This window comes from Paenibacillus sp. FSL R10-2778 (genome assembly GCF_038593035.1).
In the GTDB taxonomy this organism is placed as follows: domain Bacteria; phylum Bacillota; class Bacilli; order Paenibacillales; family Paenibacillaceae; genus Paenibacillus_AQ; species Paenibacillus_AQ odorifer.
In genome coordinates, this window is the sequence record NZ_CP151956.1 from 5,645,214 (window position 1) to 5,875,899 (window position 230,686).

A 230,686-nucleotide genomic window follows, 5' to 3' on the forward strand; every position below is an offset into this window, starting at 1 on the left:
ATGTGCTAGAATCGAACGAAGTTTGATGCTTTGTTTAAGGGGAAGGAATAAAAAACGGGGGTGCCCAGCAGCCATTTCGCGGCTTTTGGACACCCCCACTTTTATATAAAAATCTATTCCTGCGATAGGCCGCCTTCGGCTGCCAGTTTTTTCTCCAGCTTTGCCGTCAGCAGTCGCAGTGCAGTTCCTCGATGGCTAATCTGCTGCTTCTCTTCCAGCGTAAGCTCGGCCATAGTTTTTTCATGTTCCGACAGATAAAATAGCGGGTCGTAACCGAAACCGCCAGCACCTGATGGTTCTGAAGTAATCCAACCTTCGACCGCACCTTCTGCGGTTAGCTCCTGCTTGGAAACTGGATCGTACAGCGATAAAGTACAGACGAACCTAGCCGTGCTCAGCAAAGGCTGATCTGTGTCTTCCCCCTGTTTCAATCTCTCTAGCTCGCTAAGCAGCTTCAGGTTATTTTCCCCATCCGTAGCGTCTTCACCGGCAAAACGTGCAGAGTACACACCCGGTCTGCCATCCAAAGCATCTACACAAAGACCCGAATCATCAGCAAGTACCGGAATTCCAAGTGCATCACCTACGGCTTTGGATTTTTTAAACGCATTCTCTGCAAAAGTAGCCCCGTCTTCCACCACATCGGGCAGATGCGGATAGTCATACATACTCTTAACTGTCAGGCCCAGCGGGGCAAAAGCGTGCTCGAATTCGCGCACCTTCCCCTTATTCTTCGTTGCGACAATGAGAATATTGCCCTTGGAATTCATGTTACACCTCTTGGCCCGGCTGGCCGGAAGGGATTTTCAGAGCAATCGCTCCGAGCGCTTCTTTTTGCGCCGCAATCAGTTCATAAATTCCCTTCTCACCTAGACCTAATAATAGGTCCAGCTCTTGACGCGAGAATGGTCTTTCTTCGCCAGTCCCTTGTACCTCAACAAAAGCACCGCCGCCGGTCATGACTACATTCATATCCACTTTGGCTTTGGAATCCTCTTCATAATTCAAATCGAGCAATGTTTTATCCCCTACAACACCTACACTAATAGCTCCCAAAAAGTCTGTTATAGGAAAAACAGCCAGCTTGTGCTGTAGTGCAATTTTATTAATAGCAAATGCCATGGCAACAAAAGCGCCTGTTATCGAAGCCGTCCGAGTTCCCCCATCCGCCTGAATCACATCACAATCCAGCGTAATACTACGTTCACCTAACGCTTGTAAATTCACCACAGAGCGAAGCGCACGGCCGATCAGCCGCTGGATCTCCATTGTACGTCCGGTAAGTTTACCGCGTGCAGCTTCACGTTGATTACGGGACTGGGTGGCCCGAGGAAGCATCGAATATTCGGCAGTTACCCAGCCTTTTCCTTGTCCTTTAAGAAACGGAGGCACTTTTTCCTCTACAGTAGCCGTACAAATAACTTTGGTGTCTCCCATCTCAATGATCACGGAGCCCTCAGCATATTTATTCGTTTGGGTCGTTATTGTCAGCGGCCGTAATTGGTCGTCCGTTCGCCCGTTTGATCTCATCTTTTCTGCCTCCTACATCGTATAGCTAATAGTTTAGTGTGAGTCCCGTTTCCCTGTTGTTCATTGCGGCAGTTCACCGTTCGGGACGTTACGTCTTTTTGAGCAACTTTTATTCTACCAAAGAGGAGGCACAAAAGCATCTTTTAAACCTTAGAAGGTCATTCTATAACGGGAGCTCGTTCAAAAATTCAGGTGCAGAAACAGGTTTGCTATAGTCCACATTGTCAGTGTCGGTAATCGATTGTTTGCCGTTCAAACGAATTTGAACCAGAGCATCTTCCGTATTTTGCGCAACAGTTAGAACAACCGATTCCAGCAATTCGGCAGGAACTTCCTTCCCATCTGCGAACATATCGTCAGTCAAGGATACAGTAACAACACCGTTTTGTCCGGCTTCAACCGAATCAAGTGATGTGCCCTGTGTCATAACCATTTCCAGACCGTCTCCGGATTCAGGTCCCGCAATCAGTTCATTGATAGCAGCAGTCAGCTGTTCTTGCCCTGCGGGTACAAAGCGCGTAACCGGAACATAATATTGGATACCCTCAGGAGATGTTGTGGAAAAATAAACAGTAACCGCACTAGAGTTCATCAAAGATGGACCTTGTTTTGGCAGGTTAATGCCCATTGTGCGGGACAGCGGGCGATCCAGCGGAGTACCTTGAAGCGGCATTTCCGTAAGCTTTTTACCATCTACCCAGAACTGTACACCTTTAATGTCATCTTGACCGGTAAGTGTCCAAGTGATCGCTTCAAGGATTTTGCGTTCATCCGCAGCATCATAGTTGTTAAATTCCGAATTGAACTCAACAACTGCCAGATTCGACTTGTCTACCGTAATGCTTTGCACCTCAGTTCCAGCTGGTAGAATGCCTTGGAAACCTTCTGGCAATGAGGACGCATATTCTCCCTTATTCACTAATGCCATTAAAGAGTTCTTGAGCGTGCCGGAGTCTTTGCTTTTTGGCAGATTTAGCGACACTGGAGCGAGTAAGCCATTTCCATCTTCCAAATATACGGTCGTCCGGTCACCGGAAGCCGTTGCTTTATCCGTTGCTTTAGCGGTTTTGGTGCTGTCCTTCACAACTGCTTGTGCATCATCCTGAGCCACTGGACCAAATACACCTGAATCCAAAGTATTATTTCCCTCTGTCTGTAACATCTGGGCTTCAACCTCAGGTGGCGGAGCATCAATCGATGCTGATTCCGAACCGAACAAGCCGCAACCGGACAGTGCCAGCGGAACTGCGAGTAGGCAGACTGCGGAAATCCCGCGGATTTGTTGCATTGTTTTCATCATTTATTACCCCTTTCAAGGTTAGATACATTTGTACTGCTATGTATACGAGACCTTTGTCCAAAAAATAACAACTGCTTATCCTAAATTGTTGGAAAAGCCTGTGCGCTTTATTTTCAGGTTAGGTTGGATCTAGATTTTAATTCACATAGACTCCGTTTTCTGGACAAATACTTTTTCTAAACGTACAATCTGAGATAACACCAGCGCTTAACATCATGCTAACGAACGTTGTAATGCAAAGACTTAACTTACGAGGTGACTAATCATGGCTGATGAACCAATCGCAAAAATACCTTACAGTCTGAACAGCAAGGCAGTCGCAGATGCGACCAAAATGTGGTTGAATAAGCGTGGAGTGAACCTGCAGGAAATCGCAGAGCTCGTTATGTTTCTGCAAAAAAAATATTATCCAAACTTAACGATGGAAGAATGTGTCCATAACGTTGAGATGGTACTCAGCAAACGAGAAGTGCAAAATGCGGTACTTACGGGCATTCAATTGGACATGCTCGCGGAGGAGGGGAAGTTGTTTCCGCCGCTTCAGGATATGATCGAAAATGATGAGGGATTATACGGAGTGGATGAGATTCTGGCTTTCTCTATCGTAAATGTATATGGCAGCATTGGCTTCACCAACTATGGTTATGTGGACAAGCTTAAGCCAGGCGTTCTTGAACGGTTGAACGACAAAAACACCGGGCAGATCCACACCTTTCTCGACGATATCGTCGGCGCGGTAGCCGCTGCAGCTAGTAGCCGAATCGCACACCGTAAGCAAGCGGAGCGTGAGATAGACCTCGAACTTCCGCATTCGCCTGAGGATCGCGAAGAAGCTGCAAGGAAACTTGCAGAACATGAAAAACAACCAGAGTAACCGGTGTTTTGGGTACACTCTGAGAATTAAAAAGCGATTGTTTCGTAGCCCTTGCGGGTTATGAGGCAATCGCTTTTTTTTAAGGTTGGGTTGGGTTGGGTTGGGTTGGGTTGGGTTGGGTTGGGTTGGGTTGGGTTGGGTTGGGTTGGGACCGTTTTAGGGAAAAACTCCTAAAAAATACCGAAAATTGTTCAAAACCTAAGTTATTAGGGAATTCTTCCCTAATAACTCTACCAAAACCTTAATTTATAGCTACATTCGTAGATTATTAGGGGGAATTCCCTAATATCAGCTCTACACCTCAACAAACCTCAAAAAACAGGGATAAATTCCCTAATTAGTCAATACCAACACTTAGTTACTCGGCAAGATGTGTTTCTACCCACGAATAGCGGCATCTGAGTCCGAATGATCTATGTGACGCATAAGTAAAGTAATCAAATGTTAGTTTGGTTATGTAATCGGACTCAGGTGACCCTATTTCCATAAAACACCCCTGATTCGGACACTTTCGGACTCCAGAGTCGCTATTCACTCAAAAGTGACCAATAACAACCCTCTACACTAGCAATAACGCCTCTCCGGTCCGATACTAATCTCAAAAGTCCTAAAACCCACGAATAGTGGCATCTGAGTCCGAATGATCTGTGTGACGCATGAGTAAAGTAATCAAATGTTAGTTTGGTTATGTAATCGGACTCAGATGACCCTATCTCCATAAAATACCCTTGATTTAGTCACTTTCGGACTCCAGAGTCGCTATACACTCAAAAGTGACCAATAACAACCCTCTACACTAGCAATAACGCCTCTCCGGTCCGATACTAATCTCAAAAGTCCTAAAACCCACGAATAGCGGCATCTGAGTCCGAATGATCTATGTGACGCATAAGTAAAGTAATCAAATGTTAGTTTGGTTATGTAATCGGACTCAGGTGACCCTATTTCCATAAAACACCCCTGATTCGGACACTTTCGGACTCCAGAGTCGCTATTCACTCAAAAGTGACCAATAACAACCCTCTTCACTAGCAATAACGCCTCTCCGGTCCGATACTAATCTCAAAAGTCCTAAAACCCACGAATAGTGGCATCTGAGTCCGAATGATCTGTGTGACGCATGAGTAAAGTAATCAAATGTTAGTTTGGTTATGTAATCGGACTCAGATGACCCTATCTCCATAAAATACCCTTGATTTAGTCACTTTCGGACTCCAGAGTCGCTATTCACTCAAAAGTGACCAATAACAACCCTCTACACTAGCAATAACGCCTCTCCGGTCCGATACTCACCTCAAAAGTCCCAAAACCCACGAATAGCGGCATCTGAGTCCGAATGATCTATGTGACGCATGAGTAAAGTACTCATAGGTTAGTCCGAATGATCTGTGTAACACATGAGTAAAGTAATCAAAATGTTAGTCCGAATGACCTGCGTAACACATAAGCAAAGTAATCAAATGTTAGCCCGAATGATCAGCATGACGCACGAGTAAGTAATTCAATCTGAGCCCGAATGATCAGCATGACGCACGAGTAAAGTAATCAAATGTTAGTCAAATGTTCAGCGGGGCACATAAGCAAAGTAATCAAATTTTAGTCCAAATGATCAGCGTGACGCATGAGTATATATCAAATGTTAGTTGGGTATTCGATCGGACTAAGGAGCTCAATATTCATATAAATAGCACCGAATTATACTCTCTACCTAGTCACTAAAACCAAAACCCAAAAAAGAGCAGTCCCAATAACACAGGACTGCTCTATACCTCTACTAGATCATAACCTTCACATCTAAATTCATTTCATCATTCATCACTCATCATCATCGCTCATCATTCATTTCATCACTCTTCGATCGCGCTAGAAACTCTAACTAACATGGTCACCAGCACTTTCAGATGCTGCAAACAATATAGCACCGTCCGCCTCTATCATCACTGCCCGCTCCCGGCGCATCAGCTCCGCCAGATGCGCCAGTGTCTCACTCATCGCAAAGCGCATCTGGTGAACGGTGGTTACCCGGCTGCGAAACAGAATTTCGCAGACGGCGAAGCCGCTCAGCGGACCGTTTGCGAGCAAGGCTGCAGCGGCATCCAGCCGCTCCTCATGATGAGCGAGCAGGCTGCTGACCCGGTGCGCGAAGCCCGTGAACGGTTCCCGATGACCCGGGAACGCCATGCTGACCGGGTAGCTCCCCAGCTCCCGCAGCCCCTGAAGAAACGTCTGCAGCGGCTGTGGATCGCTGCCTGGAAGCAGGCTGACATTGGGCGAAATCTGCGGCAGCACAGCATCGCCGCAGATCATTTGCCCGCTGCCCGCATGATAGAAACTCACATGTCCCGGTGCATGTCCGCCAGTAACAATCAATTTCCATTCACGGCCACCCATCCCGAAAGGCTCTACCTCATTCAGATAAGTTACAACCGGCTGTGGCTCTACTTGAGCGTCAAAGCTCTCCAAATGCGCTTTAATTCCACTCGACCATTCCTCCGACATTCCGTGTCTGATGAAATATAACGGCAAAACTTCATTGATATCCGTGTTACTGCCCCACATCAACATCGCTTCGGCATAAGCACGTTCAGTCACCCATACTTTACATCCGGTCTGCGACTGCAACCATCCCGCCAATCCATAATGATCGGGATGATGATGCGTTACGACGATATCCCGCACGTCCTTCCACGACAATCCCAGTTCCTGCAGGATCGCCCGCCAGCATTTTTCTGTCTCCGGGCTACGCGGACCGGGATCGATAATAGTAATTCTGCCATCCTCATCGGGCAGAATATAACTGTTCACTTGACGAAGCGGCGAGTCCATGGGCACCGAGACCTGAAGAATGTTCTCGTCCCATGAAGTGATATCCGCCTTAGACATGGTGCGATCACCGCCTTTGAATCTTTTTCCTGATACCATTACGATCGAATTCCACTAAAAATCATCCGCGTGGAGCTTTCTGCATTATAAACCTCATCTTCATAGCTGCCATGCACAGCTTCGAGCTGTAAACCCGCTTCCTCGATCATTCCGCTGAATTTCTCCAAAGAATACAGCTTCACACGTTCATGATATTGACGAGGTGTAGAATCATTCTTAGAGGTTAAAATGATGTCCTTCTTCACATACCCATCCTCGATCCGCCGCGACTCATCAATCAGATTCTTTCCATCCTCACGGGTAGAATACGGCACCAGATGACGAATCACATACGCAGGGTTCAGATAATCAATAACAAACTTGCCACCCGGCTTCAACATCCGATAGATTTCACGCAAAACCTTTACCTGCTCCTCATCCTCTTCAAAATAACCAAAGGAAGTGAACAGATTAACCACAGCATCGAAACCTCCAGTTAACGGTAGGTCCCGCATGTCAGAACGCAGCCAAGTTACCTGCTCCGCTCCTTTTTGAGATCTTGCCTCACGCAGCAATACCTCTGATAAATCTACTCCAGTTACCTCGTACCCTGCTTCCGCAAGCGCCAGTGAATGACGTCCCATCCCACAACATAAATCCAGCACTTTGGAGCCTGGCGGTAGTCCCAGCCACGAGATCATTCGTTCAACTTCTTTACGAGCTCCACCAAAGTCTCGATGTTTGTATACGACCAGATAATCCTCTCCGAAGCTCTTTTCATACCATTCAGTCATGTTGTCTCTCCTCCCACAGGCGTCTTCCTGTAACTCCACTCTATGTATGTTAATGTATCGCCATTGTACAGTCTTTTACTCACAAACTCAAAGAAGAGTTGTCACAGTGGAGCGCTCAGCCCCTTCATGACAACTCATTCCTGTAGCTTCCCTTACACAAGCTGCTGCAAATATACTCGTGCTTCATAAGGACGAAGTTTAAGCGGTTGGATCTGCTCATCTTTTTCCACGGAATAATTAGAAATTAACAGCTCAATATTGTCTGGTTGGAACTCCGCTGGCCATTCGAATACAGGCTCTCCATCATAAAAATTCAGAATAACCAGCAGCCGCTGATCTTCTAATGTCCGAGTATACGCATATATCTCTGTATGCTCTGCGAGCAGCAGCCCGTAGGCTCCATAAACGATGACTTTGTGTTTTTTTCTCAGGGCAATCAGCTGTTTATAGTAGTTGTAGATGGAATCGGGATCTTTAATCGCATTGCCAGCGTTGATCTCCATATAGTTGGAATTTACTTCAATCCAAGGAGTGCCCGTCGTAAAACCACCTGCGTGACCATCGTCCCACTGCATCGGGGTGCGGGCATTATCCCGGCTTTTATAATGAATGGCAGACATAATCTGCTCTTCTGGAATGCCGTTTTTTCGCTTTTCTTCATAATAATTAAGCGTCTCTACATCCCGGTACTCATCAATGGATTCGAAACAGACATTCGTCATTCCAATTTCTTCGCCTTGATAAATATAAGGTGTGCCTTCCAGCATGTGAATGAAGGTCGCCAGCATTTTAGCCGAAGGAATCCGGTAAAAAAGGTCGTTCCCAAACCGGGACACTGCGCGCGGCTGGTCATGGTTGCAGAGATAATTCGCATTCCAGCCTTTGTCATGCAGAACCGTCTGCCAATTACTCATAATCTTTTTCAGCTCCAGTAGACTCCACGGGACGACATCCCATTTCCCACTACCTGCCGAAGCGGCATCCAGAAACATATGCTCAAATTGAAAAGTCATATTCAGCTCCCGGCGACCATCACCTACATAATCTAGCGCCTGCTCCGGTCCAAGTCCTGAGGTCTCTCCTACCGTCATAATATCGTAGAAATAAAGCACTTTATCATATAAATTCTGTAGCAGGGTATGCACATCTGCCAGATTGGAGAACATTCCATAAGCCCTTACGGTACGTGTTCCACCTGGATTATCCGCATCCGGGTAACCTTTCGTCTTCACGATATGTGCAATGGCATCAAAGCGGAATCCGTCCACACCCTTCTTCAGCCACCATTCCACCATCTCATGCAGCTTATCAATGACCACCGGATTCTCCCAGTTCAGATCAGGCTGATATTTGGAATAGAGGTGAAGGTAATATTCATCGGTCCGTGGATCATGTTCCCACACCGAGCCACTGAAATAAGACTCCCAGTTATTCGGGGGACCTCCATTTTTTCCTTTTCGCCAAATATAGTAGTCCCGTTTCGGATTGTCCTTCGACGATCTGGATTCAACAAACCATGGGTGCTCATGTGACGTATGGTTCAGAACCAAATCCATCATCAGCTTCATCCCACGTGCGTGCATCTCCCTCAGCAAACGGTCAAAATCATCCATCGTGCCAAATTCCTTCATAATGTCACAGTAATCACTGATATCATAACCGTTATCATGGTTTGGTGATTTATAAATAGGGCAGACCCAAATCACGTCTACACCTAAATCCTGCAGATAATCCAGTCTGGATATGATTCCTTGCAAGTCTCCAATCCCATCTCCGTTACTATCCATGAAGCTAATCGGATAAATTTGGTACACGACACTCTCTTTCCACCATTTCGGGTTCATTTCTCGGTTACCTCCTATTTAGCTATATGTAGAGTTTAACCACACAAAGCCTAGTAGATAACAATTTACTCCTACTTCCCTAGTCCCTTTTGATATTGTGAGGGCGTAAGTCCGGTCCATTTCTTAAAAGTAGCACTGAAGTGGCGTTCTTCCCCGTAGCCTACTAACTTTGCAACAGCGTACATTTTTAAGTTTTGGCGGAGCAGCTTTTTTGCCTCTTCTACCCGGTACTGATGCAAATAATCGAGAAAATTCACACCCAGCTCCTGGCGGAACAGTGAACTTAAATAAGTATTAGATACATAAGCTTCCTTCGCAACATATTCCAGAGACAGATTGGTATTATATTTGTTACGGATGATCTCAAGCGCTGTAACTACTGTTCGATGCAGAGGGCGATGTTTAGAAAAAGCTTCCACCACATTCTGCATGATCTTATTCAGGATCGTAGATAATTCCTCCAGCGTCTCGATCTGTGGTGCCTGCTCCATCCAATTGACCAAATGCTGCTTCCATTCAAATCCAGCTACTTGTTTTTCCTGCGCAAGCCTCTTAAGGCGAACGACAAAAGCTGTTGCCCGAATATTCACCTCCTGCTTGAGGCATCCGGGGTTTCCGCGAAAACGTTCCAGCCACTGCTCCAGAAGATCGAGGGCAAGCTCATTACTTCCTGCACCGACTGCCACAAGCATCTCATCCTCCAGCACATTTAATTCAGGATCATCTAAAATCCCGATCTCCTGTGCGCCACCCCCAATAACTCCTGAACCTTCTGTAAAAAAATAAACGCCGCCTTTCCCGTTCAGAAAGCGGGATTCCATGGCCTGAAGCGCTTCTTTATAAGACAGATGAGCTTCCGAAATATCCGCACGACAGGAGCCTACAGCAATACTGATTGACAGCTTGAGGTATTTCTCCAGATTGCTTTGCAGCATCCCAATCTGCTCTTTTAAATAGATGGGGGTTCGGTAAGACTTGCGGGAATCCGTTCCAGCTAAACCACTGCCGATCCAGAGCAGGAGATTGCCATCATGGAAGGTCTCGATTTTTCCTTTATAGATAGGAGACAAGGTCTCACTAATAATATTTAGGGCCGCGTAACGTAAAAGTACAAAATCCTGTCCAGACCCACCGGCAGAGGGAGGATCAAAATCAAAGCTGACCAGCCCAATCTGCGGACCTTCGTGACTAATAGCCATAGCTAACTCACCGATCAGCTCCTGCCGCCGCTCCAGCGGAACCGGAGGATGATGAATCCATTGGGACAGCACTTGGCTTTTGACAAGCGGTGCATTTTTATGCCAGGAACGATCTCTTTTTAGCTGCTCATTCTCCTGACAACGCTGCCTTTCAATTAGCTCCTTAGCCTTTAGTACCGTCTTCAGAATTTCCTCCGGCCGGCACGGCTTCAGCACATAATCGACAACCCCCAGCGCAATCGCTTGTTTCGCATAAGAGAACTCATTGTATCCAGATAAAATAATCGAGCGAAAGTCGTAACCGCGACGCCGTCCAGCTTCGATTAGCTCCAGACCATTCATCTGCGGCATGCGGATATCCGTTAACAATAAATCCGGCTGTTCAGACTCCATCAGAGCCAGCGCTTCACTTCCGTTCCCCGCTTCGCCCATTACCTCAATCTGATGCGAATTCCAGTCAATCATATTGACGATACCCTCACGGATGGTGTCTTCGTCTTCAGCAATCAGCAGCTTCAGCTTCATCATTTAGGGACCCTCCACAGTGATATGAATGATAATACGTGTGCCTGCTCCTTCTACACTCTCTACTTGCAATGAGGCTCCGGCAAAAAACAAAGCTAAACGTTCCTGTACATTCGAGAGTGCAAACCCCGAACGTCCAGCATTCTCCTCTTCCTCCGAGATAGAGCTTCCTCTCGCTAAACGCTGATGTAGCTCCTGAAGTCTTTCCGGCGTGATTCCCACCCCGTTATCTTGAACTTCGAGCACAATAGTCCTATCTTTGCGGAAGGCGCGAATCGAGATTAGTCCGCTTCCAGCCAGTGGCTCGATCCCATGAATCACTGCATTTTCCGCCAGTGGCTGGAGCAGCAGCTTCGGAACTGTAAAATCCTTGATACTCTCATCCAAGGTAATTTCGAACTCAAAACGTTCTCTAAACCGATTTTTTTGCAGGAACAAATAATTCTTTACAAGCTCTACTTCCTGTTCCAATGTAAACGTATCCCGCCCATCATTTAAGCTCAGCCGGAATACTTGAGAAAGCGAATAGACCATATCCGCTATTTCTTTGTCGCCCTTCTTCTCAGCTTCCCAACAAATCGTATTCAGCGTGTTATATAAAAAGTGCGGCCTGATCTGTGCCTGAAGCGTTTTCAATTCTGCTTCCTGCTGCTTCAGTTTGGAGGCATATACATCATTGATGAGCGATTTGATCCGCTGAACCATTAGATTATAACCATGGCCCAAGAGACCAATCTCATCATTTCCTTCAAAAAATACGCGCTGCGTGAAATCCCCTGTCTGGAATCTGCGCATGGAGCGGGAAAGCTTTTTCAGCGGTTTCGTTATTGAGGCAGCGGCGAGCCAGGTAACCATTAAGCTAACTGCTAAGCACAGAAAAGCGATCGTCACCGTGACCTGTGAAATCTGCCCCAGCTCTTTGACAAGCTGCCGTTTGGAATGCACCACCACTACATACCAACCCGTCGTTTCTGACTGCAGATGCGAGACAATCCACTGTTTGTGATCCGCTGTAGACTCCAGTCTCTGCTCTAGGTTCAACTTAGGATCGCTGTCCGCGAAATACGGAAGATCAAGGTCTCTTTTGCCGATCCAGCTCCGGTTAGAAGCCGTAATGATGAGCCCGTCTCGATCTACCACAAACATATCTACATCATCTTCAGAGTTGTCTAGATATTGGCTTCCAATCTTACCAGCATCGACCCCGATCACCGCTAGCCCTGCCGGTTTTAAAGTATATACATTCTTGATAATTCTGGAAAGTACAATCTTATGATAATGATCACCAACAAATATGCCATCCGTGGGTCTGGACAATCCAAAGGTTGGACTGCCTGCGGCTTCAACGGCTTCCTTGTAGTACGAGGTTTGGACAAAGTTAGAGAACTTCATGCCAGTCGTCAATCCGGCTTGGTTCGCAGCAAAAGGCTCCGCCCCGTTATTCTGGTCTTCCAAAGAGTATAGAATCAGGGATTGAATCGAATTGCCAGCGACCATCAGGTTGGTGACCGTTTTAAATACGGAATTACGTTCTTTTTGTGCTTCTGATGACACTAAGAGCCGCTGCACACTTTCATCCAGAAAGAGTGTATTGGAAAAAGAAATCATTCCCCTCACCATCTCATCAATCTGCTCTGCTGTTTTTCGGGTCAGGTGATCCTGTGACTGCTTCATTTTCTCCACCACCTGCTGCGAAGAGATCTGATAGGAGTTCCACCCCATAGCAAATATAGTCACGAGAAGCAGCGGCACAAACCATAATAACAGCTTAAACTGGAGCGGAAGATGGCGATAACGGCTTAATAAGCGGATGTTTCGATTCATGAGAACCACCTTCATGTATAATCAATAAATGTGTAAACCAAGTATAACTGAAATCATTAAACCCTGAACCAGCTTTTTACAATCACTGAAAAATGCCTACATAGTTCTTAAATATGGACCATGTTTCTATTGGTCATAAACTCTTAAGATGGGGATGCAAGAAGAAACGACATTGTCGTCCTCGTTTGATGACAGCCGTTCTCGTGGAAATATATCTCATAAAAAAGGTGGGTTTTTGATGAAAGGTAAAGGAATAAAGCTAGCACTTATGAGTCTAATGCTACCAGCTCTGCTGGCAGGCTGCGGTGGCGGAAATAACAATGCGAAAGCTACCAATGCACCTACAAATGACAAGGCCGAAGCTACTGCCGAAGCAACAGTTAGTGCAGGGGAAAACACACCCGCCGAAAAAATCACACTGAAGTTCTTCACCGCGCTCGCGGATCGGGCCAATGGTTCAGGTAAGGTAGAGCAAGACATTATCGATGCTTACATGAAAGAGAACCCTAACGTCAAGATTGAAGTGGAAGCGCTTCAAGATGAGCCTTACAAATCAAAAATCAAAGTGTATGCCTCCAGCAATCAGCTTCCCGATATCATTCAAGCCTGGGGTCAGCCCTCCTTCCTGAGTCCGCTGCTGGATAACGATCTACTGCTTGAACTGAACAGTGCTGACTTCGAAGGTAATCAGTTTGTGTCCGGATCCATGGACGGCTTCAGTAAAGACGGTAAGCTTTACGGCTTGCCGCGTGGTGCCGACTACATGGTGATGTACTATAACAAAAAAATATTTGCTGACAACGGCATCGAGGTTCCAAAAACAACAGATGATTTGCTTGCCGCCGTCAAAACACTTCGTGCCAAGAAAATTAACCCGATCGCTATGAATGGTATGGACGCTTGGACACTGCCTATCTGGTATGAATTTGTAGCCCAACGTCAGACTGGCGATTTCAATACAATGGATGAAGCTGTTGCACGTAAAATATCCTTTACAGATCCTAGTCTGGTTGCAGCTGCAACTGAAATGCAGCAATTCGCCGATGCTAAAGGTTTTGCCGATGGCTGGCTGACTGCCGATTACGGTGCTGCACGCAACTTGTTCGGACAAGGGCAAGCTGCCATGTTCTTTATGGGCGCTTGGGAGTCCGGTCTGGCAACAGACGAGAACTTCTCTGAAGAATTCCGCAATAACGTAGGTGCTTTCGCATTCCCAGCTTCAGCTAAAGGTAAAGCAACCGATGATGCCGCTTGGTATGGTGGTGGATATGCAGTCAGCAAAAACTCCAAACATGCTGAAGCCGCTGTTGATTTCTTGAAATATTTCTTCGCTCCAGAGCATTGGTCTAAAATGCTATGGCAAGCTGGCGCGGGTACACCTGCGCAGCAATTCGATCAATTCCTAACGGGTAACGAAACCCAGCTGCAAAAAGAATTGATTGAAGTGTTCAGCTCCATGACCTCTTCCAGCGGTACTCCACTGCAGGATGTGGGTGACGATGAGTTCAAGCAAAAGGTAATGGAGGCGCATCAAAGCCTGCTATCTGATGCGATTACCCCTGAAGAATTCGCCAAAGCACTGGATGCTGCATCCGATAAATTCGCTGGTAAATAAACCAGAGAACTACAAAAAACATGAACCTTAGCGCTCCTGAAGTAAGCTTATAGATGGCAGTGCGCAAACCCCGGCTTCCCCCAGAGGCCGGGGTTTTGTTTTCGAAAAAATGTATACACCGATCTGAAATTTACGGCATGTTCCGGTGCCTGGCTTCCCGTTACGATGGTAATAGATAGATTACTCTTTAAAAGGACGGAGATTTCCATGCACAGAGTGTTAAGCGACAAAAAAGCGATATTCTTACTCATCGCACCTGGACTGTTCCTATTTGCTTTTATGATCTGCATCCCTATCTTCATGAGCGCTTATTACGGTTCTACGGATTGGGGCGGAATCGGCAAATACAATTTCATCGGCTTTGATAACTACCGCGAAATTCTATTTCATGACAAAGTGTTCTGGAGATCGCTGGTCAATGCCCTGCTCCTGACCGCTGCCACTGTATTTTTACAACATCCCTTTGCCATTCTCATGGGGATATTCCTAACCAATTCCGGCAAATACGAAAAAATATTCCGGACGATCTTTTTTATCCCCGCTGTAATTTCCGTCGTCGTCACAGCCAAGCTGTGGACCGGAATTTTCCATCCGAACTACGGACTGCTTAACAAGCTGCTAAGCGGAGTTGGATTGGACGCACTTACGCATGATTGGCTCGGTGATCCGAAGACAGCCATCTGGTGCATCATCATTGTTGTTATGTGGCAAGGCTTTGGTTATGCACTGCTGCTGTATTATTCAGGTCTGCAAGGCATTCCGGAAGATTTAAGCGAAGCCGCAAGAATCGATGGCGCCAACAACTTTACCCTCTACACGCGTATCATCATTCCGCTGCTTTCGCCGATGATGCGGGTTGCCATCATCATTGCCGTCACCACCTGTCTTAAGCAAATGGAAACCGTATTCTTAATGACCAACGGTGGCCCTGCAAATAGCACACAGTTCCTAGGGAACTATCTGTACAAAACCGCCTTCTCATCATCGCTATACGGCTATGGTAATGCCATTTCGATTCTGTTTATTGTGTTCTGCCTGATCCTAACCGTTATCCTCAACAAGATTTTAAAGAAAGATATCGGAGAATTTTAAAGAAACCCTGTAACCGGAGGATATCCTATGAATAATTCCTTATCGCCTGCCGCTTCACCCCCTAAGCTAAACCTTCACAAACAAGAACGCAGAAAGCCTACAACAGGCAAAATCCTAATGATGGTGTTCCTGTGTATCATCGCGTTGATTCAGTTATTTCCGCTTATTTGGTTGATCGATTATTCCCTGCTCAAGAGCGGTGAGTTCTTTGGAAGCTCATTTCTGAAATGGCCCTCTCCACCCCAGTGGGAGAACTATCGAAACGCTTTTACCCACGGGCGTGTGCCACGTTATTTTGCCAACAGTCTTATCATTACAGTGATAACTGTTATGCTCTCTGCGCTGGTGTCCCTGATGATGGGATATGCGTTTACCCGGATGAAATGGAAGCTAAGTGGCATTGTCCTCTCTCTAATCATGTTAGGCATGATCATCCCGATTCACGCCACATTGCTGCCAAACTTCATTCTGTTTAACAAGCTTGGGATGCTGAACAATATGTATACATTGATTTTGCCTTACTCAGCCATTGTCATCCCCATGAGTGTCCTGATTATGACCGGGTTCCTGGAGACCATCCCACGGGCTATTGAAGAGTCCGCCGTTATTGATGGCAGTGGCATTTACGGGTTAATCTTCCGTATCATCCTGCCCATCACCAAACCCGCGCTGGCAACCATCTGTGTGCTCAACTTCATCAGCACTTGGAATGAATTCATTATGGCGAATACCTTCCTCACCTCGGAAGATCTTAAGACGATTCCCTTCTCCATTATGAAATTCACTGGTGAGTATTCATCCAACTATGGTGCACAGTTCGCGGTTATGACGATCATCGCTATCCCAACCATCCTGATCTACCTGCTCTTCACAGAACAGATGACCAAGGGAATTACCGCTGGAGCGGTTAAGGGCTAACACAATAAACTTAATCCTAACAACATTAAAAGGCTGACAAGACAGGTTTCATACCCGTCTTGTCAGCCTTTATTCATTCTTACTAATATCTCTTACGGTCGTTGCCAATCCTCCCTCAGCCATTCAACCAAGAGGAGCTCTGGCACATTCACTTTATTAACTTCGGCATAGTCTCTCACCCGTTCAAGCAAACGTCCCGCGGTTCCAGCACTAACCTCTAAACCATGTGCGTTCAGTACATGTATGATTCCACCACTTCCGGAATGTTTACCTAACACAAAATGATGTGCTCTCCCCACCTCTGTGGGATCAAAGGTCTGGTAGGTGGCTGTTTCTTTCAACAAACCGTCAACATGTATCCCAGATTCATGTGTGAAGGCGAGTGATCCGACGATTGGTTTGGCATCGCCGACACTTCGGCCCGAGGCTGTGATCACCCTATCCGCCAGCCCTTTCAAACACTCCGGACGTACGCTGCTCTCCCCGCCATAAAGATAACGCCAAGCCATCACTACTTCTTCCATTGCTGCATTCCCGGTACGTTCACCAATCCCTGCTACCGTAGTGCTTGCCCAGACCGCACCCGCGGCAATACCGCTAAGTGTGTTTGCAGCCGCAAGACCAAAATCATTGTGGCAGTGTACCTCAAGCTCTACATCTACAGGAACAGCACTAAGTAATGTGCTTACCCGCTCTGCCATTTGACCCGGATGATGAGCAGATACCGTATCTGCATAACGGAACCAACGAATGCCTTCTCTATATAATGTATTTACCAGTTCAACCAAGTACTCCATACTTGCCCTTGAAGAGTCCTCCATCCCCACCGACACAGTCATTCCTAGCCGTTGACCATATTCCGTCGCATGCAGTAATCTTGTCAGACCTTTGGCAGGTGTTAAACCTAGCTTACCTTGTAATTGAATTTCCGAGACAGGGATCGATACATGACTCCAGTTCACACCCGTCGCCCAAGCTTTGTCGATATCACTTTCCAAAGCCCGATTCCAAGTCATCATCTTCATAGGTAGACCTAAATCAGCGATAGCCGCAATATCTTCTTGCTCTTGCTTGCCCATGGCAGGAATTCCTACCTCTGCTTGCTCCACTCCGCATTCCGACAGCAACCTTGCGATTTCCAGCTTTTCTTCCCTCGTGAATGAAACTCCAGCCGCCTGTTCACCATCCCTAAGTGTCGTATCGCATAGCCTGAGACTTTTCACGGTTTACCTTCCTCTCCGCAGCAAGTGCAATTCGGATTACGGGTAATATGGACGCTGTAACAGGCGAAGTCGAGTGAATTGAAGCGATGCATTACGCCCGCATAAGTCGTCCCTACCCTTGTAACCCATTTTACGGCTTCCAACGCAGCCAGACAACCCGCAATTCCGGAGGTTTACATTACAATTAAGATTTCTATGTAAGGTTATATAACCTGTTCAGCTCTAATTCCGTTTTCACTTTGTTTATTTACACTTAATTCTGAGCACTATGTCATGTTTCTAGGCCAAATTCTAGATTATAAATAGATATAATCCCATTTATTTCTGCAACTTTTATTGACAATGACTTTCATCTCGTATATGATCTCTTTAGGCAAGAACACATTGAATAATCTTAAAAATTTAATATATCCCGTAAAGGGGAGTAGCTGTTAAATAAAGTCGTCAATACGAGAATATGAGGATATTCTCCGGCTTTATTGGCAATTCACATTGTTAGCGAGACCTTTACCAATCAGGTTAGACCTTTATTCCAAAGGCTAATCTGTTTGGTAAAGGTCTTTTTTATATAAATTTGGTTAAAATGGTAGGGTAGATATCTTTTGGTAGATATTTGCATTCAAAAAGGGAGGACAACAGTAATGGATTGGGGATTATTATTAGAGTACGGTTGGGTATTGCTTGTTCTGGTAGCACTAGAGGGACTACTCGCCGCAGATAACGCATTGGTATTGGCAATTATGGTTAAGCACCTTCCTGATGAGGAAAGAAAAAAAGCGTTGTTTTACGGATTAGCGGGGGCCTTCGTGTTCCGATTCGGTTCGCTATTTGTCATCTCCTATCTGGTCGATATCTGGCAAGTACAAGCCATCGGCGCGATTTATTTATTATTTATCGCGGGTAATCATATTTTCCGAAAACTGTTGTTTAAGAAACCTGTCACAGATGAAGCTGCTGAAAGCGGCACTGACGGTGCGGTCAATAAAAAGAAATCCAGCTTTTGGTTTACTGTTCTGAAGGTAGAAGTTGCTGACATCGCCTTCGCGGTCGATTCCATCCTAGCCGCAGTTGCACTCGCGGTTGCTCTTCCTGCAAGTGGTCTTCCAAAAATCGGAGGCCTTGATGGCGGACAATTCCTCGTCATCTTTGCCGGTGGATTTATCGGTCTGGTCATTATGCGTTTCGCAGCTTCCTTCTTCGTTAAGTTGCTGCATTCCCGTCCAGGACTTGAAATTGCAGCCTTCTTTATCGTAGGTTGGGTGGGTGTTAAGCTCTCAGTCATTACATTGGCGCACCCTTCACTTGGTGTTCTGTCCGAAGATTTCGCTCATAGTACCTGGTGGAAAGCCACCTTCTACGTTGTGCTCGTACTCATCGCTGTAATCGGCTGGTTTATGAGTAGCCACAAGGTTGAAGAGAATGTTGGCGAGAATCCGGTTCGAGAAGTAGACAAACAACTCGGTAAGTAATCGTTAAAATACAGCCACAAACCATACCCCGAAAGATGCACCTTCTGAACAGGTGTCCGTCTTTCGGGGTATTGCTATTTATCCTCGTTTTTGCTCTCGATATTCCTGCGGCGTACAGCCAACGGTTTTTTTGAAGAATCGAAAAAAATAGTGCTGATCACTAAACCCGAGCTGGCCGGAGATCTCGTGCATTTTTAGAGCAGTTCCAAGCAGCAGCTCCTTACTCAGCTCCACTTTTTTCTCCAGAATATAATCAGAAATCCCCTTCCCTGTCGTTCTTTTATACCAGCGTGACAGATAGGACGGATTAAGTGAGACTTCCTGCGCAATCCGGGTTAAGGATAAATCATCGGCCAGATGGGATTTAATATATTGGTGGATCATGGACAGGATATTCGATTCATCATGTTTATAGGTAGCGCTTCTGTTCGAGATAATCCATTCAAAAAACGTGTGATAAAAAGAGATGACATCCGACCAGTGTGTATTGATATTAAAATATAACATGCGTGATAAATTCATACCGCTATGTGCTTTTTCCGTTAAACCTAACTCTTGTAAAGTCTGCAGCAGGGTGTTGCTGATCCCAGACAGTAATCTTAATCTCAAAAAAGGATCCTCCGGCCCACCTTCCCCCGAGAGCTCCACCCATTTGCGAAAAGATGTGCCCCAATCGAGATCACCTTCAAGCAGCCGTTGTTTTAAATAGTCGAGCAGTAGTTCCGCTGTTGCATTTCGATTATGCATAGAACCTGGACTTGGGCTCACTTCCTTGGTATTTATCCTCAGCAGCTTTTCCATCCCAAGTCCGGGGCTATCAAAAATGGCTAATCGTAAACGGTTCAAGGCATAGTTCAGCTCATGCCAATGCACTTCCTGATCACTAGCGATAATAGACACAGATAGTTGCAGACATTTGCCACAGGCTTGCTGAACGGATTCCATTGTTCCGTGGACGAAGCGGAGCGTTTTTAACCAGAGCTCTTCTTCCTTGATTGAGGATACACTTTCACTTTTAGGCTGAACAAAACAAGCTATCGTCCCCGGATCCAGATCCACAGCCTTAACTTCAACCTTGTCGCTGAGCAGCTCCTCCGCAATATTGGCTACCGCATAACGAATTAAGCTCCGGTCAGAAGCCGTTTCATAATTTCGCCAAGCCTCCATTCGCAGAATAATAGGCAGGACGGGTCCATCCGCGTTGAACGGGAGCTGAATGGCGTCGAATTCAACCTGCAAGCTCTGCCGGTCTATCCGTTCGGTGCGTCTTAGAATATCGTGTAATAATTGCTGCTGTAACTGGGGCAGCGCGCGCGGGAGCTTGTCGCGAAGCCACTGGCTTTTATAGAAATAATCCTCTTCTGAAGATATTTTCTCCAAAGTCAGCTCCACAGCGGCACGAATTTTATCCATCCCCTCTGTCTTCAATAAATAGTCAACTACACATGGATTTCGGATCGCCTGATGGGCAAAATCGAATTCATTATGTCCTGTCAGCAGAATTACTTTACAACGTGGCCAGCGGTCGACAATTTCCTGAATTAACGCCATTCCATCCATACCCGGCATACAGATGTCACTAAGCACAATATCTATTTTTACGGTATTAAGCCAGTCTATGGCATGATCCGCTGAATGAACCTTTATGATCTCCAAATCTTTAAAATCTGCCTTTACAAAAAATTCGTACAGCCCATCCAAAATATTAGGCTCATCATCAACTATCATCATTCGTTGCATCCTGCACGTCCCCTTTAAGCGGTAAATTGACTCTTACACAAAGTCCGCCCAAACAACTTCTCTCTGCCATCAAGCCATAAGGGGAACCAAATTTGATCCTCAATCTCTGATTCACATTTAATAAACCCGTGATTTCCCCCTGAATGGCATTCTGCTCGGAGAACTGGCGCTGCAAGAGATTTAACTTGTCCTCACTAAGTGAGTCACCGTTATCTTCTATTATAATAGTCAGCGTATGCTCAACTTTTTCATAACTCATTTTTAATAGGCCATTGCTGCTTTTTTGCTTAAGCCCATGCTCGAATACATTTTCAATAATGGGCTGTAGGAGAACCCGTGGGACTTTGATGTCCCGGCAATCCGCTGCAATCTCATCTACCTCAGCTCTAATTCTCGCGCCAAAACGAATCCGCTGTATAGCCAGATAGACCAAAGCATGCTCCTGCTCTTGCTGCAAAGTAACCTCCTGGGCGGAATCCCGGGTCATGTACCGAAAATATTGCCCTAAATAATCAGAGAACTCCTTGATCAGCTCTACATTTTCCACCTCAGCCATCTGTTTTATGCTAAATAGACTGTTGTAGAGAAAATGAGGGGTGATCTGCGATTGTAAATGTTTAAGCTCCGCTTCCCCTGTCCGGATACGCTGCACGTAGTTCTCATCGATTAACGTATTCAGATGCTTAAGCATCTCATTGAAACGAGAATATAGATACCCAAACTCATCCCTGCGGGAGTGAGTAATAAAGATCCCCGTCTGCCCCTGCTCCGCTTTCTTAAACCCTCTGATAAGAATAGACATCGGGCGATGAATCATCCTGTACGTCCATAAAGAGAACAAGATAATGATCACTATCGAGACAACGAACAACAACCATAGCAACAATGAGTAGACATGAATCGGTTTCATGAGCACCGTATTGGGAATATTTGCGGTCAGCCTAAAGTTATTGCTGTGATCGTAGAGCGAATAGTAAAAAGAATTATCAAAACGATACCGCTGCACACTTACAGTCTCTTCACTATTTAGAGGTTTCTCTATGGGGAACAACCTAGGCTTCTGGTCAGAAGTTGATATCACATAATCGTTATTGCCGAAGGCTAACGTAATATCGCTCCCCCCTGATACCGCAAATTCTTTCAAACGCAACTCAAGCTCAGGTGAGGAAAGCTTCACTCCCAGCAAAAAATTAGGTGAAAGATTACGATCCAGATTATAGGGATTACTGCGCAGTAAATATAACTCGTCTTCGTATTTAGATAAAGCACCCTTCAGATTACCCATAGTGGCCAGCAGACTTTGCCATTCCTCGTTGGTGACATCCCTAACCCCCACCGCAGCGCTAACCCGCTTATTAATTTCCGGTACATAATACACAACATCACTAATATAAGGACTGGTTTCTTTGATTTGTTTTAGCTTGGTGTATATATTGTTCAGATTAGAATCCACTTCGTACCGGCTCATAATTGGAATACGGGTACTGAAAGTAGCCAGCGTTTCATCCTGAGAGTACTCCGTGACTAAGCCCGTTATCCGTTGCAGCTCAAATTCAAGATGGCTGTAGTAAAAATGAACCTTCGATTCGTTCGCCCTCTCCACTTCAGCTTGCATTTGGTTGGAGCTATAGTAGGTAATAGATATACTCAGCGCGCAGAGTGGAAGCATGACCAATAGGAAAGCTCCGATCAGCTTGATCACAATGGAATCGGGGTTCCACCCGATGGAGAATGATTTCATTGGAATTTTCTCCCTCTTCTATCGAATAATAATAAAGAAGGAGCCATGTTCAGGCTCCTTCTTATTTTTAGGTCCAGTCCAGTTTAACCCTTTACACTACCCACGACTAGTCCATGCACAAAATATCTTTGCAGGAACGGATAAATCGCCAGGATCGGAATGATAGACAAGAAGATCTGGGAGGCTTGCGTTGTACGGTCTGAGATTTGGTTTAATAACGCAGCTTGTTCAAAAGTAATATTTTCGGTCTGGATCGATACCTGCTGAAGTATGGATTGTAAATAGGTGGCCAGCGGATAATGTTCCGGGCTTCTCATATAAATCATGCCATCGAACCATGCATTCCAGTGACCTACCAAAGCGAACAACGTAATGGTCGCAATACTTGGCATAGATACCGGCAGGTACACACTCCATAACGTGCGTAAGTGTCCCGCGCCATCCATCCATGCGGCTTCCTCCAATTCTTTGGGCAAACCTCTGAAGAAATTGAGCATAAGCAGAACATTAAAGATCGGCACCGCGCCCGGTATAACAAGCGACCAGATGCTATCCAGCAGCCCCATTTCTTTTACAATTAAATAGCCAGGAATCAGACCCCCGCTGAAGAGCATCGTGAACACAAAAATCCAGGCATACACGGTCCGTGAGCGGAAGGACTTTGCCTCTTTAGACAGCGGATAAGCTACTAGAATCGTAAACAACAAGTTAACGGATACCCCAAGCACTACCCGGAGCAGACTAGTTCCGAAGGAGTGAATGAACTGGTTGTTCTGAAGGATATATTTATAGGAAGAAAGTGTGAAATCCACAGGCCAGAAGGTTACGCTACCCGCGTTAACAGCTGCGCTGGAGCTGAAGGAGATCGCCAGAATATTCACGATTGGAAAAAGACAAAGCACCGCGAGCAAAGTCAGAAATACATAATTGCAGCGGAGAAACCAACGATAAGCAGTTGAAGTATGGTGCATTTAGTCCACTCCTTTCTCTCTAAAAAATCCGATATTTAGCAAAACGATACGCCAGATAATAACCCAGCCCGATAAATACGAAGGAAACTACCGATTTTATCAATCCTAGTGCGGTCGATACAGAGTACTGAGCATCCTGTAGACCAATTCGGTAAATCATCGTGTCCAAAATATCACCTGATTCATACACTAGCGGATTGTACAGGTTGAACACTTGGTCAAATCCCCCGTTCAGGACGTTGCCAAGGCTGAGTGTAAGCATCAGGATCATAATCGGGCGAATACCCGGAAGCGTAATATGCCAGGTCTGCTTCCATCTTCCGGCACCATCGATTACAGCAGCTTCATAAAGAGAGGAGTCAATGCTGGTTAAAGCCGCCAAATAAATAATCGTCCCGAATCCAAACTCCTTCCATTGATCTGTGATCACTAGTACGTATGGGAACCAGCTATTGTCCGCTAGAAATTGAATAGGCTGCATGCCTAGTGCTTTTAAAAGCATGTTGACAATCCCGCTGCTCGGAGACAGTACATCTACGATAATCCCGCCCAAGATAACCCATGAGAAAAAGTGCGGCATATAAATAATCGTCTGAATCGAACGTTTGAAGCCGTTTACACGAACCTCATTAAGCAATAAAGCCGCTATAACTGGCACGGTCAGCCCAGCAATAATTTTCATGACGGAGATAAATACAGTATTCCATACGACCTGACCAAAACCGGGAAGCTCAAACAAATAACGAAAGTTTTCGAGCCCTGTCCAGTTCATATTCTTAAACCCTGAAATCGGGGAAAAATTCTGGAAGGCAATTACAAGGCCAGCCATCGGAATATAACTAAAAATAATGATTACTATTAAGGCAGGTAAAATCATTAAATGGAGCGGAATATTACGTAGAAATTGCTTAGTATTAAAGTGCATATGCTTTCTCCTCCTTGTATCTCAATTATAGAGCAGCCCCAAATTGCCTTAATAGTGTAGCGTATTGACTTTAAGTATCTTTTGTTGACCTGGTTATCGAACCGAATAGCTGTTCAGCCAAAAAAAGAACTGCCCGTTTGTCATTATCATGACTAGGGGCAGTCCTCTTCTGCGTCGTTTTTACTAGTTTGCTTTTACGATATCATTTACTTCTTTCGTTATTTGATCTCCACCGAGCTTTTTCCAGTTGGCTACGAATTTGTCGAATTCATCGATAGGAAGACTTCCGTAAATGATTTTGACAAAGGTCTCTGCACGCAGTTTATCCAAGGTAGCCGCTTTGCTGTTCATCGTTTTAGTTGGGGCATAAATGAACTCATTCATCAACACCAAGTCATTGTCGCGGTAGTGTTTGATAACCGATTGTGAGCTAAGCGGCCCAAAGATCCGTTCCATATGCCATTTATCAAGATCTCCACCGCGGTAGCTTTGAATATCATCATAGAATAATTTAGCTTCAAGGCCCATGTTTGAGGTATCTCCCGATTCAAGGGCTTTTTCCACTTCATCCTGTGCCTTTACATTTTTGTTCGGTGGCAGGTTGGATACAACCGCGTTTTGGAAGCCCAGACCTGTGTCCCCGTTCAAATATTTTGCCCGTTCTGTTTTAGCGGACTCCCCAAACATTTTCTCTGCTTGGAAGTTAAGCAGCTTGATCAATGCCTCCGGATGCTCGTAGCCCTTACGGACCGCGAATACGCCTCCAATCGTAAGATGGTTTTGGGTTTTGGCAGGTTGGTCATCAATAGATTGTACTGGATAAGGCACCCAGTTAACATTTTGATCCTTTTTAATCATGTCCTTTACTTGGAAAGGGGCCCATTGCGGCAAAAATAACATACCGGATTTACCAGCATTCACATCCTCCATCGCTTTGGCAAAGTCTTTTACCCCAAACTCTGGATCAATGACTCCTTCCTTATACAATCTTTGCAGCTCCGCAAGTCCAGCCTTTACCTCCGGTTGAATCGTACCATTCACAACCTCGCCATCGGCGTTTTTGATCCAAGTTTCCAGGTAAGCATGGTACCCGAGTAGAAACGCATTGATTGGCAAGTCCTTGTTCAACGAAATGCCGTAAGTATCCTGTTTGCCATTTCCGTCTGGATCTTTAAATGTAAAGTCTTCTGCAATCTTAATAATATCCTGCATGGATGTTGGCTCTGCCAGATTCAGCTTGTCCATCCAGTCTTTTCGAATCCATATCATATCAGAGGAATCCAGCGAACCCGGGAAGCTTACCATCGCCATCAGTTTTCCATCTTTCGTAACCGGCTTTAGCCCTGCTCCGTCCTCTTCTGCGTAATATTCTTTGACAAGATCCGAAGCATATTTATCAAATACCCCGGTCAAATCCTCCAACATGCCAGCTTCATAAAGCTGCTCAAATTGCACCGTGGACACCTTTAACAAATCAGGCAAATCCCCGCTCGCCAAGGTAACGTTCATTTTATCGTTATAGTTGGCATCAGCCACAATCCAGTCATAGGACACTTTAATCCCAAGCTCTTCCTCGTATCCTCTGGTCCAGATGTTATTGGAATGTGTATCGCCCTGCGCCAACGTCTCTTTGCCTGTTTCGTTCATCGTGGAGCGAAGTTTGATCGGCGGATCATATTTGGTTAAAGGGCCGCCTTCCATTTCCGTTTGCGCACTAGTGTTTCCCTCTGCGGTACTACTACTGTTTCCACTATTATTGCTGGAGCAACCACTGAAAACTAATGATAAAACAATGGCCGATGCCATTAAAGGCAAGCCTTTAATCTTTCTTTTCATCTATTGAACCTCCCTTATTTTCTATATCCTAATTGTAAGAAGAAAGCGTTAACACAGCGAGTGTGAACCGTTTACATTCGGTATCTTTTCTTTACCTATTCATGTTCGCCTAACAAAGCTCCGCTTTAGGGTCACTCTGATTATCATAATACTGTGAGTTTGTAAGTGTCTACGTATTGGTAATTAATTACACAAAAAAGAGGCTGATCCTTATGCTATCCCTTAAGAATCTTAGCCGTCAAGATTACCTATTTAGTGAGCCGGCGGTGCATAGTGTAGGCGGATTGGACTGAGGATTGCGCGGAGGAATGGACTGAGGATTGCGCGGAGGATTGCGTTCAGGATTACGCGAAGGATTAAATTAAGCGTTGAATTACGTTGAATTACGCGGTATTACGCGTTTAATTGTATTTAGTACACTTATAATGCATCAAATCACTCGGCCAAAGGATATAAGTGTATTCCGTACACTTATATTCTTGCTTTTCTCGCCAGTAGGTGAATTCTCTAGTTTTTAGTTGCAGAGAATGCAATTAAAGATACACATTCACCTTTTGCATAAGAAATAGCTGTATAGAATGCAGTTATTTTGCGGATTCCAGCAAGAATCGGCGCACAAAAAATGCTGAGAGAATACTGGAAACTGCATCTGCCAGATAGAGATGCTTTAGTCAATCCGCCGCGCTGCAAACTAAAAAACCAAACAGCGATTCTCCAATCGTCGGAGAATCGCTGCCTGGCTGTCTTTTTAACACTTATTGACCAATGATCTGATCGGTCTTTCCTTGCAGCTCCACTAGCTTCATGATCACCGAAGCCGCCAGCGCTTTTGTTACATTCTGCTGCGGATTAAACTTGCCGTTGTCATCCTTTAAGAGTCCCAATTTCACAACAAGAGCCACGGCCCCTTTATTGTTTATAGCTGAGCTATCACTAAACTGACTTACAGTCACATCTTTATCAAGATAAGCTGTGAGTTTATTGTATTTCAAGAAATTAGCCAGATGAACAGCAAGCTGTTCCCGGGTTAACTTACTCTCTACTTGCAGGCTTTCATCCTTATTGATCCATTTACGATCTGCTGCAAAAATAACTGCATCATAATATGAATTCTCTGGCTTCACGCCTGCCACAGTTTTTCGTTCATTATTATTATAATAATTGGTGAAATTTGGACTAGAAGCTTTGGCAAGATAGGATAACCAATCACCGACAGTTATTTCTTGATCCGGGTTCACTTTGCCATCGGCATCCGGTGTAATCACATGGTGGTTTACCAATTCTGATAATTCCCGCTCTGCTGCATGACCTTTGATATCCGTTGCAGATAGTTGAGCATCTTGCTGACCGAGGTAATCATACACCGCAACCCATTTTCCAGTGGCTGCATCCAAAACCTGATTCAATCCATTAGATTCATCAAAGGTTGTATCATATACCAGCTTCACCTTCGGTGCGACATAGTTACTATAAGTATTGTATCCGCCAACCTGAGTATACTTCAGTTTAGTCTGATATTTAGGTTTATAACTTTCGAGCGCTTCTTTCTTGGAAATTGTTGCATCAGGCGATAATGTGATTCCATCGATACCGCTTATCCGATTCCCCATGTAAGAAGTCAGTCTGCCGTAAAGATCCAAGCTTACCGTAATGGTGCTGTCACTCACAGGAATTCCTTGATGATATCTAATAAACTGGTATCCATATCCTGATCCGTCTGAAGTCAAACTCGAATTATCCCCGTATTCTACCAGCTTTAGCTTCTGGCTCGCCTGAGGATATAGACTATTAATTATACTAAGCGCTTTCACCTTCGCTTCAGCCTCACTAAGCTTCTTACCTCCAGCAGGTGCCGGCTCTTCCTTCTTCTTATCCTGAATAGCACCATAAGCTTGAACCTGGTACTGCAATACTTCACCGGTCTTTGCATCGATCTCGGCAGAGGATTGTTCTGGAAAGCCAGCACCAATGTAACGATCATTTCCATTACTGCCCCAGTATAGCTGCCAGATTTTCCGATCTGAATCCTGATAGTCATTTCTCAAGGTTTGCGAGATCAATTTACGATCTGCCGGGATATAAGCAACCTTCTCTACAAGCTGTGCTGCTTCTTTTGCAGAAAGCTCTGTACTAGAACTTCTTGCCTGAAAAACATCCTTGCTCTTCGCTACTTCTGAATACACGACTGAGGTGGATACGGATTCTTTTCCTTCATAATCTATCCGCTTGCCCGTTAATGCATCGATAGGATATTGAGACTGATCTATTGGACGCCAGCCTAGGATCCAGTTGTTAGGTTTTCCGTTCTTATAAATAGGAATGTAAAATAGGCCCACATCAAACTGTTCCGCAAATTGCTTCTGTGCTTGCTCCAAGGTAATCTTGGGCTGTGCAGACGGGTACTCAAGCCCTTGAGAAGACTTAGAGAATTGCGTTACAGTTCCGTTACCATCCACAACTATGTTAATGCTGTCCGATCCAGAAGGAATACCATTTTTCAGAATACTGAAGTTATATCCATATTGAACAGGACCGAATAATGATTCCGAAAAATAACTATAACCAACATTCTCATTTAATTGCAGCTCACTGCTCTTAACCGATGAGGCTGCCTTAGCCACAAAAGTCTTGGCGATCTCCAATGCCTGAGTCTGCGATACTTTCGGTGGATAATAGGATTCGTTCTTCTCCTGGGAGAATGAGAGATAGGTGTTGATGATATCACCATTAATGGCGTCTACCTCACTGCTAAAACCATATCCCATATTCCCTTCTTGAACCTGCCACTGAATATGCCAGATCATTTGATTTGCTGGAGCTGGGTAGCTTTGGTTAGATCCCAGTTGGACATTGTTTACAGTTGCATCCTTTAGGGATGGGAATAGTTCTTTTAACTTTGCAATGGCTTGCTCCTGCGTGAATTTCACTTTTGCAGGATCAGCCTCAGATTTCGTAGTCGTAGCTGGAGCCCCTGATTGCGTACTAACCTGCGTTACCAAAGTGTTGCTATTAACAGATATAGAATCGGCTGCGGCTAAGCCAGGGGGTAAGAGTAACGCGAGTGCAACGGAAGTGATTAATACCGTTTTAGCTGTTTGATGAACAAAAAGAGTACTATTGCTTTTCAAAAGAATTCATCCTCCTCTAACACGTGATTCATATTATTATACAGATATTTTCTTGTATTTTCCATAATTATTTAACGACAGGAAATTACGACATTTTTGTGATGTGAGCTATAATGGTAAACAGTTGCAGCTATAATTCATCTAGAAAGGGGGTCACCGACATTACTGACTGGAACCTTCAGCCGCTTATTGACGGTATTACTAACCTAGACATTCGCAGTTGTTTGATCATTCAACATGGAGAACCCATACTGGAGCATTACCGCGATCCACAAATCGCTGAAGAGCTTGGCAAAATCAACTCGTGCACCAAAAGCGTACTCTCCGCCTTAGTTTGCATAGCCATAGATAAACAAATGATTCCACCTCCAGACACACCTATTTCTTTATTTTTTCCTTCATTAAAAGAAGATCGTGACCCACGTAAAAGAGAGATCACTATCGAACACTTATTAACGATGACCGGAGGCTTTAACTGGACAGAGTTTGGTGGGCAGAATTCTTTTCCGGCCATGACTAAAACCGCAGACTGGATAAAATTTGTGCTTGCACAGCCATTAGCTCATACACCAGGAACCGTGATGACTTATAACTCAGGCTCCTCTCAGCTCTTGTCCGCAATCCTGCGTGATTGTGCTGGACAGGCGGTTGCAGAATTTGCCGAAGATCAGCTGTTTCAACCACTTGGCATTCAAAGCTATCACTGGGAGAGCGATCCGCAAGGCATACATACCGGTGGGTTCGGACTTCATCTGAAGCCGGAGGATATGCTGAAATTCGGCTTACTTTATTTGCAAGAGGGACGCTGGAAGGATCAGCAGATCCTTTTTTCAGATACAATTCAGCAATCTACCCGCCCTTACGTTGAAGCCAATCATCCGCAAAAAGGATTCTACGGCTGGCATTGGTGGGTATCCCAATTCAATGCAGGTTCAGAGCAACAGCCCAACGAGATCCCTTATTATTTTGCACTCGGCTTTAAAGGGCAGCATATCATTGTAGTTCCTGCTTACGAGCTGGTTGCCGTTATCACCGCGGATAAGTACAAAAAAGGCTCTCCTGCAAATGTTTTCGGCCGATTTATTGTGCCGGCTCTTCTAGGGCAGTAAGAACCAGGAATCACATGCAGTTCTATGTGTGGATACCACACAATCCATAAAGCAGCCGCAGCCATAGACTGATAAAGTCTTGGGCTGTCGCTGTTAGATTTGTACAAATGATCGCTATTAATTTTTCTTCAACTCGTTTGCTGCAAGCTTAAATGACACCAAATTTCTTTAATGCGTAGGCTATCCCGTCTTCACTTGCTTTTTTTGTAACAAAATCGGCTTTTTGTTTTAACTGTTCCGCTCCGTTTCCCATCGCAATTCCCAACCCCACATACTCCAACATGTCGATATCATTCCCACCGTCACCAAACGCGATAGCCTCTGACTTGCTAATACTCAGATAATCCAGCACTTGTTTAATCGCCGTTGATTTAGAAACTTTTGTTTCTTCAAGCACATTCATAACGTATCCGTGAAAACGTTCGAACCGTAATTCAGGAAATCTATCTTGGAATTTTTGCGCTTCATTTTCGTCCGCATACAAGCATATACAGTAAACCTCCTCTGGCAGAGCGCTCAATTTTTCGGGATATTGTGTAAGACTCAAAGTCTCCTTTAATGCCTTCATAACGCGCTCATCCTCGGAACCTATTCCGTTCATAGTTAAAAATTCGGTGAAATAGGACATGCCATGTCCGTTCAACTCAGCAAAAGCCGAGAGTTCCCGCACGGTTTCTGTTGAAAGCGTTGATTTATAGATAACGTTATCCTTACATTTGATAAGCGCACCGTTAGCAGAAATAAAGGTATCAATGCCCATAGACTTGAACTCTTCACATAAGTTATGCGGTCTCCCTGTTGCAACTACGACTTTAATTCCTCTCTCTATCAACTTCTCAATTGCTTCTATCGTGCTAAGTGGGATACTTCTATCAATTTCACTCTTTAGAGTACCGTCCACATCAAAAAATACAATCTTATACATATTATGAAATAAGCCTCCCCGTTCGATCGTAACTAGATAGATTATATTTCATGGGATCTAAAACAAGAAGGAAGCCGATCACACGGATCAGCTTCCTTCTTGTTTTCTTATTCAGCTTCGGCACAACAAGCTTACGTCGTTAATTTTGCATATACCACAAAAAATAACATCATTTCACCAATGATCAGGTAATTAGGTATAAGGAACAACAAATCTACTGCGAAAAAAACACCAAGTAAACCTAATAACAACGCCAAATGGAATATCCCTAACCGTTGCTGTATACGTCTATATTTATGGAAGACCAGTGAGGTAGAGAAGAAGTAGAGCAGGACCGATCCAAAAACAAAACACACCATAAATATATAATTTAATTGATCTAAAAATAACAGTTGGATCGAAGCTGCAATCATACTCAAGGATACATAAATAAATAAATGCCCGTAAATTATGGTTTGCCCGGCAGTCTCTATAGTCTTATCCACTTTCTTTTCAACATTATCAAAATATTGCCACCACATAGCTATAATTAATAGAAAAGTTAATAATGCAAATACAATAGATTGCCACGTCCAGTGGCTAGACTGTAAAACCGCAAGGATACTGACCACTGATTCCCCAAGCAGAATAAGCGTAAACAGCGAAAAGCGTTCCAATAAATGATGAGTATTGATCGGACTTTTTACCAAGTATTTCCGGCCTACTAATGGAAGCAGAATGTCTACAGTAATTCCCGCATACAAAACTACATAACGCATCCAAGAGTCAAAGAAAAGTGATAAAGAAGAGATCACTAATCCAATCCAAAATCTGCTTCCCAAATACCGGGCAGTGCCCTTTCTATCAGCCGCTTCATTCTTATTTATCGTAAGATATTGAATGGCTGTCATAGCTCTTAAACCAACATAACCTATTAAGAATGGCATATAATATTGATCAAAGTTAACCGATAAGCTCGCCGTCATTATTAATACAAAAAATAATTGTAGAATCAAGAATATCCGATGTGAAAAGATATCTTGCCCAAACCGATTCACAAAAAGCGATTGCCCTACCCAAGCCCACCAGATCGGAATAAATATTAAGATAAATTTGGATAAGTATTCAAGTGGAATTGTACCAGCCTCTACATGCAATAGGACATGGCTCGCTTTTGAAACTGCTGCTACAAAAAGCAGATCATAAAATAGCTCCAGCCAAGTAACTTTCTTCTCAGCAATGGATACTGTACTGTGCTCAAATCCCGATGTGCGTTTATTCATCGTCTGACTCCCTTGGTTTGGATGTGTATTTCTAATACAGTTTATCGAATACTTATCCATCTTAACCGAATTGATATACTAATTTGAAGACCCTTTACCTAAAAATAAAACCAGCAAGCCTCCACACAGGGAGCTTGCTGGTTTTTAGTAAATAAAGTTATTCCCCGGCAATACCGGAGCGTTCCACACTTTCTACAAAATGACGCTGTACGAACAAATACAGAATCAGAATTGGCAGAATGGTTAGAATACACGCCGCCATAACCTGATTCAGTCCAGTTGGGGCCATCCCAATAGAACCCGAAGTCATTTGCGACATCGTCTCCGCTGCCTGATTATTGGAACCATAAAACATCGCTAATCGCTGCGACAGATTATAGAAATCCGGTGTTGTTAAATACGTATTCGGTTCAAAGCTGTCATTCCAGTGCCATACCACAGAGAACAAGAATACGATCAGCATTGCCGGCTTGGCGATAGGAAACATGATTTTCCAGTACGCTCTGAATGCGCCTGCACCATCGATACGTGCTGCTTCCTCCAACACTTTAGGCATTCCGCGATAGAACTGAATAAAGATCAGTACGAATAATGCCCCCTTCAACCCGTGCCCAAACATAGAAGGAACCACAAACGGCAAATGTGTATTAATCCACCCCAAGTCACTAAAGAACAAATACAGTGGCACAACAATCGTCTGCGGTGGAACTAGAAAAGTAAACAGCAGCAGAACGAAACATACTGCGTAGCCTGGGAAACGGTATCTGGCAAAACCATAACCGATTAAGGAACAGCTTAAGATTTGCAGAACCGCACTCCCGAAAGAAATAATCGCACTATTTGCGAACCCGGCCCAGAATTTAAGCGAATCCCATGCCAGAAAATAGTTGCCAAAACTTATCTTTTTCGGAAGCCATTGCACTGTGGCATCAGCTACATCTGTTACTTGCATCATGGATTTGGATACCATGTATAACAAGGGATATAGGAATACGAACGTTAAGCTGAGAATAACCAAGTAATAAAAAGCGATATTCAGCACCTGAAGCGAACGTTTCACGACCCTGTCCAGCCTGCCGCTTGCTTTTAGACGAGTTGTCAGATGTTCCATGTTCGTTGTCCGAACCTGCTTTACGGATTCCTTCAACATCTTCTACTTCCTCCCTTCGGTGGCACCGAGCGACTTGCTGAATAACAGGAAGACCAAACCCAGAACCAAGAAAATAAACACAAAATAAATCCAGCCCATCGCTGAGCCATATCCAAAATCATTATTCTTAAAGACGACATTCAAAATATGACTCATGATTTGATTATCTGCCTTCGTGAATGAGCTGACGATACTAAACAACGTGTTTACAAGCATCATCGGCATAATCATCGGGAAGGTGATTTTCCAAAAGCTTTCCCACGCGGTTGCTCCATCACATTTGGCCGCTTCATACAGTGAAACAGAAATCGTCTGTAACCCCGCTAGAAAAATCAGAATTTGCACGCCAGAATCCCACATCACCAGCGTTAAAGATTCTGCATATTTCAGCAACGACTTCAAAATGTCGCCGGGGATAAAGTTATGGAGCTTATCATATAAATCCTGATTATAAAAAATCGGTAAATTTGCGGCACCCTGATCCATCAATTTGCCCAGGATCGCCCCTGAAGCAATGATGACCGGCAAAAAGAACACGCCACGAAAAAAGGTTTTTCCTACGAGTCCGCGATTTAGCAGAATCGCACAAAAGAGCGAAAAGATAAGAATTAACGGAACCTGAGTCACCGTCGACACCATCGTCGATTTGAGCAGAGGCAAGAAATTAACATCTGTAGTAAAAGCGGCGCGATAATGCTCCATCCCAACAAAAGTGGCCAGTAAGCCGCCTTTGCTCACTTGGAGATCCTGAAAGGAATAATACAAGGAACGGCCCAGCGGAACAGCCATAAACACCAGAAATCCGACCAGCCACAGGCCGATGAAGGAATATCCTTCAACGAAATAACGCGCTCGCATCGATAGCTTTGATTTTTTCACTTCATCATCCTCCTGTTACCGCATAGCCGAATGCCTCGACGGTCTGACCAGACACGTCAACAGACTGCTCATTATAGTTGACTATAATGCTCACACCGTTTGCATAAGTCGTCCGAAAGACTTTACTTTGCAGCTGCTCATGATTCGTCATTTGCTGGTTGCTAATGCTGTCATAGACCTCTTTCAATGCGAGATAATTCTGCACAGAAGGTGCCAGCCAGTTCTCAAGACTAGAGCTGAACAGCCGGTCTGCCATGGTTCTCTGAAGATCGCTAGTCGGAGCATAGGTTAATTCATAACTTGGAAGGGCTCCATATTCCAGCGCCCGTAAGGTTTGGTTACGGGAATCATCGTACAGATTAACCGGGCTTGCTGTATAAGGCACTAAGCCGTGTAACACTAGTTGATAAAAAGGAATCGCCCGATCTGTATAGACAAATTGACTGGAGTCGAGCGGCACCTGATCAATCCGGTTCACATGTCCTAATGTATAGGCAAAACCATAATCTACTGCCGTGTTAAGCTCACCCTTACGGAAGTTATCCAATGCATTAACATAAGTATCTTCTGTAAGCTGGCGGTCCGTATTGGATTTATTATCCTCATCGGAGTATAGCAAGCTTCCAAAGTGTTCAAACTGTACACCCTTCACACCCAGATCCTGAAACTTGCTTAACTCAGCATTACTGCGTTTTGCGATAACACTAGGTTTCATTAAATAGAAATAATCATCCGTATTCCACCGGGTAGAGAGATAATAGACGTACTGCTTCAAGACTTCACGATTAATACCGCGCACAGCATCTCTGCTTGCCTTCACGCCGTTGCTATCTTGGAAAGGTTTCACGTAGTTAGCTTTCAAATAAAGATTTACGCCCTTGCCTGCGGCATATTCCTGAAGCTCTTTAAGTCCCTTTTTGCCTCCCAGCTTCTTCTCAACAGGGAATTGTTCTGGCTGGTTTCCGTATAAACCATTTTTGGACCATCCCTCGATCGTAATCTCTAGCTGAGTAACACCCTCTGCCTGATATTGATCAATCATGTCCTTGATTTGTTTAAACGTAGCTGCTTCTATAAAAGTTGAACCGATGACTTCATCACGTGAAATCCCACCGAGCACTTGAAGATACAATGGCGTGTTCTCAAGAACTACTTCCTTGACCTTTTTCTCTTCCATTAAGTAATTACGGTATTCCTTCGCCATCCCAACGTAGTTGGCTTCCTCACCTTGGAGCAGAACATAACGTACGCTACGATCGGTTTTGATCATCTCACCCTGATAATAAGGAATTTGGCCGGAATTGCCGACAAAAATAACATCATCCTTGCGCAGGGTAAATTCACTTGATGCTCTATAAAGCGAAATAGCGCGAATGCCTGATGGAACACCGTTGATTTTAGCGTCGGTATCTCCCTTAGTAACAATTGCTAAATATCCTGTGTCTCCCTGATAGATTCCAAACACTGGCAAAGCGATAGCTTTTTTAAGAGGTGCCGCCTTTTGCCAAGAGTTATCCGTAATTTCATGATTTTGTTTCACGAAGGTTTCGTCCCCGCCGTAAATGTATTCAGAATAACCTTTCAAATAAGCGGGATGATCTTTCCGAAACTCCAGCAATGCCCCTGAACCATCTGGAAGCATCATTGCCCCCTCTGCATCTTCTCTAGCCGCATGAAAAAATGGCAGCACCTCCAGACTCGTGAATTTCGCATTCCCCTCTTCCTTCAAATACTCCTGTGGAATGGAAGCCTCAAATCCATTAGCAGTCAGTCTGTACTCCAGAGCAAAAGAAAGCTTCAGGCTAATAAAAGCAAACTCCGCGCGGACGACATCTTGCTCAATCGTTACGGTAACCGTGGAGTCTTCATCTTTAAGTGGGTAGACCTGTGTAATATCAGCCCCCTGTGTGTATCTGGCATAAATCGGCGCGGTCGTGTATTTCTTAATATTTGGCATGGCTGTTCGCTCCAGCTGTGGAGATCCAAGCCACTCCTTGTTTGTGATTTTGTCTGTGATGCGAAGATTCCCCGATTTCTCATCTACATATAAAATATAGCGTTCGTTCTCCAGTGCTTTTGTTCCAGGCGTGACCGGCTGCAGCTCAACCTTCTGAACAAGTGCTGCTACAGCTGCTGGAGCCTGCTCTTCTGCCGGAGCCGTGGTCTCCTTTTCTTGCACAGCAGTGGCCTGCCCTTCAGCTGGTTCAGTCACCACCGATGTTTCCTCTTGCCCAACCTCTTTGCTTTCTTCAGTCTGAACAGACTGCGCAGCGGTAGACGGATCGGCGGAACTGTGTAGGGGTTGAACATTTATCACTGCGAACAGCATCATCACAACAATACAGAGAATGCCCCGCACTTTAACTTTTTTTCTCATCGTGTTACCTTTCCCTCCTTACGCGCGCAATCTCAACTCTTTGAGCAGATCGACAATAAATGAAACAAATTGATTGGAAATACCAAACAGCAAAATGCCTACAAACCAGATAATGGCGATCCCTATTACACTGATTATGGTGATAAAAATAACCTTGCGAATCTCAAAATCATGCAGGATCTTCACCTTCATTAAAATCAACCAAGCCACCCATAGAATCACAAACTTGTGCAGCAGATTGAAGGTTGAAGCCTCATCCAGCGAAAGGACCAACGTTAGCAGTGTGACTGGGATGATAAAGAGCATGTATGGAACAAGCGCAAAGGCACTACCCACAAAAATCTCTTTAAATTTCCCCTCACCATCCATAATCGTACTGACACCCCAGTTCGAAATACACCAGGTCAACCAAGGAACGATAAGCCAAATAAACTCATGAAACATAGAGATTTCATGCGGCTCTCTAGTTTGAAAAGCATACCCTGTAATCAGAATCGAGATCATTCGTGCCACAAAGGTCAGTAGAACGATGGCAATCCCCTGTATCCAGCGGATACGCTGCTTTCCTTGAATATCGTTATAGAACTGATAAGGATGAACTACAACCTGATGAATCATTCGCAAAGTGTTCATCCAATCTCCCCCTTTGCCGGGTCCAAAACTGCCTTGTTTCCTCTATACAGCCAGGCATGGAATCTCCGGTATAATCTCGGCGCACTCCAGAACAGTACTAAGAACAGTCCAATTCCGCCGGCGAAGAAATAAGTAAAGTGCTCCCGGATATACAATTTACGATATTCGCGGAAAGCGGATGAATAGTCAGCTTTGGAATTTGAAAGCTTGAAATAGCTCATAGATTCCTTATATTGCTCTGCTTTATAAAGCGCTTTGCCAATAGCCTGATAAGCCATATCATAATTGGCGTTCAATCGCAGCACCTCTTGCCATAAGGATTGCGCTTCGTCATAGCTGCCATCTACATATAGCAAAGATGCCTGATGAACCAAATCCGCAAACGGCGTGGTCCGGAAGCGATCGATTCTGCCCCGTCCTTTATCCACTACATAGATCAAACCATCAGCGGTTTGATCTACGGCGGAAGGAGTCACGAAGAGTCCATTCTGATCCCCAATCCCGCCGAAGCTGAATAACAAATTCCCCAGCTTGTCATATTGAAAGACTTTACTGGACTGCAAATCCAGCGCGGTTATAAATCCGTTCTTATCAATACTGATCCCCATAAAGGAAGCCATACTGAATGGACCCTCGGAGTAATAATCGCCATACCAGTGTTTACCAATGTTCAGCGTATCTACGCCTACCGGAGATAACCGTTTGATCTGGTTATACTCTTCGCCCAGGGTTGTGCTGTAGATAAATCCTTCTTCATCCAGATCCACGTTGGAGAACTCAGAAGGTTTAACGGTCGCCAGCTGGTTCTGCTGCTCTTTGGTGGCCACCAGCTTAATTAAGAGTCGTGTCCAGGAGAAGCCTACATGGTTCGCTCCATAGAACCCCTTGAACTTACCGCCCGAGTCAATTTGCAGCAACCCCTGCGTGTTACCATCGCTCACCACATACATATAATCACGCTTATCTACAACTAATTTAGAAGGAGAATAAGAGAAATTAGCACCCAGTAATGGGCTATCCGGTTTTAGAAACTCTTTTACGAACTTGCCATTTTTATCAAAAATAGCAATACGCGCGTTTTTTGTATCTGCTACATATACCGTTCCATCCTCTTTCACGAATACACCCTTCGGCTCCTGCAGCTTGCCGCTGCCTTCCGCATCACCGATCAGATTTAGCAGACGACCGTCCTTATCCATATGAACAATACGGCTATTGCCCGTGTCTACTACGTAGAGTGAATCGTCATCACTAATAAAGAGAGATTCCGGATTTTTGAAGGACCCCGTATCTGTTCCTGTTGGATCGATAGAAGAATCGTAGAGATAACCATTAATCGAGCGGACCTCATTGCCGGACTGATTCCACGTATACCCCTCATACGGGGCTTCGCCAGCTAGCGCCTGCCCTGGAAGCAGCAGCACTGGCAGTGTCAGCGTCACCAGTAGCCCTGTTAGCAGCATTTTTTTCATATTACGTCTTATCATCATGACTCCCCCTATTCCTTCAGCCCCGAATGGGCCATTGTCTGAAGCACCATCCGCTGCGTTAATATAAAGACAAGAATAGTCGGGAGAATCATCAAGAAGCTTGCTGCCGCCAAAGTACCTACCCTAGCAACGACTCCGGCTCCACCACTGATGGTTTGGATGGCAAGCGGCAATGTCTTCATTTCCTGAACAGTCGTATAGACCATTGAAGGATACGGATCATTCCAAGCAGAAATGAAGCTAAATAAAGCAAAAGTCGAAATCGCCGGTTTAAGCATTGGCATCACAACCACCCAGAATACCTTCCATTCTGAAGCCCCGTCTATGCGGGCCGCCTCTAATAAAGCGTCTGGAAGCTGCCGCAGGAACTGGGTCATAAGAAACATTCCCATCGGTGCAGCCAGATAAGGTAAGATCATTGCAAAATACGAATTCATTAATCCGCTGCGGCTAATCAGCAGATATTGCGGTATTTGCAATACTAAGGGTGAAAACATCAGCGCCGCCACAATCATACTAAAGATAGCGCTTTTAAATGGCATATTGTGCTTGGCAAGCGGATAAGCCGCCATTGCTGAAATTAAGACACCCCCGACCACAATCCCCGATGTAACGACCACGCTATTGAAAATAAACCGTGAGAACGGCACCGCCGAAGTTCCGGTAATTAACAGCAAATCACGAAAGTTCACCAACGTCGGATTCACTACGAAAAACCGCGGTGGGAACAGGAATAGTTCGCTTGTTGGTTTTAAAGCAGTCACTGCCATATAGACAAGTGGCAGCAGCATAATTAGGCCAAACACCGTTAAGAACAGATATAAAAAGATGCCGCCATAGTCAATACGCCGTAAATTTATTTTGTGCATCCTAATCCCTCCCCAGCACTTTGAAGATGAGACGGTTGAGCCCAAGCATCAAAGCGAACAGTAATACAGCAATCGCTGACGCATATCCCATCTCAAAGCGGATAAATGCGTAGTCGAACAGATGCGCCATAATCGTATGGCCTGCATAAAGGGGACTCGGAAATCCAACAAGCCGCATACTGACGTCAAATACGGTAAGCGAACCGACCACCTGCATCACCGCACCGAATAACAGCTGTGGTTTGACGCATGGAATCGTAATGTACCATAGCTCCTGCCAGCGGTACTTGACCCCATCAATTGAGCCAGCTTCATATAAATCTGTCGGTACATTTTGAAGTCCGGCCAGAAAAGCAAGGAAACCTACCCCCATACTCATCCATAAGGAAACTATGATAATCACCGGTACGATCGAATCTACATTTTGTAGAAATAAATAAGGTTCATTGATAATCCCCAGCTGAATGAGCCAGTGATTGAGCAACCCCTTGCGGTCGCCGGCGAACAAATACAACCAAACCACGGACATTGCTACTGCACTTGTAATCGATGGCACATAGTAGCATAGGGTATAGAAAAAGCGGAACTTCTGCGGAATCTGGCTAATCAGCCAGGCCAGCAAGAAGGCCATAATATAACCTATCGGACCTGTAATAATGGCAAATTTCAGCGTAATCCCAACAGCTTTAAGAAAGATATCATCGTCTACAAACAACAGCTTATAGTTAGAGAAGCCAATGAATCTCGGTGTCTCAATAATGTTGTAATAGCTGAAGCTTAAAACGACGGACATGATAATAGGAACAATAGTAAAAACGGTGAACAGAATCAGGAAAGGGGCCAAGAAATAATAGGAAACTTTATTTTTCTTGATATCCAACCAAAGCTGAGCCCATTTCCCGGGAGTTTTCGTCGGCTGCATCTGTACGGCTTCGTTCTGTGCCGGTGTAATTATTTCACTACTCATTTCTGACCTCCTTCCTCTTTAGCGCTTGAAGTCTGGGAAGTTTCAATTCCGAACTCTTCGCGTTTCTTACTAAGCTCTTTATTGATTTCACGCACACCTTGCTCCATCGCCTCCCGCGGGAATTTACCGTTGAGCACAATTTCATTCCAGATGTTGGCGATATGCCGGGTCGTGTAATATCCTCCAAGCACCACTTCGCGCTCTTTAAACCACTCCCACTGTTCCATAATGGCGTCGATATCTTCTTGCTGCCACGGCAGACGTTTGAGTGCTTCAACATTGGCTGTATTCCAACGAGCTTCAACACCCAGCAAAGACTCAAGCTCTGAGCCGAAGTTCTCCTGTGCATCCGCACTGGTCCACCATTTCATGAACTCCCAAGACTCTTCCTTCATATCCGTATCCTTAAAAATAATTCCTGTCTGTGCAAGCCCGCCTGTAGAACGGTTAATCTGTCCATCGGCTTGTTCAATACCCGGCATTGGTTTCATGCCCCACCAGCCTGTCAATTCAGGTGCGGCAGTAGATAACAGAATGTATGTGGAATAATCAGCAACGCCGATTGGCATCTCTCCAGAACGGAAACGGTTATAGAAATCCGCTTGTTTCTGCAGCTTGTAGTTCGTAAAGAGTCCCGTCCACATTTTCATAGCTGTCAGTGCTTCTGGTGAATCCAGATCAGACAACATCCCATTATTCTTATAGAAATCTCCACCATACTGGAATAAGAACGGCGCAAACTCATTAATGGCTAGACTCGGATTGTTCGGGGCATGTGGATAATAGAAGTCCATCCCGTTTTGTTGCAGCACAGGAATCAGTTCCATAACCTCTTGCCACGTATTCGGAATATCCTTCTCGCTAATGCCCAGCTGTGCCATAATATCTTTCCGGTAAAAGAGCATCGTGAAGTTCTGATTCTCCGGCAATGCGAAGTCTCCGTTATCATACTTATAAGGAATCAGTGCACCCGCTCTGAAACGTTCAGCAACCTCTTGATAATCTGAGAATTCATTCAGATTCACGAGTGAATTCCGCACCGCGAAGTCAATCGGCACTTCACCCTCAACCCCCAGTGCCACATCGGGAGCAAGTCCGGCAGTATTGGCTAATAACAGAATCTGCTTCTGATCCGCTGCAAGCGTAGGAATAATATTGACGTTCACCTTGATGCCCGTGTTTGGTGTAAAGTCCTCATCCACCATTTGCTTAATGATCTCCGCCCAATCACGTCCACGAGAGATCCAGACATCCAGCACCTTTTCATTTTTGTACGTATTCCCTATGCCGCTGTAATCCTTTGTAAAAGAACTAAAGAAGTCATACGTCATCGTCCCTACACGGGTATACCAAGGAGCCGCGTCTTTAGGCCATGGCTGATCTTCCGACTTCACTTCAATATAGTCCATTACAATACTCTGCTTCATTAATCCGTTGACCCATAAGCCAAGCGATGACTGCAGATCCGTAAATTGCTGAAGACGACCTGGAATACTTGAGGTATCCTTCGCCATTTCCAGGAACCGATCACGTGCTTCATAAAGCGTACTCAGCTCAGAGCTTCCATCCGCAACGCCAAAAGCATACATATCCTGCACAGCATCATCCAACGTCCGCGCCATCAAATGTAAACGTGGCACAAGATTAGGAATGTTCTGCTCCAGCTGCCAATCCCCGTTTGGATCGGGGTTCGTTCCCGTTACCTGCGTGATTTCACGTCCCAAAAGAGACATTTTATGTGTAGTGTTCAGCACAGCTTCAATCATTCCGCCTACACCCGATACTTGAACTTCCATCCGCAACGTATGCTTGCCTTGTTCGAGATAAAAGAAGTATTCTCCGTCCTCATTTCCCAGCTTGTTTACTTGCCATTCCGCTTTGTAAGGGAATTTCAAGGCATTCAGCTCTTGGAACGGTACCTCGCCATCAATCATAATCCGGCGTTCCACCGGTATCCCGTTTAGGAACCACTGGCCGTAACGAATTGCGATATTATAGAGCCCTGTCTCAGGAATCTCGAAATCCCATTCCGCCCATTGTCCACCCGTACGCCACCCGACACCCCCAAAACTATTAAGCACAATAGCATCTTTGTTAAAAGGTTCGGTGAGTGGCTCCCGGTCCTCGATCCGCTTCAGCGTTGGATCTGAACGAAGGGAGGATTCTTCTGCCTGAATTTTGATCACTTGATTCTGAACAGGCTTGTAACCCTTATTCTCATACTCCTGCTTCACTTCCGCATAAGTCGGGAGCGATTCTGGAGAAAATATTCTCAGTTCACTAAGTGCAGCCGGTTCCCGGATGGCTTCCAGCTTCACCGTATGCTCCCCTTTGGTCAGATAAAAGCGAAAGGGATCCGCAGTTCTGGCCTCAGCATCTCTAAACTCCCGATATTGCCAGCCTGTTACCTCTTCCCGCTTGGGATTAAACTCATTCCCTTGATTGTCCAGCCATGGCTCTGCACTTTCTTTCCACATCCGCTGGAATTCCATTTTTTTTACTTGAGAGAATAAATACTCCCCATCAATCTTTACGCTTCGAATGATCGAGGATCGTTTACCAGGAAGGGCATAATACTCCATCCCCATCTGATATAACCCATCTGCCGGAACCGTAAATGTATATTCCACCCAGCTATCCTCTGCTTTAAGCGCTAGTACCTTGCCGGGTTTTCCACCAAGATCCGTCATTACCTCTGTACCTTCAGCACTAATGGCCGTATAATCCGCCGAAGGAATAGCAAGCGTAAAATCCGATGAGTCCTTTGCTCCATCCTGCTGTTTTTCCTCGTAATAGCTTAAGTAAGAGGCTTCGAGTTTTGAATTCACACTATCGCTTTCTAAAATAGAGCTTTCATCAACATCCGCATAAACGGGGATGCCCTCCATCGCTGAATTATCAAACCCTCGTGATTGATTCCACCACACTAGGGAGACTCCTAAAAGTACCAGTAACAACAAACTAATCTTATATTTTCGCAGTATGCGTAACACGCATCGGTCTCCTCCCATCTTTACGGGCCTCTCGGACTTAAGTGAATACAAGCAGGGCAGCTCTGGCAATTGCAGGCTGCCCCTCCTGTTATTAGATTTCCTTACGGCTGCATTCCCATTGCCTTTTTAAAGGCAGCAATTTCTTTGGAAGCTTGCTTCAAGACATCATCACCAATTTTTTGAATAGCCGTCTTGGAATCTGTGTTCTTAGCCAGTGCATCACCGATCGCCGCTATAAAGATTTCCCAGCCCTTGTTATCTACTGGTGTAAGGTGTTTGACTGGAATATCGTTGCTTAATTGCTCATATAGTTTAAATTCCTCTTGCCCACCCAGATATTCATTTTTAGTGTTTGCGTACCAATCAAGACTGGAAATATCCTTGTAACCCGGCTGAATGGAATGTTTTGTCCAAATTTTCCAAGCATTTTCACTTCTCATGCTCCACTGAATGTAAGCCCATGCCGCTTCTTTATTTTTGCTTTGCGAAGGAATAACAAAGCTTGAGCCGCCCATTCCCACGTTAATTCCTATTGGCAAACGGGTTACCTTCCATTTTCCTGCAAGCTCAGGGAATGTTTCCTGAAGTCCGCGCGCTCCAAATGAACCCGATACGACACCAACTAAATCACCTTTCAGAACTAGCTGTTTACCTTCGTCTGAGCCATAACCGATATGAGGTGCCCAGCCCAGCTGTTGTCCACGTTTTGTAATATCAAGAACTTTCACCATTTTGTCCGTATTACGTGTCCAGTTCATATCCTTATCAAAGTAGCCGACTTCATCTCCTGCCCATACGATCGGGCCATCGCTCCACTCCATGAAATATTTACCGTTAGCTTTCAAAATTTGAGCCAGGTTCAAGAGATTCTCTTCATCTTGCATGTATTCACCAAGCTCAGCAGGATCACTTGGCAATCCAAGCTCTTCAAAAATGTCTGCACGGTAGTAATAAACCCCCGGTGTCATATCCCAAGGCATACCAAGCAGCTGTGAGCTGTCTGGTGTCATCCAACGTTCCCAGTTATATGGAGCAACCAGATCTTTATATTTTCCAGCGTTATAAGGCTCTTCCAAAAGATTCTCCAGCACATTGCCCGCCATATAACGGTTCAACTGGTACATTTCTACTTCAGCTACATCCGGCGCTCCACTACCTGCGGCGATTGTCGTTTGCAGCTTGTCATGCAGGTCGCCAAAGGGCATAACTACCGTCTTCAGCTTGATTCCAGGATATTCAGCCATAAATGCAGCGCCGACTTCCTCGAACACTTTTTCATTAAAGGCCCAAACGGTAACCTCACCTTGAATATCTTTGCTTGGCAGGTCGTTGGCAGGATCTGCTGCTTCCGTGCCCTCAGTAGCTGTTGCATTGGTTGGCTCACTAGCATTATTAGTTTTTTCAGTGTTCGTTTTACCGTTGTTAGCTGCATTTTTATTCGTCGTTGAGCTTCCAGCGCTGCTACAGGCTGACAGAATAAGCACAAAAACCATTACCATACATACGACTAAACTGCTCGTTTTTCTTTGCGAAATCATAACCTAACCTCCCTCTTAAATTGAACAAATAAATGCTTGTTTATAGTGAAGGAGTGAACCTCCCTCCGTGACCGGCTATTTCCCCCCTTCCTTTAGTCTTAACACGGTCACGGAATATTTCGGGAATTCAAACTCCAGACTACCTTTGTCTACACTTACCTTTTGAGTTACAGGTGCCACCTTGTCAGGTTCAGCGAAGCTATTCTCAGCATTTAAATCGTCCGACTGAAGTACGGTAGCTGTTCCTTCCAGACTTGATGTGGCAAGTCCGGCAAAAGAAACATCCGTGCGCTGAGCAGTGTCACCCGCATTAACGACTTTAACGATCAGCTCACCTGTGGCAAGATCACGGCTCGCAGTTTGGAACAGCGGCCCTGCTGGACTTTCATCGTTCACCTCTTGTATAAGCTCATCGTCGAGATAGAGCCGGATATTAGCACCTGATAATTCAATGCGGATATCGTACAATTTCCCAGTCTCAATCCTTACAGGAACCGTTCTTCCGATGACTGCTCTTGTTCCACCTACTGATTTTTCAATCGCGCTCTGCGTATTTCCCCAGCCGCCAAGATTCCACCAATAGAAGTTACCTTCATCTTTAGAGCCGAACATAATGAGCATGCCTTCTGCTCCGCCAGTCTTTTTCGCCTTAAGAGAAAGTGTATAATCACTCCATGAAGTCTCACCGGCAACTGCACGAATATCAATATCATTAGAAGTCTGCTTAAAAGTACCCTTGGATTGTTCCCAGTCCCCATTGTTTAGAGTCCAGGCTCCGGAATCCTTCTTGAAATGATCTTCAAAAAGAACGTCATCACCTTTCGCTACTCGTACATCGCTGTACTCTACCTGGGTGGCCCAAGTCCCCAAACCAATTCCACCTTGAATGGATTGCTTACCGGAGGTTTCTTCTTGACCTAGAGCCACAAGTGAGGTTGGAAGAACTACATCCCCCTTATTGCTTCCGAACATCTGCTGCACATGATAAGAAGGTGTTCCGTAGCTAGTCGATGAATCAAACACAATAGCGTCCGGGTTCCAAGTACGATCCTTCGTATTCACAAACAACGGGGCATAAGAGGACATTTTTACGATATCAGAATTCCGTTCCATGCCCATCATAAAAGCGGCCTCGCCGATTGCAGCGTTCAGATTGCCTTCTCCGGCACCCTTGGTTACCGCATACTCACCAACATAAATCTCAGGACCACTCCGGTCATAAGTATCGTATCTGTTCGAGTTGCTGAGGAACCATTCAGAGGTTTCATAGTAATGCTCATCAACCATCTCGATAGGCTCACCTTCAACTGCCGCATTGGCAATGAGATGAATCTCTGGATACTTCTCTTTAATTGCTTTATAAAACAAGCCATAACGCTTAATATATTCACTCATCTGGAAATTGTTTTCGTTACCAATCTCTACATATTTCATATTAAAAGGCTCCGGATGACCATTGGCGGCTCTTTGTGCCCCCCATTTGCTAGTAACCGGTCCGTTTGCATATTCAATGGCGTCCAGCGCATCTTGTATCCATGGCTGAATTTCACTGACTGGAACGGTATTCTGCTTGGCTATAGGATCTCCGTTATGTGAAATCCCGATATAAGCTACATATAATGGTTCCGCTTTCAGATCTTCGGCCCATTGCAGATATTCGTGGAAGCCCAGCCCGTCTGAGGAGCGGTAATCCCAATATCCCTTATGACCGGGACGCGTTTCAATCGGACCAATGGTGTTCTTCCATTGATAAGCATCAGTTGGCGTTTTCCCTTCCACAAAACATCCCCCCGGAAAACGAACGAATGCGGGTTTCATCGCAGCTACCTTTTCAGCCAAATCGATGCGAAGCCCATTCTCCCTGTTGTTCCAAGTCTCAGGAAACAAAGACACCATATCGAGATAAACAGTCCCTACATTGGCAGCAGAGATTACAATTCGTGCGTTTGCTACAGTACCTGTAGAAGTCAGTGTGTATGTATATGGATGCCATCCTTCTTTTAACTTATCAACGGTCTGTTCAGCATATAGCTCTTTGCCATCTGGGCTCTCTAACGTTATACGCAGTGGCATATTGTCCCCTGGCTCTGGCCGCGCATAGAAAGACAACTTGTAACTGGCATCCTTCGTCAAAGCAATCCCCCAGTAACCATTATTCACAGCAGATACCGAACCACCCTCGGCAGCTGATGATACTGTTAAAGCCATTGCCTGGGTCTGAGCATCGTTCAAAAGCTTACTGCTGGTCAGAGCAAGCTTCCCTTTACTCCCTTCTTTTTCATCCATCCACCAATTAAACAGTGTGACCGAACTATCCTCAAAGGAACGATTGGAAATCAGCTCTGCATATAGCCCTCCATCTCCCGCATGATTAATCTCTTCGAAAAAGGCTCCGTACAACATCGGGCTGATCTTAGCTCCCGGATTCCCCGTATCCACAGTCAACGTATATGCGGTTCCACTACTTGTGTTAGCTGCTGTCGCCGTTGGAAGAGTTTCCTTTCCCGCTTCACCCGTTGCTTCTTTGGCAGACTCCTGAGACAGTGTTGCTGGGTTTTCGCCCTTAGAAGCCCAATAATACGTCAGCCCGCCAATCACAATCACGAAAATCAGCACCGTAAGCCATAGCTTCCGTCCATATTTATTCAAAGATAATTCCCTCCAACTTTTTATTAGCGTTTTCATTTTTATGAAGTGAACAGATCCTTCCATTCGTAATAACTTAAAATCATTTCACAAAACCTAAATGAATCCGTTTCCATTGATAAAATACCATACTAAAATCTGGTTGTAAATAAATTAAACTAAACCTTTTTATACTTTTATGAATATAACTTCCAATAGTTTTGCAAGAAATTAAGAGATTTATTAGTTTTTTTAAAACAAATTCCCTCTTTCCATCTCACCATCTTTATATTTTTCTAAAATAAACGGGGGTTTACAGCCCTAAGTAAGTTTAATTTTCATTTTTTTCTTCATTTATTTTACTGTTTTATTTTTCCATTCAAATAATAATGAAACTAAAATTAATTGTATTGCCCCCAAAAAATCATATAAAAAAAGCTCCCCCTTGCCTAAACTCAGGCAAAGGAAAGCTATAGTTCAATCTCCAACTAAATTTAGTTCCGCCACTTCATAAACTTGTAATCAAGAAAATCAACAAGCAAGAAGAGAATAAAACCGACCAAGCTGAACAACATAATTCCAGCATACATCTCCGGATAATCTAATCTTAACCACGCATCCATGATGAAAAAGCCCATACCGTGCTCTGTTCCATAGATCTCCGTAAAAAACAGTACAGATATCGCCGTTCCAAGCGAAATACGAATCGTACTCAGAATTACTGACAATGCCCCCGGCAGTGTCACATGCCAGAACTTCTGCACAGCGCTGGCACCTATACTAGTTAAGACATCATAGGTATTGTCCGGAATAGCCTTAACCCCATCCCTTACCGAAATGATGATCTGAAACAATAGAATCAGCATGATCATTAGGATTTTGGACGTCTCCCCAAGCCCGAAGAACAGCATCACTACTGGAAGCAGGGCGATTTTGGGAACAGGATAGGTCAAGTAAACCACAGGGTCCAGCAGTTTGTTCCAGGTCAACGAACGTCCCATTAGAAGACCTACAAGCAGTCCAATAATTAACGCCAGTACCACACCTGCAAAAATTCTGAACAAGCTATACCCTACATTTATAGCAATATCCTGCGCCCCTAACTGAAACATCGCCTTATATACAGCAAAGGGACTTGGCAGAATCGAATGGTTCATAAGTAAAAATGCGATATACCAGACTACATTCATACAGACAAATACAAATAGCAGCCTTACTAGATGATGAAGTCGACGTTTGTTTACCATATCTCCTGCATTACCTTTCTAATCCGCTTAGTCTGCTCAAAGAAATCCACACTGTCCCGCTTATCCTCATGTTTCATATGAAACACCAAATGATTATCAATAATTTCAGGTGTAGTTTCTTTGTTGGACGGCATGACGATAATCTTTTGCCCCAGCAGAATCGCTTCTTCCACATCATGAGTGACAAATAATGTAGTCGTCGGGTTAGCCATCCAGTTCTCTAAAAAGAGGACCTGCAGCGTTTCCCTTGTTATCGCATCGAGTGCAGAGAATGGCTCGTCCAGCAACAGAATAGTAGGCAAAATGGCAAAAGCTCTGGCAATCGCTACTCTTTGCTGCTGGCCTCCACTGAGGGATAAGGGATAACGTTCTGCTAAATCAGAGATCCCCATCGACGAAAGCCACTGCTTAATCTGCGTCTCCCGTTCTTGCTTGGATGAACTTGCCGTATGCGTAATCTTCATTGCGATTTGAATATTATCATGTACAGTCTTCCAAGGAAGAAGCCCGTAGTTCTGCGGCACCAGTCCAATTAACGTTTCTTTTTCGTGCACAGATTTCTCATTAAAAAGAATTTGTCCCTGATAACTAGGCAGCAAGCCCGCAATCGCCCGTAATAAAGTAGATTTCCCGCTGCCGGAGGGTCCGATAATGGTGTAGATCCCATGTTCCGGCAAAGATAAATCCACCTGACCTAAGGCTAATTGTCCGCTCTTATATTCTACTTTCAGATCCTTTATGGCGAGTCCTTTATTTCTTGAATTGGACATCAGAAATCACATCTTCAGCCGAGATATTTTTGCTGAGCAAACCTTTTTCCCGTGCCCAAGCAAATGCAGCCTCTACTTCCTTCACATCCACTTGATAAGCTGGTACATAATCCGGTACTTTGATCTCATCTTTTAATGTCTCTGGATATCCTACTTCTTTGATTACAAGATCGATATATTCAGATTGCTCATGGGATTTCATATAAGCTACTGCTTCATCATATGCAGCATACATACTGCGGATAGCTTCTGCTTTGGCATCAATTGCAGTTTGCGGGAAAGCTAATACGAACGGATTTACTCCCGCAGTTAGCGTTGAGCTCAGTACACGCAGGCCTGAGGTTTTGCCCATCGTTACAAAAGGTTCTGGCAAAATTGCCGCATCCGCCTTATTATTCTTAAGCAATTCTAAACGGGTCGGAATCTGTGGAACCTCTGTCACTGTAATATCAGCTTCGGTCAGACCTGCTTGTTTCAGCATCATGGCCACTGTATATTGTGTGGAGGTATTTTTGGACAAAATCACGGTTTTTCCCTTCAAATCCTTCACATCCTGGATCGATTCATTTCCAGTCAGTAAATCAAATTCCCCAAAAGTTGTACTGGTGATCTTCACATCCAGTCCAGCCTCATTGTAAATGGAGATCGCAACCAGGTCAGCACTTAGACCATCCAGCTTGCCTGCTTGAAAAGCTACATCCCGATCTTTGGCGCTTTTAAACGTCTGGATGTCCAGATCCACACCGTGGTTTTTATCGAAACCTTGTTCATGTGCGATGATAAAAGGAATAGCATCAATCGAGGGTAATAAACCGAGCGACAATGAGGTAACTTCTTTTGCAGCCTCTGGAGCAGCTCCCTCTGACGATTCTGTATTTGTATTATTTTTCGAACCACAACCGACTGCAAGTGCAGCGATGACAACAACCATAATAGATAACAACAACATTCTCTTTAGACCTTTATTCTTCATTTAACTCTCCTGCCTCCATTATTCTTTCTATAGTGTAATTCTCTGTAATATTCTTTGCTCACTCATAAATGTGCATGCAAAAAAATCCTTAAGCTCTACAAAAAAAGCTTTAGGCATGTTAAGTTTACCACCAATCTTTATATTTTGTATATTTATAAATTTAGATATAAGTAAATAGAAGCGACGCAAAAAAAGCTGACAGCGGAATGGTTCCGCTACCAGCCTCAATCTCTATGTTATGGAGTTAGTAGATTTGTATGGATTTTAATGACAGCTTTTTTAATCTGCTGCCCCGGTTGACCCATACCCGGTCTGTGAACATCATGAGGGAAAAAGACCGCGAACATTCCAGGCTTCAAAGATAACAATATTTCATCTGCTGATGGGGGATAAAGCGCATATTCTCCTTCGGCATCGTAAGGCTTAATGGGCTCGATCCCTTCTTGCAGGGGTGCCCAGCCAATCGTTTCTTCACCTTCGATCAGATAATGCACATCAATATAAGTCTCATGCTTCTCTGCGACTTGTTCCTCCAGCGATTTTGCCTCCAAAGCCATAATCGAAGCATACATTTCGTTCCCGCGGATTTCGATTCGCCCAAGATCAGGATCATGTTGTAAGATTACTTTCAATTCCTCAATAGCCTCAACAATGACAGGATTCTCATACTTGATATGCTCTTCCCAAGATGACAAAGAACCTAAGATCATAACTTCCCATTCCCCTCACATCTTAATGTACTAGACCAGTTTCTCACTGACTGCTGAAGCTGTAGTTTCTTTATTGATTATGGATTGCTCACTAGTCTTCTTGAAATATTCTACATATAAAATATCAAGCAGATAGAGCTGCGATATCTTTGCAGATAATGAACCCCCTTGCAGCGGTCCTTCATTAGCACCACATAGCAGGGTCAGATCGGAGTACGAGGTTAACGGTGACTTTTCAAACCTGGTAATGGATATTACTTTGGCTCCTCGTTCCTTTGCTTTTCTCGCAACCTCAATGCTATCCTTGGTCGAGCCGGAATAAGAAATCACAACAGCGACATCCCGGTTAGACATCAACGCTGCCGACATCATCTGCAGATGTGAATCCATTAAACATTCCGTTTTGTTCGTAATGCGCATAAATTTAATCTTGGCTTCCATAGCTGTGACTAGAGAAGAGCCCACACCGAAAAACAATACACGTTCTGCATTAATCAAATACTCAATGGCCTCACTGATCTTCTGTATATCAATTAAATTATAGGTCTCGTTGAGTGCACTTACATTCGTGGTCAGCACTTTAGAAGCAACAGCTTCAATTGTATCATCCATCAGAATTTGATCGGTAAGCTGCGGGATCTCATTCTCCACAGTGATGCTATGTGCCAATGCGATCTTGAACTCTTGATACCCTTTATAACTTAAAGATTTGCAAAATCGAAATATACTTGATTCCCCAACATCACATGCATCTGCAAGATCAGTAATCGACATGTAGACTACACTTCTCGTATTCTCCAGTACGTAGTCCGCTACCTTCTTCTCCGTATTTGTCAAATTATTGTATTTAGAATGAATTGAAGAAAAAATACTGATTGTCCGCAAAAAAGCCCCTCCTTTTCAATAAATTAATGTACGAATAAGGAGGAAGCTCCCAGCAGACCTGCCTTATTCCCTAATGAGGCTTTAACAATTCTCACTCCCGCAAAGCTTTCCATAATCAAAGACTTCGTGCGCTCTTCTACCCTTCGAACCAAATCTTCTTGTTCCATTACGCCGCCACCAATAATAATCGCGGATGGATTGAAGATATGTGTGATAGAGGCTAAACCCACAGCCACTTCAGTAATCCATAGATCTAAAATACGTTCAAGCTGCTCATTTCCGCTCTGTATTTTATCAAATAAAGCTTTTCCGTCCGTGCATTCGGGATCTGCCAGCTTAGCCATCTTCACTAAAGCTGTAGTTGAAGCGTATTTCTCATAATACGGCAGTCCTTCTACTCCGGATGGGGCCGACAATGGGTGAGTAAAGATATGGCCAAATTCAGCCGCTACCCCATTAGCCCCTTTATAGATTTGGCGATTAATGACGATCGCACCGCCAATGCCTGTGCCAAAGGTTAGACATAAGAAATTGTTAAAGCTCTGAGCAGCTCCATAATAAGCTTCGCCTAATGCTGCTGAATTCACATCGTTCTCTACCATAACAGGTTTATGAAAATGATGGGTGACAATATCCTTAATTTTCATTCCAGTATATCTAGGTATATTTTCGTTAGCATAGACAATAAATCCTTCTTCTGCATTAACTTGGCCCGCGGTGCTTATGGCAATGGCATCAAAATGATCGTATTCTGCAATCTTTTCCAGCATTCTTGAGATTACATGGGGTCCCCCCAAGTAGCTTTCTGTTGCATACTCCTTGAAGTCATGTACATTCCCCTGTTTATCGCATATACACATCTTGGTATTGGTACCGCCAATATCTACGGCTACAATTCTCATTCCCATCTACCCTCTCTGGCGTTCTACTGAATAGCGTTCACAAACCGTTTCGTAATCTCCATCGGTCTCGTGATCGCAGAGCCAACCACTGCTGAATACACACCTAAATCAAACATGGTCTTTAATTCTTCAGGAGTGGAAACCCCACCTTCAGCTATAACGGGAACAGAGAAGTTGTTGACGATTTGTTGAACCAATTCAAAATCCGGCAAGTTGCGGCCTTTAGTAGCCTCTGTATAACCGCTCAAGGTAGTTCCTATCAGATCAAATCCCAGCTCAACAGCCTTCGCAGCTTCCGCAAATGTAGAACAATCCGCCATAAACAGTTGATCTTTATAGTTCTCTTTTAAAAGTGGAAAAAGTTCAGAAATAGTAGATCCGTCCGGGCGAATCCGGTCTGTAGCATCCATAGCAATGATATCTACCCCTTCGCGGTACAGCTCATCGACTTCCTTTTGAGTGGGTGTAATAAAGACTTCAGAGCCTTCATACACCTTTTTGATTATCCCAATGATCGGCAGATTCACTTGCTTTTTGATTTCTTGAATATCCGCTACGCTGTTTGCCCGAATTCCAGAAGCTCCGCCTAAGTAAGCAGCATAAGCCATTCTCCCCATAATAAACGGGCTATACAGCGGTTCTTCTGGTAAGGCTTGACTGGAGACGACTAGTTTATGTTTTATTTTTTTAAGTACATTATTTTCAGTATTCATCAGTAACCCACTCCACATTTTTATTTATTCTTTAACTGCTCCTGCCGTAATCCCATTGGTGAAGAACCGTTGGAATAACATGAACACTAGCAACATCGGAATTGCAGCGATGGTAGCTCCGGCCATTTTATAAGCGAAATTAGGATTCAAATCCTGCATTAAGGTCGCAGTACCAACCATTAATGTTTTCATTTTGTTCTCTTGGCCTATAACCAGCTGCCACAAGTAATCATTCCAGACTTGCACGAAATTTAGAATAAATAAGGCTCCAATACCAGGTTTGACAATAGGCAACATGATGCGCGTGAAGATTCTCCATTCATTTGCACCATCTATTCTCCCGGCTTCTCTTAAGGCATTAGGGGTTAAATCGAAGAATCCCTTTAATAGGAACACTCCAAATGCACCCGCCACGTTCGGCCAAATCATACCGTTATAACTATTTACCATTCCAAATTGTTGGGTGATCCGGAATAAGGGCACAATCATAATTTCTTTAGGAATCATCAAGCTTGATATAAAGATAATGAAGATTATATTTTTACCTTTAAAATTAATCTTTGAGAACGCATAGGCGGCCATAGAGCCTACAACAATAACCAAAATAGTAGAAATACCAGATACATAAATACTATTAAACGTCCATCTTAAAGCCGGCTGGTTCTGAAATACATCCACATAGTTGGAGAATGTAATCGATTTGGGCCACCAGTCTGGAGGCATCTTCACAACATCCGAGCTGTTCTTGAGTGAACTTGTGAATAACCAATATAGTGGAAAAAGATTAAGGAGTGCGAAGAGGATAATGATCACATTCGATATCACATCAAACTTCTCTCTCTTTTTCTTGTTTTTAATCTTCGACATGTTGTATTCCCCCTCACTTCACCTTAATCATGCTTCGTAGCTGTGGCACAGACAATATCAATGTAATCACGAACATGATAACCCCTACCGCAGAAGCTACACCGAGTTGGTTATATTTAAAGGCATTATTATAAAGGTAGTACATCAGCGTTACGGAGGAATTGTTCGGTCCGCCACCGGTCAATAACTGAATAACTACAAAGATTTTTAATACGGCAATAATATTGATAATCGTAATATAAGTTGTTGTAGGTCCTACCGAAGGAATCAGGATCTTTGTAATCACTTGCCATCTGCTAGCACCATCGATTTCTGCTGCTTCAAAAAGCTCTTTCGAGACACCAATCATCGCAGCTATATACAGAATAATTGCCTGGCCCACGTTAGTTGCGAAGGTTACAAATATCACGACTGGCAGAACCGTCTTTGGATTTCCCAGCAGATTAATCGTCCCTAGTCCCATGTCTTTATATAGATAAGAGATAAGTCCGTTAGCCGGATTCAGCAAAAAGCTCCAGACCATACTCATAACCACCATGGACACCATTACCGGGATATAATAACTTCCTCTAATAAAGGAAACGTACTTAGCATTCTTATCAAATACCGCAGAGGCTACGAACAATGCAAACCCCACTGTAAGTAGAACGATAAATATTACGAACACAACGGTGTTGATAGTAGCCTTAAAAAATACCGGATCATTAAACAATGTGGTGTAATTGGCAAAACCCACAAACTTCTCGCTGTCATAATTAATCTGGTATAGACTCAGCCGCATCCCTTCTAAGATCGGATAGACAAGAAAGGCTAAGAATACTATCATCTGAGGTAAAATAAACAGATAACCTGTAATATTCTCTTTTAGGTAATTACTACGTAGTTTCATATCGTTTACCTTTCTAATTAACAGCCCTAGAGTCTCTTCAGACCCTAAAGGCTGTCAATCGTGTATTGTTTATCTGGTCTTAGATTATTGGAAAATTACAGAGCCAGCTTTATTGGTCTCAATCACCTTGTTGCCACTTGCCTGATAATCTTGCACAAACTGTTCCGGTGTCTTAGCTCCCATGTAAAGTGCTTGTAGCTCTGGATATAAGACCTCTCTTAATTGGCTGTATCCTGGAACGTTGCCTGTGAAGTTGAACAAATATTTAGAGTTGGCATCGTAAGCTGCAAACAGTGGATTCTCCGCTTTAAGCGCTTCGGCTACAGAACTTCTTACAGGAATACCATTCTTAGAGGATTTAACTAACTCAGGATCGCTTGAGAAGAACTTCACGAAATCCTTAGCTACTTCAGTCTTCTTAGCATCTTTGGACTTGAATACACTAGCGCCTACTACATAAGTAAAGGATAGAGGATCTCCGCTTTCCGACGGAATATTAGCAAGTCTCATATCAAATTTCGCTGCCGTACCATCCGCCATATTAGCTTTCGTACCATTAAACAGAATCGGGTTAGTGAAACTGATCGCTAATTGCTGATTTTGGAACATAGCATTGGCATCATTAGAAGAAACAGATTCTGCGCCTGGATTTGTATATCCGCCGTCATATAGGTTTTTCAGCCAAGTTGCAGCTTTAACTCCGTTCTCATCATTCAGGACAATGTTGCCTTGATCATCAAAGAACTTATTGCCGAACATTCTCATATAGGCAAGGTTCCATGTATCGCCCTGATTATTTACAGCGAATAATGCCATTGGATATGCATTGGAATACTTATCCTTCGGCAGATTGTTTTTGAGACCCTCAAGAATTTGTTGATATTCATCCAAGTTCCAAGTTTTGATTTCGGATTCTTCACCCACAAACTTTTCCAAGCCTGCTGCTTTAAACATGTCCGCGTTGTAAACCAAGGTGCCTGGGTTGTGCTGGAATGGATAGAAATAAATATCTTCTCCGAACGTTACAGCGTCCCAGTAGTTTTGAGCAATATCGCTTTTCGCGTCTTCATCAATGATGTCGGTCAAAGGAACCAATGCTCCCCGGTGAACGTAATCCCCCATCGGGAATACACTCTCAAAGAACACATCTGGAGGTGTTCCTCCGCTTAAGTTAACATTAAGCAATTGATCGCGCTGATCTCCAGCAATGACCTCTATTTGAATATCTGCATCGTATTTATCATATTGTGCTTTGAATTTCTCAGCGGCGTGCTTTAGGAAGCTATCATAGTCCGCGCCTGCCTCCGTGGCATCCACAACACCCTTCCACTGTGGAGTCAGCCATACTCTGATCGCCACTTTTTCCTTCCCAGATGCAGAAGAATTATCGGATGTATTAGAACTCGCAACATTGTTACCTGAGCAACCTGAAATTAAAGAAATAATCACCATTAGCGCAACCATTGCCGAGAGTAAACGTTTTTTCTTCATTTATAAACCTCCCTAAAAGTTTTGTGAGCATTATCTTCTCTGAATCGCTACGTACAAAACTCGCATCGAAAGCATACGCTTAAAGTTTTGTGAGCATTATCTTCTCTGAATCTCTTCGTACAAAACTCGCTTCGAAAGCATAGAACCTTTAATTTAAAATCCGTTTGGCATGGTATTGCACTAAATCGGCCATGCTGCGATGTCCTTGCGGATCAAGATGCATATAATCAATTTCATTCATCGATACATGGTCTCTGGAATCTACAAAGTGGATACCAGTTCCCGTTAGCAAAGCTGCAAGATGCTCAGCAAGCTCCATAGACTTCTCACTACATCCGCTACCCATTGGTTTGCCGATAGGGGTATGAATATACTCTGCTCCAATCGGAGGGGGCGCGATTACTAGAACCTCTGGAGCCTTCCCCTCAGGTCCTGCACCGCTACCTTTAGCTTTTAGAGCCAGTCTAACAATACCTTGTGCGATGTTATAAGAAGTTAATCCAAACCTTTCTTTGGTATCATTGGTCCCAAGCATGATCACAACCAAGTCTAATGGCGAATGTGACATCAGGCAGGGATAGATATAGGAAATTCCAGAAAGTCCTTCGAATAGAGGGTCCTCACTGACACTTGTTCTGCCGGGAAGCCCTTCTTCGATCATACGGTAGGCGTCACCCAATTCTGTATGAAGAATTCCCGTCCAACGAATATCATCCTTAAATCTGCGGTCTGTCTCTGCGTCGTAGCCCCAAGTATTAGAATCGCCAAAGCATACGATGGATTTCTTCATTTGTCTTAACCGCAATATCTTTCAATAGCTTGATCAATCAATTTCATAATGTCTGCGATCGGACCAGCATCTTCAGCGGCTACTGCCTCAAGCGGTGCTCTTACGCTACCAATGTTTACGCCTCTTAATTTTAGAATCTCTTTTATTCCGGCATACATGGCACCTTTGAGCGAACAAAGGGCGATTATAATATCGTTGATATCGCTTTGAATTTGTCCAGCTTCTTCGAACTTACCAGCCTTAACAAATTCATTAGCTTGCAGGAACAGCTCAGGCATAACCGCATAGGTTCCACCGATTCCCGCATCCGCTCCCATGATTCTTCCCGCAACATATTGTTCATCCGGTCCATTAAATACCACTACATCTTTTCCACCCACTCTTTTGAATCTTTCAATATCCATAGTCGGCATGGAGGAGTTCTTCACACCAATCACCTTTTTGTTCGCAAGCAGCTTCTCAAATAGGGACGGAGTCAGTGTATATCCAGTAGTCTGAGGAATGTTGTAGATGATGAAGCTTAGAGGGGTTGCCTCCATAATCTCGCTCCAATATTTATAGACTGCACTATCAGGTAACTTGAAATATATAGGCGGGATTGCGGATAATGCATCGTATCCTAAGGTTGCAGCATGTTTCGCTAACTCAATACTATCTCTAGTGGAAGGGGCACCCACGTGGGCAATCAGTGTCATTTTACCTTTCAGGTTACTAGCTACGTAGCTTAGTACCGCTTTGCGTTCGTCGAGACTCTGGTAAATACATTCTCCTGAGCTGCCTCCCACATATACACCTTGAACTCCTTTTTCAAATAAGTAATCACATAAAGCATGCGTCCGGGATTCCGAAATATTTCCTTGATCGTCATAGCAGGCATAAAAGGCAGGTATAATTCCGTGGAACTTTGTGAGTGTCATTGTTAATCCCCCTTAAGTTGTGAGCGGTTTCTTTTCTACATAAACAAAATATCATTATATTTTGCTTTTGTAAATTATTTTCTCTATTTTTAGAAAAATAAAATTTATTTCCACCAATCTTATTTATAATTAGCAAAATAATGGTTTTCAGTGCAACTCGCAGCTAATAATCATTTATTTTTCCATATTCATTAGAAAATAATCCTGTAAATTCTCCATCCTAAATTTATTTCTTCAGGGCAGTATTTGTTGGATATACGAATGTAAAATAATTTAAAAAAGTGGTACTAATGAGTATCCTTTCAGCTTCGTTAAAAATGTCTCCTACAGGGAGACACTTCTCTCCAGATGAAGCACAAAACCTAAATAACACACAATGTTCACTGAATAATCTGTGTTTTTCAGACGGACACACCTTTTAAAAAATGGAGTTTAGGATTATAATGAAAGCGTAAACAAAGAACAACAAAATCTATTTTGTTTCTTCGCCAAAGGAGGCTGGAGGAAATGCTAGCAGGACTTAAGGAACTTAAAAATTGGGTGACAGAAAACTGGAATCCAACATTGAATACAGGTAATGAGGACTACCGGAAAATGGAGTACTCCGTGGAGCGCCATCTGCACACTCCGCAATCTCCGAAACCACTTAGCTATGAAGAAGAGGCTCGCATCAAGACCGTTAAATTTCATTAATTAACCCTTTCAGATAAAGATTGATTCATAGCGAAGACATCAGACCGCCAGTTCTGGAAGTAATTTCAGTGGATGCGGTCTTTTATTATGCCTTGTAGTTGTATAACGAAAAAACCTCCTCCACCCTAAAGGGTGAAGAAGGCTAATAGGTTACTTTCGAGGACATGCAGTAGGTGTTCAATCCAAACGTCTTGTTTAGTTCATCCTTCGATAAACCTCAGCGCGCGTTCCGATTGATAATCAGCTAGGCCTTGGGCGAATTGTTGATCAGGAAATCCTCTATGCAGCAGCTTTAATCCACCTGAAGTTAAGGAGACATGATGGTGGAATTGATAAAATAACAGCCTATCATGATCCAGAGCATCGTTCTTTAAGTACCGGTAGAAATCCCCAAATCTCATCTGCAAAAAACTATGTTCATGCTCAATATCATAGTACATTGCCCCTTCGATATCGATCAAAAAGGGCTCCAGTTTATCATTAACCATAACATGGTCAGGACCCAGTTCCCCGTGAATAAACCCATATTGCTGTCTGGGTTGAATTTTTGATTCAAGCTCGTACAACTTATCGAGCAGTTTGCTTTGATTAGACCTGATCTTCTCAATATGTTGGGAGGCATAGGCTAGCTGTACTTTCGCATTGTCCATTTGTAATAAATGACATTGCCCCATGCTGCTCTCGTTAGCATTTGCTTTCCCAAAAACATGCCTCTCGTGGGTATGCATAGCAGTAAGCATCTCCCCCACACGCTGAAAAACTTTATCTTGAACACGTAACTCGGGATGATGAAAATAGGTTTCTGCCATTCTTCCATCTATATATTCAACCAGAGCATAATCGAAAGAGTAACGATCTCTTGCCTTATTCAGATCATAAAGAGCAGGGGTCTGAATTCCATGTTGTGTTAAGTACCTGTTATTTAATTCGAATAAATGACTTCCATAGGATTGTTCATTTAAATCTTCATTTGCTTTTTCTTCTTTAAAATAATTCATAGAAAGATCCCACACATACAAAACGCAGGAAAATCCATTACTGCACTCAATCTTGTAGACCACCTTTTGTGCGCCGCCATGCATGCGCGAAACACGAGTAACGAAATAACTGCTGCCAAAAACCCTACTAATATAATCCTGTAAGTCAGCCTTATCGAGATGACAAGTAACGTCCATTAACAACACTCCATTTATTAGGTTTTGCCGGCTTCACAATAGTAAATAAAATCCAGCCGAAAGTATAGACTTATTCTTTCTGATCAATTATGATGTTGAATAAGGTCTTGAAAAAAACAAGCATACAAAAAGCCGTTGGAATTCATTTCAACGGCTTTTTTTTATGAAATATCTAAACAAATATAGAGGAGTACTTTCACAACATGTTCAAACGACTAACTGCACTATTTTCGATTCCCTCTTATGGCTTACTCTTTTTATGTATGTTACTGCAGGGGATGGGGATTTCACTCAGCGCACCCTTTTTATCCATTTATTTTACGGAACAGCTTGGAGTATCTGTCGGGCTGTTTGGTGTTTTTCTGGCCACCACGTTAATTGCCGGGATATGGATCAGTACACTAATCGGAAGACGCTCTGACCTCGGCTTAAATCGAAGAAACATTTACCTTGTCTCCACGCTCTGTAATGCTCTGGCTTATAGCGGATACTTGCTCATTGGGGATTTTACGATCTTATTCATCTACATGATTGTGTTCACCGCCCTCGGTGCACCAGGGATGCCTCAATTGTTCGCCATAGCTAGAGAAGCAGTGAATAAGAGCGATTTTACGGATACTGCGTTTGCAAATTCTACCTTGCGTTCTGCTTTCTCTCTCGGCTTTATTACAGGTCCTTTAATCGGTACTCTGCTAATTGCTGCTGTTGGGTTTAAAGGGATTTTCTCGGGCACCATCGGAGTATTCCTGCTGGTTGCCTTACTTATTTCGCTATTCCTGAAATCAAATACAGAAGTGAAAAGCAGTACTACAGAAGTAAAAGTAAAAAGTTTCCGGTTGGGTCAGAACCGTAATGTTCTGCTTCCTTTTCTGATTATGATACTCATGTATGTAGCCCACTGGACGAGTAGCATCAATACTGCCCTCTTTATTACCAACAATCTAGGGGGAACAACAAGCGATGTTGGTTTAGTCAGCAGTATTTGTGCTGCGCTGGAAATTCCTTTTATGATCATGCTGGGACTACTTAGTGCGAAATACAGTAACCGAATCCTGATGATGTGCGGAGCCATTTTCGGAGGAGCTTATTATCTCGTTGTCATTACTTCAGGCGCGATGTGGCAAATGCTTGCAGCCCAAATTTTGCTTGCCTTTTTTGTTGCCGTTATTTCAGCGATTGGCATTAGCTACATTCAGGATCTGCTTCCAAACATGCCTGGGTATGCATCCACGCTCTACTCTAATTCATCCACGATCGGCAGACTGATTGGCAGTCTTGTTGGCGGGTTATTAGCTAGTGTTGTTGGGTACCGGTATTCATTTGTGCTCTGTTTCATACTCGTCATTATTTCTACAATCATGCTTGCGGTAAGCGGACGTTACTCTGTAGATGATCCACAAAAACTAGCGATTTAATCCGCTTTTTCGGGCTTCATTCAGCCCTTGAAACTTCTCCATATTTTCTCGCGACTAACTAACATATCCTTAAAAAGGTGGGGTTAGATGTTAAAAACTATTGCAAGAATGCTCATGTTGATGTCTTTAATCTTTCTGGCAGCATGTGCAGGGGACGTTAAACCCATCGAGGAGCCGAACACAGGAGCAAATACGCCAACCCAAAGTCCAGCGATGAATACGCAGAAGCCGCAAAACACAGAACCCAAGCAGCCAAATGAAACCAGCTTTAAAGCAGAATTGTCAATAAATCTGAAATCATATTCAGATCAATTGACAGAGTATGATCTCCCCGCACTTGAAGTGCTGGAAAAAAACCTAACCGCTTTGGTTGAGCATGACCACACACTTTTCCAATCCGGGTTCGTAAACAAAAAACTAGCAGATGCTATGGAACCTTATTATGACGAACAATATCAGTACAAATTCACAGACATCGAAAGCATCGATTCCATGTTACCCAACGAACATCAGGTGAATATAACGGTAATCGGACAACGCTTGGATATGGCCGCAAAGACCGTTGAAAATGTAAAAATGCTATACGCTATTCGGCCAAACGATCAAGGGGAATGGGTCATTTATATCATTGATTGATTGACTGATTGACTGATTGATTGACTAACAACTGACTTGCTTATGAAAAATCGTCGTCCGATTCCTGACAGGGAATTTGAACGGCGATTTTTTTGTGAAAAAAAACCAATTTCTCCCCTTGCTAGCATTGCGAGATGCGGAGAATGGAATCATGTTTGTGGTAACCTTCTAGCTACCTACCCGATCTAATATTTAAGTAACGTTACGAACATCCTAAGACTTCTAGTCAAGAAAGCAGGTAGATCTTTGCATATAGATCCTATTGTCGTCAAAGCCAAAGCTGGAGACCCTGAAGCATTCGTGCAGTTGATGCAGGAGATAGAGTTATCTTTATACAGAACTGCAAGGTCCATCGTCAACAAAGAAGAAGATTGTGCAGATGCCCTGCAGGAGACGATGCTTAAAGCCTTTAAGAACATCCATACACTCAGAGAGCCCGCTTTTTTCAAAACGTGGATCTTCCGGATTCTGATTAATGAATGCAATAAAATGCTCAAAAACAACTCAAGAGCCCTCCCTTATGGAGAGCTTCCCGAAGTCCCTTCCACTTCCAAGGATTATGAGAAAATCGAATTATGGGATGCCGTTCAACATCTTGAGGAGAACCTCCGGATTGTCATTCACCTTCATTACCTACAGGACATGCCGATCCGTCAAATTTCCGACATTCTCGAAATTTCTACGGTTGCCGTGAAGACCCGGCTGCATCGCGCCCGCAAAAAGCTAAAGCATTCATCTCAATTCAATCAAGAAATGGAGTTGCGACATGGTAAACACTAAGTTAGAAGAACAGTTAAAGAACTGCCAAAGCCTACTTCCCGCTCAGTTATCGGATATTACCCGCTCCAAACTGAATGAGACTTACCAAATCATCAGGGAGACCGATAATTCCATTTCCCCCATTCAGAGAAAGATGGATGCATCAAGAACTTTTAATAAGTGGTTGATTTCCACTGCAGCCGCTGCAATTCTTGGAGTTACAGTCCTCGCTTCCGGCTTTGTATCGCCCGCAATGGCTGGTGCACTCAAGCAAATTCCGGTTTTGGGACAAATCTATTCATTATGGGGCGAAAAAAACTTAGATCCCGGTGTTCAACAAGCCGGGGATTTCATCACAAACGTAAACCAAAGCGTGACCCATAGCGAGGTGACCATGAATATCCCAACGTTGTTATTTGACGGAACCCGAATTCTTATGAACCTAACCACTCCTGGAAACCGTCTGGCTTCGGAGCCCAATTCGCCGCCTTCAGATGCCAATAAAGGGGCGGTGGATAAGTTTGAGGTTCTCTATAAAGGTCAACCTCTGCTCTGGAGTTACGAACACATGGATGGTGAGACTGCTTCCAGCATAATGGTTCAGGTTTTGAACACTTATCATGACCCGAGCACAACAACACAGACTGTCCAGTTCCCTGATCAGTTTGACTTGATTGTAAATGTAACGTTAAAGGGTTACGATGTCCCGTTCGAATTCGTTCTGCCTGTTACCAAATCAACACCTGTTACCGCACTAACTTCAGAGGAGACCAAGCATCACGATAACATTAACTTGCAGATCAGTAAGGTAGAAATCACCCCAATCACAACGCAGGTATCCATTGAGTACAAAACCAAACCGGGCCAGAGCATAGAAGAAATGCTCGCTTCTATCCCTTCGAAATATAAGGGTGCTAACGGGGGCGTCATCGCTCTTCAATTTGACATTGTGGATGAACGTGGCGTTCAACTGAAGCCCATCGGTGCTCACCCCTTAAGCGAATCTTATAATGTTCGTTTTGAACCCTTCAAGACTATACCCAATACCGTAACCATCAAACCGTACTTAGTCGTTTCCGAAGGTCAAGCCCCAGCTGGGACTAAAGGACTGTGGGAAGACAACAATATGGTCAAGGAATATATCCCTGAGCTGGAGACTGTACTTTCGGTCCAATAGTTCATTTGTAAAAGGGTATGCAAAACTACAAAAGACGAAGCCATAATAGGCTTCGTCTTTATATTTAGATGGCTTCAGGTAGGTTCAATCCAATAAGGTTATTTTGATGAAGCCAGCTTCGATAATTTGTCGGCAATATCTTCGGCTTGTAATAAGGAGGAGTATGAATCTGCTGCAAAATATTTTTCCATATCAATCTCAATCATTCGATTGTTTTTGACCGCATCCAACATTTTCTATGTTGCTGGCAACTTAGGCGGTTCTTTGTCCTTTACGGTAAGGACAATAACATAGTCACCTACATAATCATTTACCGTTTCCCAAGAAACTTCAACCCGGCTCATTTCCTTATCAAGGATTTCACTTTGAACTTTTGAAGCGGGATTCAGACCCAAAATATCGTAAGTAGCTCTGCTGCCTCTCTCACCCTGATTACCAATGACCATTGAAAATTTCTCTACGGTGATATAATCTACGATAGAAATAGTTGCGTATTTACTTGTATCAAATAATACGGTCGGTGCGATCTTAGAATAGTTACTATAAGCATCTTTATTCCAGGTTATGATAACGTCTGGCGCTAGCTCTAATACTTTTTCAAAAGAAACACTTCCTTCTGCCCCTATATCTTGTACCGTCTCATCTAAGAAAGGCTTGAGAAACTGAGAATACTCCAGTTGGGTATTTGATGCTCCAACCGGTACTACCCCAACTCCTAAGACTGGTCCCAAATCCCAGTCAACTACAACACGTTGGGGATTGGCTGGAACATTAACATCCCCCATAACCGTTGTTATTTTCCGTAAACCCGTATTTTCAATGGCCTGATTGGAAGGTTTACTTTGTGTTGGTTCTGCTCCCGCATTGCTATTACGGCTAGTGTTCCATTTCCGCAAGCTGTAAGTAACAGTGTGAGCACAAGCATTAGCATTATTCCTTTTTTCGTTTCGATCCCCTTTAACATCTGTTTATCCCCTTCAAGTTTTAATTGATAATGATTATCATAATCAATATAACAAGCAGAAGAATATTTGCCCATGGAGGATAAGAACTCTTGCCATGGACTATCTGAAACGATCAAACCTGACTTCACCTATTTTTGTATTGAACTGGCGTTGTCCCAACCTGCTTCTTAAACAGACGGGTAAAATAAAAGACATCACTATAACCTACGCTTACAGCAATCTCCTGTACGGTGGCATCGGTTTGAATCAGTAACTCCTTCGCTTTAGCCATCCTGGTCTGAATTACATATTCAATGGGACTTCTCCCTGTACGGCGTTTGAACTGCCTCGATAAGTATTGAATGCTATAATTCCATACTTCTGCCATAGATTCAAGTGAAATAGGTTCATAATAATGTTTGTGAATGTATTGAATAATCTGTTCCACTAAATCTATTTCTTTGGGGGCAACGCCTTGAAGCTGTAACTGCTGGACAAGTATATATACGAACTGATAAAACTGGATTTTCGCCTGGAACCGTTCCATAGCCGGTCTGCGATTCCATTCCTCATACATCGATTCTGCATGACGATATAAAACAACCGGAGAAATTGGTTTACCTGCATATTGCAGATGAAATGGGTTATTTATATGATAGGATTTCAATATTGTTTTACTAGCTTTAGTAGAAATACTACCTCTATATAAAATGTAATAGTATGTGACATCCTCAAGTCCAACCTCGAACTTGATGTTACTTCCTTTTCCCGCATGTAAGACAAAGAATCGTTCTAAGGAATGCCGATTACCATCCAACCAGATCGCACCTTGCCCCCGCACGACAAATATAAAACAACTAGCTGGGAGTATATGTTGCTGTTTACTCTGTCTACGTATCACATGTTGGCGAATATCCACCAGTTGAACCGTACATTTCACCGTTCCAGCCACTTCAGCTCTTTTCTACGGGATTTATACCGTACATTCTACCGTTTCAGCCACTTCAGCTCTTTTCTACGGGATTTATACCGTACATTCCGCCGTCCCAGCCACTTTAGCTCTTTTCTACGGGATTTATACCGTACATTCTACCGTTTCAGCTACCTCAGCTCTTTTCTACGGGATTTATACCGTACATTCTACCGTTTCAGCTACTCCAGCTCTTATCTACGGGATTTATCCCGTACATTCCACCTTTTCAGCTACCTCAGCTCTTTTCTACGGGATTTATACCGTACATTTCACCGTCCCAGCCACTCCAGCTCTTTTCTACGGGATTTATCCCGTACATTCCACCTTTTCAGCTACCTCAGCTCTTATCTGCGGGATTTATACCGTACATTCTACCGTTTCAGCCACTTCAGCTCTTTTCTACGGGATTTATACCGTACATTCTACCGTCCCAGCTATTCATGCAAAATAATTATGAAGTACGCTCGCAACTCCAGTTTTCGTTGCTCTATATAATAAATTCGGCCTCTTGAATGAGAGTCCATTCCCATAGATAACCTACGCAAATTATCTATATCGGCAAGATTTAGGGCCATCCTTTTACAGGATGGCCCTCTCATTGATTAAGTTGCAATTTTGCTAACCTTAATACTCTCCTTTAATTACAAAAAACGAACCCCGAATTGTTCCGGCTAGCTTGGACTTCTGCCTAGCAAACTTAAACTTCTCTTCTAGCTCCTTTGGGATCTCCATCCCCTCAGAAAGCTTAAAACCAACAGCCCGCTTCTTAGGGTCATCCACCGTATACATAACGTTCACCGCAAGACCATCCTCATAAAAGACATAAGCGAATTTAATATTTTCCACTTGAAAACGCGACGTTTCTAAAGGCTTGGCCGCAAACTCAATATCGCGTTCTTCTTTTAAAATTCGGTTCACATAATCAAGGGTCTCCTGACTTTCGCTGGCTCGTACAACCGTAAACTCATGTTTGTATTTGTTCATAAAGTAACGGGCCTCATTAGCACGCAGACCAGCAAGTGCATCTACTACAGGTGAAGATTCTAACCCAACCGTAGACACATTTTTAAAATCAACGATATAGGACATTTTCATCTCTCCTTTTCTCTCATTATTACCAAAAAAACTTATCGTTACTTAGGATACGGTTCGTGTGTTGTCTGTAACGGCAAGTTTCTGTGTTAACTGCTGTGCTCTTTTTCTATTAAAGTGACCATCTCACGCTTCCACTTTTCTCGCTCCTCTGGCGGGATCGGCTCCCCTTTGTCATACAGAAATCTAATCATATAGAACCCATCCTTCGTAAGCAGGCTGGTAACAAGTTCATGCTCTAATACATTATTGTTCATCAACTGTGTCTCTACTATAGAGCTATTAACAGTCTGATGCAGTACTTGAGCGGTCAACAAGGTCTCTTGGGAGATATAATCCGCTGTATGCTTCTCTACAGAAGATGCCTCTATCTTATCAAAATAATTAATCGTGAACGTATGCGAAGGTTCGTACCGATGGTATTCTCCTAACGGATAATATCCGATAAATTGACTGTTACTGTAGACATGGAAGGTTGCAGGTACATAGCTATCAAGCTGAAAATACGGGATGAATCGCGCAATGCCTGAATTGATCTCTTCTCCAGGAGGAATGGCCGCATCCACACCACTAAGGAAATCACCCTTCTTATCTACATAAATCGTGCTATAAGGGCTGTACCTCGTAATCCAAATTGAACCATTCTCCTTCACAGCCTCAACGTAATAACTGATAATTTGATTTCTTTTTTCCTCACGTTCATCGGCGGGGTTGATACAGGTATGAATGTGCTTCCGAGTGTATGTAAAGACTGCTTTAGTGGCATCCATTGACAGCAATTCAAATTCGAGAATTTCAGATTTTATATTATAGATTTGAAATGTCATCATTAATTGAAAGTGATTTAAAAAGGACATTCCCCTTTTATCTGGATGAAATCTTTTGCTCAAACCTTCTTCATCCTTATCCATATAAGCCTGCTCCAAGCCTTCAACCAGGGCCTGCAGCTCCTCTTTTGTGATGCCTTTATTTTTTTTAAAGAAAAACATGTCTTCTCTCCCCTCATCATCAATCTACTTCCAATTACTTGCTCCTATTTATTATACGGGCATACCTGTGTACTTTTCTAGTTATGAAGAAACCATCCCTGACAAAGAAATGGTTTCTTTGAGTAGGTATACCTTTCGGTCATCCCTACATTTTTAAAATGTTCACGAACTAACCTAAATTGTTCTTCTACGCTCATGTTTGGTGTTCTTTCTATGGTTTTGATGCCCAGCTTAGTGCATTCTCTCTTCCGGGATAAACGGTAATATAAATTCAGGCATTATTCCTAAATCTATTAGGATTGGTAGGTCATCAGGTAACTTCAGCAAGTCAATAATAAAGAATTCCATCATCTCTTCGACCACTTGAAATAACCATTGGCTAGAGATCGTCCTCTAATGTTTAAAAACCTAATTCCTCTACAAACTTCTTGGTTTAATTGTTCTTTCAAATAATTATTATTTATCTTCATCCAACACACCCCATTTATATTTCAAAAAGCTTACTCTGACACGTTGGTTGTGAGCGGTTGGCGGATTCTTATCTTTCTAGACAAAAAAAAAGCCTTCCCACCCAAATGGGTGAAGAAAGCTTAAATGTGTATCCCCAAAATATGGGCAGCTATATTAGGTTTTCGTACCTGAGGGTGTCTTAGTCAATTGCTCCTCCAGCCACCTTATCGCCTCAGCCTCTCCAGAGAAGGCGCCTCCGGGGCAGCCGTAGGTTCTTTTAGTGGACAACGCTGTAACTGGCTTGTAGACAGCAAGCAACTTTGCATTCTGCATTACGACCGCGATGCCTGAACAATATTGGGCGATTTCCCGCTTGTTCATCTTGCACCAGTTCATATACAGCTGTGTGACCGCACGCTCTGGACGTGTGTTTTTCTCAGCAGAATGCACCATCAGCAGGCCGAAGGCAGATCGGCGCGCGAGCAGTTCTTCCCAATAAGCGATATATTCTTCTACTGTCTCCTGATCAAACGCCTCCCCCAAACTAAGGCTTATGATCGGCCAAGCGGATTCATCCTTTGTTATAGCCATACGTTTCCCTCCTAAAATGTGCCGAGCATTGCCTAAGATGTGATGCGGAATCCAACGGATTGCTGTTGCAGCTTCCAGAGCCGGTCGTACAGTCCGCCGCGCAACAGTAAGGCTTCATGTCGTCCCTGCTCGACCAGCCGACCGTCTTCCAGTACGATAATGTTGTCCGCACCGCGTATGGTTTTCAACCGGTGGGCGATAACAATGACGGTTCTGCCCGTAATCAACGCATCAATTCCTTTCTGGATTTCAGCCTCATTCTGCGGGTCAAGCGATGCAGTAGCTTCATCCAACAGCACAATTGGAGCATTCTTGAGAATCGCACGGGCAATGGAAATTCGCTGCTTCTCCCCTCCAGAGAGCGTACTGCCGCCTTCGCCTACCGGCGTGTCATAACCAAGCGGTAATTTCATGATGAAATCATGGCAGTGAGCCATTTGCGCTGCCTGCTGAATATCCCGCTGCGACGCCCCCGGCCGCCCAAAAGCAATGTTGTTCCCGATGGTATCTTGGAATAGGTACACATCCTGAAACACCACCGATACAGATCCTAGCAGATGTTCTGGATCAATATCCTTGATGTTGCGCCCACCTAGCAGAACGCTCCCTTCTTCAGGATCATAGAAACGTGAGATCAGGCGCAGCACTGTACTCTTGCCGCTGCCTGACGGGCCCACAATTGCAGTTAGTGAACCTTGCGGCATTTCCAGACTTAAATTTTTTAGAACAGGCTCTCCTCCATAGCTGAAGGTTACATTGTCAAACCGAATGGTGCTGCTTTTAGGAAGAGGACTCGTATTACCTGTCATTACCGGCTGGCGTAGCAGGTCTACTATACGTTCACCCGCTTGTTCGTTATAGCGGAATTCGGCATAATTGGCTAGCGCTGTGGTCAATGGATCATAGATACGTGTGCCGACAATAAGGAATACTGCCAACTGCAAAATACCGAGCTCCCCCCCTAATAATAGATGAACACCTACGTATACCATTAAGGTCAGTCCCGCACGAAGAAGAGCCATAGCGGTTAGAATAACCGGACCGAACATCCCTTCCAGCTTCACACTTTCCTTCATCAAAGTTTTAAAAGAGTTATCCAGACGGACAAATCGTTCTCCCGTCAGGTTATAGGCCTTCATCACCCGTATACCGTTCAAGTATTCTTGCAAGCGGTTCGCAGCGTTCAGCTTGGCCTTCATATGATCCGCTCCGAGTCTCCGCCGCAGCTTGCCCGATATATACATGATCAGGAGAGCAACCGGCAGCGCTACGAACATAGAAAGCGCCATCCGCCAGTCCAGAAACAGTAAACCAGCAAGTGCAAATATCGGCAGGACAAAAGCTCCCGCAAGCTGTGGCAGCAGATGTGAAATGCCCGTCTCAACGAGCGTGAAATCGCCCATCATCATATTGGCTAAATCACCTGGGTCCCGGCGAGTCAGGTAACCCAGCGGAAGCTTCCGCAGATGTTCTGCTAATTCCGCACGTCCCTGTGCAGCAACATTGTATGCCCCGCGGTAAGCGGTGCGATAGGCGGGAATCTCACTCAGGAACATCAGCACCATGACGGCGACAAGTCCTGCGCAGATCCACCAAAGGCGTTCTGTCTGAAGTTCTGCGCCTACAGTAATATAAGGGGCAAAAATCAACCGCACCGCCTCAATTACAAGCGCGAACGGCAGCACACTAACTAGATTAGCCAGCAAAGAAAAAAGTACAGGCTTCAGCAACTGCTGCGGTTTACCGGCAGTAATATTATGCAATACCTTCATAGCTGATCCCCTCCTTTTTCCATATGCCAATCTCCGGCGTCAGTGTAGGCATGCCACATTTTTGCGTAAAGCCCCTCCGCCTCAATCAAACCTGCATGCTCTCCACGTTCCACGATTTCTCCATCCCGCAGCACCAGAATTTGTGCAGCTTCACGTATAGAGGAGAGTCGGTGAGCAATAACAATAACCGTCTTGCCGCGCATAAGCTCCGTAAGTGCTAACTGCATATGAAACTCATTTTCCGGGTCGGCAAAAGCAGTCGCTTCGTCGAGCACGAGCACTGGTGCGTTTTTGAGAATAGCCCGAGCTACTGCAATGCGCTGCTCCTCACCACCCGAGAGATAGACACCGCCTTCACCAATTAACGTATCGTATCCCTGCGGCAGCCGAGTAATGAACTCGTCGCATTGTGCCGCTCTGGCTGCAGCCTGGACTTCCTCCAAAGTCGCTCCCGGTTTGCCGACAGCAATATTCTCATACAAAGTGTCATAGAACAGGAAGGTTTCCTGAAATACAAAAGCAACTGTATTCATTAATTCATGGATTGCCATATGGCGAATGTCGACTCCACCGATGCGGATTGCACCCACTTGCGGGTCCCAGAACCGCGGCACCAAGCTGGCCACCGTCGATTTTCCCGAACCTGACGGGCCTACCAGTGCTGTAACCTTCCCTTGTTCCGCACGGAATGAGACTTCGCTGAGCGCCGCTGCAGTCCCTGCATCTTCACTGTAGGAGAAGGTTACATCGACAAATTCAACGTCAAAAGTATGCGGAGATAGCGGTTCTGCTATTTCCGGTACAGGCTGCTGTGCCAAGAGACGGTCCATCCGCTCCACGCCTTCGCCAATATCCCGAGTGCTTGAAGCCAGCAGAAGTAGCTTGTAGAGCGGAGATGAAACGCCGGGTGCCATAATCAGAAAGAACAACAGCACAAGCGCAAAGGACATGGAATCCGGCCGACCGCTTAGCATGAAGACGCCCACCGGCAAAATAAAGGTAAATGGTGATGCCAGCAATGTTTTGAATAAGATATAACCTGTTTGATAACGGTCCGTATACTCCAGACAATAATCGCGGTAGCTGGTCATATCACTGTAGAACTTTCTGAAAGAATGCACTGTCTGCCCGAACACCTTAACCGCGGGCATCCCCCGTACATACTGCACCGCCGAAGTATTGATCTGCTCCAACGAATCATGATACTGCTTCACACTGGCCTTGCCTCTGCTGCTCATCATAAGCGCTGACTGCACACCTAATCCTATAATTATCGGCAGCAGGCAAGCTACCGCCAACGGCGGACTAAGCCAAAACATCGCCACGATCATCAGCACTGTAGAAGCCAGCACGCTGACTAAATCGGGAAGCTGATGCGCTACGAAATTTTCCACCTTGTCGACATTCTGCTCTAGCGTCTTCTTGACCACGCCTGTTGAAGTCCCGTTCAGGAAACCGAGCGGCAATCTGCCCAAATGCTCGGTCATTCGCACACGCAAATTATATTGAATACGAAAAGCCGCAATATGCGAGCACATAATACCACAATACGAAGTCACCAGCCCTCCGATTAACCCTCCAAGTGCAATCCACCCCCAGCGGATCATATACGCACCGTCGACCTGCCCAGGCGATGAAGCATGGCGCAGCAGCTCTGCCAAAATGAAATAAACAGACAAAAACGGAATCAGCATCAATACAGCGCTGACAGATGACAATATTCCGGACAAGAGCAGCAAACCTCGCTTCTCTCCGGCGATCTCCAGCAGCCTTGGCATGCCGGTTTTGGTTTTACTCACAGCCGTTCCCCCACTCTTGGTAATTACGCGCAAAAAAAGTGCACTGAGAATGATTCTCTGTGCACTAGTGTATAGGAACGTTGTTCACGATTGCTACCGTTTAAGGGATTATAATTAACCAAATCAGGAGCATCTGTGCAGGATACGGACTTACAACTTAATACCGAAGAGACGCTGCCTGCCGCTGATCAGATATTCTCCTGGACGCACACCGAACTTTTTGCGGAAGGCTGCCGAGAAATGACTCACATTACCGTATCCAACTCTGGAGGCTGCTTCACTTACAGTCATACTCCCTTGTTCCAGCAGCTGCTGCGCTCTCTGCATCCGTTGTTCGATAACGTAGGCATGCACGGTATAACCAAACATTTCCTTAAAGCCCTTTTTCAGCTTGAACTCATTGAGGCATATAATGCGAGAAAGGCCTGCAAGCGTCGGCGGGTGCAAATAATCACGCTGTAAAATCTCCTTAGCGAGCCGCAGGCTCTCCATATCCTCTCTGGACAGCTTGACCGAGCGTGGAATCCGGTCTGCTTCATATAAAGATTCATTGAGATAGACCGCCATAAGCTCCAGCATTTTGCCCTCCAGATAAAGTTCACGCATGCCATGGCTATAGGAACAATCCGCAATCTGCGATAGAATGAAGCGGATGGATGGTGTGATGTTATTTTTTCCAAAAAACAAACCCGCACCAGCTCCGATGCGAAGCCGTGTATCCTCAGTCAGACCACTGGTCATCCGCTCAAATTGTGCAGGGCTCATATCTATGCTGATGAATCGGTACCCCGCTCCACTCAGGTATGTGCAGTTTTCACTTCTTACTCCGCCATGAAACAGCGCAATTTCTCCTGTATCTATAACAAAATAGTCCGATTTCAGCGAGGTCCCCCACTCAATGCCATGCCCCATGCAGAATGCCAGCTCTGTACGCGGAGTGCTAAAATTGCCCTTCGCTTCGATATCCCGATTAAAACAGAGATTAAAATCTGTCATCTGGATATACCCATGGCTAAGCAGGCTGCGGCAACTGCCTTCCCCTATTTCGACTGGAGGTTTAATCTCAAAATGAGCCCCATCAAAACGATAATTATAATCTACCCCTTCACATGTAAGCGTCTTATGGGCATCAATCGTTTCTGCTTCTTTCAGTCCATTGCTTCGCTCCATGCACATCCCTGCTTCCTCTTACTTTGGGTTAATTATATATGCAATGAGAATGATTATCAATTAAACATTACGATTTCCTCTTCGTTCAGACTGAGCAGTTGGGCAAATACACTGGATTATAATCAAAAAAACCTTCCCCACCCAGAAGGGTGAAAAAGGCTTATATGTCTCACTTCTGAAGCTGCATCTAGCCTTCATAGCTACTCTCGTTTCTTCCCAACTGCCCCAAGATAGATAACAAACTCTTCATCACCGTCTAATTCTAAAATCTCATCTATCAACTTTTGATCATAGATTCCAATTGCGCAAGCACCTGCACCGATGGATTCGCTGGCTAAATAAAGGTTCTGGCAGACATGTCCAACATCGATGAGGATTTTTTTGTGAGCAGAAATATCATACTTCCATTCGGAGCGGTAGGGTGTGGTACTCCAGGCAAACAATACAGAAGCCTTTTTGGCAAAGTTAGGGACAAAGGGCTGATCCAAAGTAATAGCATCAATCTTTTGTTCAAGTTGATCTAATTCAAACATAAAAAAGAGCTTATGTTCCACAGGCAGGTATCTGTAGATCCCTTGTCCAATGCCCTCTACACGCATAATCATTAAATAGGTTTCAAAGGTGTGCGTCGCCCCACTGCAGGGTACAGTCCGCAGCGTAAGTCCGTTCTTATTCATACCGCTAATCCCTTGGGTAGCCCATAATAAATAGGATAACTCCTCCAGACTCACAGTATCCTCAGAATAGAACCGTGTACTTCTTCTTTGATCTATACAATCAAAAATATTTTTTTTACTCACAACGTCTTTGCTGACCTTGGGCAAATCAATAATTAGTGAATCTGAATCAAATGGCTTAACAATTGGCGGTTGTGCAATTCCCTTGATCTTATCTGTTTTGATATGTTTGAATTCATGAAAATTGGATTTCAGAAAATTTCTTTGTTGTTCATATCTGGTCATAACAGATCCTCCTGAACTACCTTAATATCTCTAATTTATCATGTCATAAAAATCATACGGTGATCTAACTCACTCTTCAGTTGTTTTGGTGAGTAAACAAAAAACCTCCCTTTGCCCCGAAGGGCAAAAGAAGGCTTAAACGCGTCACTTCCGAAGACATGGCCAGCTATATTTTCAGCTCCCCAAGCTTGATCAGCTCGACAACCGCTTGTGAACGGCCTTTAACGTTTAGTTTTTGCATTACATTCGTGGTGTGGTTTGAAATACACCAAATTGAACTCACAGTCAATGCAATAAACCCTTGAATCTCAAGATTTCCTTTGTTTTCTTACTAATATTCGATCCGTTTGACTACCTTCATTATTCAACTTTCGTGTCCCATTAGTTCAATCATATCTCGTTATAATTCACTTACTTTAATTAGCTTTAAGTAGTCTTTCCGAAAATATCAGAGTTTGGTGTGGTGTAATTTTGATTATCGAGAGGTGATCGAAGTTTACAAAGGTTAGTTGTTCCGCTAACGGGCAGAATAGTTAAAGAAATTATTGTTGTATTTTTATGTAGATTAAAGGTACAATAAAACGCGAACATATGTTTTCATAAGTAATGAAGAAGCTCTTACCAATCCACAAACAGGTGAACAATAATTGTCTGGAAAAAGAAAGGAAATAAAATGAAAAATATAAATTTCAGTGAAGCTATTGAACGTTCTATACAATTAAGGGAAGTCTACCATCGTTTAGAACGAAAGTATCATGAAAAAGCATGGACAGTAGAAGAAGATGCGTTAGCTTTCCTTACAGATGCTGGCTTGGTCGGTCGCCTAACAATGTCTCAACAAGGTCGTTGGCCAACAAATGGGGATACTGAATCTGAACTTGAACATAAGATTGGTGAATGCATGTGGTGGTTGATTATTTTGGCTGAACGTATGAATATTGATAGCAGTGAAGCATTGGGGAAATTCTTAACTAAAACTGAAATTAAATTAGGGAATTGAGATAATATACCTGATATTGTCTCAACATTTGGTGATCTAGAATCTTACGTACGACAACAAACAAATGCTGTTGAAGCGGCAAAACAAGCAGGTGTAAAACAATTGGTGTATTCTTCTGCTCCACGTGCTGACGCAAGCCAGCATCTGTAAAAGAAGCACTTCAACAATTATTAGCATAAAATAAATAAGCCTCTGTTCATCAAGAACAGGGGCTTATTTTTAGTCTAATAGTAAAGCTTTAAAAATGGATTCAACTACATCTTCCGTAGGCTGTTCGCCATTTTTTACATACTCCGTAGAAATTCCGTATAGCGTCCAACTGATCATAATACTGTGCAAATTTATCTTTTCATCTGCCCAAGTTGGATGTTCTCCCTTTAATAACTCACAGAAAATCCTTCCAAGTTCTTGTTTAACAATGGTTTCAATTTTAGGTGTGAATGCTTCATAGCTTCTACTACATTGGCTAGCTAAGCCCCTTTGAAAGCTAATCAGACTAAGTAAAATATTCTTTAATGAACGCTCTGACAATGCTTCATGTGAACCCACATTCTTTAATACTTCTTTTAGCACATCTTCACTCAACACTTTCTCAAGCAAATCATATTTGTCATAGAAGTGATAATAAAGGGTTGCACGATTTACTGTTGCGCGCGAGGTAATATCTTTTATCGTAATATCTTTAAAATCCTTTTCAATCGCTAATTGCATAAACGCATCCATAATTAAACGTTTCGTTCTTAAAATGCGTGGATCAATTGTTTTTTCCAATACTAGTCCCCCTACTTTTCCGACATTTCGAGTAATATGTCGGATATACGATTTTCCCAAGCATTTTGTTGGTTGTGCCAAAATCCATTTGAATTTATGCTAACTATACAACAAATGTTGGATATACAAAAGTAGTTGGAGGTCACAAAATGAACATTATAGTATTTGGTGCCAACGGGAAAATCGGTCAGCACTTTATTCAAATTGCCCTACAAAATGGCGATCACGTAAAAGCATACGTACGTCGTGAAGGTGCTTTAACGATGCAACACCCGAACTTAGAAACCATTGTCGGTAGCTTAACGGATGAGCAACAAGTGGCAGCAGCTATTCAAGGGCAAGATACTGCTGTGAGTACCCTTGGCTCTCCTTTATCAATGAGTCGTAAAGTAAAAGACTTACCGATTACAAAGGCACATGAAACCATCTTACATGTCATGGAGCAATTACATGTAAAACGTTTTATTACACTTGCAACACCTACCATTAAATCTACTTTCGATCAAAAACAGCTTGTAACGATCATGCCAAGTATTATGGCGAAGCAGCTGTTCCCTACTGGTTACGCAGAAATGAAAGCGATTGGTAAATTAATTCATCAAAGTCAGGTGGATTGGACAGTTATTCGCATCGTCAACCCAAATACCAACAAAGATGGTGACGGGTATGCAATTTCACTCGGGGATACCAAAGGAAAATTTACAGTTTCACGTAAAAATGCAGCTCAATGTATGTACGATGCAATTCGTAAGAAAGAATGGATTGGCAAAATGCCAATCGTATTTAACAAATAAGGGGGATTACTAATGACAATTTTAGCATGGATTTTACAAGGCTTACTTGCATTAATGTTTATAATGGCTGGTTTTGGGAAAATAACTGGTTCAAAAATGCACATCGAGGGCTTTAAAAAATGGGGATTACCACAATGGTTCCGTGTTGTAACAGGTGGCATTGAATTAGGTACAGCTATTTTATTAGTCGTAGGTTTTTGGAATCATACAGCAGCTCTAATCGGTGCAGCCATTTTAGTAGCAGTCGGTATTGGTGGCGTAATTACACATCTTCGCGTGAAAGATACAATGAAAGAAACAGCAACAATCTTAATACTTGGTGTTTTAGCACTTATTTTACTAATCATCCTACTATAAAAGAAGGTAAATACGATGAACTTCGAATTTGGTGTTTATTCATTAGGAGAACGGTTTCCAGATGCAAATGGTTACGCGCTCCCTGCACAGGAACGTATTGAAAATATCATTCAAATGGCTAAATGGGCAGATGAAGCTGGGCTTGATGTGTTTGGGGTTGGTGAACATCATCGTTTAGATTTCGTCACGTCAAGCTATACAATGATTCTTGCAGCGATTGCACGAGAAACAAAAAACATTAAATTAGCGAGTTCGCTATCGGTCATTAGCACGGCAGATCCTGTTCGCGTATATGAGGATTTTGCTACACTGGATTTATTAAGTGGTGGTCGCACCGAAATTATTTTAGGTCGAGGGCTCTATTTAGAAAGCTTCTCATTATTCGGAGTAAGTCTTGACAATTATGACAAGTTATTTGAAGAAAAGCTTAGACTGTTTATGAAATTGCAAGAAAAAGAAGTCGTGAATTGGCATGGTGAATTCCGTCCCCCTCTTCGTGATGCACAAATTGCACCTCGTCCCGTACAATCAAAAATTCCAATGTGGATTGGCGTGGGTGGTACACCAGGAAGTGCCATTCGTGCAGGGAAATTTGGCCTAAACATGGCACTTGGACTTCTTGCAGGTGCACCAGAACGTGTATCGCATTTAACGAAACTTTACTGGCAAGCTGCAAATGAAGCAGGTCACGATTTATCCAAGCTAAAGGTATCCGTAACAGGGCATAGCTACCTTGCTGATAGCGGCGAGCAAGCCATTCGTGAATTTGCACCTTGCTATAATCAGTACATGGCGTATGGCCTGAAGGACCGTGGCATGCCATTTTATCCAATATCAGCCGAGCAAATGATGCCACAACGCGCTGCAAATGAAATATTAGCCGTCGGTAGCGCAGAAGAACTTGCTGAAAAGATTTTATATCAGCATGAGCTATTTGGTCACTTACGCTTCATGGGGCAATTTGATATGGGTAACCAATCGATGGCACGTGTGGAAAAAGCTATTGATTTACTTGCGAATAAAGTTGCGCCGATTGTTCGTCGCTCGCTGAATAAATAAACTAGTAGATAAATCCAATTATAAGATGCAGAATAGCGGAATCACTCTCCATATGTAAAGTAATTCCGCTTATTTTGTATACGCAATGAAATTCGAAGGGATTTTTAAAAGTTATTTTTCAATTAAACTGCCAGTTAGAGACTTTTTCACTTCGTATTTACCAAACATATTCTGGCCTGTGTATACCTCATTAGTGAGAATCCCCTGAATAGTGGTAATTCCCCAGACTCCTCCTTTTGGAGATAGAATCTCCATCTCTTCATCGAAGGCGTTTCTAAAGCAGTCCCGTCTCCAAGCTAACTTAGTAGTATAATCCACATAAATACCGTTTATACATAGCTCCAAAAAAAAGGAACGAGCACCCTATAGGCAATTCACGAAATCTTTCATGTTTTTAAAGACGAAGTTCTATCAAAAGAGCGTTTAGATTTTCACAGAAGAAGGGAACAGCACAGCGACATCACGTGTCGCTCTTTCCTTCACAACAAAAAACCTTCCCACACCCCTAAGGGTGGAGAAGGCTTAAACGCGTCACTTCTGAAGACATTGGCCAGCTATATTTTCAGCTCCCCAAGCTTGATCAGCTCGACAACCGCTTGTGAACGGCCTTTAACGTTTAATTTTTGCATTACATTGGAAATGTGGTTTCGAACTGTTTTTTCGCTGATAAATAATAAGCCAGCGATATCACGAGTCGTTTTGTCCTGCACGAGAAGCTCAAAAACTTCGCGCTCACGATGAGTCAACAGAAATTTGCTGTGGTGTTCGTTCCCCTTCAATGGTGTCACCCCTCCTTGCCCTGGGTTTGTTTGGTATAACAAGGTAAAGGGATACAGTCAAAACATATTATGTAGTGTTGATGTTAATGGTGCTGTCACAATTATAAAATGGGCTTAGTTCATTCAAATGCAAAAGCCTGAAATTTTCATGAATAAGAACATCTTTTTTCAGGGCAAACTACGGTTTGTTGTTCCTTATTAAAGGAGGTGTATGTATGAGCCATTCAAAAAACAATCAACCTACCAAAGCAGAAGTACAAACAACGAAATTAAACAAATTACCACTCGTAGGTAAATTCGAACCTGAATTTTCTGCAGAGGAAGCTGCAGAAGTGTTCGAAAACCAACCCTCTGCAGATCATGAATCCCATAATGAACGATAAAAAGCGGATGACGCTTTGATCTTATTCTTAAGCAGACAAACCTTCAAAGAATGGAACCGTCGCATTAACAGCTTAATTAACTATAAATGAGACGGTTCCCTTCATTTAAACATCGTAAACGACTTAGAGCAGCGATTCGCCATTAATGGGAATCGCTGCTTTATGTTGTAGGCTGTTGGCTGCCCGCTCCAATAGTGTATTCACCAGCGCCAACTGAGGCTTTCGGACCCAAATGGCGTTATTTGCAAATTTATCGCCTTTTGAGCGAAGTTTCGGACTCCAGTGACGCTATTCCTTAGAAACAGGCTCATATTCGGTACTTTTCAAGCCAATAGCGACTATGCGGTCCGATAGCGACTCAAATATCGAATAATGCTGCATGTAGTGTCATCTGGGTCCTTTAGTTACTGCTTATGCGCAAAAGTTTGCTGGGGCGGTTACTGCTGCGTGCGCGCAATGGTTCGCTGGTTCGACGGGTCGGCTGCCCGCTTCAATAGTCTATTCACCGCCCCTACTGAGGCTTTCGGACCCAGATGGCGTTATTTATCAAATTTATCGCCTTTTGAGCAAAGTTGCGGACTCCAGTGACGCTATTCCTTAGAAACAAGCTCATATAGGGTACTTTCGAAGCCAATAGCGACTATGCGGTCCGATAGCGGCTCAAATATCGAATAATGCTGCATTTAGTGTCATCTGGGTCCTTTAGTTACTGCGTATGCGCAAAAGTTCGCGGGGTCGGTTACTATTCTGCTTTTTAAATTGTAATCGGATACATTACTGGATACATTACTACAAACCATACTCCCGACCCTGGGAGTTTTTTGTCGTGTAATTATTACAATGAGATACATCACATTTTTATATTGACAGTAATTGTATACGGACTTATGATAAGTCCAGCATAATTGATAACGATTATCATTTAGATATAAAAAAAGGGGTGTTTTTTTAATGAAATTTACTTATGCTGTGCCTGCAAGTCTACTTGCGGCCTCCATACTGTTCACTGGATGTGCCAATAACAACAACTCTACAAATACTGCTGCCAACAGCACTACAGCCACCAACGCACCGACGACTGCTGCAGCTACCAACACACCAGAGACTGCCACCGCTGACTTCACGTCAGCTATAGATCAATATCGCACATACGTCATCCAGCAATGTGATGAATTTGTGAAGCAAACAGAGAGTTTCACCAACGCTGTAAAAGAGGACAAGATTGATGAGGCTAAGGCGCTATACGCTCCTGCCCGCATGTATTATGAACGGATTGAGCCTATTGCAGAAGCACTTGGTGACTTGGACCCAAATATCGATGCCCGGGAAAATGATGTAGATGCGGCAGAATGGCGCGGTTTCCACAAGCTTGAGAAAGCACTCTGGCAGGACAATACAACTAAAGACATGACAGAAGTTGCTGACCAATTGCTGAAGGATGCACAGCTGCTGCGTGCGAAAGTTGAGACCGTTGAGATCAACGCGAATCTGCTCGTAACTGGTGCTGTTGAGCTTTTAAATGAGGTCTCCTCCTCAAAAGTAACCGGAGAGGAAGAACGTTACTCGCACACAGACCTGTATGATTTCGTCGCAAACGTTGAGGGTGCGCAAAAGATATACGAGCTGTTAAAACCAGAACTAGCTAAAAAAGATGCCGATCTTGAAAAAACCATTGGTGAACGATTCGCTGCCTTGCAAGCTGAGCTTGCCCCTTTCAAATCTGGAGATGGATATGTTTCCTATGAAGAGCTGAAAGAAGATGAAGTACGTAAACTGAGTCAGAATTTGGACGCCTTGGCTGAGCCATTGTCCAATATGGGAACTATTCTAGGAGTGTGACCCTCATGAATAAACATAACAAGTTCACTGGAGTACCAGGTAATCCTGAAAGTCCCCCTCTTAATGATCAATCGAAGAATGAGCCTATATTTGGTAAAAAATTAAGCCGCCGCGATATGCTGCGGCTTACTGGCGCCACTGGCCTTGGTCTTTTGTTAGGGGGCGGAGGTGTCGGTGGAATTATGGCTGCGCGTAATGCTGTAGCTGAGCCAACGAAGGCCGCAGAAGGTGATTCCAGTTCCATTCCTTTTTATGGGAGCCATCAGGCGGGGATTTTGACACCTGCACAGAACTTTATTTATTTTGCTGCCTTTGATTTCACCACAACCAAACTGGCCGATGTGAAAAAACTAATGCAAGCATGGACCACTGCCGCTGCCGCTCTTACTACTGGCGAGCTTATTGGTGACGTAAATGACAACCCTAATCTTCCACCCTCAGACACCGGGGAAGCGGACGGGCTAAACCCTGCACGGTGTACGCTGACCTTTGGTGTTGGTCCTTCCTTTTTTGATGAAAGATTCGGCTTAGCTTCGAAACGCCCAGCCCTATTGGCCGATCTTCCGGCATTTGCGGGTGACAATCTTGATCCGAAATGGTGTGGCGGGGATATTTGTGTGCAAGCCTGTGCGGATGATCTGCAGGTCGCATTCCATGCCATCCGCAATCTGGCGCGTATCGCCCGGGGGACTGCTGTACTGCGCTGGACACAGGAAGGTTTTCAACGCACTGGAGCAGCGGATCCCAAGGGGGCTACGCCACGCAATCTTTTGGGTTTCAAAGACGGCACGGGCAATCCCGATACTACCGATAACGCTGAAATGAACAAAGTGGTCTGGAACAGCAGCAGTGACGGTCCCTCTTGGATGAGCGGCGGCACTTATATGGCGGTACGCCGGGTGCGTCTGCGTATTGAAGTCTGGGATCGGTCTTCGCTAAGTGATCAGGAGGCTACCTTCGGGCGTTATCGTCACACCGGAGCTCCACTCGGAGCTAAGGATGAATTCGATGATCTGGATCTTTCAGCTGCGGACGCTTCCGGGAAACCTGTCATTCCGGTGAATTCACATTCCGCATTGGCGCATGGTGACGGTACAGTCAAAATGCTGCGCCGCTCCTATTCTTTTTCCAGCGGTTTGGACGTCACCACGGGCCAGCTTGATGCAGGTTTGTTATTCATTAGCTTTCAACGTGATTTAATGAAACAATTCGTTGCCATTCAGCAGCGCCTCTCTAAGACTGATCTTTTGAACGAATATATGACTCACACCGGCAGCGCTGTATTTGCCTGCTTCCCCGGTGTCCGCAGAGGCGGCTTTATCGGGGAAACACTACTAAGCTAAATTTATGGCTGTCCATTATTGAAGGGGGATTATCCCGATGTTATCTCTTACGCATCCTAAACGGCAAATGCCAAAGGTTGCCTTGCTGATTCTGTTTGGCTTTTTGTGTATGCTTTTGCTCTCCAGCCCCGCGGGGGCGGAGGGCGATGGCACGGTCGACGAGCTCCTGCCGCCGGTCGGCAGCGCACTCGTCGAAGCCGGCCAGAGCCGCTGGGACGCGGCCGCGGCCGATGTAGAAGTGTTCGCTGCGCTGTGGCGCACCGCGAACACAGGCACGCCGGACCCGGCACTCGCCGGTCCGGCTGCTGCCGTTGACGCCGCGCTTGCAGACGCGGCGAAAGCCCTTGCGGCGGGCGGCGGCAAGCCCGCCAAAACCGCACTGTCCACGCTCGCGAGAAGCGTGGACGCGTACGTCACCGCCGCCTCCGGCACGGTCGGCGGTGACACCAGAGCCGCCGGACGCGAGACGGCGGCGAAGCTTTTGCCCGCGGCGGAACGCACGCGGGATGCGGCGCGCAGCGCCGACTGGAGCGCGGCAGCGGCAGCGTACCGCGACATCGTCAGCGGATGGAAGCCGGCGGAGCGCAACATCCGGGCGGACGATTCCGCCGTCTACAGCCTGCTGGAGACGCGAATAAGCCTGCTGCGGATTGCGCTGCAGGCTGAACCGCTTCGCGAGGCATCGGCGAAATCGGAAGCAGAAGCTCTGTATCAACTGCTGGCTGATTACAGTGAAGGCAAAACCATTGACGCTGGGGATACTTCCAGTGAACCAGCTTCTATAGAGGGACTAATCAGCTACCTGAACAAAGCATCCTCCGCTGCCAAAGACAATAACAGCACAGAAGCCGCTAACATCATGGAGCAATTCATCGTAGCCTGGCCTTCTGCCGAAGGGCAAGTCCAGATCGCCTCACCAACAGTCTACAACAATATCGAAAATGAGAGTGCGGCTGTCACAGGTTACCTGCTCTCAAATCCGCCTAAACTGGATCAAGCTTTAACCATCATGAACAATATGCTTAGCGAACTAACGCCTTTGGCTGGTGAAACCACTTATAATGCTTGGGATGCCGCTTTGATTCTCTTGCGCGAAGGGCTTGAGGCTATTCTCGTCTTGTCAGCTCTTCTTGCTTACCTGAAACGTGATGGGAACGCCAAAGCGCAAAAATGGATCTGGTCCGGTGCAGCTGTCGGCCTCATCGCAAGTATCGGATTGGCTGTTGTGCTCACTTATACCATTTCTCGGGCAGCTTCCGGGGGAGCACGGGAGATGATTGAAGGAATTACTGGTCTTGTCGCAGTAGTTATGATGCTCACAATCGGACGCTGGTTACATAGCAAATCAAACACTGCAAATTGGAACAATTACGTGGGTAGGCAAGTTGATGGCGCGCTGGCCAAAGGAAACCTTTGGTCACTGTCCTCCGTTGCAGCGCTTGCGATTTTACGTGAAGGTGCAGAAACTACAATTTTTTATGTGGGCATGGCTCCATCCATCAAGCTGTCTCAATTACTGCTTGGGATTGGATGTGCTCTGATTATTCTTGGTATTGTAGGTTATGCAATTATTGCCTTGAGTGCAAAATTACCGATTGCCGCCTTCTTCCGTACAGCTACAATTCTGATTTATTACCTAGTATTCCGCTTTCTTGGGGAGAGCATTCACTCGCTTCAGGTTGCCGGCAAACTTCCTGCACATGTACAAGAGGGCTTGCCTTCAATCAACTGGCTTGGCATGTATCCCACTTGGGAAACCTTGCTTCCACAGCTGCTTGTCCTGTTGTTTATTGTGTGGGAGCTGTTTCGGAACAGATCGCCAAAGGCTTCACGAACAGCTTAGTTTTATTAATACAATAGATATACCGGTCCGTCACGCCCTTGTGGTTACGCCGGTTTAGTCCGGTAATCTCTTGCATTTACAGTCTAATTTATGAAATGGATTCCATAGCAAGCTTTTTATTTGGGAGGTAATTTGCGGACAATATGATAAAATAAAATGACTATACACAAGCACAAAAGGGAGGCTGTTGTACTCTAATGGCTAATATTAAAGAAATTGCCCGTATGGCTGGTGTTTCCGTGACAACAGTCTCGCGGGTGCTCAATAATCACCCTTATGTAAGTGAAGTCAAACGAACCGCAGTCCTAAATACTATTGAGAAATTAAACTACACGCGTAATATGAACGCCGTGCATCTGATCACTGGGCGGACTCAAGCTATAGCTGTTATTATTCCGTATACCAACTTATTTTATTTCTCAGTCATTATTGCAGGCTTGGCTCAAGAAGCACTGCTGGCTCAATACCGGCTCGTTCTCTGCCAAACCGATTATCGTACGGAAGAAGAAATTAAGGTGCTTGAGATGCTGCGGAACAAAGAAATTGACGGTGTAGTTATGGTCTCTTCAACAATGAGCTCAGAAGCTATTGAAGAATATACAGCTTATGGTCCTATTGTGGTATGTCAGGATAGGGGAGAACGCCAATTTTCTTCTGTATATATTGAGCATTATTCTGCTTTTCGCAGTGGCCTTCAATATTTGAATGATAAAGGTTACCGCCATATTGGCTACTGTGAAGGAAGACCACACGGCAGCAGCAGCTCTATCCGCCAAATTGCCTTTAGAGACTTTCTAGAAGCTACAGATCAGCCTTACAATGATGAATGGATGATCTATAACTGTCTGACCGAAGAGGACGGTGCCCGCGTACTTCACCAACTGCTGCAGATGAAGAATCGTCCTGATGCCCTGATTATTTCAGCAGGCGATCATATAGCGGCTGGTTTAATCATCGAAGCTTGGAAAAAGGGTATCCGCATTCCTGAGGATTTGGCCGTCATTGGATTTGATGATCAGCCTATCGGCCGAACGTTAGGTCTGACCACTGTAGATAATCAGTTAACTGAAATGGGCATATCCGCTTTTCGGATTATCTATGATCAGATCCAGCGAAATGATGGACAACCCGTTCACCGCAAGCTTGAGTACCGTATTATAGAACGCAATACAGTATAGTATCCTTTTCATCTTATATCTCCGTAATTACATCATTTTAACGGTCCACTTTGCAGCCTTCTGCGAGTAGACCGTTTTTTATTTTTGCATATTCCCCTTTAGTATTCATTTTTATCCCTTGCTTCCGAATGGAATTTGTTTTATCCTAAATATGAAAATAATTTTCTGCATTTAGTTAATAATCATAAAAATAATTTCAATACCCCATTGAAACGAGGTGGATGAATGGATGTCCCCAATACTGCATGCACTCGAGCATGAGAAGGCCAAGCTCTCTCAAATGGAACGAAAGCTGGCTGAACGAATTCTCTCCTCACCAGGCGAAATCGTTCATATGGGCATTACAGAATTAGCAGAACAATGCGGAATAAGCCCGGCAACGATCACACGTTTCTGTAAGGTGCTTCATTTTAAAGGCTTTCCGGATTTCAAGGTGAAGCTGGCAGCAGAAATTGCTCATAGTGATGCCGCGCCGCAGGATGGTGGCTCTTCTTATCAAGATATTGTAGCCGGCAACCCACTCTCCGTGATTGTGGAAGCGATGCAGACGAACCATCTGACCTCCATCCGGGATACTACCTCACTGTTAGATCTGGAGCGATTGCAGGCAGCAGTTCATTTATTGTGCCAAGCACGCCGCGTTGATCTATACGGGATGGCGACCTCTTCCATTGTCGCTCAGGATTTCTATCAGAAGCTGATCCGCATAGGCGTAAATTGTACTGCTTTTGCTGATTCCCATATGCAGATTACCTCTGCTTCATCACTCTCCAAAGGTGATGTCGTATTTGCAGTATCCTATTCGGGAGAGACTCCCGAGACCATTGATGCCTTGATGTGTGCGAAGGCTAGCGGAGCAAGCACTATCGCACTAACCTCTTATGGCAGCAGCACCTTGGCTACTCTGGCGGATATCCCCCTATTCTCCTCATCTTTGGAGAAAGGCATGCGCCGGGGAGACATGGCCTCACGCATAGCTCAGCTTCACATCATTGATATTTTGTTCACTGGAATGGTCAGCACCCGTTTTGGGGATTTTATTCCTAGACTGGAGCAATCTTATCTCAATGTCCAACAATACCGAAACAAACGAGGAGGACAATCCTAATGAATATTCTAAAGTTCCATAGTGATGAAGATTTCGTACAAACGGGTGCGAATCTTATCGCCAGCCTGCTGCAAAGCAATCCTAAAGCCGTGCTCGGTCTTGCGACTGGAAGCTCCCCTGTTGGGGTTTATGCCAAATTGGTTGAAATGCACCAAAAAGGACTTGTGAGTTTCTCTAAAGCAACTTCCTTTAATCTGGATGAGTATATCGGCTTGCCTGTCGACCATCCACAGAGCTATCGCAGTTTCATGAACGAGCAATTATTTAACCATATAGATATTGATCCAGGACAGACACATATCCCTAACGGAAACGCAGCGGATATGGAAGCAGAATGCCTTGCATACGATAAAATGCTGGAAGAAAACGGACCCGTTGACTTGCAGATTCTCGGTATTGGCAGCAACGGCCACATTGGATTCAACGAACCCGATGCTAACCTCAGCAGCAAAACCCATGTCGTCGACCTGCTTGAAGATACCCGGGAAGCAAATGCTAGATTCTTTGACAGTTTGGATGAGGTCCCTCGGCAAGCGATCACAATGGGCATTGGAGGCATCCTAAAAGCACGCCAAATCCTCTTATTAGTTCGTGGTGCCGGCAAAGCTGAAGCCATCCGCAATGCTGTTGAAGGCCCGATTACAACCCAATGCCCTGCATCCTTGCTGCAGAGCCATCCAAATGTAATCGTTCTCGTAGATGAAGGAGCAGGCAAATGGCTGAAATAAATAAAGGACTAGAACAGTTGCTGTTCGGTAAGGTACTGACTCCCCAAGGTTTAATTGAGCACGGTGTGATTGCCGTATCTGGAGAGCAGATCCACTATGCTGGCGATGCGGCTTGGCTTCCAGAGCGTTACGCGCATTGGCCTGCCAGTGGTCAAGCAACGGATCTTCTGATCCCCGGATTTGTAGATGTACATGTTCATGGTGGAGCTGGCCACGACTTTATGTACAGTGATACTGAATCGCTGAATGCCATCACTAAGTTCCATAGTTCCCAAGGAACAACAACAATGCTGGCTACAACCATGACCGCTTCCAAGTCTGCTATTGACCAAGTATTCTCCGAAGTCAGCGCTTATCGCGCTGCTGAAATGCCTTACACACAAATCGCAGGCATGCATTTGGAAGGACCCTTCATCAGCCCGAAATGGTCCGGCGCACAAAATCCAGAGCATATTGTTCCTGCCAATATTGAGTGGCTAGCACAATGGGGGAACGATTATCCAGGAATGATCCGGCAAGTCACGCTTGCTCCGGAACGTGAAGGTGCCCTCGAAGCTATTCTCTGGCTGCGCAAGCACGGTATAACTGCAGCGCTCGGGCATACGGATGCCTCCTTTGAAGAGGTTATTGCCGCAGCAGATGCTGGACTTAACCAAGCCGTGCATATGTTCAATGCGATGACACCCCTACATCACCGTAAGCCTGGAGCGGCTGGAGCTATTTTGTTCGATAAGCGCATTCGCGCAGAGATTATAGCCGACGGGATTCATGTTCATCCCGCAGCCATTTCTATATTGACCCGTCTCAAGAAAGAGAACAATTTATTACTGATTACTGATGCCATGTCTGCAACTGGACTTAGTGATGGTGAATATACAATCGGTGATTTACCTGTACTCGTTCAAGATGGCATCGCTACCCTTAAAGATAATCCCGCTGCTCTAGCTGGAAGCACACTAACGATGATTCGCGGCTTCCGTTATCTGATCCAAGAGGTAGGACTCACCTTGGAAGAGGCCTCCCGCGCTGCAAGCCTTACGCCAGCGGCGTCCATTGGAATGGAACGAAGCATTGGCTCCTTGGAGGCTGGAAAACGCGGCGATATCCTACGCCTTGATGCTGAATTTAATATTCGCGGCGTATGGATCGGCGGACGTCCAATCACCACTTAATAAAATTAGCTCCAAACAAAAAAGCAACAATTCTCTCCAGATGGTGAGATTGTTGCTTTTTTATTTAGATCACAAAAATCATTAATAATTACGAGTTGGGAAAATTCGTTCAACCATGGTGCGGAATTCATCCACAAATCCTTTTATCGGATGACCGGCACGAGCCTCTTCAGCATAAACATTGGCGCGTTCCACGAAGTCAGGATTTGCTGATACGTATACATCCTTAATTCTCGCATCATGTTTTTTAACTTCCGCAGCAATTTTATCTTTAATTGCTTTGGTAACTGTTTCTGTTTCTCTTGTATTTATGGTGTTATTTGTGTTATTCGTGCTATTGGTGTTATACATATGCGTCGAATTACTTCTGTAATTCTTATCATGGGTACTAGGAGTGGTACTGCGCATGCCCATTCCCATTCCAGTTCCCATACCTTTTCCTATCCCCATATCTACATCATGTTTCGAGCCATTGCTATTCAGCAGAGGACCATTATTATAAGTATGGTTTCTTGTCGTACCTGTTCCTGTTCCCAACATATCCGCTCCCAAATTACCCATGCCATTGATTCCATTTCTAGTTGCCGGTCCAGTACTTGTTGTACCAGGAACTGTATTTACAGTACCTTTTAAGGCTCCGTTCATACCATTGGTTACGGCTCCAGTATCATTCATTCCATCACGGCCAATTTTCACTCTTCCTGTACCAGACATTACGCCAGTCGGTCCGTAATTGTGAGGAGTGGTTGAGGATTTTGCCCGATACGATGGAGTCCCTTTGGCACGCAGGCCAGCAGTTGCATCATTTAAAGTTACTGCTACATACGCGCTTTTTCCTGCAAGCATTACATTCGCTGAGCGGACTTCAGGCATTGCAGCAATCCGGTCTGCAAGCTCCTGACTAACTTCCATCTTAGTGATGTTATGCGTGCCACCGCGTACGGAATTCACACCAATACGCCCATCATTTACTCCCCGGACACTATTGGTTTGCACATTCGATTTTTCTGCCGTATTGGTTCCACACCCCGTAATACTCACCAAGCCGAGAAGCAATGCAGCTGAGACTGACATACTGATCTTGGATCGCAACATGAATTCATCCTCCATCTCTAATGTTGTATGTGTGCAGTGTACGATCGTTAGGATGACCTTCTGAAGAACAAGCTATCCTGAAAGGATTTGGAACTATGCCGCTTTGACCGTCACCCGCGAGTGCAGATCGGCGTATCTTATAAACAGTAAGCCATATCTCAACAAGTCGGTATTACTCCGCAAAAGTCAGGAGGCTTGTGCATGAAAGTTCTATTTACGTTTTATGTACCGAGTGGCGGGGTGGAGACATTAAATAAGCTGCGATGTGAAAGTCTCCAGCGAAATGGGATCGAATGCCATGTTTTATATCTAATGCCGGGTTCAGGCCAGAATACGACCAATTTTCCGGTATTTGTCTCATCTTCAGATGAAGAAATTAAAAATTTGCTGGAGACCCATAATTACGATGCCATTATTGTTACATCTGATTATTTATTACTGAAACGTCTGCGTGAACTCGGTTACCGCGGTATTATGATATACGAATCTCAAGGCCTTGGAAAACGCAGTCATGCGGAAACTCTGATCAGAGATGCCGTCCCTTATTTACGTTCTTATTGTAATGCGGTACTAATCCCGCCAACCGATCATTTATTGGAGCTGTTTATTGAAATCTGTCCCTGGCTGCATCGTTATGTAATTCCGAATATTGTTGATGTCCAGTCCTTTCAGCATATCCCTGCTGAACCTCCCGCTAATCCGGTTATCGCTTGGGTAGGCCGGCTAGAGAGCAATAAAAATTGGCGGGAATATTTGAGAATCGCCCATGAAATTCGCCTTTATAAACCAGATATTCATTTGTGGATGTTCCATGATCCTAATTTAGCCGCAGAGGATCAGAAACAATCCTTTCAGGAGGAGCTACGCGCCCTAGGACTGAATGATCGTCTAAGTACTTTTACCAATATTCCTAATCATGTAATGCCCATTTATTATTCCTCGATCGCTAATTCGGGTGGATTCCTGTTAGCTACCTCCATTACAGAAGGATTTGGATATGCTGTTGCCGAAGCGATTTGCTGCACTTGTCCAGTACTTAGTACAGATTCCGATGGTGTCAGATCCTTTATTGTTCATAATGTCACGGGTAAATTTTACCCGCTTGGCAATATTCCAACTGCCGTCAACGAAGGACTGGAGCTTATGAACAATATTCCTCTGCGAGAGGGTCTCCGCCAGCAAGGAAGAGGATATATGGTCTCACGCTTCGGAACCGAGAAGTATGCGCAATCTTTTCGTGAAATGATGAATTCCTATGCCATCTTCTAACCGATATCATGCAAAAAAACCTTCAAGCCACTTCTTACGTGGTATTGAAGGTTTTTTATATTTTAAGGACATATTATTAAGAGTTCCTCGCTACGATCTCAAACAGTGCATTCTGAAACAATTGTGTGCTTTTTTCCCAAGTGAAATGCTGTGAATCCTGCTCCCCCTTACAAGCCAGCCGCTGGCGTAAATCCGGGTCTTTAATTAAGGTTATGATATCATCCGCGAGCCGATTCTCAAACCGGTAGGACATTAAGCAGTTATGGCCATGCCTGCCATATTCCATATTTCCACCGGAGTAAACAGTAACGAGCGCTGCTCCACAACGCATAGCCTCGATGCCTGGTAGCGATCCCGTATCATACGTACTTGAGCTTACAAAAATATCGCTCTCACTATAATGGTAACAAAGCTCAGTATCATTTGCAGGAGTCCTTATATGATATCGTTCGTCCGCTAATAAAGTTTGCAGGGTAGTCGACTCAGCAAATTCACCAGGAGGAATGATCAAATAAAGTTCAACTTCTGGATGAAGTCTTCTGACCCGATTTAACTGTTCAAGCAAATAGTCTTGTTCACGATGGCCTGAGAATCCACCCTCTGGCTTTCGCATAACCGCGGAAACTACAAGCTTATTTTCAGGTTCACGAATGTTCAAATTTCTAAAAACAGGATTCACACCAATGGGCACGATTGTCCCCTTAATCCCATGATTCATCTGGACGATTTCTTGCTGCCAACGGGATAGTACAAGCAGATTGCTGGTTAAACTATAGGATGCAAAAGAGCGGCTATTGTCAGGTAAAAAAGTGGGCTCGTAGCAAAGCGCTAAACGAATATGAATCCCTTTCCCCTCATTACTTGCCTGCTGCGATACCTCGACTGTGGTATAAAAGTTGGAGACAATCACGTCCCCCACTGGAAAATCGCTGGCCGACAAATCACCATCTGCCGCATAACGCAATTCACAATTTATCTCGTATTCAACGACACCATCGCTGGGCAAGAGGATCGTAATTTCATGACCGATCTCTGACAGACGATTAGCCAGTTCTGCCAGCATCCGTTGTGCTCCGCCCCTAGATAGAGTTAGAACAGGAAATATTAATTTCATTCCCCTCTCTCCTTTAGCAGCAGATGCGATAGAACCCCATGATGGTTTGCTTGTACCTGTTCTATCTCTCTTTTCTGCGCCTCACTATAAATCACTGAGCCCATCTCTTGATGCACTCGATAATCAAGCTGCGGATACTCAATATAAGACCAGCTAAAATGCGGTAAAATACGCAGCCATAAATCATAGTCTTGAGTATATAACAACATTTCATCGAACGTTCCTACAGCACGAAATATATCCATATGAAGAAGAACTGTACTCCCATTCACCGGACAACCCAACATCATAGTCTCAATAAAATGGGCTCTGCTGCTAAAAAGCATACTTACCGTATCTGAGATCCGTTCTCCCTGCTCATTTATATAATAATAGGCTGTATAGTTAAACAAAGTACCCGTACTTTTGAGCTTTTCTATTTGGTTTTTGATTTTATCCGGGTGAAATTGATCATCTGCACTGAGCCAGGCAAAATACGTTCCGGTAGCCACTTCTATCCCTTTGTTCAAAGCAGAAGCCGTCCCTCCATTACTCTTTTGTATATAAATGATTCTGTCACGGAAGGGGGCCAACTTCTCCAGCCATAGGGTAGAACCGTCATCGACTACAATAAGTTCTATATTCGGATAGCTTTGATCCAAGACACTTTGGATGGCGAGATCCACATACGAACAGTTATAAAATGGGATGATCACCGATACTTTAGGTTCTTCACTCATACGCGCTCACCTCCTTCACCCGGAGCTCAACTTTTATACTGTTTTACAAGCAAGCAGGGCATCTACTGGTGCATGGCCCTCCCCGAATGCTTCACGAAACGATGGGTTTTGGGCATGATGGAAACCTTTAAGTACCGTTACCTCATACCCAAGTGCAATAAAATCCTCCGGCTCCCATCCGCTCCGATGCTTTTGAAAATACTCTCCCTGCAAATGATAATGATCCATACCCTCCTGTGGAAAAAAGCCCCGAGGGGTAAATACAACTACTCGGTTATTGGCGATTCTTTCGGCCATCCCGAGCAGAGTCTTCGCTTCATTTTTATTAAAGTGCTCTATTGAATCAATAAAGGTAACCGCTGAAAATGTTTTGGGGAGGAATAATTTATCCATATGACTGGCATCTGCATGTACCGGAATAATATGAGGTGACTTATATTGACGATGCAGCAGGTACGGCCTGTGAATTTCTAATCCAAGCACTACTGCGGCTTCATATCGTTCAAGCAGGGTACCGGTGCCGCTGCCGATATCCAGAATACTCTGGCAGAATTTCAACTGTTCCAGTAAGACTGGCAGAAAGTCATTCACTTCAATTTCCCGGTACATTACCTTCAGCCCCCCATAGAAGAAATCAAGTGCTGCAGCGAATTTTTGTAGCGGCCATTGGTCGCAGCTGCCTCTGCCATAATTACATCAAAATATTTGATCGTTCCCATGCCCTCATGCGTCCGGTAAGCTGTGAGGGATTGATTCAACATCACCGGTGGATATCCGTTCAGAATGGCGCGGAACCATAAGTCATAATCATGGGTGTAAGGAAGTGATTCATCAAAAAGCCCGATGGCTCCAAATACCTCTCGTTTAAACATCACCGTACAGCCATTAATGGGATTACCGTGTAAAAAACAACGTAAGTAATCCAGGTGACTAGGAAACAATGGCGCAGCATTCAGCTGAACCAGCTGCGATTGAGCGTTAATATAATTAAAGTTGGTATAGGAGATTAACAAGTGGTTCTGCTCCATGAACAGAACCTGATTGTTGATCTTATCCCGATAAAATAAATCATCCGAGCTAAGCCAGACCACATAGTCACCCGTTGCATTCAATATGCCGTGATTCAGTGCGGAGGCGGTTCCCCCATTGCCTTTGCCCAAATAATGAATTCGGGAAAGATACGGTGTAATTAGATTGCTATGGGCATGCGAGCCGTCATCGACAACAATGATTTCGTAAGGTTCCCAAGACTGGGAGAACGCACTTTGCAGGGCGTGCTCAATATAAGGACAATTATAAAAAGGAATCACTACCGAAACCTTCGGTCTCATAACAACCTCCCCTCCCCGCTAACTCGGTAATAATTCAAAATATCCATTAACGATTGGTTAAGCCCAATTTCCGGAAGCCAGCCCAGTGAAGTCACATCAGCCTCAGGGGTTGATGCTTCTGAATGAACCTTCTTATCCGCTGTGGCTGCGATCTCTGAAATAGCCCGTTCAGCATCTGCAGGTCCCCAGTCCATTGGCACTGGACCTACAGAATGACTGAGCAACTGCTCCGCGATCTCCCCGAGTTCCCGCTGCTTCCCCGAATCGATGCGATAGATGGTTCCATTTGTACCTTTACGCAAAATGTAATCATAAGCTCTAACGGCATCTCTTACATCTAAAAAATCACGCAGCGCATAACGAGAAGAGAGCTTAAATGGAGGTATTTCCTCTTCTGGCTGGCCTTCACTTCGGACAATGTGCTGTGCTAATAAAGAGCAGAAGCCGGTGGAAGGACCGGGACCAATCAGATTACAGGGCTCAGCCAGCAGAACCGGCTGTTTAAATAAGGTGCCCCAAGCGAGGGACACCAGCTCTTCTATTGTTTTGCTAAGACTGTACGGGTGTGGTGGCCCAGCCACCACACCCGGTTTGAACTTAAGTCTGGAGCCAGCCACTAGAATCCGACTGCTCGGCAGGCTTCGCATAGCCTCCAGTAAATATAAGGTGGCCATCACATTGGTCTCCATATAAAGCAAGGGATTAAGCCATGACTCGGGTACGGAGTTCTTCCCAGCCAAATGAAGGACAGCGTCCGGTGTAGTTTGCTTGATCATCTCAGCTACTGCTTTCCGGTCACTTAAATCACAAATATATATCTTTACTCCTTCTGGAAAAAGAGTGGAGGCAGCTGTCGATTGCGGCCGCAATACAGCGATAACCTCAGCCCCTCCTGCCGAAAATAATCGAACGGCATGTTGCCCGGTAAATCCACCGGCTCCGGTAATCAGAAGTCTTTGACCTGTCATAAATACATCTCTGACTGTTTCATCCAGTCAGCCAGTTCCTGCAGCATTAAAGGATATGAAGGCAGCGGCAAGAGGACATCCGCTCTTGTATTCACTAGTGTACGATCCTGAATATGTTCATCCTCAGGGATGATCTCCACATTTTCTTTATGAAAAGCCGCCTGAATATGCTGAAGCAGCTCATATTTACTTACCGGCTCTGGATGCGCTAAATGGATTAGCCCCGATACGGGGGAATCCAGCATTACATCCACTGCTTTGGCTAATTGGAGCGTTGTGACCCCGTTCCACATCACCCGCCGGTATCCTGAAACTTTACCACTCTGCGCCAGGAACCAATCCATCAGACCAATACCGCCTGAGCGGATTTCGGGACCAATAATGGAAGTGCGAATCGTAAGATGCCCGGGTTTTTGCACCTCACCGAGACTTTTCGAAATTGCATATACAGAGGTTCCATCAGGAGCATCCTCTTCGGTGTACCCTCCGCGTGTTCCTTCGAACACGCAGTCGGTACTGATATGAATGAGCCTTGCCTGAACATCCTCCGCCTTTCGCCACAAGTGATGAGGGAGAAAGCCATTCACGTGGTAAGCCCCAATTTTGTCACGCTCCGCGAATTGATTGAGAACCCCCATTGCATTGATAATGCAATGAGGGGAAACGATATCGACCAGCTTCTCAACTCCGGCTATATCGTTCGCATCTACATACAGCCCGCCAAGATCGCTCTTATCCCGGGTTGTATGGAAGACGTGATGCTTGCCCTGGCGGCGAAAATAATCCGCCAGCATATGCCCCGCCATACCGTTTCCACCTAGGATAAGCAGCTTCATTGCAGGAACCCTCCCCGGATCAAGATGCTTTTGATCTCTTCCCGATCCATCAGATTCGTCTCTGAACTGAAGCTATTGAAAGAGACATGAGGATAAGCGCTATAATGTGCCTTTAATTCCGGCATGTTCAGCGTAGGGAGAATTACTAGATACTGTTCATCGTAGACAACGGTAGTTAAGCTTTCGAAATCGCTCATCAGAATCTCGTGGATTTTCTCCCCCGGACGAATCCCGGTCTCAACAATACTCACATTGGACTCTCCGGAAGCCTCAATCAGCACCTCAGCAAGATCGATAATTCGGCAGGTAGGCATAGTCATGACGAAGATTTCTCCACCCAAGCTAACCTCAGAAGCTTTAAATAATAACGTAATAGCATCGCGTAGGGTAAAAAAGAAGCGGGTCATTTTCATATCCGTAATGCGTACCTGACCCTTATCCTTAATCTGCTTCATGAACAAATGCACTACGCTGCCGTTCGTTCCGAGCACATTACCTCCGCGTACAGTAACGAACCGGGTGTTTGAGCCAATCAGATTGGCATAAACGAACAATTTTTCCCCGATCGCTTTGGTCATTCCATAGAAGTTGGATGGGTTCGCAGCCTTATCGGTAGAGATGTAAATTGCTTTCTCAACGCCATTTACAATGGCAGCTTCGATCACATTTTGAGTTCCCACTACATTGGTTTTGAGTGCTTCATAAGGCTGATCTTCACAGACTGGAACATGTTTGAGCGCCGCCAGATGAAAGATATAATCAACGCCACGGCAGGCTGCAATCAGCGCATCCTTGTCACGGATATCGCCAATGATAAAGCTGAGACGTTGATCTTCAAACTCCCGGCTCATCGCCACTTGAGCGGATTCACTGCGGGAGAATACGATGATTTCCTTAGGATTTTGTGGCAGAAGTTGCCTAATCAGCTCATGCCCCCAGGAACCAGTTCCGCCTGTGACCACAATCCTTTTATTATTGAACATGCAGGTTCCCTCCAAGCAAGAATTTAACTACCTTGACCGAAACATCCGGAGTCATGTATCCTTCCGGTGCCTCCCAATCCCGATTGAGCGCCGTCATCAGCTTGACGCTGCGCAGAATACTTTTCTGATCTACACCTGAGACTACATTGCTGCCACAATCCACTGTTTCTGGACGTTCCGTCGTTCTGCGAATCGTAACTGTTGGCACTTTCATCAAGCAGCATTCCTCCTGTACAGTCCCGCTGTCGGTGATGGCACATAAGGCGTGCTGTTCCAAGTAGACAAAATCAAAAAATCCGAAAGGTTCATGAAATTCAACTAGTGGGTTCATTGGAAGGGAAAATTGCTCGGTAAGTTTGGAGCGAGTGCGAGGATGAATGCTGCATATTAAACGAATTCCAAAATGCTCAGCCACTGCGTTAAGACCCGACATAATTTGTACAAGGGACTCTGGATCATCTACATTCTCAGCACGGTGGGCCGTGACTAGGAAATACTGTCCTGAGGTAAGCTTCAGCTGTTCCAGAATGTCACTGGTCTGGATTTTGTGCTCAAAGTGGGTCATGACCTCATGGATCGGATTTCCTGTTAACACGATACGCCTGCTAGGGAAACCTTCGCTGATTAGATGTCTTTTGCTCTGCTGCGTATAAGGCATATTAATGGTCGAAACGGCGTCGATGACACGGCGGTTTTTCTCTTCTGGTACTTGGAGGTCATAACAGCGGTTGCCCGCTTCCATATGCACCACCGGAATTCCCATACGTTCAGCCAAAATCGCGCATAACGCGCTGTTCGTATCGCCCAGAAGCAAGACGCGATCTGGCTGTTCTTTTAGTAAAATGCTTTCTAACCCTCCGAACATGGCGGCAAGCTGGCCGCCTAGTCCTGCTTGTTTATCCTGCAGCACATAATCCGGTGCCCGCAGTCCCAGCTCAGCAAAGAAAATGCCGCTGAGACTGGCGGTGAAGTTCTGGCCTGTATGCACCAGGATGTGCCGCTCAGCATGTTCGTCGAGAAGCGGAATGATTACACTGAGGCGAATGATTTCAGGCCTCGTGCCTAAAATCGTCATGATCTTCATGAGTTCACTCCCCTGCCTGTTTAATTATGGTCTGACTTGGCTCAGTCAGCGGATTATGCTCTAGTTGCTGGATTGAGATCATTGAGCGGGATTTATACCGTTCATTTGGCTCTGGTTGCTGGATTTAGCTCATTTAGCGGGAAATGTACCGTTCATTTGGCTCAGGTTGCTGGATTTAGCTCATTTAGCGGGATTTATACCGTTCGTTTGGCTCTGGTTGCTGGATTTAGCTCATTTAGCGGGATTTATACCGTTCATTTGGCTCTGGTTGCTGGATTGAGCTCATTTAGCGGGATTTATACCGTTCGTTTGGCTCTGGTTGCTGGATTGAGCTCATTTAGCGGGAAATGTACCGTTCATTTGGCTCAGGTTGCTGGATTGAGCTTATTTTGCGGGATTTATACCGTTCGTTTGGCTTTGGTTGCTGGATTGAGCTCTTTTTGCGGGATTTATACCGTTCTTTGCGCTCAGCTTGCCGAATTCGACGCAGTCAAGGGCATAACTGCCTCTCTTTGCGCTCAGCTAGCCACTTTCGCCGCAATCTAGGGCAAATATGCCTCTCTTTGCGCTCAGCTTGCCGAATTCGACGCAGTCAAGGGCATAACTGCCTCTCTTTGCGCTCAGCTAGCCACTTTCGCCGCAATCTAGGGCAAATATGCCTCTCTTTGCGCTCAACTTGCCGAATTCGACGCATTCGAGGGCAAATATGCCTCTCTTTGCGCTCAGCCTGCCGCTTCGCTGCAATCGAGGCATTTACGCCGCGCGCCGCCGTCCACCGCGGCGGGCCCGGCGGCGCTTCCCCCCGGCAGTGCTGCGCCGCCGGGCAGGACCTTTACGCCGCTTGCGAGCAACGCGGCGCAAAACCAACGGTCGCCCGCTTCGCCGGCGCGCCCGGGCTTTGCCGCGCCGCTTGCGGGCGACGCGGCTCGGCAGGCCCTTGCTTCGCGGCGGCAAAGCCGGCGACGCTGCGGGTAAATCAGGCTGGACAGCAGGTGGTTCCACCACCACCACGCTGTCAGCCTCGTGCACCGCAGGTGCGCTGCAATAGCGGAGGTTCCACATCTCCGCAAGACCCTGCAGGCGGCTCCGATAAGCCGCCGGACCATAGACGGCGTCGACGCGCTCCCGCGCTTGACTGCCTAGAGTCAACGCCAATCCCGGCTGCGCCAGCATGACGTTGACTCTTTCTGCCAGCGCGGAAATGTCCGATGCTGGCACGAGATTTTCGCCGCAGCCCGCTGCGTGCAGAATTTCCCGCAAGCCCCCAGAGTCGTAAGCGATCACGGGCTTTCCAAAAGCCATTCCTTCCAAAGCAGTCATACCGAAGCCTTCGCGGATCAGACTAGGAACCACTAGCACATCCATGGCGCAATAGGCAGATGGGAGACATTCAGCATAACCAACAAATTTAAACCGGGTGTACAGTCCCTCAAGCTTCACCTTGCGGACACAGCGCTCATAGTAGCTTTTATCGCCAGCTGACCCAATGACAACAAATTTCGAGGTTGGATGAACCGCGTGCACAAGCACAGCCATTTTCACAAAATGTTCTAGACCTTTTTCTTTGTTGATAAAAGAAGAAATATAACCGATCAGCTGTTCATGCGGTTTAACCCGCAATTCCCGCCGCCGTTCGCTCCGAAGCTTGCTCCAAGCCTCAATCATCATCTCTTTATCATTCCAAGAGGGAGGCAGCTGGATCACTTTTTCCGCTCTCACGTCCTCTGGAAAGCAAGCTGCAGCTGTTTGTGAAATAGCTAGTATCTCATCACTATTCCGATGAATCAGCCCTACACTAATAGGTGTATATTCATTGTCTGTTATCGTCTCTGATATTTTCCATATCACCGGAATGCCCAGTGACTTTGCAGCCATTGCTGGCAGAGCATGCACACAGGTACTTGTAATAACAAACGCCGGGCGCAGGGAATTCAGCCAGTCTGTTAATTCGTGATACTCCCTGCTTTCCTGGAATTTCTGAGCATCTGCCTCCAACCCTGCATAAGGAGTGTACATTCCATATAAAAGAGGAATCGAAAGCAACTGTACACTTATTCCACAGCTTCGAGCCTGAGAAGTCAGCTTGCCGTCCTGAGGCGCAACGAGAATACAATTAAAGTACGGAGAAAGCTCCTGAGCGAAAAACAACAATAGCTTCTCCGCTCCCGTAATACTGCGTGTATTGGATACATGTGAAAAGAGGACGATTGTAGCTTTGTCAGCCATGGCGTTTCGGCGCTCCCTAACGAGGGGCCTGGAGCAGCCATTCACCTCCTTAAAAAATTTACAAACTTTGCGCTAAGTTCTGTCCTTCGCAGTAAAACTCTCTTTGAAAATGGTCGCTCCTGTGACTCGCAACATCGCTTCCGCTTCGCTCTAGAATCTCGTCAGTCAATTTCAATTCGCTCCCGAGCTTCGCCCCTTCACTTCCACTCTGCTCTCGAATCTAGCCAGTCGCTTCCGCTCCGCTATACAAGCCCGCTCCAGACGTTGCTTCTTTTCATCAGGCCACAGGCATAAGCTGAGGTTCGGTTCTACAGTATATCGAGGAAAAACAGATGCCGGCACGACACCTGTCCCCTGGTAAGCGCACATTTCCGTTCCATTTCCGGGCATATGACCTAGCCATAAATTACGGTTAACAGCTGGTGTATACGTTTGGTGTAGGTGTGATCCTTAAGCGTCCGTTCAAAAGCGCGCAGGGCAATCGCACGGCGTTCTTCCTCATGAGTCAGGTAATAACGGATTTTATCCATCATTTCTTGAGGGCTTGCAAAAGTCTCAATTTCTTCACCAGGTTTGTAGAAAGATCCCATATCATCTCTGGCATCCACTAATTGCAGCGTACCCGTAGCCGCGATTTCAAAAGTACGCGGATTAGGAGATACCGCCGGAATCGAAAGCGTATTGTTGTTCACTACTTCATCAATGTGCGAGCGATGGAGGTTAATGACGATTTTGGATCCGCTGTAAGCTACCGCTGTTTCCTGTGGTGACATCCACTTGCCAATCTCAATTCGATCTCCATAGAGTGCCGCCTCAGGCAGACGGTCCCACCAGATGCCGTTAATCACCGTGTTATAGTTCATCAAATCCGGAAGAATCTCACGGAAGAAATTAACCCGGTTCCAATAGGCAGAGCCAATAAAACTAACTTCGCGATTCAATGGTGAACGTGTTGTAGTTGGACGGTAATGCTCGCGGTGAGCGGCAAAAGGAAGATAATGAACTTCAGGGCAGCCAAGTCCCTTATAAAAATCAATACAATTACGCTCAAGCGTGAACACAAAATCGTAATGCGCCACAATTTTAACTGTAAAATCAGTGTAATAAGGATCATCTGTAAGCCAAATGGCTGTCTTAATTCCGCTAGCCCGAAGAACGGAGATCTGCTCAAGCGGTAAATCCATACCATCCAGCACAAGTACCAGATCCGGTCTTTGAGTGGCGGCTAACTCCACTAAGTTTTGACGCACATCTGTTATCGTGACTTGTGTGGTTAATTTTTGCAGCGCGTAGAGGACTGCATCGTCTAATGGAGAGTAGGGATATCCTTTACCAGAAGCCACATACATTACATGAATATTCCGTACAGGAAATACTTCTTCTGGCCGACCATCTAAAATCGCAAGCCGTCCCCGTAAATATCCCTCATCATATCCGCCCTTAAAACCACTCAGACGACCACGAAGCTTTTCTTCCTCTGGAGGTGTCAGTGGTAGCGGTGGTGCAGGCATAATAAATTCATTGTTGTTCATCATCATCCTCGCTCCTTTATCCCGTTATAGATTTCATACACTTGAAGCAATCACATTCAGCAAATGAGGCAAACGCGCAGTGAATGTATGGTTGCGCATGGTTGTCTGTAGTCCCCGTAAAGCGTAAATTCGGCGCTCTTTTTCATGCTTCAGATAGTACTCAATCTTCTCCTGCAATTCCTTAGCAGAGCCAAAAGTATCCAAGTCATAACCTGGCCGATAATAATTGCCCAGATCCTCACGAACATCCGTAAGCTGCATAGTACCGCAGGCACTGATCTCATAAGTACGTGGGTTGATAGAGCGTGATGGTAAACGGAAGCTATTCCGGTTATCCTGCCCCTCCTCCCACGGACGGTGAATATTAATGACTAGCTTTGCACCACTGTAATAGTTCGCAGTTTCCTCAGGCGGGATAAAGCCATTGCTAATAAAAGGGGCAAGCTGGTCATAAGTCGCAAGCCGTTCCCAGAAGCCGCCAGCGATCAGCACCTTCTTATCCTTTAGATAGGGGGCAAGTTCATCAAACAGCGCTGTCCGATTATGAAATGCATTGCCAATAAACACAATGTCGTACTTATACTGCGGTGCCGTACGGCGCGGATAGAACATCTTTGGATTGACGCAAAGCGGTAAATAATGAACGGATGGAACTCCAAAGGATTGATAAAACTCCACACAACCGAGCTCATGCGTAAAGACGTGATCATAATGCCGGCAAATCACTGAAGTATCCTCTGTAAAATAAGGATCATCCACAAACCAGATCGCAGTCCGAATGCCCAGCTTTCTGATTTCTGTAATCTGTTCTAAATGATTTTCCGGAAAAACATGCAGTCCATTCATAACCAGCACTGCCCCGGGCATCTCCCGAGCTGCGGTCTCCAGCATAGTTTCTGGAGTGCTTATCACAAGCTCACTTACAAGCTGCTGAAGCGCCTCAATTACCCCAGTATCGATTGCATGGAACCCTTGAGGAACATACATTAGCTTAAATGGCCGACAGGCTTCGACCTCTACAGTACTCCGACGCTGCACAGCCTCACACATGCCAAGACGATATCCTTCGTGATAACCGTCGCGATAATCTCGCGGACGCTTGTGTTTTCTCCTTTTCGCTTTCACGGCCTTCACCCTGCCCCGTTGTATTCTCAAGACAGTATAACTATATGCGGAGTCAGCACTCGCCTCATGGACATCTGTCATTACTAGAACTAAATTGGCAGATGTACCCTGTCTTTTGCCCGGCTTGCCCGAACCCCGTCAGATTTCATCCACTCGCTGGATGCTGTTATACTATAAAGGTCTAGCTAGAGGCACTAAACTTGTCATCTCTGTCCAATCTGTCCGAAGATGATTACTTTTTGAAATTCACAAGGGGGGAACTATGAATAACACCACGTTGTATTTGCGACACGCGGAGCTGCTGCGTGATCTGGTGCCATCCTTTCAAACCTATCCATTTCATCTGCCTGCTGTTCGAACGCTGGATCGCCTGACTTTTCAAAAACCAGTGACCTTTCTTGTTGGAGAGAACGGCACAGGCAAATCAACCTTGTTAGAGGGAATTGCTGCTGCTTGGGGCTTTAACCCTGAGGGTGGAACGCTAAACTTTTCTTTTAACACTCGTTCCTCGCACTCGAATCTTTATGAGTATTTTAGAATTGCTAGAGGGGTTAGACGGCCGAAGGACGGCTTTTTTCTGCGTGCGGAGAGTTACTATAATGTGGCTTCTTATATTGATGAGTTGGATGAACAACCCGGTGGCCCACCGATCAAAGACTCCTACGGAGGCAAATCTCTGCATGAGCAGTCCCACGGAGAGTCTTTTTTAGCTACATTCGTTCACCGTTTCGGCGGCCGCGGCCTTTATATCCTCGACGAGCCTGAAGCAGCGCTTTCCCCCTTACGTCAAATGTCTCTGCTGGTGCGTATGCATGAGCTGGTCGGGCAGGATTCACAGTTCATTATCGCAACTCATTCCCCCATTCTGATGTCCTATCCCGGTGCTGAAATTTTTCTCTTGGAGGGGGAGGGAATACGGTCCGTCGCCTTGGAGGAAACCGAACATTATACCGTGACCAAAGCGTTTATGAACGATCGTCAAGGGATGTTGCGTGAGTTATTTGAAGATGAATAAGCATACACGACTTCGACGTCCCTTTAAGGACGGTAAGCGTTTAAGCGAGAAATATAAGGATAATTTACAACATGGAACATATAAATTCTTATATTATAGGCTATGTTAAATTCTAATGTTGATATTTGACCATAAGAAAACCGCCTTCGTTGAAAAGGCGGTTTATTGCTATCGTGTCCCGTTAGCGCAACGACTTACTCTGTTGAATTTCGTGTTCCTCAACATAAAGCGGCATCAGAGAAGGCGGATCGTACCTTATCGCGGCCTTTAAACGACAAAATGGTGCCGATAGCCATAGCCCCATAGCCGCAACGAAATAATAAGCCTAATCCGACAGTGCCCGCATGATGTTGGATTTCGCCTCTGCCGCAATTGCTTCATTCCCGTCATCGACCGCTTGCATTAAGATCAGTATGGGGATGTATACCGCGATTAGCCGCGCCAGCAGCTTCGTTTCCTCGTCCGCTCCTCCGTACGTTTCGAAAAACACGCCGCGAGCGTAAGGTGGTAAAAAGCTATAAGCAACGCTCAAATCGCAAGCCGGATGGCCTACGCTCAGATCGCCCCAATCAATGATGCCGGAAACGATCCCGTTCTCATTCACAAGCATATTTTTGAAATGAAGATCGCCATGTAGCAGTGCATTCACCGCCTCGACACGGTCCTTTTGCAGCCTGCTAATATACGCTTCAATCACACCGGACTCCTCCGGCGACAAGTGTTCAACCACCTTCGATAGAAAGCCCTCCAATTTCACTTTGCGCGATGCTATGTCCGTCAAGTTTCGATGATCTTGCTGAACTCCGCACTTCAGCGCCGCCTGCACCGGAAACTCATGCAATCTCCGCAAAAATTTCGCCAGCGTCTCTGCCGATAAAGCCCGGCGTTCTTCCGTCAAACCGATTGGGAAATCTCCTAGCACGTAGGCATAGCCAAGAAATGGTGCCGGGTATTCGTCACTTGCTTCGCCATAAAACAACGGTTTCGGATAGGGGATGGTTATATATGCCTCCAGCTTTGGCAGCAGCTTCCCTTCCATACGAATCGAGCCAACTGCAATCGTTCTTCTTGGAAAGCGGAACACGTACTCGTCACCGATGAGAAAAACCGTATTGTCCCAGCCCCAGCCCAATCGCTTCACTTGCTTCGATGACAGCTGAGGGAATTGTCTGCCGATCAGCGTCCGCGCCTGCTCTTCGTTAACCTCCCACTCCGCATCCCATACATTCGTTCCTCCCATGAATTGTCTGCCTCCTCGTTCCTTACGTTATTTAGATGTTTACATTCCCTAAAAGTGAAGCGATCCATCCATTTCTTCAAGCGGCTGTGGTAGCTGTTTACGTTTTGGATATGGTACACGCCTTTCACACGTTGTTTTCCGTCGGACTTGAATCGGTAATGAGTCATGCCTTTTGAATTCGCATAGGAGCTAAATGCCCTCCATGAATCAGTGCATAACACGTTTGAGTCAGATAGATGACCACCAATCGCTTCGTCTAATTTTGTAATCCGAATACGTCCACGCCCAAGTACACCAGAGTAAGTCATTTTCTGACGGTCACGGGCAACCAGCACGCACACTTGATCGTGGCTTATACCACGATATTTCGCTTTGCCGCCACGTTTACGTGGCTTGCGTTCGGTAATATTCCGCTTGCCCTTTTCCGAGTAAAGAAAGTAGGTCTCGTCCATTTCAACAATATCTTGAAATGCTTCGGTTGGAATCTGCTTCAGAGCGGAAAGAATCTTATGCCGCTAGTAAAACAAGGTGACATGCGTGACTTCATCGTTTAACTGCTCTGCACATTTTCTCAGAGAAAAGCCCTCAATCATGCATTCGATAAAACGAACCCACATATGAGGTCGCCTCATTCGTTGCAGAGGGGTGTTCGTAAGGTCATTGAATGTTTGGCGACAGGACTTACAACGGTAACGTTGACGTTTAACCTCTCCAGTGCGTGTTCTTACAGCCTACTTTCCAAATCGAACAACAGAATGGTTTTTGCAATGCGGGCAAACAAGTCCATCTTTATGCTTCTGCTCTTGAATTTCATCAATCGCTCGAACTGGAAGTGCCACTCCCTTGGTTCGGGACTGCAAAAAGTAGATAAGTTCTCGCTTACCATTATCGTCCAACGTATCAGCAAGCTTTTTCAGTTCCTTTAAATCCATGGGCAAATCATCTCCGAACAGTTATATCGCCCTTATTATAGAACACTTGTTCGCAATTATCAAACATCAACAACAAAGTTTAACATAGCCATATTTTTAAAAAAACAGCAGGTCTCCAAATCGGAAACTTGCTGTTTGCTTTGTGTTATTTTGTGTTTGATAGGTGCTTGAAATTAGCGTCTCGCAATCCCCGTCAGCTTGTGAACAATCCATCCAAACATGACTACAACCATCATATCGAAGCACACATTAAACAAGAATAAATGCTTACCGATGTCAGCCCTTCCGTCCCCAAGAATCGGAACCAAGAAGGAGAAAATCCCTATTAGCCCTAGCAGCATCAGCAGCTCGCCGGCAACTTTGCCACGAATATCTCTGCTGCGGAAATACTGGAACAAGGCTCCCGAAAAATACACCAGATAGAATATGGAGAGAAATCCGAGCGTATGCGGAATATGTTTATTTTTGAATTGGCTCCATGCACTGTAAGTATAGGATAATGCACCTGCTGGTTTATTCTCGCTTTTCTCATAGTTTCCTAGATAATACGGGCGAATCGCCATGCTGTTACTCGCAGCATATTTCATATTATCTATCAACCGGTCCGGATGCTTCAGATAGAAGAACAATACATCTTTATGAGATACACGGTCATAGAAGTCCGGAACCAGCGAAGGATCATCCTGCTTAATCACTGTATCGGTCTGAAAATAATTTGTACCCGCCAGTACCTCCAGCCGCTCCGGCAATCCGAGATCCTGCAAGTCTCCCTTCACATCCGGCGATTCGTTTAGAATCCCAAAAAACACCGTTTGATACAGATTAATATGCTTCAGATCTTTTGGCGCTGCCACATACAAAACGATGGATACAAGAAAGATGGCAATCGAAAAACGTAACGCCAACTTCCTCCATTTGCCCTCTCCGTCAAGCATCATAAACCGCAAGAAAATCAGTGCAAAGGCAATCCCAATCGGTGCATTCTGGATTTTGGAGGTGACCAGAAACAGAATCGCGATAAAAAATAAGGTTAATCCTTTAGTGGTTGGCTTCTCTTGGCTGGTTAATCTTAATCCTAATGCAAATGTCAGCAGCATAAACACCATCGACACTGGTTCTCCAAACAAGGAGTTGAAATAGGCCACATACCCGATATCGTAAAATACAAATAAGATAGCTGCTCCCAACAGCAGCCCTGTAACATAAGAGCCACGAGCATTATACTTCACCAGCAGCCAAGTTGCCGCCAGTAAAAGAAGCCCATAAACTGCACCCAGCAAACGAACATCAAAAAAGCTGCCATGGATGAGCCCGCCGATCAATCTCGGCACAAGTACTATAAAAATCTGTGAGGATGGATAAAAACCTCTAAATAAATTTTCATACGCAAAACTGGAATGACTAAAATTGAAAAACTGGTCGGCATACGATGCTCCAGTATCATAGTAGTTCAGACCGATGGTATTCATCATACGCAGAAAATCTCCGTTATCGGCAACACCAATAAATGGCCCTACGAATAGCAAATAAATAATGATACCGCAGCCGGCAAGGCCTACGAGATACTCCGGTTTCCAGAACTTTTTCATGATTCCCCCTATCTCTGTGGTAACAGCTTCACATATTCGTCGGACAAATTCATTAGCTTCAAAATATACTCATAATCAGTCTGATATTTTGTGAAATCCGATACTGGCTTAAGCGTATCCAACGACACAGCTTTACCATCAGCAAAATCTTTACCAGGCACATAGAGAATATCATCATTAAAGAAAGAACCAGAAGGCAAATAATACCGCATCCCTATCACATTACGATCAATGTTCAAGAGATCATGACCAAATGCTGTATAACCTTCTTCTTTTAAAGAAACCCCCAATAGGTTAGCTATTGTTGGAAGAATATCCAACTGTCCACCGGTTCTCTCTACTACCTTCCCTTGCTCCATTCCTGGTACATGTACAATCAATGGAATATTAAAGCGACTGATCCGGGAATCGTATGGAATCCCCAGTGCACTTTCCACTTGCTCCGGTGGCACATCCTGCGGCTGCAAGCCAAAATGATCGCCATACATCACCAGCACAGTGTTATCCCACATTCCGTTTTTCTTCAAATCCTCTATTAAAGTTCCAATGGCATAATCAGTATAGTTAATAGCAGTCAAATAATCGCCAAGCATCGTGTTTTTTAACTCATCAGGCACTGATATCTTCTTAAAAGAGTCCGGAATTTGGAAGGGATGATGGCTGGACGCCGTCACCATTTGTGCGTAGAAAGGAGTTCCTTTCTTCTGCAGCTCTGCCAATTTCTCGACACCCGTAATATAAAGCTGTTCATCGGAAGCACCAAACGCATTAAAATGATCATTGGTAAAATAATCTTTATCATAATAGCCGTTAAATCCAAGTGCAGGATATAGCTCATTCCGATTCCAAAAGCCCACTTGATTCACGTGAAAGGTGTACGCCTCATATCCTTTATCTCTCAGCAGACGTGGTAGGCTCGGCAGTTCTCTGTCCCCGAATCCAGTGGACATTGCCAAGGTCCCGATTGGATAAATCGACGTGTTGCTCATAAATTCAGCGTCAGAAGTATTACCCGGACCAATCTGCTGGTAGACATGGGGGAAGTAAAATCCCTCATCTGCCAACTTGTTCAACACTGGAGTCAGCTCTTGACCCTTCAGGGATTGATGCAGCGGGAAGTTTTGGAAAGCTTCCATTTGGATGACAATTACATTTTTGCCCTTTTGCGAGCCAAAATAATCAGGTGCTGTGCCCGCGGCCTTACTACTATAAGGATAGGAAGCTTGCAGTTCATCAATCTTCGCGATGGTATCCTTAATATCTCCGGTTCCAATGAGATTGTTATCTTCCTTGACCTTAATTGCGGCAACGACCTCATAATTCAGGAATCCGGCACTTTCTGCCTGCACAAGCTCATTTGTAATTCCCCGCGCAGAATTGACAGAATTGGCCGATAAAGCAAAACCTCCAAGAATAGCCACCAGAATCACCATCATATGTGCCAATCGTGTGTTCCGGGAGCTGAATCGCTCACGCTCACGCGGATAGGCTTTTCCATGCTTCCATCTGCGGATCAAGACATAGATTGCCATGATCACAAAATCAGCGAAAAATAAATAATCAATAGTCTGTATCGTTGATTCTACGCTTGCCTTCACTTGAAACACCTGATTCAGTTCATATAAAGCCAGATACGTAGGAACAGAACCAAAGTGATTGAAATATACACTGGCTGCGAACAGCAGCAGCGATAATATCCCGTTAAATGTCCAATAGACAGCTGTTCTCACCCGCGAAGGAGTAATGACCGTCAGTATCCCCATGATGAAGAGGACTGGAGCAACATCTGCTGCAATCCACTCCCAAGCAATTCTATCAAAGAACAGCACTCTCAGCAGGAGCAGCTTCAACCATAGCAGCAGGACAACAATATAGAACTGAGCTCGATTCGGCCCGTGCTTTTTCACGTTTTAATCCCCTCTTACCTTTTCATTTGTTCTGATTATGAACTCTATTCATCTTTTCTGTAAAATATCAGATTGTTCTAGTATAACAATACTTACTTTTTTTATCAAAAATGTGCACCTTTCGCTCCCACTACAAATAGGGAAATCCCACGCCTTTTCGGCTGTGGAACCTCCCTATTTAAGCCTATTATGTTATGCCTTTCAATCTAAGACTGGCTTGCTGGCAAATCCTCTTTTACCTTCCAGATCGTTAAATCACTATCATAATATACAGTGATCTCAGGACTGCCAAGCTTATGAAAGGTGAGATTCCCGGGCTCCTGATCTCTTTTAAGCAAGCTATATTCGCTCACATCAGCAACGCTAAATATCTTAGTCAGCAGAGGTGCTGCCTTCTCACGTAGGCGATCCCCATCAATTAGAGACAGCTCCCGGTCTAATACCGTTAGTTGTTTGGGATCTGTTTTATCACTAGCACGAGGATTTGTATCACTAATCTGCTCAATCCTTCTAGTAACAGTATCGAACGTAACCGAAACCTTTGATCCGTATTGCAGCGTAAGCGTATCCTGATCCTTGTCCATAGCCCGAAATACTAAACTAAGCTCTTCACCTCCGTTACCTCTCAACACCTTCAAGGCCTGTTCCCCAGCTTGACGCATCTCTTCTGATACCGCCGAGGCCTCAAGCGTGGCTGATGCGTAATCGAATTCACCATTTACAAATCCGATACGCCATTTCTCCGCCCTAAAGTTATTCTCAATTTTCACGCCAGAATGTTGTGTAACATCATATTCAACGTATCTGAGCACTTCATAAGCTGAATCATTCGCATAACCCAGTTTGCCCTTGATCTCTTCCGCACGGGTATTCATTTCAGCGTCGATCTCCGCAGCTGTCAGAATCCTACTCATCTTCGTTTGCACCAGTTCTCCTGTCTCATAATTGATCCAGATATATGCGGAGTCCTCACCTTTCTGGTAAGAGTAAAATATCTGCTGTTGCTCCTTAAGCCATTCCCGGTGATCTAGCGGATAAGTCTTTCCAAGTAAACTCTGCATCACCTGATCTGCGTTCCGCTGTAGCTCAGCCTCCGTGAAATGCGACGAAACCTCAGTTTGCGCAGGGTTGCTTGATTCATTACCGAGGAACCTTCCGTTCAGAAAGAATACACCTAAGCCCAACAATACAATAAAACTCGCCACAGCCAACAATTGCACAGGCAGTCTTTTTCCTGAGTAAGATTTCGCTCCCTGTTGATCTTCTTGAATTCGGCGAATGACGTTGTCTGCATGCCTCATAGTAAACTTTTCATTTCCAAAAGGTCCTTTTCGGGCCTGAGCATACCATTCCGGTTTATGATCCTCCATCATTCTACCCCCTTTAATTTGTTCTGAATTTTTTGCCGCGCTCGGTGCAATCTTGATTTTACCGTTCCGTGACTCAAGTTCATCAGTTCAGCTATTTCTTTTATAGAGAGTTCATATTTCAAATCCAGGACCAATATTTCGCGCAGCTTTGGAGACAATGCCATAATTAGATCCCATATCTCACCAATGGACTGATTACCCAAATACTCCATCTCCGCAGATCGGGCTACGCCAAGAGGTTCGACAGTTTTTTCCCGCTGCTTCACATCAACCGTGGACAATGGCTGTACACCACCCCATAAGCCCGAACGAAAAAAGCGCGATTTCCGGTGCGAAAAAACAGTATTCCTGGCAATCGTAAGCAACCATGCTTTAAATGAAGAATTCCCCCGGTACGTTCCAATCCTGTAATAACATTTAATGAATACTTCTTGAGCCAGATCATCGGCTTGTTCAGAATTTTTGGTAAGATAATAGATATAATTCCATATATCCTCTCCGTAACGGCTCATGATTTCTCTTAGTTGCTGTTCATTCATCGTCTCGCTATGCTGAAGACCTTCCAGTTCCAATTAGCTTCACCTCACTTAATACGACCTCACAAAAGGCACTTTAGTTCCCTTATGTTCATATTTTCTCATAAAAAAACAGGGGGTCCAGTGATGATCCCCTGCGAATGATAAGATATCCGAATCCGAATCGACCTCTCCCCTCAAACGATCGAGGTATGCGTGAGTAATCTTTTAATAGAACGGTTAGCTTCATTTAGTACAATTTCTTTATCCACAGTCTTTAGCAAACCTCTTTCCATCACGATCTCCCCGTCGATTATCGTTGTCTCCACATCTGCCCGCGTAGCGGAATATACAATTCTAGAGATGGGATCTACGTCGTAAGAGGGGAAGGTATGAAAATTGTAGAGATTAAGGAGCACTAGATCTGCTTTTTTGCCTACCTCGATACTCCCGATCTTATCCTCCATCCCTACGGCCTTCGCCCCACCAATAGTAGCCATACGGAATACACTGCGGGCATCCATGGTTGTGGGTCCGTGATGAGGCTTTTGAATAATCGCCGCCAATCGCATCTCATTAAACATATCCAGATTGTTATTGCATGGAGCGCCATCCGCTCCCAGACTAAGAGAAACATGCTCATGAAGCATCCCTGGTGTGTCGGCAATTCCGGAGGCCAATTTCAGATTGGAACCCGGGCAATGACTTACATGCACTCCTCGATCCCGCAAAATCCGCCGCTCCTCAGCATCCAGCCACACGCAATGCGCCAGTATAAGCCGTTCATTGGCTAATCCTAGATGGTCCAGATAGACGATGTTACGCATGCCAGTCATGGCCTGCACAATCTCAATTTCCCCTAAATTCTCAGACGCATGAGTATGGACCTTCACATGGTATCTTGCGGACAGATCTCGCACCTCGGTTAATAAAGGCTCTGTACAGGAAATCACAAAACGTGGAGAAAATGCATACTGAATCCGGCCGTTTCCATAACCATTCCATTTTTCCAGTAGATCGACACTTTCCTGCAAAGAAGATGCGGTATCCTCCTGCAGCGCCTCAGGCACATCTCCCCCTTTTTGATCCATCATCACCTTGCCGGACAAGGCCCGGATTCCACTTTTAGCTATAGCCTGAAACGCAAAATCCGTATGATGGACAGTCTCCATATCCACAATCGTCGTCGTGCCGCTGGTGATCAGTTCGCCAATGCCAAGCATAGCCGAATAATAAAGGGATTCTTCATCATGCGCGGCCTCTAATGGCCAGATTCGTTTGCGCAGCCAATCCATCAGCTCCAGATCGTCCCCTTTACCACGGAATAACGTCTGGCATAAATGAATATGAGTCTGAATAAAACCCGGAATTAATGTACGGTTCGTAGCATCAATGATCTGCTCGTCGCCCTGCGGGATCAGGCCAGTGCCGATTTCAACAATGAGATCATCCTTAATCCGGACATCCCCGTGTATAATTTCCTCTTGCTTGTTCATCGTAATGATTTCGGCATTTTTGATCAAAATATTTCCCATAGCCCTTCTCCCCCTCATTGAGTTAATTCCAGTACAACCTCACTCATGTAGCACAAAAAGGCCACAAAAATATGCCTGAGCATATTTTCGTAGCCAGAAATTTACGGTTCCCGGTAGAGACCCTTAAACCAATTATTAAGGATATACGAAAAAAAGACTATTCATTTGTAATTTGAATAGTCCAATAATAATCTAAAGACAGGTTATATGTCAATATACATGACATATAAAATTAATTTCGTTTTATGAATACTGTTTTATAAAAGTTATTTAGTATTTTATGTTATGTTAAATAACATAATTCGATTTATGATCACGATTATTCTGTTTGAAGAAAATTTCGATCACGATACCCTGTACTTTGCGTCAGATTTACTGTCAGGAAAACATAGAAAATAAGCTATCCGAGAGCTATTTCATGGCTTAAGAGACAGCCGTTTCGTTCGATTAGGTCGGCCATTTCGTGCAGCATCTGTGCTTACTCTAACGCGTTGTGCTAAACCGCTGTGCATATAGCGCAATATGGTAAACTGGTCAGAGCCCGCTAGTGCACGTCTAGCTCTATTCATCTAACTGACCTATGCCGACCCTACTGCTACTCAACTGCTACTTCTGCACTGCTTCGGCTTCTTGTATTTCTCCCCTACGCCTACTCCACTGCTTCTGCACTCCTACATTCTCCTTGCGCCCACTCCACTGCTACGTCTACTGATACTGCTTCTACTACTGCCCCTACACTACTCTTATTTCTGCACTTCTACGTTCCCCTTGCGCCTATTACACTGCTACGTCTACTGCTTCTGCTACGTCTACTGCTACAACAACTACAACTACAGCTCCTACTCTACTCCTACTTCTGCACTTTTACTTTCTCCCTGCGCCTACTCCACTGCTACTTCTACTGCTTCTGCTACTACTGTCCCTACACTACTTCTACTTCTGCACATCTATGTTCCCCTTGCGCCTATTACACTGCTACGTCTACTGCTTCTGCTTCTACTACTGTCCCTACACTACTCTTATTTCTGCACTGCTACGTCTACATCTACATCTACATCTACTTCTGCTTCTGCTTCTGCTTCTGCTTCTACTGCTCTCGCTACGTCCACACCACTGGTGAGTCATAATCCTCCATACTTTCGGACCCAGATGACGCTATTTGCACATTTTTCGCTTTTTGAGCATGGTTTCGGACTCCAGTGACGCTATTCCCTCGAAACAGTTCCATATGCAGTGTGTTTTATAGCAATAGCTGCGCTGGAGTCCGATAGCATTCCAAATGTGGGAAAATTCCGCGTTTAAGGTCATCTGGGTCCGTTACTGTCGAGTCACACTCAGCCACTGATGCTTTCGGACCCAGATGACACTATTTGCACATTTATCGCCTTTGGAGCAGGGTTTCGGACTCCAGTGACGCTATTCCTTCGTTACAGGCCCATATGCAGTGTGTTTTATAGCAATAGCTTCGCTGGAGTCCGTTAGCATCCCAAATGTGGGAAAATTCCGCGTTTAAGGTCATCTGGGTCCGTTACTGTCGAGTCACACTCAGCCACTGATGCTTTCGGACCCAGATGACACTATTTGCACATTTATCGCCTTTGGAGCAGGGTTTCGGACTCCAGTGACGCTATTCCCTCGTTACAGGTCCATATGTAGTGTGTTTTATACCAATAGCTGCGCTGGAGTCCGATAGCATCCCAAATGTGGGAAAATTCCACGTTTAAGGTCATCTGGGTCCGTTACTGGCGAGTCACACTCAGCCACTGATGGTTTCGGACCCAGATGACGTTATTTGCACATTTATCGCCTTTTGAGCAAGATCTCGGACTCCAGTGACGCTATTTCCTCGTTACAGTCCCATATGCAATGTGTTTTATACCAATAGCTGCGCTGGAGTCCGATAGCATCCCAAATGTGGGAAAATTCCACGTTTAAGGTCATCTGGGTCCGATAGTGTCGAGTCATACTCTGCCACTGATGCTTTCGGACCCAGCTGACGCTATTTACACATTTTCGCTTATTGATCAGTATTTCGGACTCCAATGACGCTATTTGCACACTTATCGCCTTTTGAGCAGGGTTTCGGACTCCAATGACGCTTTTTTGCAAATTCATCGCCTTTTGAGCAGGGTTTCCGTAAGCGCAAATGCTACCTAATCAAACAAAGTTTTTGTTTAGAGAAAGGTGTTATTTTCACGAAAAAAGAGGATATCCCAGCAGCCATTTGATGGCTCTGAGATATCCTCTGGTTCTCTTGCTATGTTAAGCTTCCGAATTTCCGTGCTTTTCTAGAACCTTCTCGAACACCGGAAAATTAGCGGTGCGCCCCGGAAAAGTTACTTCACCCCTGCGATCATAACCTAACTTGGGATATAGGGCGAGTGCCCCAGTGTTCTTAGCATATGTATCCAGACGGATACTGGAATAACCATTCTGGCGAGCATATTCTTCTGCATAAGTGCTAAGACGGCGTGCAATTCCCTTCCCTTGCACTTCGGGATGCACAGCCAATCTATGCATAATTAAATGAGGCCCTTGCGTTTCAGTCCAGTCAATCTTCCCATACTGCTCAGATTGATGCTCGTCCAACACTAGAATGCCGGCCACCGCATTGTTCTCCTCACATATCCATAGATTGCCACGTTCAATATCAAGGGAGATGATCTCCCGGTTCGGATAATGCTCGTCCCACTGATCGCTGCCACCTGCTTGCATCACCTGTACGCATTTGGCAATCAGCTCCATAATTTCATCAATCTCATCTTTGCGTGCTCTGCGAATCTCAGTACCCATGAATCATCCCTGCCTTCATCTTAACCTCATATTATTTTCACTTTCATTATGAAGTTTATCACATCGGCAGCGCAGCAAACCAGTCCGCACGAAAACCCCAAGACCCGCTCACGGACGGAGCGGATCTTGTCATCTGTGTCTCCTAGCTGAATTCCAGCTTATGCCCGTCCTCGAAGCCCTTGGCGAAACCGGCGTCGAACCCCACGTTGTATGCTTCGGTGTAGCCCTGTTGAAAGGCGTCTGCCGGAGGCGTTTCCGGCGAAACGCCCAGCTCCGGGGGGAGCGGAATTACCTGTGGAGCAGGCGGAGCCTCGCTCACGGGTACCACAATCACCGGTGGCTGCGCAACCCTTACTTTACGAACAAGCTTGCGACGAAGTCTTCTTTTCTTGCGTAGCAATAGGCCTTTCTTTGACTTCCCATAACGAGCAGTTTTCCGGGCAAGAACTCTGCGGGATTTACGGGCTAGCCCTTTACGAACTTTTGCTTTCCGCGAGAGCAGCAATGTGCGTCTACGGGTTCTGCCTGAACGTAGCGTTCTGCGGCTTTTTTTCTTCATGCTTCTACTCCTCCTGTGCTCCATGTTCTCTGGAGGTTCCTACGGCGTATGCCTTGCTCAGCCATGGCGCAGCAGGAATTCCCCGTTTAGGACGATGTAATGAAATCCCGGACATCATCCGGCACATCGCACTCTGATACCCACTTAAAATCCTGATATTGTCGCTCAATTTGCGGGCCGTCAACTCAGATTGCTCCGTCAATTCGGCGATGCTCTCCAAGATGGCCGCCAAAGCAGCCTGACTGCGCGAAATGGAGCGAATCATCTCCAGCTTGACGGCATGTTCAGAGAGACGGTCCCCGCTCATTTGCTGTCTTCTCCAAAACTAAAGCCATCACCTGACATGTCTCCAAAACCTTCCCCGCCACCATCGTCTTCACCACTGCCCAGCACTGCTTTTAAATTGCTGTAGAGTCCGTTCTCCAGTTTGGTCAGCCCTTCGACCATCTCCACGATGACCTCGTGTATAGAGAGGGACTCCTTCAGTTGCTCACTGTGGGAATCAAAGGCTCTAGCGTGGATATGATGCTGTGCCCACTGCTTTACCTTTTCAGCTTCAACCGCCTTAGCTTCCAGAATCAACGCAACGTTCCACTGGATGGCGGCGGTGGACTCCAGCATTTGCAGATAAGCCTTTTCTCTGCTCATCTTCCGCCTCCTGCTCCTATAGCGTTACTCTTCTTCTTGACCGTTCAATTCCTTAATCACTCTGCCTACCCCATCAGCCATCGCTTCTTCCAGATCTGCAAGTGCATTCAAGTAAGCAATAATGTTCTTGTTTACCTGAGTTGAGCTTTCGATCATCCCGCTGATCCCATCAAAATCAGGCTCCGCATCTGGCAGATCGTGGACAATTTGCGACATACGGACAGCCACATGGCGCTCAGCATCTAGAATCCGCGCCATCTGTTCATGCGTATGGGCCATGTGCTGCAGGACTTTAGTTATTTTACTCTGCACCTTCATGTCTCCTTTGCTCAAACGCCCTGCTACAGCATATGCGGCAGGAGCCGGGACGGTGCCGGGATCCTCGACAAGTTAAGGCTCTATTCGTGACTGGAATGACATAAAAATTACGTTATTGCTAAGTACATTTAAAAGGATTAAAATGTGAAATGCACAATCCTGAGTTTACCAAAGGTTGGTGGGGAATATATGAAGCTTGAAAGCAAGCGTATCGATCTAATACCTTTAACTGCCCCAGAGCTCACGCTAGCAATAGATAACTATTCGGAGCTACAGCAGCAATTAGGCTTAGCTGCCATCAGTGCGGCGCTTGATGATGAAATGCAATATGCTATGCAGATCAGGCTAAAAAAGGTGCAGCAGGACCCCGACCATTACCTATGGTTAACGAACTGGGCCATCATCCATCGGGAAGATCAATGTATTATAGGATTCATTATCCTTAAAGGTTACCCGAATGAGAAAGGCGAGGTTATTCTAGGGTATGGGATTGATGAGAAATATAGAAGAAAAGGATATGCAACAGAGGCACTACACACAATTAATGCATGGATTTTCTCCCATCCCCAAGCTGTCTATGTAATCGCTGACACTGAAAAAGATAATACAGCCTCCCACAAAGTATTGGAGCGTCTAGGCTCTGAGAGATACAAAGAAACTGAGGATTTAATCTGGTGGAGGATTTCTAACCCTCGAGCTCTCTGAGTAACGTGTGATTTCAAAGCCCTTGCAGCTATCTATAGTAGGATTACAACAAAAAAAGCACTGCCTTATGGCAGTGCATCTTTTAACTTTTCCCCCGCCTCGTGTAAAGACTGGAACGTCCCCGCATCACTCCACCAATCCTTAAGCACATCATAACTAAGTCTGCGATCAGCGGCGTATATATTATTTACATCGGTAATCTCCAGCTCCCCCCTCTTGGAAGGCGATACCTGCCGGATGATATCAAATACAGCTTCATCGTACATATAAATACCAGTTACACAATAATTGGTCTTCGGATGCTCAGGCTTTTCTTCGATATAAGCAATCCATGCCGCATCTTGACTATCAAACACAGGTACACCGTATCTGCGCGCGTCCTCCACCGGCTTCAGCAACACCTTTGCAGTGCCCGCTGGCTGACGAAGATAACTCTCCACATAAGGCTTCAGATCATCCATAAAAAGATTATCCCCGAGCAATACAACAAATCGTTCCCCTGGGAAAATGAACCCTTCTGCTAAATCAAGCGCCTCGGCAATGCCTCCGGCAGCTTCCTGAATTTTATAGGTCAGAGATACACCAAATGCAGCACCGCTGCCTAAAAAATCCGTGTACAGGCCAGCAGACTGCTTGCTTATGACCAGAAGAATGTCGGTAATTCCTCCCCGGCGAAGCCGGTCTATGCCGTAACAGACCATAGGATATTTGCCGACCGGAAGCAAATGTTTGTTCATAAGCCGGGTCAGCGGTTGAAGTCTAGATCCTGTTCCGCCCGCCAGTATGACTCCTTTCACTTACTTTCCTCCTCTTTATCTACGTCCTTTGCCTTCGGATCTGCACTTCATATAAAATTAATAGGATCTACATTCCATTTATCTATAAAGATCTTGCGATTTCGTTCCACCAGTACTTGCAGTCCGGTATTGTAAACTTGCTTGAAACTTGCACTTCCTTCATGGTGCACCAAGCAATCCCCGGCGATAAGCAGCCGATATCCCTTTATCCTGGCGCGATAACAATAATCATCATCTTCGTAATGTCCAGGTGAGAATCTCTCATCCAGTAGACCTACGGAAGTTAGCAGCTCTCTTTTGAATAAAAAACATAATCCTACCAGCCGTCTCGTCTCCAGCCATTTCTGGGGATTTGGAAGGTTCGCCCTCTCAGCAGCCTGATGAAAACCTATCAGACCTTCATAATCGGTCTTCACCTGTTGACGTCCACTGGCATAGTTTGTGACTGGTCCAACAATACCTACATCAGGAGCACTATATAGAGCCCTCTTCAGATTAGTTAACCATCCTTGAGACACCACTACATCGTTATTCAGCAGCAGGACTTCATCACCTGACGCTAGCTGTAGCCCCAAATTGCATGCAGTCGGAAAGCCGCGATTGTCTGGCAATGAAATAAACGTTAGATGATTCGCACGGCAATAGGTGTCTGTTCCGTCCGTTGAAGCATTGTCCACTACGATAATCTCATAAGGCGGCGGAGTGTAGGCACGAATAGATTCCACACAGGCCCGCAGCAAGGGCAGCGCATTGTAGGTTGGAATAATAATACTCGTCAGCGTCATATCCGATTCCTCCAAGCGGCTACCTGTCTGCGGTACTCACGCTGTGTTTCACTACTTAGCAGACCGCCAGCTTTTCGCCGGGAAAGAACCTCATGTAGAGCCTCAGCATGATCTCCTATGATCAGTTTTTCCACAGCATTTCCAACCCCTGTATTTGCCTTGCGCAGCCGATTATGTTTAATAACATTTACCGTTCCTACCTTCTCCACCCGTAACTTTTCTAATACAGAGCGAGCTTGGGCTTTAGGTGGAACCATTAATTCACGGTAGCCTATGGTCTCAAGCGCATGCCGCGAAAGCGCATGAGGAACAGCTGTCATAGAGCTAACCCCGAGATCGTACCTATCCAGAGCATAATTCAGAAACAGTTTGCTGCGGGTGACATCATCACATAATCCAAAGGAAGGCATCAGTGAGTCTAAATCATTAAGAGCTACATCAATTCCGCGATCTACAGCCGCCGTGAATGAAACGAGCTGAGAGGCCGGAATGACCATATCTCCATCCAGAAAAAGCAATATATCCCCGCGACTCAGCTTTGCACCGATAGCCCGGCCCACATCATGTCCGACAGACTCTGGGCAGTGTACTACAATGGCTTGACGATGTTGTCTAGAAATAGGAAAAGAGTTATCACTGCAGCCATTAAGTACGACGATAATTTCTGCAGGTTCAAGCCGTGCAACCTGATGCAGCAGACGGGACAAGGTCTGCTCCTCATTACGCGCGGAGATAATGACTGACAAAGTCCCGCGTAACTTCGGTAATTTCAGAGTCTCCTTGCCTGCCTTCGATTGCCGAGACAGAAGCGGGCGAGCAGCAGCGTTGGCTTTTACAGAGCGATTGGCTGACCTGTGACGGATTGGGCGTTTCTTTGCCGTTCGAGCTGCTGTGCCTCGTAAAGTTACAACCATCATCTCACCATCTCTCTGCGCCGGGCTCCGTCGCCAAAGCCCGCTCTGTTCCCCCGATGTTCCAGCAAGAGGGATACAGCCTCCATATGATCCGCTGTAATCAACTGCTGCAATGGATCTATGCCGTCTTCCTTGCGCCTCACCGCATTTAACTTCCCTACAGGTACTTTGTGAGCGGCTACCACATGCAGTCCACTAAGAATTGCCTGGGCATGCGCCAGTGGAGGACGTGATAATGAATCGCTCCCTAAAATATCAAGTGCTCTGCGGCTGATTGCGTGCGGAACTGCCGTCATCGAACATCCCTTCAGATCTGGACGGCCCAGCAGAATATTCAGTGCATGTTTAGACAGCACCACCGGATGGGGGGACAGCTTCCGGACCGGACCGGAATAATCATTAAGCGCTATGTCCACTCCACCACTAACAGCAGTGACGTAAGGACGCAGCCCCGAAGCAGGTATCACCAAATCTCCATCTGTAAACAATAGGATTTCTCCCTTGGCTGCCTCAGCTCCCACACTACGGCCAGCGTCGTGTCCAAGCGGCAACTCATAGGAAATAACACGCGCACCTAGCGATTGTGCAATCCCTGCCGTTTGATCAGTGGATCCATTCACGACCACAATTACCTCGCAGCGCGGATGGACCCCTCTGGCTCCAGATATCACTCCCGCAATGGTCTGAGCTTCATTCATGGCTGGAATAATAACCGAAACATAGGGATTAGGATGGTTAACTATAGGGACTACAGCGACTTGCCGCACTGGGCGTGAAGTCCGCCGCTTCATCCGAGAGACCCGCCGCCCTGTGCGGCGGGCAGAAGTTCGTTTGGGCTTCATGCTCATCCACCTTCCTTACAGAGCCAATTCTTCAGGCTGAGGGTTACATCACAGTTTATGTACTATAACGCACAGGGTAACGGCAATTGTCTCCTGTCGTTCTGAAAACAGGACAAATGTACTCCCCACCAAACTTCGGCTTAGATACATTGCGCATAGCCAGCTGCCGCGGACACAACCTGCGGCGGTAACGAACGCAGTAACGCAGCAGGGGGATTAGGTTAGGACGCTATCGGACACAACCGAATCCGCATCAGGTAATTGTACTTTAGCGCTATCGGACACAGCCGAATCCACAACGGATGATTATACTTTGGCGCTATCGGACACAACCGAATCTGCAGCGGATGATTATACTTTGGCGCTATCGGACACAGTTGCTCCTATTCGCCGCATTATCACACTTTTAGATTATTAACGGACTCCATAGCAGCTATTGGCATCAAAAGAACCCAATAAGGCTCTATTTCTATACAATAGCGTCACTAGAGTCCGAAACCAGCCTCAAAAGACAACAAACCTGCAAATAACGCCATTTGGGTCCGTAAGTAGTAGCAGATGTTTAGACTACCAGGCTATCGGACAGAGCCGCAGCCACAGCGATTGATTAAACCCGGCAATGCTGACAAGTACCGTTCCCAACAAAAAAACAGAGCAGCGATCTCCAATAAGGAGATTCGCTGCTCTGCTGTTTTTAAGAGGAACTGCTTAAGGTTCAATCAAATACACGATCATCTGCTGCCGGTTTAGCTAAGGGAGCACCTATAGCAATCCAAGAGATAACCCCATAGAAATGCGGAGTTTCGCGCAACCGCACCACTTGAATCACTGCTTCTCCATTGGCTCTGCTCTTTAAGGAAGCATAGAAGTAAGGCTGATTGGTCATGGCAACAAGCACATAACCCGTATGCCCAAAGCTCTCATCAAACGATACGGTCACCTCTACACTCTCTGCATCCCCATTGAACATAAATGCTGTCATTCCAAACTGCTGTAGTGCTTCTCGCTTCCCAGCTGTCTGAATCGGACTGAAGGACAGATGATCTGTATTTACAGAGTTCGGTGCCAGATGAGTCCCGTTTACTGCACCTGGGGAAATATGATATTCCTGAACACTTTCTTCTTCCAGATGGCGGGCTTGAATCGCAAACGAAGAGATTTTGGATGCTACTACTGCTTCATCCTGAAGCTCTGTTGTCCCTACTGCACCTTCTGTCAGATGAGCGGACTCGATACTACCTTCCTTCAGCTTAGCTCCGTTGATACTGCCATCCGGGAGCAGGGCTGAGCTGCGTGTTTCATCTGCAAGATGTTCTAATTTGATGATGCCAGGCTGCAAATGCCGATCTGCCACGATCTTGTCAGCAAGATGCTCTCCGTAAACACTCCATGGTTGTAAATGTGAGGAACTCACGGAGCCTTCAGCGAGTTTTTCTTCCGTAATGCTACCATCCGGCAACAAATCCGCACTGCGTACCTCTTCTGCCAAATGCTTCAGCGTGATGCTGTCCGATCGAATATGGCGGCCATCCACCGCATCCCCGGCCAAATGACCTCCAGAGACGCTGCCTTGGGCTAAATGGAAAGACTGAATCGTCGCGACTTCAATCTTCTCGCCTGTAATACTGCCTTCCGGCAATAAATCAGCGCTGCGCACTTCTTCTGCCAAATGATTCAGAGTAATGCTTCCAGCACGGATATGGCGGCTATCTACCGCATTCCCCCCTAAGTGTCCCCCATAGACACTGCCAGGAGCCAAATGGTAGGCAGTAATAGATCCACCCTCCAACTTTTTACCGGTAATGCTGCCATCCGGCAGTAACTCGGAGCTGCGTACCTCTTCCGCTAGATGTGCTAGCTTGATCTCACCTTTTCCAATATGGAGACCTTCTACTGCAGACGGACTCAGATGAGTTCTATCCACACTGCCAGGCACTAGATGAATTGCTTCTACGGAGGCTTCCGCCAGCTTCACCCCGGTAATGCTTCCGTCTGGCAGCAGCTCGGAGCTGCGTACCTCATCTGCCAGATGTGCTAGCTTGATCTCACCTTTTCCAATATGGCGTCCTTCTATTGCAGACGGACTCAGATGAGTTCCCTCCACGCTTTCAGGTACAAGGTGATTCGAATTTATGGATGCTTCCGCCAGTTTCTCCCCAGTAATGCTACCGTCTGGCAGCAAATTGGAGCTGCGTGTTTCTTCGGCCAAATGAGCCAGCGTGATCTCACCATATCGGATATGACGTCCTTCTATTGTGTCCGGACTCAAATGACTGCCATCTACGCTTCCAGGCACCAGATGATTAGAATTTACGGATTCTTCCGCCAACTTCTCCCGAGTGATGCTACCGTCTGGCAGCAAGTCAGCGCTACGTGTTTCTTCGGCCAGATGAGCTAACGTAATCTCACCTTTTCCAATATGGCGCCCTTCGACAGAACCTGAGCTTAGATGAACGCCTTCCACACTGCCAGGTACTAGATGATTTGAATTTACGGAAGCATGTGCCAGCTTTACTCCAGAAATACTACCGTCTGGCAGCAATTTAGAGCTGCGTGTTTCTTTTGCCAAATGAGCCAGCGTGATCTCACCGTATCGGATATGACGTCCTTCAACTGTGTCTGGGCCTAAATGGCTGCCATCCACACTGCCAGGCACTAGATGTATAGAACTTACAGATTCTTCCGCCAGCTTCTCTCTAGTAATGCTACCGTCTGGCAGCAGATCAGCGCTTCGGGTTTCATCGGCGAGATGAGCTAGGGTAATCTCACCTTTTCCAATATGACGTCCTTCGACGGAACCTGAACTCAGATGTCCGCCTTCCACACTTCCAAACACTAAATGAATAGAATCCACAGATGCTCCCGCCAGCTTCTTCCCGGTAATACTGCCTTCAGGCAGCAAGTCGGAGGTATATGCATCTGCAGCCAGATGAGCAAGCGTGACCTCACCCGGTAGGATATGTCGACCTTCTACAGAACCCGAGTTCAAATGGCTTCCGTTCACACTTCCAGGCAGGAGATGGTTGGAATCTACCGATCCTTCTGCCAGCTTCTCCCCAGTTATGCAGCCGTCTGGCAGCAACTCAGAGCTACGTACCTCTTCCGCCAGATGAGCCAGCGTGATCTCACCCGGTAGGATATGACGGCCTTCAATGGTATCGATACACAGATGGCTGCCGTCTACACTACCAGGTGAAAGATGCTGAGAATCCACGGCACCTTTTACCAGCTTAGAGCTATTAATACTGCCCTCTTGGATTTGAACTGCAGAAATAGAATTCGGAAGGATATGACCATTCCCGATAGACAACGGCCGGATATGCGCCCCACTGACACTGCCAGGATTCAAATGTCTACTTTGAACAGCACTTTCGCTTATGGTTTTCGAACTCACAGCATTTACCGACAAATGCTCCGCTTGAACTGCTGACGCCGCCAGTTTACTGGATTCTATGCTGCCGTCTGCAAGCTTAGCCGAAGTGACTGCTAAATCACTGATTTTATCCGTTGAGACACTTTCCGGTGAAAGCTTCAACGAGGTCACTGCATGATCGGCCAGATGATGAGGCTGCACGGCTCCTGCTGCCAGGTGAATTTCTCTCACCGCAGCGGAAGCCAGCTTATCTCCTGAAACTGAGCCCGACTGAATCGCAGCGGAAGTCACACTATTTTCACCAAGATGTCTTCGTTCCACGGCTCCCGTGGCCAAATGATCCTTATTTACCACAGCATCCTGCAATACACGGCCGCTCACACTGGCATCCGCCAGATGTTTTTCCTCCACTGTACAAAAAGCGATATGTTCACCACTGACTACTTCACGCGCAATCGTGCTGCCAATCACTGCACCCGCTGCCAGCTTAGCTGCATTTACACTTCCATCTGCCAACTTGGCTGAAGTAACGCTCTGTGCACGAAGATGCTCCCCACCCACAGATTCTGAAGCCAGCTGTTCTCCAGTCACAGCACCGGAAGATAAATGTTGAGTCTGAATAGCTTCTTCCTTGAGCTGCTCCGAGCCGACCGCATCCGCAGCTATATGCGAATGATTCACTGCTTCGCGTTCCAGATGAATAGAAGTTATGGCTTGCATAGCAATTTGCGGTCCGCGAATGGCGGATTTAGCAATATGTCTTGTGGTCACTGCTTCGTCTGCCAGCTTATGTGGGAGAATGCTTTGGTCAGCAATTTTGGACGAGGTTACCGCTTGCTCCACTAACTGCGCAGTCCCTACTGCACCCTCAGCCAGCTTTAAAAAAGAGATGCTGCGGTCAGCCAAATGCCGACTTGATATTTCGCCATCACCGATATGATTACCATTCACACTTTCTGGGCTTAAATGTACGCTTCTTACGACATCTGCACCAAGTTGCTTAGAACCTATAGCTCCATCAGCTAAATGCCCGCCTTCGATAATACCCGACTGCAGCTGTTCCTTACCGATCAATTTGCTGGCAAGCTGATCAGAACCAATCGCTCCCGGGGCCAGATGTCTGGCGGTTATCAAGGCGTCGCTAAGATGGCGGCCTTCAATGACAGCATCCGCTAGCTTTGAGCTGCTGATTTCACCATCAGCTATTTTATCGCCAGATACCGCTGCATCGGCCAGCTTGGAACGGTCAACACTGCCGTTTGCCAGGTGGCGGCTTGTGATGCTGCTGCTTCCTATTTTGTCACTAGTAACGGCTCCATCTTCCAGTAAATCCGCAGTAATAATCAAATCGCTTAAATGGCGGCTCTCAATAGCTTTATCTGCAATTTGACCGCCGCCTATAATCCGATCAGCCAGCTTCTCTGGACTAATACTGCCATTTTTCAGCTTCTCTCCACTGATCGAATGATCCAGCAGCTTACCGCCACTAACGCTTCCTTCTGCTAAATGCTCGCCCACTATCGATTCTGGTGCGATTTTTGCAGAAGTGACTGCCTTGTCCGCGATATTGATACTCTGTACAGCGTAATCTTGCAGCCAAGGTGTACCAATAATGCCGAACTTTAGCTTAGAACCGTCAATAGTACGTGGAGCGATTTTGGCTCCGGTCACCGCTGCATCCGAAAGATCATCTGTATAAACGGGCTGAAAACGTTCTTTCTCTGGAGGAGCGAACCATACGGTTTCAGGAAGATTATCCGCCTGTTTCTGAAGCTGCGCTTCTTCTATAAGCTCCGGCTCCAATTGTAGAACTGGAGCAGAAGTTGGCTCCTCTAGAACGACTTCAGCTATTGCTCCCCCACTTACCTGAACTTCCGCGATCTCTGCTTCACTGACTCCGTCACTGTTATTCCCCGAGTTTCTAGAGCTGCTTTTGGTATCCAGCATACTCAGTTCCTCTTTATTGGGATTATCTACAAAATAGAGTCGTTTCTGTGGACTGCGCGGCTGCTTTTTTTTGGAACCCCTCACAAGCAGTCTCCTCCTTCCATCTAATGTTTCTCCTAGGCATCATATGCAGCGGTATGGGCTTATGACACCCTTTTGCGATGAGGCCTTCATAAGATTATGTATAAAAAAAGGCATCTGCCTTCGCGCATTCGTCCACCCTGACACGCGGGTACAAACATACTATGACAAGAGTAGAAAAAGCAGGGATCATGTAACCGATGAAACAGGAGGAACAAACATGGGGCATAAGCTCGTTGGAATATTACTAAATGCCGATATGCACCGGGGCGTTCCCCGGCTAAAAACAGGACAGGAGTCTCTATCCAACTATGAAGAGGCCGCGGCGGCATACGGTTTAGTCCCTTGCTTCCTGAAGCTCGCGGACATCGATACGGACACAGGCTTTAGTGCCGCCTATATAAAGGGAGTTAATGGATATAAAAGCGTAGTTGTTCCTACGCCTGCTGTTATCCATAACCGGGCAATATACAGCAAAAACAGCCCTGGGATGCAGCGTCTGCTGAAGCACTATCCCCTGATTTTCAATACATGTAATCGATACGGCAAAGATGAGATCCATCAGCTGCTTGAAAAAAATACGGAGCTTCGCGAATATTTACCCGTAACAACGAGAGTCTCAGGCCTAAAAGAAATGATGAATCTTTATCCCGATCTCATTCTAAAACCTTGCCGGGGAAGTATAGGGAATGGGGTCATGCGGCTGGTCCGCAAGGGAGCTCAGCGTTGGACCTTGAGCTACCTCTCCCCTTCGATGCAGCGCTGGAGAAGTATTCCCGTCAATCAGGCGGCGTTGCCACAAGCGCTCCGCGCACGCCTAACCTCCGTGCCTTATCTTGTACAAGAACGTATTCCCCTTGCTGAGATTGGAGGACGTCCCTTTGATCTACGCGTCACCGTTCAGCGCGGCTGGGGAGGAGATTGGCAGGTCACTGGGCTCTTCGCCAAACTGGCTGCCCCAGGGGGTTTTGTCTCCAATATAGCCCGCGGAGGAGAAGCGTTAAGCTCCTCCCTCGCGCTCGAAAAGGCCTTTTCAAGATCCACAGCGGCCCACATCCGTATGTCTGTCGAAATACTTAGCCTTGCAATCGCACGGTGTCTGGAGCAAGACCTTCCCGGACTGGCCGATATCGGACTGGATATAGGCATTACTAAGGACGGACGACTCTTCTTCATAGAGTGTAACGGTCGTGACCAACGCTACGGATTTCATAAAGCCGGCCTTACGGAAATTTGGAAAGACAGCTATCGCAGACCTATGGGATACGCGCGTTTTTTAATAGAAACGAACAGTACGGTATATAACAGTTATTGATTTGTCTCCTATTCTATGTCAATATAATGCAGAGCAGAGACGACCCGTATACAACCGTACTGCTGCATTATGGAAGGGAGATGGGCATGGTAAAACAATTGCTACGGCTGATGACCGAGCTATCCTCACACCGGTGGCTTTCACGGTTAATGGGATCTTTTTCTCATAGTAGAATCAGCCGTTTTCTTATCCCGGCATTTATTAAGACTTATCAAATCCCCTCCGCTCAAGCGGAGAAAAATCCTGGAGAATATCTCACTCTTAATGAGTTTTTCAGCCGCCGGCTGAAGCCGGGCATGCGGCCTATTGCAACCGACGCTGACGCTTTGGTTAGTCCCGTAGACGCAACGATTACTGCTATGGGTGACATTAACGCCGGTACGATTATGAATGTAAAAGGGCAGGATTATAAGATCGAGGATCTCCTTAATCACTCCCCGCATCTGGAGCTGTACAAGAAGGGTTTTTTCTTCGTTCTTTATTTGAGTCCTACCGATTATCACCGGATACACTCTCCCCTTACCGGACAAAAGGTGGAGAGCGATTATATTCGCGGACGAGCCTATCCTGTCAACGATTTCGGAATGCGACATATGAAGGGTGTCCTGAACCGCAACGAACGTCTCATTACGTATATTGCCGGGAGTCACGGAGAAACCGCGGTAGTAAAGGTAGGCGCAATGAACGTCAGCAGTATTCGTTATACGGATGATACCGCTGCCGAGTGGCAAATTGGCGATGATCTGGCTTATTTTGAGTTTGGCTCCACCGTAGTGCTGCTCACGGAAAGCGGTACCTTTACCCCGAGACCCAAGCTTGAGGTCAACTCAAAGGTAAAAATGGGCGAACTACTGGGAACGTTGCATCGACCTTTGTAGGGAGATTTAGGCGAATTTCTAAAAAATTAGAGGGTGCCTCAAAAGCCATGAAATGGCTGCTGGGGTGCCCTCTAATTTTGGGGACTTCGTGTGGAGCACAGTTGCGGAGGCGAACGCTCTAGCTATCGTGTAGCTATCGTCCAGCTATCGTCCAGCTATCATCTACCTATCGCTAGCCAACTTACACCTATCGCTAGCTATCGGACCCAGCTGACCTTATACGCGGCTTTTTCGCACATTTGCAATTCTATCGGACTCCACCGCAGCTATTGGCATGAAAAACGCCATATTAGAGTCGATTCTCGGGCAATAGCGGCGCTGGAGTCCGAAACTCCGCTCAAATAGCGATAAATGGGCAAATAGCGGCTGCTGAGTCCGTAAGCATTTGCAGAGCGTTGGTGGAGGTTGGTCGAAAGTTAGTTAAGGGCTGGCCGAGAGTAAGTTGAGGCTGGTCGAGCGTTAGTGTAGACTAGTCGAGTGTTAGTGTAGACTAGTCGAGTGTTAGTTGAGGGCTGGTCGAGCGCTGGTGGAAGGTGTGCGCTCGCCGCTATCGGACCCAGATGACCTTATACGCGGCTTTTTCACACATTTGCAATTCTATCGGACTCCACCGCAGCTATTGGCATGAAAAACGCCATATTAGAGTCGATTCTTGGGCAATAGCGACGCTGGAGTCCGAAACTCCGCTCAAATGGCGATAAATGGGCAAATAGCGGCTGCTGAGTCCGTAAGCATTTGCAGAGCGTTGGTGGAGGTTGGTCGAAAGTTAGTTAAGGGCTAGTCGAGCGTTAGTTAAGGACTAGTCGAGGATTAGTGGAGAGCTGGTAGAGTATTGGTCGAGAATCAACGGAGAGTTGGTGGAACGTTAGCATTCAACGCTATCGGACCCAGCTGACCTTAAACGCGCCATTTTCGCACATTTGATTGGTCACAAACACACTAATAACAAAAAGGACAGCCCCAAGGCTGTCCTTTTATCTTTTCATGTAACCCACCTATTACGCCTGATGCGCTTATTTAACCTTTACGCCCCGTTTTGCTTATTACTGTACACCCGTTATACTCAATACACCTGCTACGCCTATACGCTTATTACACGCCAATTACACATGTCCCTGCTTAGCAACATCAAGCGCCTTGGCCGCTACCTGTTCCGGATCGCCTAGATAAAAGCGACTGATAGGATTCATGTCCTCATCCAGTTTGTACACGAGAGGTACTCCGGTAGGGATATTGAGCTCCAGTAATGCCGCTTCATCAATATCCTCCATAAATTTAATCAATGCACGCAGCGTATTGCCGTGGGCTGAGATAAGCACCCGTTCTTTTTTACGCAAAAGAGGTACGATCCGGTTTCCCCAGAAATCGCCTACACGATGTACAGTGTCCTCCAGGCTCTCTCCACGCGGGATATCTCCCGGACGAACACTGCTGTAGCGAATATCGTTTCTGGCATACCTAGGATCATCAAGCTCCAGCAACGGGGGTCTCACCGATAAACTCCGCCGCCAGATATGCAGCTGCTCATCTCCATATTTTAGTGCTGTCTCGCTTTTACTTAATCCCTGCAATGCCCCGTAATGGCGTTCATTCAATTTCCAAGACTTTTGCACGGGAATCCACAGCAAATCCATCTCATCCAGTACATAGTTAAGAGTTTTAATCGAGCGTCTGAGTACCGAAGCAAAAGCCAGATCAAATGTATACCCAGCGTCCTTCAACAGCTTACCAGCAGTCTTTGCCTCTTGGATACCCTTCTCAGTTAAATCCGGGTCACTCCAGCCTGTGAACAAATTCTGTACATTGTACTGGCTCTCACCATGACGTATAAGTACGATTTCGTACATTTTCTCTCTCTCCTTCCAACTATGGACCTTATATATTCTACCGACGAACAACGTTATGCGAAACGTATGCAGAAAGCTCTCACCTTAGTAATAACCCAATCGTAGAAATAAATATCTACCGCTACCTCATAGTTAGGCCAATTAAACATCCTTAAAGGTACGTGAATGAGGCGTGCATGGAGCGTGAACGGTGTGCGGATATTGCGGTAAATGAGCATACGCTTCATTGCAGAATGTGCAACAGAAAATCTTAACTTTCACTTGAAGATACATTACATTGTACTTCGTGCAATAGATTATCGTGATAATCTCTAAAAAGGTTGTTTCTCCTGAATTTGAATGTAAGATGTGCTTCAGAATTCAAATTCGACTGCTATTAGAGTCAATCTATTGTACAAAATACAACGTGAGGCACGATGAAATGCCCATCAGTTACTCTAATCTTCGACTTAAGTTCATTATATATATCATTTTCTAACAACACAAAAAAACCGGATGCCTCACGGCCCCGGCTATTTATATTTTTAGTCATATCAGGCGATTCTATGCTTGCTTGTTCAGTTTAGAACCAGCTATCCACGACAAAAGCATTCGCCTGCTTTAACCGTTTTAAGCGGTTTCTAAAAATACCTCCGCCTCCACTCTTACAATCCGTGTTGCAAATTCTGCGTCTGATGATCATGCCAAGAGTCTCCTTCCAAGAAGTTATGTAAATTCTCTGTAAACTAAACTGCAAAGTATTTACCCTTGGGTGATCAAACTGAAACAAAAAAAGTGAATCAGCGGATCTCAGATGGACTTTTTCCGGTATATTGCTTGAACTGGCGGCTGAAAAAGAAAATGTCACGATATCCAAGCGCATCTGCTACCTCAGTAACATTCATTCCCGCGTACAGCAGTAAATGCTGAGCACGCTCAATCCGGGCTCGGATGACATAAGACTGCACAGAAGAACCCGTAAGCTCCTTGAACTTAATTGAAAAATACCGCGGTGAAAGCCCCGCACGAGCAGCAAGATCCTCTACTCGATGTGCAATCCCCGGATGCTGGCTCACATAGTTCGCTATTTCGTGAATGATTTCTGTCAAATGGTTGCTAACATAACGTTCTACTGGCTTCACACGGTCCTCCCTCAGCAGATGAATCATCAGCTGCTTCAGTACAAGCTGCCCTTCTTCTTCAGCGGCGTAAGTATCCACCAGAAATAGTCGAACGTACCTAGCAAGCAGATGTTCAAATTCAACGGTTTCTGTAAGCTCACGATAGGGCAGCGGAATATCCGTCACCTCTTCGGAGACATCAAAATGAATATATGTAAGTACAAGTGGCTTTTGCGGATTATGTGTAGCACTTGTATGGTCACCCGGACGAAAAAGGAAGCAGCTTCCCTTACCTACTTGAAAGGGTTCATCGTTACGCACAACCGTCCCTTCCCCGCTCCATACATAAAATAAATCATAATTTTGCAGCGACTTCTCTCTTTTTTGCCATTTCCAGCCCGGCTCGCATACAATCTTAGCCAGAGCCGGCAAAATAACAAAAGAGGACGGCGATGCATGCAGCATAACGTTCCCTCCTAAAAGTTTTGTTAGCATAACCTACTTTGAACTACTTCGCAAAACTTGCCTCGTAAGCATCCGCTTTGTTTTGTTAGCAAAACTTGTCTCGTAAGCATCCGCTTAGTATTCTCAGCAAATCTGCTCTTTCTGACTTCGCAGTGTCTATATAGTTTTGTTTAGCTTAATCTACTCCGAGTTTCTTCGTCAAAATTCTTAAACATTCGGTTAGTTTTGCATTTCATCTTCTTTATCATACCTTGTCATGTTGCATTTTGTACATCTTCCCACGCCAGATGCAGGCTTGTTATCCCTTCCTCCAGCTCCGCGGCATTCAGATGGGCAAAAGAAAAACAAGCGGCCGGCGCTCCCGGTGATAGCTGATATAACGCGGCATCTCTAAAATCCGTACCGCGCCTAAGCGCTGCCGCTCGGAAAGCAACAAACTCTTCGCTGCTGCGCAGCCAGCGGGCATATACATGCAAGCCCGCATCACCAGGCAGCAGCTCGAAGAGCTCCTTAAGCCGTTCCGACAGCAGCGTCCTGAGGATGCGTCCGCGTTCACCATAGATGCGTGTCATCCGGCGCAGATGACGGCCATAGCCGCCTGTATTCATGAACCGCGCCAAGGCTCGCTGCTCCAGCAGCCCTACCGGCAAGGGCTCATATAGCGCCTTGGCGGCGATAGTCGGCTTTACTAAAGAGGGCGGAAGCACTGCAAAGCCGAGCCGCAGGCCTGAAAACATCGTGTTTGAAAAGGAGCCCACATACACGACTCGCTCTTCACGATCCAGTGCTTTTAAGGGCTCGATAGGACGCCCAGCCCAACGGAACTCACTGTCATAATCATCTTCAATGATTACTGCATGATGCCGCTGCGCCCACTCCAACAAGGTTCGGCGTCGTTCCAAAGGCAGTACCACACCCGTAGGAAATTGACGGCTCGGCGTAACAAACAACAGCCGGGCATCCCAATCCTCCGGAATAAGACCATTGCCATCCAGCTCCCCTGCCAGCAATCGGCCTCCGGTGATCTCTACGGCTCGGCGAATCCCGTGAAAGCCCGGGTCCTCAACGACCGCTGAGCCTCCTGCGTCCAGCAGCAGCTGCGTCAAAATAACGATGCCTTGCATCGAGCCGCTGAACAATACGATATGCTCTGCATCCGCGCGAATCCCGCGGGTAATCCGCAGATGTGCAGCGATAGCTTTCCGAAGCCCTTCATCGCCTTGAGGTGGACAAGAGCTTTGCAGCAATCCACCTTCCTTCCCTCCGGCATAAGAGAGCGCACTGCGCCATTCGGAGTATGGAAAATGTTCCATCCGCATACCACTACTCTGGAAGCTCACTACTTTCTTGTTACTCTTTTCATAAAAGGGTATCGGGCGCGCAAGCAGCCGCTTTCCCCACGCCGAGATCGGAATCGTAGTCTCGCTTGCACAATCTCCTCCAGCAGCATCTGCGGCTTCACCCAAAGCCCGGTTCTCACCGTCACTGCCACTGGCAGCTGAAGCAAAGCTATCTTCCGATACGAATGTCCCCCGCCCCGTTTCAGTCCTTACATAACCATCAGCGAGCAACATTTCATACACCTGCGAGACCGATCCGCGCGACAGCTCATAGTGCTTAGCAAGACTTCGTGTAGACGGCAGCGGAGTGCCTCCCGGAAGTGTTCCTTCCAATATTCCTGCGCGGAGCGCGTGATATAACGCTAAATATTTGTAGCGGTGTATCGCCAGATATTGATCGTATGCCAGCGTGATATTCATCGTTATCCTCCTTGACCAGCAAGTGGTCCATTAAAAACTATCTTAATTGGTCCTTTTTAATTGTCAACCACTCTACTATTCTTTAAAGAACATTTACATTGGAGCAGACGCTCTAGACTAAAAAAGAAAGAGGACGTGATCCCTATGCGCAGAAAAGAATTTAAAGTAGATCAGGAGGAAGAATTGGTCTCTTTTCTTAACGGAATGAGTTTTGGTTTTCTCGGTACAAGCGATGAACAGGGGCAACCGCGGGTGACACCGCTGAATTTTGTATATACAGATGGTTGTTTCTATTTCCACGGCAGTCATGCTGGTGGCAAAATGAAGGCGATCCGCAATCAGCAGCAGGTCTGCTTTACGGTAGCGGATGAGTATGCTCTTATCCCGTCTTATTTTAGCGATCCCGAGCTGGCCTGCCCTGCAACCGCCTATTTTAAAAGTGTGACCGCCTACGGCAAAGCCGAACCTGTTGAAGACATTAGTGAAAAAGCCAGTGTACTCTCCTTATTTATGAAAAAGCTCCAGCCCGAGGGGGGTTATGATTCCATCGATGCAGAGGACCCTAAATATCGTCCCCGTCTAAAGGGAGTTGCCGTTGTGCGCATTACCCCCGAGGAGATCACTGCGAAGTTTAAGTTTGGGCAAAACCTAAAAGAAGAAGAGCGCTCCGGCATCATTTCCGGCCTGTCCGAAAGAAATAATCCGCGTGATGAAGAAACGATAGAAATGATGAAAAAATACTGCCCTTTCCACGCCGAATGATATTTTTTAAAAATCGTATCTTTCCAAGTGACGGTTGCAATTGGCGGTGATATAATGTTAGGCAATGTTAACAGTATGTTATCCCCAAAGAACCCTGGAAGGATGAAACTGATGAATCCACTAGCTGGACAATTAAACGAAAGTATCAAAGCAGGAAATGAACATGTGTATGATATGCTCTCTACGCTTGGCAAAGAGATTTACTTCCCAAAAGAGGGCATCCTGAGCCAATCCGCTGAAGCAGGAGCTCACGCCAAGAAATACAACGCAACCATCGGTATTGCTACTGAAGGTGGCGTACCTATGCACCTCGGCGTCATTCAGGATAAACTCTCCGCTTACAGTCCTAAGGATCTTTATAGTTACGCCCCTCCGGCAGGTAAACCAGAGCTGCGTACTGTATGGCGTGAAAAGATGCTGCGCGAAAATCCATCGCTAGAAGGTAAAACCATCAGCAATCCCGTTGTAACCAATGCCCTGACTCACGGGCTTAGCATTGTCGCTGACCTCTTCGCAGAGCCAGGTGACGCGATTATCTACCCGGACAAGAACTGGGAGAACTACGAATTAACCTTCGGAATCCGCCGCCATGGGGAGACCGTTAACTATCCGCTGTTCACAGAAGAAATGACGTTTAACAGTGCAGGTCTGGAAGACGCGCTGCTTGCTCAAAAAGAACGCGGCAAAGCGATTGTGCTGCTGAACTTCCCTAACAATCCTACCGGATATACTCCAGGGATTAAGGAAGGCGATGAGATCGTTGCAGCTATCCTTCGTGCGGCTGAGGAAGGCATCAACGTTGTTGTTGTAAGTGATGATGCATACTTCGGGTTATTCTTTGAGGATTCACTTAAAGAATCGCTGTTTGGCAAACTGGCTCATCTGCATCCTCGTGTGCTTCCAATCAAGATTGACGGTGCGACCAAAGAAGAATTTGTCTGGGGCTTCCGTGTCGGTTTCATCACTTATGCCTCGGAGGACAAAGACCTGCTGGCAGCATTGGAGCAAAAAACACTAGGCATCATCCGTGCCACCATTTCCAGCGGTGCGCATCCTTCGCAGACCTTCGTACTAGACGCCTTGAAATCTCCGGAATTCGAAGCACAGAAGGAAGAGAAGTTCCAGATCATGAAAGGCCGTGCGAATAAAGTAAAAGCACTGCTGGATAGCGGCAAATACGGCGAGGATGTATGGACGTATTATCCTTTTAACTCCGGTTACTTTATGTGTCTGAAGCTGCATACTGTTGCGGCTGAAGATCTCCGGCTTCACCTGATTCATAATTACGGACTAGGCACTATTGCTTTGGGTGAAACTGACCTACGTATTGCTTTCTCATGTATCGAAGAGGAACAGCTCGAAGATCTTTTCGATCTTGTATACGCAGGTGTTCGCGATTTAGAAAAAGCCTAACTGAACTTTATATAGCTTACAATCAGCTCCGTTTTCACGGAGCTGATTTTTTTTGTACACGAATCCGACATTGGCCTATACACGCCCCTCTCTCCGCACATACAATACGATGTACTCAAGTACAACACACACACCGAAAGGGGAATGAACATGAGCGAAGAAGTTAGAGGCGGATATGGATGTTGTGGAGGTGGCCCATTCACTAGCACTGGCGCCATCCTGGTTCTCTTTATCTTGCTGGTTATCATCAGCCGTTCACTTTTTGTCTAACCATTAATGACAGTCTCGGGAGAGAGCTTTAAGCTCTTTCCTATTTTCAATCCCTTTTTTTCACAATAGACGTGGGTGCCCAGTAGGTCATGATAATGGCTGCTGTGACGTCCGCGTCTTTTTTTAAAATTCCACCTTGGTCTAAGCACCAACCGCACCAACCTTCGTTACCTCAGATCACATTTGCCGCACAAAAGCAGCTATCGGACACCGCAGACCCTAAAGGCAGTATAATCCCATATTTGGTTTCCTTACGGACCCCAAAGCCGTTATTGGCATGCCAAACCCCAAATATGAACCTCTTCATAGGGAATAACGCCACTGGTGTCCGAACTTCCCCGATAAAGGTTGTATATTTGCAAATAACGTCAACTGGGTCCGTAAGCCTCAGGGGATAATTATGATCGGCGGCGGAGGTGCGGGCTTAATGTAGATCCAAACCACACCTTAAAAAGGCTGTCGCAAACGTAGAAAATCTACGGATGCGACAGCCCAAAAGCTTAAAGTATCTTTACAACTGATGTATTACAGATTGTACAAGTTGTAGATCAAAACCGCTGCCTCTGCACGGGTGGTAACACCTTGTGGATGAATCCGCAAGCCGTCTCCCTTGATCAGGCCAGCACGTATTAGTGCTGCCACACTGTCACGTGCAAACGCTGATACTTGCTGGCTATCCGTGAAACGGGTCATTGAAGCTCCGTTGCCGGCTGGAAGCTGTCTGCCGGCTGCTGCAATCGCTTTTGCAGCCAATGTCATCATTTCCTGCCGCGTAACAGAAGCGTTAAGATCAAAGCTTCCATCTGGACGACCAGTGGCGATCCCCAACTGCTTCGCTATAGCCAACGCTTCATATCTGTAATCGCCAGGCTGCACATCTGTGAAGCTTTCTGCACTAACGCCTTCCAAGCCAAGCGCTTTTATAAGCAGGAGCACAAAATCTCCCCGCTTCACTTCCGCTTGAGGTACAAATTGATCCTCTGTCATTCCGTTGATGATGCCTTTGGAGCCAAGCACCTCAATCGCATTGCGGGCCCACTCAAATTTACCGATATCCCGGAATGTCTTCTCCGTAAAGGTGATACTGTACGTACCAGAGAGAATTCCTGTAAAGGAAACCATCCCTGTAGCAGCGATATATCTGCCACTTGGAACAACCGTTAGAATCCCCAACGGATTCAGACTATGAATCGTTATATGTCCTTCTTTACCGCGTTCTTCTGATCGTGGAATATACGGTAGGGACACCTTAACCCGCATGTCAGGACTGTTCCATACGGCTTCCTTGCCATTGATAGTTACGCTCAGTTTAAATTCTGGACGAGAATCTGAATCCACCTTGGTTATCGTAATTACCCAAGGGGTTCCTGCCTCTTTTGCCGCTTGTTTCAGCAGACTACCTGGCAGCTCCAGCACACCAAATTCAGTATGAACGACCAATGAAGTCTTATCATCTGCAAAGATTATACCGTTTGGCAATTGCAGCTCATAACCCTCAGCTTTAGCTACTGCCGGTATATCAACAGTAACCGCTGAAGTTGCTCCACTTAAGCCTGCTGTAGCAGCCTTTTTCAAGCTCTCCAGGTCTACACTTGCTCTCGCCGCACCGGTATTACTGTTCAGCACTGGTGTTGCTGTAAGGAGGGTGCTGCCGGTTACACTGCCAGCATTTCCGCTTGAATTCCCCCCTGTTGTTCCGCTGTTGCCACCACCTGTGGTACCCCCGCTTCCGGAAGTTGGTGCTGTCGTTGGCCGAGTAGTCGGTTCAATGGTTGGACTTGGGGTTGGTTCAGGCGTTGCTGTTGGTGTAGGTGTTGGATCAGGTTTATCCGCAGAAACAATATATTCAAAACTGGAAATATCACTTGGCTTCCAGCCCTCTTTTACAGCAATCGCCTTAATCGTCTTGCTCTTGCCTACATAAATCACTCCACTATAAAGTTCGCTGGCTGCTGTAGGTACAGTGCCATCCAACGTATAGTGAATAGACGCTCCAGCTGTAGCTGTAGTTAACTTCACGGCAACCTGCCCTGAATAAGTTCCCCCGGCAGGATCAGCCTGCGGAGCAGACACCGTTTTCATATCAACCACTCCGCTGATCACATACGTGAATGGAGCTACAAAACTGTTCTCCATGCCCTCTTTTACCGCTATCGTACGAAGAACTGTGACTCCTGCTGCGTCAATAGTTCCGGTATAAAGTGGACTGTCTGCTGTAGGCAATGACCCATCGGTTGTGTAATGAATCTCTGCTCCTGATGTCGCTGTAGTAAGGCTGATCGTTTGTAATCCGCTGTAAGCTCCCGGTTTCAAAGAAGAAACGGGTAAGGAAACCTTTGAATGAATCGGCTGCTCTCCTTCTTCCGTCCGTTCCAGCGTGAACCAATCTAGATTGGCACCGTCATTATTGAAGCTCATCCGTACTACCTGTTTTCCTTGCGCAAGTTGTACGACACCACTCGCCAGCGTGTAATTCGACCATCCACCTGTAGTAGGCATAGGCACTGTTGAGAGTTTTGTACCCTTTACAGATAACGTAGTGCTTACCCCGCCTTGTGCTGTAGCATACCGATATACAATTTTATAAAATCCGGCTTCAGTAATATCAAGGACATAATCCATGGAACCCCCTGCAACGGTAAACCCTACATTTCTAAAATCCAGCACACCGCCAGTCATGGTACTCTGAATTCCATTGGGTGCAGCATCGTAATAATTCTCGGCTTCCACCTTTAAAGAACCAGCGCCATCCATGATTTCTTCAGTATAAGGTTCTATTTGAATACCACTGAGCTCATATCCTGCTGATCCAGCTTGCAGACGGAGCTTCTGTTCACCCGCCTTCAATTGAAGAACGGTGCGTATGCCAACGGTTTGCGAGTAAAGATTCGGCACATCAACGGTTCTTAATGTCTTCCCATCCTCCGTTTTATAAATAATGCCCTTAGGAGCACCATTCGCGGAAGTTACGGTAAGCGTAAAAGCATAGTTTCCATCCTGCGGCACATTTACCCAGTAATCGATGCTGTCTCCAGCATCAATGCCGGTCAGCTTCGCTCCACTGCCTTGGCCGCTGACTGTGATCCCTTGCAGCTGGTAGAATTGATCCAGTGCGTTCAAGCTTGTGACTTCTATAGGTGCTGTAGCACTAGTTGTTCCTAAGAGCTTAACCTCCGCACGCAGCACGCCGCCACCACTTGAATCGGCATAAGCATTTGCAGGCACATTCACGGCAAGCTGTAAATCACTATAATACGGGGTATGATCATTCCAGGCCAGCGTCAGCTTCACATGGGTAGGGTCAAGTAAGGCAGCTGCCCCAATACTTACATGCCCCTGATCCTTACCTGGGCCCGAGACAGAAATGCTCTGAATGGCATCAGGATTAAATGTCCCTCCTGAAAGGCTGACTACCAATTCATTCCCGTTCACTTGATAAGGAAGCGTGCTCGGAGAAAGACTAATGCTCTCTTCGTCGTTGATTGCTGTAACTATAAGAGGCAATTTCAGAACATGTACGCTGTCAAAAGACTGATTTGATTCTGTCTGATACACATCAGCGGTAACCGTAAGAATACGATCCGTGTCGAAATCAATAATTCGCGTACCCGCTAATACGACCTTCGCTGTATAATCATCCACCCGGTATACGCTATTGACAACTGTACCTTCGTAACCTTCAATAGACCAATAAGCGGTGTCCAGTTCAGGTGCATATTTGTCATTTACTAGCTTGACGATAACTTCTGCACCCTCCTCATTTCCTTCTACCAGAGCAGTCTCTGATTGAAGCGCGGGGCCGATCGTAAGCGACTGCAGATGAAATCCTGCTCCATTTACTTTCATGGTCAGCGTCTGCTCCCCGGCAGGCAAGGTTACCGTTCCATTAGCTATTTGCCAATTGGACCATCCCCCCGTCTTCGTCAAAGCATAAGTAGCTGCCGTTACCGTTACTCCATCCTCTCCCGTCAGCAGTTCCAGCTCTGCATCATCCTGATTAGTAGCATAGGAGATCAGGAGTGGGTAGGTACCGCTGGCAGGTACATTAATCTTGTACTTCACCCAATCGCCGGGGTCAGTATAACCCACTGCACCACCCGTTACTAATACACCTGAAGCTGTCGTGTAGTCTTGCCCTTGAAGCACAGCAGGAAGCTCATGTGATCCGGAAGGCGCTTGGCGTAAAGCTAATGAACGGATATTATAACCGTTCCCGTTCGTCTTCAAGGTGAGCTTGTGAATGCCCTTGTTCAGAGAGATCAAGGATTGATAATCTGCAAAATCGGTCAGACTCTCCGTCTGCTGCACAATTGGAAGCGTAGCAATGACCTTACCATCTTCACTAATCTCCACCGATTTTCCGGCGCCATCGCTGAATTGAGCGGCATACTTAAATTGAAGTGAATATTCACCGCTCTCTTTAACATCAATCACATAGTCGAAGGTGGACGATGCGTCTGGCGAGAACCCGCCAATATAACCCTGCTCATTCACAGTGTAAACCCCTTGCGCTTCTTCAAAATCAACAGCATTCACTACACCCGGCACCGCCTGTATACCATTCAGACGTTCCCAGCTATAAGTGCCCACTGATTTCGCCGGCAGCACAGCACTAATTTGCGCACCGTCCACTAGCAATTTAAACGGCTGTGGATCCGATGTCTGGTTGATTACTACCGTCACAATCTCTTTTCCATCTGGACTAGCAAAAGCTACGTTCGTTACAGTACTGCTTGAGCCGTAGTCACTATCAATCCGCACGTACCCCGGTTTAACGAATTTTGTATATTGGCCCATCAGATAATATTCTGGCAGCAGCCAGTAATGGTTACGGTCTCCCGAATCCTGCACAATCGGGGTTGGGTCTGGCGTTCCGGTCCACTGATGGGAGGCAATATCACTGTCCAGCATCGCTACCCATGAGTTATAGCTGCGGGCCCAATTACGGAAATATTGAGCAATGCGGTCTGCGCCTGAGGTACCCCAGACTGCGCGTTCGGTCAAATATACATTTTTGTCAGGATAGAGATTATGGAGTTGGGTCATCAGACCAAGGTCACCGCCATAATCATGAAAAGCAGTTCCGTCCACCGCATCGTAGGCACCTAATTCAGGATTGCCTAGGATTTGTGCTGGATAGGCCATCGTGTCACCAGGATTATGATCAAATGTCCACAGCTTCACGTCTTTGAAACCATGTTCATCTAATTCCTTCCGCAGCAGTTTAGCCAGCTGGGCTTCTTGCTCCCACGGCATTTTGGTGCTTGGATATTCAATTTCCAGCAAAGGTTCATTCTGCAAGGTCAGACCTTCAAAGGTAATTCCCAGCTTCTCGTACTCCTGTACGAATTTAAGATAATATTTGGCCAGTACAGGCAAATATTCATCCTTCACTTGGCCTTTGATCATACTATCTGTAGTCTTCATCCAACCGGGCGGGCTCCAAGGTGAGGCAAAAAACTTAATATCCGGATTGATGTTTTGAATTTTTTTAACCGTGCTGATGATATGGTAGTCAATATCCTTTTGTATGGAGAAATTCTCCAAATTAATGTCGGTTTGTCCTGGAGGCATATCATCGTAGGTATAAAATTGTTTATCTGTAAAGTCAGCCGTCCCAATCGTCAACCTGAGCATACTCATTCCGATCCCCGATACAGGATCAATCATTTTCCGCAGCAATTCCTCCTGCTTCGCCGCAGACATCTTCGCCAGATTATTAACCGTCGATTCCTCCATAGAGGTACCGATCCCTAGAATAGATTGATATTTCCGGTCAGGATCAATATGGATCTCTGTACCTGCCTTCACGTCGGGAACCACAATATCCAGCTTCGCCTGCTCTTCCAGCTTCAAATCACCCTCTTGATAACGGTCAGCATAATACCACTTCCGATCGGAAGGATCTCGCTCACTCGATACCCAGGAGCTAACTACATCTGACTTAATAACATGTTTAGTGCTTTCCCCGCCATCTCCGGGATTCGATGGATCTACAGGCACATCACCTGTTCGAGTGAAGCTTACCCAGTTCAGGTTGATATCTCCACCGGTAAATTCCAGACGGATCTTTTGCAATCCTGCCTTCTTAAACACAACATTTTCTACAGCTTTCGTCTGCCAATTCTGCCAGCCACCTGTTGAGGTCACGCTTAATGTTCCTAGCTTAGTTCCCTCTGCTGATTTGATGTTGACGCCTGTAGTGCCACTATTAACGGAATAGCGGAAATCGGCTTGATACGTACCTGCTTGCGCCACATTCACGTTATATTCGAGCCACTGGCCAGCCGAGGTATAGCCGACATTGAGACCGCCACCTATATCCTGCGTATTTTCAGTTTGCAGTCCTGCGCTTTTGTTCAAAAAATCCTCTGCTTCAATTTTGCCGGGAATCGGCAGAGAAGGAATCTCTGGAGCTTCCGGATCGACAGGAGCGGTTGGAAGCTTTGGTGTTTTCTCATTTTTGGTCAAGCCATATCCCGTTTTGAACAACACATTAGTACTGTTATTGTCTGCCGGATAATTGTTCAAAGTGAATGGCCAACGAATTGGATTTTTGCCTACAAAATCCTTAGTACCAAATAACACATCAGCTACTCCAGCACCCTCTGTGCCTGGTAGCCAAGCTGCCACAAGCCCATCCCAATCTTCCAATTGGCTGGCTATCGTCATTGGACGTCCAGACACCAGTACAACGATAAGCGGAATATTAGGATCAGCAGCACGTATATTCGCAAGTGTCGCCAGATCCTGCTCATCCAGATTCAAGCTGGTCCGGTCGCCATCGGTCTCGGCGTAAGGTGTCTCACCGATAACAGCGATCGCCGCATCATAACCCGCAGCCCCACGCCCATTAAGGTTATATGTGACCGTTGTAGAAGCAGGAACAGCCTCCTTTATCCCTTCGAGGATCGTCGTGCCTTCAGTTATATTGCCTGACTTCCCTTGCCAAGTGATCGACCAGCCGCCGGCTTGGTTACCGATATTATTAGCGTTTTTACCCGCTACGAATATTTTATCCATCCCGCTTAATTGCGATAGAATTGGACTTCCATTTACCTCATCGTTCTTCAAAAGAACAAGCGACTCCGCCACAGCTTGGCGGGCTAATTTGCGGCTTTCTGCTGAGCCAAAAGCACTCAACAGCTCCGGTTCGCTTTTGGGATGCTCGAACAATCCTGAAGCGATTTTGACCTGCAGGATACGTTCTGCCGCATCATCTATGCGCTCAGTAGAGATTTTACCTTCGCCTACAAGTTCTGTGATGTACTTAATCGTATCCTTCCAAACGGTCGGCATCATGAACATATCGACTCCGGCGTTTACGGACACATTCAGTTGGTTCTTCAACCCGCTAACAGCTTTGCCCTCGCTATCCACTGTGATTTGCTGCACAGCGTTATAATCTGAAATAACGAAACCGGTAAAGCCAAGTCCGCCATTTTTCTTGTCACCCTTCAAAACATCGGTCAGCAAATGTTTATGGGCATGCATTTTAAGACCTTGGATGCTGTGATAGGAGGCCATAACCGTCTGCACCCCTGCGTCTACAGCTGCTTTATAAATTTTCAAATCCTTATCCATGATCTCTTGCTCGGTATATTTAGTGATGTTGCCTTGATTTACACCATTATCCGTATAACCTTCACCTAGATAATGTTTTGCAGTTGCCGTGATTGTATCTGTCCCTGCCAATGCAGCAGCAGTCCGTCCTTGCAGACCAAACACATAAGCCGCACCTAGTTCTGCTGAAATATCCTGATTATCACTAAAACCTTCATAGGTTCTACCCCATCTTGCATTATGAGGGGAGGCTATCGTTGGGGCAAATGTCCAGTTCGCTCCTGTTGCGGATACTTCCTTAGCAGCAGCTGCACCAATAAGCTCAGTCAATGCCGGATCATTAGCAGCCCCTAGACCAATATTATGCGGAAAAAGCGTCGCGCCTTTGACATTGTTATGTCCATGCACCGCATCCACCCCATAGAGCAGCGGAATGCCTAATCTGGTAGACAATGCACCATCCTGATAGCTATCAATCAAACTTCTCCAGTTATCGCGAGTGCTGTCACTTTCTTTTCCGTTAGGGAATGAGCCTCCCCCGCTGAGTACAGAGCCAAGAGCATATTTCTGTACCTCCTCAGGTGTGACAGCAGCTCTTTCTGCTTGAACCATCTGCCCAATCTTCTCTTCCAGCGTCATTCGGGATAATAGATCCGCAGTGCGCTCCTCCACACTTTTTGTGGGATCATAATACACTGGAACTCCTGCGGCATCCGCTGCGGCCCGTGGTATACCCGCCTCAAGCACATTCAAGAATAAGGACGATAGTAAAAGCGCCACCATGAATATTGATAATCTTCTTTTCACGCCTGAATCCTCCCCCAATACTGTTTTGTTGGTACGGATGACTACACCTATGAATGGAAGCGTATACATGTTGTAAGATACAGGCTTATTATGCTGGAGCCATCTGGTAAAAGACATACAGCATTTTTTAAATACTCTGTTCCGTTTTTGCAAATTTAAGGACTTGCCCGGCTCAAATTATGCTTCCAGCAAAAAAAAGGCTCTCTCATTCGTAGAATTTCTCTACTGTGAGACAGCCTTTTTATTGTGACTATGAAATTGCTTTACAAATCATCGTCATCTAATCGTGCCGCTTTGCGGGACAAGTATCCTTTAAACAGAAAGACTACCACAATACCTGCCGCTAAGGTAAAGATCACTGGCATCAGACGGTCACCTATGGAAGCTAAGAAAGGTAATCCAAGAACCAATGCCACAACCAGATGCGCACGGAATACAAATTGTGTTGTGTTGTCCGCCTTACTGCCTTCAGGAAAAGGATACACTGTCAGCCAAAAAGACTCGCTATGCAATTTGCGGAGTGCCGACAATTGAACACCAATGATGAACAGGAAGAACAAATAAATTCCGGTGCCAAAGTAACTATCACGGTTCCACCAATTCAGCAGCAGAGCCAGCACCGATATCCGCATAATGATTCCAAAGATATCGCCCCGGGCAAAGCTTTTGGTCAGCAGATACCGATAAGCAGTATCCTTGCGCCAAGGCAGCTTAGCGCCCCATTTGGAAAGATAACGGCGGGAATACACCCGTTGCTCACGGCCCGGCACATCCACGAACCAGCCCAGAACCATCAGCGCACGTGCACCTTGATTGTTTTCCATGGCGATCAGTCTTTCCCATGGCACAGCGTGACGTCCGGGCACAGACAGTGCAGCAAGATAGGCTGCTGCCAACAACACCATAAATATCAGGCTCGGGCCGGCAGGCTGCCACAACCAAGCAGCAATAATCAAACCTCCAACTGCCCAGCGCAAGAAAGCATACACACCTGCCATCGGACGTGACAGCATAGCTATCTCTTTCCATAATCCATAGCTCGCGATCAGCTTCACAGCAATCAGGATCAACACTGTAAATAAAAGTCGCTTGGGAGAATCATCTGTACGTATGTACAACGGCCAAAGGGTGATCAGTACAAATAACAAGCGAATGATCTTCCACACGTTTCCACTGACCCAGGTTGGTGCAAAATATTCCTTCATGCGGTGACCCTGAGGCAGCAGAAAGATCGTATCCGGGGTCTGCAAATAGGTTCGGAAGCTGCTATGCACTGTCGCAGGCAACAGTAATGCTAACATAATCCAGCGAATGGGAATGCCTTCAGGTACATTTTGTAGCAGCGAAGTATACCAAGCAGAGAAGACGATCAACACGAACAGGAAGACCATGGCTACGCCGCTTTGAATGATATATCCCACATAAGGAAGCATACTTCCCATGAATCGACCGCGCCGCGTGCGCCGCAGCTCTTTCAAATCCATATTATTTCCCTCCCTGAACCAGCTCGTAGAACAGCTGCTCCAAAGTCAGCCCCTGATGCCCGGCAGTTGCCGCTATTTCCGCCAACGTGCCCTGTGCAATCACCTTACCTTTATGCAATACAATAAAACGGTCGCAATAATTCTCTATTGTGGAAAGAATATGAGAGCTTAACAGAATCGACGATCCAGAGTTCTTCAGATCCATCATGAAATCAAGCAAGGAGCGGATCCCTAGCGGATCCAATCCTAAAAAAGGCTCATCGATGACATATAACGCAGGTCGTGCAACGAAAGCGCACATGATCATAACCTTCTGTTTCATCCCTTTGGATAGATGGGTCGACAGGGTGTCCATCTTATCCTCCATATGGAACAGCTTGGCAAGATGCGAGGTGCGGGATTCATAATCCTTTTGATCTACCCCATAAGCTCTGGCAGTAAATTCAACATGCTCACGAACCGTCATTTCGTCATACAGCAGCGGCGATTCCGGTACAAAAGACAACGCATTATTGTATCCAACGGGATCTTCAGCACGCGTCTTGCCCTGTACGGTGATATCGCCCTTATGGGGCGACATCAATCCTAGAATATGCTTCATCGTCGTACTTTTTCCTGCTCCGTTTAAACCAATCAATCCAACCATTTCACCAGGCTGCACCTGAAGTGCAATATCATGCAGCACTGGCTTATTCAGGCTGTACCCACCACTGAGACCCGTAATTTGCAATACGGGAGCATTATTCATTGACCGTCACCTCTCGGAGTTTTGTCTTTCAACCACTTTGGAGCTCCTTTATTTTTACGGTTCTTCTCACGTTCCGCATTGCTGCTGCGTTTGCTCCGTGCAGGAGTCGCATCTCCGCGTGCTCCCGCAGAAGGATTCGCGCTGCGCTGTGGATCGCGCTGTTGTTCTCCGCTTGTTGTTTCACTTGTGTTAATCGTAGCCATTCTTTTGGCAGGCGGTGTACCTGCTCCAACGGATGGCGACTGAACATTGAAGGCTCCAGATGTGCTAACAGGCGGCTTGCCGCTGCGTGGAGCAGATCCATCACGGCGTTGCCCACTGCCTTCATTACTCCGTCCCCGTCCATTGTGCAAAGCGCTGCGTGCTTCATCTGCTGCAAGCACCTTACCACCGACCATCTCCCGCTCCTCAAGCGCAATATCCAATTCGCGGGCGAATTTCCGCATGATAAAGGTCTGTTGCTCTGTAACTATTGTTACAGATAAGCCGCGGCGTCCCATCCGTCCGGTACGGCCTGCACGGTGTACATAATGTTCAGAATCAAAAGCCGGATCGTAGCTAACTACCAAAGAAAGATTCTCAATATCCAGTCCTCTGGCAGCTACGTCACTGGCAACAAGCACACGAAATTTGCCTTCCCGGAAACCTTTTAATACATTGCTGCGCGTTACCTTATCGGCATCTCCGTAAAGTGCTGCCGCAGTAAGCCCAAGATGATTCAGCTTAGCCTCAACCTCGGCAATATCATCTGTAGCATTCACGAACACAATCGCTTTATCGGGATTGTAATGGCGAATCACCCGGCGCAGCATGTCCATTTTGTTACGCTCTTCAGCAACAACATAATGATGCTCCAAGCTTTCAGCAGTCATTACACCTGGAGCAATCCCAACCTCTGCCGGATTCTTCATTTCACGATTAGCCAGCGCTTTCGTCTCTGGTCCGATCGTTGCCGACAGCATAACAAGCTGGCGTGAACGCAGCGCACTGCTGACAATCTTTGTAACTTCGCCGGCTCCGCTAAGCTGGAACATTTGGTCCGCCTCATCCAGAACAATAGTACTCACTTCATGCATCTTCAATTTACGAAGTCCAATCAGCTCGCGGATCCGCCCAGGTGTTCCCACAACTAGCTGTGGATGCTCACGCAGCTTGTCAATCTGGCGTTTGATTGCGGCCCCGCCAATAAGACCCATAACTCGGATTCCGCGCTGTTCACCATAACGTTCCGCCTCGCGTAAGATTTGCATCGCCAGCTCCTGTGTAGGAGCGAGCACCAGCTTTTGGACCACCTTCTGCTCCGGATTAATCGTTTGAAGCAGCGGCAATAGATAGGCCAGCGTCTTACCCGTTCCAGTCTGGGAAGCTGCAATAACATCTCTTCCCTCTAGTAGAAGCGGTATTGTCTGCTCTTGTACCGGGGATGGAGCGTTAATGCCGAATTCCGACAACCGGGCAATGAGGTCTTCCTGAATGCCGATAGCCGCAAAAGAAGCTTTATTCATAAGTGTAATTCATCCTTTTCGCTTGAGATAATATCTTCATTATATGCCAAAAAGGCCTCTCCACCAAATGGAAGGCCAATAAAGCTGACAACAGGGTCTATTTTCTGTTCATCGCATTATAAGTAAGCTTGTCCGCCAGGCGAGGAAACAGCCCGTAAAGCCGTATGCCAAACCCTGCCAGACCCGGAAGATCGAGCTCTTCTTTGCCGGTCTCCATAACCTTAACGATCTTGGAAGATACATGCTCTGGGGTCATCATCATCCGGGCTACACTCTTCTCATAATTGCCAGACGGGTCAGCCGTTTTGAAAAAATCGGTGGCAATCGGCCCCGGGTTCACAGCCGAGACGATAATTCCACTCTTCCGCAGCTCCTGACGGAGCGCATTTGTGAATCCGAGTACAGCATGTTTGGTAGCCGTATAGGCTACGGACTTGGCTGTGCCTATCTTCCCTGCCATGGAAGCCACATTTACAATCTGGCCGCTTCCCCGCTCCAGCATATGTGGAATAACAGCCTTCGTGCACCGGACAATCCCCATGTAGTTAACATCCATCATATCGTCAAATTCATGAGGCTCCATCTCCGTAAAAGCAGCAAATTTGCCGTACCCTGCGTTATTTAGCAAAATATCAATTCTGCCGTATGCCTCCAAAATTTGTGCGAAGGTCTTCTGAACACCCTCAGCATCTGTTACGTCACAGGTGTACAGTCCAAAAACGCCCGGGATACCGGCCGCTGTTTCTTTCAGCTTCGCTTCGGAACGTGCTACCAGGACAGGGATTGCCCCCTTTTTACTAAGCATCTGTGCCGTTAATGCACCAATGCCGCTGGACGCTCCTGTAATCACAACAACCTTATCTTTGAGTACCATGAAAAGTATTTCAGCTCCTAACTCTTGCCTAAGAGATCATCACCTGAATATCCATCTCTCCAACCCCATCCATCAACAACGGAATACTAAGCGCTTTACGAGGCATAAAAGACATGCTTTCCATCTTCATAATCTGAGGAGGACTTATATCCACCGAAACACCTTGATTATATAGAATGGTACTGGCATTCCCACTGATCATATTGCTCAGCTCTGAAATCGCACTTTGACCCATCTCATCCATCTCGGTGATCACAAAGCCACCCATCATAATCGATACCATTCGCAAGGCTACCTGCTCCGCGATACCAAATATAATATTTCCGCTCAGTTGGCCTGTCATCCCTACTTGAATCCATATATGATTATCGATCAGTTCAATTTCTTTAATGCCTAAACTCCCCGTAGAAGGCGAGACCTGAATTACTTGTTCTATAACAGTCCGTGCAGACTCTAGAAACGGATTAATTACTTCTGCTTTCATGAATGTCTAGTCTCCCCCTTTATCGTGCTTTGGTCATATACCAAAAGTCCCAAGCAATATGGATATATTATACTTTATATATCGGCACAATTCAGCAAAAATTAATGCATATGTCGAATTCAAACCCAAGATAGTTTACGCAGCAACATTGCTCTGCCGGGTATTATCTCCTATAATTTAAACAAATGCCAACGTGGAACGTAAGATATTAACGCAATTACACATCCAATTCGATGGTCCAAAGGAGGTATTCCATGAACATCAGCCAGCTGGAGACACTAATAACAATTTCCAAAACGATGAGCTTTCGCAAGGCCGGAGAACTGCTTAATCTGACCCAACCAGCGGTTTCAGCACAGATTAAGAGCCTTGAAGAAGAGTTCAAGACTCAGCTGGTTGACCGAAACCAGCCTGTTACATTAACGGATAGAGGGACTGTCTTTCTGGAGCATGCGGAACAAATAGTGAGGATTGTCGAGGAACTTAAGGAACGGCTTGCAGATCTTGATGAAAATCCCCAAGGTCATATAGTTTTAGGCACAACTACCTCAATCGCTATTCAAATTTTACCGCGTATTCTATCTTATTTTAAAGACCAGTTCCCCCATATCAAAACATCAATTTCCTCTATGTCCTCATCACAAATTTATCAGCATGTCGAAAACGGCATTGTTGATGTCGGCATCGGTTATTTAATTGGACGTAGCCCGGGCATGTCTACTTCCATTTTGTATTATGATACCTTCGAACTGGTGGTCTCTCCCAGACACCCTCTCGCTCAAGTGAAGACCGCTGGGATAGAAGCCTTAAGCAAAACCCCGCTCATTCTGCTCTCACCAGACACAGTGGGCCGTAAATTTGCGGATGAGGTTCTGAACAAACATGGCATTCAACCTCAGGTCATTATGGAGCTGACCAGCAGCGAGGAAGTGAAACGGATGGTCGAGCTCGATTTGGGCGCCGCCATTATTTCCAAGCAGTCAGTTACCGCTGAGGTTCGAGCCGGCACTCTCAAAATTGTGCCAATTATTGAGTTGGAGGTCACGCATCCTGTTGGTGTGATCACGAAATCAGGAAAATACGTAAACTCTGCTATGAGGCAGTTCCTAAGCGATCTTAAAGGCATGCCAGAAACCCAATTTATCGGGTCTGAATAAATCCCACCCACAAAGTGGAACCGATTACTTCTGAGCTGATTGCATAACCTTGTTTAAAGGAGATGTTCTTGATGAAATTTGATTTACACACCCATCATTTCCGCTGTGGCCATGCTGACGGAACGATTAGAGATTATATCGAAGCTGGGATTGCCGCTGGATTGGGCGTTATAGGTATTTCCGATCATACTCCCTATTTCGGAGATCCATCCGATCAGGCTTTTCCCAAAATCGCAATGGCTAAATCCGAATTTGCTAATTATGTAGATGATGTTCTCTCCCTCAAAAAAGAGTACGAAGGCGTTATCGACGTCCTGTTAGGCATCGAATCAGATTACTTCCCCGAACATGCTGAGATATACCGCAAGACATTATCCGCCTACCCTTTTGATTATGTGATTGGATCGGTACATAGTGTTGGTGGTATCAGCATTTTTAACAAAGGGCGCTGGAAAAACCTTAGCAAAAATGAGAAGATCCGCGTGAAGTCTGAATATTACCGGTTGATTGCTGATTCCGCACGCAGTGGTATGTTCCAAATACTCGGGCATATTGATGCGATGAAGGGGAATTATCCTGCTTTTTCCGAAATTCCTGCACCTCAGCCGATTGACGATTGTCTGCGTGTAATTAGTGAATGTGGCGTGGCCATCGAAATCAATACCTCAGGCGGAACTAAGCTGGTCGGCGGCTGGTATCCCTCTGAAGATATTCTGGAGCGGGCACTACATTTTGGCGTAGAGGTTAGTTTCGGTTCGGATGCACATAAGCCTTCCCGGGTCGCCGAGGATCGGGATACGGTAGCTGCACAGCTCAAAGCAATAGGCTTTACACACTGGGTTTATTACAAGCAGCGCCAAAAAGTCAAAGTTTCTCTGTAATCAAGCATAAACGCCTTCAACGTCCCTATAAGGACGGTAAGCGTTAAAGCGAGAAATTAAATAATGCACCAAGTGTTATTGGTTTAGGGGCAGGGTTCACCCTCCGTTAAACCAATCTCAGCTTGGTGCATTTTTTTGTTTATTTACAGATTATCACAGCTAAAACCTTGTTGTTTCAGCGTACTTTTCGCATCTCCATATTCCGGGTTGATCTCATAAAAATGAGCAATCGTACTGGTCCAATCTCTCTCCGTCATCCCCTGCTGCTGCAAGAATTCACGGTGGGTTTGATTATATGCCTCCAGGAGGCCTTGTACATCCGGATTGTATTGCTCCTCATGAAATATAGCTTCCAGCGGCAGCCGCGGCTTCTGAGAAACCTCCTCCGCTGGGTATCCCACGCAGAGACCGACGACAGGGAATACGTACTCCGGCAGCTTCAGCAGTTCAATCACACCCGCTGTGTTGCGGCGTACACCTCCAATAGGAATGATGCCCAGTCCCATGGATTCCGCCGCTGCAATCGCGTTAGACAATGAGATTCCCACATCTGTAGCTCCAACCAAAAGTGCATCCACATCTTTTACGGCTTCAAAAGACTTGCCTTCCAGCTCACTAGCTACTTTAGCTCTATAAAAATCCATGCAAAACACCAAAAAAACCGGTGCTGCCGCTACATGCTTCTGATTTCCGCACAAAACTGAAAGCTGCTGCTTACGCGCAGGATCTTTGATGGCGATTATCGATACCTGCTGTCCATGAACCCATGACGGTGCGGCTTGAGCCGATTCAATCATTGTTTGTAGCTTCTCTGGCTCCACAGGCTGGTTTGAATATTGCCGGAAAGAACGATGATTTTTTAATGTTTGTACCACTTCATTCAAAATGTTACGCCTCCTTGGTCATTCCACTCCATAGTATGTTAATCATAAACGATCGGATTCGGTACTGCCAATCACTTACGCTACTCTTTTCAAACAAAAAAATGGACCCGAATCATCGGGTCCCAAAGCAGTATATTTTTAAAAGGGGGTCATGTACTTAGTTTAACCGCACACTGTTAGAGTTTGATAACGGCATTATTTCATTTGTGTAACAATGTGAATACTTTCATTACATCGTCCAAGGAGCCGACTTTGGGCATCACCCGCTCCAGCTTCATACCGTTCTTGAGCATCACACGTTCCGATCTAATATTATCTCCTGTGCAGCGTCCTTCGATCCTTGTTATCCCAAGGGTATGAACACTATAGTTCAAAAACAAACCCACGGCCTCCGTCGCCAGCCCGCATCCCCACCATGCCGGGTCCAGCATATATCCTAAGGTAGCTGTGCCCTCACGGCGGTTCCAATTCTGCAAAGCCACTATACCGATTAACCGCTGCTGCCCCTTTAAATAGATCCCGGCATGCAGCGCACAAGGATCGAAGGCAAATAACATCCGGTTTACCAGCTTCTCCACCTGGGCAGATACTGATCCAGGGCCGGAGCGTACTAGAATATGGCGCTGCACATCTGGATGGGAGAGCAGCTGCCGCAAAGCTAAAACATCCTCAGGCATGATCAGCCTCAGATCTACCGCTAAACCATGTTGTGTCTCTAACAACACTGCTCCATAGGTGCTCATCTTCTCTCCCCTTCCGTGCAGCTAAAATTCCAGCCTAATCAGCTCATGGACCGATGCAGCGTCAGAACCGTTAATTCTGGCCTACACAATAACCGAAAAGGCATGTATGTCTCTCCAAACCCTCTATTCACATACACAGGCATGGCTTTGTCTTCTGTATAATACAATCCATTTATGTATTTAAGAGATCCATAAGGTGTAAATGGCGCACCTATAAAGGGCAGGCGAATTTGTCCGCCATGACTGTGCCCGGAAAGCTGTAGATCAAATGAATAGGCCTGTGCGGTATCCGCATAATCCGGCTCATGCATCAAAAGAACGTTAAAGGTTCCTTCAGGAACACCAGTAATTGCTTTCGCTGGGTCGGGTTTACCGTGTAACAGATCATCCAGACCCGTAACCGCCATGACTGCCCCGCCTCTTTTTAGAAGGTAGGATTTATTCCTTAGCACCCGGAAGCCCGCAGACTCCAGCAGCTCGGTAACCAGCTGGGTATTCTTGTAATCATGATTGCCTAATATCGCAAATTTACCCAATGGCGCACTTAACGCTGCCAGCACCGGTACGGCTTCAACAAGATCCTCAGGATCGCTGTCCACAATGTCACCCGTGAAGCAAATAAGATCCGGTTCAGCTTTACTTATATGTTTAGCGAGCCGGGCCAGATCCCTGGCATCCTTATTAAATCCGAGATGCGTATCACTGAAATGAACAAGCTTCATCCCTGAAAAAGCGGAAGGAAGCTCCTTGAAGCGCAAGTCCAGCTTAGTGACCTCAATCCAGTTTGGCTCCCCCTGCCATGCATATCCGCTTGTAAGCAATCCTGCGCCGATTACAGCAGCCGCACCCCGAGTCAGGAACTGCCGGCGGGTAATTGTAGACTCGCCACCAGAATGCCCCTTAGAGGTGTCCTTGTGGATCTTATCGCCATTCTTATTGGGAGAAGCCCCAGACGATTGTATCTTCATAGGGAGATTCTCCTTTCTTTACCTTTTCCCCGAAAAACAGATGGTCCAAATAATAACTTATATATTATTCCGGGCAGTTAGAACAATCCGGCATTCTTCTTCCGGAGTTTCGCTGTAAGCGCGTGCAATCCCTTTTTTTGCGATTTCTGATTTTTCAACTCGTCTCAGCATAAATGCTACTTCCAGCGTTTTTTCAAAAGGAAACGGTTCAAGCATTAACGTTGACTTATCCTGCCACTCCGCTGTGATAACACGACCTGACGTAAAACTGAAATCTTCAGTACCTGAGAACCCTTCACGCCACCATGGATGCTCCTCTGATTTCGGACACCCTGGCTCATTTAAGGCCAAATACAAGGACAGATCATCGCAGAATTCTAAAAGGCGGGCATCATAATACAGCTCATCTTCCCCAATAGGCTTGGTAGCTTCAAGTTCCCGATGGATACGTGCTCTGCGTTCCTCTTCATGTTCTTGATATAACGTTAGTTCTGGATAATCGAGTCCCGCAATCTTAATAAGCCGCTCAAAATGCAAGCTGCACAGCAACGCTCCGTACGGTGTGTGTTCCTCGATCTCATCTAATCCACGCTTATAAAAGGTCAACTTAGGCACTACAGGAAAATCAATAAAGGTGTAGGGTGCTTGCTCCGCATCATTCCAGAAAGGGGTCTCATCCAGATCAATCCAGCCCCTATCATGCTGTGCTACTGCCCACAGTACCTCTTCCCGGCGTCCTTCAGTTGGCACATGCTGCTCTTTGAACCCAATGGCCAGCTCTCCGGCAAGTTTCCCGTGATCATGCTGCTTAACCATTACAATTGCTCCATCTTGCTCCCGACAAATCACGATTATTCCTCCTTGTTCCACAGCTAACATTACGTTAACAATGGATATTATAGCATAAATTGGTCAATGTTCTGAACCTGCTCCAGCCCTGCAAGACTTTCCCGCCACAAGCAGATAAGAGAGTCATAACAACATAAAAAAAGCTACCCCCCAGCGAATGGAATCCACTTTGAGGATAGCTCAATAGATAAACATTTGGCGGTACTATTAATTACACACCTAACCAACGTTTGAACATATGCTTCGTTGTTTGCTTGTTAATTTCTGCAATGGATGTCGTAAGAGGTATCCCCTTTGGACAAGCGCGTACACAGTTCTGTGAGTTACCACAGCCATCGATCCCGCCATCCTCCATCAGAGCATCCAATCTTTCGTCAGCGTTCATTTCACCTGTAGGATGAGCATTGAACAGACGTACTTGAGAAATGGCTGCCGGTCCGATGAAATCCGTCTTTTCGTTGACATTCGGGCAAGCCTCCAAACATACGCCACAGGTCATACATTTGGATAATTCATAGGCCCACTGCCGTTTTTTCTCCGGCATCCGCGGTCCCGGTCCAAGATCGTACGTACCGTCAATCGGTATCCATGCTTTCACCCGTTTTAGCGCATTGAACATCCGGGTACGGTCAATGACTAAGTCACGCACCACCGGAAATGTCTTCATAGGCTCAATGCGTACAGGCTGCTCCAGATTGTCTATAAGTGCAGCGCAGGCTTGGCGGGGTTTGCCATTAATCACCATGGAGCAAGCTCCGCACACTTCTTCTAAACAGTTGGAATCCCAGCATACGGGAACTGTGCTGTCACCTTTGGCATTCACAGGGTTACGCTGAATTTCCATCAAAGCACTGATCACATTCATACCTGGACGATAAGGAAGTTCAAATTCCTCGACATACGATGAACTTTGTGGATCGTCCTGGCGGGTGATGATAAACTTTACGTTTTTGGGAGCTGCAGCTGTTTCCGCCATAATGGTTCCCTCCTAAAATTGCCTGATTTTATTTCATGAAGCTTGCCTCGCAAGCTATTCTGTTACTGGAAAGCATTAATCCTTCGAATAATCGCGTACCCGTGGAGGAATCAGCGAGACATCCACTTCGTCGTAGGAGATTTGTGGACCCTCTGCAGTCCAGGCTGCTTTTGTGGTCTTCAGGAACTCCTCATCATTACGATTCGGGAATTCCGGTTTGTAATGTGCACCACGGCTCTCATTGCGCATAAGCGCTCCAAGTGTCATCGCTTCGGACAGCTCCAGCATATTCCAGAGCTGGCGAGTGAAGGCCACACCTTGGTTATTCCAGCGCGATGCATCATTCATATTGATCTTGCGATAACGCTCCTTAAGCTCTTTGATTTTGCCAATGGTCGCTTCCAGCTTCGGATTGTGCCGCACCACGGTCATATTAGCGGTCATCCATTCGCCCAGTTCCTTGTGGATCACATAAGCATTCTCTGTCCCTGACATTGCCAATAGAGACTCATATTTGTCCGTTTGCTTTTTGTGGAAGCTATCGAATACGGAAGAAGAGATATCCTGCGATGATTTCTTCAGGCCTTTAATGTATTCAACAGCCTTTGGTCCTGCGACCATACCGCCGTAAATAGCAGATACCAGAGAGTTGGCGCCTAGACGGTTCGCTCCGTGATATTGATATTCACATTCTCCGGCTGCAAAAAGACCCGGAACGTTCGTCATTTGATTGTAATCAACCCACATGCCGCCCATAGAATAGTGCACAGCCGGGAAGATCTTCATTGGTATTTTACGGGGATCATCCCCCATGAATTTTTCGTAAATTTCAATAATCCCGCCAAGCTTCACGTCCAGCTCTTTCGGATCCTTGTGAGAGAGGTCCAAATACACCATGTTCTCGCCATTAATGCCCAGCCCTTGATCCACACACACATTAAAAATTTCACGTGTAGCAATATCGCGCGGCACCAAGTTACCGTAGGACGGATATTTTTCTTCGAGGAAATACCACGGCTTCCCGTCTTTATAAGTCCAGATACGGCCGCCCTCGCCACGTGCCGATTCCGACATCAGGCGGAGCTTGTCATCTCCCGGAATAGCCGTTGGGTGAATCTGGATAAATTCTCCGTTGGCATAATGTACGCCCTGTTGGTATACCGCACTTGCGGCTGTCCCTGTATTAATTACGGAGTTCGTTGTTTTGCCAAAAATAATACCCGGCCCGCCGCTTGCTAAAATAACAGCATCCGCAGGAAAAGTCTCAATCTCCATCGTCTTAAGATTCTGGGCACTGATGCCGCGGCATACACCTTCGTCGTCGATGATAGCTGAAAGGAACTCCCAGTTCTCGCGTTTAGTTACGAGACCTTCAGCTTCCCAGCGGCGCACCTGCTCATCCAACGCGTACAGCAGCTGTTGGCCTGTAGTCGCGCCGGCAAAAGCTGTACGGTGCCGCTTCGTTCCGCCGAAACGACGGAAGTCGAGCAGACCTTCCGGTGTGCGGTTGAACATAACGCCCATCCGGTCCATAAGGTGAATGATACCAGGCGCAGCTTCACACATCGCCTTAACCGGCGGCTGATTCGCCAAAAAGTCACCGCCATAGACGGTGTCGTCAAAATGCTCCCAAGGGGAGTCGCCCTCACCTTTGGTATTTACAGCGCCATTGATGCCGCCTTGCGCACATACGGAGTGTGATCTTTTTACAGGAACTAATGAGAATAAATGGACATGCGCACCGGCTTCCGCTGCCTTGATGGTAGCCATCAGGCCGGCCAGGCCGCCGCCCACGATAATGATATCGGATGTTGCCATGATAGTTCACTCCTTTTATCGAAAATATCAGAAAGGATTCTTAAATTAAATGAAGGTCTTTATGGACTGGGCAATGGTTGCTGCGGTTTGAAATTCACTGTCACGGAAAGTAACCAGCGAAATCAGGAACATGAAAGTTACTAATACAAATATGCCAAGACAGAGGTAAGAAGATACCCGCTGTGCACGTGGACCTACGGTAATTCCCCAGCTGATCAAGAAAGACCAGAGACCGTTCGAGAAGTGGAAGCATGCAGCAACGATACCGATAATATACAGTGTCAGCAGAAGTGGCTGAGTCACGATATCATGCATCAGACCGCCTAATTCTTCGTGCTCCACATTACCCACCGCCACCTGAACCCGTGTTTGGAACAAGTGCCAGACGATAAAGATGAAGGTAACAATACCTGTAATCCGTTGCAGGGTATAACGCCAGTTTCTTTCAATGTTGAAACGGTTCAAGTTCGGCTTGGATTGATACGCAATATAAAGTCCGTATACCCCATGGTACAGCAGAGGAAGCCATATACCGAACAATTCCAGGAAGAAGACGAGCGGCAGGCTGTTCAGCCATAACACGCTGTCAGTGAAACCGGAAGCGCCACCCTCTACAGCCGCAAAATTCGTCATCATGTGCTCAATGAAGAAGGCTCCAAGTGGGATAACGCCTAGCAAGGAATGAATCTTTCTGGAATAAAATCCTTTCATACAAAGTAACCCCTTTCCGATTAAAACAGCGTTTTCATTAATGGGTATTCACCGCCGGAACTACATTTGACACAGGATAACGTTGACAATCCAATGACATAATTCCTTAATTTACCGTTATCCTAGAGTTTACCGGACTTAGTTTTATTTTTCACAAAATGTGAATATCTTGTGTCACTTTTCATGTTACTCTTTTTTCGCTTATAAGGGAATTGCAATCTAATTATTAAACGTTATACAATAAACGCATAAGAATAGATTTTATATGATAATAATTCTCATTTAGCAAAACAACATTTTCCGACATAACCTGATTTTCCTTATGTAATAAGAACAGTTACTCTTACGGCTATGAATTTCATCACTACTGATCGTACATCGCATTAGGAGAGGAACTCAATTATGTTTGACGATTTAGATGTTTTTGCAGCAGTTGTGGAACATTCCAGCTTAAACCGGGCCTCACGCCAGCTCAATCTATCCCAGCCCGCCTTGTCTCGCAAAATTTCTAAACTCGAGGAACGTCTGGGGGTCGCACTGTTTAATCGTTATGGCAAACGACTGGAGTTAACCGAGGTTGGGCGTCTCACTTATTCCTATGCGCTTGAACAACGGCAGCAGCGTTCGAAGTTTCTGGAGGCTCTTTCCAAATTCAAAGAGGGGGAGCCAAGGCTTGTCACCTTGGGGGCTAGTCTTACCTCCCTGCAGACCACGCTTCCGCCGCTGGTAAACGCTTATATGGACAAATATCCGACCGCAGAGCTGAAGCTGATCACAGGCCGAACGCATGAGATCGTATCCTCAGTTAGTGAGGGAAAATCAGATGTAGGTCTGATCGCTTCCTCTATTCAAGAACCCGGGTTGCGCTGCATTTCTCTATTTGAGGATCAACTGCGACTAGTCGTCTCAGAGCAGCATCCTTTAAATTTATCTTCCAAGCTAACCATGGATAATCTATCCCGGCTGCCTATGATTCTCTTCTCAAAGGGGACCTGGTACCGGCGTCTGACGGACGATCTATTCCAGCGCTGCGGGATTGATCCCGATGTGCGCATGGAGATTGACTCCTTCGAAGCCATCGTACGGCTGCTTCCGACTGTCAAAGCGGCTGCGTTGCTGCCAAAGTCTTATCTGCGTCCAGAGCTGCTGAACGGCGGCGGGCTGGTGTCCTTACATATCAAGGAGCTGGAACAGACTCAACGGACCACCTGCCTGATCTACCGTGACGATGGAAGCATGAGCACGGCGGCTCGCAGTCTGGTGCAAGTTACCGAAGAGATGTTTCTGACAGAACGTGAGCAGTAAAGCCGGACCAAATGAATCAGGGGGCGCACCTAGTGATCTCCAAATGAGGCAATAAGTGAAGCACTTATAGCGTAATTAGGGAATTTCTCCCTGAAGTTCAGAGATTTCTGTTCAGCAGACTTAAAATTAGGGAAAACTTCCCTAATTTTCGGCCGATTCAGTAACTAATAAAGGAATCCCTCTGTTTATTAGGGAGGAATTCCCTAATGTCGTTCATTTAGAGCGAATAGCGGCTATTTTCAGGGAGTTTTTCCCCAACTAGTTTAAAACCCACTCTGTACATCGCACAAACAAAGAACACATATCGCTTTACGCCACACATATTTCACCGTCACAGATACCACAAATCATCTAATTGCAAGCCGTACGATAACCACACCTAGCAAGTCGCGCACCGACCAAACCAACATTATAGAACACTACGCATGGTCCATAGTCATATGGCATATTAAAATCCAATACGTTTCCTACTCTTTACTCCATAAAAAAGAAGCTGCCCCCAAGTAGAATTCACTACTTTTGAGTCAGCTTCTTTTCCTATGATTCTTGGTTCACAACTTCACTCTCAAAACGGTCAATACTTTCATTAGGACCAATGAGTACCATAACATCGCCTTCACTTAAATAATCATGGGCAGTTGGAGCGACGATTATTCCGCTTTCCCTATTTAGGGCAACAATACTGCAGCCATATTTAGCTCTTGTATTTAAATCAGACAAGCTTCTGCCGTTCATGCAGGACGGTACGGTCAGCTCGACAATTTTATAATCCTTGGACAGTTCAATATAATCCAGCAAATTGGGCGTCACCAGCTGATGTGCCACACGAATCCCCATATCCCGCTCCGGAAAAATAACCCGATCAACCCCCAGCCGCGACAGTGCGCGGCCATGAAGGATAGAGATTGCCTTAGCCACCACTTGCTTGACTCCAATCTCCTTCAACAAAATGGCCGCCAGAATGCTTCTCTCCATATTGTCACCAATCGCAACAATCCCACAATCAAAGTTCCGTACACCAAGCGAGCGCATAATTCCCTCATCTGTAGCATCTGCTACTACCGTATGCGTCAGCTGATCGCTCATTTCCTCCACGCGTTCTTCATGGTGGTCAATGCCGAGCACCTCGTAGCCCATTTCCATCAGCTCAAGCGCCAGGCTTGAACCGAAGCGACCTAAGCCGATTACTACAAATTGCTGTGCTTTCATTTCTAATTAACTCCTATCCAATAATTATTTTACCTTCCGGATACTTATACAGTGGTTTACCCTGTTTGGGACCGAGTGCATACGCTAAGGTTAGTGGACCTAGCCGACCTGCAAACATCGTCAGACAGAGTAGAATCTTACCGATCGCTGACAGTTCCGGAGTTAGCCCCATAGTCAGTCCTACCGTAGCAAAGGCGGAGGTCGTCTCAAACAAGATTGCCAAGAAATTACTGTCTTCAGTTGTGGAGAGTATCATCGACACAGAGGCGATTAACAACAAAGCCAGCAGCGTGATCGTTAATGCCTTGTAGATGCGCTCCTGAGCCAGCCGATAACGGAACAACACAACATCTTCCCGTCCACGCAGCATAGCAATTACAGCACCAATCATCATCGTAAAGGTTGTTGTCTTAATCCCCCCGCCCGTTGAGCCCGGAGAAGCACCAATAAACATAAGAATCACTATAAAAAATTGTGTAGCCTGCCGAAGTCCAGCAATATCTACTGTGTTCGCGCCAGCCGTACGGGGAGACACGGATTGAAAGAAGGCCGATAATATTTTACCGCCGAAATTCAGTGAACCCAGGGTACGAGTGTTAGTAAACTCAAATATAAAAATAACCAAAGCTCCGATCAGAATCAGCCCTGTACTGGTGGACAGGACAACTTTACTATGTAGAGACAGCCTGCGGGTTACCCGAAACTCCACCAGATCTGACATTACAATAAAACCAATCCCGCCGGAGACAATCAGAAACATCACAATAATATTCACAAGCGGATCATATACATAATCAGTTAAACTGCGAAAATCCCCAAAAATATCGAACCCCGCATTATTAAACATAGACACCGCATGAAATATGCCATAATAAATCGCTTTTCCCAACGGCATATCAAAAGCCCAGCGAATAGACAGCAGCACAGCGGCACAGCCTTCTATGACAAGAGAATATATGAGGACTCTCCGGATCAGTCGCACAATTCCTTCCATAGAGCCTTGATTCATGGCTTCCTGTAGGATTAGCCTGTCCCGCAAAGATATTTTACGCTTTAACACCAGTGAAAATAGAGTGGCCATGGTCATAAAACCTAAGCCGCCGATCTGGATCAGAATCATAATTACGGTTTTCCCAAAAATCGTGAACGAAGTTCCGGTATCCAGCACAACAAGCCCTGTAACACAGGTTGCCGACGTTGAAGTAAATAATGCATCAATAAATTCCACGGAATTCCCGCTTGTGCTTGAGATGGGCAGCATAAGCAGCAGGGCCCCTATCAGAATGATCGATGCAAAACCAAGCACCAGTATCTGCGGCGGCGAGAGCTTCAGAAACTTAAATTCAGAAATCCTGCGAAACTGTGAAGCCACTTTGCTCACCTTCTTATCAAAAATTCCAACAAAAAAAGCACTGGAAAACCAATGCTGACTTGGTTCCTGCAGTAAATTAGCCTACGAGGTTAGCTGTCGGATTCGGACTGTGCAGGCTGCCCTATTCGTTCCCAGAACGAAATTCACCCCTGATGAAAGTGCCATTTATCGTGTACACTCCACTTTTCATCACTTCTTATGGTTCCCCCGTTTTCACCAGAAATTCGGCTACTATACAATTGCATACAAATTATATACGTTATTTAGTGAATTCACAAAGACACAATTAATGCTCATTCACATGAAAAAATGCGGTTTAAAGAGACTGCATCAAAAGGAGTGCCTTTTCTCATCACTTTTCCGTGTTTTCCCTGCAATTACACCGATTCTCATCATTCGTGCAGAAATGAACACGATAAAATTCATGGTATAAATTCACATGACTATTCTATACTATCTCTATTACCCATAAAAAGAACATATAATGTTTTTTGTAACCAACCAGGCACTAATACTATAATGGAACATAACATTGTCAGTACATAACAAGGAGGCGTTACATGAATCCCGTCGGCCAGCCCTTACAGCAACGTGCCCTCTCCAAGAGGCTCATCATCTCGGGCATTATCGGTCTTATTCTATTTATTATGTTTCAGATTTCCCCTTCACTGCTTAGTAGCCCTACAGGTGAAGATACCACCGTCATTAGCAAGGCAGAAGCCCGTGACCAAGCCATATTATTTGCAGAACAAAAGCTCAACTACACCGAAGCACCAAACGATCAATGGAATGTACTTTACCAGACGGACTCTTCCTTTTATGGCTATATGTCTCGCGAGAAGCTTGTGGAGGACTACACCAAGAAAAAATTGGATCAAAAATATCCTTTTGATGTCTTTCGGGCAACGCTTACTCCTTCAGCGGAGCAAGAGCCGCAAATCATCGTTGACCTCAATATGTATACCGGTAAGATTGTCGCTTTCTCAAAGGCTGCAAAAGTTACCTCCGAAGAGGGGTTAGGCATCGCTTCCGTTGGTGCAAAAGAGGACAAGGGAGCTGACCTCACTCTAGCGCAGAAGGAGAATCTTGCTCGTCCTTGGCTTCAGGAATGGGAAGTAAATCCTGCCAAGCTACAAATTGAATCGAATACAGGAAGCCATGGGCTAGTGTATACGGATAGTACTGTTCAGGTCGGCGAATCCTTATTGCACTATTATTTTGATTTCAGTGGAGAGCAGGTATCCAGCTTTAATGCCGGATTCACTGCACCGGCTTGGCATACCTCCTACGTACAAGGACAGACCTCTTTAGCGGAAAAGCTAACATTATTCGGTTACGGTATACCCACACTGATTTTAGGAATTCTGGCACTCGTCTACAGTATTCTTAGAAGAGAGCATACTTCCTTTAAACGTGGAGTATTCCTAAGCTCAGCCTATTTTGTAATCATGATGATCAGCACCTATAATATGCTTCCTGAATCAACGGGCGAAGGGCTAGAAGCACAGATTACCTCTGTCATTATGTTTATCATTTATGCTTTGTACAGCCTGCTGATGTCCTCCTTGCTCTACTTCTCTTTAGTGGGCGGCAATGGCCTATGGCGAAAAGAGGAAGGCATGAACCCTTGGCCCCGCGCCAAAGAGCCCGGCTACGGACAATATGTGTTGGACAGTATCCGGGCTGGATACATCTGGGCTTTCGTTCTGCTAGGGGTGCAGACGGTTATGTTCATCATATTATCGTTTACCTTGCACAATTGGTCTACTACAGACGCCACCCAATCTCCTTATAACATGAGATATGCTTGGCTTCTGCCTATCGTCGCATGGCTCGCTGGTTTATCTGAGGAAGCCATTTATCGCTTTTTCGGAATTCCTATGCTGAAAAAGGTGTTCCGGAACACTTTTATCGCTTGCTTGATCACCACGCTGGTTTGGGCGTTTGGCCATACGTTATATCCGATCTATCCCATCAGCTCCCGTCCCATTGAGCTGACTGTAATCGGGCTGCTGTTCAGCTATATTTTCCTTCGTTACGGGTTTATTGCTGTCATGTTCAGCCACGTCGTGTTTGACAGCATCCTGATGGGCGCTACGCTGATCTTTATGAAGGAGAGCGTAAATGTAGGCGCGGGTATCTTCGCGATTATTATGCCGTTCATAGTCGCTTACATCGTCTATCGATTTAATCCACCACAGAAGCCTAAGCCGGTGGAGCCTTCTTCTTTGATTTAAACTAATGTGAAGACGTAATGAAATTAAAAAAGGGCATCAAAGCCGTTTTAGTCGCTGCTTTGATACCCTTTTTCTTTTGTCACCATTGCTATGAGGTTGGCTCTTCATCCTTGAGCGCATCAAGAATTTGTTTTGCCAGCTTTTCTCCAATAGAAAGTGTACGGAAATCATCCACGGAGGCTTCTTTAATTTTCTTAAGCGATCCGAAATGCTTTAGCAGCGCTTTACGGCGCTTCTCACCTATACCAGGTATAGAGTCCAGCTTGGAGGTAACCATGGACTTCCCGCGCTGTTCACGGTGGAAGGTGATCGCGAACCTATGGACCTCATCCTGAATCCGCTGCAAAAGGTAAAATTCCTGACTGTCCCGGGCTAGCGCGACAGGCTCTGGCGGATCTCCAACCAAAAGCTGAGCCGTCTTATGCTTATCATCCTTAACAAGGCCGCAGACCGGAATGAATAATCCCAGCTCATTCTCCAGAATATCAATAGCAGAGGAGATTTGCCCTTTCCCTCCATCGACCACGATAAGATCCGGTATCGGAAGATTCTCCTTCAATACCCGCTCATATCGCCGCCGAATGACCTCGCGCATCGTTCCATAATCATCCGCACCCACCACCGTACGAACCTTATATTTACGGTACTCTTTTCGTGCAGGCTTGCCATCAATGAAGACAACCATCGCTGAGACCGGATTAGTCCCCTGAATGTTCGAGTTATCGAACGCCTCAATACGGCTCAAGCGTTCAAGCCCCAAGCTCTCGCCTAAGCTGATCGCTGCTCCAGAGGTACGCTCTTCATCCCGTTCAATCAGCCGGAATTTCTCGTCGATAGCCACTCTTGCATTTTGACAAGCCATGCCAACCATCTGCTTCTTAAGACCGCGTTGTGGCACAAGCACCTTAATGCCCAGCCACTCCTGCAGAATGGAGGCGCCGCCAGCGGCATCCACGATCCCTGCTGCCGCAGCTTCCTCCGCCGCCGTCGCACGTGCCTCAGCCTCTTCAGCCGATTCAGGAGTATCTTCACCCTGTTGTAAATCCGCTTCTGCTGGAGCAGCTATGGCGATCTCGGGTTTAGTCTCTTTATTAGCCAGAGACTCCTCATCGAGCACATCCGGCAGCAGGATCTCCTGCGGCAAAGCGGGATTATCACTATAATACTGCGTCACATAAGACATAAAGTCACTGTAGGCTTCACCATAGAACGGGAACACGGAGGAATGGCGCTGAATCATCTTCCCTTGTCTCATGTACAGAATCTGTACACACATCCATCCCTTGTCTACAGCATAACCAAATACATCCCGGTCCTTAGTATCTGTAGTGTTGATCTTCTGCTTCTCCATTAATGCATCGATATGGATAATCTGATCCCGCAGTTCCTTCGCCCGCTCAAAATATAATTCCTCAGCAGCTTCCTGCATTTTTTGCTGTAAATCCTTTTTGACCGCCTCATGACCTCCGCCTAGAAAAGCAGCGATGTCCTGCGTAATCTGCTCATACTCGGATTTCTGAACCTCCTTCTCACACGGTGCCAAACACTGGCCCATGTGATAGTAAAGACAGACCTCCTTTGGCATCACGCCGCATTTACGAAGCGGGTACATACGATCTAGGAGCTTTTTTGTCTGCTGAGCAGCATAAGCATTAGGATAAGGGCCAAAATATTTTGCTTTATCTTTAATCACCCGGCGTGTAACCTCAAGGCGCGGGTGAGTTTCATTCGTTATTTTTATATAAGGAAACGTCTTGTCGTCTTTCAAAAGCACATTATAACGCGGCATATGTTTCTTAATCAGATTACACTCTAGAATGAGCGCTTCCATGTTACTGGACGTAACGATATATTCGAAATCAGCAATATTAGCGACAAGCCGCTGCGTTTTACCATTATGACTGCCTGTAAAATAAGACCGCACCCGATTCTTAAGTACCTTCGCTTTGCCCACATAAATAATAGTGCCTTCCTGATTCTTCATCAGATAGCAGCCAGGCAGATCGGGTAGTAGTGCCAGTTTATTGCGGATATTGTCCAAAATGATCCCCTCCAGCTAAATTGGACCCATGATTAGTTGGCATTCAGCACACAAAACGCCTCCGGAATGAACCGAAGGCGCTGAGTGGCAGGGCCGAGGCCCGAACAGTAGCATCTATCAATTATTGATGTTTTGCTACGATATTTTTCAGGGATTCTTTGGAGTTCAGTCCCACAACTTTATCTACCGGTTGACCATCTTTGAAGAAGATCAGAGTTGGGATACTCATAACACCAAAACGGGAAGCCGTTTCCGGATTCTCATCCACATTCAATTTTGCAATTTTCACATCGTCTCCGAGCTCTGTGGACAATTCATCCAAGATTGGAGCGAGCATTTTACAAGGACCACACCAAGGAGCCCAGAAGTCTACTACTACAGTACCTTGACCTTCCACTTCGTTACTGAAGGATTGGTCAGACACGTTCACGATAGCCATGATATTGTTCCTCCTTTAAGTTTTGCGAAGCATTACGCACATCTTAAGCCAAAGCTTAGTTCATGGAAGCTGCTCCGAAATATGAGTTAATAAATTGTTTCATGTAATATGATAACCAAATTACCACTTACCGACACATTACAAGTATAACATATCTTTATGGGATATGTGAAATATCACTCGCAATTATATTGCCTTCAATGTATTTTTTTTGCGTACTCTTTTCTTTACAACCTCCCCAGCATTTCGGTATACTTAAAGAAAGCGCATTAATTGTCAATGACTTATTTCATAAACAAATGTCAATTTGCATCTAATAATACAGGGCTTTGTCCCTGTAAGGAGGCAGAAACTATGGATGTTAACGCGCAAGTACGGGACCCACGAGAACATATCAACGAAGAACCCCGCAATGATCTTGGGGATTTAATGACCGGATTTTTCGGAATGACCACGTTTATGACGGTTGTCTTTTTCGGAATGGTCATCCTTAAGTTTATTCTCTCGGAGTAAAGGAATCATCGCACAATAAAAAGAAGCTGTCTCAAAAGTAGTGAATGCTACTTATGGGGCAGCTTCTTTTTTTGAGAATAATGAGGGAAAACCTCCCTGATTATAGCCGATATTTGCTATAAATCAACGGAATCAGGGAATTCCTCCCTAATAATCGGGAGAATATCTGTTTTCGCTGACGAATCAGTTCATTTTTAGGGAGACTTTCCTTAATTATCGATCAGATTCAGTATGCCCGCCAGATGCTGCAACCCGAAAGTGTGTTTGAACAAGTGAAAAACAATCAGGACTTAAGGAGATCCTGCTTCGTAGCAGGGAGAAAGCGGCGTTTGAGTTCGAATAACTAAAAAAACGAAGAGCAGCGATCCTCCAATAAAAGGGGGATCACTGCTCTTTTGAATTTTACATTATGAATATTCCAGGCTTATCTATTGGCCCCTCTTTGATTTTCCCCATGCAGTGGAAGAACATCCACAAAAGGAGCAATGCGATCCATTAGTCGTTGGCCTTTATAGACCTCTTCACCATCTTTGCTCGTAAAGCTAAGATGTTTCTCCAAGCCATCCAACGGATAATTCGAGGTGTAGAAGGTTGGTTTGCGGTTCATCCGATAATTCAAGATCGCCCCAAGTACATGATCACGAGCCCAAGGATTCAAATTTTCCGCACCAATGTCATCAAAAATAAGTAAATCGCAGTTTTTCATCGTATCAACAGTTTCCTTCATCTTCTGGCCATCCATCATGATCGATTTCAAGTCCTCTATAAAGTCTGGCATGTATACGATCACTCCGGTATATCCAGCAACAGCAAGCTCATGCAGTAAATAACACATCAAAAAAGTTTTGCCTGTTCCGAAAGAGCCATGTAAATAAATGCCGCGTGAAGTCAGGCCTTCCTCTTTAACATTCGTGATATAATCAAATATTTTATTCACAGCCGAGACCCGGCGCGGGTCTTTGCCCATAATATCTATCTCATCATAACCGCCGTTAAGTACACGCTCGTCCACATAAAAGCTACGAATACGTTTGTGGATGTTATCCTGATTATCTTGTGCCACTTTAAGCCGGCATGCCGTCTTGCGTTCATATAGATCCACTGAACCATTCACAGTTTCTACCGTTAGTTTACTATAATGGCCAGGAAAATCATTTGGACACTTCTCTAGTCCTGGGCAGTTCGCACAGTTTCGGCTTTCCTCTACATATTGATACAGGCGACTCATATGAAGCCGCAGTCGTGATTCGTCCAGTTCAGGATGTTCGGACTGTAATGCCTTCACAAGTGGATGATTGAATAACCCCTGTTCAAGATCGCGTTGACGCTGCCGTAGAGTTGGATTGTTGATCGAACGAAGTACATCGCCCATTGACTCCATTGTTCCACCTCTCTTTCATTAAGGCGTTTGCGATACGCCTTTTTTCTTACTGGCTTTAATTTCTGCCGCTTTCTTCATCATCGCCGCGAATTCCTCTTCCGATACTGTTCCGGCACTTCCATCATCCAGCACAATCGGAATTTCCGGTTTATTGGATCGGCCTGTATTTTTGGCATAAGAACGTGATCGTGTTCCTCCAGCCGTATTAGCCGTTGTCCCCTTGCCCTTTACTTTGGACTGATCTCTAATATATCTTACAGCCTTCTCGTAGGTGTTCACTTGTTTAACCAGCATATTGGAGGCGATAGCCTCTACAAAATTGCGGTTCATCCGCTGTTCTCCACCCGAGGCTACCATAGTCATTAAATAATGAATGAGTACATTAATTACTTCACCGCTCAGCTTATAGTTCAGATCTATTTTCTCGAACATATCCATCAGATGGCTGGGTACTGCACCCGGGAAAAAGGTTTGTAGCAGTCTTGTATAAGGTTCGTTCCGCAGCATCATATTATATTGGTGAATGTCACACTTGGACAAAAATTGTGGCGGTACTTCTACATAAAACTCCATCTCAACAGATTGCTCTGGTGGTGCTATAGAATCATCATTCTCTTCGGTCGCACTGGACCGGATAGAAACAACTTTCGCAGCTGCAATTTCACGTTTTTCCTGTCGTTTCATATCTTGCCTGAAATGTTGGCTCGCTTTATATTGCAACGCATCCAGCATGACCTCGCCCTCCGGTGAGAACACTCCATCCTCATCCAGCAAACGACATAAATCCTGCGGACTCAGTTCGTATTTATGAGCAACATAGTTAATTACGCCCATTTGAGTATGGTCAAAGCGCAGTTTTTCTACATGAGCCCGATTCACAGACTCCCGTGGAAAACGCAAAATAATGTCACTATATCCGATTGCCTGCTCTCCGGATTCAAGCGTGCCGGGCTGTCGAACAGAGGCTACCTCTGCCAAAGCTTGCTCCAGCTCATAATCAATGACATGTGTATTAAGTTGAAAAATATCATAAAAAGGCACGGAAATATTCTCTTTGCCTATAGATCTGCGACTCCACTCTTCCGGCTCGCGATTCCAGAACTGTTCCCGTAAGGACAGCACAGCAAATTTGCCAATTTTATCACGTAACAGCAAGGTTAAATGCTGAGTGGCAAAAAAGTCGGCTGGCGATAGCGGCGGCATTAGCTCATATTCATATAAATAATCATCTGTTTCCGGCACATAGATTCGACAGGTCTGCAACAGACCCACTGCTTCTAACCGGGAAGCCTGATCAATTAAATATTTGCGGCCTTTCTCATTGGGTTCAACACCCAAAGTCATAAATAGCCTGCGCTGTTGCTCCACTCCAGAATAGCCAATGCTATCTGCTGGCACATGTTCAACCAGCAAGCGATAGAAACTGATTGCAAAGGCTCCTACCATAGGTTGATATACAGAGCTAAGCATACGTCCATCTATAACACTAAGACCAAATTCGCGGGAAACGCAGTACCGATGATGTTCGGTGAAATGATGTAAGTTACTCATCCGCATCTACGGATACCCCCTTGTTTACACGAATTCATACAGGATTCTATTCTATCACAAATTAACATAGCGAAAATGTAAATAAAATCCCAATTTCGACTCTTTTCGCAATATAATCAACTTCTTCTTACGAATATCTACCTCTATTAAACAAGAAGAAACGGCTTCGCCGTCCTCTAAAGAGGAAGGTATCCCGTTTCTCGCAGAAATATAAGACTGATTCATAACATAGGCTCTTTCAAATCTTTAAAACATCTTGTAACCGCCAAAGCGCAGCTTTTGAATGGTCCATCCACTAAGTATAGCACCTGCAAGACCAGCGACACCTGTAAGATAATCAACAAAGTGGAAACTGGAGAGATGCTCCCAGAGCGACATCGCGTTTCTATCCCAAATAGAATAGATTACGACGGGTAGAATAATAAGTACGAATAGATAAGCGGGAAACCAGGTTGTCTTCATTAACATGTTAAGAATAAAGCCGATACCAAACATCATCACAAAGAATAAAACGGCTAGGATAAACACTGGAATAAATCCCATCTTACCGTCTCCACCCCTTTCTATAAAGAAGCGCACATCTTTTACAAGCTAGTAGTAAGTTTACTAGAAAAAATGTCACGAAGCAATGAACTTTATTCAAATTCACGCACTAATTCGCACACTTACAGGATGCCTCCGTTTGCTCTTGGCGGCTTGATTGCGATACAATGCAAGTAGATTAATCAGATCATACATAGCCTATGAAGCAGATGCTTCGTAAGACTAAGTTTATGCTTCAATTGCGAGTTTTACGCGATGTTATTTTGGGCGAGGCTTATGCTTCGTAAAACTAAGCGTATGCTTTCGAAGCAAGTTTTACGCGATGTTATTTCAACGAGGCTTATGCTTCGTAAAACTAAGCGTATGCTTTCGAAGCAAGTTTTACGCGATGTTATTTCAGCGAGGCTTATGCTTCGTAAAACTTTTAAGGAGTGAGATCATGATCGAAGCCGCTTTGACACTGGAAGGCTGGTATGCACTGCATGACTTCCGCTCTCTGAACTGGACCGCTTGGACGGCAGCAGATGATGAAGAACGTGCCGTTGCCCTGGAAGAACTACATGCTTTTATGCAGGAATGGAGCCCTGTTGAGGAAGCTAAAGAAGGCAGCACCGCAGTATACTCCATAGTGGGCCAAAAGGCCGATTTTGTAATGATGTTTTTGCGCGAAAGCCTAGAAGCTTTGAACCAGCTTGAGACCGCCTTTAACAAAATCGCTTTTGCTCAATATACAACCAAAGCTTATTCATATGTAAGTATTGTTGAATTAAGCAACTACGCTGCTGGTGGCAGTGGCAGCGACGGCAGCGACCCTATGCAGAATCCGCATGTTGCCGCACGTCTAAAGCCTATTTTACCGCAAGCGAAACACATCTGTTTCTATCCTATGAACAAAAAACGCGAGCTTGCCGATAACTGGTACATGCTTGATATGGACACACGCCGGGAGCTCATGGCTTCACACGGGTTAATTGGACGTTCATATGCAGGTAAAGTGAAGCAAATTATTACCGGCTCCGTCGGTTTTGATGACTGGGAATGGGGCGTGACTCTGTTCGCTGAAGATGCACTGCAATTCAAAAAGCTGGTATACGAAATGCGTTTTGACGAAGTAAGTGCCCGCTACGGCGAATTCGGACCTTTTTATGTCGGCAATCTGCTGACTGAAGAATCTTTTGAAGAAATGCTCAAGCTGTAACAACAAAAAAAGGGTGTGTCTCCAGTTCGCATGGAGACACACCCTTTTTAACTGCCATATTATTAGATTAAGACACCGAAGTTCCTGGATCCTCGTCTTCGTTATCCTCATCATCTTCACGTAAACTTTCCAGATATTCAGCCGTGGCCCGATCCCGAGCGCGCCCTTTATCCTTCAGGCGTTCGATACCAGGGAGAATGAGCAGATCAATTTCCTTCTGAACGATATAAGCCAGATCATACTGGTTCTGATCCTCCAGATAAGATCCAACCTCTATCAGTCCGTTATAACGGTCCAATTCTTCACGAGTCAGCAGTCCGCGTACCTGTACGCTGCAATGGCGCATCTTATAAGAATCTTCCTTTTTTCAGAACCAGCGGAATTCCGCCGATAATGAACAAGTAGCGCATATCTACAACTTTTTTCAACTGAGCTGCAGTCCAGCCCTTGTAAGTTTTGCTGCCTACTACAGCGATTCCTTGGCCTTTGCCTAGGGAAGCTACGGTTCCTTTATTGCTGAATGCGAATTTCTTCGGCTGTTGATTGCGGATTGCCGCCACCAAATTATGCGCACAGCATTCACCCTGCTGCATAGCAATTTGAGCGGTTGGCGGGTAAGGGCGTCCTTCCGGATTAATCATAAGGGAGCCATCACCAATAATGAAGATATTCTCTTGGCCCGGTGCACGTAGATATTCATCTACCTTCACGCGCCCACGCATAGCTTCAAATCCGGCAGCCTCAATAAGACGATTGCCACGGATTCCGCCTGTCCAAATAATTGTGGAGGCTTTGATTTCTTCGCCTGATGCCAGAATTACCCCGTTTGGCAGACACTCCTTGATCGCAACACCCATCTTGAAGGTAACTCCCTTTTTGGTGAGCAAGTCCATCGCATACTCGACAAGCTCAGGAGCAAAACCAGGCAGTGCTGTCGGAGCAGCCTCTACGTTATATATATTAACCATACTTGGATCAACGTCATATTCTTTACACAGTCCAGGGATACGGTCAGCTAATTCAGCTACAAATTCGATACCGCTAAAGCCGGCACCACCGACAACAAAATTAATATGCTCCTGAGCATTGTTCTCGTTCTTGTACTTAGCGAATTGATATTCAATATGCTCGCGAATTAAACGAACGGAATTGATGCTCCGGATTGTCAGTGCGTATTTATCAAGTCCAGGAATACCAAATGTTTCAGGCTCTCCACCTAAAGCAATGACAAGATAATCGTACGATAGGGTACCATCCTCCAAAATAATCTTTTTCTGCTGAGTACGAATTTCCTGAACAGATGACTTCACGAGGTCGATCTTGAATTCATCGATTAGTTTCGAAATGGACACCCGAGTGTGTTCAATACTGTCCGTACCCGCCGCAGGCATATGTAGATGGGTAGTAAAATAGTGGTACTCGTGACGGTTTACAAGCGTGACATCCGCTTCATTATAATTCAAAGCCTTCTGCAAGCGCTGTGCGGTCAAAATACCCCCATAGCCCGCGCCTAAGATAACGATTTTGGGAATACTACTCATGTTCCGGCTCCTTCCAAGAGGTAAATCTGTCTTTGTATTTTTTATTGAAACAATGTACGGTCCTTTTTGTGAATTTATACACTTATATTTAGAAGAAATTCCAATCAAACTTGAAGCATTTCTAAATTGACCATATCCATTGTAAACCTTAGTGTAGCATTAATCAAACATTAAAATACTAAAAAACGTCACACTTTTATTGACTTCTAAAGTCTTTCTTTGCAGGTATGTGTCACAATGATTATAATAAGTAGGTACACAAGTATGGCAAAATGAATATATCAACTCGGAGGTGTAATATCCCGTGACCCAAGAGCAATCCAGCGTTCCTATGAGCGACCTTTTAATCATAGGTGGCGGGCCAGCTGGCATGTTTGCCGCATTTTACGGCGGAATGCGTCAGGCATCAGTAACCCTTATTGAAAGTATGCCCCAATTGGGGGGACAACTTGCTGCCCTTTATCCAGAAAAATACATTTATGATGTGGCAGGTTTTCCAAAAGTAACAGCACAAGAATTGGTCGACAACCTGTCTCGGCAAATGGATATGTTCCAATCCAATATCCGGCTGGAGGAGAAAGTGATTTCTGTTCAAAAACGGGACGAACGTCATTTTGTGGTTACAACCGATGTAGCCGAATACCACAGTAAGGCGATCATCATTACAGCTGGTGTAGGTGCATTTGAACCTCGTCGTTTGGAATTACCCAACGCTGGACGTTTTGAAAAAGCAAACCTCCATTATTTTGTAAATGATCTAAATGCCTTTAAAGATAAAAAAGTTCTGATCAGCGGTGGCGGTGACTCTGCAGTTGACTGGGCGCTCATGCTGGAACCCATCGCTGAACAGGTAACCCTGATTCACCGCCGGGATAAATTCCGTGCGCATGAACATAGCGTTGAGAACCTGATGGCTTCCAAGGTTAACGTAGTTACTCCTACTGAAATTACAGAGCTGCATGGTGATGAGTTCATTACCAAGGTTACATTGTCAAATATCAAGACCAAAGAAACTCAAGAAATTGAAGTGGACAGCGTTATTGTTAACTTCGGATTCATCTCTTCCCTAGGTCCTATTGCCGAATGGGGTATTGATATTGAGGGGAACTCCATTGTTGTTGACTCGCGTATGGAAACAAGTATTCCAGGCATTTTTGCTGCCGGCGATATCACAACTTATCCTGGCAAGCTGAAGCTGATTGCTGTAGGATTTGGTGAAGCTCCAACGGCTGTGAATAATGCTAAGGTGTACATTGATCCAGAAGCGAAGCTTTCACCGGGTCACAGCAGTAATATGAAACTCTAAATCTATTAACACAATAAAAAAGGGTATTCTTACAGACCTGTTGATAACAGCCTGTGAGGATACCCTTTTATGTTTGTTTGTGCCTCGCGGTTTTATATATGTAGCCTGCTACAAAGTTATCCTTTGCGCTTTTTAATGAAGAACCGCATGTACTGGAGAGTGTAAGTTTCGTTTGCGAATTTCAACGAGTAGAAGAGCGATGAAATCATGCTCTAGTTGCAGCTCTATTGCTCTATGGTAAGAGTCAAGCAGCATCTCATCCGACAATTCAACCATAAACTTCATCTACCTTTCCTTTATTTGGATCTGAATCTATCATATCAAACTATCATTTTTCGAACAAGCGTTCGCGTTATCCACAAGTACATGTGGAAATCCTGTGTATAAAATGTGTGTAAGCGTTATAAAGGTACTAGCTACACAGTGGACTATGGGGATAATAGTTATACACAGGATTGAACCACTTGTATACAGCTAAAAATATATTTTTATTGTAAATAAATTACAATGTTATTTACCCCAAAAGAACGCAACTAAACGCAATTTTATCTTACTACTCTATTATCGTCAATTCTTAAAATAATTGTTAATTTATTGAGGTCTTGTATTAACCTCCAAAATCCATATTTTCCCCGAATAATCTACAGCATAATCAAAGCCCAGCTCACCTATTCCCGGAAAATGCCGTTCCATAATTCCGATACATACATGGGTTAGTCTCCGCATTTCTGCTTTCTTCGCTGAAGCTTTAATCCGCGGCAACGATCTACGAAGTCCTTCACGACATGATAGCATCGTTCCCCCTTTACAAAGATTGGTTACGAACAGACCTGGCCGAGCCAATCTCCCTACCATGGAGCGAAATTCCCAAACCTCACCATTCTTAACTACTTTGACCCGATAATCAATAGGCCGTCCACCGATTCTTGCAAGGGAAATCCCTTGTTGAATCAAATATCTGCGTCTTGCCTTCACAGTATTAAGCGCACGTCTCATGGTTCCAAAATCCTTGTAAATTCGAGTTCTGTCCATATAGGTGAATCCATAACCGCGACTATCCCGAAAAACTTTGATTACACCGTAACCTCCGCCACCCACAATAGGTTTAATGACAACATTTCCATATCTACGAAGCATTGCCAGGAGCGTTTCTGCCCTGTACCCCCTCGTCATTGGGATATAGGGTGCAACCCGAGCGTCGGTCAGCAACGCTTCTGTCTTCAGCCACTTACTGGCCAATTGTCTTCCTGCCATCGTCCTTTCCCTCCCTTCACAATCCAGCCTACCCTATACATTACTCAGAGAAGGTCTCGCCCTCTTGTATGATTGTCCGTGTAAGATGCCGCTCTTAGCAAAAAGGGCTTAGTGTTTAGCACAGTATCAGTCGACAGCGACAGGGTACAACCGCGGATTTTGTAGATTCAGTTCTCAATAAATTCGACATCAATATCTTAATGGATGAGTTCACTATAACTAGAATAATCTTCAAAATCGTTGTATTATTAATAGCGGTTACATTTTCAATTTCTACTATTATAGTGAGTACTAACAGAATCACTAAAAAGCACAGCGCGGGGAGGGCTCAGAATGGCACAGTTTTTTGAGGTTTTATATTGGGTAGCTATGCTTGGGATGTCCATTGTATTGGCTGGAACGACTATACTGATCTGCGCCATTGGCTTTAAATTTATTAAAGACAAACGCAGAGCACTGGGTACGGGCTGTATCGCCTTCTCCCTTGGAGCTGCAGCGCTCATCGTATTTATGATTAATTACAAGTTTATTATTCCAGCCTAATGTACGCAGGGGACTGCCTATAAACAGCTTACTTCTATGCACAGACGGTCCGACCCTCGCAAAAAAAAACACAGAGCAGCGATTCTCCAGTTATGTGGAGAATCGCTGCTCTGTGTTTTTAAACAATAGCTATCTGCTTCAACAGTGTCGTTAACCATGAGCATTTCGGACCCAGATGACGTTATTTGCAGATTTTCAACCTTTGAGGCGTGGTTTCGGACTCCAGTGACACTATCGCTTAGAAAGAGTTTCATATTTACTGATTTTCATAGCAATAGCGGCAATGCGGTCCGTCGGCACCACAAATATGGGAAAATGTGGCGTTTAGGGTCATCTGTGTCCGATACATGGCTTGCGATACATGGTTAGCGATATATCGTTCGTGATACATGGTTAGCGATTTATCGTTTGCTTCCTATGTAAAAGAATAAAGAGCTACCCCAGCGGTCATTAAATGGCTTCTGAGAAACTCCCCTATTACTCATAAATCCAGCGACAGGCGTATCATATCTATGACTTGAATCCCATTTTCAAAGATTTCTTCACTGTAATGCCTAATAAAAAAATCTCTATCAATGCCGGTGATTCTGAATCCACATTTCTGATAAAGTGCCAATTGTTCAACACTCGAATTACCTGTGCCAATTTCAATGGTTTTTGCTCCAAGCAGCTTGGCATTCTGAATCGCATGGTTCAGCAGCTGTTTTCCTATACCTTGCCCGTGTTTATTTTCGTCGACGGCGATATTAACAATCTCTACAGTCTCCGGTCTTGTCTGCAGCACAACGTAGACTCCGATGATGCTGTTATCCACCTCAGCCACACAACATAACCCTCTTTGTAAATATCCGTTAACTAAGCTCTCCGAAGGATCTGCTAATAGAAGTAATTCTAATGGAGGCTGTTCACCAGCTTTTAATTTTCTGATTTCCATTTCCGAACTCCTTGTGATGATTTTTGTCATTGAGAATAAAAAAAACTCCAAGCCTGTGTTGTTAGAATCCAACACGGGGCTTGGAGCCGTGATTGCTGTGATTAGCAAGGCTCTTCGTTAGGTTTCCCTGCATCCGTAGCTGTCCGGAAGCTTGAACCGCAGCCGCAAGTTGCAGTAGCGTTAGGGTTGTTGATGGTGAAACCACCCGTCATGCCGGATTCTTCAAAGTCGATTTCGAGACCGTCCAGGTAACGAAGGTTCTCCTTCTCCACAACCACTTTCATGTCTTGAATGTCCATATATACGTCCTGATCGGTTTCATTATCATCAAAGCCCATAGCGTACGAGAATCCACTGCAACCGCCGGGCGTTACTCCAATACGGAGGAACATGTTCGGTACTTCTTGTTCAGCAAGCATCGCCTTTAATTGTTCTGCTGCCTTTTCACTAATATTAATCATGATCTCATCCTCCTACAAATTCGTCTCCCTTCATAAGCGGAAACTTATGTTTAAGGGACCTTCCGGCCAAAAGTTATTTCATAAAAATATAAGATAGTATAAGTGTTGCACCTATTCTTTATGTCTTATATTTCTCGCTTAAACGCTTATCAACTTTATAAGGATGCCAATGACGTTTATGCTTGATAAATTCAGTATAACCGACTATTCCGTTACCCTCAAGTCACAACTGCCTTAGGCATGACCCTTCACAGCAAAAAACACCATCAATATCAAGCTGTTGATACCCTTAGGAGAGTAGGTTTATAATAGGGAAGGCACTCTAAGTAAAAATTCGGAAATTTGTCACGGAGGCAAGCTCGCCTCTTTCTTTTTTAGAATGAACAGCTACCACTTGGGTACGTCTGGAATTTATCTTCGAGCAATCTGCTCGTAAACTTTCAGGAGGAAATCATAATATGTCTACTCTTTTTACCCCCCACACGGATGCCCGAATGGCGAACATTATTGATAAGGTTCGCAGCGGCGAAAGATTGAATTTGGAAGATGGCGTTTATTTATATCAAAGCAACGATTTACTTACCATTGGCCAGCTAGCGAATGAAGTCAATATCGCCAAGAATCACAACCGGGTATATTTTATCGAAAACATGAGTCTATATTTCACCAATGTTTGCGAATCGCACTGTGCATTCTGCAATTTCCGCAAAGATGATGGAGAAGAGGGAGCCTATACCCTATCCGGTCAGGAAATGGTGCAATATGTCGAACAGCATATCCACCCAGGCGTACGCGAATTCCACATTGTTGGTGGCCATAACGACAAGGTTCCCTTCCACTATTATGTGGATTCTTTAAAAGCTTTGAACGAACGTTTCCCTGAGGTTACCTTAAAAGCCTACACTGCGGCTGAAATTGATTTTTTCACCCGTATTAGCGGTTTGAGTATTCGTGAGGTACTGGAACAATTGCGTGCTGCTGGACTTAAAACACTCACCGGTGGTGGCGCAGAGATATTATCCGACCAATATCGTAAAAAAATGCGTGTAGACAAAGCTAATGTGGAAGAATATCTGGAAGTCCATCGGACAGCACATCAGCTTGGGATGAAGACCCATACCACTATGCTGTACGGCTCCATTGAATCTCATGAAGACCGTATCCGCCATATGATGCAAATCCGTGATTTGCAGGACGAAACCAATGGCTTTATGGTATTCATTCCATTGTCCATGCAGCCTAAGAATAAAAACGCTGGCATCATGCGCCGCAACTCTGCTTATGAGGATCTGAAGACCATTGCGATCAGCAGATTGATGTTGGACAATTTCGATCACATCAAAGCGTACTTCATTAACATTGGCCCTCAGCTTACTCAAGTCGCGCTGAACTTCGGTGCATCAGATGTGCATGGCACAATTCTAAAAGAACGTATCAGCCACGCGGCTGGCGCCTTAACACCGGAAGGTCTGACTCGCGACGAATTGATCTGGCTAGTGAAAGGTGCTGGACGAATTCCTGTCGAACGTGACACTTTCTATAATGAAGTTAAGGTATACGAATAAGAAGACTACCTGAGATTTGTTATCCCATATTGGAAAGGAAGTTCGGTCAGCATGAGAACAATACTCGTTCTTGGCGGTGGCTACGGCGGCCTAGCCTTAATTCAAGAATTACTCAATAATCATCTTCCTCATGATGTTGAAATTATCTTAATTGACCGAATGCCTTATCAAGGAATCAAAACGGAATATTATGCGCTCGCCGCAGGTACCGTAACTGATTATCACCTGCGCATTCATTTTCCGGTTCACCCCCGGCTTACTGTCCGGTACGGTGAAGTGAGTTCCATTGATTTGGAGAGCAAAATAGTCAGTATGGAGTCCGGTGAGATTGTATCTTATGATCTCCTAGCCATTGCTCTTGGATGTACCGACAATTACCACAACATCCCTGGTGCTGATCAATATACCTGCAGCATCCAGACCTTTGCTGGTACTCGGGAAACCTACCGCCGTTTAAATGATGTGAAGCCTTACGGAACGATAAACATCGTAGGTGGAGGATTGAGCGGTGTTGAATTAGCCGCAGAGCTTCGGGAAAGCCGTCCAGACCTTAACATCGCTATTCTGGATCGCGGTGAACGTGTTTTGTCTGCCTTTCCGGCAAAGCTGTCACAGTACGTAGAGGAATGGTTTCATCACCATCAGGTGCAAACGCTGGGACGAATCTCTGTATCTCATGTAGAGAAGGATTCGATTTTTAACGGTACCGAGGAAATCCTTTCAGATGTGACAGTATGGACCGCAGGGATTCAACCTGTAAAAGTAGTTCAAGATTTGAATGTGTCGAAGGACCGCGGTGGACGGATTATGCTGGATGAGTATTATCGTATACCGGATTATCCGGAGGTATATGTGATTGGCGACTGTGCCAGTCTGCCATTCGCACCAAGCGCACAAGCCGCTGGAGCACAGGGTGAGCAGGTAGCTCAGGTTATCCAAGCGACCTGGCGCAGTGAGACTCCCAAGCTTCATCCTATTCGCCTGAAGGGTACTTTAGGGTCACTAGGAAAAAAAGCAGGATTCGGACTTATGGGACAACGCTCCGTCAAAGGACGGGTTCCCCGCATCCTCAAGAGCGGAGTGCTCTGGATGTCGAAACGCACTTTAGGATAAGCCTATGATGGTTCATAATTATTAAAGGAAGCTACTCTCAGATAAACACGAGAGTAGCTTCCTTACGTTATTGGTGCGTATACCCTTCGGACTCAGATGACCTTATTCGCAAATTTTCAGCCTTTGAAGGAGAGTTTCGGACTCCAGTGAAGTTATTGCTTATAATGAGGTTCATTTATGCTGTTTTTCAGGTGAATAGTGACTATGGGGTCCGATAGCAATCCAAATGTAGGAAAACACTCAATATAAGGTCGCCTGAGTCCGGTGGCACCTTCACGGTAGCCCCTGCACTCTCCAATATGTTGCCTAATCGATCAAATTGGTGGATTTTGTTCAAGTAAGGTTCCAAAAAGAGGGAGCACTCCATAATTTAGATTATGGAGTGCTCCCTCTTTTTTTCTCGAGAAATTTAGTCAAGATCTATATTAAACCAAGCCTCAAGCTCTTTGATCTTGGCCTCAATTTTCTCTTCTAGCTCTGCAACAGTGTCTGCTGCAATAATGTCACCTTCAACCATGGCGAAAGGCATTAAATAACACTCTCCACAATTGTTCAGACATCCGTATTCAATGACATCATAATCTGGATTTTCCTCCAGCTTATGCATTAGCTTGTCTGTTCCGTGACCCATGTTACTGGAACAAAATTCAATAATTGGTCTCATGATGATCTCCCTATTCCGCCTAACCATTTTATTTTTTAACTTTTTGTACTATAATGAACTTACGAAAGGAGTGATTGAGAAATGAGTGAGAATGCACAAAGCACCGAAATGTATGATGAAGTACTAGAAGTGCTGGATAAGCTTCGTCCGTTCCTGCAGCGCGATGGCGGTGACGTAGAACTGGTCGATGTGGAAGACGGCATCGTTAAGTTGAAACTTATGGGTGCCTGCGGCAGCTGCCCAAGCTCCACGATCACCTTGAAAGCCGGGATTGAACGCGCCCTCCTTGAAGAAGTAGAAGGCGTTGAAGAAGTAGTTCAAGTATTCTAAATCCCGTTCAATAACCCTCCCGATTCTCCTGTATAGGAGATCGGGATTTTCTTATTATAGAGGATTTAACATTCTCTCACAACCTTAGAACATAAAACCCGCAAGCCAACTTGGCTGCGGGTTCTTGTTATGACTATAGACGAATTTAGCTTCATTCCTTAAAACGCTGGAATGATCGCACCTTCGTACTTTTCTTCAATGAAAGCTTTAGCTTCTGGAGAATTCAGGGCAGCAACCAGCTTTTTGATGGCTTCGGAATCTTTATTGTCTTGACGGGTTACCAAAATGTTAGCATAAGGGGAATCTACACCCTCGATGAACAATGCATCTTTAGTTGGCACAAGACCAGCGTCTAGTGCAAAGTTCGTGTTGATCAAAGCAAGGTCTACCTCATCCAGTTGACGTGGGAGCATAGCAGCTTCCAACTCAATGATGTCGAGATTTTTCTTGTTTTCAGTGATATCTGCTTTTGTTGCAGCAATGTTTGTATCATCTTTCAAGGTAATCAGACCATTTTTTGCAAGTAGGATTAGTGCACGGCCACCGTTAGTAGCATCGTTCGGAATGGCAACTTTTGCACCATCAGCCAACTCATCGATTGATTTGATTTTTTTGGAATAAGCTCCAAAAGGTTCAACGTGAACGGATGCAACAGAGACCAGGTCGGTTTTATTATTTTTGTTTTGGTCATCCAGATACGGTTGGTGTTGGAAAAAGTTAGCGTCTAACTCCTTCTCATCAAGCTGCACGTTAGGTTGAATATAGTCAGTGAATTCTTTGATTTCAAGTGTAATTCCATCTTTTTCAAGCAATGGAGCAATAGCCTTCAAAATTTCAGCATGAGGAACAGGTGAGGCACCAATAACCAATTTCACTGGATCTTTAGTAGGTTCACTTGTTGCTTCTGCGTTTGGTGCTGTTGTAGCAGCCGAGCTCCCAGCATTATTAGATGCATTGTTGTTACCGCAAGCCGCAAGCACCGCAACCAGTGTCAGGCTAAAAAATGTAAGTAGTACTTTTTTCATTGTAAATCCCCCTCTAATCTATATTTTGTATTGAATAAGGATATATATGGATGTACCTTATTTCCGTGTGTAATGTTTTACGAGTCGGTCACCGGCCATTTGTAGCAATTGCACCAGTACGACAATAAATACTATAGAAACAATCATAATCTCCGTCTCATAGCGGTGGTAGCCGTAACGAATCGCCAAGTCACCTAATCCGCCGCCCCCAACCATACCAGCCATTGCTGTATAGGAGACCAGTGTAACCAGTGTGATCGTAACTCCAGCGAGCAGACCTGGACGAGCTTCTGGCAAAAGAACACGCATAACGATTTGGTTCGTCGATGCTCCCATACCTTGTGCGGCTTCGATGACTCCGCGGTCTACCTCTCTTAACGACGTCTCTACCAAGCGGGCAAAAAACGGAGCTGCACCAATCACCAGAGGTGGAATCGTACCGAGTACACCAATGGAGGTTCCAACAACGGCTTTGCTGAAAGGAATTAGAGCCACCATCAAAATGATAAAGGGTACGGAACGTAGAATATTTACAAGTAATGATAAGACCGAGTAAGTTACTCTGATTACTATACTATTCGATTTCCCCCATAAATACAATAGAATTCCGAGTGGTAAACCAAGAATAATTGTGAACAATCCGGAAAAAAATATCATTTTTATAGTAGCAACCGTAGCATCCATCATTTCTTGCCAATTTAGATCTGCAAAATTCATTACGAAATCACCTCCACATCAAGGCCTTGAGCAATTAGCCTGGAGATCGTTACAGCAATCGCCTCAGCTGGCCCTTCGAACCGCACAATCATCTGTCCATAAGGCACATCTTTAATCGTTGAAATGGTACCATGTAAGATTGCAAAGCTTACACCCGTATCACGCACGACATCGGATAGTGCCGAGCCGTAAGTTTTTTCTCCGAAAAAAGTAATTTTGACAGCTTGAGAGTTATCCCCGGCAGCAGCATCAAGCGCCACTCGAAGAGGTCCTTCATTCTGTGTCTCACTGCGGATGAAATCGCGTGTAACCTCATGCTGCGGCTTGAGAAATACCTCTGTAACTTTGCCTTGCTCAACAATCCCACCACCATGAATGACCGCGACACGGTCGCAGATGCTCTGGATTACATGCATTTCATGTGTGATCAGCACAATGGTCAAATGGAATCTTTTATTAATATCGAGCAGCAGCTTAAGAATGGAGTCCGTTGTCTGGGGATCGAGCGCAGAAGTGGCCTCGTCACACAGCAGCACATCAGGGTCACTGGCTAGTGCCCGGGCGATGCCGACCCGTTGCTTTTGTCCTCCAGATAACTGAGAAGGAAACTTATCTTTATGTTCTTCAAGCCCAACTAGAGCGAGCAGGTCTTTGACTTTTGTATCAATAGCTGTTCTAGATGTACCTGCAAGGCGCAGTGGAAAGGCAATATTATCGTATACGGTCGCCGAAGACAGCAAATTGAAATGTTGAAAAATCATCCCAATCTTGCGCCGCTGTTCCTGCAGCTGACCTTGGTTAAGACTGGTTAGCTCAACACCGTCTACCCAGACCTCTCCTTCTGTCGGACGTTCCAACAGATTAATGCAACGGATCAATGTACTTTTCCCGGCTCCAGAGTGGCCGATGACTCCGAATATTTCACCTTTCTCGATGGACAGATTCAATCCAGAAAGTGCTGTTGCCGCATTACTCCCTTTTCCATAAATCTTTGTTATCCCTTTTAGATTAATCAACTCTCGTCGCCCCCCCTTTATACTTCACTTATTCTATACAAAAAAACCTCTAACGATCGATGCAGATCGCAAGAGGCTCTGTGGGTTTATTAAGACAATGCCTTCTCATCTGCCAACGACCGCAACCTGCGCCATTGTAGGAATTAGCACCATGACATTTGTACAACGCTTCCCGCGCTGGATACAAATCGGTTGCCGGGCTTCATCGGGCCTATCCCTCCGCCGCTCTCGATAAGATAAAGTTATGAAATTATATTTTTTCTGAAATCGTACATACTTTAATGCAAGCATAAGTATAGTGAGTTTATCTATTTTTGTCAAAAGGAAATATATTGAACGATTACGATTTTATGCTCTTTGCCTTGCTTATTTCCTTACGCAGCTGTTCATTGCTGTAGCTGAATGCCGCGATTAATGTCTTACAGTTCATTTCGAGCGATTGTTTTAAATCCTCAAGATGGCTATCCAAATCCTCGAGCTGAATTTTGTCATGCAGACCTTGGTGCCGCTGCCACAAATCATCCTGCATTTCGGAATTCATATAATGAATTTCAGCATTTCTGCGCTTGCGTAAATTCTCCAATGGATCGCGGTAGGAGTTCTTAATCTCTTCCAGTTGATCCGCTAATGCAGGATGCACATTCAATAATTGAAGCTGACGCAGCACTGTAAAATAAGAAAAGTGCGTTTTTAATTTGGATGTTTTGAGATCATAAAAATGATTCAGTACCGTCCCAAGCTTGTCCAGAAGAGAGAAAACCCGGATAAAGCCATCTTTATAAAAATAAACATAACGTGCATAATCGCCCTGTTCCACCGGTGTCATATCATCCATATAACCCGCAATCACTAATTTCCGGTAAAAAGCGGCTGCGAACCAACTTTGCTCCAGTTCATCCAGAGAGGAAATCAGCCCACGTGTCCAAATCTCCAGCTTGCGGTATTCATGGTCATTATCCTCATGGGCACTCATTTCCTTGCGCAGCAATGCTGCAAAAGTGGCCATATTCTCCATCGCATCAGCCAACACACCGCTGTTCTTTCGAGGCGGCTCTCCAAGTAATACCCGCAGCATATCCCAGTCCTCCTAAAGTTTTGTTCAGCGTCTGCTTCCATGGACTGCTTCGTACAAAACTCGCGACGTAAGCATCGGCCAATCAGCTCCACGATATACCGATTTCCACTTTATTATTCCGCGGGTGAAGCGCCTCTATCCACGGAGGGAATGTTCTACCAAGGCGGTGGAATCATTGGGTTCGTTACATTTTTTCCAGACACGACACTACTCGCGCGATTTAGCTGCCAGACTCTTACACTCATATAACATAAGACACCAAACAAACTGGCAATCAGCAAAATATGAGCCAAAGCGGCAAATATGTACAGCCTTTCATTATCTAGAGTGTAAACCACAGCCGCCCCACTAAATACCTGCATCAAGCATAACAGTACTGCAGCTATACCTAGCGCTCTAAGCTCTGGATAATCCTTATGTTTCCAAAATGCCAAATGCCCGAGCAGCGCAGTAAGCATGAATAAGATTAAAGCCGCAATCCGATGCGTAAAAACAACACCTACTCCTCCGGAAAGCTCCGGAACCCATTCTCCATTACAAAGCGGCCAACCCGAACACCCGCCTTGTGAATCCGTATGACTTACAAAGGCTCCAATATACACGACAATATAAGAATAGATGGCAGTAAAACAGGTTAAATTGCGAAAAGCCTTACTTACGGGCTTCTTTTGAGCCTCCAGCTTATGATCATATTCGCGTGCTTCATGCCATCTCTTGGTTCCAAGAGCCAACATCATAGCGCTCGAAAAGGCGATCAAAGAAAAACCCATATGCAGCGCCATTACAGCGGCGGATTGAGATTTAATTACTGCAAGCGCTCCCATACCACCTTGAACGATGACGAATAATAAAGTCATAAATGCATATCCCAGCAAATCGCGCCGAGTACGGGCATAACGCCAAAAAGCAAACATCGAGGCAAGTGAGAATAACCCTGCCAAACCGCTAAACAAGCGATGGGTGTATTCAATCATCGAGCCTATAGTATAAGCCGGAATTAATTTCCCATGACAGAGCGGCCATTCATTTCCGCATTCCAAGCCCGATCCAGTCTTCGTCACTACCGCTCCTCCGAGTACAGCAAGGAACATGATAAGGCAAGTAAGATAACTAAGCCATTTCAACTGATTTGTCGTCAAAAATATCACCCGCAGTTTTTAGTAATGAAGAAGCAGCCAGACTTATATTTCAAAAAACCACCGCTTTTGCACAAACAGGCGAAAGCGGTGGTTCCTTAGGAATTACTTTTGAAGGCTTTGATGCACTTGGACCGCTTTATCAAGGAAATTCTCAATCTCTTCACGGGATTTGCGCAATTTATTAACGAATCTAACCAATTCCCGTCCATCCGAATATGCGACGAAGCTTGGAATACCCATAATATTTTGTTCTTGACTAACATCGCCCACGGCATCAACATCTACCTCAACCAGTGTAAGGCGGTCTGCATAAGCCTGCTCTACCTCTGGGATAAAAGGATCGATAAATTTGCAATCCGAGCACCAGTCAGCCTTGAAGATGGCCACTGTTAATCGAGGTGATTGAATGGCTACCTGAAATTCAGCAGGAGAACTAATTTTGTCCATGATTTACTCAGTCCCTTCTTCAATATCTGTCTATTTTCTACTCTTTAAGTGAAGCAAAATGCAGTGTAGAAGTCAAACCTATTCTCTCATACGAACACGTGCAGGCTGTAACTTCATCAGCGGATTCAATAATTTTTGCAGCGCCCGCGGATAACTGGAGATTTCCTGTTTAGTCAGCACACCCAGCACAATAAGCAGTACTAGATAAATAACAACAACGGCTGCTCCTACAACTAGACAAGTGATCAGAAACGCCAAACGTGCAGGCATCAGATCTGTTAACAGAATCCCAGCCTCATTCAAGCCATAACCAATCCCGCCGGACACAAGTACCGCAATCACGAAACCGCCCCAACGTTTGCCCATAATTTCAAATGGCACAATCGATTTCAGCATCCGTAAGTTAAGCAAAGTAATGACCACGAAACAAAGTGCTGTTGCACCGATAATTCCGTAGATGCCAAATACCTTACTAAGTAATAAGCTTGCCACTAATTTTACAATAATACCCGCTAACACATAATACATGGAAATTCGCGATTTGCCCATACCTAACAAAATAGAGTTCGTTGTCATCATCGTAATCTGAAAGATCGTTCCTAAAGTAAGCATGGCTACGATACCACTGCCATCTAAACTACTGAACAAGAGACCATTAACTGAATATGCAGCAACTACGAGTGATAGAACAATCGGTGCTCCTGTTAAAATAGAGATTCGAAGTGCTAACGTCACTTGCCCTTTTAGATGTTTTTCATCCCGACGGGCATATGCAGCTGAAATAATTGGTATAAGTGATGTGCTCAGTGCTATAGAAAGAACCGGTGGAATCCCGGCGACACTCTGTGCCCGACTCCCGAAAATACCCAAAGCACGTGTGGCATCAGCTACACCAACTTGTCCACTCAGTAACGGTACAATTAAAGATGTATCAATAAAGTTCACTACTGGAACCGTAACTGAAGATAGAACGATAGGAATGGATAATTTAAATATATCCTTATAAATTCCAAATAGAGGAAGCTTCGCTTCATTCGTTTCGTATAACGCAGTTTGCCCCTCGCTACGCCGTAATTTCATAGCGTAATAGAGCATTACACCAAACGCACCAACACTACCAAATACACTACCGAATGATGCACCAGCAGCCATCCACGTGTTGTCGTACCCTTTTTGTAACAATACAAATGCCAGAAGAACAGCGGTAGATACCCTCGCGATCTGCTCCACAATTTGAGAGATGCCACCAGCCATCATATTATTCCGCCCTTGAAAGTAACCACGCATCATTGCAATAGAAGGGAAGAGTAGGAGTGCCGGAGCTATGGCCCGGATCGCCAAAGTACTTTCAGGAACTTTTGCATATTCTGCATAATAAGGAGCACCTATGTATAACAATGCGCTCATAATTACGCCAACTACAACACCAAAGATTAATGCCGCCCGATACACCTGCTGAGCTTCATTTGGTCTATTCAGTGCATAACGCTCAGATACCATTTTACTTAATGTACTTGGAATCCCTGCTGTAGCCAGCGGTAATAACATTAAATAAACTGTGTTTGCCTGTGTAAATGAAGCATTACCAACATCATTAAATAAATGCTCCAGCGGCACACGCTGGACAAGCCCGAGTACCCTTGCCACCAAAGCTGCAGCAGCAAGGATAAGCGTGCCTTTAACAAAAGACTCTTTCTTGGACAAACTCTTTCCCCTTCTTCACTGTTAAATTAAAACCGGGCGACCCATATAAAAAAGAGGACGACCATAATTACCTGCAACACGATTTTGACCAAGGTGCTGCTAAATAAGCCGAGTATGGAGCCAACACTTACCTTAGCAGCTTTAGACGGGGAAGATCCCACTATCAATTCTCCAATAAAAGCCCCTAGAAATGGTCCAATGATAAGACCAAAAGCTGGAATAACAAAAGGTCCCAAGATCAGCCCGATCGTGCTCCCGATAATCGATGAACGTGATCCGCCAAATTTTTTGACACCCCACGCTCCTACAACATAATCAGCAACAAAAAGAACTACAACGATCAGTGTTTGAATAATCCAGAACCAAACCCCAAAGGGCTCAAAAGAAAAAAACCAGCCGTATACAAAAAAGGCAAGATAGATCGCTAACGCACCCGGCAGTATGGGATATACAGCCCCTGCCAATCCTACAGCAAACAAAACAATGATAAGAATCCAACCCAGGATCGTCAATTCCTTAACCTCCTACTAGCATAATGCTCCATGGATTCACTTCGCAGTACTGCTTTTATTATTTGCTGCCTACAGAGGCTGCAGCTTCGGTAAAGATATACTTTTGGATGACCTCGGCAATCCCGTCTTGATTATTGGTCGCCACCACAACATCAGCCTCTTGTTTAACCGTCTTTTGCGCGTTGCCCATGGCAACCCCAAGCCCAGCCTGCTGGATCGCCGCCAGATCGTTAAGGCTGTCGCCCACAGCTACAACTTGCGACATTTCTATTCCCAGCAGCTTGCAGACTTCCTTTATTCCTGCTGCCTTATTCACGCCTAGAGGATTAATCTCCAGATTGTGCGGAGAAGAGTTCGTAATCTCCAGTCCACCCATATCTTGAAGACGAAGCAACAGCTTATGACGAAGCTCATCATCTTCAGTGTGATAACCGAATTTAAGCCATTCTCTACCCGTTACATCCCCATCCCAGTTATCCTGTTTAAGAACTTCGTCCAGAGAATAAGCCCAGAACCAGATGTCATCTGCTTTTGCAAGATCATACATTTCTTGTACCAGCTTGGGATCCATTAGTGATCTCCGGTATATTTCATGTGGCGCTCTCCACACCTCACTGCCGTTCACAGTGATCATCGGTGTCTCTAAACCTAGCTGCTCTGCATAGGGTAAGGCACTTACAAATGCCCGGCCTGTCGACAGACAGACATGAACGCCTGCGTTGACCGCCTTTTGAATCCATTCCACCGTTGTGGGTGTAATTATCTGTTCATCATTCAGTAGGGTTCCATCCATATCCAATGCAAGCAGGCGGTATTTGGCAATCATTTGCCACCCCTCCATTCTTGTATGCTCTCATTTGAGAAGCTGTTTATTTTTTTTAAATCTTAGGCCATAGGGTCAGAGTTACTCGGTACCTGTAGTCTCTCCCTCCTTCGCATTATCATTAGTATTATTGCCAGACTGGAGACTTTTCTTTGGAACTCCATCAAGGCCATATTCCCAATCATAGGCATCAAATATTTTACGTGCGACTGGTGCCGCACTTTGTGAACCAAAACCACCTTCAGGGATTACAACCGCCACAGCCAACTTAGGATTATTACGTGGAGCATATGCAATAAATACCCCATTATCGCGAATTTCACCCTTAGCTACTTGCTGAGAGGTTCCCGTCTTACGGGCAAAGTCATAAGGGAAATCAGAAAAAGCACTAACTTCACTTCGCATCCCCTGCTTAATTTCATTCCAGTAGGACTTATCGAAGTTTGTTACTTCATCAAGCACCTCACGTTTAAACTCTTTGACTATATTTCCATCTGCATCAGTAATTTTGCTAACCAATTGAGGTTTAATCCGCTGTCCTTCATTAGCAAGTGTTGTAACATACTGTGCAAGCTGCATTACTGTATAACTTCCTTGTTGTCCGAAAGAGGCATAGACCAGTGCGGACTGCGCACTACCAGCAGCTTCTATATTGGTATAGTTTCTTTGACCCAAGAATTCATTTGGCAGGTCAATTCCCGTAGATACACCAAGGCCGAACTCTTTCATATAGACATCCCAGATGTCTATCCCCTTGCTTTTATATTTGTCATACAATCTTTTACCGACCATATCGACCATAAATGCATTCGAGGATTTCTCAATGGCTCTAGCAGGATCCAAAGAACCATATACGTGGTTAGAAGAGTTTCTTACCTTCGTTTCATGCCCAGACTTACCAAAAGTCGCAAAACCTTTATCCTGATAATACGATGAAGTTGAAAACAACCCTTCATTCAGGCCCACGAGTACACTCAAAGGTTTAATCGTTGAACCTAGAAGCAATACAGATCTTAGTCCATTCCCTGAGGTTCCTGAAGAAATAGGAGTTATCGTGCCGTTCTGATAGTTATCCATAATACTGTTCCAGACATCTGCAGATAAAGAACCCGTTGTCCAAACATTCGTATCATAGTCAGGCATACTCGCCATAGCAACAATATTGCCAGTATCTACTTCCATCGCTACTGCATATCCCGTTAAAGCATTCGGATGCGTTCTGCCTTGTACGGTATTAGAGTGCAACCATTTGAGCTGATCTGTTATCGCCTGTTCTGTCTTCATCTGAACGTTCTTATTAATCGTTGTCCAGATGTCATTTCCTTTGACAGGCGGAACGACACGCTCAATTTTCTCCGCCATATTCTGTGGATTGACGGAAATTTCCTGATAGCCGTTTTGCCCGCGAAGCTCACGCTGATATTTCAGCTCCAGCCCATCGAATCCAACAAATTCATCATCCTTATACGTTAGCCCTGGCTCCGGATTGTTTTTCATAGCACTTAGAATGTTTTTATAAATATTAAGACTGTTCGCGGATTTGAAGGGTTTGATATAACCAATCGTCTGTACAGCAACCGTATCTTTATCGTAATGACGAATGCTCTCCTCGACAATCTCAAGCCCCGGATATTCTCCTTTATGTTCCATGAAATAAGCAACTTCTTCAGTAGTCAGATCAGCCTTAATTCGCCGTGCCATAAAGCCAAGTGATTTACGGAAATATAAATCCAACGCATCAATTACATCTTTCTCCGTCATCTTCTCTGCATTTGGATCCCCATATTTATTGAAATCAGCTACCAGCTTGGCTGCCAATGCATCAGACTTGGCCTTAGCCTCTGGGGTCAGCGTTGTTTTACCGGTGACTTTATCTGTTTCCTTAGCCGTATACTCTTTATTGAGTGTGATATACAGCGATTGAACAGGTGTGGAATAAGCTAGCTTCTCACCACCTGCAGCGTATATAACCCCTCTCATGGAAGCTAACGGTACATTTTTAGTATCTCTACTCGTCTCTACCTCAGTTAAAGTTGGACCTTCCACGAACTGCAGAACAGCTAGTCGGATGATGATTACGCAAAATATAACGAACGTGCTAAAGAAAAACACGTTGAGTCGCAGGCCAATGGAACTTTTGCTGCTGGTCTCGTCAGGAGGTGAGGCCTGCTTACGGAAAAAACTCACAGTTTTTCTCTCCTTTTTCTCTAATTTAAGCTTATTGTTCTTGAACGGGATCTGCCACAGGTGGAATATTCTTCTTCGGAACCCCATCCAGCCCATATTCCCAATCATAAGCATCAAAAATCTTACGGGCAACCGGAGCTGCACTATTGGAGCCAAAGCCGCCTTCCGGAATCACAACCGCTACAGCCAGCTTCGGATTCTCACGTGGAGCAAAGGCAATAAAGACCCCGTTATCACGGTTTATATTTTTTCTATCCGTTTTTTCAGAGGTTCCTGTCTTACGGGCAAAATCATAAGGAAAATCGTCAAAAGCACTAACTTTACTGCTCATTCCCTGTTTGATTTCTCTCCAGAACGATTTATCAAAAGTTACGCTATTAAGCACTTCTTTTTTAAATTCCTTAACCACCTTACCTTGCGCATCAGTAATCTTACTTACAAGCTGCGGTTTAATTCGCACACCTTCATTTGCAAGTGTAGTAGCATACTGGGCAAGCTGTAATGTAGTATAACTGCCTTGCTGGCCAAAAGATGCGTAGACGAGCGCGGCCTGTGAGCTCCCTGCAGCCTTGAAATCTGTATAGTTAATCTGACCTGGTGATTCACCGGGAAGACCACTTTGTGTTGACACACCCAGTCCGAACTTTTTCATATATTCGTCCCAGACCTCTACACCTTTATCCCCCAGGTATTTCTTGTATAGTTGCTTTCCGACCATATCTACCATAAATACGTTAGAGGATTGCTTGATAGCATCAGCCGGATACAGTTTTCCATAGACGTGACCTGATGAATTTCTAACCGATGATTTATCATCCTTACCGAAATAGGTAATCCCCACATCGGGATAGGTGCTCGAGGTGTTAAAAAATCCTTCATTTAAACCAATTAATACACTTAACGGTTTAATGGTCGATCCCAAGAATACAAGTGAGCTAAAATCATGACCCGATCTCCCGGAAGAATTCGAGGTAATTGTACCATTCAGATGATTATTCATAATTTTATTCCAGACAGATGTAGGCAGCGAGTCCTTTGTCCATACATTCGAATCGTAATCAGGCATACTCGCCATAGCGACAATATTCCCAGTCTCTACTTCCATTGCTACTGCATAACCTGTTAAAGCATCAGGATGAGTTTCGCCTTGAACAGCATTGGTATGCAGCCATTTAATCTGATCCAATATAGCCTGTTCAGTCTTCATCTGAACATTCTTATTAATGGTCATCCAAATGTTATTGCCTTTTACAGGGGGAACGGTCTGTTCTACCTTCTCCGCCATATTTTGAGGAGTGACCGAAATGACCTGATAACCATTTTCTCCGCGCAGTTCGCGTTGATACTGCATTTCCAGACCATCAAATCCTACATATTCTTCCGTTTTATACATAAGTCCCGGTGAAGAATTGTCTTTCATTGCACTACGAATATTTTTGTACATCGCTATGTCTTCGGTTGATTTAAAAGGTTTACCAAAACCCACCGTCTGCACAGCTACCGTATCTTTATCGTAGTGGCGTACACTTTCTTCCACAATGGTAATGCCTGGATATTCATCCTTGTGTTCCATGAAATAAGCTATTTCTTCTGAAGTTAGCCCTGCTTTTATACGACGCGGTACATAACCCAGATACTTTTTAAAGTCCAGATCAAGTAAATCCAGCACGTCCTGCTGCGTTAACTTAGGGGCATCTGCACTTCCATATTTCTCAAACTCCGCTACTAATCTTGCTGCAAGGTAATTAGACTTATTTTTCGCTTTTTCCGTTAGTGAGGTTTCACCCGTTACTTTATCGGTAGTTTTAGCTGTATATTCCTTATTTAGGGTAAGATAGAGCGACTCAACAGGTGTAGAATAGGCTATCTGCTCACCCCCGGCAGCAAAAATAATCCCTCGCATGGCTGCCAGCGGAACAAACTTCGTATCCCGTTTGATCTCTTCTTCTGTCAGCAAAGCTCCCTCAGTAAACTGCAAACCTGCAAGACGCACAATAATGATACAAAAAATAAAAAAAGTGCCAAAGAAAAACAGATTCAATCTCAGACCTACAGAATGTTTCGAAGATTTCCCGTCCGCAGGCGGGAGCTGCTTCCCAAAGCTCACCAGCTTTCTTCCCTTCTATATAAAAATAATGTCTGAATTGCCTTAGCCAGCGACATTGCTCTTATAATGAAGGTGATTTCTAAGAAGCTGATTGTGAGCATTGCACTCGCATTTGTGTTAGAGCGGTTGGTATGAGTTTATTGTACCACACGGAAGGAGTGCGGCGCCCTCACTCAGAGTGCGTTCTCCCTAATATGCGTATCGTCAAAATCCTTCGGATTAAACCAATCCCCACTGCTCGCCCAAGTGGGATCCAATGGAATCCAAGCTTGCCGGTCACTTATATAAACTTCATTCCAGGCATGTGCGCCATACCCGCCTCGACCATCATAGCCTTGACCCGTTACAACGCGCACCTGCAATCCTTGGGAGCGGGCCATTACAGCATAAAGACGTGCATAATCAATACATACCCCTATGCGTGTGTCGAAGGTATCCTGCGGGGTCTGTTCATGCCAAATTCTATTTTTTTCATAATTTTCCGCTTTGGCGTAATCATAAGTTACTCGTGTTCCTACCCAATCATACAGTAGTCTGGCTTTCTTCTCGTCTCCTTGCGCTTGTCCAATAATATCTTCAGCCGCACCCACAATATCTTGTGGAATGTCATGATCAATAACTTCATATTTTCTGCGCAGGATATCATTCATCTCAGCTGCAACGGTCTTCGTCAGAATAGGCAGCTTTTTCTGCACTGTCTCCCCAACAAAGGGCTCAAATACAGCGGCAGCGCTTTGACTGTAGATCGGAGAAGATTCCACATAACGGCTAAATTGACTTTCTGGATTTAGGCCAACACAAATGAAGAGAGCAAGCACAATAATTAAACCACGAGTCAATCCTATAATTAATCCTATGATAGCTCCGCCCATACGGCTTACTTGCGTAATCTTTCTGTCCTTAAATGTCTTGGTGCGCCGTAGCTGATGGAATGGGAGCAGCATAGACAACAATCCCAGAAGCACACGAATTAAGATATAAGAGAGCAATAACAACAATAGAAACCGCACCAGCGGCGATTCCGCCAGCACAGACACAGCCGTATAATAAATTTGCTGCCACTGGGTCAGCTGTTTATCAGGCAGACTTATTCCTGCTGCCCAAGTCTGTACATGAGGATTGAGATAAGCCGCAGCAGGAATGGCCAGCACCAAAGAAGCTATTGTATACAGTCCTGCTCCCAGCAGACCGAATAATCTTCCGGTGGCACTTGAGAACCCTCTGCTCCAGCCTTGCAATAGTGAAAAGACTACTACCAGCAGGAGGGCGATGGAGATGATATTTGCATCACTCAGACTAGTCAACCAACCGTTTATCATATCCGATCTCCCCTTTCAGTCGCCCGCTTGCTTGTTTTTGATAATGATTTAAACTGAAGCCGTTTATTGATGTTTCCGAGCTTCCTCGATAAATGTTTGTGTGGTATCAGTAATACTCCACTTCCCAAGACTAACTCCGCGGAAAGTAACCTCTACCTTATCTTCGCCAGTAGTACCTTTCACTTCAATATTCGGAGTTGTAATCGTAAATGTTCCGTCACCATTTGAAGTGTACTTCGCATCCTGCGCCTCTTTAAGCATAACCTCTTGTGCTTCCTTCTTCACCGTACTTACCGTTCCATCTGCCACCTTATTCACAGCGTTACCAATTTGGTCCATTGTCACACCACTATAGATGAATAGACCTACAACGATAATAATGACAATCGCCCATTTCAACATCGTTTTGACCAAATTAACAACCGCGAACAACAGAATGAGCGCAATAACAATAACTAACCAATTCTCTCTAATAAACTGTGACCACACCTCTGGATCCATCAACCTCACAACACCCCTATCACCTAGTTTCGTCCTAAGGATTATCTCCTCTATAGACATGACGCCAATATTAATTATTATACATGAATGCCCATCATAATTCATGGTTCCACAGCCAGAGAAAGGTATACCTGCTTATAGGAATTAAAAAAGCGGTATAAGCCTTCTCTGTCCCACGTAAAGTACAAGTAGTTGCTTAAATTTGATCTTCTTAAAATCCGCCTTCCTGCATTAATCTTTATTGTAGGTGGCTCTCGGAGGTGTTTCCCTGTGAAAACTGCGCTGTGGCTGTACCTGTTTCTTTTTCTGGCGTTTTTTGATTTACATGCACAGTATCCTATTCTAACGCCCTTTGCCATCTCTCTTGGTGCGGGACCCGCCTTTATTGGCTGGATGATGGGCATGTATTCGTTAACCCATCTTCCTGGCAATTTGCTCGCAGGCGTACTCGTCGATCGTAATGGCAGCCGCCGCTACATCGTCTTTAGCCTTGTTACTGCGGGAGCCATTCTACTGCTGCAGGCTCATGCTCAGCTTCCGTGGCATTTGCTGATGCTACGAGCAGCAAGCGGGTTCGCGCTCGCCTTCCTCTCTCCAGCGTGCATGACCTTGCTGGCTTCATTATCATCTGATGCTACTGAGCAGGGGAAATATATGTCCGGACATGGTATCGTTCATACCTTAGCTTCAGTGGTATCCCCGGCAGCGGGGGCCTTTATCGTAGCTAAAGCTGGCTATTCCGGCACCTTCACCTCATTGGGATGGCTGCTTATCGCTACAGGCATCATGGCTTTTTTCAGTGTACCGGCACCTGCCCGGCGTTTAGTACGCCCTGTAAACTCTGCAGCACCTCCTTTAAAAAAACAGGATCTTCCTTCGGTCCCTATATCCGATGCCAATCCAGTTTCCAAACGTTATTATCTGCTGCCTTTTTTCGTTTCTTGTTCACAAGGGGTTCTGTTCTTTGAACTTCCTCTATCTCAGACCGGAAGTAATAGCATTGTTTCCACAGGCATTCTTTTATCGCTCCTTAGCTTAGGGGCTTTGGTAACACTCAGTTTGTTCTTCCTGAACCGCTTTTCCCCAGGAGGAAGAATAGCCGTGGCCTTGCTAGGAATGGCCCTTTGTTTTTTTGCGCTTGCCTCACTTCACAGCATTCCCGCTTCCGTTATTCTCTTTATGCTGGGTGCAGCTAAAGGAATATTATTTCCTGCAATGGCATCGCTCTTTATTAGTCTAGGTGGACCAGGACGTATGGGACGCACCTTCTCCATGCAGTCGATAGCCATGTCACTAGGCGCATTCGCAGGCCCTGTGGCCGCAGGACAATTAAGAGCCGTTGTTTCGCCTTATTTCATTGCCTTTCTATTGCTAATGGTTGCACTATTACTGCTTCCGCCAAAAAATTCAACCAAGCTGTCTACCTACTCTTCCAAATGGAATGGGCGGGCCGCATGATTCATTGTTTTTACGACATTTCCCGGGGAATGAAGATTTTCCTGTAGAAACAGTTGTTAAAACTGCTCCTCCTTCGGTAAACTATAATAAGTCTGTAAGTTCAGGCTTCATTTCCGGAGGTGATTGTCAGCAAATGTCCATTACGATTATTGTCGAAGGCAAAAACGATCGCAGCAGATTACGACGCGTGCTGGTACCGGAAGTCGAAATCCTCTGTACCTTTGGTACATTAAATACGCTCAAACTCGAGTCCCTGCGACAAAAAGCAGGAGATGGAGAAGTATATCTTTATATGGATAACGACAGTTCAGGCAAAAAAATACGCGGGATTCTCCGCGATGCCTTTCCCGATGCTGGTCACATCTATACACGCCGGGGTTATGCCGGAGTGGAAGGCACTCCAGATGAATACAATATTAATCAGCTTGAAAAAGCGGGTCTGGAAGAGTTCATCATTTACCCTGAACCTATTCCTTTTTGATTCGCGATATATTGCCTAAGAAATTAAAAACGCCTTTTTCGTTATCCTTCAATAAATGGGATTCGAAAAAGGCGTTTCTGTTATGCGGTTATGTTCTATTCACGAGCCAATTCATTCAGCCTATCGGCAAGAAATTCAGGCGTTATGTTATCCGTATCCCCTGCGTCATACAATGCACGGAGACGATTGTCCCGATCAACCAATGCTATGCGATTGGCATGTACGAAATTTTCTTTACTATTCCCTGCAATTAGTACTTTAAAAGAATCAGTTGCCAGCTTACGAATGACTTCCTGATCCCCCCGTAAGAAGTACCAACCCTTATAATCTGCCTGGAAACGGTCCGCAAAGCTTTTAATGGCTTCACGCGTATCATTCTCTGGATCAAAAGAAATGGAGACGAACGCCGTATCTTTTCCAAAGCTGCCATCGTCGACCAGAATTTTCTGCGTCTGAGATAACAGAAACGTAGTTATAGGACATACATCCGGACATTGTGTGAAAAAAAAGTATACCAGCCGCGCCTTACCTTGTGTATCAGCCAGAGTAATCTGGTCTCCATCCACATTTTCAAGTGAAAAGTCCTGCACTTCACCGATTACCGGCAGTTTTTCTTTTCCTAAATTCAAAGAATTAACTGCCAGATAACCAGCCATTACCAAAGCAAGCAATAGTAGAATCCAGGTCCATTTATAACGCTTAAAGGTCTGCACGGACAATAATACCCTCCCTCTTCTTAACCGTGAATCGTATTCAATACAAGTACGATCAAACTTACCGTTAGGTAGTTAATGGAGAAGAGGAAGTTCTTCTTCGCCCAGACTTCGTCATCTTTTGCTGCAAAGCCCATCAAGGTTATGATTAACCAAGCTAAGGACAGCGCTGTTGAAATCACCAGATAAAAAATGCCTGCATAATCGTAGGCGTACATTAACACTGGAATAGGCAGCAACAGTGCTACATAAGGAATCATTTGAAACTTCGTACGACGTGTTCCTTTGACTACAGGCAGCAGCGGAAATCCAGCGGCTCTATATTCTTCTTTACGTCTAATCCCGAGTGCCCAGAAATGGGGAGGTTGCCACAGAAACAACATCGCAAACATCAGCCAAGCCCCTAGATCAACTGTTCCCGTAACTGCAACGTAGCCAATTACCGGTGGCATAGCTCCAGAGATCGCACCTACTGAAGTGCTCCATGTTGATGTCCGTTTCAACCAAAGGGTGTATACTACAACGTAAACGAACATCCCTACAATCCCGAACAGACCGGCTAAAACTCCGGAAAAAGCAAACAGTACAATCAAGCCCGCAATCCCTAGCCCAATAGCATACAGCAATACGGTTTTGGGTTTCAGTCGTCCTGTAGGAAGCCCCCGATCGCGCGTTCTTTCCATCTTCATGTCCAGGTCACGGTCGAAATAGTTATTAAAAACACAGGCCGAAGCCATAACCAGCATTGTACCGAGCAGTGTCAGAACTAATCTGCCGTATTGAACATCCCAACCTGAAGCCAGCCAATATCCTGCAAAGGCAGCGATGAGGTTAGATCGGATAATACCGGGTTTTGTTACGGTAATGAAATCACGCCAACTTGCACCTTCCGGTGGAGATTTTGCAGACATAGCTGCAGAATCGGAAGAAGCTTGAAATGTTATATGATTATCCACACCAAATGATCCTCCTTCTAAACGAACTTCTAACGTTCTAGCCGAAGCACTAAATAGACTTCGCTGTTAACTTTATCATATCAAACCCGAGGAGACTTTGACAGTCATGGCACAGTATGTTCATGAATTTGACAATTACGTGACAATATTTATTTCCAGCCCGTTAATAACCTAAGCTGTATTTGGGTAATTATTAATAATGTACTTCCGAACAACAAAGGAGAACTGACCAATGGACACCGCTACACATTTAGTTATGGGCATAGGGTTAGCCGGACTTTCATTCGTAGATCCTGTCGTTGCTTCTGACCCTAAACTGGCCGGGGCCGTTATGCTGGCTACGATTTTAGGCTCACAAGCTCCTGATGCCGATACCGCATTAAGACTAAAGGACAATGCAATATATATTCGTAATCACCGGGGAATCACACACTCCTTGCCTTTTCTAATTTTGTGGCCCGCTCTGATTGCCCTAGTCTTAGGGCCTCTGTTTGGATTTACTGATTTGGCAGCTTTAAGCCATGTTGCACTCTGGGGTTTCATAGGCGTAGGCGTGCACGTCTTCTCTGATCTGTTTAACACCTATGGAACCCAGGCCGCCCGTCCATTTACTGAGAAATGGATTGCCTGGAATATCATCCACATTTTCGATCCATTTATTTTTGGCAGCCATATCGCAGCTATTCTACTCTGGATCACTGGGATTGTGCCGCCCAAACCTTTATTTATTACGCTTTATGCCTGTACCATTCTTTATTATATTTGGAGAACGGTTGTTCATGCCCGCCTTACACGAAACATCAAGCTTAAAGATATACACCATAATGCTGGTGAACGTTATATTGTAATCCCTACAATTTCACTTAAACGCTGGAACGTAGTTAAAGTGAAAAAAGACGGCAGCTATGACGTAGGGCAGCTACTGAACAACCGTCTGGAATGGTTCAAACATGCGGTCTGCTCGAATCATCCCGCTGTGGAAATATCCAAGTCGCATCCAGATATTCAGTCCTTTCTATATTTCACCTCTTATGCGGTTGCCGAAGTGGAGGAACTTCCTTCAGGATATATGGTGCGCTGGGGAGACGTTCGTTATTTACACCGCAAACAATACCCTTTTGTGGCTGTATTAGTTATGGATAACCAATATAAACCTTTAAATACTTATGTAGGCTGGCTTAGCAGTGATAAGCTCGACAAACGATTTTCCATCGACCCTGGTTCTTTACGATGAAACTGTAGACTTACTGAGAGATCTATTCTATAATCACAAAAAATCCCGGAGTATTTTATAATACTCCGGGATTCATTTTAGCAGACACGGAAAGGAAGGCTCTTAATGGGTAAAGGACTCTCACTTTGGTTCGCTTGTTCTTCTATTCTTATTCTCACTGCCGCTTCAATCGCGATCAGCTATAGCTTCTGGCTGGCACTTCTGCTTGGTTTTCTTTGCGTAATGAATATTGGCTGGGGATTTATCCTCAAAGCCAGAATTAGACGCAAACAGGAAAGCTTAAGCTCTGACTAAGATTAACGAGCTGGCAGAAAGCCCATCCGCTCTTTTACGCCATTCAACGTCTCAGCTGCAACAATACGTGCGCGTTCAGCACCTTCGGCAAGAATATCAGTGATCGCACCTGAACTGCGAATTTCATGATATCTTTGTTGCAAAGGCTCAAGTGTGGATACAACCACTTCCCCAAGATCCTTCTTAAAGCCACCATACATTTGTCCCTCATAACGATCGGCAATTTGCTGAAGGGACATTCCAGAACATTCCGAGTAAATACTCATCAAGTTACTAATCTCTGGCTTGTTAGCCGGATCAAAGATCACTTCACGTCCAGAATCAGTCGTTGCGCGGCTGATTTTTTTACGGATCACATCCGGCGAATCCAACAGGGCAATATAGCTGCCTGCATTCGGGCTGCTCTTGCTCATTTTTTTAGTGCCATCATCCAGAGACATAATGCGTGCGCCCACTTCAGGGATATACGGTTCAGGAATCGTAAAGAATTCGCCAAAACGGTTATTGAATCGGCCAGCTAAATCACGGGTCAACTCCAAGTGCTGCTTCTGATCTTCACCTACTGGCACAAGATCCGCATTATAAACAAGAATATCTGCTGCCATTAAAGAAGGATATACGAATAGGCCCGCGCCAACTGAATCCTTACCTGATGATTTATCTTTGAACTGTGTCATACGCTCAAGCTCGCCCATTGCCGTTAGCGTAGTCATGATCCAGCCCAATTCCGCATGCTGAGGCACATGAGACTGCATATATACATTCGAACGCACAGGATCAATTCCTGCCGCGATAAAGAGTGCAGCTACAGCTTCAGACTGCTCACGCAGTGCCGCAGGATCTTGAGCAACGGTGATCGCATGCATATCGACAACCATAAAGAAACATTGATGATCGTCTTGCAGCTTCACAAAATTTTTCAGCGCTCCGATATAGTTACCCAAAGTTAGAGAACCGCTCGGTTGTATGCCTGACATTACTTTTTTCAACATAATATAGACCTCCGTTAGATGTGATTTCCAATTTCCGAGAACGCAAAAAAAGCCTCATCCGCAAGGGACGTGAGACCGTGGTGCCACCCTTATTCGCTGCTTAACCCTTATATAGTCAAAGGGAAACAGCCTTAGTCTTCCTTTAACGGGGAAGATCCGGCCGGTCTACTAGGGCATCTTGCTCCCGTTCAAGCGCGGCGCTCAGGGGTCCATTCATCAGGAGTGTCCTACCGGTTCGCATCAACCACCGGCTTTCTGAAGGTGCATTTCCTGTCTACTTGTCCCCGTCATCACATTCTCATCATAATTTAATGCCTTCATCATAGAACCATAAAGAGAAGTTGTCAAATCACTTAACCACTTCCGCATAAATCTGTTATGATAAGGTTATCCATGTTCTATTCGATTACAGTTACGATAAAGGAGCATATCTCATGAAACAGGTGACCAAAGGGCAGTGGGGCGGTTATGATACTTATATTTTGCACAGCCGCGAACTGGAAGTCACGCTTTTGCCGCGACTAGGAAACAACGTGATTTCATTGTTTGATGTAAAAGAACAACGGGAAATTCTGCGGCGGCCTGATGAAAGCGATCAAGCTTTCTTTATGCAAAAACCTTACCATTTTGGCATCCCGCTCTTAATTCCACCCGGAAGAATTCGTAAAGGAAAATTTCAATTCGAGGGTACAAGTTATCAATTTGACCAGAATACCGCTGGTGACAATCATATCCATGGTCTACACCGGACTCAATCCTGGTGTGTCAGCGATATTGAAGAAGACGAGGACGGTTGTGCAGTCACTACTGAATTCCTTACTGAAGATGATCCGCACTGGATGGAGCAATTTCCCATTCCACTCAAATTCGAAATGACATTCAGGCTTCAGGATGCCCGGCTCAGCCAGACTTTAAAGGTTACAAATCTCGGCGATCATCGTATTCCCTTTGGGATCGGTTATCACACCTGGTTTATGATCGATGGAGAACCTGAACGCTGGAATCTCAAGCTGCCCGTAAACAGCATTTATGAACTAAACCATGAATTGCTCCCTAGCGGCAATCTAATTCCACTTGGTGATCTAGATTCACTAAACTCTGGAATCAACCTCCAGGGAACTAATTTTGATACTGCTCTACGTATTGGTGACAAGCAGCCCGTAGAAGCCTTGCTATTACGCGATGATGGTTATGGTCTTCGTTATACAGCTGACGAGAATCATTTCCGCCACTGGGTCCTGTATACCAAAGGGCCGGCCGATCAATTTCTGTGCATCGAACCGTACACCTGGCTCCCGGATGCTCCTAACGTTTCCGATGACCCTTCCTTCACGGGCTTGCTGAAGGTAGAACCAGGTCAAAGTCTTGAGCTGTCCACTATGCTGGAAATGATCTATCCCGAGAATTAAAGCAGATATACATTATATCGGTCTTCCCTTGCGTTTACGTAAGAGAAGGCCGATTTTTTGTGCGAGCTTAGTTATTTGGGCTTTCTACCCTTACTTTTAATCGACTAATAATTACCATCCTTAAAACCTTTCGATAGCATGCATGAATTAGCCACTTAGCGCTCATACTATCTTCACAACGGGCGAAGGAGGTGACACACATGGGTCAAGCAGGTCAAGGTCGTAGCAGCCGTTCCAATAACCTTGTAGTTCCTCAAGCAAATGCAGCGTTGCAACAATTGAAATATGAAGCAGCACAAGAGCTTGGAGTAACGATCCCAGCTGACGGTTATTACGGGAACTACACTTCCCGCGAAACTGGTTCTTTGGGAGGTTACATCACTAAACGTCTAGTACAACTGGCAGAACAACAACTGTCCGGTCGTCAGTAACATCGTTATCTTAAGTGTTTTATCCGGCAGAGGTCTTAAAAAGCCTATTGCCGACTAGCTTTCAAACCTCTCACACTTCTTCCAGAAGCTGTGGGAGGTTTTTCTAATTTATAGCCTATAGTCCCAGCTGCAAACAATTTTTATGTAAAACGTTTAACTTAAAAATTGATCAGCACTCTCGGCGTAAGCATTACGGGGAGATCGAATCATCAGATTCGCCATATTATAATTAGACTCCAGCGTAGCATCTACGATTAGCTTGCCCTGTCTTATAGCGAATTCATAGCTGATCTCACCATGAGTCCAACGGCGTTTGTATTTCAGACTCTCCAGTGCCATTAGACGAAAAGAAGACTGCTGGCTCTCCGTTATTCCTTCCTTCACTTCTGTGAATCCACCCCCCCGACCGGCTAAAGGGTGATGACGTATGCCGAATTTGCCAATGGTATTATTTCGTATTTGCACAAATACCGTACCGGAAGATAGCCCTGACAATTCCTCTTGCAGTTCCCTAAACACCAAATCCATCTGTCTTGCTAATGATAGCTGTTCTGTCTTAAGCATATCTTTCCTCCTAAAAGTTTTGTGAGCTTAGCTTCTTCGAGTTTTCTTCGTCTTATAAATCGAACCCTAAATATTTGGGCTAAGGGTCCGTCGCCACTGCGGGGAATGTTTGGACTTCCAGCCGCTGTTCTCTCCAAATTTCTTGAATTCTTACGCGTATAGCGGGTGAAATTCGGAGACAAAGGCGGTCGCTCCCGCTCTTACAGTTCCAAAATCCCCCTCGCCACTCCTTCCCCTTTTCCCAAGTTTCTGGTTCGATTTATATCGTTTTGTGAGCTTAGCTACTTCGAGTTTTCTTCGTACAAGCCGGCTTAGTAAGCGCTTACTTAAGCTTTTTGAGCTGAGCTCATTTGTCTTCCATGCAAGCCTTTTATAAGGCTCAAGGCTCATTATAGACCCCTTACATACGTCCAACAACATTATTCTACAAAATTGGGTTATTATCCCTAGTAATGCGCAAAATTCATAGATCATTCGTATATTAATTTTTATAAACCGGGGGTTTTCGACATTTAAGCATTAAAAAAAGACCCCTTAACCGGGGTCTTTGCGTGTTCACACTGAAATTCCGTTATTTTTTGTGTCCTGAAATTTGTCTTATTTTAGACATTTCACGCTAAATGCTCTGTCATCTCCAAGAACTCGTTAATATCAGCCACGATCAGATCTGTAGCTCCTTGCCAGAAATCCGGTTTTGTCAGATCCACTCCCAAATGTTTGAGCACCAAATCCTCCAATGTCATCACGCCGGTATCCTGCAACAAGCTATCATATTTGTCTGCAAAGGAAGCTCCCTCTTGTAATGCCAGACGATATAAGCCTGTACTGAACATATAACCAACGGTGTACGGGAAATTATAGAAAGGTACATCTGTGATATAGAAATGCAGCTTTGACGCCCAGAAGTGAGGATGATATTCAGAAAGCACACCACAGAAAGCTTCTTTCTGTGCTTCCACCATCAGAGCAGACAGTTCCTCAGCATTTACAAGGCCTTCCTTACGTTTCTCATAAAAGCGAGTCTCGAACAAGAATCGAGCATGAATGTTCATAAAGAATGCCACACTGTTCTGTATCTTCGTTTCAAGCAGAGCCAGCTTCTCCTCTGCATTGCCCGCAGCTTTAACCTGAGCATCAGATACAATCACTTCTGCAAAGGTTGAAGCGGTCTCTGCAACGTTCATTGCATAATTCTGATTAAATACAGGTTGATCATCAAGCAGGTAGGAATGATAAGCATGTCCCAGCTCATGGGCCAATGTTGAAACATTGGAAGGTGTGCCGCTGTAAGTCATGAATATCCGTGATTCTTTACTCTCAGGGAAGGAAGTACAGAATCCACCAGGACGTTTGCCATTACGATCCTCAACCTCGATCCAGTTATTATCAAAGGCACGCTCTGCAAACTCAGCCATCTTAGGACTAAATTTACGGAACTGTGTGACGATATCCTTCGCAGCTTGATCATAAGGGATCTTGCCGGAGGATTTGCCTACAGGAGCTTCGACATCGACCCATGAGAGAGAATCCAGCCCCAGCAGCTTGGCTTTACGCTGAAGGTAGGACACAAGTACAGGTTTGCTATTCGTAATCACGTCCCACATCGTATTTAAGGTGTCCTGTGTCATACGATTGATGCTGAGCGGATCTTTCAGAACATCGTCCCAGCCTCTGCCCTTATAGAGCTTCAGGCGGAAGCCTGCTAAGTGATTTAAGGTATCCGCGCAATTGTCTGCCGCTTCAGTCCAAGCCTCTTCCCATTTATGGAACATCGTTTGACGCACTTTTGGATCTGGATCATCCAGCTTATTAAAAGCTTGACCAGCAGATAGCAGCTTTGTTCCTTCTTCATCCTCAAATGGGATCTTGATCGAGCTCACAATCGTATCATAGTGCCCGCTCCATCCATGATATCCGTCAACAGCTAATTCCAACGCTAAGCTTTCCAGCTCAGGGCTCATCTTCTCACGGGCCAAATCACGGCTCTCGCTCAGTACGAACGTTAAAGGAGCAATCTCTGGACGAGCCATCCACTCAGCCCATACCTTGTCCGTAGTCTGACGAAGGACATTGCTAAATTGCGAGCTGATCCCTTCGAATCCGGCGCGCATGCTTGTCACTTTGGCCGCCAGCCTTACCGCACCCTTGTCCATCTGATTCTGAGCGCCTAGACAGTCTGCGAAGGAAGTGACCTCCACAAGTCTTCCTGAACAGCTCTGAAGCAATGCTATAACCTCATCCAATGCTTTTGTAGACGCAACATCCGTTGGTGCCACAGCATCCTTCACAAAGCCTTGCAAGGATAAAATATCTTTTTCAAGCTTGCTCAAGAACCCTTCTAACTCTGCAGACGAAGAACCCCCCGGAAAAATAGTATCAAGTTCCCAAGTCAGTGATAACGGTTGTTTCATGTGTACTCACCATTCCTTTGCTTTCATTTGACTTTCTTTGTAATTGTCTTAACACCATGGTAAAGTGAATAACGATATCTGAACATTTATAGCCGATAAACTTTAGGAGGGCATCCATATGAAGCCACTACAAATTTCACCGGAAACAGCCATTACGTTATCCAAGCAACTAGGCGTTCCTTTGGAACACTTGATGCATATGCCCCAACATATTTTACTACAAAAAATAGCGGAGCTATCCAAAAAAGAAAATCCCCCACAAACTGAGGGCGAAAATGAAGAGACTCCTTCTGGGAAGGACTCACAATGATTCCATTTAGTCATACCTGGCCTTATGACATCATTCTAGGCGATATGTATGTGCAATACTGTCCATTCTGCAACTCAGAGAATGTGCTTCTGCCTATGAAGCCAAAAGAATTACAAATCGTTCGTGACGGCAAGAAAAAACTGCTCGTCTTCCCCTGCTGCAGCGCCAGTCCTACAGTTATAGATAATGACGGCGATTACCTTTTGTTCGATCGAGCTGTCAGATAAGCAAATCCTAACATTTTCTTTCTACAAAGCGCAGAGGAGAATTTAAATTCTCTTCTGCGCTTTTTGTTGTTCGCAAACATTATGAACTTGAAGACAAGCCTTCGATATCAACTTCAACATCTAGAGCCTCAGCACGCATTTGCTCCCGTAAAATAACCCACTGCTCACGTGCCGCTCGAATCATCGCCGCATCCATGATCTTCTGATCATTAATCAGACGGGAGAACCACATTACAGCCACTGAGTATTCTCCGATGCGCCGATTAAGTTCGCCGATCAGGTACATGAGCCGGGCATCATTGCCGGCAATGCCATCTATTTCATAGACCTTAACATACTCGTCCAAAGAATAGCGTAAAAAACGCTTCTCCTGCTCAGTCTCCCCTTGATAGCGATAGAGCCAAGCAATATGATGCAGCAGACTTGCGATAATCCGATCTTTATCGTTAATACTCTGAGCACATAAAAGCGCCAGCTTATAGGTCTCGAGCGCAGTTTCCCAGTCTCGTTTCTCTCCAAAGTCCCGGCTCTTCCAGCGTTTCCCTACTTGTTCATTAAATGCCTTGCGCTGGCGTTCCGTCAGCTTGTCAGCCGAATTTTCTGTGGAGGCAAACCCGCAATTGGGGCAGACCCGTACAACATAATAATCCGGATTCTCATTTTTATAATACGCGCAGAAATCAGCATCACGCCGAATAGCCTTTTTTAGACTAGGGCGTACCCGCGAGGTTGAAAATTCATTTTCACAGTTGCAACACTTGACCTTAATAGAATATAGGGGTATTAACTCTGTCAAGTACTCTCATTCCTTTCAGGATCAACCTGTCCCTTGTTATTCCTGGGGCATGTTAACAAAATGATGTGCAGGACCTGCAAGGCGGCTAAGCACGAATGAACGCAGTGGTTCTTCGACTCCAGTCTCCACCAGTGCCTCTTTCATACATTGTAGCCACTCCTCAGCACGTTCTGGAGTAATAGGAATATGCATATGCCTTGCTCTCATCATGGGATGTCCATGTAATTCCGAATAAAGTGGACCCCCGCCAAAAAACTGTGTCAGGAATTGATATTGCTTCTCCAGAACTGGAGTAATATCTTCAGGGAACAAGGGTCCCAGCTGCGGATGAAGCTGTACCTTGGCATAGAACACTTCCACCAACCGATGTAGTGCTTCAGCCCCCCCTAGATTGTCATATATACTCTCATTTGGATTCATTGAGGTTACCAGCCTTCTTCCATATTAATGAAACGTTACTTATTTTATTATACCAAAGATAAGCATAACACGGATATCCGTCGAAAGTGCTCTCTAAACTACAGAAAAAAGGCGCTAAACTATAGTTCAGCGCCTGAAGAGTAAGGTTAGTAGGTCCTAAATTCCTCATCACCAGGAGGGACGAGAGAGACCCGGATTACATATACAAAAGCACAAACGAGAACTCCGGCTATAACGCTCATCGCCATCACTCCATCCCATTTAATCGTGTAACAGAGGGTGCATTTATTTATTACATAATATCATAATTCCTGCGAAAAAGCACAGATAATTGTAACCGCTTTCTCCATTTTTTTGTGCTGTTTGTCCCTCTTTTTGCATACATCTAACCATAGACCAGGAGGCGTTAATTATGACTTTTAAAAAGATTGGCGGCCCGCTGCTGGGATTCATATTGGCAGGTTGTATGCTGCTTATGTTACTTCATCCTGAAGCATCTCTTGCCGCAGCCTTACGTGGCCTGGCCATCTGGTGGGACGTGCTCTTCCCTTCACTGTTTCCCTTCTTCGTCATTTCTGAAATCATGCTAGGCTTAGGCATTGTCCATCTCTTCGGCGCTTTACTTGATCCACTGATGCGTCCCCTCTTCGGTATACCAGGCAGCGGTGGTTTTGTCGCGGCCATGGGATATGTATCAGGATATCCCGTTGGAGCCAAATTAACCGCTAAGCTGCGGGAGCAGAAGCTGATCAGCAGAATCGAAGGTGAACGCCTTGTAGCATTTACAACCTCCTCCGATCCTATTTTTCTATTAGGGGCGGTATCCGTTGGGTTCTTTCGCGATGCTTCTTTGGGGCTAATATTGGCACTAGCCCACTACGGAAGTGGCTTAATGGTTGGTCTCCTAATGTCATTTCATGGACGTAAGGAACAAAAGACTCCCACCCAAGACCCAACAAAAAGTAGTTCTGACGTCCCCACTGCTCCAGCAAAACAAGGATTCGGCAGAATACATGCCGCACTCCTTGCGATGTCCGAAGCCCGGCGCAAGGATGGACGTAGCTTCGGGGAGCTGTTAAAAGGAGCGATCCAATCCTCGCTACAGCTTATTATTGTCGTAGGGGGTCTGGTTGTATTCTTCAACGTGCTAATGGAGCTGCTTGCCCGTGCCGGAATCCTGCCCTCACTATTTAGCCTGGCCGGATCTCTCGTCTCCCTTGTTGGAGGGCCTCCCGAATTAGCTCAGGCCTTGATCAGCGGATTATTCGAGGTCACCATAGGTGCTCGTTCTGCTGGTGAAGCCGCTTCTTCCATCCCGCTTCAATTCAAGGTCGCAGCAGCTGCCTTTATTCTCTCTTGGGGCGGATTATCTGTACATGCCCAAGTCGCCAGTATTTTGAACGGTACCGGGCTGCGTTATCTGCCGTTCTTAACAGCGAGACTAATACATGCCGTACTCGCAGCAGGTCTCGTGGTGCTGCTATGGAAGCCTGTGATGGGATCAGGATTGTCTTCTGCCTGGGTCTCTCTGCCAGCCTCCACCGCCTTTACACCTTCAGCCTCTGGTGTCACTGCCAGCCTAGCTCTACTGAGTCTTATACTGGCCGCTGCTCTTCTAGTGTCACTGCTTATTCCTGTCTTTATGGCAATGCTCCGATTGATGCGCCGAAGTTGATTACATATTGTGTTCCGGGGCAAGATTGATTATGATCGGTGTATGACGGAATTATATAAAGGAGCTTGTACATCTTGAGATATTATGTTCTGGACCGCGGTGATGAGCTGTCAATCAAACTTGCCGAGCAATTTCACAAGCTGGCGGCGGAGCGGGATTTGCAACTGGATGCCGAGTCTCCGGAAATCGTCATCTCGATAGGTGGAGACGGCACAATGCTGCACGCTTTTCATACCTTTATCGATCAGATTCCCAACTTAGCCTTTGTAGGTGTGCACACAGGACACCTCGGCTTCTATGCGGACTGGCAAGCAGAAGAGCTGCCCACCTTAATCGATTATATGTGCGGAACCGGTGATACTGAGCCGCAGAAACCGCGCATTGTGAAATATCCATTAATAGAGCTGGAGATTCACAAAAAATCGGGATCTTCGTCTCACATTGCCCTCAACGAATTTACCCTTAAAGGGGTGGATGGAACTATAATGATCCAAATCGACATCAATGATGTCACCTTCGAAATGTTCCGGGGCGATGGACTTTGTATTTCAACTCCCTCTGGCAGCACCGCTTATAACAAAAGCCTTGGGGGCGCTATGGTTCACCCTTCAATAGAAGCGCTGCAGATTGCCGAAATCGCGTCTATTAACAACCGTGTATTCCGGACAATGGGCTCTCCGCTACTACTGCCGAAGCATCATCATTGTGACATTTTTTCATGTAAAGACCAGCGCTTGCTGCTCACCGTAGATCATAACAACATTCCTGTTGATGATCTGATTTCAGTACGCTGTCAAGTTTCAGACAAAAAAGTCAGCTTTGCAAGGTATCGTCCGTTTCCGTTCTGGAACCGTGTCCGTGAAGCTTTCTTAGTCTGAAATCAGGGGATCAAAAAGCTGGAGATTTCAATATCTCCGGCTATTTTTGGTGTGACAAAACTAACACCAATTGATAGACATAGAGAGAAATCAAATGGTATAATGAGGCTATTTTACAAAGAGTTACATAAAAGGAGAGAGTACTGTTGAAAAAATTATTATCCCTCTTGAGCATAAGTCTTCTGGCCCTGATACTGGCGGTCCCGGCTTTTGCTGCTTCAAAACCGATTGATGTTTATATCAACGGCAGTAAGGTTTCCTTTACCGCAGGAACCCCATACTTAGCGAACAATTCTGTACTTGTCCCTTTCCGGGTCATCTTCGAAAAGCTTGGACTCCAGGTGCTTTGGGATGCCAAGACTGGAACAGTAACAGGTAAAAGTTCAAATCTGGCGATCAGCCTGAAAATTGGCAGCAACCGCGCAACCGTTAACGGAACCGTGAAAAAACTGACCACCGCACCAGTCTCCTCAGCTGGCACTACATACATTCCTTTACGTTTTATCGCAGAGGCAACCGGAGGCACAGCCGTCTGGAATTCAACCAGCAGAAGCGTGCAAATTACCACCCCAGTATCCAAAGATAAGGACGAAGCAGCGATTACAGCATTAATCCGTTTGTCTAATAAATATTTCAATGAAGAAAAAGCAATTAGCTTCTATTCCCTTATGGATTCAGAATCCTCTAATGCGGAGTCGGTGGCGGATCTTAATGCATCCTTTGAGATTTTTGATATAAAAAATACTATTGAGAGTTTGGAAATCATTGATATTTCAGGCAATGATGCTACTGTATATACACTGGAAAGCTCTCGCCGGACAGGTGGGGCCTATACGCCAGATACAGAGGACGAATACATGTATACACTTGTCCGCAAGAATGGAAGCTGGAAAATATCCTCTGTGGAATCCCAAAGCTCCGTGATACTGCTGACTCATGAACAAGCTCTAAAAACAGCAGCTAACATTCCTCAAAATGATGCGGATGCCATCAAAGGTAATATCACCAAATATTATCAAGCTATGAATGAACAAAATTCGGCTGCTGTTCTCTCCACCATGACTTCATACGGAGAAGAATATGATACCTCCCTTAAGGAAGATCTGGAAGATTTCTTTACTTCATATGACGTCACTTATACTCCAAGCGTTTCGAATATCTACTATTTTAGCGCCAAAGAAGCCGCTATTTATGTAGAAAGCAAAGAGAAGGATGCCAGTGAAGAGGAAACTTTTGAGCAAGGCACGATCTTCATTTTATCCAAGTCGGATAACGGGGTATGGACTACTGATAACACCTACAGCGTTTACTATAAACTTGTGAAATCCTAACAACCATACGTCACAGAAAGTTAATTCGTGCAGTGTATACTTTCTTATCTTATAAATTATATAAAAAGGGCGTATGATTCCATGAAATTTAATAAAGTAATAAGTGCACTTCTAGGCAGCTGTCTGGCTTTATCCCTAACTTTTGCTCCAGTGGTGTCTGCTGCCGATGCCGCTCAGGCATCTACAGATAACCGTGATCTTATCAATGAAGTCATGAATATTCTGGAGAACTATAACCTCTCCGGTGTAGATAAGGATACCTTGATTCGTGGAGCCATTGACGGCATGGTGAACACCCTGGATGATCCCTATAGCCAATACTTCAATACCGAGGAAGCGGCACAATTTGAACATGATGTTGATCTGGAATACGTTGGTATTGGTGTTAGATTGCAATATACCGCAACAGAGCTCTACATCGAAGACATAACACCCGGTTCGCCTGCAGAACGAGCAGGTCTGAAACGCGGCGATACGATAGTCAAAATTAACGGAATCCCCGTTGAAGAGACTGAAGGTGACGAGTTAAGCGGAGCCGCAGGCACCAAGGTCACTCTGCAGGTGCTCCGGAATGGAGTGTCTAAATCATTTCGTGTAACCCGGAATGAAATCAGCTCAACTTCCGTTACCGGAACCATTGTTGGACAGAAGATAGCCTACATCACACTGAGCGGTTTCACACAGAATTCCGATGAAGAATTTGCCGCCATGCTGAAAAAGATGCGCGCAGCAGGTATGAAATCGATGGTGCTTGATTTGCGTGACAACTTAGGCGGCTATATGGATTCGGCATACAACATTACCTCCAATTTTATGGATAAAGGCATTATGATGTATACCTCTGATCAAACCGGAGCACTTACTCCAGTAACGATTACCAGCGGCAGCAAAATAGGCGTACCCGTCGTTATTCTAACGAATGAGTACACTGCCAGCGCTTCTGAGGCGCTTACAGGCGCATTACGTGATAATAAGCTCGCTACCGTCGTAGGCACTCGTTCTTTCGGCAAAGCACGTATTCAGAGCCTGCTTCCAATGTCTAATGGAGACATGCTGAAGCTGACTACGCAGAAATACCTAACTCCAAATAAAGAAGACTTTAATCACATCGGCCTTGCACCGGATATTGAGGTTAAAGGCAAAACTGCACAGCTGATTACCGCTCTTCAGATTGCAGGAATGAAAAGCATTGAGGTTTCCGGTGATCATCATATCTTGAACGTCAACGGGGTTGCCTTTGCTGGTAATGTGGGTCTAATAAAGCAAGGAGATAAGACTTATGCTTCTTCGCTCGTATTAGGTGCACTGATCGAAGGCGACATCACATGGGATGCCAAGAACAAAAAAGTCATCGTAACGAACGGGGCAGGTAAAGCGACCGGCTTTACATTGTCCTCCAAAGAGGCGCTTTCTCAGAACGGCGAGACCTTCATTGAATTAAATGCCTTTAAGAAGAAGTTCCCTGCGCTTGTATGGAGTTACAATGCAACACAGAAACAATTGAAATTATCTGTAAAATAGATCCTTAATCTCACTAATCATTAAGCTGCTGAATCAAGCACCAATGAGTAAAAACAGGAGTTGTCACATAAGCCATGAAATGGCCGTTGGGACAACTCCTGTTTTTTGTTTAGTTTGATAATATTTGCACCTACGAAACATCTGTAGCACCTATCGGACATGGATGACCCTAAACGCAATATTAATCCATATTTGTTATGCTATCGGACTCCATAGTCGCTATTGGTATGAAAAACACCATAATTACGCCTCTTTCTAACGAATAGCATCATTGGAGTCCGAAACACCGCTCAAAAGGCTGAAAATTCGCAAATAACGGCATCTGGGTCCTTAAGCCTTAGGGGATGATGAAACTGCTGGGTCAAGCAGCCAACGACTAACAGCAAAGAGCAGCAGAGCAACACACAGTAGCACAGCAACACCGAGCGGCACAGCAACACCGAGCGGCACAGCAACACCGAGCGGCACAGCAACACCGAGCAGCACAGCAACACCGAGCCACACAGCAACACTGAGCAACACCGCAACACTGAGCCACACAGCAACACCGAGCAGCACAGCAACACCGAGCAACACTGAGCAACACAGCAACACTGAACAGCACAGCAACACAGCAACACCGAGCAACACAGCAACACAGCAACACCGAGCAACACAGCAACACTGAACAGCACAGTAACACTGAACAGCACAGCAACACAGCAACACCGAGCGGCACAGCAACAGCAGAGCAGCGATCTCCAAGTAACGGGAGAAACGCTGCTCTGCTATTTTTTATAAGAAAAAAAGCTGGCTCATTCGTAGAAGGACTCTACTTATGGTTCAGCTTTCATCATTAAGGTTGTGAATTTTCTATGTTTTGATTGTTCTGGTTGTTTTGGTTGTTTTGAGCGCTTTGAGGTTTTGGTGTGTTTTGGGGCTTCTGAGACTGACCTTGTGGCGGTCTGCCTTGGAAATCCTTTTTGGATTTCTTGCCCTGTGAATCCTTGCCCCGGTGATTTCGGCTCTGATGTTCTCTCACAGGTCTATCCTTCGCCATATTGTCCTTAGAAGAAGTCATCTCTTTAAATGCCAATGAGTGATTCGAGCCTTGCTTAGAGGATGTTTCTTTAACAGAGAACTCTTTATCTGCAGCCGCTTCATCACTAGCTTCCGATTCTTGCTCCAAGGCCTCTTCATCACTCGGCTCTGGTATTTCTTTGATTAAAATATCCTTGAACATGCCTTCCTGTGGTACCTCTTTCAATTTATGCAGCACAAAATAAGCGCAGCCAAAATTGCAGTATTCATTAATATAATCAACCATACCCGAAATCGCTGTATCCCGATTCACCTTAGGATGGTTGTCCCGGTAAAAACCTTTCAAACGCAACTGACTGTAACCCCAGTCACCGATAATATAGTCGTATCTTTCCAGCACCTCGCTATATCTCCCGCGAAACGCCTCCGGATTCCAACCATCCTTATGATCCAACATAAGTTCATAGCCTTTTCCGCCTATTACGATCAAACCTTTTGTCGCCTGCCTTTCTTTGGGTATCGTGGCGTTGATTATGCCGCCATCTATGTGGAATATTGGGCTTTCGATCGCTGTTCTAGAACCGCTCCTACAGCACCAATATTCCCCTCCGATGACGCAAATCAACGATTTTTATGGGTAACCTAAGAGCAGAGATATCAGAACGCTGTCGCTTCTGCCTCCTCTTACTAACATTCTCCGTGAATTAAACCACAGAAAAGCAATAATTAGCTAGAAGAAACCGCACGCTCCTCGCGAGCTTGAGCTGCAGACTTCACCTGCTCATGCGCATGATAAGAGCTGCGAACTAGCGGGCCTGATTCCACATGGCTGAAGCCACGCTTCATTCCCTCTTCCTTCAACAGTGCAAATTCCTCCGGTGGATAATATTTCTCCACATTTAAGTGTTTTGGAGTGGGTTGCAAATATTGTCCTAAAGTCAATATATCACAATTTACGGCTCGCAAATCATCCATTGCTTGTAAAATCTCATTCCACTCTTCACCGACACCAAGCATGATGCTCGATTTGGTTGGAATATTGGGTTTCATTTCCTTGGCTCTACGCAGCAATTCCAAGGAACGAGGGTACTTCGCTTTAGCCCGTACACGATCTGACATCCGTTCCACGGTCTCAATATTATGATTAAGAATGTCTGGATTACTGTTCATGACAATCTCAAGACTATTCCGGTCTCCTAAAAAGTCTGGAATAAGCACTTCAACACTACATAACGGAAGGCGTTTACGAATCGCCGCTACCGTCTCAGCAAAAATCTGAGCGCCACCATCCGCAAGATCATCGCGGGCCACACTAGTCACCACACAGTGACGAAGATTCATTTTCTCTGCAGCTTCAGCTACACGTTCAGGCTCCTGCAGGTCCAGTTCTGTAGGCATCCCTGTATTCACTGCACAAAAACGGCATGCGCGTGTACAAATATCACCTAAAATCATGAAGGTAGCCGTACGGTTTGCCCAGCATTCATAAATATTCGGACACCTAGCTTCTTCACATACGGTATGTAAAGTTTTGGAACGCATCATGCTTTTGATTTCCTGATAGTTGTCACCGGTAGTTAGCTTAATCTTAATCCAATCCGGTTTAGGTTGCTTTGCTGTTTTATTAGACAAAATGATAAACCCCGCTTCCTCCTGAATGTGATGCTGCAGATGAAAGTTGCTGCCTCATATTATAACATGTGCGATTTACAATTGCCTGTTTTTGTGAAATATGCAGGGTGTATCATCTGGAATTTCCAGCGAGATTTTTCTGGTACCTTTAGACAAGAACGGATAAAAAGTAGCATTTTGCACCAATCTATAAAAAAGCTTCATCCGAAGTAACTACATTCAATTTAATGCCCGGACAAAAGGAGGCTGTTATCTTGCTGGCCCTATTGAAGAATATTAAAGACCGGAGAACCCTGTTATGCCTGTCCGCGGCCGCTATCCTCTGGGGTGGTTTAAACCTTCCCGTTTCAGCAGCTGTAGCGCGGCCTACAATCCAACCGGTGATGAGCAGCGGGGATCCCGCTAGTGCTAGCAAAGAAGCGCAATGGTCTGGCCGAAGACAGCTTTATGAGCAAATGAGCGCAGCTACTGGTATCCCGTGGTTTAGGTTCGCAGCCATTGATCAATATGAACGCACGCTCGCCAAAAAGGGAGCCTCAGGGCAGCCTGTCTCCACGCGCCTTACAGCCATAAAGATCCCGGCACCGGTATGGGCTGGTCCACTCAATCCGGATCAAGGGGATACTTCCCCGAACTCCATTAGCTTCTTTGATGGTTTTGGCAGTGATGGCTCAGGAGACGGGATTGCTGATCCAGAGAATGATGCGGACGTTCTGTATAGTATGGCTAGACACTTATTGAAGTATGGACAATCCGCTAGTGATTTCAGTATCGGGGTCTGGGAGTATTATCACAATGGCCGCGCCTCGCAGCGCATTACCCAGTTCGCGAAGTTATATGAACATTTTGGACGGCTGGACCTATCCGGCAATGCCTTCCCGCTTCCCTTAAGTAACCTTTATTCTTATCGTAGCACTTGGGGCACTGGAAGAAGCTGGGGTGGAGCACGTATCCATGAAGGAACAGATTTATTTGCACCTCAAGGAGTGCCAGTCCGAAGCACCTGCTTTGGCTTAGTGGAGACAAAAGGCTGGAACCGGTACGGCGGCTGGAGAATCGGGATTCGCGATATTGAGAACCGTTACCATTATTACGCTCATCTATCTGGATATAACAAAACCATTTCTCGCGGAGATATAGTCACCCCCGGTGAAATTATTGGCTGGGTAGGCAGCTCGGGTTACGGCAATCCCGGAACACAAGGGAAATTTCCTCCGCATCTACATTTTGGCATTTACCGCGATCGCGGAATTACCGAATGGGCTTTTGATCCGTTTCCGTTGCTGAAACAATGGGAGAATCAGGAATATAGAGACTTAAAGAACAAAAGAAGCAAAAAAAGTGCCGTAAATTAGAATAAGGTCCCTTTCCTTAGAGAGGGGCCTTTTCTTTTTTAATACAACATCAAACAGCCGAATGGTTCAATGCTGACCGTAAGCTTATTATTATTTTTAAAAATTACTCCAGACAATAAATCAGTTAATTCGTTCTTATCAGCTCGATATGGGCTAAGCTCTAGTTGGTAAGGGTTTGGAGAATTATTGATAATCAGCCCTATCTTTTCGTGCTCCACACCTCGTATGTAACCAAGCACATTACGAACTTCATCAGTAAACCAAGGACGGAAGGAACCTTTGCGCAGAACCTCATGACTTTTTCTCAGAGAAATCAACTGTTGATACCACTTATGCAGCACTGCATTCTGAGCTTGTTCTTGCCATATCATAGCTTTTCTACAGTGGGGGTCCGTCGCCCCTTCCATCCCAACCTCATCCCCGTAATAGATCATTGGAATGCCGATATAGGTTATCTGGAAAAAAACAGCCAGCATCATACGTTCAACAGCGGTACCCAAGCGGTCCCAACCACGCCCACCTTCTTTACACGCCGTAAGAAACCGCAGGGTATCATGGCTGCCAAGCAACTGAAACATAGCCGAATTCGCCTGGTCATTATACAACGCCTCCTGATGGAGCAATTGCTCCATAAAGCGAACTGGCCCCGTCGATTGTTCCGCAAAAAATTCTAATACTGCATCACGAAGCACATAATTCATTCCTCCATCGAACTGATCCCCTCTAAGCCATGGCCCAGAAGCATGCATAATCTCACCGATCAGCAGGATTTCAGGATATTCAGATTTGAGTTCTTGCCGAAACCGGGACCAAAAACGCGGATTAACTTCATTGGCCACATCCAGACGCCAGCCGTCAATCCCTGTCTCGCGCACCCAATACTTCGCAACCTCAATCATGTAATTCGCCGTATCCGGATTATCCATGTTCAGCTTTGGCATATGCGCTTCAGCTTTGGCAAACGTTTCATAATTGGGTACAGGGGTCTGCGTAACCGGAAAGGAATGAATGAAGAACCAATCTTTATACGGAGATTGCTCTCCTTTTGCCAACACATCCTTAAACGCGAAAAAGCGGTCTCCCGAATGATTAAACACAGCATCTAAAATCACTTTGATTCCATGTCTGTGCGCCTGGCCGACCAGTGCCTTCAATCCTTCCGTATCCCCAAATACTGGATCAACCTTATAGTAATCGGAGGTATTATATTTATGCTCTGAAGGAGACTCAAAGACAGGCGTCATATAAACAACGTTTACTCCTAACTGTTGCAGGTAGGGCATTTTGTCAGAGATGCCTTGTAAGGTCCCTTCGTTATAACTGCTGGGATAGATTTGATAGGTTACTGCATCCATGCTCCATGAAGGTAACTTCAACGCCTCAGAATGATGGAGATATGCATATTGAAAAGAACCCGCACGTTCCCGGTTCTCCGACGCCCCTCTCTCTCCATACCAGACATATTCACCCGCAGGATTAGTTACATGGAATAGATATCTGCATTTTTTAGTAGGGGTCTCAATGACCGCTTCATGTATCTCATAAACACCTGCCGACCCAATCCGCTCCATCTGCAAGGGAACTTCATGCCCCGGAGAATCATAACGGTCTGAGTAGATGACGGTACAGGATAATTGCTGTCCAGCTTGCGTGAACAGTCTGAGCTTCAAGATGCCCGTACCCATAGGATAGGCAAACGGATCTTCACTTGTATGATATAAAAACCATGTATGAGGCATAACTTCTAAACTCCTTTTTATGCTTTTATCGTTAAATCTATAAGACTTATTGTGATTAGAGAGACTGCTAAATTTGTGTTATTATGGTTACAAATACCGTTCCGGATTATGAGGGGAAGACAATGAAAGTAACCATTTCTGATATTGCCAAAGCAGCCAATGTGGCTAAATCTACCGTATCCAAAGTATTAAACGATTCCCCAAAAATATCACAGGAAACGAAACACAAAGTTCGCGAAATTATGAAGCAAATGAACTATACACCAAGTAGTATCGCTACCGGATTAGCCAGACAAAGCAGCTGTAATATTGGTCTCCTGGTCGATATGTCCAAGGAAAGTGAATTTCTAAACCAATTTTTCTACAACATCATCGGTGGAATAGAAAGTGTAATTGCGCCTTTAAAATACGAGCTGACTATTTCCAATGTGCAGCATAGTAGTCCGGAAGGACATTTTCTAAATAGACTTGTATTCAGCAAACGTGTCGACGGAATCATAGCGAATAACTCCGTACTAACGGAAGAGCTTTGCGAAGAACTGAACCGCTTGGAGTTTCCCTACATCTCCATCGGCGAAATTATGACTCCCGGAAGCTGGGTTGATTTCGATAATGAGGCAGGCGGCAGCATGCTGACCTCACATTTAATAAAGCAGGGGTACTCCAAAATAGCCTTCATAGGCGGGCAGCAGCAGGAAAAGATTTATACCCATCGTCTGAGTGGATATTTGCAAGCATTGCAGCAAGCAGATCTTGCCGATCAGCAGCAATGGATTATCAATTGTAAGGCTGATGAACATGAGAGCTATCATGCTGCACTTGAGCTTCTACAGAGCGAAGATCGACCAGACTCCGTAGTATGCATGAACAGCTATGTTGCCTTCGGGGTGCTTCAAGCTGCAAAATCACTGGATATTCATGTTCCCTCACAGCTCGGCATTGCCGCATTTGATGAATATCCTCTGTCCCGTTACACTACGCCTCCTCTAACCTCGCTAAATATCGACACCTTCCAGCTGGGGGTATCTTCAGGCGAGCTGCTGATGCAACGCATTCGTAATAACAACATACCCTCTAGGCATTTGCTTCTCGAGCCAGAACTCATTCCTCGTGAGTCAACTATGAGATCGCAGTTCCCGGCGGGAACGTAGTGAAGAGGCGGGAAGCTTGGTTGCGCTTGTATAGCTGACTGAACTTTATTGCGCTGCGTGCTGTTTTGGCTTGATTGTCTAGAGTAACTGAGCTTGATTGAGCTTGTATAGCTGACTGAACATTATTGCGCTGAGTGCTGTTTCGGTTTGATTGTCTGGAGTAACTGCTTTAGCTTGATCGAATTTGAGTAGCTAAAATGGCTACATCGGATTTAATTGCATTTTGTGCAATACAAATCCTTATAGGATGGGTAACATTCGATTTAATTGCACTTTGTGCAGTCAAAACTCATAAAATCGGTAAAAAACAGCCTTTTTCCTGAATTCTACTGCACAAAATACAGTTAAATCTTTCTACCAGCTTCAAACAGAAAGTTTAATTGTACTTTCTGCAATTAAAAAGCTTCATACTGCTTACCAAGGAGCGGCCCCATACGGGAGCCGCTCCTTGTTGTGTTTAAGCTGTAGATATTATGAAGCTTATAGATCCTTCCAGCGCTGAACCGTCAGATTTACGGTTTGTGCACCGCCTGATGGCGTAAGGGTTCGATTGGAAAGATCCGATCCATTCGAATTCACCTCCACATTAGTCCAAGCACCTCGTGTAACTTTGTATTGAATTGCTGTTCCCGCCGGTAGACTTAGTGTGATGGAGTAAATACCATCACTGCCCTTCGTCAGTTGGTAGTTCGGATCTGCCGCATTCCAGCTATTGAAGGAACCGGAGAGATAAACGGGACCACTCACAGGAGTAGACGCAGGAACAGTTGCTCGGAATGTAACACTATCCGCTTGTGGCTCTCCTGCGGTGATGTTGCCATTCACCATACTCCAGGTGCCCGCAGCAAAATGATAGTTATTGCCTCCATTGTTATCCCATGTGCCACTGCCATTATTAAAGGCTGCGGTCAGCCCAGCTGCCGTGTCCAACTGAATCGTAACCGCCTTATATCCTGTAAAAGCAGAAGCTTGAAGCTGCTCGCCTGGAGACGTCGTCCAGACCGTTGAACCATCGAGCTTATAATGGATATAAGAGCTGCTATAAGCCGCATTCTTATAATAGATCGTTGCCGTACTACCGACAGGTGTTGCCGTTGGTGTTGGCGTTACGGTCGGTGTTGGCGTTACGGTTGGTGTTGGCGTTACCGTTGGCGTCGGTGTTGGCGTTACGGTTGGTGTCGGTGTCGGCGTTACCGTCGGAGTTGGCGTTGGTGTTACCGTCGGTGTCGGTGTCGGCGTTACCGTTGGTGTCGGCGTCACGGGTCCACCCGATTGAATATTGCCAGTTGGTGTATAGGTCCAGGTGCCGGTACTAAATAAATAGTTGCTGCCCCCATTACTGTCCCAAGTGCCGCTGCCATTGTTAAAGCAAGCTTCAAGCTGGCTGGCTGAGCCGATATTAATCGTTATTTTGTTGTAGCCTGCTACATCAGAGACAGGTATCGCCACACCCGGTGATGTCGTCCAAGTTCCGCCTGCAGGGCGATAATGAATATAAGGCGAGGCATAGCCCTGCTTATAGTAAATAGTGACACTGTTCCCCGCTGGTGTTGTCACTGAAGCAATCGCGCTAAGGAGGGATAGATTGCCTGCTGCATCCATTGCTTTTACCGTATAGTCATACGTAGTACTGGCAGATAATCCGTTATCTGTATATGAAGTAGTTGCGGATGTACCCACTTTTACGCCGTTGCGATAAATTTCATATCCGGTCACACCTACATTGTCGGTGGAAGCGGTCCAGCTTACTAAAGCACTGGATGCATTTTGAACGGTTGCGGTCACGTTAGTGGGTACAGTTGGAGCAACTGTATCTGTAGGAAGCTGTTGTTTGGCATAGATTTTGGCTGCATTTGCACCCACGGTTACAGTGATCTGCTTGCCAGTTGCTCCACCCGATTGTACGGTTACCGTATCCGAAGTGTTCAACTGGTTATAAAGAACCGTCCCGACTGCCAAGCTGCTCTCTGCACGCAGTGGAATGGTAACGGTCTGCGAGCCGCTGGATTTATTACTGAATACGGAGATAACTTCCTGCCCCAGATTAGTTCCAGTGTCAATACGACGTGAAAAAGCATATAAGTTCTGTGCAGACCACATTTCACGTTGAGTGCCTGTACGGAGTGCCGGATTATTTTTCCGAATCTCATTAAGTTTGGCTACGTGCTTGTAGGTGCTGGCATTCTCATTAAAATAATTCTCTATTACATTGCCGTTTGCATCCCGTTTCACCATTGACCAGCGGTTCCAGGTATCGGCGATGCCTCCCGTCATAATCTGCCCATTACCATTGCCTTTGTTCTGTTCCGTACCTTGGAAGACAACGGGTGTTCCACGCACTGTAAAAATAAAACTCAAAGCGTTCTGCAGCTTATCTACGCTTCCTCCAGCTTCTGTGAGAAAACGATTGCGGTCATGATTGTCGATAAAGGTAACCATGTGATTTGCATTTCCGTTATAGTAGGAATCCTGTGCCAAGGTGCTTTTAATATTGGAGTCAAAAGACTGCCCATATGCGAAGCTATTTAGAACGGAGAAGAACATTGGGAAATCAAGCATGCCCCACTCCTTGTTGTTGCCGACCCAGCGCGAGACAAATTCAGCATTGCCGTCAAAATTCTCGCCAAAGGTATTAACCCCCAGATAATTTTGCAATTCACCAATATCAGTCGGCTTCATCAGCTTGGCTGCGTCTACACGCGCACCATCTGCCCCTGTATAGTCAAACCAGCCTTTAATCGAATCAAATATGGCCTTTTTAGCAGCAGGGACATCGAAGTCAATGTCATCCAGTCCGCCTAGATCATGATTTTCTAAGTAATCCTGTGCCCATTGATCGTATCTTCCGTCTGCCAAAGACCAGTTGATATCTCCGTTATGGTGATACCAAGCCGGGTTATTGAAAGGAGCTGCTGGCTGCAGACTAGGGATATCATAGTAGGCTTGGGTACCCAGCATATAATCCCCGATATGGTTTGGCACAACGTCTATAACTACCTTGATGCCAACCGCATGTGCGGAATCCACTAACTCCTTCAGCTTCTCCTTTGTACCGAAGTAGGGATTGGCTGCGTTAGGGTCCTTAACGTTGTACCCGTGATACGCCGTGTTTTTACCACTGCCATTGTTCTCCCGATTCGTCATCTGCGGCTCCGCCACTGGGGAAATCCAGATCGCGGTGTAGCCCATATTTTTAATATAAGACAGCTTGTCGATCACTCCTTGCCAATCTCCGCCTTTCATATAACGGAAATCTTCTTCAGAGTTCTCGCCATAGCGAATTGCCGCTCCCGTAGCATTGTTGGAAGAGTCCCCGTCATTAAACCGGTCAACCATAATCTGATAAATGGTATCATTCTCGTTAATCGTACCGATGCTGGCTGCATCTGCCTGTTGTGGCGCTAAGACGAATAAATTAATCACAGTAGAAAGAAGAATAGATGTAATCAGAACGGGCACGTACCATAACTTACGTTTCATCGCGCGCATCTCCCTCTCTTATTAAAGCGTATTCATAACACACTAAAACCTACTTCTTGGATTAAAAACGACCTTTCCAGCGATGTTTTTGGCATAGAAACAAACGAATTTTAGGGAAACCGGTTTCCCTACTAAAAATTACCATGACACCGGACGCGTTGTCAAGCCTTAAAATTGAAATGCACAACAAAAAAAAAGCTCCTATTTAGGAAGCTCTTGGAGTTGAATATTTACTGTTTGAGTTCAGCGTCCCGCCGTCTGAATAAACTGCAAGACCTCATTCATAATTCGGTCCTTCTCTTCACAATGGCACACCATATGACCACTGTTGTTGACCATCAGCACCTGTTTTTGGGTTGCCTTGATCATATGATGTCGTAGGTAATCGGCGCTTCTAGTCTTCACTAGATGATCTCTTTTTCCTTGCACGATCAGGGTTGGAGTCTCAATATGCGGATAGACAGAAAAGCTCTCACGAACCAATCGCTGGAACTCTCGAGTTGCTTTTGGAGGCGTTGAACTGAATTTACTAATATAAGTTTTTAGCATGGAAAAGCTCCCAAGAGTCTTAATAATTTCTACAGGATTCAGCGGAAACACAGGGGTAGACAACAAAGTGAGAGATTTAATCCAAGGTTTATAGCGCACGGAAAGATGTGAAGCAATAAGAGCACCGGTTGAAAAACCGATCAGATGAACGCCGTCATTTGTCTTTAACAGCTCTGTTAATTCATCCTCAGCACTTTGCTGCCAATCATGTCGATCCGAATGCAGTAGATCATTCCTGCTGCCCCCGTGCCCCTTCAGGGTAAATGTTCTGGAACGATAATTATGCTGCTCCATAAACTGGGACAAGGGAGAGATTTCATGCTCACCTCCGGTAAAGCCATGAATAAATAAACAACTTTCCATAATTGTCCCTCTTTTCACATTCCAAACTGAATTCCAACTTTATTGTATAATGCCAATCCCCTTTATTTTCTATTCATTCCAACCTTCTATGTAAAACCTTAACCAAATGATGTCAAGGTTTACCACCGTTATAGGTTCAAAAAAAAATATAAACTCTATTGCTCCCACCAAAGAAGACCAAGTGCAGAAGTAATCGTTAAGCCTACAGCCGAGCTAGATGAAGTTACGTTAGCACAAATAGCAGTCCCCGGCGGAACGATGATGCTGCCCGTAAAGTTCTGTGAGAAAGCGCCTGGAGCTAATTGATAATTGTAAAGTGTCGTCCCCCCGCTAATTGCCGCTGTTGAAGATTGAACGGTCATCGCACTTGTAGCCGCGCTTCCGAGATTATTATTGGTTGGTGTCAAGGTTGCAGGAGAGGTTAACGTCCCTCCTTTTACAATTGTAAAGCTTCCAGACATAGCCGATAGCAGAGAAGATCCGCCGATACTGCCGCTAATACGAGAGATATATACGGTTTTCCCGCTACCAGCAGCATTACTAATCCGAATAGAAGTAATTGCAGAAATAAGACTAAGTACGACCAAACTAGACGCGGATGTGTTGGTAGAATACAAGACCGCAGCCTTCGAAGCACTTATTTCAGGTGGCGCGCTGATATCCGGAGATTGGAAGGTATTGACCATATCCACAAAAAGAGGTTGATCATTGTCGTTAAACACATATTGATTAGGCATGATTATCCCCTCCCATTTCTAATATTCCCACCAGCTGATAGATGTTGTCGCTGCTGAAGTTCCCGATGCAATCGTGATGGACGTGGTTATGGAATTTCCGGGAGGAACAACGATTTGTCCAGTAAAATCAACAATGACGGGACCCGCTGCCAGTAATATAGATACTAGAGTGGCCGGACCTCCCGTAGGGGCAGCAGTCGAGGTTCTGGCCGTCATCACACTGGTTAACGCACTTCCAAAATTAAAATTTATCGGTGTAACGGTAGTCCCGGTGACCGTAGCGTTCCGAAGCAGAGACAAAGTAACAGCAGCTGTTGCCGAGCTAGCTGCAACACGGGATACATACAATGTACGTCCGCTGCCTGCCGGATTACTAATCTGAACAACTAACGGTGCAGCAGTCGTTACCGTAGAAGTAAAAGGGATTCCAAACAATAGCCCCGCCTTAGCCGCTCCTCCCTCCGGAGCTGAATCTATACCAGGTGCAACATACGTGTTGACTTGTTCTGTAAAGAGTGGCTGGCTACTCTGATTAAAGACTGAATCGTTTGGCATGCGCTACCCTCCCCGTACTTGAGCTTATCTTATTTTATGCCGCTCTAAGTAACAGGTTGTTTGGGAATGTGCGTATTTTTGCTTTCACAGCCCAATCACCTCTTATTTTTCACCATATATTATTATCACCATTCGAATGGCTAAGGATTGTCCCTAACGGTTCGCGGCTTATTGAACTGCGGTTTATTGATGCTCAGGGCTCAAACGACGGTTAGGGTCCTTTTATGGATAGGGTTCCAGAAAACCCGTAGGAGGTGAATGAAATCCATAACGGTCTGGAACTAAAAAAGCGCAGCAAAATAAAACACTCAAAAAAACAGGGGAATTGTTCTAGAAATCCGCAATCATTTCCACCTCCAAAGGGTCGAAGAAACCGCCGTAAGGTGACGATCAGTCCTTTATTTTCCGAGCATCAATTTATCGGATTCCCCGTGTCCAGCTCCATTTCACCTCTGCCTTGGCAAAAAAGCGGAACTAAAACGATGATCTCTTACGCAGTTATGAACCAAGGAGACCACCCTGTTAGCGTCCGCTTGGAGATTAGTCCGAACAGTTTTGATTCTTTTATAGATTCAGAAGAGATCGTGGCTGCAAAAGAAATGAAGGTGCTAGTGCCAAGCAGATTTTTAAAGTGGACTCGGATATCCGCCTCCACGCAGCAGTCAACGGGTTTAGGCAAAATTGATGTATACGTCCAAGCCCAGTCTATAGGTATGAGTTAACAATTTTATAAGAGAGGGACGAGGAACTTTGCCTAACTACAGCTCTTTTCAAGCTAATCCCGATAATCTACGAACGCTTATTTTTGGCCGGGATGCCTCGCTGATTGATCATCCGCTCACTACAGATCCAGGCGGAAATCTAACGACAATTATCCTAGATGGTACGATTTCCAATATACTCGGAGCTACCATCACTGCGGGTACTTTGTCCTCAGCGGGAACAGTTACTAACATTCTTAACGGGACAATCACCAGCGTACTCGGAGCTACCATCACAGCGGGTACCTTGTCTTCCGCAGGTACGGTCACCAATATCCTTAACGGGACCATTACCAGCGTACTTGGAGCTACCATCACCGCCGGTACTTTGTCCTCAGCAGGTACGGTCACCAACATTCTTAACGGGACCATTACTAGCGTACTTGGAGCTACCATCACTGCGGGTACTTTGTCTTCCGCAGGTACCATT

General features: G+C 45.4%; 199 protein-coding genes, 2 pseudogenes, 3 riboswitches and 1 other annotated feature (1 of these 205 running past the window's edge). Of the genes and pseudogenes, 60 read left to right on the forward strand and 141 right to left on the reverse strand.

The window, feature by feature from the left end; translation table 11 throughout:
- Positions 1-113: 113 nt before the first annotated feature.
- The 3 genes from NST40_RS25360 to NST40_RS25370 form a co-directional block, all read right to left on the reverse strand.
- The gene (locus tag NST40_RS25360) at positions 114-770 is read right to left on the reverse strand and encodes an XTP/dITP diphosphatase (protein WP_076220464.1); all 657 of its coding nucleotides are present in this window, start codon (positions 768-770) and stop codon (positions 114-116) included.
- Between the two features lies 1 nt (position 771).
- Positions 772-1,530 (reverse strand): ribonuclease PH, encoded by a 759-nt coding sequence (gene rph / locus NST40_RS25365; protein ID WP_036686952.1) that lies wholly within the window; start codon positions 1,528-1,530, stop codon positions 772-774.
- A 163-nt stretch (positions 1,531-1,693) separates the two neighbouring features.
- The gene (locus NST40_RS25370; protein WP_179087056.1) at positions 1,694-2,827 is read right to left on the reverse strand and encodes a GerMN domain-containing protein; all 1,134 of its coding nucleotides are present in this window, start codon (positions 2,825-2,827) and stop codon (positions 1,694-1,696) included.
- Between the two features lie 268 nt (positions 2,828-3,095).
- Here NST40_RS25370 and NST40_RS25375 point away from each other — a divergent pair, with 268 nt between their 5' ends.
- Positions 3,096-3,704 (forward strand): phosphatidylglycerophosphatase A, encoded by a 609-nt coding sequence (locus NST40_RS25375; protein ID WP_076129198.1) that lies wholly within the window; start codon positions 3,096-3,098, stop codon positions 3,702-3,704.
- A gap of 1,872 nt (positions 3,705-5,576) precedes the next feature.
- Here the strand turns inward: NST40_RS25375 and NST40_RS25380 are convergent.
- From NST40_RS25380 to NST40_RS25400, 5 genes are all read right to left on the reverse strand, one after another.
- Positions 5,577-6,587: an MBL fold metallo-hydrolase gene (locus tag NST40_RS25380; protein ID WP_076277640.1), complete on the reverse strand. Its 1,011-nt coding sequence runs from the start codon at positions 6,585-6,587 to the stop codon at positions 5,577-5,579.
- Positions 6,588-6,625: 38 nt separating this feature from the next.
- A complete protein-coding gene (locus tag NST40_RS25385) occupies positions 6,626-7,360 on the reverse strand; it encodes a class I SAM-dependent methyltransferase (protein WP_076277609.1) in 735 nt (244 codons plus the stop codon).
- 152 nt (positions 7,361-7,512) lie between these two features.
- Positions 7,513-9,204 (reverse strand): alpha-glucosidase, encoded by a 1,692-nt coding sequence (locus tag NST40_RS25390; protein ID WP_076220455.1) that lies wholly within the window; start codon positions 9,202-9,204, stop codon positions 7,513-7,515.
- 71 nt (positions 9,205-9,275) lie between these two features.
- A complete protein-coding gene (locus tag NST40_RS25395; RefSeq protein ID WP_076129195.1) occupies positions 9,276-10,931 on the reverse strand; it encodes a response regulator in 1,656 nt (551 codons plus the stop codon).
- Complete coding sequence (locus tag NST40_RS25400) at positions 10,932-12,752, reverse strand: sensor histidine kinase (protein ID WP_076186346.1); 1,821 nt, start codon at positions 12,750-12,752, stop codon at positions 10,932-10,934. It abuts the gene before it with no gap.
- Between the two features lie 238 nt (positions 12,753-12,990).
- On the opposite strand from NST40_RS25400, the gene NST40_RS25405 reads away from it, so the two are divergent.
- From NST40_RS25405 to NST40_RS25415, 3 genes are all read left to right on the forward strand, one after another.
- Positions 12,991-14,367, forward strand: a complete 1,377-nt coding sequence (locus tag NST40_RS25405) for an extracellular solute-binding protein (protein WP_076277610.1) — start codon at positions 12,991-12,993, stop codon at positions 14,365-14,367.
- A 207-nt stretch (positions 14,368-14,574) separates the two neighbouring features.
- Positions 14,575-15,459, forward strand: coding sequence for a sugar ABC transporter permease (locus NST40_RS25410; RefSeq protein ID WP_036679565.1), 885 nt, complete (start codon positions 14,575-14,577; stop codon positions 15,457-15,459).
- A gap of 27 nt (positions 15,460-15,486) precedes the next feature.
- Complete coding sequence (locus NST40_RS25415; protein ID WP_081387613.1) at positions 15,487-16,377, forward strand: carbohydrate ABC transporter permease; 891 nt, start codon at positions 15,487-15,489, stop codon at positions 16,375-16,377.
- A gap of 92 nt (positions 16,378-16,469) precedes the next feature.
- Here the strand turns inward: NST40_RS25415 and NST40_RS25420 are convergent, their stop codons facing one another.
- Complete coding sequence (locus NST40_RS25420) at positions 16,470-17,600, reverse strand: homocysteine methyltransferase (RefSeq protein WP_076277611.1); 1,131 nt, start codon at positions 17,598-17,600, stop codon at positions 16,470-16,472.
- A gap of 641 nt (positions 17,601-18,241) precedes the next feature.
- Here NST40_RS25420 and NST40_RS25425 point away from each other — a divergent pair.
- On the forward strand, positions 18,242-19,069 hold the full coding sequence (locus NST40_RS25425; protein WP_036679597.1) for a TerC family protein: 828 nt from the start codon (positions 18,242-18,244) through the stop codon (positions 19,067-19,069).
- A gap of 78 nt (positions 19,070-19,147) precedes the next feature.
- On the opposite strand, the gene NST40_RS25430 is transcribed toward NST40_RS25425, so the two are convergent.
- The 6 genes from NST40_RS25430 to NST40_RS25455 form a co-directional block, all read right to left on the reverse strand.
- The gene (locus NST40_RS25430; RefSeq protein WP_076277612.1) at positions 19,148-20,809 is read right to left on the reverse strand and encodes a response regulator; all 1,662 of its coding nucleotides are present in this window, start codon (positions 20,807-20,809) and stop codon (positions 19,148-19,150) included.
- The gene (locus NST40_RS25435; protein WP_076218886.1) at positions 20,787-22,550 is read right to left on the reverse strand and encodes a histidine kinase; all 1,764 of its coding nucleotides are present in this window, start codon (positions 22,548-22,550) and stop codon (positions 20,787-20,789) included. The genes NST40_RS25430 and NST40_RS25435 overlap by 23 nt, the downstream gene beginning before the upstream one ends.
- A gap of 83 nt (positions 22,551-22,633) precedes the next feature.
- The gene (locus tag NST40_RS25440; protein WP_038573097.1) at positions 22,634-23,521 is read right to left on the reverse strand and encodes a carbohydrate ABC transporter permease; all 888 of its coding nucleotides are present in this window, start codon (positions 23,519-23,521) and stop codon (positions 22,634-22,636) included.
- Between the two features lie 19 nt (positions 23,522-23,540).
- Positions 23,541-24,446 (reverse strand): ABC transporter permease subunit, encoded by a 906-nt coding sequence (locus NST40_RS25445; protein ID WP_036679607.1) that lies wholly within the window; start codon positions 24,444-24,446, stop codon positions 23,541-23,543.
- A gap of 183 nt (positions 24,447-24,629) precedes the next feature.
- Entirely contained in the window at positions 24,630-26,282 is a 1,653-nt protein-coding gene (locus NST40_RS25450) for an extracellular solute-binding protein (RefSeq protein WP_076194604.1), read from the reverse strand.
- Between the two features lie 755 nt (positions 26,283-27,037).
- On the reverse strand, positions 27,038-29,410 hold the full coding sequence (locus NST40_RS25455) for a YcdB/YcdC domain-containing protein (RefSeq protein ID WP_076277613.1): 2,373 nt from the start codon (positions 29,408-29,410) through the stop codon (positions 27,038-27,040).
- A gap of 113 nt (positions 29,411-29,523) precedes the next feature.
- Between NST40_RS25455 and NST40_RS25460 the strand changes: the two genes are divergently transcribed.
- Positions 29,524-30,519: a serine hydrolase gene (locus NST40_RS25460; protein ID WP_081387614.1), complete on the forward strand. Its 996-nt coding sequence runs from the start codon at positions 29,524-29,526 to the stop codon at positions 30,517-30,519.
- Between the two features lie 148 nt (positions 30,520-30,667).
- Here the strand turns inward: NST40_RS25460 and NST40_RS25465 are convergent, their stop codons facing one another.
- From NST40_RS25465 to NST40_RS25580, 24 genes are all read right to left on the reverse strand, one after another.
- A complete protein-coding gene (locus tag NST40_RS25465) occupies positions 30,668-31,444 on the reverse strand; it encodes a Cof-type HAD-IIB family hydrolase (protein WP_076277614.1) in 777 nt (258 codons plus the stop codon).
- A 131-nt stretch (positions 31,445-31,575) separates the two neighbouring features.
- A complete protein-coding gene (locus NST40_RS25470; protein ID WP_076220415.1) occupies positions 31,576-32,664 on the reverse strand; it encodes a low temperature requirement protein A in 1,089 nt (362 codons plus the stop codon).
- Between the two features lie 199 nt (positions 32,665-32,863).
- Positions 32,864-33,856: a carbohydrate ABC transporter permease gene (locus NST40_RS25475; RefSeq protein WP_342410109.1), complete on the reverse strand. Its 993-nt coding sequence runs from the start codon at positions 33,854-33,856 to the stop codon at positions 32,864-32,866.
- Between the two features lie 3 nt (positions 33,857-33,859).
- Positions 33,860-34,735 (reverse strand): sugar ABC transporter permease, encoded by an 876-nt coding sequence (locus tag NST40_RS25480; RefSeq protein WP_081382489.1) that lies wholly within the window; start codon positions 34,733-34,735, stop codon positions 33,860-33,862.
- Between the two features lie 4 nt (positions 34,736-34,739).
- The gene (locus NST40_RS25485) at positions 34,740-37,112 is read right to left on the reverse strand and encodes a DUF5696 domain-containing protein (RefSeq protein ID WP_342410110.1); all 2,373 of its coding nucleotides are present in this window, start codon (positions 37,110-37,112) and stop codon (positions 34,740-34,742) included.
- 18 nt (positions 37,113-37,130) lie between these two features.
- Positions 37,131-37,745: a YIP1 family protein gene (locus tag NST40_RS25490; protein ID WP_076277616.1), complete on the reverse strand. Its 615-nt coding sequence runs from the start codon at positions 37,743-37,745 to the stop codon at positions 37,131-37,133.
- Positions 37,742-39,235: a hypothetical protein gene (locus NST40_RS25495; protein WP_342410111.1), complete on the reverse strand. Its 1,494-nt coding sequence runs from the start codon at positions 39,233-39,235 to the stop codon at positions 37,742-37,744. The genes NST40_RS25490 and NST40_RS25495 overlap by 4 nt, the downstream gene beginning before the upstream one ends.
- An 8-nt stretch (positions 39,236-39,243) precedes the next feature.
- Complete coding sequence (locus NST40_RS25500) at positions 39,244-40,104, reverse strand: carbohydrate ABC transporter permease (RefSeq protein WP_036679629.1); 861 nt, start codon at positions 40,102-40,104, stop codon at positions 39,244-39,246.
- A 1-nt stretch (position 40,105) separates the two neighbouring features.
- Positions 40,106-41,071: a sugar ABC transporter permease gene (locus NST40_RS25505; protein WP_076129175.1), complete on the reverse strand. Its 966-nt coding sequence runs from the start codon at positions 41,069-41,071 to the stop codon at positions 40,106-40,108.
- The gene (locus NST40_RS25510; RefSeq protein ID WP_076277618.1) at positions 41,068-43,998 is read right to left on the reverse strand and encodes an extracellular solute-binding protein; all 2,931 of its coding nucleotides are present in this window, start codon (positions 43,996-43,998) and stop codon (positions 41,068-41,070) included. Before NST40_RS25510 ends, NST40_RS25505 begins: the two co-directional genes overlap by 4 nt.
- Positions 43,999-44,165: 167 nt before the next feature.
- The gene (locus tag NST40_RS25515; protein ID WP_076277619.1) at positions 44,166-45,602 is read right to left on the reverse strand and encodes an extracellular solute-binding protein; all 1,437 of its coding nucleotides are present in this window, start codon (positions 45,600-45,602) and stop codon (positions 44,166-44,168) included.
- Positions 45,603-45,677: 75 nt separating this feature from the next.
- A complete protein-coding gene (locus tag NST40_RS25520; RefSeq protein WP_179087042.1) occupies positions 45,678-48,251 on the reverse strand; it encodes an alpha-L-arabinofuranosidase C-terminal domain-containing protein in 2,574 nt (857 codons plus the stop codon).
- Positions 48,252-48,721: 470 nt separating this feature from the next.
- The gene (locus tag NST40_RS25525) at positions 48,722-49,474 is read right to left on the reverse strand and encodes an ABC transporter permease (RefSeq protein ID WP_076129172.1); all 753 of its coding nucleotides are present in this window, start codon (positions 49,472-49,474) and stop codon (positions 48,722-48,724) included.
- Complete coding sequence (locus NST40_RS25530; RefSeq protein WP_076129171.1) at positions 49,468-50,244, reverse strand: ABC transporter ATP-binding protein; 777 nt, start codon at positions 50,242-50,244, stop codon at positions 49,468-49,470. Before NST40_RS25530 ends, NST40_RS25525 begins: the two co-directional genes overlap by 7 nt.
- Positions 50,225-51,217, reverse strand: coding sequence for a MetQ/NlpA family ABC transporter substrate-binding protein (locus NST40_RS25535; RefSeq protein WP_143761954.1), 993 nt, complete (start codon positions 51,215-51,217; stop codon positions 50,225-50,227). The genes NST40_RS25530 and NST40_RS25535 overlap by 20 nt, the downstream gene beginning before the upstream one ends.
- Before the next feature lie 236 nt (positions 51,218-51,453).
- The gene (locus NST40_RS25540) at positions 51,454-51,927 is read right to left on the reverse strand and encodes a YhcH/YjgK/YiaL family protein (protein ID WP_076186392.1); all 474 of its coding nucleotides are present in this window, start codon (positions 51,925-51,927) and stop codon (positions 51,454-51,456) included.
- A 30-nt stretch (positions 51,928-51,957) separates the two neighbouring features.
- Positions 51,958-52,812 carry a MurR/RpiR family transcriptional regulator gene (locus tag NST40_RS25545; RefSeq protein WP_051491079.1) on the reverse strand — a complete coding sequence of 285 codons (855 nt, stop codon included), beginning with the start codon at positions 52,810-52,812 and terminating at the stop codon, positions 51,958-51,960.
- Positions 52,813-52,835: 23 nt separating this feature from the next.
- Positions 52,836-53,714, reverse strand: coding sequence for an ROK family protein (locus NST40_RS25550; RefSeq protein WP_076218766.1), 879 nt, complete (start codon positions 53,712-53,714; stop codon positions 52,836-52,838).
- A 23-nt stretch (positions 53,715-53,737) separates the two neighbouring features.
- Positions 53,738-54,427, reverse strand: coding sequence for an N-acetylmannosamine-6-phosphate 2-epimerase (locus tag NST40_RS25555; protein ID WP_076218767.1), 690 nt, complete (start codon positions 54,425-54,427; stop codon positions 53,738-53,740).
- A gap of 24 nt (positions 54,428-54,451) precedes the next feature.
- Positions 54,452-55,294: a carbohydrate ABC transporter permease gene (locus NST40_RS25560; RefSeq protein WP_081382492.1), complete on the reverse strand. Its 843-nt coding sequence runs from the start codon at positions 55,292-55,294 to the stop codon at positions 54,452-54,454.
- A gap of 13 nt (positions 55,295-55,307) precedes the next feature.
- On the reverse strand, positions 55,308-56,183 hold the full coding sequence (locus NST40_RS25565; RefSeq protein ID WP_076129168.1) for a sugar ABC transporter permease: 876 nt from the start codon (positions 56,181-56,183) through the stop codon (positions 55,308-55,310).
- Between the two features lie 84 nt (positions 56,184-56,267).
- Positions 56,268-57,674, reverse strand: coding sequence for an extracellular solute-binding protein (locus NST40_RS25570; RefSeq protein ID WP_342410112.1), 1,407 nt, complete (start codon positions 57,672-57,674; stop codon positions 56,268-56,270).
- Positions 57,675-57,822: 148 nt separating this feature from the next.
- Positions 57,823-58,464, reverse strand: coding sequence for an SGNH/GDSL hydrolase family protein (locus NST40_RS25575; protein ID WP_076129213.1), 642 nt, complete (start codon positions 58,462-58,464; stop codon positions 57,823-57,825).
- 5 nt (positions 58,465-58,469) lie between these two features.
- Complete coding sequence (locus NST40_RS25580) at positions 58,470-59,381, reverse strand: dihydrodipicolinate synthase family protein (RefSeq protein ID WP_038573110.1); 912 nt, start codon at positions 59,379-59,381, stop codon at positions 58,470-58,472.
- Positions 59,382-59,888: 507 nt separating this feature from the next.
- Here NST40_RS25580 and NST40_RS25585 point away from each other — a divergent pair.
- Entirely contained in the window at positions 59,889-60,074 is a 186-nt protein-coding gene (locus NST40_RS25585; RefSeq protein WP_036679656.1) for a hypothetical protein, read from the forward strand.
- Between the two features lie 200 nt (positions 60,075-60,274).
- On the opposite strand, the gene NST40_RS25590 is transcribed toward NST40_RS25585, so the two are convergent.
- Entirely contained in the window at positions 60,275-61,204 is a 930-nt protein-coding gene (locus tag NST40_RS25590; protein ID WP_341004313.1) for an aminoglycoside phosphotransferase family protein, read from the reverse strand.
- Positions 61,205-61,452: 248 nt separating this feature from the next.
- Between NST40_RS25590 and NST40_RS25595 the strand changes: the two genes are divergently transcribed.
- The 4 genes from NST40_RS25595 (at position 61,453) to NST40_RS25610 (ending at position 65,236) form a co-directional block, all read left to right on the forward strand.
- Positions 61,453-62,664 carry a sugar efflux transporter gene (locus NST40_RS25595; protein WP_341003748.1) on the forward strand — a complete coding sequence of 404 codons (1,212 nt, stop codon included), beginning with the start codon at positions 61,453-61,455 and terminating at the stop codon, positions 62,662-62,664.
- A gap of 87 nt (positions 62,665-62,751) precedes the next feature.
- On the forward strand, positions 62,752-63,300 hold the full coding sequence (locus NST40_RS25600) for a hypothetical protein (protein ID WP_341003749.1): 549 nt from the start codon (positions 62,752-62,754) through the stop codon (positions 63,298-63,300).
- 246 nt (positions 63,301-63,546) lie between these two features.
- Positions 63,547-64,080 carry a sigma-70 family RNA polymerase sigma factor gene (locus NST40_RS25605; protein WP_076277623.1) on the forward strand — a complete coding sequence of 178 codons (534 nt, stop codon included), beginning with the start codon at positions 63,547-63,549 and terminating at the stop codon, positions 64,078-64,080.
- Positions 64,067-65,236, forward strand: a complete 1,170-nt coding sequence (locus tag NST40_RS25610) for a DUF4179 domain-containing protein (RefSeq protein WP_342410113.1) — start codon at positions 64,067-64,069, stop codon at positions 65,234-65,236. The genes NST40_RS25605 and NST40_RS25610 overlap by 14 nt, the downstream gene beginning before the upstream one ends.
- Positions 65,237-65,472: 236 nt before the next feature.
- Here the strand turns inward: NST40_RS25610 and NST40_RS25615 are convergent, their stop codons facing one another.
- The 10 genes and pseudogenes from NST40_RS25615 to NST40_RS25660 form a co-directional block, all read right to left on the reverse strand.
- Positions 65,473-66,132 (reverse strand): ABC transporter substrate-binding protein, encoded by a 660-nt coding sequence (locus NST40_RS25615; protein ID WP_342410114.1) that lies wholly within the window; start codon positions 66,130-66,132, stop codon positions 65,473-65,475.
- A 193-nt stretch (positions 66,133-66,325) separates the two neighbouring features.
- On the reverse strand, positions 66,326-67,120 hold the full coding sequence (locus NST40_RS25620; RefSeq protein WP_143761956.1) for an AraC family transcriptional regulator: 795 nt from the start codon (positions 67,118-67,120) through the stop codon (positions 66,326-66,328).
- Positions 67,121-67,777: 657 nt separating this feature from the next.
- Entirely contained in the window at positions 67,778-68,242 is a 465-nt protein-coding gene (locus tag NST40_RS25625; RefSeq protein WP_076194578.1) for a phage tail protein, read from the reverse strand.
- Between the two features lie 92 nt (positions 68,243-68,334).
- Positions 68,335-69,234, reverse strand: coding sequence for a hypothetical protein (locus NST40_RS25630; RefSeq protein ID WP_076277627.1), 900 nt, complete (start codon positions 69,232-69,234; stop codon positions 68,335-68,337).
- A gap of 624 nt (positions 69,235-69,858) precedes the next feature.
- The gene (locus NST40_RS25635; RefSeq protein ID WP_081386447.1) at positions 69,859-70,275 is read right to left on the reverse strand and encodes a hypothetical protein; all 417 of its coding nucleotides are present in this window, start codon (positions 70,273-70,275) and stop codon (positions 69,859-69,861) included.
- 32 nt (positions 70,276-70,307) lie between these two features.
- A complete protein-coding gene (locus NST40_RS25640; protein ID WP_076194572.1) occupies positions 70,308-72,047 on the reverse strand; it encodes an ABC transporter ATP-binding protein in 1,740 nt (579 codons plus the stop codon).
- Positions 72,044-73,825: an ABC transporter ATP-binding protein gene (locus NST40_RS25645; RefSeq protein ID WP_076277646.1), complete on the reverse strand. Its 1,782-nt coding sequence runs from the start codon at positions 73,823-73,825 to the stop codon at positions 72,044-72,046. Before NST40_RS25645 ends, NST40_RS25640 begins: the two co-directional genes overlap by 4 nt.
- 171 nt (positions 73,826-73,996) lie before the next feature.
- Positions 73,997-75,016 carry an AraC family transcriptional regulator gene (locus NST40_RS25650; RefSeq protein ID WP_179086330.1) on the reverse strand — a complete coding sequence of 340 codons (1,020 nt, stop codon included), beginning with the start codon at positions 75,014-75,016 and terminating at the stop codon, positions 73,997-73,999.
- A gap of 200 nt (positions 75,017-75,216) precedes the next feature.
- Positions 75,217-75,978, reverse strand: a complete 762-nt coding sequence (locus NST40_RS25655; protein ID WP_076277628.1) for a SagB/ThcOx family dehydrogenase — start codon at positions 75,976-75,978, stop codon at positions 75,217-75,219.
- A 166-nt stretch (positions 75,979-76,144) separates the two neighbouring features.
- Positions 76,145-76,243 (reverse strand): annotated as a pseudogene (locus NST40_RS25660) (LuxR C-terminal-related transcriptional regulator); the annotation flags it as partial.
- Positions 76,244-76,651: 408 nt separating this feature from the next.
- Between NST40_RS25660 and NST40_RS25665 the strand changes: the two are divergent.
- Both NST40_RS25665 and NST40_RS25670 read left to right on the forward strand, forming a co-directional pair.
- On the forward strand, positions 76,652-76,978 hold the full coding sequence (locus NST40_RS25665) for a 30S ribosomal protein S15 (RefSeq protein ID WP_076277629.1): 327 nt from the start codon (positions 76,652-76,654) through the stop codon (positions 76,976-76,978).
- A gap of 15 nt (positions 76,979-76,993) precedes the next feature.
- The gene (locus tag NST40_RS25670) at positions 76,994-77,128 is read left to right on the forward strand and encodes an NmrA family NAD(P)-binding protein (protein ID WP_256719074.1); all 135 of its coding nucleotides are present in this window, start codon (positions 76,994-76,996) and stop codon (positions 77,126-77,128) included.
- Between the two features lie 69 nt (positions 77,129-77,197).
- On the opposite strand, the gene NST40_RS25675 is transcribed toward NST40_RS25670, so the two are convergent.
- Complete coding sequence (locus tag NST40_RS25675) at positions 77,198-77,749, reverse strand: TetR/AcrR family transcriptional regulator (protein WP_076277630.1); 552 nt, start codon at positions 77,747-77,749, stop codon at positions 77,198-77,200.
- Between the two features lie 149 nt (positions 77,750-77,898).
- On the opposite strand from NST40_RS25675, the gene NST40_RS25680 reads away from it, so the two are divergent.
- From NST40_RS25680 to NST40_RS25690, 3 genes are read left to right on the forward strand one after another with little or no spacing between them, the layout of a single operon-like run.
- Complete coding sequence (locus NST40_RS25680) at positions 77,899-78,543, forward strand: NAD(P)H-binding protein (protein WP_342410115.1); 645 nt, start codon at positions 77,899-77,901, stop codon at positions 78,541-78,543.
- Positions 78,544-78,555: 12 nt separating this feature from the next.
- On the forward strand, positions 78,556-78,900 hold the full coding sequence (locus NST40_RS25685) for a DoxX family protein (protein WP_076277632.1): 345 nt from the start codon (positions 78,556-78,558) through the stop codon (positions 78,898-78,900).
- A 15-nt stretch (positions 78,901-78,915) separates the two neighbouring features.
- Positions 78,916-79,959 (forward strand): LLM class flavin-dependent oxidoreductase, encoded by a 1,044-nt coding sequence (locus NST40_RS25690; protein ID WP_341003758.1) that lies wholly within the window; start codon positions 78,916-78,918, stop codon positions 79,957-79,959.
- A 111-nt stretch (positions 79,960-80,070) separates the two neighbouring features.
- Here NST40_RS25690 and NST40_RS25695 read toward each other — a convergent pair whose 3' ends face one another.
- The gene (locus NST40_RS25695; protein ID WP_081387619.1) at positions 80,071-80,214 is read right to left on the reverse strand and encodes a recombinase family protein; all 144 of its coding nucleotides are present in this window, start codon (positions 80,212-80,214) and stop codon (positions 80,071-80,073) included.
- Between the two features lie 299 nt (positions 80,215-80,513).
- A complete protein-coding gene (locus NST40_RS25700) occupies positions 80,514-80,738 on the reverse strand; it encodes a LuxR C-terminal-related transcriptional regulator (protein ID WP_019908812.1) in 225 nt (74 codons plus the stop codon).
- Positions 80,739-80,953: 215 nt separating this feature from the next.
- On the opposite strand from NST40_RS25700, the gene NST40_RS25705 reads away from it, so the two are divergent.
- The 8 genes from NST40_RS25705 (at position 80,954) to nagA (ending at position 90,332) form a co-directional block, all read left to right on the forward strand.
- Positions 80,954-81,121, forward strand: a complete 168-nt coding sequence (locus tag NST40_RS25705; RefSeq protein WP_169744806.1) for a hypothetical protein — start codon at positions 80,954-80,956, stop codon at positions 81,119-81,121.
- A 951-nt stretch (positions 81,122-82,072) separates the two neighbouring features.
- Positions 82,073-82,960: an iron uptake system protein EfeO gene (efeO, locus tag NST40_RS25710; RefSeq protein ID WP_076219327.1), complete on the forward strand. Its 888-nt coding sequence runs from the start codon at positions 82,073-82,075 to the stop codon at positions 82,958-82,960.
- 5 nt (positions 82,961-82,965) lie between these two features.
- A complete protein-coding gene (efeB, locus tag NST40_RS25715; RefSeq protein WP_076219326.1) occupies positions 82,966-84,303 on the forward strand; it encodes an iron uptake transporter deferrochelatase/peroxidase subunit in 1,338 nt (445 codons plus the stop codon).
- Positions 84,304-84,541: 238 nt separating this feature from the next.
- The gene (locus NST40_RS25720; protein ID WP_342410116.1) at positions 84,542-86,146 is read left to right on the forward strand and encodes an FTR1 family protein; all 1,605 of its coding nucleotides are present in this window, start codon (positions 84,542-84,544) and stop codon (positions 86,144-86,146) included.
- Positions 86,147-86,343: 197 nt separating this feature from the next.
- Complete coding sequence (locus tag NST40_RS25725; RefSeq protein ID WP_076130419.1) at positions 86,344-87,324, forward strand: LacI family DNA-binding transcriptional regulator; 981 nt, start codon at positions 86,344-86,346, stop codon at positions 87,322-87,324.
- A gap of 229 nt (positions 87,325-87,553) precedes the next feature.
- Entirely contained in the window at positions 87,554-88,432 is an 879-nt protein-coding gene (locus NST40_RS25730; protein ID WP_076277634.1) for a MurR/RpiR family transcriptional regulator, read from the forward strand.
- A complete protein-coding gene (gene nagB / locus NST40_RS25735; RefSeq protein WP_076130421.1) occupies positions 88,432-89,160 on the forward strand; it encodes a glucosamine-6-phosphate deaminase in 729 nt (242 codons plus the stop codon). Before NST40_RS25730 ends, nagB begins: the two co-directional genes overlap by 1 nt.
- A complete protein-coding gene (nagA, locus tag NST40_RS25740; RefSeq protein ID WP_342410117.1) occupies positions 89,148-90,332 on the forward strand; it encodes an N-acetylglucosamine-6-phosphate deacetylase in 1,185 nt (394 codons plus the stop codon). Before nagB ends, nagA begins: the two co-directional genes overlap by 13 nt.
- Before the next feature lie 81 nt (positions 90,333-90,413).
- Here the strand turns inward: nagA and NST40_RS25745 are convergent, their stop codons facing one another.
- Positions 90,414-91,427: a YhcN/YlaJ family sporulation lipoprotein gene (locus tag NST40_RS25745; RefSeq protein ID WP_342410118.1), complete on the reverse strand. Its 1,014-nt coding sequence runs from the start codon at positions 91,425-91,427 to the stop codon at positions 90,414-90,416.
- A gap of 201 nt (positions 91,428-91,628) precedes the next feature.
- Between NST40_RS25745 and NST40_RS25750 the strand changes: the two genes are divergently transcribed.
- Positions 91,629-92,696, forward strand: coding sequence for a glycosyltransferase family 4 protein (locus NST40_RS25750; RefSeq protein ID WP_342410119.1), 1,068 nt, complete (start codon positions 91,629-91,631; stop codon positions 92,694-92,696).
- Between the two features lie 76 nt (positions 92,697-92,772).
- Here the strand turns inward: NST40_RS25750 and NST40_RS25755 are convergent, their stop codons facing one another.
- The 8 genes from NST40_RS25755 to wecB are packed head-to-tail and all read right to left on the reverse strand — an operon-like array spanning position 92,773 to position 99,731.
- Positions 92,773-93,810: a glycosyltransferase family 4 protein gene (locus NST40_RS25755; RefSeq protein ID WP_342410120.1), complete on the reverse strand. Its 1,038-nt coding sequence runs from the start codon at positions 93,808-93,810 to the stop codon at positions 92,773-92,775.
- Entirely contained in the window at positions 93,807-94,529 is a 723-nt protein-coding gene (locus NST40_RS25760) for a glycosyltransferase (protein ID WP_076141520.1), read from the reverse strand. The genes NST40_RS25755 and NST40_RS25760 overlap by 4 nt, the downstream gene beginning before the upstream one ends.
- Before the next feature lie 33 nt (positions 94,530-94,562).
- On the reverse strand, positions 94,563-95,138 hold the full coding sequence (locus NST40_RS25765; protein ID WP_076141519.1) for a class I SAM-dependent methyltransferase: 576 nt from the start codon (positions 95,136-95,138) through the stop codon (positions 94,563-94,565).
- Between the two features lie 5 nt (positions 95,139-95,143).
- Positions 95,144-95,860 (reverse strand): glycosyltransferase, encoded by a 717-nt coding sequence (locus tag NST40_RS25770; protein WP_342410121.1) that lies wholly within the window; start codon positions 95,858-95,860, stop codon positions 95,144-95,146.
- Positions 95,857-96,828: an NAD-dependent epimerase/dehydratase family protein gene (locus tag NST40_RS25775; RefSeq protein WP_342410122.1), complete on the reverse strand. Its 972-nt coding sequence runs from the start codon at positions 96,826-96,828 to the stop codon at positions 95,857-95,859. The genes NST40_RS25770 and NST40_RS25775 overlap by 4 nt, the downstream gene beginning before the upstream one ends.
- Complete coding sequence (locus NST40_RS25780) at positions 96,825-97,664, reverse strand: SDR family oxidoreductase (RefSeq protein WP_076130430.1); 840 nt, start codon at positions 97,662-97,664, stop codon at positions 96,825-96,827. The genes NST40_RS25775 and NST40_RS25780 overlap by 4 nt, the downstream gene beginning before the upstream one ends.
- Complete coding sequence (locus NST40_RS25785) at positions 97,661-98,647, reverse strand: polysaccharide biosynthesis protein (RefSeq protein WP_036679704.1); 987 nt, start codon at positions 98,645-98,647, stop codon at positions 97,661-97,663. The genes NST40_RS25780 and NST40_RS25785 overlap by 4 nt, the downstream gene beginning before the upstream one ends.
- The gene (gene wecB, locus NST40_RS25790; RefSeq protein WP_076103696.1) at positions 98,637-99,731 is read right to left on the reverse strand and encodes a UDP-N-acetylglucosamine 2-epimerase (non-hydrolyzing); all 1,095 of its coding nucleotides are present in this window, start codon (positions 99,729-99,731) and stop codon (positions 98,637-98,639) included. The genes NST40_RS25785 and wecB overlap by 11 nt, the downstream gene beginning before the upstream one ends.
- An 81-nt stretch (positions 99,732-99,812) precedes the next feature.
- Between wecB and NST40_RS25795 the strand changes: the two genes are divergently transcribed.
- Entirely contained in the window at positions 99,813-100,277 is a 465-nt protein-coding gene (locus NST40_RS25795) for a hypothetical protein (protein ID WP_342410123.1), read from the forward strand.
- Positions 100,278-100,484: 207 nt separating this feature from the next.
- Here NST40_RS25795 and NST40_RS25800 read toward each other — a convergent pair whose 3' ends face one another.
- The 4 genes from NST40_RS25800 to NST40_RS25815 form a co-directional block, all read right to left on the reverse strand.
- Positions 100,485-101,957 (reverse strand): glycosyltransferase, encoded by a 1,473-nt coding sequence (locus NST40_RS25800; RefSeq protein ID WP_342410124.1) that lies wholly within the window; start codon positions 101,955-101,957, stop codon positions 100,485-100,487.
- Positions 101,958-102,128: 171 nt separating this feature from the next.
- Positions 102,129-102,299, reverse strand: a complete 171-nt coding sequence (locus tag NST40_RS25805) for a hypothetical protein (protein ID WP_175619029.1) — start codon at positions 102,297-102,299, stop codon at positions 102,129-102,131.
- Between the two features lie 53 nt (positions 102,300-102,352).
- On the reverse strand, positions 102,353-103,468 hold the full coding sequence (locus tag NST40_RS25810) for a glycosyltransferase (RefSeq protein WP_341004315.1): 1,116 nt from the start codon (positions 103,466-103,468) through the stop codon (positions 102,353-102,355).
- 54 nt (positions 103,469-103,522) lie between these two features.
- Positions 103,523-104,623 carry a DUF3880 domain-containing protein gene (locus NST40_RS25815; RefSeq protein ID WP_076098583.1) on the reverse strand — a complete coding sequence of 367 codons (1,101 nt, stop codon included), beginning with the start codon at positions 104,621-104,623 and terminating at the stop codon, positions 103,523-103,525.
- A 253-nt stretch (positions 104,624-104,876) separates the two neighbouring features.
- On the opposite strand from NST40_RS25815, the gene NST40_RS25820 reads away from it, so the two are divergent.
- Positions 104,877-105,629 carry an AAA family ATPase gene (locus NST40_RS25820; RefSeq protein ID WP_076130435.1) on the forward strand — a complete coding sequence of 251 codons (753 nt, stop codon included), beginning with the start codon at positions 104,877-104,879 and terminating at the stop codon, positions 105,627-105,629.
- A gap of 325 nt (positions 105,630-105,954) precedes the next feature.
- On the opposite strand, the gene NST40_RS25825 is transcribed toward NST40_RS25820, so the two are convergent.
- The 12 genes and pseudogenes from NST40_RS25825 to NST40_RS25880 form a co-directional block, all read right to left on the reverse strand.
- Positions 105,955-106,869: a phosphotransferase gene (locus NST40_RS25825; RefSeq protein WP_038572780.1), complete on the reverse strand. Its 915-nt coding sequence runs from the start codon at positions 106,867-106,869 to the stop codon at positions 105,955-105,957.
- A gap of 26 nt (positions 106,870-106,895) precedes the next feature.
- Positions 106,896-107,801: pseudogene (locus NST40_RS25830) on the reverse strand (IS1595 family transposase); the annotation flags it as partial.
- A gap of 173 nt (positions 107,802-107,974) precedes the next feature.
- Positions 107,975-109,390: a hypothetical protein gene (locus tag NST40_RS25835; RefSeq protein ID WP_342410125.1), complete on the reverse strand. Its 1,416-nt coding sequence runs from the start codon at positions 109,388-109,390 to the stop codon at positions 107,975-107,977.
- 8 nt (positions 109,391-109,398) lie between these two features.
- Positions 109,399-111,297: an LTA synthase family protein gene (locus NST40_RS25840; protein WP_342410126.1), complete on the reverse strand. Its 1,899-nt coding sequence runs from the start codon at positions 111,295-111,297 to the stop codon at positions 109,399-109,401.
- A 206-nt stretch (positions 111,298-111,503) separates the two neighbouring features.
- Positions 111,504-112,670 carry a hypothetical protein gene (locus NST40_RS25845; RefSeq protein ID WP_175623585.1) on the reverse strand — a complete coding sequence of 389 codons (1,167 nt, stop codon included), beginning with the start codon at positions 112,668-112,670 and terminating at the stop codon, positions 111,504-111,506.
- Positions 112,667-113,239, reverse strand: a complete 573-nt coding sequence (locus tag NST40_RS25850; protein WP_076302429.1) for an RNA polymerase sigma factor — start codon at positions 113,237-113,239, stop codon at positions 112,667-112,669. The genes NST40_RS25845 and NST40_RS25850 overlap by 4 nt, the downstream gene beginning before the upstream one ends.
- A 140-nt stretch (positions 113,240-113,379) precedes the next feature.
- Entirely contained in the window at positions 113,380-114,717 is a 1,338-nt protein-coding gene (locus NST40_RS25855; RefSeq protein WP_076302428.1) for a 5'-deoxyadenosine deaminase, read from the reverse strand.
- A 70-nt stretch (positions 114,718-114,787) separates the two neighbouring features.
- Positions 114,788-114,886: riboswitch (purine riboswitch) on the reverse strand.
- A gap of 2,093 nt (positions 114,887-116,979) precedes the next feature.
- Entirely contained in the window at positions 116,980-117,510 is a 531-nt protein-coding gene (locus NST40_RS25860) for a GNAT family N-acetyltransferase (RefSeq protein WP_076130442.1), read from the reverse strand.
- 142 nt (positions 117,511-117,652) lie between these two features.
- Positions 117,653-118,093, reverse strand: coding sequence for a hypothetical protein (locus NST40_RS25865; RefSeq protein ID WP_139330222.1), 441 nt, complete (start codon positions 118,091-118,093; stop codon positions 117,653-117,655).
- Positions 118,074-118,376: a hypothetical protein gene (locus NST40_RS25870; RefSeq protein ID WP_051491084.1), complete on the reverse strand. Its 303-nt coding sequence runs from the start codon at positions 118,374-118,376 to the stop codon at positions 118,074-118,076. The genes NST40_RS25865 and NST40_RS25870 overlap by 20 nt, the downstream gene beginning before the upstream one ends.
- Entirely contained in the window at positions 118,373-118,717 is a 345-nt protein-coding gene (locus NST40_RS25875) for a hypothetical protein (RefSeq protein WP_036679724.1), read from the reverse strand. Before NST40_RS25875 ends, NST40_RS25870 begins: the two co-directional genes overlap by 4 nt.
- A gap of 24 nt (positions 118,718-118,741) precedes the next feature.
- A complete protein-coding gene (locus NST40_RS25880) occupies positions 118,742-119,029 on the reverse strand; it encodes a hypothetical protein (RefSeq protein WP_036679726.1) in 288 nt (95 codons plus the stop codon).
- A 195-nt stretch (positions 119,030-119,224) separates the two neighbouring features.
- Here NST40_RS25880 and NST40_RS25885 point away from each other — a divergent pair, with 195 nt between their 5' ends.
- Positions 119,225-119,740 carry a GNAT family N-acetyltransferase gene (locus NST40_RS25885; protein WP_076278183.1) on the forward strand — a complete coding sequence of 172 codons (516 nt, stop codon included), beginning with the start codon at positions 119,225-119,227 and terminating at the stop codon, positions 119,738-119,740.
- A gap of 65 nt (positions 119,741-119,805) precedes the next feature.
- On the opposite strand, the gene NST40_RS25890 is transcribed toward NST40_RS25885, so the two are convergent.
- From NST40_RS25890 to NST40_RS25910, 5 genes are all read right to left on the reverse strand, one after another.
- Positions 119,806-120,537, reverse strand: a complete 732-nt coding sequence (locus tag NST40_RS25890) for a sugar phosphate nucleotidyltransferase (RefSeq protein ID WP_076208710.1) — start codon at positions 120,535-120,537, stop codon at positions 119,806-119,808.
- A 47-nt stretch (positions 120,538-120,584) separates the two neighbouring features.
- Positions 120,585-121,322 (reverse strand): glycosyltransferase family 2 protein, encoded by a 738-nt coding sequence (locus tag NST40_RS25895; RefSeq protein WP_076219589.1) that lies wholly within the window; start codon positions 121,320-121,322, stop codon positions 120,585-120,587.
- Positions 121,319-122,239 (reverse strand): glycosyltransferase, encoded by a 921-nt coding sequence (locus NST40_RS25900; protein ID WP_342410127.1) that lies wholly within the window; start codon positions 122,237-122,239, stop codon positions 121,319-121,321. Before NST40_RS25900 ends, NST40_RS25895 begins: the two co-directional genes overlap by 4 nt.
- Positions 122,236-123,078, reverse strand: coding sequence for a glycosyltransferase (locus NST40_RS25905; protein WP_249267796.1), 843 nt, complete (start codon positions 123,076-123,078; stop codon positions 122,236-122,238). Before NST40_RS25905 ends, NST40_RS25900 begins: the two co-directional genes overlap by 4 nt.
- A gap of 715 nt (positions 123,079-123,793) precedes the next feature.
- A complete protein-coding gene (locus NST40_RS25910; RefSeq protein ID WP_342410128.1) occupies positions 123,794-128,482 on the reverse strand; it encodes a WIAG-tail domain in 4,689 nt (1,562 codons plus the stop codon).
- A 217-nt stretch (positions 128,483-128,699) separates the two neighbouring features.
- Here NST40_RS25910 and NST40_RS25915 point away from each other — a divergent pair, with 217 nt between their 5' ends.
- Positions 128,700-129,794 (forward strand): YheC/YheD family protein, encoded by a 1,095-nt coding sequence (locus NST40_RS25915; RefSeq protein WP_076280560.1) that lies wholly within the window; start codon positions 128,700-128,702, stop codon positions 129,792-129,794.
- 86 nt (positions 129,795-129,880) lie between these two features.
- The gene (gene asd, locus NST40_RS25920) at positions 129,881-130,672 is read left to right on the forward strand and encodes an archaetidylserine decarboxylase (RefSeq protein WP_076130450.1); all 792 of its coding nucleotides are present in this window, start codon (positions 129,881-129,883) and stop codon (positions 130,670-130,672) included.
- A 1,103-nt stretch (positions 130,673-131,775) separates the two neighbouring features.
- On the opposite strand, the gene gpmA is transcribed toward asd, so the two are convergent.
- The 3 genes from gpmA to NST40_RS25935 form a co-directional block, all read right to left on the reverse strand.
- Positions 131,776-132,519 carry a 2,3-diphosphoglycerate-dependent phosphoglycerate mutase gene (gpmA, locus tag NST40_RS25925; RefSeq protein ID WP_076141983.1) on the reverse strand — a complete coding sequence of 248 codons (744 nt, stop codon included), beginning with the start codon at positions 132,517-132,519 and terminating at the stop codon, positions 131,776-131,778.
- A 779-nt stretch (positions 132,520-133,298) separates the two neighbouring features.
- A complete protein-coding gene (locus NST40_RS25930) occupies positions 133,299-134,084 on the reverse strand; it encodes an AraC family transcriptional regulator (RefSeq protein ID WP_036679782.1) in 786 nt (261 codons plus the stop codon).
- 254 nt (positions 134,085-134,338) lie between these two features.
- Positions 134,339-135,844 carry a PLP-dependent aminotransferase family protein gene (locus NST40_RS25935; RefSeq protein ID WP_076277569.1) on the reverse strand — a complete coding sequence of 502 codons (1,506 nt, stop codon included), beginning with the start codon at positions 135,842-135,844 and terminating at the stop codon, positions 134,339-134,341.
- 144 nt (positions 135,845-135,988) lie between these two features.
- Here NST40_RS25935 and NST40_RS25940 point away from each other — a divergent pair, with 144 nt between their 5' ends.
- From NST40_RS25940 to NST40_RS25950, 3 genes are all read left to right on the forward strand, one after another.
- Entirely contained in the window at positions 135,989-136,606 is a 618-nt protein-coding gene (locus NST40_RS25940) for a pyridoxamine 5'-phosphate oxidase family protein (protein WP_076277568.1), read from the forward strand.
- Positions 136,607-136,717: 111 nt separating this feature from the next.
- The gene (locus NST40_RS25945) at positions 136,718-138,019 is read left to right on the forward strand and encodes an aminotransferase class I/II-fold pyridoxal phosphate-dependent enzyme (protein WP_036679816.1); all 1,302 of its coding nucleotides are present in this window, start codon (positions 136,718-136,720) and stop codon (positions 138,017-138,019) included.
- Between the two features lie 150 nt (positions 138,020-138,169).
- Positions 138,170-138,289, forward strand: coding sequence for a YjcZ family sporulation protein (locus NST40_RS25950; protein WP_212592220.1), 120 nt, complete (start codon positions 138,170-138,172; stop codon positions 138,287-138,289).
- A gap of 525 nt (positions 138,290-138,814) precedes the next feature.
- Here the strand turns inward: NST40_RS25950 and NST40_RS25955 are convergent.
- From NST40_RS25955 to NST40_RS25980, 6 genes are all read right to left on the reverse strand, one after another.
- Positions 138,815-146,659, reverse strand: coding sequence for a glycoside hydrolase family 3 N-terminal domain-containing protein (locus tag NST40_RS25955; RefSeq protein ID WP_342410129.1), 7,845 nt, complete (start codon positions 146,657-146,659; stop codon positions 138,815-138,817).
- A gap of 263 nt (positions 146,660-146,922) precedes the next feature.
- Positions 146,923-148,143: an ABC transporter permease gene (locus tag NST40_RS25960; RefSeq protein WP_342410130.1), complete on the reverse strand. Its 1,221-nt coding sequence runs from the start codon at positions 148,141-148,143 to the stop codon at positions 146,923-146,925.
- 1 nt (position 148,144) lies between these two features.
- The gene (locus NST40_RS25965; protein WP_036679788.1) at positions 148,145-148,891 is read right to left on the reverse strand and encodes an ABC transporter ATP-binding protein; all 747 of its coding nucleotides are present in this window, start codon (positions 148,889-148,891) and stop codon (positions 148,145-148,147) included.
- Positions 148,888-150,396 (reverse strand): DEAD/DEAH box helicase, encoded by a 1,509-nt coding sequence (locus NST40_RS25970; RefSeq protein WP_076212745.1) that lies wholly within the window; start codon positions 150,394-150,396, stop codon positions 148,888-148,890. The genes NST40_RS25965 and NST40_RS25970 overlap by 4 nt, the downstream gene beginning before the upstream one ends.
- 97 nt (positions 150,397-150,493) lie before the next feature.
- The gene (locus NST40_RS25975; protein ID WP_076141978.1) at positions 150,494-151,270 is read right to left on the reverse strand and encodes an SDR family oxidoreductase; all 777 of its coding nucleotides are present in this window, start codon (positions 151,268-151,270) and stop codon (positions 150,494-150,496) included.
- A 28-nt stretch (positions 151,271-151,298) separates the two neighbouring features.
- Positions 151,299-151,754 carry a chemotaxis protein CheX gene (locus NST40_RS25980; protein ID WP_036679793.1) on the reverse strand — a complete coding sequence of 152 codons (456 nt, stop codon included), beginning with the start codon at positions 151,752-151,754 and terminating at the stop codon, positions 151,299-151,301.
- A gap of 254 nt (positions 151,755-152,008) precedes the next feature.
- Between NST40_RS25980 and NST40_RS25985 the strand changes: the two genes are divergently transcribed.
- Together NST40_RS25985 and NST40_RS25990 are read left to right on the forward strand one after the other, a co-directional pair.
- Positions 152,009-152,911 (forward strand): LysR family transcriptional regulator, encoded by a 903-nt coding sequence (locus NST40_RS25985; RefSeq protein ID WP_038573173.1) that lies wholly within the window; start codon positions 152,009-152,011, stop codon positions 152,909-152,911.
- Positions 152,912-152,982: 71 nt separating this feature from the next.
- A complete protein-coding gene (locus NST40_RS25990; protein WP_076277566.1) occupies positions 152,983-153,792 on the forward strand; it encodes a histidinol-phosphatase in 810 nt (269 codons plus the stop codon).
- Positions 153,793-153,935: 143 nt separating this feature from the next.
- On the opposite strand, the gene NST40_RS25995 is transcribed toward NST40_RS25990, so the two are convergent.
- The 7 genes from NST40_RS25995 to NST40_RS26025 form a co-directional block, all read right to left on the reverse strand.
- Positions 153,936-154,667 carry an NADPH-dependent oxidoreductase gene (locus NST40_RS25995; RefSeq protein WP_254857065.1) on the reverse strand — a complete coding sequence of 244 codons (732 nt, stop codon included), beginning with the start codon at positions 154,665-154,667 and terminating at the stop codon, positions 153,936-153,938.
- A gap of 209 nt (positions 154,668-154,876) precedes the next feature.
- Positions 154,877-155,419: a GNAT family N-acetyltransferase gene (locus tag NST40_RS26000; protein WP_076184756.1), complete on the reverse strand. Its 543-nt coding sequence runs from the start codon at positions 155,417-155,419 to the stop codon at positions 154,877-154,879.
- A 38-nt stretch (positions 155,420-155,457) separates the two neighbouring features.
- Entirely contained in the window at positions 155,458-156,387 is a 930-nt protein-coding gene (locus NST40_RS26005) for a metallophosphoesterase (RefSeq protein WP_081392550.1), read from the reverse strand.
- Positions 156,388-156,444: 57 nt separating this feature from the next.
- Complete coding sequence (locus NST40_RS26010; RefSeq protein WP_342410131.1) at positions 156,445-157,236, reverse strand: DUF3891 family protein; 792 nt, start codon at positions 157,234-157,236, stop codon at positions 156,445-156,447.
- Positions 157,237-157,447: 211 nt separating this feature from the next.
- Complete coding sequence (gene sdhB, locus NST40_RS26015) at positions 157,448-158,212, reverse strand: succinate dehydrogenase iron-sulfur subunit (RefSeq protein ID WP_036679800.1); 765 nt, start codon at positions 158,210-158,212, stop codon at positions 157,448-157,450.
- Positions 158,213-158,287: 75 nt separating this feature from the next.
- Entirely contained in the window at positions 158,288-160,030 is a 1,743-nt protein-coding gene (gene sdhA, locus NST40_RS26020) for a succinate dehydrogenase flavoprotein subunit (protein WP_076127961.1), read from the reverse strand.
- A gap of 45 nt (positions 160,031-160,075) precedes the next feature.
- A complete protein-coding gene (locus NST40_RS26025; protein WP_036679804.1) occupies positions 160,076-160,741 on the reverse strand; it encodes a succinate dehydrogenase cytochrome b558 subunit in 666 nt (221 codons plus the stop codon).
- Positions 160,742-161,143: 402 nt separating this feature from the next.
- Between NST40_RS26025 and NST40_RS26030 the strand changes: the two genes are divergently transcribed.
- Positions 161,144-162,046: a LysR family transcriptional regulator gene (locus NST40_RS26030; RefSeq protein WP_036679806.1), complete on the forward strand. Its 903-nt coding sequence runs from the start codon at positions 161,144-161,146 to the stop codon at positions 162,044-162,046.
- Between the two features lie 537 nt (positions 162,047-162,583).
- Here the strand turns inward: NST40_RS26030 and NST40_RS26035 are convergent.
- A complete protein-coding gene (locus tag NST40_RS26035) occupies positions 162,584-163,255 on the reverse strand; it encodes a TrkA family potassium uptake protein (protein WP_036679808.1) in 672 nt (223 codons plus the stop codon).
- 13 nt (positions 163,256-163,268) lie between these two features.
- The gene (locus tag NST40_RS26040) at positions 163,269-164,627 is read right to left on the reverse strand and encodes a TrkH family potassium uptake protein (protein WP_249267754.1); all 1,359 of its coding nucleotides are present in this window, start codon (positions 164,625-164,627) and stop codon (positions 163,269-163,271) included.
- Between the two features lie 64 nt (positions 164,628-164,691).
- Positions 164,692-164,867: riboswitch (cyclic di-AMP (ydaO/yuaA leader) on the reverse strand.
- A gap of 320 nt (positions 164,868-165,187) precedes the next feature.
- Between NST40_RS26040 and NST40_RS26045 the strand changes: the two genes are divergently transcribed.
- Positions 165,188-166,864, forward strand: coding sequence for a CPBP family intramembrane glutamic endopeptidase (locus NST40_RS26045; protein WP_342410132.1), 1,677 nt, complete (start codon positions 165,188-165,190; stop codon positions 166,862-166,864).
- A gap of 88 nt (positions 166,865-166,952) precedes the next feature.
- Here the strand turns inward: NST40_RS26045 and uvrC are convergent, their stop codons facing one another.
- Positions 166,953-168,905 carry an excinuclease ABC subunit UvrC gene (gene uvrC / locus NST40_RS26050; protein WP_282580007.1) on the reverse strand — a complete coding sequence of 651 codons (1,953 nt, stop codon included), beginning with the start codon at positions 168,903-168,905 and terminating at the stop codon, positions 166,953-166,955.
- A 121-nt stretch (positions 168,906-169,026) separates the two neighbouring features.
- Positions 169,027-169,344: a thioredoxin gene (trxA, locus tag NST40_RS26055; RefSeq protein WP_036679814.1), complete on the reverse strand. Its 318-nt coding sequence runs from the start codon at positions 169,342-169,344 to the stop codon at positions 169,027-169,029.
- 354 nt (positions 169,345-169,698) lie between these two features.
- On the opposite strand from trxA, the gene NST40_RS26060 reads away from it, so the two are divergent.
- The gene (locus NST40_RS26060) at positions 169,699-169,857 is read left to right on the forward strand and encodes a YqzM family protein (RefSeq protein ID WP_094902239.1); all 159 of its coding nucleotides are present in this window, start codon (positions 169,699-169,701) and stop codon (positions 169,855-169,857) included.
- Between the two features lie 424 nt (positions 169,858-170,281).
- Here the strand turns inward: NST40_RS26060 and dnaI are convergent, their stop codons facing one another.
- The 3 genes from dnaI to NST40_RS26075 all read right to left on the reverse strand — a co-directional run bounded on the left by dnaI (position 170,282) and on the right by NST40_RS26075 (position 173,332).
- Positions 170,282-171,238: a primosomal protein DnaI gene (gene dnaI / locus NST40_RS26065; protein WP_342410133.1), complete on the reverse strand. Its 957-nt coding sequence runs from the start codon at positions 171,236-171,238 to the stop codon at positions 170,282-170,284.
- 18 nt (positions 171,239-171,256) lie between these two features.
- Positions 171,257-172,795 carry a DnaD domain protein gene (locus NST40_RS26070; protein WP_076184760.1) on the reverse strand — a complete coding sequence of 513 codons (1,539 nt, stop codon included), beginning with the start codon at positions 172,793-172,795 and terminating at the stop codon, positions 171,257-171,259.
- A 240-nt stretch (positions 172,796-173,035) separates the two neighbouring features.
- Positions 173,036-173,332 carry a YuiB family protein gene (locus NST40_RS26075; RefSeq protein ID WP_036685224.1) on the reverse strand — a complete coding sequence of 99 codons (297 nt, stop codon included), beginning with the start codon at positions 173,330-173,332 and terminating at the stop codon, positions 173,036-173,038.
- A 439-nt stretch (positions 173,333-173,771) separates the two neighbouring features.
- Between NST40_RS26075 and hemQ the strand changes: the two genes are divergently transcribed.
- Positions 173,772-174,530, forward strand: coding sequence for a hydrogen peroxide-dependent heme synthase (hemQ, locus tag NST40_RS26080; protein WP_342410134.1), 759 nt, complete (start codon positions 173,772-173,774; stop codon positions 174,528-174,530).
- Between the two features lie 67 nt (positions 174,531-174,597).
- On the opposite strand, the gene NST40_RS26085 is transcribed toward hemQ, so the two are convergent.
- A complete protein-coding gene (locus tag NST40_RS26085; RefSeq protein ID WP_076218133.1) occupies positions 174,598-174,876 on the reverse strand; it encodes a hypothetical protein in 279 nt (92 codons plus the stop codon).
- Position 174,877: 1 nt separating this feature from the next.
- Positions 174,878-176,071, reverse strand: coding sequence for an NAD(P)/FAD-dependent oxidoreductase (locus tag NST40_RS26090; RefSeq protein ID WP_036685230.1), 1,194 nt, complete (start codon positions 176,069-176,071; stop codon positions 174,878-174,880).
- Positions 176,072-176,402: 331 nt separating this feature from the next.
- On the opposite strand from NST40_RS26090, the gene NST40_RS26095 reads away from it, so the two are divergent.
- Positions 176,403-177,377 (forward strand): NAD(P)/FAD-dependent oxidoreductase, encoded by a 975-nt coding sequence (locus NST40_RS26095; protein WP_076128050.1) that lies wholly within the window; start codon positions 176,403-176,405, stop codon positions 177,375-177,377.
- Between the two features lie 132 nt (positions 177,378-177,509).
- Here NST40_RS26095 and sda read toward each other — a convergent pair whose 3' ends face one another.
- Positions 177,510-177,653 (reverse strand): sporulation histidine kinase inhibitor Sda, encoded by a 144-nt coding sequence (gene sda / locus NST40_RS26100; protein WP_036685584.1) that lies wholly within the window; start codon positions 177,651-177,653, stop codon positions 177,510-177,512.
- A gap of 315 nt (positions 177,654-177,968) precedes the next feature.
- Positions 177,969-178,631 (reverse strand): YheC/YheD family protein, encoded by a 663-nt coding sequence (locus NST40_RS26105; RefSeq protein ID WP_076218131.1) that lies wholly within the window; start codon positions 178,629-178,631, stop codon positions 177,969-177,971.
- A 333-nt stretch (positions 178,632-178,964) separates the two neighbouring features.
- Between NST40_RS26105 and NST40_RS26110 the strand changes: the two genes are divergently transcribed.
- On the forward strand, positions 178,965-179,174 hold the full coding sequence (locus NST40_RS26110) for a hypothetical protein (protein WP_036685233.1): 210 nt from the start codon (positions 178,965-178,967) through the stop codon (positions 179,172-179,174).
- Positions 179,175-179,655: 481 nt separating this feature from the next.
- Here NST40_RS26110 and NST40_RS26115 read toward each other — a convergent pair whose 3' ends face one another.
- Together NST40_RS26115 and NST40_RS26120 are read right to left on the reverse strand one after the other, a co-directional pair.
- Positions 179,656-180,108 carry a GNAT family N-acetyltransferase gene (locus NST40_RS26115; protein WP_076218130.1) on the reverse strand — a complete coding sequence of 151 codons (453 nt, stop codon included), beginning with the start codon at positions 180,106-180,108 and terminating at the stop codon, positions 179,656-179,658.
- 101 nt (positions 180,109-180,209) lie between these two features.
- Positions 180,210-180,569 (reverse strand): iron-sulfur cluster assembly accessory protein, encoded by a 360-nt coding sequence (locus NST40_RS26120; RefSeq protein ID WP_036685235.1) that lies wholly within the window; start codon positions 180,567-180,569, stop codon positions 180,210-180,212.
- A 458-nt stretch (positions 180,570-181,027) separates the two neighbouring features.
- On the opposite strand from NST40_RS26120, the gene mqnE reads away from it, so the two are divergent.
- On the forward strand, positions 181,028-182,134 hold the full coding sequence (gene mqnE, locus NST40_RS26125; protein ID WP_076277564.1) for an aminofutalosine synthase MqnE: 1,107 nt from the start codon (positions 181,028-181,030) through the stop codon (positions 182,132-182,134).
- A 51-nt stretch (positions 182,135-182,185) separates the two neighbouring features.
- Positions 182,186-183,247 carry an FAD-dependent oxidoreductase gene (locus tag NST40_RS26130; protein WP_076277563.1) on the forward strand — a complete coding sequence of 354 codons (1,062 nt, stop codon included), beginning with the start codon at positions 182,186-182,188 and terminating at the stop codon, positions 183,245-183,247.
- A gap of 409 nt (positions 183,248-183,656) precedes the next feature.
- On the opposite strand, the gene NST40_RS26135 is transcribed toward NST40_RS26130, so the two are convergent.
- Positions 183,657-183,911, reverse strand: coding sequence for a YuzB family protein (locus tag NST40_RS26135; protein ID WP_036685247.1), 255 nt, complete (start codon positions 183,909-183,911; stop codon positions 183,657-183,659).
- A gap of 81 nt (positions 183,912-183,992) precedes the next feature.
- Here NST40_RS26135 and NST40_RS26140 point away from each other — a divergent pair, with 81 nt between their 5' ends.
- The gene (locus NST40_RS26140) at positions 183,993-184,241 is read left to right on the forward strand and encodes a NifU family protein (protein ID WP_036685249.1); all 249 of its coding nucleotides are present in this window, start codon (positions 183,993-183,995) and stop codon (positions 184,239-184,241) included.
- A 158-nt stretch (positions 184,242-184,399) separates the two neighbouring features.
- Here NST40_RS26140 and NST40_RS26145 read toward each other — a convergent pair whose 3' ends face one another.
- From NST40_RS26145 to NST40_RS26205, 13 genes are all read right to left on the reverse strand, one after another.
- Positions 184,400-185,266 carry a MetQ/NlpA family ABC transporter substrate-binding protein gene (locus NST40_RS26145; protein WP_036685252.1) on the reverse strand — a complete coding sequence of 289 codons (867 nt, stop codon included), beginning with the start codon at positions 185,264-185,266 and terminating at the stop codon, positions 184,400-184,402.
- 57 nt (positions 185,267-185,323) lie between these two features.
- Positions 185,324-185,983: a methionine ABC transporter permease gene (locus NST40_RS26150; RefSeq protein ID WP_076218129.1), complete on the reverse strand. Its 660-nt coding sequence runs from the start codon at positions 185,981-185,983 to the stop codon at positions 185,324-185,326.
- Entirely contained in the window at positions 185,983-186,999 is a 1,017-nt protein-coding gene (locus tag NST40_RS26155) for a methionine ABC transporter ATP-binding protein (RefSeq protein WP_076218128.1), read from the reverse strand. The genes NST40_RS26150 and NST40_RS26155 overlap by 1 nt, the downstream gene beginning before the upstream one ends.
- A gap of 102 nt (positions 187,000-187,101) precedes the next feature.
- Positions 187,102-187,237: riboswitch (SAM riboswitch) on the reverse strand.
- A 102-nt stretch (positions 187,238-187,339) separates the two neighbouring features.
- Positions 187,340-188,074, reverse strand: a complete 735-nt coding sequence (locus NST40_RS26160) for a Cthe_2314 family HEPN domain-containing protein (protein WP_076178960.1) — start codon at positions 188,072-188,074, stop codon at positions 187,340-187,342.
- 155 nt (positions 188,075-188,229) lie between these two features.
- The gene (locus tag NST40_RS26165) at positions 188,230-189,213 is read right to left on the reverse strand and encodes a heme A synthase (protein ID WP_076277562.1); all 984 of its coding nucleotides are present in this window, start codon (positions 189,211-189,213) and stop codon (positions 188,230-188,232) included.
- A gap of 102 nt (positions 189,214-189,315) precedes the next feature.
- Positions 189,316-189,660, reverse strand: a complete 345-nt coding sequence (locus tag NST40_RS26170; protein ID WP_036685265.1) for a thioredoxin family protein — start codon at positions 189,658-189,660, stop codon at positions 189,316-189,318.
- 78 nt (positions 189,661-189,738) lie between these two features.
- Complete coding sequence (locus NST40_RS26175; RefSeq protein ID WP_076279677.1) at positions 189,739-191,364, reverse strand: polysaccharide biosynthesis protein; 1,626 nt, start codon at positions 191,362-191,364, stop codon at positions 189,739-189,741.
- A gap of 26 nt (positions 191,365-191,390) precedes the next feature.
- Positions 191,391-191,876: a DUF456 family protein gene (locus NST40_RS26180; protein WP_038573189.1), complete on the reverse strand. Its 486-nt coding sequence runs from the start codon at positions 191,874-191,876 to the stop codon at positions 191,391-191,393.
- A gap of 58 nt (positions 191,877-191,934) precedes the next feature.
- The gene (locus NST40_RS26185; RefSeq protein ID WP_036685270.1) at positions 191,935-192,702 is read right to left on the reverse strand and encodes a Cof-type HAD-IIB family hydrolase; all 768 of its coding nucleotides are present in this window, start codon (positions 192,700-192,702) and stop codon (positions 191,935-191,937) included.
- Positions 192,703-192,780: 78 nt separating this feature from the next.
- Complete coding sequence (locus NST40_RS26190) at positions 192,781-194,886, reverse strand: penicillin-binding transpeptidase domain-containing protein (protein WP_076218712.1); 2,106 nt, start codon at positions 194,884-194,886, stop codon at positions 192,781-192,783.
- 31 nt (positions 194,887-194,917) lie between these two features.
- The gene (locus NST40_RS26195) at positions 194,918-196,993 is read right to left on the reverse strand and encodes a penicillin-binding transpeptidase domain-containing protein (RefSeq protein ID WP_256719070.1); all 2,076 of its coding nucleotides are present in this window, start codon (positions 196,991-196,993) and stop codon (positions 194,918-194,920) included.
- A gap of 173 nt (positions 196,994-197,166) precedes the next feature.
- Positions 197,167-198,312, reverse strand: coding sequence for a transglutaminase-like domain-containing protein (locus NST40_RS26200; RefSeq protein WP_342410135.1), 1,146 nt, complete (start codon positions 198,310-198,312; stop codon positions 197,167-197,169).
- A gap of 63 nt (positions 198,313-198,375) precedes the next feature.
- A complete protein-coding gene (locus NST40_RS26205; RefSeq protein WP_076127990.1) occupies positions 198,376-198,813 on the reverse strand; it encodes a hypothetical protein in 438 nt (145 codons plus the stop codon).
- A gap of 270 nt (positions 198,814-199,083) precedes the next feature.
- Between NST40_RS26205 and NST40_RS26210 the strand changes: the two genes are divergently transcribed.
- Complete coding sequence (locus NST40_RS26210; RefSeq protein WP_076277558.1) at positions 199,084-200,271, forward strand: MFS transporter; 1,188 nt, start codon at positions 199,084-199,086, stop codon at positions 200,269-200,271.
- Positions 200,272-200,404: 133 nt separating this feature from the next.
- Positions 200,405-200,752 (forward strand): DNA primase, encoded by a 348-nt coding sequence (locus NST40_RS26215; protein ID WP_076218721.1) that lies wholly within the window; start codon positions 200,405-200,407, stop codon positions 200,750-200,752.
- 95 nt (positions 200,753-200,847) lie between these two features.
- Here NST40_RS26215 and NST40_RS26220 read toward each other — a convergent pair whose 3' ends face one another.
- Both NST40_RS26220 and cyoE read right to left on the reverse strand, forming a co-directional pair.
- The gene (locus tag NST40_RS26220) at positions 200,848-201,465 is read right to left on the reverse strand and encodes an SCO family protein (RefSeq protein WP_036685589.1); all 618 of its coding nucleotides are present in this window, start codon (positions 201,463-201,465) and stop codon (positions 200,848-200,850) included.
- Positions 201,466-201,488: 23 nt separating this feature from the next.
- Complete coding sequence (gene cyoE / locus NST40_RS26225; protein ID WP_036685285.1) at positions 201,489-202,421, reverse strand: heme o synthase; 933 nt, start codon at positions 202,419-202,421, stop codon at positions 201,489-201,491.
- A 232-nt stretch (positions 202,422-202,653) separates the two neighbouring features.
- Between cyoE and NST40_RS26230 the strand changes: the two genes are divergently transcribed.
- Both NST40_RS26230 and NST40_RS26235 read left to right on the forward strand, forming a co-directional pair.
- Positions 202,654-203,655 carry a metal-dependent hydrolase gene (locus NST40_RS26230; RefSeq protein WP_076218717.1) on the forward strand — a complete coding sequence of 334 codons (1,002 nt, stop codon included), beginning with the start codon at positions 202,654-202,656 and terminating at the stop codon, positions 203,653-203,655.
- Positions 203,656-203,760: 105 nt separating this feature from the next.
- Positions 203,761-203,949 (forward strand): hypothetical protein, encoded by a 189-nt coding sequence (locus NST40_RS26235; RefSeq protein WP_036685291.1) that lies wholly within the window; start codon positions 203,761-203,763, stop codon positions 203,947-203,949.
- Positions 203,950-203,951: 2 nt separating this feature from the next.
- Here the strand turns inward: NST40_RS26235 and trpS are convergent, their stop codons facing one another.
- Positions 203,952-204,938, reverse strand: a complete 987-nt coding sequence (trpS, locus tag NST40_RS26240; protein WP_036685592.1) for a tryptophan--tRNA ligase — start codon at positions 204,936-204,938, stop codon at positions 203,952-203,954.
- Between the two features lie 63 nt (positions 204,939-205,001).
- Positions 205,002-205,241: a binding site (T-box leader), on the reverse strand.
- A 134-nt stretch (positions 205,242-205,375) separates the two neighbouring features.
- Between trpS and NST40_RS26245 the strand changes: the two genes are divergently transcribed.
- Both NST40_RS26245 and NST40_RS26250 read left to right on the forward strand, forming a co-directional pair.
- The gene (locus NST40_RS26245) at positions 205,376-206,350 is read left to right on the forward strand and encodes an aldose 1-epimerase (protein WP_342410136.1); all 975 of its coding nucleotides are present in this window, start codon (positions 205,376-205,378) and stop codon (positions 206,348-206,350) included.
- Between the two features lie 200 nt (positions 206,351-206,550).
- Positions 206,551-206,781 (forward strand): alpha/beta-type small acid-soluble spore protein, encoded by a 231-nt coding sequence (locus tag NST40_RS26250; RefSeq protein ID WP_036685295.1) that lies wholly within the window; start codon positions 206,551-206,553, stop codon positions 206,779-206,781.
- Between the two features lie 153 nt (positions 206,782-206,934).
- Here the strand turns inward: NST40_RS26250 and NST40_RS26255 are convergent, their stop codons facing one another.
- Positions 206,935-207,345, reverse strand: a complete 411-nt coding sequence (locus NST40_RS26255; RefSeq protein WP_036685297.1) for a hypothetical protein — start codon at positions 207,343-207,345, stop codon at positions 206,935-206,937.
- 611 nt (positions 207,346-207,956) lie between these two features.
- The gene (locus tag NST40_RS26260; RefSeq protein ID WP_076184769.1) at positions 207,957-209,756 is read right to left on the reverse strand and encodes a M3 family oligoendopeptidase; all 1,800 of its coding nucleotides are present in this window, start codon (positions 209,754-209,756) and stop codon (positions 207,957-207,959) included.
- A gap of 118 nt (positions 209,757-209,874) precedes the next feature.
- Between NST40_RS26260 and NST40_RS26265 the strand changes: the two genes are divergently transcribed.
- Both NST40_RS26265 and NST40_RS26270 read left to right on the forward strand, forming a co-directional pair.
- Positions 209,875-210,066 (forward strand): YycC family protein, encoded by a 192-nt coding sequence (locus NST40_RS26265; RefSeq protein ID WP_036685305.1) that lies wholly within the window; start codon positions 209,875-209,877, stop codon positions 210,064-210,066.
- Positions 210,063-210,293 carry a hypothetical protein gene (locus NST40_RS26270; protein WP_036685307.1) on the forward strand — a complete coding sequence of 77 codons (231 nt, stop codon included), beginning with the start codon at positions 210,063-210,065 and terminating at the stop codon, positions 210,291-210,293. Before NST40_RS26265 ends, NST40_RS26270 begins: the two co-directional genes overlap by 4 nt.
- A gap of 79 nt (positions 210,294-210,372) precedes the next feature.
- On the opposite strand, the gene NST40_RS26275 is transcribed toward NST40_RS26270, so the two are convergent.
- Together NST40_RS26275 and NST40_RS26280 are read right to left on the reverse strand one after the other, a co-directional pair.
- Positions 210,373-211,089, reverse strand: coding sequence for a DUF2225 domain-containing protein (locus tag NST40_RS26275; protein WP_036685310.1), 717 nt, complete (start codon positions 211,087-211,089; stop codon positions 210,373-210,375).
- A gap of 36 nt (positions 211,090-211,125) precedes the next feature.
- The gene (locus NST40_RS26280; protein ID WP_076134176.1) at positions 211,126-211,509 is read right to left on the reverse strand and encodes a globin; all 384 of its coding nucleotides are present in this window, start codon (positions 211,507-211,509) and stop codon (positions 211,126-211,128) included.
- A gap of 412 nt (positions 211,510-211,921) precedes the next feature.
- Here NST40_RS26280 and ylbJ point away from each other — a divergent pair, with 412 nt between their 5' ends.
- From ylbJ to NST40_RS26300, 4 genes are all read left to right on the forward strand, one after another.
- On the forward strand, positions 211,922-213,184 hold the full coding sequence (gene ylbJ, locus NST40_RS26285; protein ID WP_076277554.1) for a sporulation integral membrane protein YlbJ: 1,263 nt from the start codon (positions 211,922-211,924) through the stop codon (positions 213,182-213,184).
- 74 nt (positions 213,185-213,258) lie between these two features.
- Positions 213,259-214,062 (forward strand): NAD kinase, encoded by an 804-nt coding sequence (locus NST40_RS26290; RefSeq protein WP_076184770.1) that lies wholly within the window; start codon positions 213,259-213,261, stop codon positions 214,060-214,062.
- Positions 214,063-214,208: 146 nt separating this feature from the next.
- Positions 214,209-215,393, forward strand: a complete 1,185-nt coding sequence (locus NST40_RS26295) for a copper amine oxidase N-terminal domain-containing protein (RefSeq protein ID WP_076277553.1) — start codon at positions 214,209-214,211, stop codon at positions 215,391-215,393.
- Positions 215,394-215,474: 81 nt separating this feature from the next.
- On the forward strand, positions 215,475-216,914 hold the full coding sequence (locus NST40_RS26300) for a S41 family peptidase (RefSeq protein ID WP_076277552.1): 1,440 nt from the start codon (positions 215,475-215,477) through the stop codon (positions 216,912-216,914).
- Between the two features lie 330 nt (positions 216,915-217,244).
- Here the strand turns inward: NST40_RS26300 and NST40_RS26305 are convergent, their stop codons facing one another.
- From NST40_RS26305 to lipA, 3 genes are all read right to left on the reverse strand, one after another.
- Entirely contained in the window at positions 217,245-217,490 is a 246-nt protein-coding gene (locus NST40_RS26305; protein ID WP_342410137.1) for a hypothetical protein, read from the reverse strand.
- Positions 217,491-217,749: 259 nt separating this feature from the next.
- Complete coding sequence (locus tag NST40_RS26310) at positions 217,750-218,424, reverse strand: YutD family protein (protein WP_341003797.1); 675 nt, start codon at positions 218,422-218,424, stop codon at positions 217,750-217,752.
- Positions 218,425-218,660: 236 nt separating this feature from the next.
- The gene (gene lipA, locus NST40_RS26315; RefSeq protein ID WP_036685320.1) at positions 218,661-219,566 is read right to left on the reverse strand and encodes a lipoyl synthase; all 906 of its coding nucleotides are present in this window, start codon (positions 219,564-219,566) and stop codon (positions 218,661-218,663) included.
- A 254-nt stretch (positions 219,567-219,820) separates the two neighbouring features.
- On the opposite strand from lipA, the gene NST40_RS26320 reads away from it, so the two are divergent.
- Positions 219,821-220,921, forward strand: coding sequence for a M23 family metallopeptidase (locus NST40_RS26320; protein ID WP_341003800.1), 1,101 nt, complete (start codon positions 219,821-219,823; stop codon positions 220,919-220,921).
- A 38-nt stretch (positions 220,922-220,959) separates the two neighbouring features.
- Here the strand turns inward: NST40_RS26320 and NST40_RS26325 are convergent, their stop codons facing one another.
- Positions 220,960-222,660 carry a glycoside hydrolase family 13 protein gene (locus NST40_RS26325; RefSeq protein WP_342410138.1) on the reverse strand — a complete coding sequence of 567 codons (1,701 nt, stop codon included), beginning with the start codon at positions 222,658-222,660 and terminating at the stop codon, positions 220,960-220,962.
- Positions 222,661-222,782: 122 nt separating this feature from the next.
- Between NST40_RS26325 and NST40_RS26330 the strand changes: the two genes are divergently transcribed.
- Positions 222,783-223,811 (forward strand): LacI family DNA-binding transcriptional regulator, encoded by a 1,029-nt coding sequence (locus NST40_RS26330; protein ID WP_076128009.1) that lies wholly within the window; start codon positions 222,783-222,785, stop codon positions 223,809-223,811.
- A gap of 480 nt (positions 223,812-224,291) precedes the next feature.
- Here NST40_RS26330 and NST40_RS26335 read toward each other — a convergent pair whose 3' ends face one another.
- The 4 genes from NST40_RS26335 to NST40_RS26350 form a co-directional block, all read right to left on the reverse strand.
- The gene (locus NST40_RS26335; RefSeq protein ID WP_076277549.1) at positions 224,292-227,291 is read right to left on the reverse strand and encodes an alpha-amylase family glycosyl hydrolase; all 3,000 of its coding nucleotides are present in this window, start codon (positions 227,289-227,291) and stop codon (positions 224,292-224,294) included.
- 243 nt (positions 227,292-227,534) lie between these two features.
- Entirely contained in the window at positions 227,535-228,203 is a 669-nt protein-coding gene (locus tag NST40_RS26340) for an alpha/beta fold hydrolase (protein WP_076220367.1), read from the reverse strand.
- Positions 228,204-228,358: 155 nt separating this feature from the next.
- Positions 228,359-228,940: a hypothetical protein gene (locus tag NST40_RS26345; protein WP_036685335.1), complete on the reverse strand. Its 582-nt coding sequence runs from the start codon at positions 228,938-228,940 to the stop codon at positions 228,359-228,361.
- 18 nt (positions 228,941-228,958) lie between these two features.
- Positions 228,959-229,495, reverse strand: a complete 537-nt coding sequence (locus tag NST40_RS26350) for a hypothetical protein (protein WP_076220368.1) — start codon at positions 229,493-229,495, stop codon at positions 228,959-228,961.
- Between the two features lie 383 nt (positions 229,496-229,878).
- Here NST40_RS26350 and NST40_RS26355 point away from each other — a divergent pair, with 383 nt between their 5' ends.
- Both NST40_RS26355 and NST40_RS26360 read left to right on the forward strand, forming a co-directional pair.
- On the forward strand, positions 229,879-230,217 hold the full coding sequence (locus tag NST40_RS26355) for a DUF6385 domain-containing protein (RefSeq protein ID WP_076128014.1): 339 nt from the start codon (positions 229,879-229,881) through the stop codon (positions 230,215-230,217).
- 28 nt (positions 230,218-230,245) lie between these two features.
- Positions 230,246-230,686: the start of a DUF6385 domain-containing protein gene (locus NST40_RS26360; RefSeq protein WP_342410139.1), read on the forward strand. It continues 936 nt past the right edge of the window; the window shows 441 of its 1,377 coding nt (coding positions 1-441); its start codon is at positions 230,246-230,248; its stop codon lies beyond the right edge, outside the window.

Coding starts and splice junctions, on each gene's coding strand:
- NST40_RS25760 (WP_076141520.1), bottom strand. CDS start 94,529: ATGAGTGAAGAACCTAAAGTATCGGTGATCATCCCATTTTATAACTGT.
- NST40_RS25705 (WP_169744806.1), top strand. CDS start 80,954: ATGAGCCATTCAAAAAACAATCAACCTACCAAAGCAGAAGTACAAACA.
- NST40_RS25635 (WP_081386447.1), bottom strand. CDS start 70,275: ATGGCTATAACAAAGGATGAATCCGCTTGGCCGATCATAAGCCTTAGT.
- wecB (WP_076103696.1), bottom strand. CDS start 99,731: ATGAAGATCATGACGATTTTAGGCACGAGGCCTGAAATCATTCGCCTC.
- NST40_RS25495 (WP_342410111.1), bottom strand. CDS start 39,235: ATGATGATAAGACGTAATATGAAAAAAATGCTGCTAACAGGGCTACTG.
- NST40_RS26070 (WP_076184760.1), bottom strand. CDS start 172,795: ATGCGGATGAGTAACTTACATCATTTCACCGAACATCATCGGTACTGC.
- NST40_RS26060 (WP_094902239.1), top strand. CDS start 169,699: ATGGATGTTAACGCGCAAGTACGGGACCCACGAGAACATATCAACGAA.
- NST40_RS25625 (WP_076194578.1), bottom strand. CDS start 68,242: ATGTCCTATATCGTTGATTTTAAAAATGTGTCTACGGTTGGGTTAGAA.
- nagB (WP_076130421.1), top strand. CDS start 88,432: ATGAATATTCTAAAGTTCCATAGTGATGAAGATTTCGTACAAACGGGT.
- NST40_RS26115 (WP_076218130.1), bottom strand. CDS start 180,108: ATGGAAATCAGAAAATTAAAAGCTGGTGAACAGCCTCCATTAGAATTA.
- NST40_RS25915 (WP_076280560.1), top strand. CDS start 128,700: ATGGGGCATAAGCTCGTTGGAATATTACTAAATGCCGATATGCACCGG.
- NST40_RS25885 (WP_076278183.1), top strand. CDS start 119,225: ATGAAGCTTGAAAGCAAGCGTATCGATCTAATACCTTTAACTGCCCCA.
- NST40_RS26330 (WP_076128009.1), top strand. CDS start 222,783: ATGAAAGTAACCATTTCTGATATTGCCAAAGCAGCCAATGTGGCTAAA.
- NST40_RS25580 (WP_038573110.1), bottom strand. CDS start 59,381: ATGACACTCACAAAGTTCCACGGAATTATACCTGCCTTTTATGCCTGC.
- NST40_RS26200 (WP_342410135.1), bottom strand. CDS start 198,312: ATGATAAACGGTTGGTTGACTAGTCTGAGTGATGCAAATATCATCTCC.
- NST40_RS26130 (WP_076277563.1), top strand. CDS start 182,186: ATGAGAACAATACTCGTTCTTGGCGGTGGCTACGGCGGCCTAGCCTTA.
- NST40_RS26160 (WP_076178960.1), bottom strand. CDS start 188,074: ATGCTGCGGGTATTACTTGGAGAGCCGCCTCGAAAGAACAGCGGTGTG.
- NST40_RS25665 (WP_076277629.1), top strand. CDS start 76,652: ATGAAAAATATAAATTTCAGTGAAGCTATTGAACGTTCTATACAATTA.
- NST40_RS25630 (WP_076277627.1), bottom strand. CDS start 69,234: ATGTTTTTCTTTAAAAAAAATAAAGGCATCACAAAAGAGGAGCTGCAG.
- NST40_RS25845 (WP_175623585.1), bottom strand. CDS start 112,670: ATGATGGAGGATCATAAACCGGAATGGTATGCTCAGGCCCGAAAAGGA.
- NST40_RS25405 (WP_076277610.1), top strand. CDS start 12,991: ATGAAAGGTAAAGGAATAAAGCTAGCACTTATGAGTCTAATGCTACCA.
- nagA (WP_342410117.1), top strand. CDS start 89,148: ATGGCTGAAATAAATAAAGGACTAGAACAGTTGCTGTTCGGTAAGGTA.
- NST40_RS26340 (WP_076220367.1), bottom strand. CDS start 228,203: ATGGAAAGTTGTTTATTTATTCATGGCTTTACCGGAGGTGAGCATGAA.
- NST40_RS26145 (WP_036685252.1), bottom strand. CDS start 185,266: ATGAAAAAAGTACTACTTACATTTTTTAGCCTGACACTGGTTGCGGTG.
- NST40_RS25380 (WP_076277640.1), bottom strand. CDS start 6,587: ATGTCTAAGGCGGATATCACTTCATGGGACGAGAACATTCTTCAGGTC.
- NST40_RS25445 (WP_036679607.1), bottom strand. CDS start 24,446: ATGCACTTTAATACTAAGCAATTTCTACGTAATATTCCGCTCCATTTA.
- NST40_RS26345 (WP_036685335.1), bottom strand. CDS start 228,940: ATGCCTAATCAATATGTGTTTAACGACAATGATCAACCTCTTTTTGTG.
- NST40_RS25555 (WP_076218767.1), bottom strand. CDS start 54,427: ATGAATACTGAAAATAATGTACTTAAAAAAATAAAACATAAACTAGTC.
- NST40_RS26230 (WP_076218717.1), top strand. CDS start 202,654: ATGGACACCGCTACACATTTAGTTATGGGCATAGGGTTAGCCGGACTT.
- NST40_RS26030 (WP_036679806.1), top strand. CDS start 161,144: ATGTTTGACGATTTAGATGTTTTTGCAGCAGTTGTGGAACATTCCAGC.
- rph (WP_036686952.1), bottom strand. CDS start 1,530: ATGAGATCAAACGGGCGAACGGACGACCAATTACGGCCGCTGACAATA.
- NST40_RS26185 (WP_036685270.1), bottom strand. CDS start 192,702: ATGATTGCCAAATACCGCCTGCTTGCATTGGATATGGATGGAACCCTA.
- NST40_RS25990 (WP_076277566.1), top strand. CDS start 152,983: ATGAAATTTGATTTACACACCCATCATTTCCGCTGTGGCCATGCTGAC.
- NST40_RS26350 (WP_076220368.1), bottom strand. CDS start 229,495: ATGCCAAACGATTCAGTCTTTAATCAGAGTAGCCAGCCACTCTTTACA.
- NST40_RS25870 (WP_051491084.1), bottom strand. CDS start 118,376: ATGAGCGGGGACCGTCTCTCTGAACATGCCGTCAAGCTGGAGATGATT.
- NST40_RS26075 (WP_036685224.1), bottom strand. CDS start 173,332: ATGGGATTTATTCCAGTGTTTATCCTAGCCGTTTTATTCTTTGTGATG.
- NST40_RS25810 (WP_341004315.1), bottom strand. CDS start 103,468: ATGCCTGCACCACCGCTACCACTGACACCTCCAGAGGAAGAAAAGCTT.
- NST40_RS25875 (WP_036679724.1), bottom strand. CDS start 118,717: ATGAGCAGAGAAAAGGCTTATCTGCAAATGCTGGAGTCCACCGCCGCC.
- NST40_RS26120 (WP_036685235.1), bottom strand. CDS start 180,569: ATGATTAATATTAGTGAAAAGGCAGCAGAACAATTAAAGGCGATGCTT.
- NST40_RS26215 (WP_076218721.1), top strand. CDS start 200,405: ATGTCCATTACGATTATTGTCGAAGGCAAAAACGATCGCAGCAGATTA.
- NST40_RS25765 (WP_076141519.1), bottom strand. CDS start 95,138: ATGTACCGGGAAATTGAAGTGAATGACTTTCTGCCAGTCTTACTGGAA.
- sda (WP_036685584.1), bottom strand. CDS start 177,653: ATGGTTGAATTGTCGGATGAGATGCTGCTTGACTCTTACCATAGAGCA.
- NST40_RS25965 (WP_036679788.1), bottom strand. CDS start 148,891: ATGAATAATGCTCCCGTATTGCAAATTACGGGTCTCAGTGGTGGGTAC.
- NST40_RS25640 (WP_076194572.1), bottom strand. CDS start 72,047: ATGAAGGTATTGCATAATATTACTGCCGGTAAACCGCAGCAGTTGCTG.
- NST40_RS25535 (WP_143761954.1), bottom strand. CDS start 51,217: ATGAAGAATAAAGGTCTAAAGAGAATGTTGTTGTTATCTATTATGGTT.
- NST40_RS25490 (WP_076277616.1), bottom strand. CDS start 37,745: ATGAACACTTTGCGAATGATTCATCAGGTTGTAGTTCATCCTTATCAG.
- NST40_RS25725 (WP_076130419.1), top strand. CDS start 86,344: ATGGCTAATATTAAAGAAATTGCCCGTATGGCTGGTGTTTCCGTGACA.
- dnaI (WP_342410133.1), bottom strand. CDS start 171,238: ATGGAGTCAATGGGCGATGTACTTCGTTCGATCAACAATCCAACTCTA.
- NST40_RS26005 (WP_081392550.1), bottom strand. CDS start 156,387: ATGAAGATACAATCGTCTGGGGCTTCTCCCAATAAGAATGGCGATAAG.
- NST40_RS26000 (WP_076184756.1), bottom strand. CDS start 155,419: ATGAGCACCTATGGAGCAGTGTTGTTAGAGACACAACATGGTTTAGCG.
- NST40_RS26250 (WP_036685295.1), top strand. CDS start 206,551: ATGGGTCAAGCAGGTCAAGGTCGTAGCAGCCGTTCCAATAACCTTGTA.
- NST40_RS25950 (WP_212592220.1), top strand. CDS start 138,170: ATGAGCGAAGAAGTTAGAGGCGGATATGGATGTTGTGGAGGTGGCCCA.
- NST40_RS25730 (WP_076277634.1), top strand. CDS start 87,554: ATGTCCCCAATACTGCATGCACTCGAGCATGAGAAGGCCAAGCTCTCT.
- NST40_RS25410 (WP_036679565.1), top strand. CDS start 14,575: ATGCACAGAGTGTTAAGCGACAAAAAAGCGATATTCTTACTCATCGCA.
- NST40_RS25970 (WP_076212745.1), bottom strand. CDS start 150,396: ATGAATAAAGCTTCTTTTGCGGCTATCGGCATTCAGGAAGACCTCATT.
- NST40_RS26135 (WP_036685247.1), bottom strand. CDS start 183,911: ATGAGACCAATTATTGAATTTTGTTCCAGTAACATGGGTCACGGAACA.
- NST40_RS25780 (WP_076130430.1), bottom strand. CDS start 97,664: ATGAAGCTGCTTATCCTAGGTGGAAACGGTATGGCGGGGCATATGCTG.
- NST40_RS25800 (WP_342410124.1), bottom strand. CDS start 101,957: ATGGCTGACAAAGCTACAATCGTCCTCTTTTCACATGTATCCAATACA.
- NST40_RS25450 (WP_076194604.1), bottom strand. CDS start 26,282: ATGAAAAGAAAGATTAAAGGCTTGCCTTTAATGGCATCGGCCATTGTT.
- ylbJ (WP_076277554.1), top strand. CDS start 211,922: ATGACTTTTAAAAAGATTGGCGGCCCGCTGCTGGGATTCATATTGGCA.
- NST40_RS26090 (WP_036685230.1), bottom strand. CDS start 176,071: ATGAGTAGTATTCCCAAAATCGTTATCTTAGGCGCGGGCTATGGGGGT.
- NST40_RS25900 (WP_342410127.1), bottom strand. CDS start 122,239: ATGATGGTTGTAACTTTACGAGGCACAGCAGCTCGAACGGCAAAGAAA.
- NST40_RS26035 (WP_036679808.1), bottom strand. CDS start 163,255: ATGAAAGCACAGCAATTTGTAGTAATCGGCTTAGGTCGCTTCGGTTCA.
- NST40_RS25835 (WP_342410125.1), bottom strand. CDS start 109,390: ATGAAAAAGTTCTGGAAACCGGAGTATCTCGTAGGCCTTGCCGGCTGC.
- NST40_RS26150 (WP_076218129.1), bottom strand. CDS start 185,983: ATGAATTTTGCAGATCTAAATTGGCAAGAAATGATGGATGCTACGGTT.
- NST40_RS25400 (WP_076186346.1), bottom strand. CDS start 12,752: ATGAATCGAAACATCCGCTTATTAAGCCGTTATCGCCATCTTCCGCTC.
- NST40_RS25430 (WP_076277612.1), bottom strand. CDS start 20,809: ATGCAACGAATGATGATAGTTGATGATGAGCCTAATATTTTGGATGGG.
- NST40_RS25895 (WP_076219589.1), bottom strand. CDS start 121,322: ATGACGCTGACGAGTATTATTATTCCAACCTACAATGCGCTGCCCTTG.
- NST40_RS25585 (WP_036679656.1), top strand. CDS start 59,889: ATGCTAGCAGGACTTAAGGAACTTAAAAATTGGGTGACAGAAAACTGG.
- NST40_RS25785 (WP_036679704.1), bottom strand. CDS start 98,647: ATGTTCAATAATAAAAGGATTGTGGTCACAGGCGGAACTGGTTCCTGG.
- NST40_RS26270 (WP_036685307.1), top strand. CDS start 210,063: ATGATTCCATTTAGTCATACCTGGCCTTATGACATCATTCTAGGCGAT.
- efeO (WP_076219327.1), top strand. CDS start 82,073: ATGAAATTTACTTATGCTGTGCCTGCAAGTCTACTTGCGGCCTCCATA.
- NST40_RS26260 (WP_076184769.1), bottom strand. CDS start 209,756: ATGAAACAACCGTTATCACTGACTTGGGAACTTGATACTATTTTTCCG.
- NST40_RS25500 (WP_036679629.1), bottom strand. CDS start 40,104: ATGCACAAAATAAATTTACGGCGTATTGACTATGGCGGCATCTTTTTA.
- hemQ (WP_342410134.1), top strand. CDS start 173,772: ATGATCGAAGCCGCTTTGACACTGGAAGGCTGGTATGCACTGCATGAC.
- NST40_RS25855 (WP_076302428.1), bottom strand. CDS start 114,717: ATGGGAAATATTTTGATCAAAAATGCCGAAATCATTACGATGAACAAG.
- NST40_RS25370 (WP_179087056.1), bottom strand. CDS start 2,827: ATGAAAACAATGCAACAAATCCGCGGGATTTCCGCAGTCTGCCTACTC.
- NST40_RS25360 (WP_076220464.1), bottom strand. CDS start 770: ATGAATTCCAAGGGCAATATTCTCATTGTCGCAACGAAGAATAAGGGG.
- NST40_RS26025 (WP_036679804.1), bottom strand. CDS start 160,741: ATGAAAGGATTTTATTCCAGAAAGATTCATTCCTTGCTAGGCGTTATC.
- NST40_RS25655 (WP_076277628.1), bottom strand. CDS start 75,978: ATGACCAGATATGAACAACAAAGAAATTTTCTGAAATCCAATTTTCAT.
- NST40_RS25475 (WP_342410109.1), bottom strand. CDS start 33,856: ATGTTGAAGGAATCCGTAAAGCAGGTTCGGACAACGAACATGGAACAT.
- NST40_RS25560 (WP_081382492.1), bottom strand. CDS start 55,294: ATGTCGAAGATTAAAAACAAGAAAAAGAGAGAGAAGTTTGATGTGATA.
- NST40_RS26205 (WP_076127990.1), bottom strand. CDS start 198,813: ATGGATCCAGAGGTGTGGTCACAGTTTATTAGAGAGAATTGGTTAGTT.
- NST40_RS25465 (WP_076277614.1), bottom strand. CDS start 31,444: ATGTATAAGATTGTATTTTTTGATGTGGACGGTACTCTAAAGAGTGAA.
- NST40_RS25690 (WP_341003758.1), top strand. CDS start 78,916: ATGAACTTCGAATTTGGTGTTTATTCATTAGGAGAACGGTTTCCAGAT.
- NST40_RS26265 (WP_036685305.1), top strand. CDS start 209,875: ATGAAGCCACTACAAATTTCACCGGAAACAGCCATTACGTTATCCAAG.
- NST40_RS25505 (WP_076129175.1), bottom strand. CDS start 41,071: ATGAGTAGTGAAATAATTACACCGGCACAGAACGAAGCCGTACAGATG.
- NST40_RS25645 (WP_076277646.1), bottom strand. CDS start 73,825: ATGCCAAGGCTGCTGGAGATCGCCGGAGAGAAGCGAGGTTTGCTGCTC.
- NST40_RS25685 (WP_076277632.1), top strand. CDS start 78,556: ATGACAATTTTAGCATGGATTTTACAAGGCTTACTTGCATTAATGTTT.
- NST40_RS25515 (WP_076277619.1), bottom strand. CDS start 45,602: ATGATTTCGCAAAGAAAAACGAGCAGTTTAGTCGTATGTATGGTAATG.
- NST40_RS26335 (WP_076277549.1), bottom strand. CDS start 227,291: ATGAAACGTAAGTTATGGTACGTGCCCGTTCTGATTACATCTATTCTT.
- NST40_RS26300 (WP_076277552.1), top strand. CDS start 215,475: ATGAAATTTAATAAAGTAATAAGTGCACTTCTAGGCAGCTGTCTGGCT.
- NST40_RS26095 (WP_076128050.1), top strand. CDS start 176,403: ATGAGCGACCTTTTAATCATAGGTGGCGGGCCAGCTGGCATGTTTGCC.
- NST40_RS25980 (WP_036679793.1), bottom strand. CDS start 151,754: ATGAAAGCAGAAGTAATTAATCCGTTTCTAGAGTCTGCACGGACTGTT.
- NST40_RS25375 (WP_076129198.1), top strand. CDS start 3,096: ATGGCTGATGAACCAATCGCAAAAATACCTTACAGTCTGAACAGCAAG.
- NST40_RS26140 (WP_036685249.1), top strand. CDS start 183,993: ATGAGTGAGAATGCACAAAGCACCGAAATGTATGATGAAGTACTAGAA.
- NST40_RS26245 (WP_342410136.1), top strand. CDS start 205,376: ATGAAACAGGTGACCAAAGGGCAGTGGGGCGGTTATGATACTTATATT.
- NST40_RS25775 (WP_342410122.1), bottom strand. CDS start 96,828: ATGACAGGTCAAAGACTTCTGATTACCGGAGCCGGTGGATTTACCGGG.
- NST40_RS25820 (WP_076130435.1), top strand. CDS start 104,877: ATGAATAACACCACGTTGTATTTGCGACACGCGGAGCTGCTGCGTGAT.
- NST40_RS25570 (WP_342410112.1), bottom strand. CDS start 57,674: ATGAAGAAAAAACGTTTACTCTCGGCAATGGTTGCGCTAATGGTGATT.
- trxA (WP_036679814.1), bottom strand. CDS start 169,344: ATGGCTATCGTGAACGTGTCTGACCAATCCTTCAGTAACGAAGTGGAA.
- NST40_RS26255 (WP_036685297.1), bottom strand. CDS start 207,345: ATGCTTAAGACAGAACAGCTATCATTAGCAAGACAGATGGATTTGGTG.
- efeB (WP_076219326.1), top strand. CDS start 82,966: ATGAATAAACATAACAAGTTCACTGGAGTACCAGGTAATCCTGAAAGT.
- asd (WP_076130450.1), top strand. CDS start 129,881: ATGGTAAAACAATTGCTACGGCTGATGACCGAGCTATCCTCACACCGG.
- NST40_RS25525 (WP_076129172.1), bottom strand. CDS start 49,474: ATGGTAAACAAACGTCGACTTCATCATCTAGTAAGGCTGCTATTTGTA.
- NST40_RS25460 (WP_081387614.1), top strand. CDS start 29,524: ATGGTAAACAGTTGCAGCTATAATTCATCTAGAAAGGGGGTCACCGAC.
- NST40_RS25610 (WP_342410113.1), top strand. CDS start 64,067: ATGGTAAACACTAAGTTAGAAGAACAGTTAAAGAACTGCCAAAGCCTA.
- NST40_RS26110 (WP_036685233.1), top strand. CDS start 178,965: ATGGCACAGTTTTTTGAGGTTTTATATTGGGTAGCTATGCTTGGGATG.
- NST40_RS25905 (WP_249267796.1), bottom strand. CDS start 123,078: ATGAAGCCCAAACGAACTTCTGCCCGCCGCACAGGGCGGCGGGTCTCT.
- NST40_RS25940 (WP_076277568.1), top strand. CDS start 135,989: ATGCGCAGAAAAGAATTTAAAGTAGATCAGGAGGAAGAATTGGTCTCT.
- NST40_RS25770 (WP_342410121.1), bottom strand. CDS start 95,860: ATGAGACCGAAGGTTTCGGTAGTGATTCCTTTTTATAATTGTCCTTAT.
- NST40_RS25945 (WP_036679816.1), top strand. CDS start 136,718: ATGAATCCACTAGCTGGACAATTAAACGAAAGTATCAAAGCAGGAAAT.
- NST40_RS25960 (WP_342410130.1), bottom strand. CDS start 148,143: ATGGATTTGAAAGAGCTGCGGCGCACGCGGCGCGGTCGATTCATGGGA.
- NST40_RS25825 (WP_038572780.1), bottom strand. CDS start 106,869: ATGGGAGGAACGAATGTATGGGATGCGGAGTGGGAGGTTAACGAAGAG.
- NST40_RS25985 (WP_038573173.1), top strand. CDS start 152,009: ATGAACATCAGCCAGCTGGAGACACTAATAACAATTTCCAAAACGATG.
- NST40_RS26105 (WP_076218131.1), bottom strand. CDS start 178,631: ATGGCAGGAAGACAATTGGCCAGTAAGTGGCTGAAGACAGAAGCGTTG.
- NST40_RS25650 (WP_179086330.1), bottom strand. CDS start 75,016: ATGGAGCGAAGCAATGGACTGAAAGAAGCAGAAACGATTGATGCCCAT.
- NST40_RS25385 (WP_076277609.1), bottom strand. CDS start 7,360: ATGACTGAATGGTATGAAAAGAGCTTCGGAGAGGATTATCTGGTCGTA.
- NST40_RS25680 (WP_342410115.1), top strand. CDS start 77,899: ATGAACATTATAGTATTTGGTGCCAACGGGAAAATCGGTCAGCACTTT.
- NST40_RS26280 (WP_076134176.1), bottom strand. CDS start 211,509: ATGAATCCAAATGAGAGTATATATGACAATCTAGGGGGGGCTGAAGCA.
- NST40_RS25575 (WP_076129213.1), bottom strand. CDS start 58,464: ATGAAGAAATCCATCGTATGCTTTGGCGATTCTAATACTTGGGGCTAC.
- NST40_RS25565 (WP_076129168.1), bottom strand. CDS start 56,183: ATGAAACTACGTAGTAATTACCTAAAAGAGAATATTACAGGTTATCTG.
- NST40_RS25435 (WP_076218886.1), bottom strand. CDS start 22,550: ATGAAATCATTCTCCATCGGGTGGAACCCCGATTCCATTGTGATCAAG.
- NST40_RS25750 (WP_342410119.1), top strand. CDS start 91,629: ATGAAAGTTCTATTTACGTTTTATGTACCGAGTGGCGGGGTGGAGACA.
- NST40_RS25975 (WP_076141978.1), bottom strand. CDS start 151,270: ATGGTACTCAAAGATAAGGTTGTTGTGATTACAGGAGCGTCCAGCGGC.
- NST40_RS25930 (WP_036679782.1), bottom strand. CDS start 134,084: ATGCTGCATGCATCGCCGTCCTCTTTTGTTATTTTGCCGGCTCTGGCT.
- NST40_RS25395 (WP_076129195.1), bottom strand. CDS start 10,931: ATGATGAAGCTGAAGCTGCTGATTGCTGAAGACGAAGACACCATCCGT.
- gpmA (WP_076141983.1), bottom strand. CDS start 132,519: ATGTACGAAATCGTACTTATACGTCATGGTGAGAGCCAGTACAATGTA.
- NST40_RS26085 (WP_076218133.1), bottom strand. CDS start 174,876: ATGCGCCATTGCAGCGTACAGGTACGCGGACTGCTGACTCGTGAAGAA.
- NST40_RS25550 (WP_076218766.1), bottom strand. CDS start 53,714: ATGAGAATTGTAGCCGTAGATATTGGCGGTACCAATACCAAGATGTGT.
- NST40_RS25935 (WP_076277569.1), bottom strand. CDS start 135,844: ATGAATATCACGCTGGCATACGATCAATATCTGGCGATACACCGCTAC.
- NST40_RS26045 (WP_342410132.1), top strand. CDS start 165,188: ATGAATCCCGTCGGCCAGCCCTTACAGCAACGTGCCCTCTCCAAGAGG.
- NST40_RS25755 (WP_342410120.1), bottom strand. CDS start 93,810: ATGAAATTAATATTTCCTGTTCTAACTCTATCTAGGGGCGGAGCACAA.
- NST40_RS25390 (WP_076220455.1), bottom strand. CDS start 9,204: ATGAACCCGAAATGGTGGAAAGAGAGTGTCGTGTACCAAATTTATCCG.
- NST40_RS25440 (WP_038573097.1), bottom strand. CDS start 23,521: ATGCACCATACTTCAACTGCTTATCGTTGGTTTCTCCGCTGCAATTAT.
- NST40_RS25695 (WP_081387619.1), bottom strand. CDS start 80,214: ATGGAGATTCTATCTCCAAAAGGAGGAGTCTGGGGAATTACCACTATT.
- NST40_RS25540 (WP_076186392.1), bottom strand. CDS start 51,927: ATGATCTTAGGTTCTTTGTCATCTTGGGAAGAGCATATCAAGTATGAG.
- NST40_RS25425 (WP_036679597.1), top strand. CDS start 18,242: ATGGATTGGGGATTATTATTAGAGTACGGTTGGGTATTGCTTGTTCTG.
- mqnE (WP_076277564.1), top strand. CDS start 181,028: ATGTCTACTCTTTTTACCCCCCACACGGATGCCCGAATGGCGAACATT.
- NST40_RS25530 (WP_076129171.1), bottom strand. CDS start 50,244: ATGTCCAATTCAAGAAATAAAGGACTCGCCATAAAGGATCTGAAAGTA.
- NST40_RS25745 (WP_342410118.1), bottom strand. CDS start 91,427: ATGTTGCGATCCAAGATCAGTATGTCAGTCTCAGCTGCATTGCTTCTC.
- NST40_RS25865 (WP_139330222.1), bottom strand. CDS start 118,093: ATGGAGCACAGGAGGAGTAGAAGCATGAAGAAAAAAAGCCGCAGAACG.
- NST40_RS26235 (WP_036685291.1), top strand. CDS start 203,761: ATGGGTAAAGGACTCTCACTTTGGTTCGCTTGTTCTTCTATTCTTATT.
- sdhB (WP_036679800.1), bottom strand. CDS start 158,212: ATGGCGGAAACAGCTGCAGCTCCCAAAAACGTAAAGTTTATCATCACC.
- NST40_RS26325 (WP_342410138.1), bottom strand. CDS start 222,660: ATGCCTCATACATGGTTTTTATATCATACAAGTGAAGATCCGTTTGCC.
- sdhA (WP_076127961.1), bottom strand. CDS start 160,030: ATGGCAACATCCGATATCATTATCGTGGGCGGCGGCCTGGCCGGCCTG.
- NST40_RS25415 (WP_081387613.1), top strand. CDS start 15,487: ATGAATAATTCCTTATCGCCTGCCGCTTCACCCCCTAAGCTAAACCTT.
- NST40_RS25600 (WP_341003749.1), top strand. CDS start 62,752: ATGTTAAAAACTATTGCAAGAATGCTCATGTTGATGTCTTTAATCTTT.
- NST40_RS25860 (WP_076130442.1), bottom strand. CDS start 117,510: ATGGGTACTGAGATTCGCAGAGCACGCAAAGATGAGATTGATGAAATT.
- NST40_RS25595 (WP_341003748.1), top strand. CDS start 61,453: ATGTTCAAACGACTAACTGCACTATTTTCGATTCCCTCTTATGGCTTA.
- NST40_RS26170 (WP_036685265.1), bottom strand. CDS start 189,660: ATGGACAAAATTAGTTCTCCTGCTGAATTTCAGGTAGCCATTCAATCA.
- NST40_RS25485 (WP_342410110.1), bottom strand. CDS start 37,112: ATGAGAAAAAAAGTTAAAGTGCGGGGCATTCTCTGTATTGTTGTGATG.